Source organism: Shewanella polaris (assembly GCF_006385555.1).
GTDB classification, from domain to species: domain Bacteria; phylum Pseudomonadota; class Gammaproteobacteria; order Enterobacterales; family Shewanellaceae; genus Shewanella; species Shewanella polaris.
Genome location: NZ_CP041036.1, coordinates 1,441,789 through 1,672,474, shown reverse-complemented (window position 1 = coordinate 1,672,474; position 230,686 = coordinate 1,441,789). Strand labels below are relative to the sequence as shown.

The window sequence follows — 230,686 nt, the reverse complement described above, 5'->3', positions numbered from 1 at the left end:
GTAAGGGCGCTTGCTGTAAAATATCCGCAAAGACGCGGGCAAACGTAGCGGCATAAGGAAGGGCAATGGCTAAAATACCCGTAATCGCCGATAAACCAAATATTTGTAAAAATATTAACGCCCAAAATATCTCATGGATAGCGCGAATAAATGCACACATTGCCGCAATCAAAGGGTGTTGATACCACAATGCTAATGGGAACCCTAATAGCAATCCAACCGTAATACCGAGTAAAGCAAAACTGATAGTTTGCCAAAGAGCCTCAAATAAATATTCTGTCGCAAAAAAATCTGGATGAATAAAACCCAGACCCATACGGCCAAGTTCGATCCAAGGATCGAGCGCGATTACTTCGGTATCAGCAAAAAACCAGCACACTGAAACCATCAATAAAAGCAACAGAGTGATTTTCTGCCAGTGGCCTACAAAAGAGAATCCACTAAAGAGCATGGCTTTAGGCATAATAGAAAGGATTGTTACTAAATGGAAAAACGTAAGTAATATGAGGTATTTTTAATAGCGATTGATTCATATTTATATCACAACATTTTTTGCAGCATCAGTTAATGCATAGTGCTGCGACAAATGAGCCAAAGTTAATTGTTCAGCTTTATCATCTAATACGACTTTTCCATCGCTAATCACAATAATACGATCAAAATGTGCTAATGCTAATTCGGCATCATGTAGCACACAAATCACACTCGGATGTGCTTGCTTAATCAAATTTAACAGTCGTAAGCCCATTAATGGATCCAATGCAGAAAAAGGTTCATCACCCATAAACACTGGCTGTTGCTGAAATAACGCTCTAGCGAGCGCTACCCGTTGACGTTGACCACCAGATAACTCGCTAACTTTCTGCTGCAATGGCACCACTAGCTCCAACTGTTGGCAAATATCGCTAATGTGAAGTTGCGGTTTTTTAAACGGCAACAACAAATTAGCCAAATTATACCAACGAGAATGGCGCGCTAATCCACCAATAAACACGTTGTGATAAATCGATAAGTTATCGACCAGTCCTTGGGCTTGAGAACACAAACAGGTTTGCTCAGACAATTGTTGATACAAATGATGCAACAGCGTGGTTTTACCCACGCCTGAAGGACCTAAAATAGCCACATGCTCATTGGCATTAAATGACAAATTAACTTTAGATAATATAATCTGTTGGTTATAACCTAAATCAACATCAACCAACGACAACATTAATCAATCATTCCAATTGTTTTAGCCACACGCTCAATCGGTTCATAATCACTATTTTTGGCAGGTACAAATGATTCACGAGGAAAACTGGCCAATAAATCTTTATCAGTCATGCCAATTAACACTTGAGTGAGTTTATCTTTAAAACCAGCACCAAAATCGTTGTCAATGCCCGAATGAACAGTCCATTGATAATCCTGGTAAGTCGGACTTTCCCAAATGACTTTTACTTTACTGGTATCAACTTTACCGGTTTCAACGGCGGTGTCCCACACTTTGTAATTCACTGCACCTACTTGATATACACCCGCTTCAACTTGGCTGATAGTACGGCTATGGTCACCAGAAAAACCAATGCGTTTAAAAATCTGCTCAATTGGCATGCCAGTATTTTTTTCAATAAAATACTGTGGCATCAAGCGCCCTGAGGTTGAATCTTTAGACCCAAACGTAAAGGTGTAATTATTAAGTGTAGGGAAATTATCAGATGGCATAAGGTCAATTGAATGATTTGCAATCAAATAGCTTTTAAAAAATTGATCTTCAAAACCCTGTGCTATGGCTTCAGAACCGGGCACTAAACGACGAGCTTGCACCCCAGATAAGCCACCAAACCATGCTAATTGCACTTGGTTATTACGAAACGCCGTTACTGCAGCAGAATATGACTTGACCGGAATATACTTGACTTCCACACCCAATTGCTCAGATAAATAAACCGCCACTTTATCAAAACGAGTACGAAGCTGACTTTCATCTTCATCCGGTATAGCAGTAAACGTAAAAGTGGCACTTAATGCAAACGTCGAAAATAAACTCAATAAGCTAGCCGATAATATATGTGTTAGTTTCATCTTAATCTTAAGGGTAGTGAATTAATGTGGTTATTCTAACTTACCTAACACCCGATCACATAGACAAAGCAATCGGAATGTGACAAATATGGAAAAAGATAACTATAACTATTCTTATTTAATCAATAAATTTCAAATAAATGTGCCAAATATTTGTTTATAAATAAACCAAGACCATTTGTAAAATACTAATAAACATAACTTTTAATATAAAAATTGTAGACATGTTTGTTTTTTACAACATTTTCACATTCGGCAAAAGACTCAAGTATTAATCGAGTTGATACTAAACAAAAATATTACCAAGGCAAAAAACTAACTCAGCGCTGCATAAAGCTGTTCAGCCCGATTAAACATCACCCATGAAGTGGCAATATACTTATCATTGCTAATGGGCACATTGCCACGATGACTGTGAGTAAAACCGGCAGGGGCAATCACCATAGTGCCTTTTTTAGGGCTTATTTTACGCTGTTGATAATAAAACTCCGTTTCGCCGCCCTCTTCAACATCATTCAAATAGAACATATACAAGGCTACACGATGTAAGGCTTCATTATGATCATTTTGAGGAAACTGTTCTGAATGCCAATGGGGGTAACCACCAACACCCTGTTGATAATGCTGTATATTTATCGTACCACTTCTATACAAATACTTAGTTAACGCCGCAGCTCTTGGTCGACCTAATTTATCAAAATTAGCAGGCGTTAAGGTCTGTGGTTGCCCATTTTCATCCGCTACTTGTACTGACACAGCCCCCATAAGACAGAGTGAATACCGAGTTAAATATTCAGTAACACGAGTTAGTGTTACATCGAGTAATTCATTTTTTAATTCAGCTAAATCATCAAAAGCATCTAACATTAAATCACGGCTGTGCTTTTTTTTGGTATCAACACCAAAGCCAGTTTGTCCAAGAGCTACACTAGGATGTGCTTCAAATGCAGCAATTAAACGGTCACATAAATCATTACTCATCGCATTGGGATATACTTCAATAAAATCCATCGTAGGCTAACTATTGTTAATCAATTTATAGTAGTATGCTGCCACGTGATTCAGGTATCTGTAAAGGGCAATGCTGAACATAGCTTTTTGTTCTTTAAAGTAACTATCTATTGAATATGAAAAAAAATAAAAAAATCTCTGTAGAGCAATTAGAAGTTGGTACATTTATCCGTTTGCCTGTTTCTTGGAAAGATCATCCCTTCCTGTTTGGCAGTTTTAAAATCAAAAATACGGCGCAAATTGAAATTATCAAAGGATTAGGGATAAAAGATGTTTTCTTTGACCCTGACAAAAGTGATATAGAACCTGTCACATCAGATAATATTAATACTCCCAAAACGGATGAGCATACCTTAGCCACACTTAAGGAAGAAATGCTTCTTCAAAAGTCAGAAAAAATTGATCAACAACAAAAACTCAAACGCGATTTAAAGAAAACAGAACAGCAATTTACTCGTTCTGTTGCCATGATGCGGTCAATGGTATCTAAAGTGAGTAGTAGACCACTCAATGCGGTAAACGAAGCTAAAGAGCTCATTAGTAACATGACCAATATGTTACTTAATAGTGATAACTTAGGCTTGCATTTAATGGCCGACGCAAAAAATGATGAACACATTTATCATCATTCTCTCAACGTCACCATGCTGTGTATGTTAATGGCCAAAGAGCTAGGTTGGAGCCGTGAAGAAGTTGAAATCATTGGGATTGGAGGGTTATTTCACGATATAGGTAAACTTAAAGTTCCGAGTACGATTATCAATAAACGTGTGCCGCTTACCACACCAGAACAAAATTTCATTAAACAACACCCATTAATGAGCATTAACTTTCTGAAACTGGCTGACAGCTTCCCTGAAGAGGCTAAACCACTAATTGCCAACCATCACGAATTTTTAGATGGTAGTGGCTACCCACAAGGCCTCAAAGCCGACAAATTAGACAAGCTATCACAATTGATAGCCGTAGTTAACGAATACGACAACTTGTGTAATGGCGCCAACCACAACAAGGGCAAGCCGCCAAGTGTCGCGTTAGGTCTATTGTATAAAAACTATAAAACAAAATTAAATACTGAATATATTAGCAAATTAATCAAGATGTTAGGGGTTTACCCGCCGGGTAGTATTATTGAGTTATCAAGTGGTCAATATGCCATGGTCATGTCAGTAAACTTACAACAGCTATTATTCCCCAATATTGTGGTTTACGATCAACTGGTACCTAAAGAGTTAGCTCCTATTATTAGTTTACAGGATGAAGGCCTGAGTATTGTCCGCAGTTTGCCCGCAGCCGCATTACCAGAAAAAATCCATAACTATCTAAATCCTCGAGAGCAAATAAGTATTGGTATTAGCCAAAATTAGTAGAAGAAAGGTACGACTATTCTAATGAATATAAGGGTTGTTTTATCCCGGCAAAGCCCACTTACAGCAATACCTACCAGTCCTCACTTTCAATGGTAAAATTCAGTATTTTAGATCAATAACATTGAAATAAGTCGTGCGATTAGATTCAGCTAAATCATAAGTCGAAATAAGGCTACAAATCATCGAAGTTAATGGGATTGGTATAATACTACCGGCTGTTATCTAAGGGATAAAAAAACCATCAACTGACAACAATTGATGGCGTTAATTTTGTTATTGAGATAACTGCTACAACCACCCTTTTCTTTTAAAGAAAAAGTAGGTCCCTGCCGCGCTGGCAAGCATTAATACCACAGCTAAAGGGTAACCAAAGCGCCAATCAAGCTCAGGCATAAGGTGAAAGTTCATCCCATAACTGCTGGCAATTAATGTCGGCGGCAGAAACACCACTGCCGATACTGAAAATATTTTAATGATTTTGTTTTGTTGCAAACCACTGAAACCCATTGCCGCATCCAGCAAGAATTGTAATTTATCGAAAATAAACTGGCTGTGTGGCATTAATGATTCAATATCCGACAACATCTCACGGATGCCTTTTAAGTTTTCATCGGACAAATTATCACGATAATAACGTTGCATATAACGTAATGAGCGCTGCGTATCCAACAAACTTAAACGAATTTTACCGTTAGAGTCTTCTTGTAAGGTGATAAGCTTAAATACATCATCAAGCTCTTCGTCATTAAAAACTTGCTCGCCGACATTTTCTAATATGCTATAAACATCTTCAATTAAGTCAGATAGATAGTCCACTTTTAAATAGAATAACTCTAGCATCAACCCTTGTGGTGTCGTCAAATCAAGACGACCTAAACGTAAGTAGTTACGCAACAGACGAATAAGACCGACGTCCTCTTCGCGTATGGTCAGTAAAAACTGTTCGCGTAAGTTAAATGACACGTTTACGGCACGAACATCAGAACCCACACGCTGTGGAAACAGTGAGTTAATGTGTAAACCGTCTTGGTTTTGGTAGAAACGCGCTGAGGCCTCAATTTCTTTAACATCTTCTTCATCAGGGACTTCTTCAGTAGAGAACAAGCTCAACCATTCACGTTCTTCATCTTCGGGTCTTAATAAATCCAACCACAATGTCGACTCTGGCACTTTATCGCCAACGCTTAATTCGGTGATGATGAGTTGTCTATTTTGATAGGCGTATGCAGTGATCATCGCTCCCCCAAAGTTTGTTATGCCTTTAATGACATAGCAAACAAAAATACTGAAAAGTGGCGCTAGTTTACTCAACTACCCATGAATGAAAAGTAAAAAGTTTCAACCACACCAAAAATCATACCAGTTATTGCTAACGTTCATTAACAATCTAATCAACACAATAAAGTCATATGCCCTGCTTTAAAGCGATGTTAAGGCCACAAATGAATCTCATCTTTTTTAAAGGAAGCATCTATATCTATAAAAGTGTTGAATAATATCAGCTTATATACTGCATCAAAGCATTCTGTACACATGTATACGTGTTGTTAAAAATCACATCCGTTGTCAACTATTTCACTAATTATCAAAAAGACACTCAATTGACCAAGCGTACATGGTTACTATCAATAATATTATAAAAAAAGCGCCGTTATAGGACGCTTTATCATCAAGGATATTAACGTTTATTCGCCATTATTCACCTTTCAGGCGACGATCTAGTTGATCTTTCAAATTGGCTGGTACACCTTTAATTAAAATGGTGTCAGAAATAGGATCGTAAATAACTCGCTCGCCTAAATGGCCACCATCAAAACTCAAGGTTACGCCACCGCCAGTGCCAGAAAATTTCTTTAAACTGCGTAAACTGGCTTTGTCAGCCGGAAACTCATCGTCCAACTCATAACTGCCACCACAAGCAAAATCATAAAACGAATCCATACCAGAATCAGCTAATTCGTCGGCCAAATCTTTAACTTCAATGACATCCCCAGAATCCGCTCGTTCAGCGCAATATTCAAATACCTTATTGCGGCAATCTTGGCGCTCGTTTTTGGTTAACTCACTGCCCGCGACAAAGTCTTCAACCGCATGGATTAAGGTTTTATTTTGCGCTTTGGTGTTAACACCCTCAACACACCCCATAAAGTCTAAAAAGAAATCAGCAACTTTACGGCCTGCACGACCACGAATAAACGAAATATACTTACGTGAACTTTTATCAGCTTGCCACTCAGTTAAATCAATGCGCGCAGCTAATTGAATATTGCTTAAATCTAAATGGTTATTTTGTGACAACTCCATATCATCTAATACCGTCATCGACGACTTCGCACTTAATAACGCCACAAATAAATAGTCGCTGGTCATGCTGGTGTAGCAAGACATTAACAAAAAACCACCCTGACTAAAATCATACTTAGACAATTCTTGCTGTAACAATTCGCTGGCTTGCCCGGTGAACTCTACAAAACCTAATTCACCACTGCGGTAGCCCGTTAACGCATTAGAAAATGCATCATTAGCATCACCGTCATCGCCATGAGTACCAAAAAAACCAAAACCCTTACCCGCTTTCCCTGAATAAGTCTGGTGTAACTCTTCTAACATGGTTTCAACAGCGTGAGTATTTAACAACGGTTGCGGACGTAAACGACAATGCATTTGGCCTTGTCCGTCTTGAGAAATTTCGTGAATAATTGCTTGTTCAATGCTAATACTCATAAGCCTTGTTAATCCTAGTCGGTCGCAGATGATAATTTTAAAAAGAATGATATCAGACCAATCGTATAAATCGAACAAGGGTTTACGAAATTCCTCGTATAGACCAAATAAAACTTGAGGCGATTAGCCACTAAATCCGTTATTATGTGCAGCTAATTCATTCTTTATTGACGTTTTCTGACTATGGCAATTCAATCTAAATACACAAACACCCAAGTTGAAGCACTTATCAGCGAGTTGCTTGCTGTACTGGCTAAGCACCAAGCGCCTACCGATTTAAGCCTAATGGTATTAGGTAACTGCGTGACTCATTTACTCGACAAAAAAGTCCCAAATGAATCTCGCCAAAAAGTCGCAGAGCAATTTGCCAAAGCACTAACACAATCAGTTAAGTAGCTGGTTAAATAAATTTATCACTAACGCTAACAATCAGTTACACTGAGATAGTCTGTGATAATAACGTAGGAATACGAGTTAAAATGATCGAGCGCAAAAAGCAGCAAATGACGCGTGATAAAGTGTCACGCTTAGTTAATTGGGGTCACTGGTTTGCCTTCTTTAATGGCATATTGGCGATGTTAATTGGCGCTCGATATATTGGCAGTGTCGGCTACCCTGATACCATAATAGGTTGGTCATATCTTGCCATCAGCACCATAGGTCATTTTACCTTTTTGGCCTTTATTGGTTACTTAATTTTTATCTTCCCAATTACCTTACTACTGCCTTATTCTAAAATATTACGTGGCTTTGCAGCGTTTATTGCCTCTCTGGGATTATATACCCTACTCTATGACACCATTATTTATGACGACTATGGTATTCATTTAAGTCCATTTGCATTCGATTTGGCCTGGCAAGACCTCAATGCTTTATTACACAGTACATCCTACATTATCACCCCTATCGTTATTGTGATTGTCGAACTTACCGCGGCCAACTTTTTGTGGAAACGCATCGACAAAATTCAGAAAAAACAATGGGGCAATAAAGTGGTACTGTTTGTCGGTATCTGCTTTGTCAGTAGTCACTTAATCCATATTTGGGCCGATGCCACCAACATGACCGAAATAACCCGTTTCGACGATGCCTACCCTGTGTCTTATCCAGCAACGGCACGTTCGTTTATGGAAAACCACGGCATAGACAGCAGCATGCAACCAACGGAATCACGTAGCAATAAATCACGTAAACTCAGCTACCCAATAAACCCAATGCAGTGCACGGCAGACAGTGACAGCCAACCAAATATATTATTTATCAGTATCGACAGTTTGCGCGCAGACATGCTTGATAGTGACACTATGCCTTTTTTAAGCCAATATCGACTTAAAAACCAGCGATTTATGAATCATTATGTGGGTGGAACCGACTTTGACACCAGCATGTTTACCCTCATGTATGGCTTACAAGGCAACTATAGCGATCGCAAAGAATTTGATAATACTAGCCCAATATTGACTAATATCCTTACGCAACAAGGTTATCAATTAGCGATGTTTGCACCACAAAATGATGGCTACACAGCAAAAAGCGCCATGTTTAACGGCATTAACATCCACATCAGCGAAGGCGATAATGGCAGTGCAGACGCCGACATCAACACCATTAACGCAGTGAATGCATGGCAACCAAATCAAACTCAACCTTGGTTTGCACTGGTAAACCTAACGGCACCAAAAGATTACGACACCCCTGTAGGATTTTTAGGGGTACAAACCATTAAACCGCATATGCCTTTAAAACCAGCGCAAAAAGTGTTGTTTAATCAATATCGTCAATCGTTAAACTTTATTGACCAACAACTCGAAACCCTTCTCAATAATGTCAGCGATGATACAGTAGTGCTGATTACAGGCACTTACGGTCAAGTATTTACCAGTAACGCCAATGATGCGCGCAATGACTTATCACCAGGTAATGTCAAAGTACCGTTAATCATTCATTGGCCAGACAGCACCCACGGCAATAAAGTAAACTACCGCACCAGCCATTACGGCATTGCGCCAACCTTACTTAGCCATGTTTTAGGTTGTACTAACCCAAGTACAGATTATAGCTCTGGTCGCAACTTGCTTGAACCTAACGACCAAACATGGGTATACATAGGTGACAGCCGCCGCTTTGCTATTTATCAAAAATCTGAGATAACCGTATTAGATCGATTTGGCAAGTACCGCATCTATGATGTTGATTATAAAAAACGCTTGGATAAAAAAATGAGCGCGCCAGAGTTGATCCAAGTCATGCGTGAAGGCCGTAGACTCTACAATCAATAAGGCCGTCTTTAGAGTAATCAATAGAGCCTTGATTATCGGTTGAGATTTTAGCTTGGTTGCTTATTACAATACTGAATCATGTATGCTTTTCAGCAACTGGATAGTTTATAATCAATCGGTAAACGGCTGATAACTAACTGCTTGCACTCATTTATTACTGTTGATAAAGTGCTAATCCACTTAGTCACCCCAAAGCCAATAGACTAACTAAGTGATGCTTTACAAGCTGACTTAAATATAAATATTATAGTTGTCCATATTTGAAGCAGTTGCACAAAATTCGGTATGTAGCGCAGCCCGGTAGCGCACTGTCATGGGGTGTCAGGGGTCGGAGGTTCGAATCCTCTCATACCGACCAAATTCGATATTTATTTCGATGGGTTATCGGAATTAAACCAAGTAAAATGAACTGATATACGAACTTATACCAATATAAATGCTTGCTCTTAATATAATTTACTGATTATATTCCAGATATAGCATGGTTCAAATTTAGCACTATAAATTATGAAACGAAACGACTAGCCGTTACACTTTATATTGTCTAATTGCATTATTGAGTTTCTTCGTTACTTCTTGAATCTCTTCACTCACAACAAAAATGTCTTTAGCACCACCTTGCACTGATGAAGATATTTGATCCATATCGGTTATTTTTTCACTCATATGACGATACGTCTGTCTTTGATCGTCAGTTGCAACAGCAATCATCTTATTCAAATTTAAAATACTATCAAATTTATTGGTAATTTCTAGCAATGACTGGCCTGCTTTTTCTGATTCAATAACAGTGACTGAAGCACTTTTTTGACCAGCCTCCATAGCTCCTATAACAGAAGCTGCACCAGATTGAATTTCTTCAAGTACCTTTTTAATCTCTGCCGTAGAATTTTGAGTTCGGCTTGCCAGCGCACGAACTTCATCGGCAACCACAGAAAAACCACGCCCATATTCACCGGCTCTTGCAGCTTCAATTGCGGCATTTAACGCCAATAAATTTGTTTGATCAGCAATACCACTAATCGTATTTAAAATAGCACCTGCGTTATTTGCAAGGGATTCAAACTCGTTAACCATACCGGCTGCGGCATTAACATCTTTTGACAATTGATCGATAGAATGAACTGTGTTGATGACAATTTCACTCCCTTCATGGGCACTTTCATTGGCCGATGCCGCTTCTGAAGAGGCATTCGATGCTCTATCTGCGATGTCTGTTATACCATGAGTTAATTCTTGAATTGATTCAGAAACCGAATGCATCGCAGTATCTTGAGACTCACTTAAAGACAAGCTTTTTTGGCTCGTTTTTGCCAGTTTTTCAGAAACCACTTCTAAAATAGAAATGGTTTGTTGAGTGTAATTAATGCTTTGCTGCATAGTGGCAATAAACTTGTTAAACCAAAATACTAAATCTGCTATTTCATCTTTACCAGAGTATTTCACTCGTTGGGTTAAGTCGCCTTCGCCTTCTACAATATCACGCATCGACAAAGTGACTTGTTGTAAACTATTGACTATGTTTCGTGAAATAACAAAACTGACGCCAAAAATAAGAATGATTAATGCGCCACCAAGGCTCATTTCTATCACTAAACTGTTTTTGTTCATTTTAAAAATAGAGTCAACAGTGGCATCTGAATGAAAATTAACCGAATCAATTGCTTTATCGATTCTTTTTTGAAGGAGTAAAATAGAATCACTTGCCACTTTTGTCTTTACTGTAATAACATCAAAATCAATGTCATCTGTTAGCATTGATTTTGCAGCGAAAATTTTATTACTCGTATACAAATTATAAGGGGTAACATAATCAAAATTAAGATTTAATTTTTTGGTACCCTCTTCAACCGAAGTAATAACCTTTCTCAGGTTATCAGCCATCAAATTTGCATCATCAATAAGACTTCCATCTCCAGTAGTAACAGCACTCTCCAAATTTTTCTCTAAGTTAATTAACCCTTCTTTAGCTTCATTAAGCTGTTTGAGCATTGGATTATATTCTTGCTGTAACAATGTAATGCTTGATTGCGTCTTAGAAATCAGATTTTGTTGATAAATAAAAAGCACAATAAAACCTGATATCGCTATCATCGCCAAAAGAAAAATTCTTTGGCTAATTTTAAGATAAAGCCCTAAATTCATAATGCTTATATGCCTTTTTAATAAAAAAATAATGAAAGTATATTCACATAATATAAGAGGGTTAAATACCCTCTTATATCTCATTGCAGCAACGATTGATTCAGCTCAATCATACAATTATTTATATGTTCGACTAAAACAAACTATTGCAACAATATGACCTTAATCGATGCATCTACTTCTTTTGCATCAATAATACCTATTGCATTTGGATTAGATGCCACCATCTCTTTTATTTCACTGCTTGTTGATATCGACTTAGGTGGTTTGCCTTTACCTGAGAAAGTACGTTTTGCCCAATAAGCTTTAAATTGAGAAGATGAGCGTTCTAGAAGTTTAGTGGAAAACTCTTCACCTGCATCGCCTTGTTGAAACAACACTAATGCAGAATTTCCATCACTAAAACTCTTTTGGTTTCCAAGATAAATGTCTTTTACTGCTTCAATGTCTACAGTTGATTCATTCGATGGATTAACCACTACTGCAACTTCAGCACTTACATTTAATGTTAATACTGAAACTAATAAACCCACACCGAATACAACGCTTTTATTCATTAATTGTTTCATCATGGTACCCTTTAAAATGTTGCAACTATGGCGACTTGATAAACTTCGCCGCTAGCACCATCAGAATCTTCTTTATGAGAATATTCTGTTTTTAACGCCATTGAGTCATAAAAGTCCCATCTAAGCCCGACAGTATAAAACGGAGCAGTTGAGTCTTCGCCATTAAAATCCAATTGACGAGATTCTCCATATGTGACGTTAGGGGTAAAATCACCTATACGTTTAGCAACCGAAAACATCCAGGGTTGGAGCGTACCAGGGCCATCAGTACTGCCATCTTCTCTTAAGTCAGTTAAATCTACGGTTGTCATTTCGGCTATTGCATACCAATTGTTGTAATTAATTTGAAAGCCAATATCGTAACTGATGAGTACGCCATCCGTATTATTTTCAATCAAGCCATCTGGCGTATCCATGCTTGAACTTGACTCTTCATTAAATTCATAATATGCCAAATTTAACGTGAACCAATCATAATTATACGCAAGTCTGCCGCCCCAAATATCGGTATATTTATTATCAGTGGCATCATCATGTTCGGTACCATATAACACTTGGGTAAATAATGATGAATGACCAAAATCAAAGGTATATTGTGAGCTAACACCATTAAAACTATTAAATGGTGCGTTATATACTTGGTCTGGCAATTCAATCCAATTATAGGTATAAGACACATCAATAAAATCGGAATAAATATAATGCGGCATAATTTGACGGCCCAAAATAATGCGCCATTCGTCGGTTGCATCGTAACTCAAATATCCCCATGTCACATCACCAGCCCAATTTTCTGACGCTTCAAACTTTGCTTGAACCGTCATACCCAGCTTGTCATACAACTCAACAGTGCCTTGTAAACCAACAAAGGTGCCATTGTCAAAAGACCAGCTATCTTCGTCGTATCCTGCAATACCACCACGTTCAACAACGGCTTCATCACCCGTTGCCTTACCGCCAGCGACAGTTCCAAAACCTGAGATGTAGTAATCTGCATAGCTATTAAACGATATAAACGTCGCCGCGAGCGTAATCAATACTTTCTTATTCATAAGTGCCCTTAAAAAATTCTACCTAGATAAAGTTAATGTTTTAATCGGACGCAAAATACAAAAGAACAATGTATTGATATTTGCAATGTTATCGATAAAGGTAGTCATTAACATGTGGATATGACTTTGTTAAAAAGTCATGTAAGGATAAAACAGGCGAAGATTAATTGATTATTTACAATGTCGTCAACATGTTAATAAAACATCCATTTTTTCTCCACATTCATAGTGATACAAGTCGCAGAAAATGAGGGCTTGGTTAATGAAAAACATTTAAAATCAATAAAAAACAAACAACACCACATTCTATTTAATTAATTTATAACAAATTATTAACTCATCCCTTTCTATTTGAGTTAATGATGATGAGAACCGCTTAGTGTTTTTATTAATTCGGACCCAATATATATTAGATCATTTGTATAAAAATACAGCAAAACGGTAAGTAATATTAGCTACGCTGCATTTTATTACGAAGTTAAATCTTGGAGGTATTAAAAAACTTGCTATTAAATCGAATGAAATTAAAACCAAGGATGTATACAGTAAGCTATAATAATTTCAAAGAAGATATTATTTAAAACAATTCAAAAAGTGTAATCACCAGCACAAGAACTTGGTAGGTTCATCACTTTAATTGGACTCCCTATTTTTAAGGTTTTTTCAACATCAACAATGCCATTTTGTGGTGGGGTACTTAATATTAGAGCTATAAGTGGTATTAATAAAACAGATAAATGTTCTGGATATGTTTTAAATATTTTGTTTTCATTAAAAGGTATAAAAAACTTTATTCTTAAGTAAATAAATATCATTTTAGTCTTGATAGTTTTTTGTGATTTATCTAAGGCGAAATTGCGGATTTAACCGGGTCGATACCTATCGCACCGATGAATTTATTAAGTGCCAGAACAAGAGACAAGGTGCCGTTATGAACGGCTAATTGGTTTTGTAGATAGCAATAATATTATTCAATCAAATCTAGCTTTTATAGCAACTTATCATTAATTCGTTGCCGCACGATTATTTACCTGCCACGAATAACCTCCATTATAAAGGTGAATTTACTTAAAAACACATAAACAAAAAAGTCACCATGTGGATCGTCATTCGGCTATCAATAGCCAGCAAATCAGCCCTTAGGCTAATTTGAACTTATTAACTAACAAATTGAGGCGTTCATTGGCAATCGAAAGGTTTTGAGTACTCACAGCAGTTTGTGTGCCATTTTGTAACAGCTCAAGCGCCATCGTTTCTATGGTGTGTATATTTCGACTAATCTCACTTGTTACCGCACTTTGTTCCTCAGATGCTGTGGCTATTTGACCGCCTAAATCGTTAATTACCACTATAGAGTTTGTCATTGAATCAAGGTTAGAGGTCACTTTAAACGTGTTATCTGCCACCTTCTGACAGCTATCTTTAGTTTCAACCATCACCTTTACTGCTGATGAGGCGTCATTTTGTAACCTTGTTAAGATTTGTTCAATTTGAGCGGTACTCGATTGTGTACGGGAGGCAAGTGAGCGAACTTCATCAGCTACAACTGCAAACCCACGTCCTTGCTCTCCTGCTCGAGCGGCTTCTATTGCAGCATTGAGTGCTAACAAATTAGTTTGATCAGCTATCCCCTTAATTACGCTTAAAATCGATACGATTTGGTCAGTATTCTCACTCATGGTATTAATTTTATTGGTCGCCACATTCATATCTTCTACAAGGGCTATTACGCTATTTGACGCATCAACAACGGTGATTTTAGATACTTTAGCTTCTTGGTTGGCTTGTTCGCTTCTCGATGCTGTTTGCGCTGCACTGTTAGCCACAGCTTCTGCTGAGCTGTTCATCTGAGTGATTGCTGTAGCAGCGAGACGAGTTTCTGAACTGTGATTATTGAGTGCGATGGTATTACTTTCTGACTGACTGTTAAGCTGTATTATCCCTTCTGTGATTTCTTTAGATGAACTTGAAATATCAAGCATCATGGTTTGAAGGTAACCAATAAAATTATTAACTGAATGGCTTATATCTCCAAGCTCATCATGATTTATGATTTCCAATCGAGAAGTAAGATCGGCTTCACCAGTGGATAAGGTGTCTATACGTGTTTTTAACACCACCATATTGGAGATTATTTTGTTTATAACCCAGACACAAAAAAAGAGTGCAACGATGATAATCATGGATGCCACGGCAATACTCTGGAAAGTTTTATTGTCGAATATCTCACGAGTGCCATCCGAAAGTCCCTCTTGAATCGAGGTGACATTAGATTCAAGAGTTCCAGTTCCAATAATCCAGCCCCATTCAGGTAAAATCTTTCTTACATATGAAATTTTTGTTTTATTAACATTCGTTACAGAGGAAACTTCAGATAGTAGAATAAAGGCATCAGATTTGTCCCCTAATACTTGCTTAACGTTAACTGTGTTGTCTGTTTGAGTACCAATGAGATTTTTTTGCGAGTGTGCCAGAATATTACCATTTAGATCCTGCACCCAAAATTCTCCATGTTCACCATACTTTGCTGCCATGATTGTTTGTAGTGCAGCAGTGACATTTCCCTGCTTTAGTGTGCTGATATACTCGCCTGTGGCAATCACTAAATTAAGCGGTTCAAAATAGAAAGAAGCTGATATTTTTTCTTCTATTTTTCCAGTAGATGGATTTGAAAAAAAGTAGTTGGTAAAACCTATCTTGTTTTCTTTGGCTGCGGCAACAATATCCCGAGCATAATAATTGCCTTTTTCATCGATAGCATCACGACTATCGCCTACTGAAACGCTACCATTGCCAGCGGCTTCATTCGTTAAAGTGTCTGCATCATAGGCAAACAGATAGCGACCCTTTCCCCATTGATATTCATTGAGAAAAGTATAGATCATCATATCGGGATCATCGGTAAGATTATTTTCATAAAGATTATTAATTGTATTACGCAAAACGACAATCTCATCGCCCAGGGCTTGCCTGATATTTTCAACTTTGGATTGTTGATAGAAATCATTAACTGAACGGCTGAGAGTATCTACCTGGCCGATGAGGTTGTCCTTGACTAAACTTTCAACTTTATCATTGATATTTAGCTTTTCTTGCTTAAGAACAGCCTTTTCAATCATTAGTAAGTTGACGATAAAAAAGCTAGATACAAAGATTAGTAAAGTGCCAACTAATATAATTAATTTAGCTTTAATAGTTTTTGTCATAATCAAACCTTAGATAAACCCAATAATACATAAGAAAAATCTAATGGTATTAGGTGGTAAAAAATATCTAAGTTCAACATGGGTCTTTTGGAAGTGTGATCTAAACGTTAATATATTAGCAAAAAATGGGAGCTTACTAACAAAAAAACAACCCCAATATTCATCATTAATAATATACTTTTCATAAACTTAAACACTTGACCCAGAAGCTAGGCTGGAGTAGGTAGCCCACCTCAAGGAGTAGTAACCAAATGGAAAAGAAATGAAAATAATGACTTTCAATCTCATTATTTAGGGTGTGTTGGATCTCAAAATCACTTATTGAGGATCAGTAGATTTGACCTGTCATTTGTAGATAATTGAATTGTTTTCCATAATAGAATTTGGCCGAAATTTGAGAGCTATTCGAAATTCGTAATACACTTCAGCCCAACTTTGAGTCAACAAGTATCCGTTGTCGATAAATTTAATCAAGCTTCTCAGCACAACCCATTTGGCTAATGCGCCTATCTCAATGATTTTTAGTTGATGATATTGTTTATGCACCGAGCGATACTAAATGCTTTATTTTTTTATAGCGTAATGACATTGATATGCAATGCGTTAACTCGGTTAAAGGAATAATATCATTTTTGTTAAAGATGATTGATCTATTGCCTCCATAAACGAAAGTATCACCATAAATTTCTTTGAAAGTATCAATAAGGTTAGTTTTACAATTAAAGAAAATACAATATTGGTTTGGACTTTTAGCTTTCCAATCAAATCTTATTGTACTGCCTATTCTAGAGCTATAGCTGGGCTCTCCCCATTTTAAGGTTTCTTCAATATCAACAATGCCTTCCTGTTGCGCGACACTTAAAATAAGCGTTCTTAGTTGCATTAAGCAAACAGATATATCTTCTGGATATGTTTCAAATTTTTGTTTTACATTCACATCCATAATAGACATCCATTCATAGATAAATACATATCGCTTTAGTTTTTGTATGTTGTGTGGTTTACCTAAGTTAAATCGCATATTAAACGGGGTCGATACCAATCACAGTAATGAATAAAAAATCGATAGTTTACCTGCCACCATTAACCTGCATCATAAAGATGACTGTAACGCTAACTTCAAGATTTAGCGCTCTTATTGCCCGTTTAGGCTCTGTACTCATACATGTTATTTTGAGCGCCATATAGATCAATTGTTTCTCTTAAATGAAAGCCTATTTTGTTCAGCAAGCTATTGGAGCTTAAGTTTTCAATTAACGTAACGGCCAAAACGATACTCAAAGAATGAGTAATAATACCTTCTTTAAGGACTGAGTTAGCGGCCTCGGCAGCATAACCTTGTCCCCAAAATTCTGGTAAGAATGCATAACCTAAGTCTGGATAATCCAGTTCATCTCTTTTCAGTAAACCGCATATACCGATTGGCGTATCAGTGCCTTTGAGTAACACTACATTTAAACCAAATCCATAAACTTGATAGCTCAATATTGGACCATTGGTGAGATAATCAATGGCATCGACATGAGTTCGAACTTTCTTATCAGCGATATAACGAATAAAATACTTATCATTTAATAACTGCACAATAAACGCAGTATCATTAACATTAAGATGTCTGATCGTTAATCTTTCGGTTTCACATACTATTGTCATTAATAATCCATCTCTAGCACTTTACGTACTCATCTAATGAAAAGATTTCAACGTGTTAACTTAATTAGGCTTAGTCATAAATGATATAATAACCTGAGACATAAACCTTAATAAGAGTATCTCTCAAGCTTAAATTAGCTCTGTTTTGATTTTATGAACTTAATTACTTTTGTGTCAATAATAAGCGCTGACACAATTTGACAAAATCTGATGAGGTGACAATTCCCAGCACTTTGTTTTGCTCATCAACAACCGGCAGACAACCAAGTTTATTGTCGATAAAATATTGCACTACTATGGTAAGCGGCTCATCTAACCCTAGTTTTTGCACTTGAGTATCCATAATATCGGCAATGGGGGTATAGCGCTCTTTTCTGTCTAATGCTCCTTGACCATATTTATTGAGCATACTCAGTACACTGGCAATCATCTTTTTGTGGGTCAGCATGCCCATGAGTTGTCCAGTTTGCTCTGAAATAACTGGTAGATGGCGCACGTTGCGACTTTGCATCAATTGGTGGGCATCTTTAAGGCTAGCTTCGTTACTAATACACACTGGACTGGGGGTCATGATGTCGCAAACTTTCATCGTATACTCCTTTATCGACTATAGATTAAATATTATTCAAAACTGACATGAATAATTAAGGGGACCTAGATTGTCTATGAATAATCCACAGTTCAAGGTTATCGTTTATCTCATTGTCGAGCTCATTTAATCATAAAAATGATTAAGATAACCACGTTAAAATCTCTATTGCCCCCCGGTTTCATTAATACAGGGGATTAGCCACGTAGATTAAAACGAATACGTCAAAGGCATTCAGCCCTATGATTAATTTATTGCTTGATGTAACTCTTGATACATCAACTCGCGCATTTTAAACTTTTGTATTTTCCCTGTAACTGTCATGGGATATTGTTCAACAAACTTGATATAACGCGGCACTTTAAAGTAGGCAAATTTCTCGGTTAAAAAATGACGAATATCGTCTTCGGTAATATCGGCATTGGCGCGTACTTTAATCCATGCGCAAACTTCCTCACCGTATTTGTCACTTTGTACTCCAAACACTGCGGCATCTTGTACGTCCTTATGGCTGTAGAGTTTTTCTTCTATTTCGCGTGGGTAAATATTCTCACCGCCACGGATGATCATATCTTTAATGCGGCCAACAATTTGCACATAACCAAGCTCGTCCATTTGACCTATATCGCCCGAATGTAGCCAGCCGGTACTGTCGATAGTGGCGGCAGTTTTAACCGGATCGTTCCAATAACCTTGCATGATGCAGTAACCTCGACTGCACACTTCACCTGGTTGACCAATAGCAACCACATCGCCAAACTCATTGATAATTTTCACTTCTGTATGCGGCAATGCTCGACCAACGGTGAGCACTTGTTTTTCGATTGGGGAGTTAATTTCAGTGATGTGATTTAACGGACTACACTCGGTTTGACCGTAACCAATTAGCACTTCTGTCATGTACATTAACTCTTGTACACGGCGCATGACTTCTTCGGGGCATGTGGCCCCCGCCATAATACCAGTACGCAATGAGCTAAGGTCAAACCGGTTAAATTGTGGATGTTCTAATTCGGCAATAAACATGGTTGGTACGCCATGTAACGCTGTGCAGCGCTCATTTGCTATTACTTGCAAGGTGGTAAGCGGATCAAAAGACTCTCCGGGATACACTGCTGCTGAAGCATGAATAACACAAGCAAGACTGCCTAATACCATGCCGAAGCAATGATATAAAGGAACTGGCATACATAACTTGTCAGCTTGAGTAAAGCCCATGGCGTCAGCCACTAAATAAGCGTTATTTAAAATATTGTGATGAGATAACGTCGCGCCTTTAGGGCTACCTGTAGTACCAGAGGTAAATTGAATATTAATGGCATCATGTGTATTGAGAGAGTCAGCAATGGTGGCCAACACATGTTGAGCATCGTCATTAACCTCCAGCAGCAAATCATTAAAGTTGAGCATGCCGGGAGTGCAGTCTGTGCCCATTCGAATCACAAACTCGAGTTGAGGCAGTGAGAGTGTAGTGAGCTTACCTGCAGTGCTGGTGCTTAACTCTGGCAGCAACTCATTTAACATCTGTAAGTAATCACTGGACTTAAATTTATCTGCACAAATAACTGCTCGGCAACCCACATTACTCAAGGAGTATTCCAGCTCTTCAGGGCGATAAGCCGGATTAATGCACACCATAATGGCACCGATTTTAGCAGTAGCAAATTGGGTTAAACACCACTCAATATTGTTAGGAGACCAAATGCCGACTCTATCGCCAGGCTCAATGCCAAGCGTTAATAATCCAGTCGCAAGGGCATCAATCTTTGCTTGATACTGACGGTAATTCCAGCGAATTTGTTGATGGTGAACGACTACCGCAAGATTGTCTGGGTAAGTATTAGCAATATCATCAAAATATTGACCAATGGTTTTATCGGTAAGCGTCGTTGAAGTGACACCATGATATTCACTTTGAGTAAGCGGTAGTTGTGCCTGATGTTGTTTGACCATTAAAGCCTCCTTGCATGCGTTTCGTCATGTTCAAGCTAACCAATTAACGGCCTGACTCACAAGTAAAAAAGCACTACATTAGACTAAAGATGCATGGTGAGTAATGTTTACAGTAAAAGCTAATGTATAGCATGAAGGTTAATATTTACACTGAAGACTTAGCTCAGACAGTTTGATAAATATCATTAGAGTGATAATGCCTCAACAATCCTATTAACGGTTATCTAAACACCGGCCATAAACAGAAGTATAATAATTAATCATAAAGCCAAAACGCTCCCCCATAATGACCACAATTTTATAACGATTGTAGCGAGCAAACCACAAAGTCTCGCAAAAAAGTAAACCTTTAATATTAACTCAACGTATATTAACTGAACATTGATTTAGCACAGGCTTTAGTTATAAATGAGACGAATTACTGCGGTTTTTCACTTTCAGGCCGATAGCCTATTTAATTACTTATTTTAATAGCGACATTCATCTAATTATTATGCTTGAAACAATCCGCACCCTATTTGCCGTCACAGATGAAAACCTGTTAATTGTTGGTAACTTTCAGCCTATGGTGGTGTTTATTTCTATCACCATTGCAATATTAGCCTCTTTTATGGCATTGCAAGTGGCGTCTCAAGCAGCGCTAACCCTTAATAAATATAAACGATATTTATTAACCAGCTGCGGCAGCATAGCCTTAGGCGGTGGTGTATGGTCAATGCATTTTATCGGTATGTTGGCATTTAGCTTATGTACACCAGTGAGTTACGATGTAGGCTTAACCGCTTTGTCTTTTATCCCTAGCATTGCTGCTTCTTGGGTAGCATTAAATGTCATTTCTACTCCTAAGCCTAAACTTAACCAGTTCATATTTGGCGGCATTCTTACCGGCTTAGGTATTGGTACCATGCATTATGTCGGCATGGCGGCTATGGAAATGGCCCCTTTGCTGCGTTACAACTTATTCTATTTTGGCTTATCGATTATTGTTGCTGTTATTTTGGCAATTTTGGCGTTGTGGATCCGTTTTAGCTTAAATCATTTAGGTCGCTTTACGTTAAGTGACTTACATAAAAATGCCATTGCTGCTGTGGTTATGGGTCTAGCCGTTTCAGGTATGCATTACATCGGTATGGCTGCAGCACGCTTTGTCCGTCCACCAGGGTTTGAGTTTTCAGAACAAACCGAAATGATGTCGTTCTATTTAGCGATTGCGGTAGCAACCATTACCGTTTTTATCATTGTATTGGTATTAGTCGTCAATATGTTGGTTAAATACCAAACGTCTTTATATCAAGCCAAATTAAGCGAAGCTCGTTATCGCGCTACCATTAGCACTGCCGTTGATGGGATCATTACCTTTAATGCCAAAGGGCGTATAGAAAGCGGCAACCAAGCAGTCGAATCTTTGCTCGGCTGGAACCTCGAAAATCTGTGCCACCAAAATATTCGTGACTTTATCCCATCTCCATTTATTGTCGACTTCAATTCTTACTTAAACAGTTACTTAGATAATAATAAACCACAACAAAAAAGTGATGGACGTGATGTTGAAGCACTACACATCAGCGGCCAATCAATACCCGTTAGGGTATCGATTGGCCACACACGCATAGAAGGCAAAAGCTTGTTTGTGATGTACATAAGTGATTTGCGTAATCGTATTGAAATGCAACGTGCACTGATTAAAAGCGAAGCCCAGTTTCGCTCACTAATCTCGAATATCCCGGGTATCGCCTATCGCTGTTTAAATGCAGAAGATTGGCCAATGTTATTTATTAGCGACGCGGTTGAACAAATAACCGGTTACCCAGCAAGTGATTATGTAGGTACAGGTAAAAAACGTAATTTTTATGAACACGTACACCCAGACGACTTGATTAATATTACTGAACAGGTGAATCATCAACAGTTTTACCTAGAGTACCGTATTTATAATGCCAATGGAGAAATCCGTTGGCTATTAGGTTATGGCATTCATGTTGATGGCTTGGATACAAAAGATAAATGGCTCGACGGTTTTATTATGGACATCACCGAGCGCAAAGAAATGGAACAATCATTATTAATTGCCAAAGATAAAGCCGAGCAAGCCGCATCTGCACGAGCAGCATTTTTAGCTAATATGAGCCACGAAATTCGCACCCCAATGAACGCCATTATTGGTTTTAGCGATATTTTGCTCGACGACTCGCTCCCAGTAGAACAACGTAAGCACTTACGGACCATTAATCAGTCCGCAAAATCATTATTGCATTTACTGAATGATATTCTCGATAGTGCAAAATTAGACAAAGGAAAGTTTACATTAGAGTTCAGAGATTTTTCATTAATAGAAGAAATCGACTCTGTGGTATCGACATTATGGTTACAAGCTAATGATAAAGGCTTGTGTTTAAATGTTAATGTGTCAGCGGATGTGGCTCCATTTTATCACGGTGCACCTGACCGAATACGCCAAGTATTAACCAACCTTATTGGTAACGCTATCAAGTTTACTGCCGATGGTGGGGTTGATATTAATATTGATATCAAGCCAAGCGGTTGTATCAATTTTGAAATCAAGGATACCGGCATCGGCATGACAGAAGAACAATTATCTTTAGTCTTTGATGCTTTTGCTCAAGCAGATGCCAGTATGAGCCGTCGCTTTGGTGGCACAGGACTTGGTACAACTATTAGCAAACAATTGGTTGAGTTAATGGGCGGAACAATCACTGCCAATAGTATTTTCGGCAAAGGTAGCTGTTTTAGATTTGGATTACCGTTAACGGCACCGAAACATCAAAAAGCTCCAGCAATTACCGATGATTCAAATCACCTTATCCCACTGAGCATTTTAGTTGTGGATGATATTCAACAAAATATTGACCTATTAACTATTATGTTAAAACGTCAGGGACATACGGTCATCGCTGCCCGAGACGGAAAACAAGCCCTACTGCGGATGCGCAGCGACAATATTGATATTGTATTAATGGATATACAGATGCCGATAATGGACGGACTAACCGCCTCGCGCACACGTCGGGAACAAGAGCAAAGTGAACAGTTACCACACATGCCTATTATTGCATTAACAGCCAGTGTGTTGCCTGAAGATCGCAAAGCAGCCTTAGATGCCGGCATGGATGGTTTTGCCAATAAGCCTATCGATATGATATTGCTTAATCATGAAATAGCCCAAGCATTAACACTTGAGCAAGACAATCTAGTCGTCGATAATACCGCTGTTGATACCGACAACAAGCAAGTTGTTAATGAAAAAAAAGGCATCTCAATGTGGGGAGACAAACCCACTCTTATCAAAGAAATTTATGCCTTTATGGCTAAGCAACATGATAGTTGTCAACGTATTCAACAATTGACAGCTGCAGCCGATTGGCAAAGTATTCAGACTCTCTTACATGGACTAAAAGGCTTGTCAGGTAATTTAGCTCTTTCACAGCTAAGCAGACTATTTCGCGATGCTGAACACTTAACCATGACAAAGTCGCAAACAGAGTTGTCGGCTTTATTGCCCATTATTGAACAAGCTTTTACTGATGTAACGACGTATCTTAGTCGGCAACAAAACAGTCAAAGTAGTCAAAGTAGTCAACACACACAATCGGGCGACACGATGAGCAGCGAGGAATTACTGCACATCATCACTCGTATTGAAATGGCAGCTCGAAACAATCAATACAATGAACCCGATGTAGAGTCTTTGATTGCAGCTACCCCATCGGCTTATCAACACCAATGTATTACAATACAAAATGCTCTAGACGACTTTGAATTTGAACAAGCAGTAACCGCACTCATTGCCCTTGAGTCTCATATTACCGCACAGTAAAAAGACTGAATTGAATGATATATAGCAACCAAGACCGTATGCCGACAATTCTTATTGTCGACGATGAACCCGCTAACCTCAGAGTGTTAAAGAAAATGCTTGAGGATCAGTACAGACTAATTTTCGCAAAAAGTGGCGAAGAAGCTCTGCGTTTAATTGAACGCGACTTGCCTGATCTGATTTTGCTAGATGTGATGATGCCGGGTATGACCGGTTTTGAAGTCTGCCAGCAACTTAAAACAGAGCAACGCACCAAAGCTGTACCTGTCATTTTTGTGACGGCGTTAAGTGACGAAGTTGACGAAGCTAAAGGCTTTGATATGGGCGCAGTAGACTACATCACTAAACCCGTGTCACCTGCAGTGGTTAAGGCACGTGTTCGTACTCATTTATCTTTAGTGCAAGCTGAAGACTTGCGCCGTACCCGCTTACAAGTCATTCAACGTTTAGGGCGTGCATCAGAATACAAAGACAATGAAACCGGTATGCATGTGATGCGCATGAGCCATTTTTCTAAAATTATTGCTCTTGCCTATGGCCTATCAAAATCGGCCGCCGACAATTTACTCCATGCAGCGCCAATGCACGATATTGGTAAAATAGGTATTCCCGACAGCATTATGCTTAAACCGGGTAAGCTAACCGTTGAAGAATTTGCCATCATGAAAAAGCACCCTGAAATCGGTGCCGAAATTCTAGGTGAATCAGATTCAGATTTAATCGCCTTAGCCAAATTAGTCGCGATGACTCACCATGAAAAGTGGGATGGCAGCGGCTACCCTCATGGACTTAAAGGTGAAGATATTCCTATTGAGGGACGTATTGTGGCAATTGCCGACGTATTTGATGCTCTCACCAGTAAACGCCCTTACAAAGAAGCATGGACTGTCGACAAAGCCATGGCATTTTTACATGACCAAAGCGGCATACATTTTGACCCGCAGTTAGTGACACTATTTCAGCAATCTTTGCCCAGCATTTTATACATTAAGCAACGCTGGCAAGACTAATAGACCGTAATTGGCCCGTTAGTTTAGTTGTGCACTAACGGGCCAATTAGTGTTTAGGTTTTACCTGACTTCAATCGCTTAATGGTTCAATTCACCCTACTCCCTTATTTTCAATAGGATTTTTTATGACATCGGCTGCAGCATTACCTAGCCAACTGAACACCACCGCCATTTTACTAGTATTAGCTTTAGGCACATTTATATTAGGATTATCAGAGTTTTCGATGATGCCAATGCTGCCATTAATTAGCGAGACATTTGCCTCAACACCGTCACAAAGTGGTTATGCTATTAGTGCTTATGCGATAGGGGTTGTTGTAGGTGCACCTATTTTAATGTTGACAACAGCCAACATGAAAAAACGTCATGCCTTAACAATATTTTTAACATTAATGTTTATTTCTAATGGCTTAAGTGCCATGGCAACCTCACTTGAGCAGCTTATTGTATTTCGCTTTTTAAGTGGCCTGCCCCATGGCGCTTATTTTGGTGCCGCTATTTTATTGGCTGCCGATATTGCCCCTCAAAATAAACGCGCAAGTTACATGTCTAAAGTATTTATGGGCCTAACCATAGCCACCATTGTAGGGGTTCCAATTGTCACTTTAGTCGGCCAAAACTTAAGTTGGCGTTATTGTTTAGCGGGTGCATCTGTCCTCGCCTTAATTGCATTAGTATGTGTATATGTGGTGATCCCAAAAATTGAAAACAACCAACCATCAAATTTAATCAATGAGTTTAGCGTGTTAAAGAATAAATTGGTCTGGTCAATTCTTGGCATTGTCATTATTGGCTTTGGTGGCGTATTTTGTATTTACACTTACATCGCCGATACCATTTTAGTGGTGACTGAAACACCGGCATACACAATTTCAATCGCAATGGTTATGTTTGGTATTGGTTGTACCTTAGGTAACTATGTATTAGGCAAAGCAGCCGATCGCGCCGCCTTAAAAACCACCGGTATCGCTTTAGTTTGTACGATTATATTTTCGCTTGCCTACGTCAGTGCCAGCCATAATATTTGGTTATTGTATACGGTGATTTTCTTTATAGGCTGCAGTGTGGGTTTAGCGACACTCATTCAAACCTTACTGATGGACGTATCGCCAAATGGTCACGCTATGATAGGTGCATTAGTACAATGTTCATTTAACACCGCCAATGCTATCGGCCCTTGGGTGGGCGGCATGTTTATCGCACAAGGGGCAATGCCTAACGAGACTGGTTATGTAGCAGCAGTGCTATTTGCCGGCGGCTTAATGATGTGGCTGTTAAGTTATCTGCAAATGAGTAAGAAAAATGCTCAACTAGAGCAGTGTTCTGCGTAATCTCATTGCCAATAACAAGATGTAATACGAGCCGAAAATGATTTACTTTGGAGTGAAATACACTCCAAGGTAAAGTAACAATCTGATAATTAAAGCTTAAACAATCCAGTTTAAACTTCTAAAAAATAACATTTTAACCAGCATTCCTTTTGCATAGCTTACCAAGTAATGACATTTTTATTGATAATGCCAACAGTTAATAATTTTATGTAAAGTATAAAAAGCAAATATAAAACTAACTATAAATCACATCGCATTATTGAACTAAAAGCTAATTTACGTCGTATTTAAAAACAAGATTCATCAGTAGAGTCTCAATTACATTCACAATCACATTCACAATTGTATAGAGGCAAAATATGTTGTCATTCTTTAAGCCAAATCCAGTCAAAAAATTACGTAAAAGCTATGATTTAATACTTGAACAAGCCATGCAAGCCCAGCGTAAAGGCGATATCAAAACCTATTCATTACTCACGGCTGAATCAGAACAGATTTGGGATAAAATAACGGCTTTAGAAGCTACCAGTAAATAACCGTCGTTTATGAAAACATCTGATTAATGTCAATAATTAATGCGGCTCAGGTAATATCGGCGCACTAGAGTCCATAAACGTTAAATAGTCCTGCCAAATATTATGAGTGCGCTGCACTGTAAGTTGCAGCATACATCCTTGGTACATTACGCCTCTAATGCTGCCATCTCGCCACAATTGATATATAGCATTACAGTAAGACTCTCGATACGTTAACCAGTCTCGTTGCGACAGCTGAAGTGCTTCTACCGCCTTTGGATCATCATGATATTGCTCATTAGCTTTAGCGATATATTTATCTAACCTAAGCTGTGCCTCATCGGTTTTCTGTCTAGCGCAGACATTCATTTCACGCGTATTAACGGGATCATTGCAATCAGCCGTTGCTTTATGAGGCATTTCATTTCGGACTGTCTCTGTTTGAACAATCTCTTGCGCCCAGCTCCCACCATTTAGCACCATGATGCAAACCAATAGTCCAAAGATTACAACATTTTTCATTATTGAAACTCCATATTGTTTTTCAATCTATTTAACCTCAATTTGAGTTAAGTGATGGGTCACTAAAGACACAAATAATTCAACTATTCTATATTAAGCTCGCCATTAGGTTTATTAACAATAGTAATGCGGATTAATTCCATCAAGCGAAGTAATACAAGAGAAAAGTAACAGAATAATGGCAACAAACATCATTTAATCCTTAACGAACGACTTTGGATGAAAAACATCATTAATGATGATAAATTAATCAGTAAAAATAGGAAAACAGACATGTTAATTTAATAATCTGTGACTAATAGTCAAAAACGACCTTTAATTCAGCGTTATTCTGTACAAATTAACGTCAACTGTAATGTTATTTGACGCAAGATATTATGTTAATGATGACACTTTTATGCCGTTAGTGGTCACATTGGTTATGGCAGGTTATTGAGGAGGATTTTATGTGGTGGCGAGTAACCATTATCAGCTTGGCTTACTTATTATTGGGCGCACATTTTTTACGATTTGATCAACATATATTGGCCATCATAGCCGTGAGCTTACCCTTGCTGTTATTAATTAGGCATGCATTTATACACACATTACTCAAACTCGGTTTACTGATCAGTGTGGTATTTGTATGGTCAGTTTCTACGTTTAACTTTATCGACATGCGTATGTCACTTGAACAACCTTGGTTAAGGTTGGCAATTATTATGATATCGGTAATGGCATTTACTGTGTTTGCGGCGTTTTCAACTAACGGCCTCAATCATAAATTAAGACGTTAGCATAAACTATGAAGCTAGCATAAAAGCTCTGCTAACATTATTTGTTCGGTTTCAACCACTTATAAATACTGTCTTTGCGGTAAAATAACAAGGCCGCAAAGAGTACAATATAAATACTGGGTTCGATAATTTCCGACTTTACTGACCAGTAAAAGTGGATTGGTGCCAGTATTGCTGCCACATAAATCCAATTATGCAATGATTGCCAGCCCTTACCCATACGGCGCTTTATACGATTCAAAGAGGTAATCGCCAGTAACAAAATGATAATCAAGGTTGCAGCACCGACCAAAATATAGGGCCGCTTAATCACTTCTTCGAACAATAAACCCCACGCAAACAGTAAATCTAAACTAATAAACGCACTTATGTGTAATAGCGCATAAGCGCAAACATACAAGCCTACCAAACGACGAGTTTGCATCAGCGCCGCTATTTTAAATCGTTTGGCTATGGGTGAAATAAGCAAAGTCACTAATAAACTATTAATCGCGCCCATGCCGGTGTAGTGAATAATATACTGCACCGGATCGCCACCCGCGTTGTCAGTTAATACTAGCGCCACGAGATAAAAGGCTGGCAATAAAAAGCTAATATGCAACAAAACCTTTAACCAAAACAGACCTCGAGGGCTAATCCGCATTAATAAAATTTCCTCAAATCGATATTTTTGTATAAATCAGCCACTGAATCACCATAACCGTTAAACATTTGGGTTGGGATACGTTTAGCAGAAAATAAACCGCCTTCACCAATGCTGCGTTCAGATGCCTGCGACCAACGAGGATGATCAACCTCTGGGTTTACATTGGCGTAAAAACCATACTCACTTGAGGCCAATTGATTCCAGCTTGTCGGAGGCTGTTTATCCATCACCCGAATCCGCACAATAGACTTGATACTTTTAAAACCATATTTCCAAGGCACGACTAAGCGGATTGGAGCACCATTTTGGGGCGGCAAGGTTTTACCGTATAAGCCTACGGCTAAAAACGATAAATCGTTCATTGCCTCAGCAACTGTTAAGCCCTCAACATAAGGATAGTGGATCCCCCCGCCCATTAACCGGCTCTTTTGCCCTGGCATTTGGTCTGGGTCAAATAGCGTTTCAAAGGCAATATGGGTCGCATTACTTTGCACGCCTGCTTGTTTAAGTAAGCTGGCTAACGAAAAACCGACCCAAGGAACAACCATCGACCATGCTTCAACACAGCGTAAGCGATAAGTGCGTTCTTCAAGGGCAAAACGAGTGGTCAGTTCATGTAAATCTAGAGTAATCGGTTTATCGACTAAACCGTCGATAGTTAACGTCCAAGGATCAACCTTAAAACCTTGTGCATTATCAAATGGGTCCGATTTACTGGCACCAAATTCATAGAAATTATTATGACGAATCACTTTATCTTCAGGTGTTTTCGGATTAGGTAATACAAACTTGGCTGGAGTAGCGTATTGCAGGCCTTGAGTCACGAAAGGATTTTGCGCTTTTTGCTCGCCAAATAAATCAAAAATACCGGCTTGAACCTGACCCGGCAAACTCGCTCCCAATGCACCTAACCCTAGAGCTTTAATGATGTTACGACGATCATTAAATACCGATTCAGGCGTAACTTGGTTATCAGGAATATGCCAAGAAGCACGTTTATGTATGCCTTGAGTAAAACCTTTTTTACCGGTCATAAATCACCTCGTTAAAATATTTATCGACAGCCAAGTATTAGTATCATCTGCCTTACGCTACTCAATAGACAGGCAAAATCAGGCTTTTATTGCAATTGACCGCAAAAAAATACTAAAAATATCTTCAATCTGTCTTTATCAATAAAGATCACATAAATGCCTGCAACTTTACGACTAATACGAACTGATATTACGCTTAGATTTAATTTTAATCATTATCCACTATTTCATTAAATCCTTAGTTTACCCCTTGCAGGCGTTTATTAGCCGTGCGACCCTTAGCTATTATTTTCTATCGGTTTTTGTTATGCCTTTTGCTGTGTCATTAACGCCTCCTCAAATTGCTGCTTTGGTTGCTGTTGCATTACTCGCCTTTCTTATTGGCGCCCTAATCAATCAACGCTTAACACGTCAACGATGGGAGCAGCTCAAACTGCAACATGAACAGCAAACACTCCAACAACTCAATGAAGTTCAAATTGAAATGTCGAGATTACAAGATAATCTCGATGATAAGATTGATCACAGTAATCATCTGCAAAGCAAAATAGAAGATTTGATTGCCCAGCTTTCTAGCGCAGAAACCAAAGCCGACCGAGTTAATCTTGTTGAACAACAAATGCTCGAAGCCCAACATCGTTTAATGGAGTCACAGCTCAATTTAGCCAAATCTAACGCTGTGCAACAAACCATTCTGGTTAAAGCAGAAACAGAACAAAAATCATTACAAGATAAAATCGTCTTGCTCGAGTCTGCAGAGGAACGCCTTAAACTGCAATTTGAAAACCTTGCTAATCGTATTTTTGAAGAACGCAGTGAAAGCTTTAAACAACAAAACGTCTCACAAATGGACGGTGTGCTCGGGCCGCTAAAACAACAGTTAGAAGGCTTTAGACGTCAAATTCAAGAGTCATATACTCATGAGCAATCTGAACGTAGCGCATTGAAACATCAATTAGATAATTTACGCGATCTCAACTTAAAAATGAGCCAAGACGCAATTAACCTGACGAAAGCATTGAAAGGTGACAACAAGCAGCAAGGTAATTGGGGGGAAGTCATTTTAGAGCGGGTATTACAAGAAAGTGGTTTACGTGAAGGCCACGAGTACCAAACCCAACAAGATTTAAAAGACGACAATGGCAAGCGGTTTAAGCCTGACGTTATCGTCCATTTACCCGAGCAAAAAGACGTGGTGATCGACGCCAAAATGTCATTAGTCAGTTATGAACGTTACTTTAATAGCGAAGACAAAGACATTCGTGACCAAGCGATAAAAGAACATGCATTATCGATTAGGCAGCACATTAAAGGCCTTAGTCAAAAAGATTATCACAAACTACATGGTCTCAAAAGTTTGGACTATGTGCTAATGTTCATTCCCATTGAGCCGGCATTTTTACTGGCCATAGAATACGATCCGAGCTTGGTTAATTTCGCCCTAGAGCAAAATATCATGCTGGTAAGCCCAACCAATTTACTGGTGGCCTTACGCACGATTAATAATATATGGCGTTATGAATATCAAAACCAAAATGCGCAAAACATTGCTAAACAAGCCAGCCGCATTTATGACAAATTATGTGGTTATCTAGAAGATATGGATAAACTCGGCCGCGCCTTAGACACCGCAGATAAAAGCTATCAAAATGCGATGTCCAAGTTGTCTTCAGGTAAAGGCAACCTCATTAGGCAAGCCCATCATATGCAACAATTAGGCGTTGATACCAGTAAACAGATAGACAAACAATTGCTCAATCGAGCACTTGATGAGTCTGTCGAGAAACATGAAAGTAATGGCTAATCAATAGATGAGTGATGATTAACCTTTATTTAGGTAACAAATCTCATTGTCATTAACTAGCGTAAAACAGTTTATACAACAAACACTGATAGCAAACGAAACACTTCGGCGGAGATTCTCATTTAAATGCGTAACACTTGGGCAAACACTTTTATTACTGGCGCATTATTACTTAGCACATCGTTGGCTTTTCTTAGCCAAGCGCATGCGTTGACATCGCAGCAGCAAACTTACCTTGATGCTCGCCAAGCATTGGATAAAAAACAACACGATAAATATCAAGCCTTACGCAAAAAACTCGCCGACTATCCATTAACGGTTTATCTTGACTACCACGCAAATGTAGACAGCATAGTGCAATCTCCTGGTGACAAAGCGCTCAATGCAATCAACCAATTCGATACCACGCCACTTTACAATAATCTGCGTTATCGATACCTGCTTAATGCGGGTAAAAAACAACATTGGCAAGATTTTTTAGTGATTTCGCCAGACACACCAAATGATATCCGCCTGCAATGTTATTACTACCAAGCACAACTTGATGCCGGTAATAAAGCCATGGCATACAAGGGTGTAGAACGTATATGGGTTCACGGTTATTCTCGTCCTAAAGAATGTGATGCCGTGATTAATCAATGGACTAAAGCCGGTTATCGCACCCAAGAATTAATATGGGCACGTATGCTGTTGAGCTTCAATGCTAATCAGTCAAGTTTATTAAGCTATTTATCGCAAAAAATCACCCAACATAAAAGTGAAGCCAAATTACTATTGTCGGTTTATCGCGATCCCAACATTTTGCGTCATATGAAGAAATTTTCCAGTTCCAAGCCTATCATTGGCGATATTGTTGATGCTGGACTGCGTAAGTTGGCTCGCAAACATTTACATCAAGCCATTAAATTGTATGTTAAATACCAAAAAACAAATCGTTTTAGCGACGCGTCCGGTCGCCAACTTAATCGCTATTTAGTTCGTAGAGCACTAATTAAGCAAGACCAACAATTGGTGTCGCATATTGATGCCATGCTGCCATTACTTCAATCTGATGATTTATATGAAATGCGCCTGCGTTGGGCCATTCGTGAGCAAGACTTAGACACAATAGATAAATATTTAGCCCTATTAAGCGATCAAGGCAAAGCTGATCCACGCTGGCAATATTGGCAAGCTAAGATGACCTCTCGTCATGACAAAAACCGTGCAACTCAATTACAATCAACCTTAAGTGGCGAACGTAATTTCTACGGTTTTAATGCAGCAGAAGCCTTAGGCAAACCTCTGGCGATGAATGATGATAATTTAACGCCTAATCCAGAGTTGCAAGCCGCATTGAACCAAGACCCTGGGCTTGCTCGCGTGGTTGAATTAATGGCTTTAGATAAGCAAATTGATGCCCGTAACGAATGGCTGTATTTAATGCGCCGCCATACCCCTGAAATGACCGCACAATATGGTTTATTTGCCTTGAACAACGGCTGGCATGCATTCAGTGTTGAATCTAGTATTCAAGGCAAGTTATGGGATTCAATAGCACTACGTTTTCCAGCGGCATCCAACGATGAATTCGTTAAAGCCAGCAAAAAGTATGCAGTGAATATTGATGAAATCCGGGCTATTTCTCGTCGAGAAAGTGCATTTTATCCATACGCGACCTCAGGTGTAGGTGCCCGAGGATTAATGCAGTTAATGCCAGCCACAGCCAAACAAACGGCTAAAAAGAACAAAATCCGGTTTAATAATGTTAAAGATCTGTACGACCCTAAAGTGAACATTATGTTAGGCAGTGCTTATTACAGTGAGTTACTTAAACAGTTTAATCAAAACCGCGTGCTAGCAACAGCAGCTTATAATGCCGGCCCTGGTAGCGTTAGACGCTGGTTAAGAGCCTCTAATGGAAGCTTAGATGTGATGAGTTTTATTGAGACAATTCCTTATACTGAAACCCGCGAATATGTTCAAGCGGTACTGAGTTATCGAATGATATTCCAACAAAAGAACACATCAACTGAAGGGATGTTTAGCGAAAAAGAATTTAGCTATCGTTATTAAAGCTTATTAATTGTTACCGATACCGCCGCTATCTGGCGGTATTTTTTTGCTTAATGCGGGTGAGCAAGGTAACGTATGATTTTAATCGCATAATAAGAACATTAGCCCAGTATGTGTAAGGTTTATTGATGCTTTAGCTCATCACGTTTATAAAACATCAATCTTTAAACACAATCACGATAGATCTTACCAGTAAACCATAATGATAAAACATCACTACACAGTGGCCTCTAATAAACCCACAACGGTTTATTACCAACAGTTGGAGTTTTCGTGTCGCAATCAACAATTCAAACATTACTTAACCAACTAAGCCAAGTTCTGCTAGGTAAACCTGAGCAGATAAAACTTGCCGTCGCTTGTATCCTCGCCAAAGGTCATTTACTGATTGAAGATTTACCCGGTATGGGCAAAACCAGCTTATCCCAGGGCATTGCCAGCAGTTTAGGCATGAGTTACCAGCGGATCCAATTTACCAGCGATATGCTACCGGCTGACATTCTTGGCGTGTCCATCTACAGTAAAGAACAACAACAGTTTATATTTCATAAAGGCCCGATATTTAATCAAATGTTGTTGGCCGATGAAATTAACCGCGCCAGCCCCAAAACCCAAAGTGCTTTACTCGAAGCCATGGCAGAGCAACAAATTACTATCGATGGCATCACCCACCCTCTGAGTTCACCGTTTTTTGTTATTGCCACCCAAAATCCGGTTGATCAAGCTGGTACCTTCCCGTTGCCAGAATCACAACTCGATCGATTTATGATGCGGATTTCCATCGGATATCCCAGCGCAGAAGCCGAGTTAGCCATGTTAAAGTCGCGCACTCAAGCCAATAAACCAGCATCATTATCACAATGCTTAACCCCGCAAGAGTTAATGTTACTGCAACAACAAGTGGCGCAAGTGTCGGCATCTGATGCTGTGCTGAATTATTTAATTGCCTTGGTCGATTATTCTCGGCAACACAATACCGCCAACGGTTTATCGCCGCGCGCCAGTATTGCTCTGCTACAAGCCGCTAAAGCATGGGCTTTTATCAACCAACGTCAGTACGTGGTACCCGAAGACATTCAAGCGGTATTTGCCTCAGTTGCCGAACATCGCATTCGCAGTAGTAGTCAATTTCAAGGCCAAGCCTTGTCTGACACTATCCTCGCCAGCGTTAACCCAATTCGTTAACCCAATATGCAAATAGTGCAGACTCATATGGCTAAATCGACCGCATCAACCAAATCTGCTTCACCAACTTACGCCAATGATGCTATTAAGCAGTCTAGGTTACGTCGGTTAATTCCAGCATCGTTAACTCGACGCTGGTCAAGGTGGATAAGTAAACGCTTGCCACCGCAAAAGCAGATTACCCTCAGCCATAAAGGCATTTTTATTCTCCCAAGTGGTTTTGGATTAGTGTGGATTGGGCTAATCGTTTTACTGTATTTGTTTGGCACCAATTATCAAAATAACTTAGTGATAGGGTTAAGCTTATTACTCGCCAGTGTGTTCCATACCTGCATAATTTACAGCTATAAAAACCTTGCTGGTTTAACATTTAATGCCGTCACACCACCGCAAGGTTATGCTGGTGACAATATGCCATTTCCCATCATGTTAACTGGCCATACTCGACAACATAATCCCGATACCACCCACCAGCAAATTTGTTTGCAATTTAGTTATCAGCGCCATGTTCGTGTTAAACAAATGCACGAACAAACCATAGCGACTGTGCCATTTGAACACCCTACACGTGGCAAGTTAAATCCTGGACGGATCAAAGTTTCATCCTACTTTCCGTTAGGATTATGCCGCGCATGGTCCTATGTCGACTTAGACATCCATCATGTTATTTTTGCTAAACCAGAAATGTGTGACATCGAACTTTCAAGCCACATTAGCGACAATGATAACCCTAATGAACACGGAAAATTGCGCCCAGGTGTTGACGACTACAAAGGCTTACGCAGCTATATTCCGGGTGAATCACTCAAACAAGTAGCATGGAAACAATGGGCTCAAGATAAAGGCATGTTATCCAAAGAGTTTGCTGAACCAGAAGGATTACCCGTTTGGTTAACCTTGGCCAATACATCAGGCAATGACATTGAACACAGGCTCAGTAAACTCGCATGGCAAGTTGATAAGTTAAGCCAATCCCAGCAAATATTTGGCTTAATTTTGGATGACCATATTATCAATCAGCAAACAGGCGAAGCACATCGAGTGGCCTGTCATACTGCCATTGCGACTTATCATGCACCCACAAATATGAATCCCGATTTTAGTCCAAGTAATGTGGCAACCTCATCCGTGGGTGAATCGTCATGACTGATAACTTTGATACTATAATTAGCCGCAATACTCTGTTTTGGTTGTTGATCACCAATGTCGCTATCCTGAGCCCTTTACATCAACAAGCGACCTTATGGAGCATTGGCATTTGTGCGATTTGCTTTGTTTGGCGTGTGGGAATTTTTCTCGGTAAAGTGGCGGCACCGCCAAAAATATTGGTGACATCTTTAGCCATTGGCGCCGCTACCACCCTCGCTTTGGTGTCGAGTGAAATAGGTTTACTCAATGCGTTAGTTAACTTATTAATTTTAGGTTACGCATTAAAATATATTGAAATGCGCGAACTCAGAGACGTCAAAGCCATTGTGTTAGTGGGTTATTTTCTTATCGGTCTAACCTTACTTGATCAACAAAGCATGCTTAATACTTTGCATTTATTAGCTGTGGCAATCATTAATACCTGTGTATTGATCAGCGTTTATCAAGACAAATCTAACAAGATAGCTAACCTCAGTTTTAGCTTTAAAATAATATTACAAAGCCTTCCGTTAGCCATATTACTGTTTGTTGTCTTTCCCAGATTAGGCCCGCTATGGTTAGTGCCTAATATGAAAACGGCCAAGACGGGTTTGTCTGATGAAGTGTCATTTGGTGACATTAGTAAGCTCACTCGTTCAGCAGAATTAGCCTTTAGAGTTGGTTTTGATAATCCAGATGGCAGCACCTTAGGACCTGCCAACCAGGATTTATATTGGCGTACTCTGGTGATGGAAAATTATGACGGCAAAACCTGGCGTCAAGATCCCAGTATTCAACAAGTTCAGCGACAAGCATACTTTAACAAGCCCATGCGCCAGGCCCCTAACACCTCGACCAATGCTAGCAGTAAAAAAATCGACTATGTGGTCATTAGCGAACCCAGTCATCAAAAATGGCTATATGGCTTAGATGAAGCATTTAGCCAAAATGATCAAGTGGTTGAGTTAGCAGATTATCGCTTGTACTCGTTAAGGCCTATCGATCAGCGTATGAGTTATAGAGTAACCTCATATCCTGACACTATTATGGATCTTACACTTGACCCCACAATTAAACAGGTAAACCTCGCGTTGCCCGCCGATAGCAATCCAAAAACCCGAAAACTCGGTTTGCAGTTCGCCAAAGATTATCCAGATCCACAAGCGCGCATTAATGCGATGATGAATTACTTTGCTGAACAAGCCTATTACTACACCTTGAGTCCGCCTCGTGTCGGCGAGCAACAAATTGATGATTTCCTGTTTGAAAACCGTGCAGGATTTTGTGCTCATTACGCCTCAGCGCTCGTGTTTATGGCACGCGCTAGCGGCATTCCAACCCGTATGGTAACGGGTTATCAGGGCGGAGATTATAATGCTAAAGCGGGCTATTACAGTGTTTATCAATACATGGCCCATGCGTGGACCGAAGTGTGGTTTGAAGGCCAAGGTTGGCAACGTTTTGACCCTACCGCGATGATTGCACCGCAGCGGGTGTTAGATGGCTTTGATGCCACCTTTGACAGCCAAAGCAGCTACTTACAAGACAGCCCTTTTAGCACGCTGCACATGAAACAATACCCATGGTTAAATGAATTACGCCAGCAGTTTGCCAGTGTCGATTACTACTGGAGTGTGTGGGTATTAGGTTTTGACGAACAACGTAAACAGCAAGTATTAGCAAAATTATTGGGTGATGTTAGCAACACTAAAATCGCCTTACTGATGATTGTTAGCTTTATCATTATCGCACTGGTTATTGCCTATTACGCCGGGTTGTTCAATATTGATCGCCACCAAGATCCGCTTAATAAACGTTATCAACTCATTTGCCAACGTTTAACGAAAAAAGGCATCGCACGCCAGCAAGGTCAAGCAGCGTCAGATTACGCCGCTGCGGTTAACGGACATTTAAGCGCCCTTGCCCCTCAAGTGGCAGCGGACTTTACAGCCCTAAGCGATGCCTATGTAGCACTTAAATATCAACCGCTTTCGGAATCACAAACCCAGCAACAGCAACAACGCTTTAAGCAGTTATATCGCAGATTGCGTTTGCGACTGCTGCGCAATTGAACTTGTGCACAACATCAGCAATCATCCTGATTATTAACGGTTTTGATTGATGATTTAAGGCAGAGTCCATAGAATGAATTAATCTCAAATTAGCGGGTCGCCCATGCTTACTTTAATTCAATCTAATCAGATGGAAGTGTTATCTGAACAACTGGCCAAACTGTTGGCTATTCGTTTAGATAACGTCAGTTTATTAGCCAGTGAGCATGTGTTAGTTCAAAGCCCCGGGATGTCGACTTGGCTGCGTTTAGAAATCGCTAAACACAATGGTATCGCCGCCGCATTATCGTTCCCGTTACCCTCTAGTTTTACTTGGCAGTTATACCACGACCTGCTGCCCGATGTACCAAAAGATAACGCCTTTACTAAAGCGGCGATGACCTGGAAGTTAATGGACTTATTACCAAGTCTGCTAGATAACCCAGACTTTAGCCCGCTCAAACAGTACTTATCGCCTCAAGTTGATACCACTGCTGATATTGCTAATGCAGATATGCTTGATACAGATGTAGACGCGAATACTGATACTGATATTGATACTGATACTAATGTTCATACAGCAAACAGCCACGCCATATTACAGTTCAATCAATCACATGATGCAATTAAGCTATTTCAATTGTGTGGTCGCATTGCCGATATTTTTGACCAATACCTAGTCTATCGACCTGAGTGGATTTTAACGTGGGAGCAAAACCAGCCGTTATCAAGCATCGACAACCGCCTAGCATTAGATGAAAACCAACAATGGCAACCGATCCTGTGGCGAGCATTAATTGACTATAACCAACATCATTTGCATGCCAGCCATTATCATCGCGCCAATTTACATGCCGATTTAATTGCAACCTTGGCCAATCCAGATACCGATTTATCGATGTTGCCCGCTCGCTTATACGTGTTTGGTATTTCGTCCATGCCGCCACAAACCCTCGATGTGCTGTACCATTTAGCCAGTCGCATTGATGTCATTATGCTGTCTCTCAGTCCTTGCCAGCATTATTGGGGCGATATTATTGAGCCGAAAACCCGCGCCCGCATGGCACTGCAATATGCCAATAAAAAACAACTCGACCAAGACTGGGAAGACAAGCTAGAAGTAGGTAATCCTATATTGGCTAATAATGGTCAAATGGGCCGCGAACTGCTGGATTTATTACTGTCTCTGCCGCCAGAACACACCGACTTTGGTTACGACTGTTATGTTGAGCCCGAGCCGAATAATCTGCTGCATGGGGTGCAATACGATATCTTACAAATGGAAACACTCGGTGAGCCATTAGGGCCAAACGCCAGTGTTTATCAAAACATTCATGCTCGCCGCACCTTATTACCTAGTGATGACTCAATTACCTTACGCAGTTGCCACAGTGCCCTGCGCGAAGTTGAAACCTTACATGATCACCTTTTAGAGCTGTTATCAAACAACAGCGACTTAAGCCCTAAAGACATCGTGATCATGATGCCCGATGTCGCAGCGTATGCACCGTATATTGATGCGGTATTTGGCACAGCCAACAGTCAGTATTTTGCCGACAAAAATCCGCAAAAAGGCGATTACTACATACCTTACGCCATTGCAGACAGGGGCGCAGCGCAAGAGTCGCCGCTGATTAATAGCTTTTTAAGCCTGTTAAATATCAATCAAAGTCGCTTTGGACTCACAGACATTATTGGTATTTTAGAAGTGCCGGCTATTTTGCGTCGCTTCCAACTCGATGATGACGAATTATCATTAATCCGCCGTTGGCTAGACGATGCGAATGTCCGTTGGGGCCGCAGTGAGCAAACTCGTAGCCAACTAGGTGTGCAGCCTTTTACGCAAAACTCATGGGCATTTGGCATTAAGCGTTTAATCCTAGGCTACGCTTTTAACGACGATGCCGATATTTATCGCGATACTTTAATGGTACAAGGCATTGAAGGTCAGTCATCGCAGGCATTAGGTAAGTTGCTCAACTTTTTAGAAACCATCGACACTTATTTTAACTTATTTGCCAATGACTACAGCACCGCAGAGCGTCTTGAACAATTACAACAACTACTCGCCGATTGCTACGACACCACAGATGACGAGCGTGAGCAAATCCAAGCCATTCGAGATGCATTAGTCACCCTAGACACAGAGCTTGAAAGCGCCGGTCATCAAGGCCAAGTCGATATTGAAGTTCTAAAGCAGTGGTTTAATCAACGCTTAACTGAATCTCGGGTCGGCCAACGTTACCTTGCTGGTAGCGTGAATTTTTGTACCTTAATGCCAATGCGCTCAATCCCCTTTAAAGTGGTGTGCTTGCTGGGAATGAATGACGGCGTCTATCCGCGAGTACAACATCCTGTCGGGTTTGATTTAATGGCACATTTTGGCCCTAAAAAAGGTGACCGCTCGCGCCGATTAGACGACCGCTACCTATTTTTAGAAGCGTTACTGTCGGCCAGAGAGCAACTTTACATCAGTTATATTGGCCACAGTGAGCGCGATAATGCTGAGCGCATTGCCTCAATGCTAGTGTCTGAATTGGTCGAATATTGCCAACTCAGCTACCTACCGCAATCCTTACAGCAACAGCTTGAACAACAAGCCGAAATCAACCTTGATGATGCCGATAAATCCGTACTGGCACAGCTTATTCAAGCACAACCTTTGCAGCCGTTTGACGCTAAACTTTTCCGGGAAACGCCACTATCTGCGCATAGTGTGAATAAGCTGCAACATAGCTTTAATGCCCAATGGTGCCCGCCACCAGCCAATGCGACCATTAACAATCACTTTTTTGAGCAAGCATTACCTTTGTCGGCTGAACAGGCGGATGAAGTATTTGCCCATACTCATATTAATAGCGAAGGCATTAAAGTTGTCGAACTCGAATTGTCGGCATTAATCCGTTTTTATCGTAATCCAGCGCAATTCTTTTTCAACCGCAGTTTAAAAGTCGATTTATCATTGGATATTCAAGCCGATGACAATGACGAACCGTTTAGCTTAAATGCACTCGAGCGTTATTTATTGCAATCACGCATGCTCGACAATGCCATTGAACATCAACTCGACAGCCCAGATCTCGAATTACTCAGCAAGCTCAAAACCAGCGGTGAATTGCCAATGGCGCCGTTCGACGACTTGTTAATTAATCAATATTTACGCGATATATCGCCGTTGATTAATCGGGTGCAGTTTTTACAAGACCAACAAGCCATGCACACGTTGAATGTTGATCTTAACTTTGATTTACCGATGCAGGATTTTCCAGCGCATGCTCTATCTGTGCAGGGTTTACCAGAACAAGCAGATACAACCCATTCGTCCATCGTGCGAGTCAATCTTGTCGGCCGTATTGACGATATTTTACCTAAAGGCTTAGTCAATTACCGCCCCGGCACTGCCCACGGACGAGATTTTATTCGAGTATACTTGCGTCATTTATGCATCAACGCCATGGCAAATTCGTCCACCTCGGGCATGGGTAAAAATCAATTCAGTTACTTACTCGATATTGGCCATTTTCATGCCTTTGCACCTATTACTGCTGAACAAGCGCAGGCACAATTAATGCGCTTTATCAGTGGTTTTATTCGGGGGCAAACTCAACCCTTGTGCTTTATGCCTAAAACGGCTTTCGCCTATGTTGAAACCGATGGCGACCATGAAGAAAAGCTACTTAAAGCCCAGCAAAAATGGGATGACGGCCAAAACCAGTTCGGCGAAGGGCACGACCCACATAACCAGCGTTTATTCCATTTTCCAGAAGACTTTAGCGAAGCGACATTTGGGGCATTAGCCATCCATTTACTGCAACCCATGTTAAGCCAGTATCACAAAGATAAATTGGCAGAATTAGACACCTTTGTCAGTGGCACCGCGGTTGATATTCAAGCGCAACTCATTGCCAACGCAGCTAAACTAGGAGCGCATTAATGGACGCTATTACCGTGACACCGCTTAATGCCCTCACCTTACCGTTTAGCGGTTCCAGCTTAATTGAAGCCAGTGCTGGTACGGGGAAAACCTATACTATTTCTGGTTTGTATTTACGTTTATTGTTAGGCCACGGCGGTAAAGCACCACTAAGTTGTGAGCAAATTTTGGTGGTTACCTTCACCAACGCCGCCACTGAAGAACTCAGAGACCGAATTCGTAAACGGATTAACTTAGCGTTTAAACGCTTTTTAGGCTTAGCCGTCAATGATGAGTTTATTGAACAGCTTTACCAAGACACCTCGGAAGATGAACGTCCTATTGCGTTAAGACGCTTAGACTTAGCGTTAAAGTCGTTAGATGAAGCGGCCATTTTTACCATTCACGCCTTTTGCCAACGCGTGTTGTCAGACATGGCATTTGAGTCGTCATTACTATTTGAGTCCGAATTTACCCTCGACGACAGTGAGTTTTTACACCATGCGGTGCGCGATTTCTGGCGTGAAGTCTGTTATCCCTTACCGCCCTTTTTAGCTCAAGCCATTAGTGATGTGTTTGCCGAACCTGACGTGTTAGCGCAAAAGCTACGACCGTTATTAGGTGCAAGCCAAGCCGTGCTGTCAAAGCAGCCTCTGGCCTTTGACACCCTACAACAACAGCTAAGCCAAAGCATCAGCCGCTTTACTTTATTGTGGCAAAGCCTGCACGACAGCACCCTTGAATTATTGCAATCGCTGCCATTAAACGGTCAACGATTTGGTAAAGGCGCCGACGGTTACCCTAAACTTAGCCAACTGTTTGATAGTATTAGTAACTGGGTGAAATTTGGCCAAGGATTACCGCCAATAAAAGCGCTGGAGCAATTGGCATTATCCGAGCTTAAACTCAATAAAGGTGGCGTTATCCCCAGTGCTGCTGAAGCGCCGTTACTGGAGCATATTGAGCGCTTACTTGAGTTGATTAATCAGCTTATTCCGTCATTTTTAGTGCGCGCCCGTGAGGGTATTCGCCAACGCTTTGCCGGCCAAAAACAGCAACGCAATTTAATGACACCCGATGACCTATTGCTCAGCTTAGCCATGGCGCTCAGCCAAAACCCAATCACCCTAGCCCATGCCATTGCTAAGCGTTTTCCAGTAGCATTAATTGATGAGTTCCAAGACACCGATCCACTACAATTCACCATTTTTAATCAGGTGTATCAACAGCCGCTAGCATCACAGCTGGACTTAGCCGCAGATACCACTGTTCACAGCCCAAATGATGACAGTAAAAGTAATGACGACATTGGTAATGACAACAACGATGATGACGCTAATAAGGGTCGTTTAAGTTTATTAATGATTGGCGATCCTAAGCAGGCTATTTATGCTTTCCGTGGTGCCGATATTTATACTTATATTGCCGCGCGCCAACAAACACAGGCCCATTATAATCTTGACACCAATTACCGCTCATCGACTCAGTTAGTCAATGGCGTTAATCAGCTATTTAGTCAACACCAAGACCCGTTTATTAGCCAAGCTATCCCCTATGATATTGTTAAAACCCCATCATCGGCAGCCAATAAACACCTGAGTGAAGCGACAACCAATCCTGCGGCGTTGCGGATCCGCTTATTAGCCGAAGACGATGTTAATGGCTTAAACAAAACTACCGCAAGACAACGCCTAGCCGCTGATGCTGCCAGTGAAATAAAACGCTTACTCACCGAAGCTCAACAGGGATTATGTAAAGTTAATACCAGCCTTGAACAGGAAGCTAAACCGCTCATTGCCAAAGACATTGCCATATTGGTGCGCGACCGTAACGAAGCGGCCGTGATGAAAGCGGAATTATCAGCACGTAAAATTGGCGCGGTATTTTTAAGCCGAGACAGCGTATTTAACACCATTGAAGCCCGTGAAATGGCGATTTTATTGTATGCCTTAGCCACGCCTAAAAATGAACGCGCTATCCGCGCCGCACTGGCCACTGAGCTTGTTGGTTTTAATGCCCAGCGGATCCATCAATTTAACCAAGATGAAGAACAACGTCAGCAGGTATTAGATCAATTCACTCATTGGCATCAGTTATGGCAACAACGCGGCGTTATGCCTGCGCTGCTTAACTTTGCCAGCGAAACCAAGCTAATTCATCGTTACCTATCGCAATCTGTCACGGCTGACATTACTAATGACAACAGTTATGGCAGCAATAGTGACAACAGCTTTAATGATGCTGATGACGACAACGCAGCAGATCTTAAAGCATCTGGTGAAAGACGCTTAACCGACTTTAGGCATTTAGCCGAATTACTGCAGCAAAAGGCCACTGAGCTTGATGGCAGTAGTGCCCTTATCAATTGGTACGAGCAACAACTGATTGGTAACAATGGTGGTGATGAGCAGCAACTGCGCTTAGAAAGCGAGCAAAACTTGGTGCAAATTGTCACTATTCATAAAAGTAAGGGCTTAGAATATCCGGTATGTTTTGTGCCGTTTGTCAGCTTAGCCCGCGGCAATAAAAAACGCCCTGCGCCGATGATGTACCATAAAAATGAGCAGCTCATATGGGATATCGACGCCACCGACGAAGGCTGGGAACAACTCAAACAAGAAACCCTCGCTGAAGATTTACGCCTACTATATGTGGCGTTAACACGGCCGGTTTACGTGTGTTATTTGTATATTGCTAACCAAAGCCGTCAGTTAAAGGCAGGGATCAGCAGCCAATTACATGAAACAGGCATCGGTTATCTGTTGGGCATTACCGACAAGAAAACTGACTTTGCTCTTATTCAAGCCAAAGTGAATGAAATTGCCACGTTACCGGCAATGAGTGTGGAATGCTTAGGCAACAATATTGACGATTCTGTGCTCGCCGATATCCACGACAATAATGACCCGCTAGCGGCCAAAAAAGTCACTCGTGTACAGAGCCTTGCATGGCGCGTGGGCAGTTATTCTGGCTTGGTGAAACATCTGCCTCACGAGAGAGTCGCGCCCGGTGCCGACGATGAAGACTTCACAGATGAGTTAATCCAATTACAGTTACAAGATGAACTCACCAGCGAACCCGTACTTGATCGCTTTACCTTTGAACGCGGCGCCAATGCCGGTAGTTTTATGCATTTAGTGTTAGAACTGTTTGATTTTACCCAAGCAGACACCGAGCTGACACCTGCGCTAACAAAAGCCATGAAACAATATGGATTTGACGAAACCTTATGGCAGCAACCGTTAATGGACTGGTATCAGCAAATATTGACCGCACCGCTGTTTATCGAGCCATCGTCACAGGATACATCACTGACATTAAGCCAATTAGGCATGAAGCAAAAAATGGTCGAAATGGAGTTTTATTTGCCTATTTCAACCTTACAAGCATCGCAATTAAATCATATTTTGCAGCAGCACGGTTATGTCGCCGGACTCGACTTTGACACCTTAAAAGGCATGTTAAAAGGCTTTATCGATTTAACCTTTGAGTACCAAGGCCAATTTTATATTGCCGATTATAAGTCCAACCATTTGGGCGATAACTATAGCGACTATACTCGCTCTGCCATGGCTAAAGCCATTGATGCTCATCGTTATAATTTGCAATACATCTTGTATACCTTGGCGTTGCATCGTTACTTATCGCTTAGATTACCAAACTACAATTATCAGCAACATATTGGCGGCTGCTATTACCTGTTTTTACGCGGCATGCATCCTGAGCATCCTGGCGCGGGGGTGTTTTATGACAAACCACCGCAAGCATTAATCGAACAACTCGACAGCTTATTTACAGGCCATACAGACAATCGTGCGCCGGAGATGTCATCATGTTAATACTCACCCATCCAATCACTGAGTTATTGCACCTTTGGCAAGAACAGCGGCTCATTACCGCACTCGATCGTCATTTTGCTTTAGAGCTGGCCAGTATTGAAACCATCAATAACAATCCCGCAATAAGCGAACAACAGCCGCAACTGTTCTTGCTTGTTTGCGCCATGCTTAGCCAGCAATTGTCGAATCAGCACAGTTGTTTAGTCATCGAGCAAATTGATTTAGCCAATCCCATGGCAGAAGACAACCGCGGCAACGCTGAAATCAATTGTCGGATTGAGCTTAACCATCAACAATTGATTGAACAAATCGCGCTATTTGATGCCGTCGGCCAGCCCGGTGACAACAAACCGATGATCTTTGAACATGGGCGCTTATATTTAAATAAGTACCATTTCTTTGAAACTCAAGTGGCGGCTAAGTTGACCCAATTAGCCAATCAACAAATTGAAATCGACCTAGCTAACAGTCATCTGCCACAACTCATTGAATGCTTATTTTCCGCAGAAGACAGCAATAGCAGCCCGTTTAATTGGCAAAAAATAGCCACGGCAACGGCCTTAGCCAAAGCATTAGCGGTGATCACAGGTGGCCCTGGAACCGGTAAAACCACCACAGTAACTAAACTCTTATTGTTACTGTTAACCCAATCGCCGCTAACCATCCGTTTAGTCGCGCCCACAGGTAAAGCGGCAGCAAGGCTGAGTGAATCGATCAAGGCGTCTAAACATCGTTTACTGCAACAGCTCACTCAAGTCAGCGACCCAGTATTGGCGAAAGTATTAACAGATTCGCTAAAACAAATACCTGAAGAAGCTTCAACATTGCATCGACTATTGGGGGTTATCCCAAACTCGTACCAATTTAGGCATCATCAGGATAATCCGTTGCGCTTAGATTTACTGGTGGTCGATGAAGCATCGATGGTCGACTTACCCATGATGTATAAATTACTCAGCGCCCTGCCGTCTCATGGCCGTTTGATATTGTTAGGCGACCAAGATCAACTCGCATCAGTAGAAGCTGGCGCAGTGCTCGCGGATATTTGTGTTGGCTTAAAACAAGCTAATCAGCATGAGGCATCGCCATGGTCAATGCGTTACAGCGCAGCACAGGCAAAGCTCATTGAGCAATTAACCCAACAAAATGTCAGTCAGTTTATTCATCAACAGCCTAAAATTGGTGACAGTTTGTGTATGTTGATGCACAGCCATCGTTTTAAAGGTGATGCAGGTATTGGGTTATTAGCCAATGCGGTTAATCAATCAAATGTGCATGCGATTCGCCAAGTGTGGCAAGATAATCATGCTGAATTGAATTGGTTTGAACATCAGCATAATGCCCAGGGAGATAACACTGGTAAACAAGCGTTATTGGCATTATCGGTACACGCTTATGGTGAGTATCTGAGTTTGGTACAAGAAAATCAGCAAAGGATAAATCAACAGGCCATTATCGATCAAGCGGATCGACAAGACAGCGCCATAACACTGCCTCATACTGAACAAACCATCATCGACAGCTTTAACCAATATCGAGTCTTGTGTGCCATGCGAGCTGGAGAGTTTGGGGTTGAGGGAATGAATATCGCCATCACCGACAGCCTTAAACACGCCAAACTGATTAATCCCCAAAATGAGTTCTATTTAGGCCGACCGATCATTATTCAAAGTAACGATTACAACTTAGGCTTATTTAATGGCGACATTGGTTTAATCTTGCAAGACAGCACTAAGCCAAGCCGCTTAATGGCCCACTTTGTTATGGCCGATGGCAGCCTGCTTAAAGTATTACCCGCACGCTTACCAAGCCACGACACTTGCTACGCCATGACAGTACATAAAAGCCAAGGCAGCGAGTTTGATAAAGTCAGCTTTGTATTGCCGCATAAACCCAGCTCCGCCCAATGGCAGCTACTCAGTAAAGAACTGCTTTACACCGCCATCACCCGCGCTAAAAACCATTTTTATTGTTTAGGCACTGCAATGATATTTGAAAAAGCCAGCAAACAAGCCACATCACGAGCATCGGGTTTAGCTTGGAGATTATGGGGCTGAGTGGTTAAAGCAAGTAATCAGAACTGATAAGTGAAGCAGATGGATCTATTGTTTAATTTAAATTTGACAGTAAATGCAGCCAAATGGGAACTGCTAGTCTATTGACAGGGGGAAGACTCATATATGTTATGCTTTACTCCCATCAGGCAATCTAACTTCAAGTATTTCATTCAGTTCTTGAGGAGTTAATATCTCAGTTGTTATATCACTAAGATCTCCAACATTTAATGTATATTTTTCTGGTATTTTATAATTTAGGTCGATTAATATACGATGTTCACGTTGATGTTCAAATGTTTTTCTTTTTTGAAAACCATGCATATCAGAATCTAACTCCCCACTAAAAATTTGATCATCAAAGTAATCAACCAACGATATGGCACCATCAACATTTATACTTTTTATTGCAGATTTCGCTCTTGATATAAACTCACTAACATTTGTGATTGCAACACAATAAGAACCGAGCCCATAACACTTAGAATGTACTTCAAGTATATTTTTAAACTCTTTCAATGTATCAACAGAAATTTTGTCAAATCCTCGTGAGTTTAATGCATAGGTACAAAATGCATTTCGCGAAAGTAGATCATTACTATGAACTAAGACTGCTCCATCGAAGGAATCTGAATCTAATTTTATATTTCCAATCTCAAGCTGAATATCATCAGATTGGAAATATCCAACAATACCTTCACATGGGTCTCCACGCAGCTCACCATTGTCATCTATCCAATCTTTATAATCACGGAGTGTTTGCATATATAACTCACCGTTAATAAAACTTTGAGCATGTTGTTTTTCTTTAAATATTTTAACCAGTGCATATATCAAATTATCACCTTAGGCATAAACACCTAGATCATACTGAAAAATTGATTAATCAAATGAATCAAGCACCAATTTTTATGACGTATTATTCATCAAGCAATTTGGTTGCCTGCTTAACTGCTATCTTTTTAGTTATATCAATAACTGCAGAAAGACCTTCTCTTTGAAATCTATCTTTAATTATGGTCAAAACATCTGGTTTATTAAGAGCTAAAGCAAAATCATACCCTTCTGAAGTAATTCGCCAAGGCATACCAGAAGTAAACTCATATCGTCCTTGCTCATCAAATTCAAGCTCTATTCCTAGTTTTCCATGGGAAAAAGCCCCCGTGATTAGTTTCTTTTCTTTCATAAGAATCAAGTGATGGGCTAACTTTTGTGAGTCTTTTTCATATAACTCAATAAAGTCATCAACACTAACGGTACTTGTTTCTGACTCTACAAAATTTATCAAAATTTCATTTATAAATTCGTAATCTAATTTCATTATTAGCTCAATATATCCAGACACTCATAAGGTTATAGTATTTATGCGTTGAGCGGTTTGCAAAGCATAAATCATTTGTTGGAATTGGCTGATGAACATCCATATTAATCAGAATAATCGTGGGTAGCCATGTTTACGCTTGTTAATTGGAAGAGTTAATTGTTTTGGTTGCATTCTCTTCCGTCATCCGGCCAAACAAAACACTCATCATATAGCCAATCCGTTCTTCAGCATTACCAAATTTATTACCATTTAGACTATTTGGCGCTTTAAACTCTACTTTTCCAACACGCTGACCATTTTGAAATGCTTCAATATATGCATCGTTCATATAGAGTGCCAAATCCCACCCCCAATGCCCTTCATACTCAAGCGTCAGTTTTTCTAAATCATGCTTCGATCCATCACTCGATGTAGTGTATTTGAAATTATGTTTATCGAGCCAAGACTCCATTGTCTTCTGAAATCCTTCTCGTGTTTTTTCATCATTGATAATGACAACCTGCACATCACCACTTTCATAGTCATTAGCAATGGCTGTAGCGGTGTATTTTGGCGCAGCACAACCAGCTAAAACCGACGTAAGCAACACAAATGCAATTACAAATATTTTCTTCACTTTAAACCCTTGATACGTAAGTAGGCCCCCCCCATTTTTATTGCAAATAATCAGGGTGGCTTTTTTTAGCTTCAATTATTGATCTGTTATTGACTGGACAAAGAGTAACATCTCAAGTATTGGGGTTGGTTCACCCCTTGGGATAAGTACGACTTGCCAGTTCTTTTTTATATTTATGTTCGGTTACGTACCACATGGTTACACCAAATAATAAACCAGCTAATGACCAAACAATAATGTGAACGATTGCGGCTTTAGAAGTAAAACCATCTACGAAAGGCTTGTTCATAAATGCCATTATGATTAACATTGGTAAACCATACGACAAAACGCCTCTAATTAGAAAAAAGTTTAACTTACTTTTTTCACGAGTTAGTTTCCATGCCTTGAATTGATCATCCTTCATCTAAAATATCCTCCATAATTGATTTACATACTACGCCCTAATAATAGGCGAAAATTATTGGCTAAGAAATTAACTATGCTCATTATCCAATTTTGCTGTCAATAATTGTGGGCGGCATTGTTTAAGTATTCACTAGACAGAATTTGGAAAAAATTGCGTTTTTTTTATTAAAAATATAGAGTAATTAGAGTCGTTAAAGCTATATTAAACGGTTAAATACTAATTGATTAATATGTTTGATAAACAAAAAAAGCCAACTTTAAATTTTTTGTTTAACACTATTTTATTGGCCTATAAGCAACAATATGAACAGTTCCTTTGCCTTTATATTTAGTCATTTCAAAATGCTTATCAAGAATTTTAATTATCTCAGGAAATTTACTAACACCATATGTCCTAGGATCAAAATCAGGCATTGATCTTTTTACAAAACTTCCTGCTGAGGATAGGTTTGCCCAGCCATCATCATCTTGAAACTTCTTCCAAGCTTTTTTGAGAACAGGTACTAGAGCCTCTACAGCTAGGTTTTCGGACTTACTAACCGCAGCTGATTTATTTTTTGGAACATTAACAATATCTGGATCTAAATTTTCTGTAAAGATGAAGTCGTCACAAGCGTTTCTAAATGCTATAGGAGTCTTCTTTTCCCCTACTCCAAAAACCAGTATTTCTGACTCACGTAATCTAGACGCTAATTTTGTAAAATCACTATCACTAGAAACCAGAGCAAATGCATCAAATTTATTAGAATAAAGTAAATCCATCGCGTCGATTATTAACGATGCATCTGTAGAGTTCTTGCCTGTCGTGTATGCGAACTGTTGAATTGGTTGAATAGCTAATTCATTCAACGAGACTTTCCAGTTTTTCAAATATTCACTAGACCAGTCTCCGTAAGCTCTTTTTATAACGACATGTCCATGCGCAGATATTTCATCCATTATTGTTTTAATTTTTGAATATTGTGCATTATCAGCATCAATTAGAACTGCAATTTTTTTGTGGTCATCTAAATCTTTCATTTTATATCTCGGATAATAATGGTAACTACACAGACATTTAACGTTTTGAAGAGCGATGCGAGATGCGTCATTAGGCACCGTAGCTTCAACTTGTTACATACTGCCCAGGGATGAATCATGCCAGACATCCACATTTTCGCCAGCGATTAAAAACCGATAGCCTGGCGGGAGCGATAAATATTTTTCTACTTCAGGTAGATAGTTTGCAATATGACTGACGTGAAGTGGTTTGAAGAAATCTGCATATTTAGACATGTCTTCACCGCACCAAATATACCAGCCACAAGAACCATTTTCCGGATTGTGCCGTAAACCATTAATGGGAAGCTTGCCAATTGTTTCAATAGCAATGCCAATTTTATCCCCTTCGAGGCTTGGAAAAGGAGTCACTCCAAATTTTAAACATACATCTTTTTGATTAGGCACTATATATCCTAAGGCGTAAAAAATTAATCATGCCACCCATTTTTATAACCGATAAGAAGGGTGGCTTTTTTAGCTCCAACACTTGAGATAAGGACGCGGCTTAGCGCAGCCTATCCCTATTTGCTTTATTGTTAAGCTTTTAAAATAACCAAGCAGTAGGGTTCTCAATTGGTTTTTCCAGTTCAAGTGCTTTCATGCCCTTGAGTGAGCGAATTATTAGCCAAACTGCCCAGAATAAGAGTACAAACCAACCAATGATAACTAAAGATAAAATTGAGCCTAAGAAGATATAAATAGCACCAATCCAAAAAGTCCTAATTTGAAACTGATAATGGGTTTTTAACCACTCAGGGGCATCACCTTTATTGATGTAAGCCATTACTACACCGATTATACCTGTAATACCAAACAGTAAACCTACCATGTAAAGTAAGTAAACTATTTTGGCTTGTTCCTTAGTCGTAGGGACGCTTTCTACTACTTCACTCATCTATTTATCCTTTAATTGTGATGAATTTTATAATTAATTCTTCAATATTTGCTTAACAAGAAACTATGCCTCTCATTTTTAAGATAATTAACATAACTGCTTTTAGCGTTGATTGCGATAGCTTTCTGACTATTCAAATGTAAAACTTGAACGAAAATCATCAATAAACTGAGTGGCATATGGAAAATTATGCACAATTCGGTAGAGTTAAAGCAGCACTCGCAGCTGGTTTGGTATCAAGCAGAAAAACAGGTTACTGTTTCAGTGTGAGTTCTCGTTTTAAATATTAAGCCTTAAGCACACAACCAACGCTGGTAGTTTAAAGCGCCTTTAAATAATGAACCAAAACGACTTGGCCCATAGCGCTTTTAATCCATTACATCAATGTTATAACCTGATAAAATATATAGTTAAAATACTTAAAAGGACTTATTGTGAAAAAAATATTGTTTATAGCCTGTGTGCTCCTATCATCTAAAAGCTTTGCTTTAGATCTTGCCAAATACCCGATAGAGCTGAGTTCTGGTGATGGTGTTAACGTTGCTATTGCACCAACAACAGACAAAAAACAGGCGTTAATAAAAGTAACGGGCATTAATCACGAGATTGATGGCGTTACATTTTTGACCGATTTAAAACCTCACGGTAGTAACAATGCTTATAAATATAGTTATGATGGCTCTGAGCGCAGCCTAGTAAGTGTCGATGACGGATATGGTTGTTGCTCGTATACTCTGTATATTCCAGAAACACGAGAAGGCACCTATTTATCAACAAAAGAAGAGTCTAACCCAGCGATCGTTGCAGATTTAAAAGCACAATATGAACAGCAACTAGGCAAAGGTATTCAAGCTAAGTTAGCGAGTTTTAATCGTGAAAAACATTTAACTTACCAACAGAAAAAAATCACTGATGCTAATAGCGAAATTGATAAGCGGTGTGGCGTAAAAATAAAGACAACTGTCGATTGGAAAACGATTGATGATAAAACATTACAAAACTACGCTGTCGGTTCATTTTGTGCACAGGTAGCCAGCGAAATGGTTTCTATGTGTGAAAACGATCCAAGCTTTAAAAATAAAATAGCCCCAATTAATACTATTGAATGTCAATTTACCAATGAGTTAAAACTGCGTCAAAACAGTCAAACCCTGACATTTAAAACAGCACCTAAAGCGCCAAATCAACCTCAGTTCATTAAGTCTTATTTACTAAACTTATAATGCAGGTCTAACAACAAAAAAGCACCTTAGGGTGCTTTTTTGTTGTCGATATGAATCAAATACCATCAAACCTAATGAAATAATTAGCTCAAAAAAATTATCAGACTAATTAACAGTAATGGTTTTCTCATACCATCCAGGTTGTTATAAGCGTTTATGAATGTCCAATTTTAGCTTATGGCTGTCTAGCTTTAGTTTCGTTAGCCATTTAACTCTACTCTATATGGGACTCTTTTAAAGATGCTGATGACGATCTGCTTCCACTGTTTGCACAAATACATGATCATAATAAAAAGCTGCAATGACATTTGCGCTTATGCATAAGATGCTAATTTATTTGCAACTACTGCAGTCTATCCCCAAATTAATCAAAAGCTAACCATTGCGATCCATTTTTATCGCCACATTATTGAACACCATTATATCAATAGGTTGAATTGGGAGTGCTCTCTGGATTCACCTCACCATAAACTTCTTCAGGATCAACATCATTAATCAATAATATTTCTCTAACGGTTTCAATATGATCTAATATTTTTTGGTAATTATCACCATACTCATATTTAGTCACTTCAATTGATTTAGGCATGTACGTAAACGCAATTTTCAATGCATTTAATGCAGACTCACTCATTTTGTCACTTTTTGCTTCATTATTTACATCACTTATCTCTTTACTCATAACTTCCCCCATACAAACAGTCCTTATTTAATAGTCTGAATTGATAGCATTTTACTCAACTATTCTGCCACAAGACAGACTTGCAATTGATTGTTCCAATAAGCACACAAGCGGTGCATGACTCCAACTATGCCGCTCTTTTTATCGCTAATCAACTTAACTGCTTCCGACTCAGATTACGATAGATTTTCACGATAGCGAACTAACAAAATATTCAATTTAATCATAAACTTGTAGCTTGCCAACCGATGAAACATTCAAGAGTATAGAAGATAGAAAACTTTTCATTCTGCAAACCCCCAATACTAGGACCATTATTAAATAACTGTAAAATCAACCATTTGATAGATATACACAAAACTGAAACCCATTTGTCAATAAATTGTAATGGTAGTGTTACTTAATGTTCATTAAAACCCTCTAAGTTATAGCCACGTTCTAAAATAACTTAACTACAACATAGGGTAATATGAATATGCTCAAACAAGGCTTATCAGTGGTTATTGCTAGTATATTGTCTTCGGCAACATACGCAGGAGCTGCAACCGCAGCGACAACGACTGACACACAACTCAATAATGCTTGGTATAAAGACGGCCAAACAACCATCACTGAAAAATTACAACAATCAAGATCAACAAGAGCAAAAAATGTCATCTTGTTTGTTGGCGATGGTATGGGTATTTCTACACTTACCGCAGCTCGAATTTTACAAGGACAATTAGCCGGTAATTCTGGTGAAGAAGGTTACTTAAGCTTTGAAACATTTCCTTATTCAGCACTGGTTAAAACTTACAATGTAGATGCACAAACACCAGACTCTGCTGGCACCATGACAGCCATGATGAGCGGCTTAAAATCAGATGCCGGTGTTCTAGGTGTTGATGAAGACGTTGTTCGTGGTACTTGTGCCTCAGTCAAAGGCAACGAAGTGGTAACAGCCTTAGAGTTAGCCGAAATAAAAGGCTTGTCGACAGGCGTGTTATCAACTGCACGTATTACTCATGCAACGCCAGCCGCCACATATGCAAAATCAGCAGACCGTAACTGGGAAGATATCTCAGACATGGATATTGAAAATAATGCTGAACGTGCAGATTGTGAAGATATTGCATCACAACTGGTTAACTTTGAAAAAAATCTAGAACAACGTTACACCGGAGTTGATGTAGACGGCATTGATGTTGTTATGGGCGGCGGACGTCGTCATTTTTTACCTAAAGATGCCACATTTAATAGTGCCGATGCTGTAAGCGATATTGAAGGCGACCGTACAGATGGTCGTGATTTGACCGCAGAATGGAGTGCTATGTATCCAAATGGCCAATACGTTATTGACCAAACTGGATTTGATGCCATTGACACAGAAACCTCTGAACGTGTTTTTGCTTTATTCAATGAATCTCATATGCAATACGAAGCCGACCGAGCCAATGATATTGCTGGCGAACCAAGCCTTTCTCAAATGACAGAAAAGGCCATTAAAATACTTGATAACAATCCAAAAGGTTACTTTTTAACAGTTGAATCAGGACGAATTGACCATGGTCATCATGCTGGTAGCGCAAGCACAGCACTAAATGATGCGATTGAGTTTTCAAATGCAGTTCAAGCTGCATTAGATGCAACAAATGATGAAGAAACGCTAATCATTGTCACCGCCGATCACAGCCATGTGTTTACGATTGCTGGTTATCCAAAACGTGGTAACCCTATTTTGGGTAAAGTCGTTGGTATTGGTGCTACTGACCCTAGCGAAGATTCAGATGGTAATCCTTACACCACATTAGGTTACAGCAATGGACTTGGTTTCAGAGACTTAGGCACTGAAACAGATGGCGATGCATCTTATGCTTCTGAAGCCATCGCAGGCCGTCAAGACATCACTGCGATCGATACCACTACATCAGGCTATCACCAAGAAGTTACTGTTCCATTAAGTAGCGAAACTCACGCAGGAGAAGATGTTGCTATTCATACATCTGGTCCAGGAGCGCAATTAGTTCAAGGTACTGTTGAACAAAGTGTTGTATTCCATTTAATTAATCGTGCTCTTGGTTTAGTTGGTCAATAGACCCTATAAGGTTTTTATGATGAATAAATTTATACTATCAACAATAACAGTTTCTTTGGTTTGTGCATTATCAGCTTGTGGCGACGACGGTGACAATGGTACAGATGGAGTAAACGGTACTAATGGTACTAATGGTACTAATGGTACTAACGGAACCAACACATTAATCACACAAACACTTTTATCAGTAGGCAATGAAAATTGTATCAATGGCGGTATGCAAATTGACACAGGTATAGATACAAATGCTGATACTGTTTTAGATGCGTCTGAAATAACAGCAACTCAATATGTATGTTCACCTGCTGCGACCACAGTAAATGATACCGAACTATTAACCAGTTTGAATAATTCATGGTTTAGACAAGGCGCTGCCGAAATAGAAACGGCAGACGATATTTGGAACAAAATAGATAGCCAATTAGCAAACAATGCCAAGGTATCGATTGCAAAAGTATCTAGCACGGAAGAAATAACCGCACTTAAAGGCTCAGCTAAAAATGTGATTTTATTTGTTGGTGACGGTATGGGTGTTTCAACTGTAACCGCAGCACGTATTTTAGATGGCCAAAATAAAGGCATGCAGGGTGAAGAAAACCAATTAAGCTTTGATAAATTCCCATTTTCTGGTTTAGCAAAAACTTACAACGTTGATGCACAAACGCCTGATTCTGCTGGAACAATGACAGCCATGATGTCGGGAGTTAAAACAGATTCAGGCGTGTTAGGTGTTGACGAAAATGTGGTTAGAGGCAACTGTGCTAGTACTAAAGGCATTGAAATGATTACTGCACTAGAGTTAGCTGAGATTGCAGGAAAATCAACGGGTGTAATCTCAACCGCACGCATTACTCACGCGACACCTGCTGCGACTTATGCAAAGTCAGCAGAACGTAACTGGGAAGACATCTCAGATATGGATATTGCCAACAACCCTGAACGTGCCGATTGTGAAGATATTGCATTACAGTTAGTTAATTTTGAAGCCAACTTAGAAGCTAGATATGCCGGTGTAGATGTTGATGGCATTGAAGTTGTGATGGGTGGTGGCCGTCGTCACTTTTTACCTAAAGATGTTGCCTATAACAGCAATGATGCAGTCAGTACCATTGAAGGTGACCGTACTGATGGCCGTGACCTAACTGCAGAATGGCAAGCTCAATACGCAACAGGTGTTTATGTCGTTGACCAAGCTTCATTTAATGCTATAGACACTGAGGCTACACCACGCATATTTGGTTTATTTAACGAATCACACATGCAATATGAAGCTGACCGTGAAAATGATATTGCTGGTGAACCTAGCTTGTCAGAAATGACAGCCACTGCCATTAAGGTGCTTGATAATAACGACAAAGGTTTCTTCTTAACGGTAGAATCTGGTCGTATTGACCATGCTCACCATGCCGGAAATGCATACAATGCACTAAATGATGCCATCGAGCTTGCTAAAGCTGTACAAGTCGCAGTTGATGCAACAAGCGAAGAAGACACCTTAATTATTGTTACTGCAGATCACAGCCATGTATTTACCATTGCTGGCTACCCTAAACGTGGTAACCCAATATTAGGTAAAGTGGTTGGTATTGGTGCGACCGACCCAAGTTTAGCCTCAGACGACATGCCTTATACAACGGTAGGTTACACTAACGGCCTTGGCTTTAGAGATTTAGGGACCGAAACTGATGCCGATGCAAGTTATGCAGCGGCTGCGGTAACCGGCCGTGTTGACTTAACCGATGTTGATACATCTACAGCGGGTTTCCACCAAGAGTCATTAGTACCATTAGGCAGTGAAACGCATGCGGGTGAAGACGTTGGTGTTTTTGCAGTAGGACCTGGCGCTCACTTAATTACAGGGACAAATGAGCAAAGCTTAATATTCCATGTAATGGATTACGCTGGCAACCTTTCTGGTGCAGCCGAATAAATACCGCTAAATAAGTCATCAATAAAGAATAGGGGTTCGCCCCTATTCTTTAACTTTTAACCTCAATCTTGATACTTAATCAGCCAAAAAGACAAAACACATGAAAACTCTATTATTAATAACCGCTATCATTTTCCCGTTATTTGCATCAGCAAGTGACATTTGCCAATCAACAACCCTTATGGCGACATATAATATTGAACCAACGACTAATGACTTAGCACCAAACAAACAAAACCAATTGGTTTTATTAAGAGCCCAAAACTCTGTATTTCATATCAGCAATCACGAAGTAGCAACACAGTGGACAACACTGCCACATAATCACATGAAAAAAACCTCATACTTTATTGATGACAAACGTGCCATTGAATATGAAGCAACCAAAACGATATCTAATCAAGCATGGCAATATCATGCTCAATTACTGCACCCATTATTTCAACAGCAGTCAACACTCATTGAGACGACTGGACAAGGTTGCGATAAACTAGAACATTATCAACAACAAACAAATACAAAAACGGTTGATATATGGTGGTTTCCTGCAAAAAAATTAGTACAACGCATTAGTACTATATTGTCAGATAAAAGTGGACCTGCAGATAAAGCCATAAATTGGCAGTTATCCGAAATGACTTACGACAACAAAATGATTCAACAACAGTTAGATACATTCTCTGCATACCAATCGACCGACTTTGCTGATATTGGCGATAATGAATCTGACCCATTTTTTAGAAAAATGATCAACTTAGGTTTTATAGAACACAGTGCATCAGGATTTTATGATAGCGAAGGAAATTCATTATCGTCAGCACATCAGCATTAACAGCGTACTGAAGTGATGAGTGAGATTTATCGACACTCTACACTTATATCGCAAATGCAGAGAACGTCGTCTTGAGTTTGTAAATCTGTCATATCCTTTTTCATACCAAAGTGAAAAAGGATAAATTTGAGTTATTATTGAGGTCGGTGTGAATGGGGTTTTCTGTTATGAGTAAATTTTGCGATTAACACTACTTTTAACCTAAGCACTAAGCACTAAGCACTAAGCACTAAGCGATTATAACAATTGATAAAAGTAGAAAAACAAGGTCATCACATATCAATTATTCTTTGATTGAATACGCACTAGGTGATAAACATGATCCAGATAGATAGACGTATATTTTATTGTTCTTCAGCCTTATAACCAATTCTAAATCCGCCCCAATGCTTACCGTTAACGTATATAGGCGCCGAAAGGTCATGCATTACTTCACCGGTATCGCGCTTATAAGTTTGCAATAAAAAGCTTTCGGTATTACTACCACATCGTTTACCAGTTGGATCATCAAAAATACGTTTGGTGCGATTACCAGCAAGATCTTGTTCGCGATCTCCGGTTAAAGCTTTGGTAAATTTAAGGTTATGAGTAGGGAAATACCCTCTTACATCAACAGCTCCCGCGTAGATGATATCAGAATGATTTTTTAGAATAGCTTCTTGAATACTCGGTAAATTGGAGTCTGTAAAACGGTCAAAACCGGTAGTGAATTTTTGAGGATCAGTTTTTGGAATCGGTTGGTAATTTGAGTCAAATAATTGTGCTTGTGTTAGCGAGCCATTGATAATGGCCTTTTCAAAAACAGTTCCAATCTCGGCAGCGGCATTAAGTGCGACATTAGCAATAACTGAATGTTTATCCGATAATTCAAAATGTTGCAGATGACGAAATATCTGTTCAGCAAAGCCACTTAGCTCAAGCACTCTATCTGAAGCTTCAATCAAATCGGTATCAACTTTGAGTATAGAAGCGCCAATGCCTTCAATATTTGCACCTATACCATTAGTGTTTTCAACGGTAAAACCTACCGTTTGATCCATTTGTAGCATTTCGCTTGCTGCACTGGCCATGCTCTCTTGGCTTGCTTTAGTGAGAATATAAATCTCATTCATGCGCTTAGAAAGTTTTCCGCCCATATCACTGACTCGTTGCATGGCTTCAACAGAGTGAATGCTATTTTCGCCTATTTCTGTCAGTAATAACTCGATACCTTGCGTTGCTTCGGCCGTTTTATGTGCCAGATTACGAACCTCATCGGCAACCACTGCGAATCCTCTACCTTGCTCACCTGCTCTAGCAGCTTCAATAGCGGCATTGAGTGCCAACAGATTTGTTTGATCAGATAATTTGTTAATGGTATCGGTGATACTGCTAATAGCGTTTGCTTTATTTTTGAGTTCTATTAATAACCCTGCAGTTGATTCAATTTCAGTAGACAGGCTACTTTGTTGTTCATCGACTTGTTTAATTTCGCTAGCATAACTCGACGCTTGCGTGTTTGCCTCCTCAACCAATATGCGTACTTTGGATGATTGACCTAGAAGTTGTTGAGCGCCTTGCTCTAAATTACCCGCTCGCTCTGATATTTCTCGAACATGCTGAACTTGCAACCCCATTGCATGTGCCAAGTTTTCGATAAAAAACGACACTTCTGCTCCGCCAATTGCAATCCGTGTAGCTGAGTTACTGATAGCATTAGCATCTTGTTCATTTTGTTTAGGTACATCCAGGGCTTCTGTGTTTATTTCTTGGTATTGGGTAAACCGTAATGTGACAACTGAAGCGACAGCGATGAAAAATGCAAATAACCAATTAGGTAGGGTTAAATAGCTCAGCAACAGTGCGATTGCAAATATCACTAACCCATTAATCAAACTCATTTTATTTAACATGAATAATCCAATCCTTTTTTTATTCAGGTTAGCACTCTCTATATCATTGTATGCTATCTACTTTGGTCTAATCTTGAACAATTATCTCAGAATATCTGATTTAGTTGTTGCCTAGTTATTTAGCTATGGTTAAAAGCTCACATAGCCTTTTCCGCATATCTTCCCCATATGCAAAACACTCTTTAGGAGAGAAATAAGTTAACGTTTACTCTTTAAATTCATTCTTCACATTACAAGTATTATCAATACGCTCTGAAACACTCAAAAAAATTGAAGTCAGTCCACTCTAATTAAGCGGCTAAAACCGGTATTCACTTCTTTAGGATATTGAGTAAAGATTGATTACAAGCATTTACTTTGATTTTCAAATAGTATAAATTCCATATTACTTGATAATCAAACTAAATTATTATGAAAAATATTGCCCAAAAATATATTCATCAACACAATTTCACATCAGTTAATGAGCAAAATGTAAGACGTACCTGGTATGTACTTGTGATAACCGTTATCACTATGGCCATAGAAGTTATAGCTGGTACTATTTATGGTTCTATGGCCTTACTCGCTGATGGTTGGCATATGGGGACTCATGCAGCTGCTTTTTGTATCACACTATTCACTTATAGTTATGCAAAAAAGTATGCGGCTAGTGACAAATTCTCTTTTGGCGTGGGTAAAGTTGGGGTCCTCGGTGGATATACAAGTGCAATAGCATTGGGTATTGTCGCAATCATCATGTTAGCAGAATCAGTACATCGTTTATTATCACCCATCGAGATCCAATTTAATCAATCCATTCTAGTTGCTATTATCGGGCTAATCGTAAACATCGCCAGTATGTTTATACTTGGTCATGAACATCACGACCACAGTGATCACCATAGCCATGAACATGAACACCATGATCACGATGACCATGAGGAGCATCATAATCATGACCATCATAGTGGTCATGATCATAATCTCAAGGCGGCTTACTTCCACGTGCTAGCAGATGCATTAACTTCGGTTTTAGCCATTTGTGCACTGTTAGTCGGAAAATTTCTTGGATGGTATTGGTTAGATCCAATTATGGGTGTCGTGGGTGCGGTAATTATTACCAAATGGGCATTTGGTTTAATGAAGCAGACAAGTCCTATTCTTTTAGATGAAAACATCGACAAAAAATATCAATCAGAAATAATTAAAACGATTGAAAATGAACAAACAAAAGTTACTGATATCCATATCTGGAAAATTAGCGCTGATCATTATTCTGCTGCAATAGCTGTGTGCACAACAACAGATGCAAATGTCGAATCAATTAAACACTCTCTGACTAAGTTTGATAAGCTAAGTCACTTAACTATCGAAGTGAATTACTGCTGAGGCCCTTTATGCATTCTTTGAATAACTTAATCATCGAGTTTTACGACAAACTGTCTTCTTGGGAGCAGTCTGTCGTTAAAGATACGGGATATTCACTAGCACAAGTGCACACTATAGAGGTGCTAGGTTCTCATGGGCCGATGAGAATGAAAGAGTTAGCTGACAGACTTGGAATTACCACTGGAACATTAACCGTTCAGGTAGAAAAGCTGGTTAAGTTTGGCTTAATTACCCGCTCTCCACATGAAGAAGATAGGCGTTCAATATTAGTTGGATTAACAAGCGAAGGGACTGAGCTTCATACACACCATAATCGCATGCATATACAACTGACAGAAGACATTACTCGCCACCTAGACCAAAGTTCAATTGATGTATTAACCCAATGTTTTGACAAAATGAACCGAGAATTTTGATTTAAATTTAGAAAAAACTATTATTGATAGGTGTAAAATCAGTGAGTTAATGTTATTTTGCTGCAAAGAATGGATTTTTACCGTTTAAACAAGATAAATTAAAAGGATGTTACTCAGTATGAAAAACAAAATCATCGCATTATCACTGGCACTCGCTATTGCACCTTCGGTTTCTTATGCCCGCGACGATGTCGCCAGTTATTCGGTAGCAGATGCACTGAGTACAGAACATGCAAAAAATAAACTCGGCAGCAACGTAACCTTCTATTTTGGTGATCAAGCTTATTCTGAACCCGTTAAAATTATGGGTGAGTTTAGTTCTAACAAAAAGACCAATGCTTTGAATAAATCTGATATCGAAGCCTGTCACTGGGTATTTTTATCGGCAATGATCGCGCTAAAAGAACGAGCGGTTAAAGAAGGTGGCAACGCGGTCGTTGAAATCAAATCAAATTATAAAAATAATCTGACTAGCAGTAATGACACTTTCCGATGTGGTGCAGGTACCTTTGTTGCTGGCGTTGCATTAACCGGTAAAGTGGTTATGTTATAATTTTCAATTGCCAAGCGCTCATTGAGTTTGCTTGGCTTGTTCCAATCTCATGATTATTTGCACTAAGATAACGTCAACACCGCTAAATTACGGTATCCTTAGCCCAAATGTTCAACAGCAGCCCTCAAATGCCCACCAATATCATTACCATGTTTCCTGAGTCGTCTGATAAATCATCGACTCCCGCAACGATAAACTCTGTAGAGCCACCAGTGGCAGTGACTTGTTCAAATTGCCAAGCATGTTGTTGCCGCTTAGAAGTGATGTTAATAACCGAAACAGGTGTGCCTAAAGTGTATATAGCCAAAGATAATTGGGGCGGAGAAGTGATGCGCCGTCTTGATGATGGTTGGTGTGCTGCGCTAGACAGAGATACTATGATGTGTTCGATTTACGAACTTAGACCGTTGATTTGCCGTGAATTTGAAATGGCCGAATACGAATGTGTCTCTGAACGCGAAGCCTTTGGCATTTAGCCATGGGAGTGATTGTTACGATAATCGTCTTAACATCGACAAACCGCTCAATAACCCCCCAATACGCCAAAGACTACAATCGTTTAGTTTGATGACGAATAAAATGTTTCAGGCAGCGGCCAGCTAATGACTTGTTGCTGCTCTTGCCAATTTTCAATGGTTAACCAAATTTTGTGCTCCGCGCTAAAGGCTTCTGGTGCAATAGCATGAACTTCTTGTCCATGTTGGCTGCCATGTAAGATGCCTGCATCACCCAATTCTAGTGTTTCCAATGGCAAGGGCTCAGTGCCGATAGTTAAATATGCTTGGCGAATAGCATTAACCTGCCCTTTGCTAAACAATAATAAAAAGTCTTTCGTATAGGTACCATCATGAAGATATGGTGGCTCTAAATTATACGGTATTGGTGTTATTTCAAACGCACCAAGCTCTTGAGTAGGTAGTGCGTCAGGAAATTGTGGAAATAGTGACTGATATAAAAAATAACAAATTAGCACTAGCATCAAGCCATTTATTTTATACTTGTAACGATTCCAAATATTGTTTTGAATGCGGGCCATTAGTTACCTTCCTGCTCGACTAGCGGTGGGTTATAAATTGTCGACGTATCGTCTAGGTCAGTTCTAGCAGCTTTTACGGTTCTACTTCCCCACATTAAAAATCCTGTTATAGACATACCTGTTAGAAAAATCCCGAAAATAAACCAAATAACTTTAGTCCATAACCCCCCTATTGTGCCGTAATGTAACGGGTCAGCAATATGCGATAGCGTTTGCAACGTCGTCATTTTCGCCGGCGATCTTTCACTTTCAATATTGCCGCTCCATGGGTTAACCGTCACGCCATAAGCGTATTGGTCATAGAAAATATGATCACCTTGACCATACACTTTGTATGTATCTCGCTGGTGCTCAGGAAGCATAATGTAGGTACTTTTAAAGTCAGGAAACTTTTCTTCAGCCACTTGTAGCGCATTAGATAATGTATACGGCCTAACGGGAACACCATTTAATGATGTAGGCACTTGGCTTGCTTCAATTAAGGGAGCATGGGGGTCTAAGTCTATGTGATTGTGCCACATAATAGCTTGAGCCAAATACCACAACCCAGTAATGCTCATTAACATTAAAAACCACATAGACCACACACCAGCTAAACGATGTAAATCAGCAAGCAGTGTTTTTTTACCTTGAGTGACACGTAATTTAGGCTGAGTAAAAGCGCGCCAAAACTTTTTATAAATAACCAACCCAGATATAAACGCCCCCAGCATGACAATGGCCATACAACAGACAATATAATAACCAACGCTGTAGTTACTATGCCAAGGAAACAACAACCAACCATGCAAGGAACGCATAAAGTTAGTGAAAGTCATGCCAAGATTAATTTCTTGAATTTTTCCTGTGTATTGGTTGACGTAAGCAATCGCAAACGGGACATCTTTATCATTAAAAATAACGGCATTGACCAGATAAGACTCAAAGCTCATCACTGTTGTAATACTTGCTGTGGGGTGCGCTTGCTGAACAATGTCAACGAGTTCTGACATCGATTTTTCAGCCAAATGTTGCGGATTACTAGCACGAGATTCAGGATTAGTGAGCCAGGTTAATTCGTGACTTATCACTGAAATGGTCCCTGTTAGGCACACAAAACAAAAAATTATCCATACGGGTAATGAAAACCAGCCATGAAGCTTAAACCAAAATCGATTACTAAGTTTTGCCATCAGTTTTCCAAATTTGTCCATTGTCTTTATAGAGATGAATATCTCGCACATGCTAATACGATTGATAACTAATCTCAATAACTATTGAGTGATAATTATTATCAATTGTAAATTTTGCGGTTATCTTCGCATTTTCATCAATATTGCGCCGCTCACAATTGCTAATGAGAATCATTACCAATACTATTGGCAACTTACAAGCGTTATGGCTCGTCGCTAATATTATTCATCGTTAAAAAAGACACAGATAAGGCAAAATATGAAACCTCAACACATCTTTGCACTTTCATCATTAGTTTTGGCTATGGGCTTTTTAGTGCAGCCCTTCGCCCTTGCAGCCGAACAACAAAATGCTGATAACAATGATCAAAATATCGAAAAAATTCAAATATTGGGTGTTCGTTATAAGCGAGTTAGCCAAGGCGCTACCGGCTTAACTATGGAGATTGATGAAACACCTCAGTCAATCAGTGTGGTCACAAACGAACAGATAACTAATTTTGGTGCCAATAACCTTAATGACGTTCTTCGCCTTGCAACTGGTATTAATGTTGAAGAATGGGAAACCAACCGAACACAATACACTTCTCGCGGTTTTGAAATTAAAAGCACCCAAATTGATGGCGTCGGTTTGCCTAATGATTGGGGGATTGTTACGGGTGCAATGGAAGCTTATGGCTATGAAAAAATTGAAGTTATCCGTGGAGCAAACGGACTACTAACCGGAATAGGTAATTCCGCAGGTACCATTAATTATGTACGAAAACGCCCAACTAATGAAAATGAAGGTGAAGTAGGCGTTTCATACGGTTCAGATAACTTTAAGCGCGTACAAGCTGATTACTCTGCCCTGTTGACAGAAAGTGGCAGCTGGGCTGCTAGAGTTGTTGCGGTAGCTGAAGACAAAGAGTCATACCTAGATGGTCTAGAAAATGATCGTGGCTATCTTTACGCTATCGTTGATGGTCAATTAACAGATAACTCAACACTAGCATTCGGCTTTTCTTACCAAGATGCAAACACTGATGGCAACACTTGGGGAGGATTAGTATTTAACTATACTGACGGAACACAAGCAGAATGGGATACTAGCGCAACCACAACGCAAGAGTGGACCATGTGGGACACAATCAATACAACCGCGTTTGTTGAGTATACTTACATACTGCCTAACGATTGGGATCTTAAAGTTGCCTATAACCATCAAGGTTTGGAAGGTGAAAATAAGTTATTTTATGCTTCTGGAACCATTGATAAAGACACGGGCTTAGGCTTAAGTGGTTGGCCTGGTCGCTATGACACTGACTTTTCTGCAGATATTTTAGATATTACTACGATAGGTCATTACAGCTTGTTTGGTAACGATCACGAGATGACTTTGGGATTAAGCGGTTCTCAAAGTAAAAAATACATGTACCAATACCCATTTGATTATGCAACTACTGCGGCATTTGGGCCGACGCCAGCCTTCCCTTATGATCTCAATGCAATCCCTGAACCTGAATGGGGTGATAAAGTTGAATACTCTGACATAGATGTTAGCTTACTACGCGCTTATGGTTCGACTAAGATTAACGTTAATGACGACCTATTCGTGGTCGCTGGCTTTAATGCAATAAAATATACCCGCGAGGGTGTGAATAGCGGCGTTGATATTGACAACGATGAAAGTGAATTTAGTCCTTATGCAGGTGTGGTTTATAGCATCACAGAAGATATAAATACCTATTTCAGTTATTCAGACATTTACCAACCCCAAGAACAATATGATTACGATGGATATTTTTTAGCCCCTACTAAAGGTGTCAATTACGAGCTAGGACTTAAAACCTTATGGCTTGATAATGACTTAATGGCTACCTTTGCACTATTTAGCGCTGAGCAAAATAACCTTGCAAGCTATGCAGGGCTCAATGCTAACGGAAATTATTATTATGAAGGTGCAAATGTCGAATCCAAAGGCTTTGAAGTTGAAGTAACAGGACACATAACAGACAACCTCAATGCAGTATTAGCTTATACGCTGCTTGATGTAGAAGATGAAAACGGCGCTGAAGCAAATGAATGGGCAGCCCGAAACGTTGTTAACTTTTCGATGGATTATACCATCCCACAATTACCAGAATTAAGCGTTGGATTGGGCGGCAGATGGCAGTCGAAAACCAAAAATGTTGATTATAATGTAGAGCAAGATGCTTATTTAGTGGTTAATGCTTTTGCAAGTTGGAATATTTCTGACGACCTAAACCTGAGAGCGAACATTAATAACCTCACCGACGAAAAGTACATTAACAGCTTGGCCACTATCGGTTATTACGGTGCTCCAGTGAACGGTTCAGTAAACTTAACTTATCGCTTCTAAGTGATATAAAAATGCTATACCGCAGAAACTAAAATTGATGCCATAAGCTTAAGAATTCTAGGTTAATGCGCTTATAACTGAATTGTTGTAATCAATGTGGTTAACCACGATAGCTGACATTATTGATTGAAAAAACCTCTTTTTATGAAAATAAGAAGAGGTTTTTATCTTTTACGGCTGATGCAGAAAAGATAACGCTGAGATTGTCGACAACAAAACGACAGTGTACAAATACAACCCATCGCCAACAAACTTATCCAAGCATGTTATGCCAGCTTAGAACTGATGTGACTAACCAAGACAAAGCCGCTAACGCTTATGACATTGCCAATTAATACAATCGCTTCGGGAGGTAATGGAGATGTGATAACTGTTTATTCTCTCGTTAAGGTTATTTAATTGAACTACATTCGATAATAAGCCTAAATAGTTGAAATATTATTAACTCTTACTTGCACTGCATGGCTATGGGTCTTTATCATAAGCGTTACTTATTTAGGGCTAATATAATCCGATTTAGCTCATTTCATTGGTCTTTCAGGAGCAACCATGCCAAAAATTAATCTGCTGTTATTGTGCGGCGGAGGCAGTGCAGAACATGATATTTCGTTGATGTCTGCGCGTTTTTTTGAGTCATCACTGGCAAAGTCAGATAAATTTTCAATACTTAAATTAGTACTTGATCAACACGGGCACTACCATACAGAAGATGGTAAATTGTGCGATTTAACCAATCGTCGTGAAATCCGTTTTGAAGATGACAGCACACCCACTTGGCCTGTTGATTATGTTATTCCATGTATTCATGGATTTCCTGGTGAGACTGGTGATATCCAATCTTACTTTAACTTAATCCAACTGCCCTACTTTGGTTGTGAGTCGGAAGCATCGAGTAATTGCTTTAATAAAATCACTGCAAAAATGTGGTTTTCCGCTTTAGGTGTACCCAATACACCGTACATTTTTTTACACCAACTTGATGATGATGCAATTAAGCAAACTGAAGCCGCATTTGATAATTGGGGCTCGGTATTTGTTAAAGCTGCTTCACAGGGTTCATCTGTGGGATGTTATAAAGTCGATGTTAAGGCCAATATTGCTGAGGTGTTAAAAGATGCCTTTAGTTATGCGCCTTATGTGGTGGTTGAGCAAACTATTCATGCGCGTGAATTAGAAGTGGCTGTTTACCAATACCAAGGGGAAGTGATAGCAACCTTACCAGGTGAGATTATTTGCGACAGCAATACCTTTTATTCGTTTGACGAAAAGTATGCTAAAAATAGTAAGGCCCGTACTGATGTTGTTGCTAATAACCTTAGCCCTGAAATCAGTCAACGGATCCGTGATTACGCGGTAAAAGCCTTTAAAGGGATGAAGTTACGTCACTTATCGCGTATCGATTTCTTTTTAACCGAAGATAATGAAATCCTATTGAATGAAATCAATACCTTCCCTGGGTTAACACCTATTTCAATGTTCCCAAAGATGTTGCAAAACCATGGACATGATTTCACTGAGTATTTAATTGATGTGATTGGTCAACAAGTTGATTTAACCTAAACTGCTTCAATTCGAAATGCATAAAAACAAAAGGCCAGCAAATTTGCTGGCCTTTTCTATACGCTTACAATATAAAATTGCCTAGAACCCTTCTACACCCGCCATATCAGGTAAATGATGTGCAATCCCTTTATGACAGTCGATACAGGTTTTATCTCCACTAGCCAGAGACGTTGAATGCATTTGTGCTGCACGCGTAGACTGACGAGTGAAATCCATATAATCAAAGTTATGACAATTTCGACACTCTAGAGAATCATTGGATTTAAGACGCTTCCATTCATGCTCAGCCAATTCGCGACGCTTAGCTTCAAACTTTTCGCGAGTATTAATAGTGCCAAAAATTTTGCCCCACACTTCCTTAGACGCTTGCATTTTACGGGCAATTTTATCGGTCCAGTTGTGTGGTACATGACAATCTGAACACGTTGCGCGTACTCCGCTGCGGTTAGTAAAGTGAATCGTACTTTGTAACTCTTGATAAACGTTACTTTCCATTTCATGGCAACTAATACAGAATTTTTCACTGTTACCAAGTTCTAAGGCGGTGTTAAAACCACCCCAGAAAATAATCCCAGCGATAAAACCACCAATGGTTAAGAAGCCAAGACTGTAATGGACACTCGGACGACGCAGCACTTTCCACACTAGCTTTAGTTGCTCAAACAGTTTTGCAAACATAATTGCTCCTAGTGCTTCTTAACTGCGGCTTTCGCCTTCATTAAATGATCTATATCGACAAAGTCATTTTCGACTAGTAATTTGGCATCTAATTGCGGTGCATGACATTGAGTACAGAAATAACGACGTGGTGATAACTCAGCCAAGAAATTATTGTCACGATCCATATAGTGAGTCACGCTCACCATTGGAGCCTGTGAATGGCCTGTACTAGTACGAGCATGGCACTGAAGACACTTATTTGCCTTTAGATCAATCTGATAACCATCAATCTTATGTGGGATCACCGGTGGCTGCATTGGATAACTACGTACCTGTTTAACATCGGTATTGATCACTGCTTGCATCGCAGGCGGTGTCGGTTCTACATTGATCGGTGCTAAACGTAATGTGTCGATTTTGTCTTCAGGTACACTGGTAGCCATTACACTTACAGAGAAACCCAATAACGCGATAATCGATAATAATTTACCTGTTTTCATGGTCTGTCTCCTTAAGCCTTAACAATCTTAATGGCACATTTTTTAAAGTCTGTTTGTTTTGACAAAGGATCTGTCGCATCTAACGTCACTTTATTAATGAGCTGGCTGGCATCAAACCAAGGCACAAACACTAAACCTACTGGTGGTTTATTGCGGCCACGCGTTTCCACTCGAGTTTTAATTTCACCACGACGAGAAATCACTCTAATCTCATCACCACGACGTAAACCACGCTTTTTAGCATCTTCTGGGTGCATAAAACACACAGCATCTGGGAAGGCTTTATAAAGTTCTGGGACACGTTGTGTCATTGAACCAGAGTGCCAATGTTCAAGTACACGACCTGTTGATAACCAGATATCGTATTCTTCATCTGGCGACTCAGCAGCTGGCTCGTAAGGTAATGCAAAGATAACCGCACGACCATCTGGCTTACCATAAAACTCATAGTCTTTACCGGCTTTAACGTATGGATCTGACCCCTCACGGAAACGCCATTTGGTTTCTTTGCCATTAACCACAGGCCAACGTAAACCGTGTTCTTTGTGATACATATCGAAGTCAGCTAAATCATGACCATGACCACGACCAAAGGTAGCGTATTCTTCGAACAAGCCTTTTTGAACATAAAAACCAAAATGTTTGGCTTCGTCATTTAAGTACTTAGGATCAGCATCACTTAGCGGGAATTTTTCAACGTTGCCATTTTGATATAGCACTTCATATAAGGTTTTACCTTTAAATGAAGGATTAGCGGCTAATACGTCTGCAGGCCAAACTTCGTCAGTTGTGAATCGCTTAGAGAATTCCATTAACTGCCATAAGTCAGACTTTGATTCACCTGGCGCTTTAACCATTTGATGCCAAAATTGAGTACGACGCTCGGCATTACCGTAAGCACCTTCTTTTTCGACCCACATTGCGGTTGGTAAAATCAAATCGGCGGCTTGGGTGGTTACTGTTGGATAAGCATCTGACACTACAATGAAGTTTTCAGGATTACGGTAACCTGGTAAGCCTTCTTCGTTAATATTGGCGCCAGCTTGAATATTGTTGTTCACTTGAACCCAGTAGCAATTTAAGTCGCCATCGGTTAAACGACGGCTTTGCTCAACCGCATGGTAGCCAGGCTTAGGCGGAATAATACCACTCGGAATATGCCAAATTTCTTCAGCATGTTTTCTGTGTTCAGGGTTAGTCACTACCATGTCCGCAGGTAAACGATGCGAGAAAGTCCCCACTTCACGTGCTGTACCACAAGCCGATGGTTGACCTGTTAGTGAGAATGGGCTGTTACCTGGAGTAGAGATTTTACCTACTAGCAAGTGAATGTTATAAATTAAGTTGTTACACCACACACCACGGGTATGTTGGTTAAAGCCCATGGTCCAGAATGATGTGACTTTACGATCTGGATCAGCATATAACTCAGCCAGTTCAATTAACTTATGTTCAGGAACACCAGACAACTTACTGACTGATTCAACATCATAATCTGCAACAAATTTAGCAAATTCGTCAAAGTCCATTGGTGTAGAATCGCCAGCGGTATCGACGTTTTTAGCTTTCATTTCTAATGGGTGTGTTGGACGTAAACCATAACCAATGTCGGTCGTTCCCTTGCGGAAATTAACATGTTTTTTAACGAAATCTTTATTCACTTTATCGTTTTGAATAATGTAATTAGCAATAAAGTTAAGCATCGCCAAGTCGGTTTGTGGCGTGAATACAATCGGTAAATCGGCAAGGTCGAATGAACGATTTTCAAAGGTAGACAACACAGCAACTTTAACGTGTGGCGCACTTAACCGACGGTCGGTTATACGAGTCCACAAAATTGGGTGCATTTCAGCCATGTTTGAGCCCCAAAGCACAAACGCGTCTGCCGCTTCCATATCGTCATAACAACCCATTGGCTCATCAATACCAAAAGTACGCATAAAGCCACCTACAGCAGAAGCCATACAGTGACGAGCGTTAGGATCGATGTTATTTGAACCAAAACCAGCTTTCATTAACTTAACCGCAGCATAGCCTTCCCACACTGTCCACTGACCAGAACCAAACATACCAACAGCAGTTGGGCCTTTGGCTTTAATGGTGGCTTTCCAGCGTTCAGCCATAGTGTCGAATGCTTTCTCCCAAGTAATAGGAGTAAATTCACCATGTTTGTCATATTTGCCATCAGTCATACGCAACATAGGGGTTTGCAGACGATCGCGACCGTACATAATTTTAGAAAGGAAATAACCTTTAATGCAGTTTAAACCACGGTTAACTTCACTTTTTGCATCACCATGGGTTGCAACCACTTTACCGTCACGGGTGGCAACCATCACAGAACAACCTGTACCACAAAAACGACAAGGGGCTTTGTTCCATTCTAATTTAGTTTGTTCTGAGCTAGTGATCAGGTTACTTGCACTTGTAGGTAGTGCTAAACCTGCAACACTTGCCGCTGCGATAGCGGCATTTGCTTTCATAAAATCGCGGCGATTCATTTTCATACTTCACCTTCTTCAAGATCTTCGCTTTGGTGATAAACCATGGTGGCAGTCAACACACCCGGAATGCCGTTAATTGTTGAGATATCATCCATCAAAGATCGTTGACTGGTACCTTCTAAAACAACAACTAACTTAACGTCGTTATTCGCTGACAGCTCAGCATTTTTGATGGCCATAATTTGTTGTCTTACTTCAGCCATTTTCTCAGGGTGTACTTGGACAATCAGGCTGGTTACGTGAAGTTCATTGCTCATACATCACTCTCGCATTATTTATTTTATTATTAGGTTAACCTGCGCCTGGTGGCCCAGTTAAAATTTGGCTAAACCAGATGGTAAAACCCAGTGCGCTAACCAGTAACACAGATAAAATCGGGGCTAAAAAAACGGTTAAAAAAATAAAAATTTTTAACTCTAAACCCTTTTCGCTTTTGATTTCATTACTCATGGATCCTCCAAGAGTGGATGGAAAAACAACGAATCATCATCACTTCATTGCTTCTTTCATTAAGATTCGTAAGAATTTTATCTTTAAACCAGTGACAAACTATATACTCACAAATTGGTAAACCTAGGTTAATATGATCTAGATCATCAATTTAAATAAATCATTAGCTAGATCATGATTTACAAGCTTAAATATCGATTAAATAAAGGAATATTTAACGATTTCTTGATAAATATCACCCTTTGCTAACATAAAGTATAAGTCACAAAAAGTTAACTTGCCCAAAACTCATGTTGATTAATTGTTAAGCGAAATTAAACGATAGTATTTTTATTACCACAAAAAAAACCGACAGCCATTGACTATCGGTTTTATGTAAAACACTCATAAATTAGCTTAAGCGGTAACGCAATACCTTTAACGATTTTTGCTCATCAACATCAGCAAAAACTGACGGATTGGCAATTCGCTCTATATAAGTTAATTGTGGAGCAGTGCTCGCAACTTGTTGCATTAAAAAATCACAACCAAGCTCTGGAGCATTTAAGCACAGCAACACTTCACCTTGAGGAGCAAGCAAGTCAGGTAGACGTTTCAATAAACGCTCATAATCTTTAGTCGCAACAAAGCTGCCGCGCTGATTACTGGGTGGATCAGCCACAATCAAGTCATAAGGTCCAAGCTTGGTTAGCTTACCCCAAGATTTGAAAATATCGTGACCTAAATAACGAGCTCCTGCGGGCAAGTCATTTAATACATGGTTTTGCTTACCAATGCTTAACGCACCTTTACTCATGTCCATGTTGACTACTTCATCAGCACCGCCTTGTAAAGCAACCACAGAAAAGCCACATGTATAAGCAAATAGGTTAAGCACTTTTTTATGCTTTGCATGTTGCTTTACCCATGCTCGACCATTAGCCATATCTAAAAATAAACCGTGGTTTTGTCCGCGTAATAAATGCACTATAAAACGTGCACCATTTTCGCTGACGATATGCGGTTCAGGCACTTCGCCGAACAATAACTCACTGAATGTTTGCCCACCTTGACGATATTGGTAGACTAAATTGAGAGGCTCATTTGGGCGTTGTTGCAGCCAAAGTGCCTTTATTGCAATCACTAATTCATCCAGTTGCTCGGTTTCGAGCATCTTAAAACTGGTGAGCAATAATACTGGCTTATACCAATCTAAACACAGGTGTTCATCGCCCACATATAAACCACCACGACCATGGAATAACCGGCAAACATCATCACCGAATGTTAAATTGGGGACTAGTTGTAAAAAACCTTTCATACTCTCTCTTAACTAAATACAATTAATTGGGTTATACATCGGTGGTTGATGACTTGGTTTTAGCATCATTATCCACGTGAGTATCATTATTAGCACCACTATCTAGCTCATTTTTTTCATCATTATTAACATAATGGCCATCGTCACTATTGCATTGCTCTTCAACCGCCACTTCGGCTTCAGCTTTAACACTATTGGCTTCTTCAACGGGCAAGTCATCACCAACATCTGACAATAAAATCGCAAGCCAATTGCCCGACTCGCTCGATTCAAGACCGATTTTAACAATCATAGTTAAAGGTACTGACAACAGCATTCCAACAGAACCAAGCAGCCAGCCCCAAAAAATTAATGATAAAAATACCACCAAGGTAGACAAGCCTAAGCCTCGCCCCATAAAGCGCGGTTCAATTACATTACCCATCACCATATTGGTACCGACATACAGTAAACCGGTAATACCCGCAGCACCGGGGCCCATTTGAATAAAGGCCAATAACACTGCAGGAATTGCCGCAATAATAGAACCAATATTAGGAATATAGTTAAACAGAAAAGCAACTACGGCCCACAACAAGGCATAATCAACGCCGATAATGGTTAAGCCAACGCCAATAACCACCCCAGTAGCCAAACTAACGAGCGTTTTAATCACCATATATTGATTAACCGACTGCAAAAATTTGTCGATTTGCTTTAAACGCTTGTCAGGAGCATCTAGTGCTAAGTGAAACTTTCGAGGCATAGATTGAGCTTCAAATAACATAAACACGATTGTCAAAATAATCAGAAATAAATTGGCCATTACATTGCCGACACCAGACAACATGTTGGTGGTCATGGATAACGCCATGCCAGGGTCAAAGTAGTCGAGCACTTTTTGTTTTGAAATCTGAATATTAAAGTCTTGGAGTTTTTCAAGGATCCATGCAAATTGCTCAATCAATTGCTCGCGGTATACTGGCATTTGTTTGGAAAACTCTGTCACCGAACTACCTACTAAACTGGCCAGCCACAGTCCCATTAATACAATAAATCCCATGAGTAAAATAATCGACAGCCATTTAGGGATATGATATCGCGTCATCAACATGATGGCAGGATTACAAATGACCGCTAAAAATGCAGATAACACAAATGGCACCACAATAGGGCTAGCCGTTTTAATCCCAGCTAAAATAACCACAACACAAGCCATTACCACAAAACTGCGCACAGCCATTGAGGGTTGTTGTATTCCTTTCATAGGGCGAAAATCCTTATTGTTGCTTATTTAAATGCTTCGATATGCTAAGCTAAAATCAGTAACATATTGCAAACTAAGTTAAAATTATTGTCGATTCACATATCAGTTGATGGCAATATGGGCTTACAATGACTTTTTAGGACCCACTAACATCATATGAAACCAGAAACCGCTATTATACGCATTAAAAACTTACGTTTACGTACTTTTATCGGCATTAAAGATGACGAAATCAATAATCAACAAGATGTCATCATTAACGTAGTGATCCATTATTGTGCAGACAAAGCACGTGATAGTAACAATGTAGAAGATGCATTGAATTATCGCACTATAACTAAAAAAATCATTGCCTTGATAGAAAATAATCGTTTTTCTTTACTTGAAAACTTAACCAGTCAAACCCTTGCCATTGCCAGCGAACATGATTGGGTTGAATTTGCCAGTGTCGAAATTGATAAGCCACATGCACTGCGCTTCGCAGATTCTGTATCGATGGAGTTATGTTACCAAAAAACGCAATAACAGCTATGTTTGCGATAATGAGTGATCATTTCTACGTTAACCGTCGTATGTTCGGGTAAAAATAAAGGGGAGTTGACATGAAAATATTAATCACTGGCGCAACAGGTTTTGTTGGCAAACAACTCGTTAAATCGCTTACCACTCACCAACTGATTATATTAACGCGCAACGTTAGCGACGCAAAACATATTCTTGGCAGCCATCATGAGTACTGGCAAACCTTAACCGATAAGCCCAACCTTAACGATATTGATGCGGTAATCAACCTTGCAGGCGAACCTATAGTCAGTAAGCGTTGGACCAACAAACAAAAAAAACTAATATCCGAAAGCCGTTGCGACATCACAGCAGCGTTAACTCAACTTATTAGTAAAAGCACCACACCACCTCATACTTTTATTAGCGCTTCTGCAATAGGCTATTATGGTCGGCAAGATAAAACACCCGTTGATGAATCCAGTGGTTTTCATGCTGAATTTAGTCATGATATTTGTCAACAATGGGAAGACCTTGCGCTGCAAGCTCAATCACAACAAACCCGAGTATGTATTACTCGTATCGGTATTGTGCTTGGTAAAAAAGGGGGCGCCTTAGCCAAAATGCTTCCGCCCTTTAAGCTAGGACTTGGTGGACCAATTGGCAATGGCGAGCAAGGTATGAGCTGGATTCATATGGACGATTTACTGGGATTGATTAACTATCTACTCAACCACAATGATTTACAAGGCGTGTTTAATGCAACGGCACCTAACCCTGTCAGTAATGAAGAGTTCTCGCAGACCTTAGGAAAAGTACTCAATCGTCCCGCTAAAATCACTACACCACCTTTAGCACTTAGATTGGCTATGGGTGAAATGTCACAATTGCTCACTGAAGGGCAATTCGTTTTCCCCACACGAGCTCTCGCGGCAGGCTATGAATTTATCTACACCGATATCGAAACAGCACTCAATAATATTGTTAGTTAGCACCTGTCATGATTAAGTGTTCTCCTCCACAAAATCGTGGCTACATTAACTGTTTAATAATATCGATAATCGGTTGGTAACGTAGTGCCAATTGCCGATGTTTTTTATGGATTAAAAATAATGGTTCACTTACGCCCTCTTTCCCCTCTTTAACACCAGCAAGCTTAGGGACACATATGTGTTGTGGCTTAACAAAACTGTCCACCGCAAACTGCGGCAATACCGCAAAAGCTAACCCTTTCGCTACAGGTAATAATATTTGATGTAATTGATTAACGTAACTGCGTAAGGGTACTTGCTGAGCTCCAGCTTGTTTATCGTTAAAATAATGACCAACAATTTGTAACCAGTAATGCATAGCATCAGGGTGAGAAACCATCCCTAACATCATTAACTGGTCAAAGTCGACTAACTTATCTTGATAGGATTTTGGCATTACAATACACAAAGCTTGCTGGCCTAATGGCGTTAGCGCTAACTCATCCATGTGAACCGCTTGAGTAACAATGCCCAATTCAACTTGATTGGCCAAAACGCTGTCGATAATGCGTTTGTTTGGTGCGGCCTCTAAAGAGATTTGTAATTGCTTATGCGGTAATTGGTAATCAATTAAGTGCGGATACAGTAATAATGCCATCGAACCAGAACACGCAATTCGACAATCCCCCACATGGACATCATCTACCGCTATTTGCGACAACAGTTGCTGCTGCTGTTGCTGCCAAATCAAAGCCTGCTGGTGCAAATGAATTCCGGCTTCGGTCAGTTCAAAGCTTTTACCCACTCGATATAATAAAGCCACCCCAACTTGCTGCTCAAGTTTTTTAATATGTTGGCTCACGCCTGGCTGAGTCATAAATAATTGTTCAGCCGTATGAGTGAAATGGCCGACTTCGACTAACTTAATAAATGTGGTTAACCATTGCTGATTTAACATGGTTTCCTCTGGGTGCGATTAGCCTATTTGCTGAATATAATAACAGGTGTTTGATAATTTTAAATTATCAAAATCAACAATATTTATAACTCAATGTAAAACTTAAACGTCATCGACTTTTGTTCCTCTAGCCTCTGCTGATGAAACGGTTTCTATAAAAAAGATTGAATTTCATCTGTCGTTAAATAACGCCAATCTCCTAACTCAACATCAAGATTCACAGTACCTATACTTTGTCTATGAAGTGACACCACTTTATTGCCGATAGCAGCAAACATGCGCTTAACTTGATGAAACTTGCCTTCCGTTAACGTAAGTAATACTTCTTGTGGTGCTAAAACCTTTAATTGTGCAGGTAGCGTTAGCCCTTGTTCCCCTTGTAAGGCAATGCCTTGTAAAAAGCGCTCAGCAGCATCTACAGCTATCGGTTTGACCAACGTTACTCGGTAGACTTTATTGCACTTTTTAGAAGGTGAAGTGATAGAAAATGTCCAGCGGCCATCATCGGTAATTAACACTAATCCAGTGGTATCAGCATCTAAACGTCCAGCAATATGCAGCTCGGATAGTCGATCTACATCTAATAGCGAAAACAATGACGGATATACACCATCCGCATTAGAACAAAGAGTATAGGCAGGTTTATTGATTAAAATATAACGAAAAGGTCGAGTTACCAACTTTTGACCGTCTAATTGAATATCATTATTTTCGTGTACTTGGATGGCTTCATCCACCACAGCGACATTATTAACGTAAATCTTAGCTTGATGAATTAACTCAATGGCCTGCTGTTGAGTTAATTCAGTACTTTTCACTACAAATCGATCAAGACGCATCACATACTCACGCTAAATAATGTATTTAATTGGATTTAAACAAGGAGGTGAAATGGATAGTTTGGTTTATTCTAAAACTTAACATACATCTAAAATAACCAGATAATATAATAAGGGAGATAACTGTGTATCTCCCTTATTATTAACAAACCCTTAGGGTTTGCTTTAACCCTCTTTGAGCATGTCACTGCACGATTTATTGAGTAATTGACGGCATCGCCATACGCCAAGCGTCGACACAATTAACGCGCCGGCAATAGGAGTTATGCCCCACCAAGGCCAATGCATATAAACCACCAGCTCAAACACTTGGGTTTTAAGCATATATAAAGCAAACTCAGCCACGATGACAGCCAGTAAACCAGCAATAGCACCAAGTAAAGCAAATTCAAACCCAGTCGACGCACGCAATAACCAACCAGATGCACCAAAAGTACGCAGTACCGCGAGCTCTCGCTGCCGAGTCGCCATACCGGCTTCAGTTTGCGCAATCAATACTAAGGCACTGGCCAATAACACTAGTACCAACACCAATGATAATGACAACGACACTTGATCGATAATTTGCCGCAATTGTTCGACCATTGCTCCGACATCAATAATCGATACTGTTGGAAATTGTTGTATTATTTGCAGTACCACTTGATTGGCACTCAGTAAGCTACCATCAGCCGCTAATTGCGCATCATTAAGATGGAAACTGGCCATAGAGGTGTAAGCAAATGGTGCTAATGCTTCAGGAGTAAAAATCATGAAAAAGTTAGGTTGTAGGGTTTCCCACTGAACTTTTCTAATACTGGCAACCTTGACCGAAAAGGATTGGTTATCAATGCTGTAGGTTAACTTATCACCCAACACTACCCCTAGCCGCTTAGCAACACCAGACTCAACCGACACATCATCTTCAGCTTGATTAAACACGCCTTCAAGCAACTCATTATTAGGCGGTAAGGTTTTTCGGTAAGTTAAATTTAACTCTCGTGAAATGCCCACTCGCCCTTCAACACCTGCATCGGCTTGTTTTCCTGATATCAACTCTTCATCGTTAATATGAGTGAGACGGCCACGAACCACAGGATAAATATCGGTAGCGTTAATATGATTAGTGGTTAAAAAGTCATTGAGTGGCTTAGCATCTTCAGGGGCAATATTGACTAAAAAGTAATTGGGAGCATTTTCAGGCAACTGCTTTTGCCACTCGTTTAGTAAGTCTTGTCGTAACGCTAAAATGGTTAATAACAACACTAATGCACTGCTAAACCCAACCAATTGCACAGCATTTTGGCGTGCTCGACGTCGAAGTCCTGCTAATGCCAGTTGAAAAGGATTGGTGGTTTTCATACCAATTCCATGACCGAAACGAATCATCACAAATCCGAGCACACTCAATAAAAAACCTAATAACAACACCGCAAGTACGACTGTCATGGTTAAGGCTAAACTTCTTGAATATAAATAGCCTAATAATGCCATGGCAGCCAAACTCAATAACAAATGGAGCCACATACCCAGCTGTAAGCCTTCTAATTGACGCTGCAATACTCTTAAAGGCGGAATGGCTAACAAACGCATTAACGGATAAGCCGAAAACATGAATGCACTGATCAATCCGGTGCTAACGCCTAATAATACTGGACGTAAATATGGTGGTGAATAAGCGGCTATCTCTGAGGGTAAAAATGCGGTGATGCCAAGATCGAGTAATAATCCGCCCACAAGGCCCAAGGCAATACCCAATAAAGTGACTAACGATAGATGTAGACCAAATAGCACCCGAATTTGTTTGCCCGACGCACCAAAGGTTTTAAGCATAGCAACAACATCGTAATGACGCTGGCAGTAACGTTGTGCAGCAATACCTATCGCGGCACATGCTAAGGCAATCCCGAGTAAACTGGCGAGTAGCAAAAAGCGCTCAGCACGTTGCACTGCCGAGGCTATCGGTGAATCTCCCGATTGCACATCCACCCAGCGTTGACTGTTGTTAAGTAATGGTTTTGCTTGCTGCTCAAATACCGACAGTTGTTCAGCATCACCGGTAAATTGGTATAAATAAGTAACTCGACTACCCGGCTGAATAATGCCTGTCGCCGCCACATCATCTATACGGATGAGTAACACTGGCGAGGATGCAAATGGATTAAAACCAGCATCTGGTAAACGACTAATTTCTTCTGTTAGCGCTAACTCACTATTACCCAATTCAATGGTTTTAGGATAGCCGAGTAACCCGCCTAAACGGTTTTCAAACCACGCTTGACCAGTCTTAGGCAGTAATCTCGTCGTACCGCTACTCAGTTCTATATCGCCTTTTAATGGATAACCATCACCAACCGCCTTAACGGTAACTAACTGAAATTGCTCCCCCGAATACACCATCGAGTTAAATTGCATATTAGTGACGTGAGCAAGACCAATCTCATCTGCAATCACTAAGACGTTGGGATCTAATTCTACTGGGGAATCGATAATACGATCGGCGGCAATAAAATTAGCCGCTTCACCATTAATCGCAACTTGTAATCGCTCGCTAACCCGCGCAAGCCCAGTCACAGACAATACTGCCAAGGTAATTGCCAATACAATTAATATCAACTGACCTTGGGCAAGCTCACGCTTAAATAAACGCCAAGCAATTTGCCATTCCATTAATTGACCTCCACAGCAAGTTCAAGGCTTAAATCTTCGATGATACTGTTATCTTCTGCATAGGGTTCTGATAAGTGGCCATTTTCCATCACCAATTGACGAGCGCAGCGTCTGGCCAAATGTAAATCATGAGTCACTAGAACTAGGGTGGTATCGCTTTCTTGGTTTAGCGCAAACAACATATCAGCAATTTTGTCGCCATTGACACTGTCTAAATTACCCGTTGGCTCATCTGCAAACAGCACTTTAGGTTCGCAAATAAAAGCTCTAGCGATGGCGACACGTTGTTGCTCACCACCAGACAATTGTTTAGGTAAATGATTTAATCGATGCGCCAAGCCAACACGTTCAAGCATGGCTTGAGCTTTTTGTTTGGCGTCTTTTACGCCAGCAAGCTCAGCAGGTAACATCACGTTTTCAAGCGCGGTTAATGTGTCAACCAACATAAATGATTGAAAGATAAAACTGACTTTTTGTTTACGGAGCGCGGCTTTTTGTTCTTCATTCAAACCAGACAATGCCACACCATCAAGCACGATTTCACCAGATGTGGGAGTGTCTAAAGCAGCGAGCAACCCAAGAAGTGTTGACTTACCAGAACCTGATGGCCCCAAAATGGCAATACTGTCTCCTTGCTTGACTTCTATATTAATGCCGTTGAGGATAGTCAACTCTCCCTCTTGGGTCACAACAGTTTTATTGAGGTTAGTTACCATAATGGCATTGGTATTTCGATCAGTATTATTAGACATACAATCCTTCTTGTTTTTGTCGCTTAAACGCATGTTAGTCACTGCATTTACGCTGATATTAATGTGCGCGCCTACCCATGCTGCCACGGTTTTGATCTTAGGTGATAGCTTAAGTGCAGGCTATGGCATGTCAGAAGACCAAGGTTGGGTACAATTACTCCGTAACGAATTGCCTCAAAACAACATTGTTAACGGCTCCGTCAGTGGTGAAACTACTGCTGGAGGGTTACGCCGACTCCCTAATTTACTGGAGTCTAGCCAACCAGACCTTGTGGTCATTGAGCTTGGCGGCAACGATGGTTTACGTGGTTTCCCACCTAATCAACTGAAATTAAATCTTACAAAAATCATCGAAATTTCTACAGCTCACGGTGCAAAAGTCTTGTTGACAGAAATTATGGTGCCACCAAATTATGGTCCTCGTTACAGTAAATCTTTTACACAGACTTATCATCAATTAGCTGAAGAATATAATATTAAGTTAATCCCTTTTTTCATGCAAAAAATTGCCACAGACACAAACTTAATGCAACGTGATGGTATTCATCCAAATGAACAAGCGCAAGCAAGCATTACGCAATGGATGCTACCTTGGATCACCCAAGAATTATCTGATTAAAAACTTCAATTTATATGATGTTAACTGCAAATGTTAAAAACAATTTACTAAACTGAACGAAAGTTATTTTAATTTAATCAGCGATGTTTAAAATGGACATGCAGTAAGCACATTAGATAACCATAAATAACGATAAACTTTAGACAACAACCAAGGCAATAAGGAAATAATATGTCCGTCAGTCGTCAAAAAAAAGTATACTTGCCCACCGCAACACGTAAAAATCAATACATTACCATTGGTTTCCCATTAACCGATGAATATCTTAATGCTTACAGTGATTTAGAAACTTGTTACGATGAGTTCAGTAAATTGGTTTATCAATTAGCTGAAAAACAAGAATTGTACAACGTCCACGTTGTTACCACTGACAAATTACCTATGGTACGCTTCCACAACGAAGCTTATTGCTTAAACTCAGAAGAGCAAATACGCTTTTTTTATAATCCAGCCCATCATGAAGCCAACAGTTTACATAGCGTTGCAGGTTTTCGAGCAAGAAAGCTTAGAATAGTATTTTTAGCCACGGGTCATGATCTTCGTAGTAATTCAGCTGAATTCCATTCGCATGTGCAAAAATTTATCGCTGAATTAAAACCGTTATTACCTGTTAAAGATGTGCCCATTAAAGTCCGTGACCACCAGCATATTTCTTATGACTTTTTTGCCAAAGCAAAGGGACTCAAAGAAACGTACGGATATAAATTGCGTGCTGTAGACAGCCGTTATCATCGCCGCCACTGTGAGCTACCAGAAAATGTGAGTACGCTCAATTATGTCACCATCAACATTCCGGTAGAACGTCGTATTAAAAAGCAATTACTTGCAAATGATACCACTGACTTTTCAAGTGTTTATCAAAATTTATGCGACAAGTTTATCAAAGCAACAGCAAGTAAGCAGTTAAAGCGTGTTGCCGTTGTCGCTAACGGTAAATTACCACTTGTACGTAACAGTAAGTATGAGCAATTAACCAGTACCAACGAATTTCAGATGATTGGATTTGACCCTCACTCTGAGTCGCCTGAACCTATTTGCCATTGGGATGCCAATAAGCTTGTAGATGCTTTCCGATTTGTCATTGTCGCGGGTAAAAGTGATGAAACTGACGAAGGTTATGGTCGCTTTATGAATCAAGTAGAAGAAGCGATACGTCTATTTACTAATGAACTTGATATCGATAAAGAGCATGCTGATGTTATTTTACGTTTTCATCAACACATCAGTTATAAAGCCTAAACCTATTTAGGTTTACTATATAAAAAACGACAGCTAATGCTGTCGTTTTTTGATCTATCCAATCACTCACAATATAACGTTATACTGACTGATTACGCTCAGCTAAACGATTCATCACGGTATTAACGGCCAACGATGCGCCATGGGCAATTTTGTCAGCCAGTTTTTTCTTCATTTGATATTTTATTTTGATCACTTGATGGGTCTTAACTAACGTTAAAATCACATCATCACTGGTAGATACCTCATCAATTAAACCTAAATCAATGGCTTGTTGACCATACCAATGTTCACCTGTTGCCACTTTGGTAATGTCCATATGAGGACGATAGCGGCCAACAAACTCTTTAAATAATACATGTGTTTCTTCGAGTTCTTGTTGGAACTTAGCTCTGCCTTCATCGGTATTTTCACCAAAAATGGTTAACGTTCGCTTAAAGTCACCTGCTGTATGTTGTTCGTAGTCAATGTCATGTTTTTTCAGCAAACGATTAAAGTTAGGCACTTGTGCCACAACACCAATCGATCCAACAATAGCAAAAGGAGCTGCATACACTTTATTAGCCACACACGCCATCATATAACCACCACTAGCGGCTACTTTATCAATGCAAATTGACAACGGAATATTGGCTTGACGTAAACGATCTAACTGGCTTGAAGCAAGGCCATAACCATGCACCATGCCACCGCCACTTTCAACATTAACCAAGACTTGGTCGTCTTTGTCTGCAATGGTTAAAATTGCGGTCACTTCTTCACGTAATGACGCTACTTCGTGCGCATCAATACTGCCTTTAAAATCAATAACGAACACTTTTCCTGTCGTTAGTTGCTGCTTTTCAGCCGCTTTTTCGTCTGCTTTTACCTGCTTTTCGTAAGCTTTAAATTGCTTTTTAGGCAGTAACTCTTCTTTTAACTGATGCTTGAGCTGTAGCAACTCATCTGAAATATCAGTGAGTCTTAACTCACCTTTATCAGATTTGATTTTCATGCTGCTCGCCAACACTAATACTACTACCGCTAAAATAGCGGCAACAATGGTAACTGCTTTAGCTAAAAACAGACCGTATTCATATAAAAATTCCAAATCTCGCTCCATACAGGGATGACAATCTCGCAGTATATTAACAGCAATAGTCGATAAATAGAGAATAAAAAACCCAGCTAATTGCTGGGTTTCTTAAGAAATTGTGCACTAATTTAGTAAGGATTAATTACAGCTTTGAATCACATCGCTGTTAGTCACAACAATTGTTGCTTGGTCTAAACCAGCTGTTTTCGCAAAACCAGCTACTTGAGACTGCATTTCAACCGTTGCTGCGGCAGCCATACCATCGGTAACACCCTCTACTTCACCAGGGCTAACAATCGAACTGTGATGGCCTTTAGAGAAGCGTACAGCACCAGAACCAGGCGTAGTAGTATCAACACACCCAAGACCTAGCGAGGCAATTAAAGGCTCGGTACCCGACAATGGGAAACTTTCAACACTGTTTGGCAATGTTTGGTCTGGTAAGTTTGTATCATCGCCAACAATTTCAATGACGTGAACAGGAAGTTCCGTTGCAGCGAGCATTGCGCCATGGTTTAAAGGGTCTGCAGAATCAATTGCGGTTTGTACTGCAAAAGCAAATGTAGGAATAAATTCAGCATACACAGCTTGAACTAATGCAGCATATTCAGCACTACCTTCTTCATAACCTGGCGTATTTGCTGCTGTAACTAAAGCCGCAAACGTACTAGATGCTGTCACGTTGGCAAATAACTGTGGACCAAACGCGGCAGAACCTGCAAATGCCCCAGCTAAACCACCAGCAGGTGCGACTAACGACGCTGCATTGATTGCATAAGCATTAGGCAAGGCATCTCCTGTCAGAGGATTAACTAATCCAGTACTCGCATAAGTAGAGAATGTCGTCCCCACAATGCCACCTAAACTTAGGCCTTGCATACTGATTTTAGACACGTCGAATACTTGATCGTCACCGTCTGCGGCTAATTGTTGTGCCATTCCGGTCAATAATAACCTCAGACCAAGTTGATCTAAGGTTGCTTGACGGAAATTATCACGGACAGTCAATGTACTGGCAATGTTAACAAACACTAATGGATTACCATTAGTGAACGCATCAGGCGTGCCCACAACTGGCCCAAATGCAGGTGCGGTAGCGGAAATCTCATAAGTGCCATCATCGTTTGCGTCATATGAACGAGCACCGTGTAATGGCATATCAATCGCGATGGTAGCGACACCCGCGGCAGCATAGGTACCTGCATAGGCTAACGCCATTTCTTTACCACCACCTAAACCATGCATAGCGATGGTTGTCGGCCAACCACTTGCTGGCGGTACAAATGTTCCACCTTGTGCAGTTGTAAATGCAGCTAACTTAGCCGCGTTAGGCAAGGTAATTTGAACAGGAATAATTTCATAACCTTTAATCGCTGGAATAGGATTAAACTTAGTCAAATGCTTAGTTGGATCTGCCGAAGTGCCATCATCAAGTAGCCATTGCTTGCCTGCAAGTAATGCCGGAGTAGAAAGCGCGGCTTGTGGGTCTACACCGTTAGCAACAGCTTGGGTAATAAAGTTTTCTTGGCTTAATGTACCTGATTGTAATGCCAACAAGACAGATACTGGGCTATCGCCTTGTGCAGACCAATGGCCATTAGGTGCCGTTGGTGCACCATCAACAATTGGAATAACACAGCTTGCTGATGAACAATCACCGTAGATTGGCAGTTTAATTTTGGCAGTATAAAGATCAGCCATATCCGCAACAACATATGCTGCACCGTCTTCTACTGTTAATCCGGCTGCCTGAGCAACAGTGTATCCCGTTGGCGTTATCGCTGCTGCAAATGCCGGCATATAAGCAGCATTAGAAGCCATCAATAACTTTGTAGTTTCATACACATCCGCTACTGATTGAGTAGTGAACAAACCTGAAAAAGTAATTGATTCAGAGTCAACGCCGTGAGTTTCAGCCAATCCCTTTTCATAACTATTAACCAGATACTGCAATGTTTTTTGGTCAGCTGTTTCTAACTGTTGTGTTTCGAAGTCTAACTTTAACAGGCCATAGGTAGTCGACGCTGCAATACCACGACCTAACGAGTCTTGAATGAGATCTGTAGTCGCATATATATAAGACTGACCCGCTTTTAATGGCTTAATCGGTACTATGGCGACTTTATTTCCTGATGCTTTAGAGACGAAATCAACACCAAACTGAAGTTCGTCACCGACTTTACAGGCTGAAACTGATGGTACGGAGGTGCACTCTGCATCACTTGATAACGCACCACCAACAGTTGCTTCAAATACACGAACGGCACCAGGTTGGAAAACTGAAGCCGCATCAAGTGTTAATGCATTACCTTCTAAATCGTCTGCTAACTCCATTGTTATTGAAATTGGTGAGCTAGTTGACCATCCGTCTAATGCGCCTAGTGCAATTTGAGGGTTTGTGTAATCACCGTCTTCTTCGTCAGGTATAGCGAGTGTCCCATCAGTAGTACCACTGAAGAGTAAATCGTTTGGTAATGGTAATAAGCTATTAGCAGGATCAAACTGAACGTGTGACAACGGCACTAACGGTTCAGCATTGTCTTTTGCTTCGTTAAAGCTGTCACCACCACAAGCCGTTAAGCCAAGAGCAGATGTTATTGCAACACCCAAAATGAGTCTTTTCATCTTTTTTTCCCCAAATCTTGTTTTAATAATTTTGTTTTCCCCAAGAATTGGTCACAATAGTCCAATCATGCGACCAACAAGGACTTATGTTAGTCCTTAACGATTATCAAGTTAACGTAAAATTATTGAGTTAGCTACAAGTTTGTTACATACAAATGACCTATTGGCATACAATTATCAATCATTTGTTTCAAACGATCGTTTATTTTTTATCCGGTACTAGATTTGACGGGCTATTGCGCCAAGAGGAATTAACCAATCATGTTGGAATATCAAGCAGCAAAAGATTTACTCAATAACAAAACTATTTTAGTTACGGGTGCAGGTGACGGTATCGGCCGTGCAGCATCTATCGAATTTGCCAAACATGGTGCAACCGTGATTTTGCTCGGTAAGACCGTTAAAAAACTAGAAAACGTATATGATGAAATAATAAATGCAGGTTATCCAAAACCAGCCATTGTCCCTTTAGATATGAGCGGTGCGACAGAACAAAACTATATTGATATGGCTGATACCATTGTAGAACAGTTTGGTCATTTAGATGGCTTGTTGCATAACGCATCTCAACTGGGAGCATTAGGCCCATTTGAGCATATTGATTTAACCTCTCTTGAAGCTATTTTAAAGGTTAATGTGACCGCTCAAGTCATTATGACAAAATCGTTATTACCTATTATGCGTAAAGCGGATCACGCTTCAATTATCTTTACTTCAAGTGGTGTTGGTCGTAAGGGTCGTGCTTATTGGGGGCCTTATGCCTTTTCTAAATTTGCTACCGAAGGAATGATGCAAGTATTAGCAGATGAGTGTGACAATACTTCTGTTCGAGTGAATAGTATTAATCCAGGTGCAACGCGCACCGAAATGCGCGCAAAAGCTTATCCTGGCGAAGATCCGAAAACATTAAAAAAAGCTGAACAGATTATGCCAACTTATTTATTTTTGATGGGTGATGACTCTATCGACACTAATGGTCAAGCATTAAACGCTCAGTAATGAGTCTTGATTCAGGTGGATTAAACACTCGCAAATATCAAAAAACGGAAGCAATTGCTTCCGTTTTAGTTTTTGATTGCGGTATTACTTAGAAACTCATATTTTTGCTATTCTGATTAACTAACTTCTCGCCAATACCAGTCACCATAGTCAACTGTTGCAAATCAGTAAATTTGCCATTTTTTGTACGATAATCAACGATTGCTTTGGCTTTCGCTTGGCCAATACCTTTGAGTGTTTGTAACTCTTGAGCACTAGCCTTATTAATATTAACCTTTTGCATATTGGTTGATTTGTTATCCATTACTTTTGTGACTTTCTTGGTGGATTCAGACTTTGCCGTATCTGCGGCGAGCGAATGACTACTGATAAAACAACATAAGCACACAAATAATGCCGTTACTGTTAATGATAATTTCATAAAAAATCTCCTTTGCTTCCTTAAGTTTGTTGGTATGCATCCTGCTCCATTACCAAGCTCAAACGATTCAGAACGCCATATCGTTTCTGAATCGAAAGCTAACTGTAGTCAAAAAAGTTGAATTGTACAAAAAAACCACACTATTTTTATTCACTATTATCGACTGACTGGGTTTGTTTAGATTTATTTTTTGCCATCATTGACGAGGTAAACTGCTTTAATTCTTCCAGTAAATGTTGATGAACGTGGGACAACTTAGGCTTATTCTTTTTATTAAAAGCAACTGGGCGACACAAGTTCATTGCTTGATAACCTAGTCTGGCGGTCAGTAAACCGCCACCAAGCCCCTGAGCAATCCGAGCCGATAATTTACCAGTCATTTCAACTGATAATAACTGAGTACCTAAGTCGGTGATCACCTCAGTACTGCCAGCATAAATAATATTCACCACAATGCTACGAATAAGCTTTATCCGGCTCCAATAACCCAACTCGATAGCATAAATAGCAGCGACTTCGTTGATCATTTTTTGATTACGCCACAAAATAATAGCCATATCCAGTGCCGCTAGCGGACTTGCTGCCAATAATAATGCCGACTCAGCAGCAAAGCGGTTAACACGTTTTTTAGCCAGTAAATCACGTTCGGTTAATACGATGTCTTCAAATAACAACACGATTTCTGCATCGTTATGTTCATGACTACAGGCTTGTAAATATTGTTGTTTGGCTTCGTTATTAGGGTATTTAGCCAGTATTGGGGCCAAAAACGTTTTAGCTTCACCCATTTGCATACTTTGTGATAATCGCTCCGCAGTATCTTGATGATCACTTACCTTTTTAAGATTAACTAATTTACGCCATTCTTTGAAAGTAACCACTGTCGCCCATAAGCTCACAATGGCTAACACAACCGCGTAAAACCCAAATAACCACGGGCTTTGTTGGAAAGAGTCAATTAACCCCATCACGGTTTGTACTATAACCAATAACACCAAACTAATAACCGATAATGTTGCCAATACTGACCACCGCTTGGCGTTAACTGGTTTAATGCTGTCTTCCATTTCAGCGGGTAATTCTATTAAGTTTTGATCACAAATAAAGTCAATATCGTCGAACGATTTGTTCGGCTTGATAGGCTCTTCTGCCGAATGAGCTTCTTCAGTGACAATGAGATCTGATTCGGTAAATAGTTGGGATTTTTTTATTGACGAACTGTTCGTAGGTTCATTCATAACTCATGCTCACATTAATGCTGTAATGATTACTCTGGATAAAGCGATTAAGACAATTTATCGCCCAATAGGAACTCTAAGAGATGATCGAGACGAATATGTTCAAATTGCGGATTATTTGCATCCATATGGCTCAAGTTAGGCGGTAAGAATGCGCTAAAACTGAATCCTTGTTGTTGCCAAAATTCGGCATCGGGTAATGATGTAGGCACATCCCCGGGATATAGAGTCACTTGTTTACCATCAAGCCCAGTGCCTTTTACCACTTCTTGTTGAACACCCTCTACATTAACCATTCCGTGTTGAGTCGCTTTAATGGCACTTATTGCCATGGTTTCAACTTCACTGCCTTCAAAATTGGCGTAATGCTGGCTTTGCTGCAGCATGGCGGTTAACAAACTGAGTACATGACTTTGTTGATCACGGGTCACTCGATCGACTTGGCTAGCAGCAAATAGTACTTTATCAATCCGCGGTGAAAACAAACGTTTTATCAAACTCGACTGACCAAATTGAAAGCTTTCCATAATGCTATTAAGTGCGCGCCCCATATCATTAAACTGAGCTTGACCATGATTAAGTGCATTTAAACAATCAACTAATACTAACTGACGATCAAAGCGAGAAAAGTAATCACGATAAAAGGGCTTAACCACTTGTGATACATACTCTTCATAACGACGTTTAAGTACGTGATAACTTGAGTCACTTGGGCTTGCAGACAATTCCGAATGTTGAATTGGGCTTAGTGACAATAACGGAAAGAATGTCAGCAACGGAGTATTTTCATATTCGCCTGGTAACAGCATGCGCCCGGGTTGAGCATGATAGAAACCCTGCACTCGAACTAAATCAACCAGCAATTTTTGATACAAATCAGCAATGTGCTTAAGTTGCTGTTCATCGGCTAGTTGGCTTAAGTCTAACTGCTCTACAGTCTGATTAAATGCCGCAAATAAGGGTGAATGACGTAAACACGCCACATTAACCTGTTGCGACAAACACCATTGGGTAAAGTCTTGTTTCAGCATGGGTAAGTCAAGTAACCACTCACCAGGATAGTCAACAATATCCACATACAAGGTGGCAGTATTAGTTAGTTTGGCTAACAAGCCTTGCTGGGGTTGATACTTAATCGCTAAGCGTAATTCGGTAATGTTTTTGGTTGAAGCGGGCCAATGAGGAGGTGATGAGATTAATGCATTCATTGCGCCTTTATAGTCAAAACTGGCAATGTCTAAATCGGGTTGCATGGCACGGTTAACCGCAATTAATCGACCTTCACGGGCAACTTGCCATAATGGTAAGGGATTATGTTGAGCACTTTTCCCTGCATGTAATAACTGGTTAACTAAACCGCTGATAAACGCTGTTTTACCTGCCCCTGATAACCCTGTGACAGCTAACCTAACATGACGATCTGTACTACGATGAACCAAAGATTGCGCGGTTTGAGTCACGTGAAACAAGGAACGGTCTAAAAATCTCATGATGGCTAATGGCTCCCAAAAACAAGGGCGGTAAACCGCCCATTAGAAGGATTAAAGACTATTAATTTGGCGTTTAAGATCAAAGTTGTCTGAGGTGACATGTTCTTCGAGTCGACGTAAGCGGATTTCTAATCCATTAAACTGACGATTAACATCAAACAACGCTTGCTTTGCAGGCTCACCCGCTTGCCAAACTTTCTTTTTGATTTCAATATCTTTGTGCTGCTCTTTTTGCGCTAAGTTAAGAGGCTTAATATCTAATATCATCCATAAGGCGATATAAATAACAAGCACAACTCCTGTTCCACCCAGTAACAATATAGACACAGCGATAACGCGCACTAGCCATGTTTCAAAGTTAAAGTAATCAGCGATACCTGAACACACCCCAGCCACTTTACCACTTTTGGGGTTGCGGTATAGAGTACGACCATTAGCTGAGCCCATGTTTTGCCCTCCACTCCGGTGATTCAGTATCTAAAATCGCTTCTAACGTTTCGATGCGACCACTCATTTTTTCAGCTTTAGCAATTAAATCATTAAGTTGATTAAATTCTTCCTCAGTGAGCCCCTGGCTCACCTGTCGCTTACTGCGATAATGAAGAACCAACCAGATAGGTGCCACAACCACCATAAAGATGATAATTGGTGCAATAAGAAGATCCATATCCATAACTCACCTCTGAATAAATTTACGCTTTAGATTTAGGTTGTGCTTTTGCACTCATTTTTGCTTTTAATGCTGCTAATTCATCGTTCACAGAATCTTCTGCTTCTAATGCTGCAAACTCGTCAGCTAGAACGTTCTTTTTACCTAAATCATATGATTCTACTTGTGCTTCAAGTCCTTCAACTCGACGTTCGTATTGTTCAAACTTCATCATCGCATCATCGATTTTGCTTGAATCAAGCTGCTTTTTAACTTCTAAACGCGAAGTGGCAGTTTGCTTACGCATAATGATGGTTTTTTGACGAGCACGAGCATCATTCAATTTTTCTTGAAGTTGTGCGATTTCATCTTTTAAACGAGCAACATGCTCTTCAACAACTTGCAGTTCCATCTCAAGTGTGTGCAATAAACCCACTGTTTTTTGCTTTTCACTCAACGCGGCTTTAGCTAAGTCTTCACGATCTTTCGATAAGGCTAACTCAGCTTTATTCTGCCAATCTTGAACTTGCTCTTGAACACGAGCAATCCGGCGAAGTAATTCTTTTTTCTCTGCCAATACTTTAGCGGAGGTTGAACGTACTTCAACAAGTGTATCTTCCATCTCTTGAATGATAAGACGGACCATTTTTTCTGGATCTTCGGCTTTATCAAGTATTGCGCTAATATTTGAATTAACGATATCTGCGAAGCGAGAGAAAATTCCCATAATGTGTTCCTTAAAATTAACGTGGTTGTCGCAGTTGGTATTACACATTACGTGCCAACATTTACAAAATCAACAACATCAGACACTTAAACAAATATTTAACTTTTTCTTTCTTTTAATGCTCAAGCCATTTATTATGATTTTCACTAATTATTAGTCTAATTCACTAACAATTTTGCGAGTAAACTAACTTTGAGCAAACAATTCCAGCAAGATAATCTCATCGGCCAATCTAATGCACTACTTGAAGTATTAGAACATGTGTCTAAAGTCGCACCATTATCTAAGCCGGTGCTCATTATTGGTGAGCGCGGCACAGGTAAAGAGCTCATAGCCGAACGACTACACTACTTATCTCCTCGTTGGGATCAAAGCTTTATTAAACTCAATTGTTCTTCCCTGAGTGAAAATTTATTAGAAAGTGAACTTTTTGGCCATGAGTCTGGTGCATTTACCGGCGCAAAGGGTCGCCACGAAGGCCGTTTTGAACGTGCTGATGGCGGAACACTTTTTTTAGATGAACTAGCCAACACCTCTGGATTAATCCAAGAAAAGTTATTACGCGTTATCGAGTATGGTGAATTTGAAAGAGTCGGTGGCAGTAAAACCGTTCAATCTGATGTTCGGCTTATTTGTGCCGCCAATGAAGATTTACCAACCTTGGCTGATAATGGTGAGTTTAGAGCCGATTTACTCGATCGATTAGCCTTTGATGTAATCACCTTGCCACCATTACGTCATCGCACCGAAGACATTATGCCATTGGCTGAATATTTTGCTGTTAGCATGGCAAGACAACTATCACTGGAATATTTTAGTGGTTTTAGTCCACTGGCGGTAGAACAATTAATGATGCATAGCTGGCCCGGCAACATCCGAGAATTAAAAAATGTCGTCGAACGAAGTGTCTATCGCGAAGGGGGGGATGGCCAAGAAATTGATCATATTATTTTGGATCCTTTTGCGTCCCCCTATCGTCCTGTAAACCGAGTAAAAAACCGCGAACGTCAATTCACTTCTACTGAACACGTCCCAACAGCGGTGTCTGAACCGACAGAACCCAATATTAACACCACAACATCTGTGGTGCTTAATAGCATTGAATTCCCAATAGATTTTAAAGAATACACCGAAAACAGTGAAATAGAATTGTTACAACGCGCATTGGCTGAGGGCCAGTATAATCAGAAAAAAACCGCAGATTTATTAGGCTTAAGTTACCATCAACTCCGAGGTATTTTGAAAAAATACAACTTACTCGATAAGAGCTGAGTCAAGCTCGGATATGTTCATTGCCCCAATGCATTGAACCCTGTTAAAATGCCCACTCAACGTCGATAAAATATGATCACACAATGCCTGTTATAGTAAAACGCTGCTATCAGCTGATGTCTTTATGTCTCTCCAGCATCATGTTGGCGGCATGTGGACCAGTGCAATTGCCTCCAGGCCTTGTGTATTGCAGTGAAGGCAATCCCGAAAGTTTTAACCCACAACTTGTGACATCGGGCACCACTATTGATGCTACCTCATACCAAATTTACAGTCGATTAGTTAACTACAGCCAAGAAAAAGCCGATATTACTCCTGGCTTGGCAACATCATGGCAGGTATCCGATGATGGCTTAAGCTATCAATTTACCCTGCGTGAGCATGTGAGTTTTCATAGAACGGACCATTTTGCCCCCACAAGAGACTTTAATGCCGACGATGTACTGTTTTCATTTAATCGCATCATTGATACTTTGCATCCATATCATTTAGTCAGTAGAACGGGTTATCCATTTTTTCAAAGCATTGGTTTTGCCGAATTAATTGACTCCATTGAAAAAGTAGACGATCACCAAATCATCTTCCATCTAGTCCGTAAAGACGCATCTTTTTTATCGAATCTCGCCACCGATTTCGCAGTAGTGCTATCAGCGGAATACGGTTATCAACTTTTAGCACAAGGGAACCCTGAAGACATTGACTACTACGCCGTAGGCACAGGACCTTTTCAGTTAAGCCAATATGTTAAAAATGAATATATTCGCTATAAAAAGAATCCAGTATATTGGGGACCCACGGTCGAGCTCGATCAATTAGTATTTGATATTACGCCAAGAAGTACCGCCCGCATTGCCAAATTAATTACTGGTGACTGTAGTGTGTCAGCATTACCCAAAGCCGGTGAGTTAGCCATACTTGACCAACATAAAGACATTATTGTTGATGCCAAGCCCGGATTAAACGTTGCCTTTTGGGCCTTTAACACCCAAAAGCCGCCATTAGATGATGTAAGAGTAAGACGCGCACTCGCACATGCTATCGATAAAAATAATATTCTTGATGTGGTTTATAACGATACCGCTGTTGAGGCCTCTGGTGTTTTACCGCCAGCATCTTGGGCTTATTCAAAAAACTTATCTCCTAATGAATACAATCCCGAAAAAGCCAAAGCATTACTTCAACAAGCGGGGATATCTAATTTATCAATTAATGTATGGGCCATGCCAGTGGCGCGAATTTATAATCCTAGCGCACTGAAAACCGCAGAACTTATTCAAGCGGATTTAGCCCGTATTGGGGTCAAGCTGAATATTATTAGCTATGATTGGAGTGTGTTTACTCAAAAATTAGCCAGTTCTAATTATGATTCGGTGCTCATTGGTTGGAATGCAGATAACAGCGATCCAGATAACTTTTTTACCCCATTATTAAGTTGTGCAGCATTAGCCTCTAACAACAACCGCTCTCGATGGTGTAACAAAGATTTTGAACATTTATTAACACAGGCACAAACGGTGTCAACTCAGCCTGAACGTAAAGCTTTTTATCAGTCCGCTGAAGCCATTATTAGCGATCAAGTTCCTATGGTAACGTTTGCCCACGCTAAAAAAATTGTGTTGAAAAAGAGTAATATCACTACAATGAAAATTAGACCTTATGGCGGTATTTCGTTTGCCCGAACAACTCAAACAATAGAGGGAAGTCAATAAATGTGGCGTTACCTTATTAGTCGCATAACCCTGTTTATTGCCACATCACTGGTAATGATCGCCGTGCTATTTATGGCGTCGGGCCAGTTTCCTGTCAGTAAAGCCTACTCATTGTCGGGGATTCAGTACCCAACAATCGAGCAACAACAACAAATTGAACACGATTATCAATTACATGATAACCAATTGTTACAGTTTACCGCCTATTTACGTCAACGTTTGTCGGGTAATTTCGGTATTTCGAGCAACTCTCAACAAGAAGTAGTAGAAGAGCTATCCGCGGTATTACCCGCATCTTTTGAATTATCACTATTTTCTGGGTTTATTGCTGCAGTGTTTGGCGTTCCTCTTGGAATACTGGCCGCCTTAAGTACCAATAAAGCACTGCAAAATAGTATTTTAGCCGTTACGTTGACAGGCTACTCTATTCCGGTATTTTGGCTTGGCTTAAGCTTATCAATGTGGTTTGGAGTTAATCTAGGCTGGCTACCGATTTCAGGTCAAATCAATTTACTTTATGAAATAGAACCTGTAACGGGCTTTATGTTAGTAGACACCTTACTATCCGATTCAGCTTATCGCGTTCCGGCTTTTCATGATGCCTTGCTCCACTTGATATTACCCGCGGTCACTTTAGCGGTACTGCCTTTCACATTAATAGTAAGGATTACCCGACAAGCTATTTTAAATGTAATGAATCAAACCTATATTCGCGCTGCAGAGGCTCGAGGTTTGCACACAGCTAAAATATTATTTCGTCATGCATTACCTAATGCGTTAATTCCAGTGTTAAAAAGTATCGGCTTGATGCTAGGTTCATTTGCTAGTTATGGCATTGTAGTCGAAGTTATTTTTTCATGGCCAGGTGTGGGTAGTTGGCTGGTTTCGGGCATTTACCAGCGAGATTATACTGTCATACAAGCAGGTATATTATCCGTCTCATTATTGATTATATTGTTAAGTATTTTGATTGATTTGCTGCATACCTCAATTAATCCAATGAGCAGAAAGGAATTGTATGCCTCGAATTAAAATATACCAAGAAGACCATATTGAGTCTCCTATCTGGCGGATATGGCAAACATTTTCCTCCAACCCCTTCGCAGTAATAGGTTTGTGGGCAGTGATATTTTTATTAACACTCACCATTTTCGCGCCTTTTATTGCGCCATATTCGCCCGAGATGCAAGACCAGCAAGTGTTACTATTACCGCCATCATGGGATCCCGCAGGCACAGTAGAACACTTTCTAGGAACTGATGATTTAGGACGAGATATTTTTAGCCGCATCTTACACGGCGTCCAACTGACGTTTGGTATGTCATTATTAGTGGTGGCAACATCGCTATTTTTCGGTTTTATTATTGGTTCCCTGTCAGGGATGATGCGCGGCATAAAGTCGAGTATTTTAAGCCACTTGCTTGATTCATTGCTATCGATACCATCATTATTAATGGCCATTTTAGTGGTGGCTGTGATGGGCCCAGGGCTTAATAATGTATTTTGGGGTGTTGGGATTGCGATGGTACCGCAATTTGTTCGTACTATTCACAATGCGGTCCATGAAGAGCATAAAAAACAATATGTTACAGCAGCCAAATTAGATGGTGCTAACTCATTACAAATTTTTTGGTATGTCATTATGCCCAATGTCTGGGATGTGGTGATTATTCAGGTCACTATGGCCATATCAGCGGCAATATTAGATATTGCAGCACTCGGCTTTTTAAACCTCGGTGCTCAAGCGCCTAGTCCAGAATGGGGCGCGATGGTGGCACAAGGGCTTGATAACTTATTACTTGCCCCTTGGACAGTAACAATTCCAGGTGTCGCGATTCTGTTTACCGTATTATCGGTCAACTTAGTCGGCGATGGTTTACGCTCTGCGCTCGCACCGATAAGAAATTAACCTATGCCTTTACTCGATGTTCGTAATCTCACCATTGAATTAGATACACCTGAGGGCACGGTCAAAGTGCTTGAAAAAGTCAGTTTGACTATTAATCCAGGCGAAATTCATGGGCTTGTGGGTGAATCAGGCTCAGGACGAAGTCTATTTGCTAAAGCAATTTTAGGTGTTCTAGGCCCTAATTGGCATGTTATAGCCGACCGAATGATGTGGGATGGAAAAAATTTATTAGAAATGAGTGCTAAACAACGACGTTGTTTAATGGGCACCGAAATAGCGATGATTTTCCAAGATCCTTCCGGCAGTTTAGATCCAGTTAAAACCATTGGTAGTCAATTGATTGAAGCCCTAGTGACCAATAAAAATATTCCTTTTTGGCGCCGCGGACGAGATACTTATTTAAACTCGCTAAAATGGTTACATAAAGTCGGCATTAAAAAACCGAAACAATTAATGAAGCGTTTCCCGTGGGAATTGTCTGAAGGAGAATGTCAAAAAGTCATGATCGCCATGGCCGTTGCCAATCATCCTAAACTGCTCATTGCTGATGAACCAACCAATTCAATGGAGCTCAATACTCAAGCGCAAATTTTTAGATTATTATCCCAACTCAATCAATTACAAAATGTGTCTATTTTATTAGTTAGCCACGAGCTTGAAACCATGGTGCATTGGTGTGATAACTTAACGATTTTGTATAGCGGCCAGGTAATGGAATCTGGACCGGTTAAACAAATAATAGCTATGCCGTACCATCCATATACACGGGCATTATTTAAAAATCTACCTGAACATACAGCAAAAATGCGTCATAAGGCTAAACTACCAACTCTGCCTGGTTCAGCTCCCTCTTTACAGCATTTACCTGCTGGTTGCCGACTCGGTCCTCGTTGTCCAGAGGCACAACGAAAATGCGTAAAACAGCCTAATCTTGAACATATTAAAGATCGCTATTTCGCCTGCCATTTCCCTTACAAAAGTGAGCAAGAAGATGACGACACCATTGCTTAAAGTTGACGGGTTAAGTAAACAATACTTAACCGGTTATAAGCACTTTAAACCACAATACTATGAAGCATTAGCGCCCATTTCATTTGAACTGGGTCAAGGTGAAACCATGGCTATTATAGGTTCGGTGAGTTCTGGTAAAAGCACCCTCGCCCGCATTTTAGTCGGTGCAGAACAACGAAGTGGTGGTGAAATATTCTTCGAAGGTGAAGCCTTAGATGCACGGAACTTAAAACAACGTTGTCGTTTAATTCGAATGATTTTTCAAGATCCAACCACCTCGCTTAATCCGCGATTGTCGATTGGCAACTTACTTAAAGAACCATTGAGATTTAATACCCAATTAAATTCACATGAACGAAAAGTATTAGTTATTGAGACCTTAAGAAAAGTCGGTTTATTACCCGAACATGCAGATTTTTATCCCCACATGATTTCCGAGGGACAAAAACAACGTGTAGCCGTTGCGCGAGCATTAATGCTTAATCCCAAAATCATTATTGCCGACGAAGCCCTAACGGCATTAGATCTATCGGTCCGTTCGCAAATAGTTAATCTATTATTAAAGTTACAACAAGAAATGGGGCTATCGTATATTTTTGTGTCACATAACCTCAATATTGTGCGTCATGTCAGTGACAAAGTAATGGTTTTGCAAAATGGTCATGTGGTAGAAAAAACCACCACAGAAGCCTTGTTTAATGCACCACAACACGAATACACCCAGCGACTCATTCAAGAACAAAGTCAATTCATGCAAAAACGCTAAACTGCTCCAACCACTGCCATTTTGAAGGGGTTTTAGCAAAAATGAGTGCCATTTAGCCGTCGAACTATTTATCCTAGAGCCAATGTTAAAGGAAGAAGCTTAAATATGATTATTAAACCTAAAATTCGTGGCTTTATTTGTACCACAACTCATCCTGTAGGCTGTGAAGCAAACGTAAAAGAACAAATCGAAGTTATTAAAGCCAAAGGCAAAATTGCTAATGGTCCTAAAAAAGTATTAGTTGTCGGGTCTTCAAGTGGTTATGGCCTTTCGTCGCGTATCACTTCAGCGTTTGGTAGCGACGCCGCTACCATCGGGGTGTTTTTCGAAAAACCGAGCTCTGAAACTAAACCTGGTACCGCAGGTTGGTACAACACTGCTGCATTTGATAAATTTGCAAAAGCAGAAGGCTTGTATTCAAAAAGCATTAACTGTGATGCCTTTAGCCATCAAGCAAAACAAAAAGTCATTGAGTTGATCAAGCAAGATTTAGGTCAAATCGACATGGTGGTTTACTCACTGGCTTCTCCAGTACGTAAATTGCCAGACACTGGTGAAGTAATCCGTTCATCACTTAAGCCAATTGGTCAAACATATACTGCCACGGCTGTTGATACTAACAAAAACACCATTATTGATACCTCTGTAGAGCCCGCTACTGAGCAAGAAATTGCTGATACCGTTACAGTAATGGGTGGCCAAGATTGGGAATTATGGATGAGTGCGCTAAGTGATGCTGGCGTATTAGCAGACAATTGCAAAACGGTTGCCTATAGCTACATTGGTACCGAATTGACTTGGCCTATTTATTGGCATGGCGCCTTAGGTAAAGCCAAAATGGATTTAGACCGTGCAGCCCACGCACTTGATGCCAAATTATCTGCTACTGGCGGTTCTGCTAATGTTGCGGTACTTAAAAGCGTAGTCACTCAAGCCAGTTCAGCTATTCCAGTAATGCCGTTGTATATCGCTATGGTGTTTAAGAAAATGCGCCAAGAAGGCTTACATGAAGGCTGTATTGAACAAATTTATCGTTTGTTCAGTGAGCGTTTATATCGCGTTGATGGCCAAGCACCAGCCGTAGATGACGAAAACCGTTTACGCCTTGATGATTGGGAGCTTCGAGAAGAAATCCAACAACATTGTCGAGATTTATGGCCACTAGTGACCACCGAAAATTTAAGCGAACTCACTGACTACGATGAATACAAAGAAGAGTTTTTAAAACTGTTCGGTTTTGGTATTGATGGTATCGATTATGAAGCAGACGTGAATCCTAATGTGACATTTGATGTAATTGAGTTATAAGCTCAACTTCAACAAGTGTTGCAACGAAAAGCCATAATTTTCTAAATTATGGCTTTTTTATTAGCGTGCATCAAGATGTCATATGGCTAAGCAGAGATAAACAATCGTTTTATTACCTGATGTATTTCAGGACTAAATTCAACGATATTGTTTTTATAATACTCATTAATCTAACTCAATGATGAATACATCAAGGCTTACCTGCTTGTGTTAAACAATGGGTAAATAAATGAGCATATGTTGTGGATATACCGGTTGTATTGGCTCATGATTCGCAAACTCATTTTCACCAATATCGAGTCGTTCTAAATACACCGGAAAATCTCTTAACGTCACATCGTTAGCATTAACCCAATCGCGATACAGATAGGTTATTACCGCCGCAATACCATTATCATCACCACTGTATTTAATCATCGCACATCGTCCTTGAGGGATTGATTTGAACTTAATCTGACTCAACTCTGACGCTAAAGGGTTCAACTTGGCTTGTGTTTCGGTATTTAACGATACACCTATATCGATTCGATATTGCGTTTTAACAGATAACTCAGGGGTTGAGTAAAGCAGGTTAAAGGTTCTACAGTTATTAGGAGATAAGCCATGCTGTCGACGCCAATCAATAAATGTTGCAATGGTTTGAGGTAATAGAGCCGAATCACCGTGATGTTCCATCACCGCTAATGCTTGCGCATCAAACGATACGATTTCAACCGAATTAGATGGCTTATTTTGCTGACTCATGTCTGCTTGAAATGATTTAAGCGGTTGCTGCTTAGCGAAAAAATCACCCCAATCAGGCGCTTGCTGAAACGATTCAGGGCTTTGACCAATACTGCGAGTAAACGACTCGATAAAGTGCTGCTCATTACAATACCCCAATTTAGCCGCTATAGTGACCAGAGAAACTTGCTGACCAAACCCTAATAAATGGGCAGCTTCTAGGCTTTTTAGCAGTTCAACGTAAGCATCAATAGGCATATGGTACAGCGCAATAAACAATGGGTCGAAATGACATCGCGGGATTTGGGCAATATCGGCCAACGCTTGTAGCTCAAAAGGTTCATTTAAGTGTTGATCTAAATAGGCTAACGCACGCTCAAATGCCTGATCAAGTCTGTGGCTCATGCCCTCTCCTTTTGGATAAAATGGTCACAACCGATTATTTAGCATAACTAATGTAAATTAACGTGTTGTTTGTATACATGCAATAAAACGGATTTCTTTATTAAAAAATTATAACGATGTACGCTAGGGCCTGTTGATCTTTGCTGGTTGAATTTTGTTCGAGTTAAAAACGTTTTAATCGAGGCGAATGGATTGATGCCTAGTCATCTAAGCAAAATCCATTCAACAAAGAGTAAAACGTTTTTAGCCGAACCCTTCGGGCAGCGTTTGTTGACCATTTTTACGGCGTTATCGACTTTTTATGTAGAATAACTACACCTCAAAGTCTCTGCCTTGTACAAATGGCCAGCAATTCGCTGCAAAAACAACCTTGAAAGATCAACAGGCCCTAGTCGACCAATTGAATATCCAAGCCCTCTAGCAAACTCATGGCTTCAAACCGGCTGAATATGGCTTGCTTAACGTTATTAGCGGTAATATCAATTTGATAATTCAACGCATCTGTAAAATTTGCCTCCGTTAGATTGGTATGACTAAATTGGCTTAAATTAAAATCGGTCAAACGAAAATCTGCTTTGCTTAAATTAGCTTCTCTAAAGTCGACATCATGGGCACGACAGTCAATAAGTGAAAGATCAGGTAAATGAAGCGAATAAAAACTACTACCATCGAGCAAACATCGCTCAAACTTAATCGTGGTTTGAGTCATAAATTGCGGCCACTGAGCTTTAGTCCAATCAATACCGATGGCTTTACTGTCGCTAAACATAACATCATCAAACTCTGTGGCAACCACTGAGAGTACGCTTAAATTACATTGACTAAAAACACACTCAATAAAATGACAATGATAGAAATCACTTTGACTAAAATCACATTGGGTAAAATGGCAGCGTTCAAATGTAATATGTTTGAACTGTAAAGCCACGCCCTTGATCGATTCGAATAAGTCATCGCTGTAGTGTGATAACACAAACAATTCACTAGATTGATGTTTTGCTATATGACTCATATCTCATATCCCTTACAAACAAAAAGACCTAGACGTGAGCCTAGGTCTTTTTTGTATTTCATCTGCTGCGACGACTTAATTAGTCGGCAACTGGATACTCAATTTCAGCATCAGCTTTAAGTGAGGCAACCACGGCACGATAATCAGCTTCGCTGTATTGAGGTGCGATACGTTGTTTAAGCGTATTAATTAAGTTGTCATTAATGCCTTCAGCTTTATTGACTTTATCAACCACAATAACCGCATAACCTGTCGCTAATGCTGCAGTGTCAATAGTGACATTATTTTCAGCAGGAGCAGCGATTTTGAATGCTTTATTGGTGATAGCTTGATCGATATCCTGATTAAAGCGACCTAATTTAGTTAAGGTTGTTAATGAGGCACCGGTTAAGGTGTTATTGCCTGCTTTTAACTGCGCCATATATTCGGCAGCTTTATCGCGAGCACCTTCATTAGCTTTGTCTTGCTTCAAACGCTCAACAATACCTGCTTTTACATCAGCAAAACTTAAGGTACCGGCAGTTTGATGACTTTTCAAGCGAATAACCACAACATGGTTTGGTGCAAGTTCAATCACATCACTATTCAAACCGCTGGCTAAAACCTGATCAGAAAATGCTGCTTTGATGAACTCAGGATTATTAAACTGAGCTGGTACGTCATCACGAGAAAACAACTCTGTTGTTTGCACTTTAGCATTAACGGCTTGCGCAGTTTCAGCTAATGTATCTGGGATTTCGTAACTGGTATCGGCTAGTTTAGTTTGTAAACCATAGAACACATCAAGGGCTTTCTTTTCTTGCAACTGAGCAACAATTTTTGCTTTCACATCTTCAAAAGCAGTTGCTTGGCTGGCTTGTAAATCAAGCAGCTTGATAATGTGGTAACCAAAGTCACTTTTAACAATTGATGATACTTGATCTTTTTGCAAACCAAAAAGAGCCTCATCAAAGGCAGGGTCCATTACGCCTTGTTCAAACCAATCTAACTTACCGCCTTGCTGAGCACTGAGTTTATCGTCAGAATCAGTTTTTGCCACTTCAGCAAAATCTTCACCCGCTGTTAACTTGGCTTCTATGGCGTCAGCTTTGGCTTTATCAGCGCTGTCGTCGTCAGTTGCGGCAACAAAAATATGTGCAGCAAGACGTTTTTCAGCAGTTTGATATTGTGCTTTGTTATCGTTGTAATACGCGAGCACTTCTTCAGCAGAAGTTTCGCTATTTTTCGCCATGTCAGCAACATTTAATTCAACATACTCTAGGCTGACTTTTTCAGGGCTCATGTACTGCGATAAGTTAGCGTCGTAATAGGTTTTAGCTTCTTCATCTGACACCGACACGCTTGACAAGAAAGGTGTTGAGTCGACAACTAAATAACGAATATCTCGAGTTTGACCTTGAACTTCTGCAAGCTGCTTAGCTTCACCATCGAGAACAAACTCACTGCCTACAAGGGCATTTAATAACTGACGACGCGTCATATCAACACGCATCATGTTTCTAAAGCTTGTGGTTTGGTAACCTAACTGACGCAAAACGGCTAAATAACGTTCATTATCAAATTGACCATCAGTTTGAAACGCTGTCTCTTGGAGAATAGCTTGTTTAATTTGATCATCAGATACACGCAAGCCCAACTTATTGGCCGCTTGATCAATGAGTTTATCGGCAATTAAGCGATCTAATACGCCTTGCTTAATGCCATTCATGTAAGTTTCGTCAGCCGCTAATGTTGCAAACATTTCGCCTAGCTGTTGCTCAATACGTGAGCGTTCATTTTGAAAAGCCTGCTCTAAGTCGTTGGCACCAATTTCATCACCATTAACAACTGCGGCAGGAACACCTGTGTTTGAGCCTAAATAACTGCTCACACCGGCAAAAGCAAAAGAAAGTATCACAAGTACTAGAATTGTTTTAGCAACAATCCCCTGTGAACCTTCACGAATTTTTTCTAACATCTGAATTCTCGCTTGTTGCGATTAATAAAATAAAAAGGCGCATCACCTTGTGAATGCGCCTTATTGTAAATTATATGGAGTTATCAGACGCTACCACGGGTAAAACCCAATACTCCCAATATGTGCTATGCAATGCATAACAATATTGCTTTTCGTAAAAAGCACCGCCTAAGCAGTGCTTATTTTACGAATGCCTTACAAAGGCACGTTGTTAATAATTAATTAACAGCGTCTTTTAACGATTTGCCAGCTTTGAACGCAGGAATGTTCGCAGCAGCAATTTTAATTTCTTGACCCGTTTGTGGGTTACGGCCAGTACGTTCAGCACGTTGACGCACTTCAAATGTACCAAAACCAACTAGAGAAATTTTATCGCCATCTTTAAGACCTTCAGTAACCGCAGCGATAAAAGAATCTAGTGCGCGACCTGCAGCCGCTTTAGAAATATCAGCACCAGATGCGATTTTCTCGATTAGTTCAGATTTGTTCATGTCATCCCCTTGAATGTTATTGTCGCGCCGCAACCTAATCCGTGTTTAGAGCGGTCTGCGGAGGCTTTATGTTAAAAAGTCTGATAACGCACCAAACTTAGTATGAAAACCAAAAAAATGATATTGGATACAGCTCAGTGTCAGATGCCCCAAGGGCTTGGTGCGTCTGACTCTCCACAGACCTAGGCTACCACAGGTCAGCGTTTTGTTAAGCCCCTTTTTTCACTTTTTTTATGCTCTACAGCAAATTTTTAACTAACAAGCTACTTTTTAACCACTTCAAAGCCTTCAACTGGTCTTTCAAGCGCCAATTTTAGCACTTCATCGATCCATCGAACTGGGTGAATGGTTAAATCAGCAATCACATTTTCGGGAATTTCTTCCAAATCACGTTCATTTTCTTTAGGAATTAACACATGTTTAATTCCACCACGATGAGCTGCTAATAGCTTTTCTTTCAAACCACCAATCGGCAAGACTTCTCCACGAAGCGTAATTTCACCGGTCATAGCAACATCACTGCGTACTGGATTACCGGTTAAACTAGACACTAACGCGGTACACATTGCTGCACCCGCAGACGGACCATCTTTTGGTGTCGCACCTTCTGGTACATGCACATGAATATCACGCTTTTCATAAAAATCATTATTAATACCAAGATTTTCAGCGCGAGCTCGTACCACTGTCATTGCCGCTTGAATCGACTCTTTCATCACATCGCCCAGCGAACCGGTATAAGTTAATTTACCTTTGCCTGCAACTGAAGTAGCTTCGATTGTTAATAAGTCACCACCGACCTGAGTCCATGCCAGACCGGTTACTTGGCCGATTTGGTTGTTCGATTCAGCTTTACCAAAATCAAAACGTTGGACACCTAGGAATGACTTTAAGTTATCCTGGTTAACCTCAACAACTTTAACCGTTTTATCGAGTAAAATATGCTTGACCACTTTACGGCAAATCTTCGATAAATTCACGCTCATGAACGCACACCTGCTTCACGAGTGTAATAACGAATAATCCCTAAAATAGCGCTGTCATCAACCTTGATTTCTTTTGCTTTAAGGCCGTTACGTTCAATTTGCTTATTCAATAAATGTTGTTTTGCAATATTAAGCTTTTCATCTTCGGTATAACCCGCTAAACGAATCACTTCCATACGGTCAAGTAAAGGGCCAGGAATATCCATTGAGTTTGACGTAGCAACAAACATGACATCAGATAAGTCGTAATCGACTTCGAGATAATGATCGTTAAACGTTGCATTCTGTTCTGGATCGAGCACTTCTAATAATGCTGACGATGGATCGCCGCGCATATCTGAGCTCATCTTATCGATTTCATCGAGTAAGAATAATGGGTTTTTCACACCCACTTTAGCCATTTTCTGAATGACTTTACCTGGCATTGAACCAATATAAGTACGGCGATGACCACGAATTTCCGCTTCATCACGAACTCCACCTAATGCAACGCGTACATATTTACGCCCAGTAGCTCTAGCAATAGATTGACCCAGTGAGGTTTTACCCACACCTGGAGGTCCAACTAGACACAAGATAGGTCCTTTAAGTTGTTTAACACGACTTTGAACGGCTAAATACTCAAGGATACGTTCTTTGACTTTTTCAAGCCCATAATGATCGGCATCAAGTACTTCTTGCGCCTTAGCTAAGTCACGCTTAATTTTAGAGCGTTGCTTCCAAGGTACTGAAGTCATCCAATCTACGTAACTACGAACAACGGTAGCTTCAGCAGACATTGGCGACATCATTTTGAGCTTATTTAACTCAGCAGAGGCTTTCTCTTTTGCATCACTTGGCATGCCAGCTTCTTCAATCTTACGCGCCAGCACTTCAAATTCGTCATGAGTTTCGTCAATATCGCCTAATTCTTTTTGAATAGCCTTCATTTGCTCATTCAAATAATATTCGCGCTGACTTTTTTCCATCTGCTTTTTAACGCGAGTACGGATACGTTTTTCAACTTGTAACAAGTCGATTTCCGATTCCATCATCGCCATTAAATATTCAAGACGCTCGCCGACATTTATCATCTCAAGTACAGATTGCTTATCTTCTAGCTTCAATGGCATATGTGCGGCCATGGTGTCAGCTAAACGAGCCGCTTCATCAATACCAGAAAGTGAAGTTAACACCTCAGGCGGAATTTTTTTATTCAGCTTGATGTAACCTTCAAACTGGCCAATCGCGCTGCGAACTAACACTTCTTCCTCTTTGTCACTTAATTGTTCTGACTCGAGGTATTCGGCTGTTGCAACGAAGAATTCTTCTTCTTGAGTGTACTTTTTGATTTTGGCTCGTTGACCGCCTTCAACCAATACTTTCACAGTGCCGTCAGGTAACTTCAGTAGTTGTAAAATAGAGGCTACTGTACCAATATCAAAAATATCGTCCTTAGTTGGTTCATCAAGATCTGCATCTCTTTGGGCAACCAATAAAATTTGCTTGTCTTGTTCCATTGCCGATTCTAGGCAACGAATGGATTTTTCCCGTCCTACGAATAGCGGAATTACCATATGTGGGTAAACTACCACATCTCGCAGTGGTAATACGGGGAGTTCGATATGCGCTTCACGCTCTTGGGTCATGGCTCGATTCCGTTTAATGAAAAGACTTAATACTGATTATATTGGGGTGATGTTATCAGTTTCAATGGCTAATACGAAAAAAGGAGTCCAATGGACTCCTTATTTTTCAATTTACTTATTATCAGCGTAATTATTGCTCGCCAGACGCTTTCTGAGTCTCTGTATTTTCGTAAATCAAAATAGGAGCTGATTCACCTTTTACAACAGATTCATCAACAACAGCTTTAATCACACCTTGTTTCGATGGAATATCGTACATAGTATCAAGCAAAATGCTTTCAACAATAGAACGTAATCCACGCGCACCGGTTTTACGAGACATGGCTTTTTGCGCAATGGCTTGCAATGCATCATCACGGAATTCAAGTTCGACATTTTCCATCTCAAATAACGCACTATATTGTTTAGTTAGCGCATTTTTAGGTTCAGATAGAATTTGTACTAATGCAGCTTCATCTAACTCGGTTAGTGTTGCAACAACAGGTAAACGACCAATAAATTCAGGAATTAAACCAAACTTCACTAAATCACCAGGCTCTACTTGGCTCAGGATCTGTGAAATTGTCGCTTTATCTGCTTCACCTTTTACTTCCGCACCAAAACCAATTCCCGTACCAGTGTGTGCACGTTGTTCAATGACTTTTTCAAGCCCTGCAAACGCACCACCACAGATAAACAGAATTTTAGAGGTATCCACTTGCAAGAATTCTTGTTGTGGATGCTTACGTCCGCCTTGTGGAGGAACAGAAGCCACGGTGCCTTCAATTAACTTAAGCAACGCTTGCTGCACACCTTCGCCCGAAACATCACGAGTAATAGAAGGGTTATCTGATTTACGGCTAATTTTGTCAATTTCATCAATGTAGACGATGCCACGTTCAGCTTTCTCGACGTCGTAATCACACTTTTGCAGTAGCTTCTGAATGATGTTTTCTACATCTTCACCCACATAACCTGCTTCAGTTAATGTCGTTGCATCTGCCATGGCAAATGGAACGTTAAGTGAACGAGCGAGTGTTTCAGCCAATAATGTTTTACCGCTACCGGTTGGGCCTAATAGTAAAATGTTACTTTTACCTAGCTCTACACCATCTTTAATTGCGCCATTACGTAAACGCTTATAATGATTGTATACCGCTACAGCTAACACTTTTTTAGCTTGGTCTTGACCTATCACGTAGTCATCAAGATGATTGCGTAACTCATGCGGTGTCGGCAATTTGTCTTCATCACGTTTAGGCGAAATCTCTTTGATTTCTTCACGGATGATGTCATTACATAGCTCAACACATTCATCACATACATAAACTGATGGACCAGCAATGAGTTTTCTGACTTCATGCTGACTTTTTCCGCAAAAAGAGCAGTACAGCAATTTGCCGCTGTCACCGTTATTTTTGTTATCGCCCATTATTCTACCTCTGTTTACAACTTAGGCTAAACCTAAGCTCTGCTTGTAGATACTTATCATAACCACATTGATGACGGAACGTCTTTAAATACAGAATACCTGAAAGTATCTAGAAAATCAGCAACCAGTTTAACCGCGACTCGTTAGTAATGAATCAACAATACCATATTCAACAGCTTGAGTAGCACTCATGAAGTTATCACGATCGGTATCACGTTCAATAATATCTAGCGGTTGACCAGTATGCTCGGCTAACATTTCGTTTAATTTATTCTTAATGCCTAGAATTTCCTGTGCATGAATAGCAATGTCTGATGCTTGGCCTTGGAAACCACCTAATGGCTGATGGATCATCACACGTGAGTTAGGTAAACAATGACGCTTACCTTTAGCACCACCGGCTAGTAAGAATGCGCCCATACTTGCTGCTTGGCCCATACATACCGTACTCACATTTGGCTTAATGAACTGCATGGTGTCATAAATAGCCATACCCGCAGTCACTGAACCACCAGGTGAGTTAATGTATAAATAAATATCTTTGTCAGGGCTTTCTGACTCAAGGAATAATAATTGAGCGACAATAAGGTTCGCCATGTGTTCTTCTACTTGGCCAACTAAAAAGATAACTCGCTCTTTTAATAGACGTGAGTAAATATCATATGAACGTTCACCTTTCGCTGTTTGTTCAACAACCATAGGTACAAGAGCATTGAGTACTGATTCTGGTGCTTTATGCATTATTCATTTCCCTAAAATAAAAATGGCCCGCATGAGGAACCTCATACGAGCCATTATAAATGGCGAACGCCTTGTTAAGTCAAGCTTAGCTTACGCTTGTCCTGTAGCCTTGTTCATAAATTCTTCAAAAGCGACGTCTTTAACGGTTACTTTTGCAGATTTTAACAATGCTTCAACAGCTTGCTCTTCAAGCGCTACATTGCGCATGTTTTGCATGAGTTCTTTATTTGAGTTGTAGTATGAAACAACTTCAGATGGATCTTCATACGCTGAAGCCATAGATTCGATCAGTGCATTAACACGATCATCTTCAGCTTTTAATTCGTTAATCTTAATCACTTCGCCTAATAGCAAACCGATTTTAACACGACGCTCAGCTTGTTCAGTGAAAAGTTCAGCCGGAAGTTCTGGCATATTTTCAGTTTGACCACCAAAACGCTGCATTGCTTGTTGACGAAGTACATTCACTTCACCATCTGCAAGCGCTTTAGGAATAGCAATTTCGTTCGCAGCAAGTAAACCAGTAATAACCTGCTCTTTCACATTCGCTTTTAGCGCTTGTTCTAATTCACGAGTCATATTCTTGCGGATTTCAGCTTTAAGTGCATCTAAGCCACCTTCAGCAATACCAAACAAAGAAGCAAACTCGTCATTGACTTCAGGTAAGCTAGCCGCTTGAACTTCAGTCAAAGTAATAACAAACTTAGCCGCTTTACCTTTCAAGTTTTCAGCATGGTAATCTTCAGGGAAAGACACTTCGATTTCGAATTCGTCACCTGTTTTATGCCCTACAATACCCGTTTCAAAACCAGGGATCATACGGTTGCTACCTAATTGAAGTTCGAAATCGTCAGCTTTTCCGCCTTCAAATTCTTCGCCGTCGATAGAACCAATAAAGTTCATTTTCACTTTATCGCCATCGGCAGCTTCACGCTCAACAACGGCATAAGTAGCATGCTGCTTACGTAACGTTTCAATCATAACGTCAACATCAGCGTCATTTACGTCAGCTTTTGGCTGTTCAACGGTAATGCTGTCTAAACCAGTTAATACAACTTCTGGGTAAATTTCAAAAGTAGCAACGAATTCGAAGTTGTCACCATCTGTACTACCCGGAGTAAATACTGGTGCGCCAGCTGGGTTTAACTTTTCAGCCACAATTGCTTCAATAAAGTTACGTTGCATCACTTCACCAGTGATGTCTTGACGAATGGCTTTACCATAACGTTTGTTTATTTCAGTAATAGGTACTTTACCTGGACGGAAACCAGGAAGACGAGCACGCTTAGCTTCGCGTAATACATTGTCTTTAACCAATTTCTCAATTTGCTCAGCAGGTACAGAAATGGTTAGGCGACGTTCTAGGCCTTGAGTTGTTTCAACAGAAACTTGCATTGTTTTACCTCGAAATATGTCTAACGTTCTTTGTAATAGTCGACAACTCAACCATTAGATATTCGTTTCTTGACCATGTTTTTAGCTAGGGCACTCAACACAGCAATATTATTCATACTGAAAACACTGTTGGTACAGGTAGCTCATTTTGGATATTTATCAAGACGCGACATTATAGCTACCGTTTTTAACAGAGTCGAGCCTGAAAAGGACGATTTACGTGATAAACAAGCCGACTTATGCACAATTAAGGTGTGTTTGCACGTTTAATGTGCGAAATGAAATTTTTATTTACGCTTGAGATGCTTAATAGCAAAAGAATTGTCGTGACTTAAAAGCAGCAGCAAAGCCCTTAGAGGGTGTGTATGAGATAATTTGATTTAATCAGAAAAATGGGGTGACTGATGGGGCTCGAACCCACGACAACCGGAATCACAATCCGGGACTCTACCAACTGAGCTACAATCACCACTGAAATGGTGCACCCGGCAGGATTCGAACCTGCGACCACCCGCTTAGAAGGCGGGTGCTCTATCCAACTGAGCTACGGGCGCATGGTTACAGCTTGAAGCCGTATCCTGTCTGGCTGAACAATCTTACTTGTTCTATTATTCACTACTATAGCAAATAATATTTAATTTGGTCGGTGATAGAGGATTCGAACCTCTGACCCTCTCGTCCCAAACGAGATGCGCTACCGGGCTGCGCTAATCACCGAAAATATTGCTTCGTATTCGAGTTATTTATTATCTTTACACAATAACAAGGTTGTCTCGAGAACGGAGCGCATATTAACGAGTCACCTTGCTACCGTCAACGATTTTTTTAAACCTTAATGCTATATGCCGAATTTAGCAGCAAAAACGATGATTAGCATCATAGCGAGAATAGTTTATTCACTGTATTTTCCTCGTCTAGCAAATGACACTCTTCAATACGCCTGTTAGAATAAGCACCGTTCGTTAATTGACTTCAACACCCGCGTCACTCAAAGGAAACTCTACAGCCATGACTGCTCAAATTATTGACGGTAAAGCCATTGCACAATCTATCCGCACTACACTTAAGCAAAAAGTAGCATTACGAAGACAAGCAGGATTTCGTGCGCCAGGTCTTGCCGTTATTTTAGTGGGCAGCGATGCCGCATCTCAAGTTTATGTTGGCAGTAAGCGTAAAGCTTGTGAGGAAGTCGGTTTTGAGTCTGAATCTTTTGATCTTGACGCCAGCGCAACTGAAGCAGAACTGTTAGCTCTAATTGACAAGTGTAATGATAATCCAAGCATTGATGGGATTTTAGTTCAACTGCCTCTGCCTGAACATATTGATGATTCAAAAGTTATTGAGCGTATACGTCCGGATAAAGACGTTGATGGCTTTCATCCATATAATGTCGGCCGTTTAGCCCAACGTATTCCTGTACTTCGCGCTTGTACGCCTATGGGCATTATGACGTTAATAAAATCAACTGGTATTGATACATATGGCTTAGATGCGACGGTAGTTGGCGCATCAAATATTGTCGGTCGTCCAATGACGCTAGAATTATTATTAGCAGGTTGTACAACAACGACCTGTCACCGCTTTACTAAAAACTTAGAACAAAAAGTGCGTCAAGCTGATTTATTAGTCGTCGCGGTAGGTAAACCAGGCTTTATTCCTGGTGAGTGGATAAAGCCAGGCGCAATTGTTATTGATGTTGGTATCAATCGCTTAGACAATGGCAGTTTAGTGGGTGATATTGAATTTAACGTTGCCGCAGAAAAGGCGGCCTTTATTACTCCTGTACCTGGTGGCGTTGGCCCGATGACCATTGCAAGCTTGTTAGAAAACACCCTGTACGCTTGCGAGCAATATCATAGTTAACTTAAATCACAGCTAGCTAAATCTCAGATACGTAAATCATGTTGATTAATAACAAAAAAGCCTGCAATTGCAGGCTTTTTTAGTTAATGAGCGAATTAGATTACTTTTTACGCCATGTTGTACCGCTAGGGCCGCCATCTTCTAACACAACGCCTAACTCGTTTAAGCGATCGCGAGCGACATCAGCAGCAGGCCAATCTTTTTCAGTACGGGCACGGTTACGTTCAACGATAAGTGCTTCAATTTCTGCCACTTCATCGTCACTACCCTCTCCCTTAAAGAAAGCCTCTGGAGTTTGGCTAATAAGGCCGAGCACATCAGCTAATTGCTTCAAGCTGGCACCTAATGCCGATGCCGCTGCCATATCGGTTAGTTTAAGGCGATTAATTTCACGAACCATCTCAAATAACACCGAATAGGCTTCTGGTGTATTAAAATCATCATCCATTGCTGATTTGAACTTGGCAACATAGGCTTCAGCAGGCGCTGCTTTTACACTTAAATCTAAATCTTTAAGCGCTGTATATAAACGCTCTAAAGCAGCACGAGCTTGTTTTAAATTATCTTCAGAATAATTTAACTGGCTACGATAATGACCGGATAATAAGAAGTAACGTACGGTTTCAGGATCATAATGTTTAAGCACATCACGAATGGTAAAAAAGTTATCTAATGATTTAGACATTTTTTCACGATCAACCATTACCATTCCGGTGTGAATCCAATAATTCACATACGGGGTATCATGAGCACAACAAGACTGAGCAATTTCATTTTCATGATGTGGAAACTGCAAATCAGAGCCGCCACCATGGATATCAAAATGTACCCCAAGGTGCTTACCGTTCATGGCTGAACATTCTATATGCCACCCTGGACGCCCCGGGCCCCAAGGTGATTCCCAAGTTGGTTCACCCGGTTTAGACATTTTCCAAAGCACAAAATCCATTGGATTATGTTTAGCATTGTCTATTTCTACTCGAGCACCAGCTTGAAGTTGATCAAGATTTTGGCCTGATAACTGCCCATATTCAGGAAATGATGCAACACTGAATAATACATCACCATTGCTGGCAACATAAGCATGGTCGCGCTCAAGTAAACGCTGAACCATATCGATAATCTCTTCCATATGTAACGTAGCTCTAGGCTCGAAATCAGGTCGTTTCATATTTAAGGCATCAAAATCTTGGTGCATTTCGCCAATTAAACGTTCAGTGAGAGACTCGCAAGATTCATTATTTTCAGCAGCACGTTTGATAATTTTATCATCAACATCGGTAATGTTTCGCTGAAAATTAACCTCATAACCTATGTAGCGTAAATAGCGCACTATCATGTCAAACGAAACAAAGGTACGCCCGTGACCAATATGACATAAATCGTAAATGGTCACGCCGCAGACGTACATTCCGATTTTACCTGGATTTATTGGTATAAATTCTTGTTTCTCACGACTCATACTATTGTAAATCTTTAACATCGATTGGTCTCTTTTACACTAATTTATAACGGGAAATATTAATCCAGATTCTAGCATGATGCCACCTGTTTTGAACACCGCACTTTAAGCGGCACTTAAGATAAGTTAGAATCGCACAAATTATCTTTTTAAGTGAGACAACATGATTACTTTACACACCAATTTGGGCGATATTACTTTGCAACTAAATGAAGAAAAAGCACCTATTACGGCGGCTAACTTTATGCAATATGTAGAAGATGGTTTTTTTGACGGTACTATTTTTCACCGTGTCATTGACGGTTTTATGATCCAAGGTGGTGGTTTCACTAAAGATATGAGCCAAAAAAGTGTAAAAACATCAATCAAGAATGAAGCTAACAATGGTTTATCGAACCGTAAAGGCACTGTTGCCATGGCGCGCACATCAGATCCACATTCAGCTACAGCACAATTCTTTGTTAATGTTAATGACAATACCTTCCTTGATTTTAAATCTGAAACATCTCAAGGCTGGGGTTACTGTGTATTTGGTGAAGTCGTTGAAGGTTTAGACATTATTGAAAAAATCAAAAATGTTGCAACCGGTAATAATGGTATGCATCAAGATGTGCCATTAGAGGCTATTGTGATCGAAAGCGTTAGCGTTAAAGCGTAATAGTGAAAAGAACTGTCTTTGTGGGCGATTTACATTTAAGTGCTGATCGCCCCGATATCACTCAAGCCTTTGTGCATTTTCTAAGCCATGGTTTAGACGATGCTGAGGCGCTTTATATCATCGGCGACCTATTCGAAGTATGGATGGGTGATGATATTGCCGAACCCTTTAGCATTGCTATCTCAGAGGCCATTAAAATAGTCTCCAACACCATGCCCGTTTACTTTATTCATGGTAACCGTGATTTTATGGTCGGCAAACAATTTTGCCTACAAGCAGGTATGCAAGTGCTACCAGAGGTGTATTGTATCGACTTGTACGGTGTTAATACCGTGATTTTGCATGGTGATAGCCTTTGCACCCTTGACCTTGCTTATCAGCGATTCAGGCGCTTTAGAAGTTTAGGACTTGTACGTTGGGTTTACTCCCACTTACCCAAAAAGACCCGCTTAAACATTGCCGCAAAAATTCGTCAAAAAAGTGTCCAAGGCAATCAACAAAAACACTATGAGATTATGGATGTTGAACCTAGTGCGGTAACCGAACTTTTAGCCAGTACTGACTGTCAGCAAATGATCCATGGCCATACTCACCGGCCTGCCATTCATCAATTAAGCCATCAACAACAGCGAGTAGTCGTGGGTGATTGGTATACACAAGGTAGCGTATTAAACGTTAGCGAAAACGGTTGTGAGCTTTTACAACTGCCCTTCCTAGAAACAAACTGCACCCATTAAACCATGTCTAGCTATACGTCATAAGCAAAGTATAAGTTCGGAGGTTAACTCACCGAGCTATACTGCTGGTACACCGCTATGGAAACGAAATTCGCCATCTACGGACAAAATCAATTCCCTTTCCTTTTCACGAAAATAATCAATTCGCTCACTTATATCGGTGCCCGCAACATTCTGAGCAAGGGTTAAATAATCTTGATAATGCCGTGCCTCTGAGCGAAGTAATGAAATGTAAAATTTAGCGAGTTCATCATCTAAGTGCGGTGCGATCTTGGCAAACCGTTCGCATGATCGAGCTTCAATAAATGCTCCTATAATCAATTTATCAATAATGGTAGCAGGTTCGTGAGTTCGTACATGAGTCATTAATTGCTTGGCATAACGGCCGGCACGAATATTACTGTAGTCAATACCACGTGATGTCATGATTTGCAGCACTTGTTCAAAATGATGAAACTCTTCTTTGACCAGTCGCACCATCTTATTCATTAAATCAGTACTTATGACTAAATTATTACTGACGACTAATTCGTTGGTAATATCATTTTTTTTAATATCACGGGCCAAAAATGCTGCCACATTACGATCTTGCTGATAAACAAAATCTTCGTAAGGCTTTGCCCAATCTTTTAATAAGTTTGCGCTCGTTTTATCAATCGCATATTTACGGATCATAAAAATAGCTGTTTGCGCAGCTTTTAGCTCGCAGTTGCAGTGATCAATGAGTAATGCGTTAAGTTGCTCAGACTGCTTTGCCTGCTCAACCCAACTATTAGGGGTTTCACAACCTAGGAAATCATAAATAGGAACGAGTAATTGCTGCATCAAATAAATAATCCTCTCAAAATTCTTGGACTATCTTACCTACAGAGTCTTCTTTTCTGAAGTTAAAAACATAATACAACTTGACGAATGTCTATTTATGTTCAATAAATAAGCCAAGCATCTAAATTTAACGATTTTGTAACAGGTGCTATCGATCACCTTAAATGATGATTCTAAATTGGGATAGAGTCATAACTTAACAACATAGATGTTAGCAATGAGGAACTACCTCAGTGTATTTGCCAACACCATAACCCTGTTGATAAGTTGATGTGGACTGATTAAGGCGATTGGTACAAAGCTGTAGTCAGTTCGTCGTTGTTTGGCGAGCTAGGTCAGAAATGCTAAACAAGGATAACTATAATGGTACTGAATCACTTAATGGGGCTTTACACTCATCCGAAACAAGAGTGGAAAACAATTGAAAAAAACCATGAAGCACTAAAAAGTAGCTTAAGTCATGTGTTACTTATTGCACTTATTCCTGCAATTTGCTCTTATTTTGCAACCGCTCATATTGGTTGGCATCCTGGCGTAGGAGAATCACTGTTTCTCACATCTCAAAGCGCATTATTTATGTCCATAGGAATGTATTTTGGCTTAATAATTGGCGTTCTGGCACTGGCTTATTTGGCCTTTTGGATGGGCAAAACATTTGATGCAGATCCAACCTACACTCAAGCTCTCGAATTAGCGTCCTATACTGCAACGCCCTTATTTATGGTCGGTCTTGCAGCACTCTATCCAGTATTATGGTTCATCATGATCGTCGGATTAGTTGGCTTATCCTATTCGGTTTATCTGTTATATGCAGGTGTTCCTATCATTATGAATATTCCTGAAGAAAAGGGCTTTATTTATTCAAGCTCAGTTGTTACAGCAGGTCTGGTATTATTAGTCGCGTTGATGGGAAGTAGTATTATTTTATGGAGTATTGGCTTTGGGCCGATGATGCAATAATGAATTGGTTGATTATTGATTATTGATTATTGATTATTGAAAAAATAATACAAAAAAGGCGCATTAAGCGCCTTTTTTATTATTAAAATAAGTGATTAAGCGAAAGTATCTCTTAACGGAACCGTTAAGTTAAATACCAAATGTTCAGCGCTAGAATCTTTACTGTCTGCACAATAATAACCTTCGCGTTCAAACTGGTAGGCTTTTTCTGCCGGAGCATTAACCATACTAGGTTCAACGAATCCATTAACTACTGTAAGCGAGTTCGGATTGAGCACTTCATCAACGGTTTCAAAAGCTGCTGGGTTTTCACTAGTGAAAAGTCTGTCATACAAACGAAACTCTGCAGGCTTTGCTGTTGCTGAGTCAACCCAATGAATAACGCCTTTGACTTTACGACCATCAGCAGGATTTTTGCCTAGCGTATCTGCATCATAGGTACAATAAACCGTGGTGACATTACCGTATGAATCTTTGTCACAACGTTCCGCTTTAACAATATATGCATTGCGTAAGCGGACTTCTTTACCTAATACAAGACGTTTAAAGTGCTTATTTGCCTCTTCTTTAAAGTCTTCTATATCAATAAAAAGTTCACGACCAAAAAATAACTCTCGAGTCCCCATAGCCTCATTGTTTGGATGGGCTGGCGCAGAAATAGTTTCAGGTTGTGTGTTGGGATAGTTTTCAATAACGACTTTAATCGGTCTTAAAACAGCCATTGCACGAGGAGCATGTTCGTTTAACTCTTCGCGAATACAAGCATCTAACATACCGACTTCGACTAAGTTTTCTTGCTTAGTGACCCCAATACGCAGGCAGAACTCACGGATTGATGCAGCCGTATAACCACGACGACGTAAACCAGCAATCGTTGGCATACGAGGGTCGTCCCAACCAGATACAAGTTTGCGCACCACTAGGTCATTGAGTTTACGCTTAGACATCAAAGTATATTCTAAATTTAAACGCGAAAACTCATACTGATGCGGACGATCTGGAGTATGAAAGTCGTCTAAATGATCTAAAACCCAATCATAGAGACGACGGTTATCTTGAAACTCTAGAGTACAAATCGAATGAGTAATATGCTCTATGGCATCAGAAATACAATGAGTAAAGTCATACATTGGGTAAATGCACCACTTATCACCTGTTTGATGATGATGTGCAAATCGGATACGATAAATAACCGGATCCCGCATGCACATAAAAGAAGATGCCATATCAATTTTAGCACGCAGAGCACATTCACCTTCTTTGAATTCGCCTTTACGCATTTTTTCAAATAATGCGAGGTTGTCTTCAACACTGGTGTCACGGTAAGGACTGTCTTTTCCTGGCTCTTTCAAGGTGCCACGATATTCTCTGGTTTGTTCCCCGTTTAGGAAACAAACATAAGCAAGACCTTTAGTGATTAACTCAACAGCATACTGATGTAATTGGTCAAAATAATTGGATGAATAACGGATATCGCCAGACCATTCAAAACCTAACCAACGCACATCTTCCTGAATTGACTTCACATAGTTAATGTCTTCTTTTTCAGGGTTAGTATCATCAAAACGTAAGTTACATTGACCTTGGTAATCTTTTGCAATACCAAAATTTAAACAAATAGACTTAGCGTGTCCTATGTGTAAAAAACCATTAGGTTCTGGCGGGAAACGAGTATGAACTTCGTTATGCTTACCGCTTTTTAGGTCTTCGTCTATAATATTACGAATGAAGTTACTTGGACGTACTTCGGTGTCCACATGACTCATGGAATTCCTCTTGGCGCACAATGGCAATATGAATAAAGACTGATGATCCTACAGATCTTAAGTAGTTACAACTGCTAGCGTCGAAAAAATTAACCTGATAAACAAAAACACCCATTCGAGCAAAAATAACAACGACCGAAGCACGCTATTTCTATGATGTATTTACTCATATTAATAAAAAACCCAGCAAGCTGGGTTTTTTATTAATATGAAACAAATCGTTGCACGTTATTCGGTGATGATTCGTATTCCTGGAATAATTTGTTGCGCTTTGCGGCCTTTTTTATTTAACCACATATAAAACATCATCAAGGCTACAATAAAGAAACCAATCCAACTGGCTGACTGCACAGGATGCTGAGTAAAAGTCGCACCTTGATACACCACAGTCGCAGAGCCATAAGCCAATGAGAAAGTCCAAATAGCTGCAAAGCGTGCCCATTTAGCACCAAATTCATGTACTAAGGCACCCATAGCGGCCACACAAGGTGTATAAAGTAAAATAAACAGCAAGTATGAAAATGCAGCTATCTGACTTTTAAACCCTGTTTGCAGCGCACTAAATGTAGAAGAGTCAACAGACAACTCCATCGCGGCTTCATCTAAGTCAGTAATACCTGCTATCGCAATTGATAAAGGATCACCAGGCTCAATGCCGAGTAAATTGGCCGGAATTGTCGCTAAGCCTATTTTGACGCTATCCCAAATAGACACGAGTTCTTCGTCATCAGCCTCTACAGTGGTATATAAACTATTTAATGTTCCAACCACTGCTTCTTTAGCAAAAATGCCGGTAATAATACCCACAGTCGCAGCCCAATTATCTTGCTCAATGCCCATTGGGCTAAAAATTGGTGTGATTTGCTGGCTAGCAACACTAAGTAATGATTCTTTACTGTCTTCATGCCCGAAAGAGCCATCCGTACCGATAGCATTAATGAAATTAAGCAGTGTCACTACAATGATGATGGTTTTACCCGCTCCCTTAACAAAGCTTTTAGTTCGCTTAGTTGTACGAGAAAACACCGCTTTAGTTTTAGGCATTTCGTAACTAGGTAACTCCATTACAACGGCACTACTTGAACCCGGCAATACGGTATTTCGTAATAATAACCCAGTGCCAATCGCGGCTAAAATACCAATAATATAAAGTAAAAAGACTAAGTTTTGACCTGAATGCGGGAAAAATGCTGCAGCAAATAATGCATAAACAGGCAAGCGAGCACTACATGACATAAACGGTGCCATCATACCGGTAACGATACGCTCCCGTTCACTGCCTAACGTTCTCGTTGCCATTATGGCAGGCACCGAACAACCAAAACCCACAATCATTGGCACAAAGGCTTTGCCAGGTAAACCGATACGACGCATTAAACCGTCAACAACAAACGCCGCACGAGCCATGTAACCAGATGCTTCGAGTACTGATAGCGCTAGAAATAATGCAGCAACAACAGGAATAAACGTTGCAACAGTCTGAATACCTTGACCGACACCGCCAGCTAAAATTGTCACCAACCAATCAGGTGATCCCATTGAAGTCAACAAGGCACCAAAATGGTCAACAAAAATAGCACCTGCTGTAATATCAAAGAAATCGATAAAGGAGTTACCAACGTTAATACTGAATAAAAACATTAGATACATGACAAACAAAAAAATCGGGATACCCAAAATAGGATTTAAAACCACTTTGTCGAGTCTATCGGAGGCACTAACATGCTTACCTTGATTGACTGAAGCTTCGAACACCTGTTGCACAAAATCGTAACGGGTAGTGGCAATCATAATATCAATATCTTCACCAGCCTGCTCAACTCGTTGAGTACACTGTTTTACCGTTTCATGTAATTGTACTTCACTGGTACCGCAACCTTTACCATGGCTGTTAGCTAATATAGCAAGCGCCTGTCCACGGCTTAACTCAGCAAGACCTTGGGTTTGATTTTGCATTTGTAGTGCCGTTATACTTGTTTCAATATCAGCATGATACTGCAACATTAACGATGGCGTTGTGTCATCTTTTTTCAATAATGAAAATATTTCAGCCTGTAGTTTTTCGACATCAGCTTGTTTACGTGAACAAATAGCAACGACAGGACAACCTAAACGTTTAGACATGTCATCAGCATTAATAACTATCCCCAACTTTTTGGCTGCATCAATTTTGTTAATGACAACAATCATAGGAATACCTAACTCACGTAATTGCGTGGTTAAATATAGATGACGCTCAACGTTAGTGGCATCAACCAAATTGATGATGGCATCCACTTGTTGTTCCGAAAGATAAGCTTGGGCAATTTGTTCGTCTAATGAACAGTCACAGCTATTGCCTGCGGGTAACAAATCATAAATCCCTGGCAAATCGGTAAGAAAAATATCTGCATCAGAATAGCTAATTTTACCGGTTTTCTTTTCTACGGTAACACCCGACCAATTACCAACCTGTTGGCTTGCACCAGTAAGAGCATTAAAAAGAGTCGATTTACCTGCATTGGGATTACCCACGGTGACACAGTGAAATTGTTTAGTCATTTTTTAGATCTACCTCAATAATATCTGCTAAATCACAACGCATACATAATTTACTGCCACGCAAATTTAATTCAACACCAGACCCCATTGGGGCTCTGCGTATAAAATTAAAATGGGTGTTAGGCGTTATGCCCATAGATAATAATTTACGCTTAACAGTTTGCGGTAACGTTAATTGACCGATTTCAGAGATAATCGCTTGATCGCCTGGCTTAAGTTCACTCAGCTTCATGTAACACTACCTTCAACAACATTGATAACGTCAAAAATTTTATCCGAACTAAATAAGTTAAACTCCAATCTAGATCAAAGTTTTACTTGTTAACGAGAATAGTTTTCACTTGTATTACGTATTATGTGACAAAAGCACGCTAGAATACAGCAGAAAGGAGATTTATTTGAAGAAGAAATAGAGGTATGAAGTAAAAAGTAAATAATTGTTATTCTCTTTGAGCAGTCAATAACCCCATGTAACAATCGTCTAACCATATGCCATCAATACAGCTATTTTGTCTTAATGTTCCTTCTAGTACAAAACCAATCTTTTCAAGAACCCTACGTGAAGCGGTATTTTGTTGAGCACAAAGTCCAATATATTTATGCATCTTAAATTGTAACGCGCCCCAATCGGTTACCGTTCGTAGGCTTTCCGTTGCAAACCCTAAACCTTGTTGTTCTGGAGCTATGAGATAACCAACTTCAGCTCTTCTCAATTCTCCATCATCGCATCTAAAACCAATCAGTCCGACAAACTCATTAGTGTCGATTCGTTCGATGATCAGCGATAACCAGTCTCCGGTTTCAAATAACCACTCAGCTTTACGTTGTTCAAACTTAGATATTATATCCGATTCAGATTCAATGTTTCGTATATATTGATTGATACTTTCATCAAAATGTAAGCGTAAAAAATCACTCCAATCATTACTCTGTAAATTTCGTAATTTCAAACGATCACTATAAAGATTTATGTCCATATATTATCCATTTACTTATTAAAAAAATGGCAGCTTAAGCTGCCATTAATTATTACATAATCAATTGAGACTAGCTGCGACTAGTGACTTCAAGTAAATGAAAACCAAATTGAGTTTTAACAGGTCCTTGAACAACATTTAACGGGGCACTAAAGACAACTTCGTCGAACTCTTTGACCATCATACCGGGTCCAAAAGAACCTAAATCACCACCTTGTGCGCCTGATGGACAAGAAGAATTTGCCTTCGCGATATCAGCAAAATCAGCACCAGATTCAATCTGTTGCTTGAGAGATTCGCATTGTTCTTGAGTACTAACTAATAGGTGTCTAGCGGTTGCTTGTACCATAATATGGCTCCAAAAATATACTGTATTAAAAAGGTAACATTAACATAATGACAATATGATGACACAATAAAGTCATCACATTTGTGTCATGTTTATTTTGTGGATTCTGCTTTAATCCAATCTGCAATTTTGTTTTCCATCACAGCCATAGGCAACGAGCCTGATGTTAATAATTGATCATGAAAACCTTTAAGGTCAAATTTATCACCGAGCGTTTTTTCAGCATCAGCACGTAGTCTTAAAATAGTCAATTGACCGACTTTATATGACAATGCTTGACCAGGAATAGCCATGTAACGTTCAACTTCAGCAATGATATCGGATTCTGCCATCGGCGAATTATCCATCATGTATTGAATAGCTTGCTCACGGCTCCATCCTTTTGCATGAAGTCCTGTATCAACAACTAATCGCATTGCTCGTAACATCTCATCTGATAATTTACCAAAATATTGGTATGGATCGCTAAATAAACCCATTTCAATACCTAAATATTCTGCGTACAACGCCCAGCCTTCTTCAAATGCGGTATAACCTTGGAAGCGTTGGAATTGTGGAATATCAGTTAACTCTTGTTTTATCGAAATCTGAAAGTGATGACCAGGTGAAGCTTCGTGTAACGAAAGCGTTGTCATACCCCATTTGGGCTGAGCTTTTAAATTATACGTATTGATATAAAAAATACCAGGACGAGATCCGTCCACAGCTGGTGATTCGTAAGATGCACCGGCAGCAGATTTTTCACGGAAACTTTCTACTGGTTTAACAATGTAATCAGCTTTAGGCATTACATTAAAATACTTAGGTAACACCTGATGGATATGCGCTTTAATAGTCATATAACCATCAATAAGATCTTGTTTATCAGTAAAAAAGTATTGTGGTTCTGAAGACAAAGATGCGAAAAATTCTGTAAGATCGCCTTTAAAACCAACCTGTTCCCTTACCTTATCCATTTCAGATAGAATGCGGGCCACTTCTGATAAACCAATTTGATGAATTTCATCCACTGACAAGGTTGTTGTTGTATGGCTATTTGCTAAGTGTTGATACCAATCTTTACCATTCGGTAACCCCCACCAACCATCTGAGGCACGAGAATTTGGCAAATAATCGTTTTTTACATAGTCACGCAATTGAGTTAATGCGGGTAATAACTCATTTTCAATCAGCTGAGTATACTCATTAGTTAATTGCTGTTTTTGCTCAGTCGTAAAATCCTCAGGCAGTAAATTTATCGGCGAATAAAAAAAGCTGTCCTTGGCATCTTTAACAAGTTGGGCATCTAGCTGAGGAATTATCCGTTCGACAAGCACTCTAGGTAATACAACTTTACTGGCAATACCTTCATCCATACGTTGCTGAGCTAACTTAGTCCAATTAATAAATCCGTGTAATCGAGACAGCCAATTTTGGTAATCCTTGACGGTTTTAAATGGTTGAGCACTCTCACCACTGCCTAACTGCACCATAGTAAACACTGTGCTATAAAACTGATTGATAGGTAAAAAATGCTCTGGATAAGTTTCACCGATGAGCTCCATATTACGATCATAAATAAACATGTCGTAACTGAGCTTAAGCGAAGCTGGTAGCTTATCTGCATCGATGGATTTAGCTTGACTAAAATATTGACTATTTAAGTCATGACGGGCCTTTAAATATTCTTCTGTTAATGCGCCACCAAATTGGTCGTTATAATCATTAACACCCACAAAAGTGGCATAAATAGGTTCAAGCTTTAATTGATCATTAAAAAAATTATCTGCCATCGCTAAATACTGCTCTGAAGCAGATTGAGTCATCACTGCAGCGCTAGACTTTGAGGCAGATTCTGAAGCAGGAGAAACTGTTGAGCCATCTGAACAACCTTGAGCGGCCAATAGTAAGGACACACTAAGCGCCAATAATGTTTTATTCATTTTTATGATTCCTTAATACACATTAACTAGGGCAATATTAGACCTAAAGTCATATAGTTAGCAGTAATATGTTAGTTTGTTATGGTTATCATTAAAGCTAAGTGATAATTAAACTTTTAGTCATTGTTATTGATATAAGCCAAACACAATACACATGAATATAAAATTAACACTGTATTGATTACAAATTCATGCTCAAAATGTCAAGTTGATGTCACGCGGCAATTGAACCTTTTTGATCATCCTGCACCTAGTGATACATTGGCTATCATTATTAATTTAAAATGCATGAAGAAGCGCTTTCAGTTTTATAGACTAGACACGCATGCTTGCCTTAATGCAGATTATCAATCAATGTTAAAATATTGATGCTCATTCTTTATGATGGGCAACACCAGACAATTTATTCATTGTATCCATGCCTTGCTTTACATGAAACAAAACTTCAGTAAATACACATAAACTAACAATTAAACTTGCTCAGTTCACCCCAAAATGCTCTAAAAACTGCAACCTTTTGAACCGATACAGCAATATAAATGCAACACGTCAGTTAACATAAATGATTAAATGGTTTTATAAGCTAATAAAAAAGCCCCATAAAGGGGCTTTTTTTAATCGAGATGACAACTAAAGCGTTACGTTATGCATCCGAGCTTTATCTTTAATATAAGAAATATAGCTCTTAGCACTTCGTTCTGTCTTCTTATCATTAGCGGCAAGTAATGCTCGCTTATAAGCAGACTTGTACTTTTTAAGGCTTAAGTATGCTAAAGCTAGCTCAAACTGAGCTTCACCAGGATTATCAATACCCGCATCAAGTGCCTTTTTAAGCACTGGTATAGCGTCATTGTATTTTTGATCTAAAGCAAGAATACGACCTTGTTTTAAATACAAATCACCCTCATTGCTAATTGCGGCAGCTTTACCATAGTAGTAAGCAGCTTCTTTTAGCTCTTTAGCATTATGATAAAAACCAGCTAGAGTTTTTAAACTTTTCGCGTTTTCAGCAATTAGACCTGACTTTATATGCTTTTCAAAAATGGTAGCAGCTTTATAAGGCGAGCCTTTTTGTGCTAACAATTGAGCCAAACGAGTAATGTTACTGTCTGTCTCTAAAAAGCCATTTTTATATGCTAAATCATATGTCGCTAGTGATTTATCATAGTCTTCAGTCATTAAGTAAAACTGAGCTAACTGAACCCAGAGACGTTTGTCATCTTGGAACAAAGGTACCATCGTTTCTAACACTTTAACGGCTTCTTTGTACTTTTTCTGGTTAAAGTAAGCGGTTAACTTCATCTGATATAAACCTTTATCAGGTGTGTCAGATAAAGATAAACCTTTATCTGCTACTTGAAGTACTTTATTCCATTCTTTTAACTCAGTGTAGGCAATACCTATTCGACGATACATTTGTGCATCAGACTTACAGGTAAACTCCATCCACTTATAATAATATGGAATTGCTTCTTTAAATTGTTTCTCTTGTAGTAATAAATCTGCATACAAACGCATTGTTGCAGCATGATCTGTACCACCAAGAATATCAGCATCAACAGCAGTCTTTAAATACTTTATCGCTGTTTTCATCTGACCTTTTTCAGCATAAAAGTTACCTAACATACGGTCGACATACGCTTTGTCGAAATCGTTGTTAGCATTAGCCTCAAGCAAAATTGAAATTGCTTCGTCTAAGTTACCTTCAGTATATGCTTCAAAAGATTTTTGAACTTTTTTTGCAGCGCTTGCGCCAACAGCACGAGATTGACGTTTATCAATTTCACACTTCTCGGCAGCAACTACAGTGCTAGACAATAATGCACTTCCACAGACTGAAAGTAATAACGCTGTAGCGATACTAGTAACTATACGCATTATCTACCTCCTTTCTCTAATGTGAAGTCCAATTGAACTGTCATACCAGGTTGTTTTAATGGTTTGCCATCAACAATCTTTGGTTTGTACTTCCACTTTTTCAAAGCGCGAACAGCTTCACGATCGAATACTCGTCGAGGTTCAGCCTTGATGACAGTAACGTCTTCCACACCGCCAAGTTCGTTAATAGTAAAAGACAGTTGAACGTAACCTTCTTTACCATCACGTGCAGCAGCAATTGGATACTGAGGCTCAATACGAACAATAGGAGTCGCATCACCGTCACGAGTCATCATGTTACCGAGTTTAAAACCAGTACTTGGTCCGCCCGCTTGGATACCACCCATATTGAACGACATATTAGTGTCAATATTAGATGATGAATCAGGCGGAGTAGTATCCGGCTTAGGTGGCTGCTCCGGTGGTGGAGGTGGCTCAGGAGTAACCCTTGGTTTTTTCTGTGCCTTCGAATCCTGTTTATCCATCGTAATTTCAATAACAGGTGTGTCCGCTGACTCATCGTTGCGTTGTGCACCGCCGCCGACTAGGAAAGCCATGAAAGCAAACAGCCCGAAAGTCACTGCGGCACCAATGATAATTGATACGAGTGCTCTTAGCATATTACTCATTCCCCGCTGATATTGAAATTTTGTCAATACCGGCAGCTTTTACATTATCAAGAACCTTAACAACGACACCATGTAAAGCGTCTTTGTCTGCTTGAATAAGTACTGCTGCTTCTGGTGCTTCCGCTAGCATACGTTCTACGTTAGCCGTTACACGTTCGATATCAACCTGACGGTTTTCCATCATAATGACGCCAGTTTTACTGACACCAATAAAGATGTTTGCCGAAGGTTTAGACGTAGCCTGTGACGCTTTAGGCTTGTTGTAGTCTAAGCCTGAAGGCTTAACAAATGATGTTGTTACAATGAAGAAGATCAGCATGATAAACACGATGTCTAGCATCGGGGTCATATCAATTTGCGCTTCCTCTTCCATAGTGGAATGCTTCTTACGTGCCATGTTCAATCTCTCTCTAGTGGTGAGGCATGCTGTCTTTTAGCTTTTGTAAACTGATTCTCATTTTTGAGTCTAAACGAGTGCTAAAGAAAACACCCGATAGCGCTGCAACCATTCCTGCCATTGTCGGCATTGTGGCCATAGAGATACCAGCGGCCATTAAACGAGCATTACTCGTCCCCTGAACTGCCATCACATCGAATACTGAAATCATACCGGTTACAGTCCCTAATAGACCAATCATTGGACAAATTGCCACTAGGGTTTTGATTAACAGCATACGTGCATTCAAATCTTGCTTCGCTTGGGATACCCAAGCTTCACGGATACGGTGAGCGTGCCAAGAAGTTGTTTCTTCTCTTGCTTCCCACGAGGCGATCACGGCTTGATGTTGCTTTGGTGATATCCAATTTAGATACCAGTAACGTTCAAGCATTAATACCCACATTAGGAATAGCACAGCTGCAACCAACCAGAGGACATCGCCTCCGGAGGCCATGAAGCCCCTGACGGAATCCCATACGTCCATCAGGATTAGCATCATTAGTCAGCCCTCTTCTCAGCATGTTCTGCAATAATACCAGCACTTTGCTCTTCAAGAACTTGAACAATTGATTTACTACGAGCAACAACGATTGCGTGTAACAACATTAGAGGCAACGCAGCAACAAGACCCTGCACAGTTGTAATAAGTGCCATAGAAATACCACCAGCCATCAATTTAGGGTCACCAGTACCGAATAACTGAATTGATTGGAAGGTTGCAATCATACCAGTAACTGTACCTAGTAGACCCATCATAGGAGCAATAGCAGCAATAACTTTAATGATTGAAATACGAGCTTCTAAAGCCGGCGTTTCTTTTAAGATAGCTTCATCAAGTTTCAACTCAAGCGTTTCAACATCAACATCTTTGTTTGACTGATAAACTTTTAGGATACGACCTAAAGCATTGTTACCAGGATTATCGATATTTTTACGTTGACGGTTAACTTTACCGCTAATAATAGTCAGAGTGACTAAACGCTCAAGAGCGATTATGGCACCTAATATTAATAGACCAATAATGATATAACCAATTGGACCACCCGCTTCGATACGATCTTCTAAGCTAGCTTTGTTAGTGAAGATGTTTAATAACACGCCACGAGCCGGATCAATATAGAAAGGAGCAACACCAGACGTGGTTTTTTCCCAATCAGCAACGGCACTAACTTGGTAACCTTCAGGTTGTTGTGATAACTGCTGGATTAAGTTAAGTTCTGGCTTGTAAACAACATATTTGCCTTGAGCAGTTAAGTTGAATGGTCCAACACGATAAATCGGGGTGTCTATAACGTTGCCATCAATAGCCGTTACCGCACCATTGAACTTAACAACTTTCCCTGATTGAACCATTTCAAATAACTGAGCTTCCCAAAACTGCTCTAACTCTTCAATTTTAGGCAGTGATTTACGAGCACCTAGTTCAGCAATAAAAGCATCGCGACCTGGGTACTGAGCACTAATGTTAGACGCTGCTAATTTACCAGAAAAATCACCGGCTTCACCTTTAACAACACCAAACATTTCACCCAAGTCACCTTGAGCTGTTTTTAAATCTTCTTCTAACTGAGCGATTTTACGCTCGTTGTCTAAGAATGCTTGGTTTAAATCTTTTCCACGTTGCTTTTCAGCAGCGAGAGCATTTTTTTCACGTTTAAGCAATGCCGCTTTGTCACCACGTTCAGCTTGAAACTCTCTTTCGCGCTTAGCGTTAGTTTTGCCTTCGCTTGCTCGATCGGCTTTAACTTGCTGTAACAGTTGACTGATAGTTTTTGGTGCATCTGCAGCAGAAACCATACCAGCTGTTAAAGAGAAAGTTGCAGCCAATAGCACTGTTGTAATTAACTTCTTCATTATTGTGCAGTCTCCGCAGCAGGAATTGGTAATGCGAATAGGTCTAGTGCGCCTTGCTTACGAGCAATGCGGATACCTTTAGTAATGTCACGAAGGTAGCTATCGTCTAACTTATTCCAAGACTTCGCATCGGCATCGTACATCCATGCAATTTTCTGGTCTAAGCTTTGTGCATAAAGTGCCACTCTACCTAGGTTAAAGAAATCAACGAGCACTTCTTTACCATCTAGATCTAGTTTACCTGTATGAACAGCAACGAAGTTACCATACTCACGCTCGATGCTATATGCATCCAAGATAAGACGATATTTTTCTGCCAATGTAACTTCTGCAGTGTTAAGAATATCTTTTAAATTGTTAACTCGGTTATGACGAACTTCCGAATTAAAAGGTAAATCTAAATTTACAAACTGTTCTAAGGCATCCACCATTTTAAACATTAATGGCACAACACCTTGGCGAAGTTTATCTACACCATTGATATCTGTTTGAATTAAATCAAGTGAATTTTGTTGATCAGCTACCAAGCCTGCAACGTAATCATTGTATGACTTCAATGATTCACGCTCATCAGCAACGCTGCCATACTCAAAAAGCATGTCTTGTGCTTGGTCAAAATATTTGTCGACTTTCTTTTGCGACGCAGCAGAAGCAGCATTTAGGCTGCTATCAGCTTTTTGTACGTCAGCTAGAGGATCTGCAACAACGAAGTTGCTACCAGCTAAAGCCAGAGCGCCAACAAGTGCAGTAGCGATTTTTGTTCTATTGCTTACCTTGGACATAGTTCCCAACCAATTTGAAGTGAATTAAAAAGTTCAACTAAGATAAAACAGTCATGATCTAAATTTGTTAATCAATACCATTTCACTAAGTACGTCTTTTTCTTGTGATTGTTAGTTTTTCTTCCCTTTTCTACGCTGATTAAGGCGCAGACCCGTTGGCATCATTTCACAAAATGTTGACCTGTGTCAACATTTGAAAAGTTTAAAAACTTGTGGAAAGAGCAGTTAGAGTCGTCAATGTTGACGAAAGGTTAATAATTAAACGTCTTCGACATAAATGTGTCGTAATTTAATGCTAAGCGAAAAATATTATTTGTTTTTATTCATGTAGTTAAACAAAAATGACAATACAACAATACACTGTATTTATCTTTTTTTGCATTACTAAACAAATTTTGAACCATGTAAATACCAACCTAAGACTTCATTTTGTTCATTATTTAATACTTTAAGTTCATTTAAAATCATATTGTTTTCGTGAAACTTAGCAATAAATTTTGCCAATTTAATTTCATGCAATCCGGCATTGACCAACTCGGTCAATCTTAGTCTTAACGTATCCATTTGTACTGTAATAAATTCAATAAATTCTAACTTCTTTGTAACAGGCCAAAATAATCAAGCTTTAAAAAATTGAGTAACGAAATGTATTAAATCACAATCCTGAGCTGCCGCCTCATCAAACATGATCAAAAATCCAATCAAACTATTGATTTACAATCTAATTTTAACATTTAAGGTCTTTCTTTATTCGATCTTCATATGTTCGTTTAAACACATTACCTATGGCATCTGCCATTTTGACTAAACAATTAATTAATCATACATACCAATATAATTAGCTCAATGTGAATGTACAGCGTATGGATTATATCTAGTTAACCGCCTATTGAGTATTTGCATCCCCGTTTGTCTGCGAATGAGTCGATAATAGTACTCACTACAGTATTCTTGAAGATACATACTTTCTCGAAGCTCCATTAAAAAGTTCAAACTATAAACGCTTTTAAATTACCAATGGCAATATTTACCCAAGATTTACCCAAGGGAGCCATTCATTAATAAGCGCCTAGGGTATTAGACTCGCTTAATATTGTTGGGCCTTGTCTATAATGTTCAAAGCAGGCAAGCCGTCGGTATAAACTTCATACTGTATATCTAAGTGCTTTACAATAAACTTCCAACGTTATCATGGCAAACGCTGTTCTATGCTTGCATAGCAATAAATTCTTCTCTTTCCCTTTTTATTTTCTGCTGAAACTAAAACAGACGTTTTACCTTCTGTGCCACATCCACTCTTCCTCTTTCATTTGCCATCTACCTCGGCATCATCAATTTCAATGACACCTAAAAGCCAATATAAACTGTCTCGATAGCTATTACAGTTCCCAGTTGACTTAGTATAAAGCGCGCCAATTGACATATATAAGTTTACTGAATTTCAATACCAAAATACTCTCTTTATCTGAGCCTAAAAAATTGATAGTCCATAACCACTTAATTAACGAAATAGGACTACCGTAGAATATTGTATCTGCTGTTACCGATGTTTGTTTAGGACATTGGTACATTCATATACATTAGGAATTGCAAGCTCATATCCATGCTCACAACTGCGATTAGGGCAAATAAAACCAATAGGCCATCTCATTTGCTTAATCTGATTTAAACACTCAACTTAAGAACAAAATTGACGTTGTCTTCTAAGTTGAATTAAGTGTGTAGTTGAATAATTTAAATTATCACTGTCATGACATGGATATGCTGTAATGACTGCATGAGATAATGGTTAGCAATCTAAAAATTTTCATATTGATTCAAAACTACACTATAAAAACTAGGAGCTGAAAACACTTATCTAAATCGGTTCGTACACAATAAAAAATAATTGAAACTTCAAGCGGAAAAATTGAACACCATGTTTAATGGTTTTGAACTGAATAAATCAGCCCATAATATATAAAAAAACCCACCTTCTTGAAAGGTGGGTTTTTATTTTAATAAATATATTTAACTTGGTATTTCAACCGTGTTCAACACATTATTTCAAACCAATGGCTTAGAATGACTGTTGAATTTTAAAGAACACTGTACGACCTAAAACATCGTATAAACCAGTGTTCACATCACGCCAACCTACAGATCCGTCATACCATGAAGGAGCTTCTTCATCTAGCAAGTTATTTACACCAAGTGTGACTTTACCATTCCAAGCATGATAGTAAGAAAACTGGATGTTATGCTTGAAATACGAAGGAATATCCGCAAGATAATCGGTGCCATACTCTTCATTACCAGATTCTTGTGAACCAATATAATAAGTAGTCCATGCAGCACTCATATCACCAGAAGTCCACGCTAAATTCACGTTACCACGATATTCTGGATAATCTTGTAATCCTGCATAATCAAAAGCAGCTTCACCAGGTTCAGATGTCTGTTTGAAATCTTGTACATAACCAAGCTCGGTTTTAATACCAAAGTCGCCATACTCAGTATCAATTGAATATGATGCTTTAAAATCGAAACCAGAAGTTTCTAAACTTGCCATATTACGGTCAAAACTGTAAGCAACATCAATCTTACCATCTGCGTCACGAATAATTGCAGTTGATGAGCCACTGTCACTTTCATCTTTTAATAAACGGGTTAATGTTGTAGATGCAATTTGGTTATCTAAAGTTAAATCATAGTATGACAATTCAAATGCTAAGCTATCAGTAGCATTCCAAACCACACCAGTAGTTAATGATTCACCTTCTTCAGGCTTCAGATCAGGGTTACCACCGAACCATGTTTTATGCTGTGAACCACCAACGGCACAGTAAACTGCATCATCGGCTGCGTTAGTTCCCGCATCACACCATAAGTTATCATCAGCAGTTTCAAAGCTCAATGCTTGACTAGAGAACATTTCGCCCATGTTAGGAGCGCGGAAAGACTCACCCCAACTAGCACGAACTAACAATGAATCAACAGGACGCCAAGCGATACCTATTTGAGGAGACACATTGTCAAATGAACCAGCAACAACTTGCTCACCAACATCACCTTCTTGATCATAATTGTCATAACGCACAGCAGCGTTAATATCAACATTGAAAGGTAGGCTTGCTTGTAATTCCATAAATGCAGAAGTACGGTCTCGAGTTGCATTTACATCATCACCACCAGAACCACCAGATACTCGTCCTGATGCAGATTGCGGATCACTCTTTTGAGTAAAGTCAACCGTTTCATATTCAATACCGAAAACACCAGATAAACTAAAATCATTCTCGTCTAGAAATAGAGTAGAAATTAAACCGTCAACCTGAGAGCTAACATATCGAGCTTGGTATAGACCAGTATGCGCCGCCTGGCCATAAAGATCTTCCATCTGGCTATTCCAATCGCCATAACTCATGCCAGTAGTATTAAAAATATCATACTCTTCACTATCAATTAGATTTTGAATGATATCATCGTTAATTAAGTTTTCATTGAAAGAATTCGTTGAAGAACGGCTATGTTGGCCATTTACTTCCCAATCAATACCATTACCAACATCAATAAAACCAACTAAACCACCAAAGAAATCAATATCGTTAATTTCAGTGCGGGTGTCACGATTGCCAAGTTGAGCACCACGCATATACAGATCTAAGTCTTCACCTGTTGGGTTATACGCATTGTCGGCTGACATTGTTGGTAAATTTGTTGATACTGGAGTACCCGCATAACGTGTTTCAGTTTCTGAAAGTGAAGCACTTGTACGACCTCGGAACTTAAGGTTATCAGCTAATTCATATGAAAAATTTGACAGTACAGAGTTTTGAACTACATCACCAAATAACTTAGTTACTTCGCCATAGCTATAAAGACAACGTCCAGTGTCAGCACTATCAGTCAAATCATACGTGTTAGGAGCTTGGTTACACATATCACGATTGGTAATCCATCCACTATCACCTACTCCGTTTGGTACTGAACTATATGATGAATAGTCAAAATAAGTTGGATCATCAAATTTCCAAATATCTTTATCCCAAACAGCATCAGCTTTATAGTACTCATATGTTAATGTAATATTACCTTTATCACTTGAGTAACCAGTTGCCACTGTAAATCTGTTTGTATCACCACCGTCTGTACTTGGCAGCTCAGTATCATAAGAAAAATCAAGGCCCTGATAGTCTTTTTTAGTGATAATGTTAATTACACCAGCGACTGCGTCTGAACCATAAACAGCTGAAGCACCTTCTCTTAAGATTTCAATGCGTTCAACAATTGCCATTGGAATTCTAGACGTATCAGCTGCAGCGCCTGAGCTAGAGCTAGTACCAGGCATGCGACGACCATCTAATAATACCAATGTATATTTGGCATCCAAACCACGCATTTGCACACTACTTGTTGCGGCAGCACCAGAACCATAGCCTGATGTTCCACGCCATGAACCAAAACTGTTAACAGATGAATTATTCAATACATCTGCAATTGTCGACTCACCAGTTAATTTAATATCTTCTGCGGTCAAAACCGTAACAGGTGACGCATTCTCCATATCAACTTGCTTAATACGCGAACCAGTTACCTCTATACGTTCTACTTTTTCGCCATCTTCATCAGCAGCAAAAACTGCTGGTGAAGCGAATGCTGCCGCGGCTGCACCACTGATCAGTGCTAATCGCACTGATTTAGCTAATACGTTCTTATGCATTGTCTATCTCCCTGGATTTTTTTATATCTTTCTTATAATAATGACGGCCATTATAGGCGTCTGTTAAATGAGAAAAATGCAACACAAATGCATTACAATCTCTCAATTACAGATGCAATAAAATCACATTTAAAACAACTAATCAACACTTTGAAATTACACATGCATAAAAGTTAACCAGATGTAAAAGATTTTAGTGTTGTGAAAAAACACTCAATAATAAATTAAACTTTTAAATACAAGCTATTAAGTCAATTATTATTGGTTACATATTTTATACAACCTAGAGTGTAAAAATAATCTATTGTTTTAAATCTATTTTTTACCAAGCCCTTACTATTAACTTTTCTTTAACATAAAAGGTTAATTTCAAACATTAAGAATTGCTCAATACCTTAAATTTTATCTACACATGGTTCAGTTATTAGTTTTAACCTTTAACTGGAAATCATCAGATAAGCTCAGTTAGTTATCTTAGTTTAGGCAAGGATTCAGTTAACTGTAATGAATGGAATTTAAAGGCTATGAATATTAAATTTAGGGGATATGAGACAGGTAAAAATGCTATCTGGAAATGTATAATGCCACCTCCCTTTAAGATAAATTAATGCATAAAAAATACGAACAACTTTGGCTTATTATTTTGTTTTTTTACAGTAGCATCATTTGATTGTTTACTAGCGCATCGAAACTCTGACCACATAGTTGCAAGATGGGCTCTGCGATGGGTTGAATTTGTTTACTAATGTAATATTCATAATCGATATTCTGTGGTTTTGCTTCAATTGCCTGTGCGCCAGTCAACGTCATAACGTATTTAATTTGTTGACCTTTACGAGTAACGTTTACGTCATCCAGAAGTTGAGCAAGCTGTTTGGCCGCTTTTACATGAGGGGATGATTTAGCGGTGTAATCTTCAACATTTCGCCTTAATCGCTTTTTGAAAATAAGCTCATTATCTCTAGCGCCACTTTTAATTGCCGCTAGCTCATTGCTCAAATAATCAATGACATCTTCGCCCTTGAAAAACAGTTCATATAAATGATATTGCATTCTTCGCGCGATAGGGCTCCAATCACTTCTCACCTGCTCCATCCCTTTAAACGTCAGTTTTAATTGTTGAGCGTCGTTTAATACCGCACCGACATAGCGTTTTTTACTGCCTTCATCTGAACCTCTTAGCGTAGGCATAATAAATTGTTCGAAATGGGTTTCAAATTCGAGTTCTAGATAGCTGTCTAATTGATATTCATCTGCACACCATTCAAGCCAGCGTTGGGTAATCAATGTCGACAAGTATTCACCAATCGCTTGGATATCCTTAATACCATGATTATCCCCTAACCACACAAATGTAGAATCGGTATCGCCATAAATCACTTGATAACCACACTCTTCTATCCATTGTTTAGTCAGTTTCATTATCTGATGACCGCGCATGGTAATAGAACTGGCAAGTTTTGCATCATGAAATACACAACCTCGAGAGCCTAATACGCCATATAACGAGTTCATAATAATTTTTATTGCTTGTGATAAAGGTGCATTTTTATCGCGTTTAGCCCGCTCACGTTGTTCCGCTAAACTTGCAATTAACGCTGGTAAAATAGGCTTGTTCCGACTGAATTTAGCGCCTAAATATCCATCCACTATAGTGTTATCAGCATTACAACTACTGGCGTGCAAACCTTCAACTAAACCTTTGGGATCGATAAGAAATGTTCTGATAATCGACGGATACAAGCTTTTAAAATCTAATACCAAAACATCTTTATAGTAGCCTGGGATAGATGACATAACATATCCGCCGGGGCTCTCAAGCCCGTGACTAGCGGGATGAGCTGGCGCAACAAAGCCACTTCGATGTAAGTGAGGTAGATACAAATGATAAAATGCGGCAATTGATGCACCAACGCGACCAAACTCTAAGCCGGTTAACTTGGCTCGTTCAAGGGCAAAATCTAATAATTGTGTTTTTTCAAAAATATCCCACACCAAACGACAGTCCGTAAGGTTATAAAAAGCCAGTGCATTTTTGTCTGTTTCAAATAAATGAGTAATTTCTTGTCCACGATTTTCAACATGATCTATGGCTTTCCCTTCGGCTAATAAGTGCCGCGAAACAGACTCTAATGAGAAACTATCAAATTGATAAAATGCCGCTTTAAGCCAATCAATACCATCCAGTACTACCCGTCCAGGTAAAGATAAGGTTTCAGGCCGATATTTGTCAGCCACTTTCCAGCTAAGTTCAGTATCACCTCGGCCGATGGTTAATGGGATTTGATGTAATACGCAGCGTTTATACAGCAAGGCTAAGTCAAAGGTCACCACCGCCCAACCGATGATAATATCGGGGTCATAGTCGCTAAACCATGCAATTAATCTCAGTATAAGCTCAACTTCATCCTTAACCCAAATAATGAACTCATGGCATTGTGCTTGTGGTTCGCCCACCATAATTACGCATTGATAATCGATTCCATACAAACCGACCGAATAAAGTTCACCAGCAAAACTACACTCAAAATCCAGTGAAACCATCTTCAAAGGAATATCAACAGGTTCGTTGGTGGGTATTTTTCTAGCCCGATTAATCTCTAATAAAGAAATTGTTGAAGTTGGATTACTGTCTTGATAGTACCCTGAGCACTCTATATCTAAGGCAATAAACCGTTCGATAAGATAACGTTGTTCAGGCCTTATATCGGCTTCAAATAAAGTAACCCCGATATCATTAGCAATGCGACTGAGTAATTTTAATTGCGTATTTGATTTAAGATACAAGGCACTAATAGGCTCATGCTCAAAGCTCATCAATGATTTCGACTCAGCCTTAAGGGCAAAACCGACTTTTTGACTTAATTGATTAACATCTTGTTGACGACAAAAACATATTACTTCACAGTGATACAGCTCTGCGAGTACTGGTCCCTGAGCCGTTTTAATATAGTATTGAAGCACTAACTGTCCATGCCTATAAATGGCATGACGAGTTAATACTCGCCCCTTTACATAGTTGAGACTTGATGGGATATTTGCTTGCTTCACTATGGGTTCGAATTCCTGCACAAGTTTACTCAATTTGATTTATTACTTCGTGGCATGCTAATTCACTGTTATTATGTACAGCATAATTCAGTCTATGCAGAAATCATACTTCCTATGCTACCGGATAACATAAAAAGTCAAATTCGCACCATTTATAAAGAAATTGCCGCATCTATGCCACAATTTCGATCTCGTCGCGAACAAAACTATATGGTAGCGGAAATATCTAAAACCTTAGCGGGTGAGTATGACAAAGACCGTCGCATTATTGTGGTTGAGGCTGGAACAGGTATTGGTAAATCATTGTCCTATATCTTAGGCGCTATACCTTTAGCGGTTGCCAGTAAAAAGAAAGTCTGTATTGCCACTGCAACCGTGGCACTTCAAGAACAATTACTCCACAAAGATCTGCCTCACTTTTTGCAGCAATCAGGAATTGAGTTTAAATTTGGGTTAGTAAAAGGTCGCCAGCGTTATGTGTGTTTAGCTAAACTTGAAGCCATGATAGGTGCACAAGATGGTTCACAAATGGCTATGTGGCAAACTAAGCCAGATCAAAGTCAAATAAATGAATTACAAAAACTGCATCAAGATTTTCATCAGAAACGTTGGAATGGTGAAATAGATACCTTAAAGCACCCTATTCCTGATTTTTTGTGGCAACAAATTTGCTGTGATAAGCACAGTTGTCATCGTCAAGTATCGGCGCATCATAATTGTCCGTTTCATAAGGCTCGTGAAGATGTTGATACTTGGGATGTACTCATTGTTAACCACAGTCTATTATTTGCCGATTTAGAGCTTGGTGGTGGCGTCATTTTACCAGAGCCAGAAGACATGTTTTATGTCATCGATGAGGCTCACCACTTGCCCATTGTTGCAAGAGACTTCTCCAGTGCTCAAGCTACATTGCGTGGTGCTTGTGACTGGTTAGAAAAAGCATCCAAAACCTGTTCTAAATTACAAAATCAATTGAAAACCACCCACATTATCGCCCCCGTACAGGCGATGCTTGATCACATTACCGATTTAACAAACCTACTGACTCAAGTGGCTCATTATTGTGACACTCAACCACAATTATTTGCTAACCCTGAATCTCGGCTTCGTTTTGAGCACGGTCAATTACCGCAATCATTATTAATACAGGCAGAAAATCTTGCTACCGCATCGGGCTCTGCGGTGAAACAGTTTAATAAAGTGGTGTCGGTATTAAATGAAGCAATCAAAGATGGTGAAGTGCCTAAACATCAGTCGGAAGGTTTGTTGTCTGAAACCGGATTCATCTTACAGAGGCTAGATAACTTACATAAGTTATGGAAGATGATGGCTAAAGAGGACAGCAAAAAAGGTGCACCAATGGCACGTTGGGCAGAATTAATTACAGGTAAACAACAAGATTACTTATTTTGTTCATCGCCTATCGAAGTCGGCTTTATGCTGGAATCTATGTTATGGCAAAAAGCCGCTGGAGTGGTATTGTGTAGCGCAACACTTAGAGCGTTAAATAGTTTCAACCATTTTGCTCATCAAGTGGGATTATCAATGAACGATGGTAGTCGTTTTTTGGCCTTGTTATCCCCTTTCGATTACGAAAATAATGCGACCTTATTTATTCCTCAAATGGTGTGCGAACCTACTGACGAGAATTATACCGCTGAACTAGCACAACATATTGTGACTCTCATCGATGGTGAAATGGCGACGTTAGTGCTGTTTGCTTCATATTGGCAAATGGATAAAGTGGTTGAACTCGTCGAAGGGAAAATCCCAAAAGAGCTGCTTTTTGTTCAAGGTGCCATTCCACGTCAACAAATATTAGAGCAACATAAAAAGCGCTGTGATGAGGGGCTACCCAGTGTTATTTTTGGTACCGGCAGCTTTTCTGAAGGTCTGGATCTACCCGGAGATTACTTAACAAACTTGATTATTACCAAACTTCCATTTGCGGTGCCTACCTCGCCAGTTGAACAAGCTCACGCGGAATATTTAAAAGTAAAAGGTGGTAACCCATTTTTACAGCTGACAATTCCCGACGCATCGCGTAAATTAGTCCAAAGTTGTGGCCGGCTCCTTAGAAAAGAGCAAGATTATGGCCGAGTCACTATTCTGGATCGCCGTTTAGTCACCAAACGTTATGGCAAATCATTAATTGATGCCCTGCCACCTTTTAGACGTGTTATCGAATAGGTATTGAGTTGGATTTATTATTAGACCCTAGCCATTGGGCTGTTTTAGCGGTCATTGGTATTATTGCTGGTTTTATTGATGCCATCGTTGGTGGCGGTGGACTGCTTTCTATTCCTGCATTACTCACCGTAGGCATACCTCCCCACTTGGCTTTAGGCACCAACAAACTAGCAGCATGTTTTGGATCGCTGACCTCAAGCTATACATTTTATAAACAACATTTATTTAACCCTAAAATATGGAAACCCTGTCTTTATGCCACGTTTTTAGGTTCGATCGCAGGGTGTATTTTAGTGTTTTTAATTGACCCCAAATGGCTTGAAAAAATTCTACCACTGCTCATTATTAGTATTGCTATTTATACCTTGTTAAGTCCTAAAGCGATGGGCGACAAAAATATTACGCTTCCTAAATTGCCATCACCAACAAATAAACAAATTAGCCAAGGTTTTATTTTGGGTGGGTACGATGGATTTGCAGGACCTGGCATAGGCGCTTTTTGGACCATATCGTCTATTTCACTTTACAAACTGCCCCTGTTGCACAGTTGTGGATTAGCCCGTGTGATGACAGCAGTGAGTAACATTACTGCGTTAATTATCTTTGCATCTATGGGGCAAGTTCATTGGATACTGGGTTTATGGATGGGTGTATGCATGATGGCGGGATCATTCATTGGCGCTAGAAGTGCAATTAGATTCGGAATACCTTTTATTAAACCCATATTTATTATTATGGTATTGTCGATAGCAGTCCATCTAACGTGGAGCGCATGGGCATGAACACCCAACAATTAGTATCAATGTTAAAACAGCAACTCGCGCAGCTTGAACAAGATGCATTAATTCATGACCAAAACTTAGCACCTTCACAGCGTAAATCATTACAAGAAATTGAGCGATTTAACAGCCAATTATTTGCTCAACAGGGGGCTCAACTAAGCCCTTGTATTGCACAGTTACGTCAAGACATTAAACAGCTAGAAAAACAACTATTCCTTAAGTTGGGTAGCAATGTTATCCAACTCAGTTGCGATCGTATTCAAGACAGATTTAGTGCATTACGCAGAGCATTACTCACTACCGACATTAATCTTAAATCTGAAGATCAGCGAAAAGCCAGTAATCGGGCTAGATATGCAAAAAAACAGCAACAAGCAGTACAAGACAGTGGATTTGGTTGGATAGCCAGTAATATCATGCAAAATAGCCATCAACTCTATGCCGAACTCAATAAACATTTAAATTGGGCTAATAAAATAGAGCAAAAAATTCAACAATTGGAAGCAAGTCTTGAATTCTGTCATAGTGATGACAAAATAAAATTGCAAAATGATATCCTTATGATGCATCGTCGTTTAGGAAAATGTAAACAAGCAACCAGTTATATTGAAGAGCGAATTCAACTTTTTGAAAAGCCTCGCCAAAGTTACCCACGTTAAGGAGAAACAATGAAATCTTTATTTACCGCTAGTGCGCTTTTGGCATTGCTGACATCATCATCAGTCTTAGCTGCTAATATAACCATCCCCATGTCTTTTGAGTATTTAGCACTTGATGGTACAGAGGTTGAGACCAGCATGTTTAACCATCAATCTGATCTAGCATTGACTAATGGCACCCATAAAATTGCGGTTCGTTACCACGATGTAGTTGAGGATTCCTTTAGTGATAGTCAATCCTTTGTAAAATCAAGCCCATTAATTATAACGTTGACTGTTGATGGTGATCATCAATACCTATTGCAACCAGCTGAAGGTAATGTAATTAAAAAACCTAAATCATTTGCAAAAAAACCGCAAATCATTATTAAGCGTCAAGACAATGCGGCTGTGACTTACACCGTAGAACAAACCAATTTTACTGAAGATTCACTTCTTACGAGTCTATTTAATAAAAAAAATCAGCATGATATTGAAACTTTATCAGCTTCCGCTACGGGTGACGGTAGCCAAGCAATACAAGCTGTCGAGATCAAATCAGACATTGAATCTGCAACAATGGCACCTGTTGCTGCACCTATTATTTCAACTGCAACTGCACAAAAATCAACCCCTGCACAAGCTGAACAAATGTTGCAGTATTGGTGGTTACAAGCCGATGAAAAAACACGTAAAGAATTCATGGGCTGGGCAATAAAGCAACTGTAAGCTTATGTCGATACCTTTTGTATATCACGCCAGCTATTCAAAGCTGGCGCTACCGAGCACCCATCGCTTTCCTACTACCAAATATCATAATTTGTACCAACATGCGCTCAAACAACATTTATTGTTTGAGCGTTATCGGCATATCCCTTCGCCAATAAGTATAGACATGCTTTATGGCGTGCATTGCCCACAGTATGTCGACCAATTTATCAATGGCACGTTAGATCACAAAGTTCAAAGGCGTATCGGGTTCCCATGGAGCACTGAGTTAGTCACCCGTACTTTACATGCCGTAAATGGAACCCACTTATGTGTTGAGTTGGCACTTAAACATGGAATCGCAGTGCATTTAACGGGTGGTTATCATCATGCACATTATGACTTTGGTAGTGGTTTTTGTATTTTTAATGACTTAGTCATTGCCGCTAAATCAGCCATTGAATCTGGAGAAGTTGATAAAGTACTTATTTTTGATTGTGATGTTCACCAAGGGGATGGAACAGCGACACTCACACAAGGTGACCCTAACATCATTAACTGCTCAATCCACTGCGCAAAAAATTTCCCATCAAGAAAACAACAATCTGACTACGATATTGATCTCGATAAAGGCTGTACCGACACTCGTTATCTGGAACATATACAACAAATATTGCCTTACCTGATCCGTCTCCATCAACCTGATTTGATTATTTATGATGCTGGTGTCGATATCCATCAAGATGATGACTTAGGATACTTCTCGATTTCAAATCAGGGTATTCTCGATCGAGACAAACAGGTAATATCAATAGCGAAAATGCATAACATCCCACTTGCAGCAGTGATAGGTGGAGGCTATAGTCGTAGTGAAACAGAATTAACGCTCCGACATAGTCAATTATTAATTGCAGCAAATGAATCATGGTTATCAACCCAGTAAGCCACGGCTTACTAAAGCACCACCGAGCTAATATCAATACTCCCGACATTACAGTTTATGTCGATAAATCAAACAATCTCAATGGAGCGTAATAATGCAATTAGAAATCCGAAACTATTATGAAGTTCTATTAATGGAAATGCTGAGAGATGGGGGCTTAATGGAAGAGCTACCAGAAGAATACTTAGCTGACTTATGCTGCGTGACATTAAATCAGTTACCTGTAAGGTACATTCGACATTTAGTTGATACGTATTTCTTTGAAAATTATCAAGAGCTGGCACAAATGAAAACAGAGATAAGTGAAGCACTTGAACGTTCGAGACAATTCCTTAAAGTGAATTTGCAAAAACGCTTACAAGAAGAAGCCGATCTGGCTGCGGCACAACAATAATAAAATGATCGATTAGATAAAAAATGGTACGGGGAATATTGGAGGTTCCCCTAGAGCCGACACCCCGGCACATGAGTCACTTGCTGCGGTTGCTCCCTTCCAGGCCTGGCCGAGTTCACAAGTTATCATTGCGGGGGGACCCTAGGGTCACCATTGATTTCCGAATCATAAAAAAACAGCTTATGTCTCAGAACGAGGCGATTATCCCCTAACCCATTGGCTTGATCAAGCCTTAATCTTAATAAGTTCCCAATCCTCTACCTAACTGCACAATACTTAACCTCAACGAGAGATAAGAGATAGGTTAACCGTTAAAAATGAGTTTATTTTTTAATTAGGTATACCAGTAAGGCGTAACTCACTGGTTATCGTCTTTGTACTGTCATCCCATTAAGTAAACAGATACTGCTTGTTTGACGTAACATACGGTTAATCGTGTCACTAAAAAGGTAATTGTAATTGTTGATACAGCTATTGATGGTTTAGGTGCTCATTATACTTGATACAATTCTAGAGGCCGCAGAACAAAAGAAGACTATTGCCTTTGTGTTATGAAAGAGTTTAATGGCACCTATATATCAATATGACATTTCACAATTCTCCTTCTATTTTGGCTAATGTAACACCTAAATTGATACCAGTATTCAAGTGATATCCGCCTAATTTATAAGTAAAGACAAACATGTTTTCATAAATTTGGACTTTAATAAAATGTATAAACATTTAACCTTTATGTATCAATGTAACTGTTGTTTTATCGACTAATTTTCTCAACTTAATCCTAAAATATTATTTTTTGCGAACAATCAACTCCTATGAATTCAGCATTTAATATACCTCTTAATTAATAGGCCGATCATCATCACACTATTACATTCGAGTTAAAGACGAGTGGGTGTTTGTAAAGTAATATTATGACTGGGAAATTTAATTCCAACATCAACTTAACTGAACAAGATAATTGCAGAACATACTGCCAGTAAGTTAGACGGATGACCTTTGCAGGGAAAATATGATGAATACAAAACACAAAAAAATGGCATTGGTATTTGCAATGTCAGCTTCAATGACATTGGTAGGTTGTGGCGGAAGCGATGATAATGTAGCTGAAGTGACGACCCCAGACACCTCTGGCAGCGAACCTGCTGCAGCCATCACAGCATTGAACTTAGACATCACCAAAGTCACTTACCAAGACAATAAGCCGACGATAGAAGTATTTGCTACCAATTCAGAAGACCTCCCTGTAGTAGGCCTTACCGAACTCGAAGTTAAGAAAGTCGTTCAGCTTATCCCTGCTGGCGCAAGTGGTGCAGGCAACGCTGCTCAATGGCAATATATTGGCTCGCAAGAAACATTTACAGATAACGCTGACGGAACGTATAGCTTTACCATAGATGTTGAAGGTTTTAATCCAGAGTTAACGCAAAGATATAATGTGATTGCCAGCGCATCGACTTTACAAGATGGCACAACCACAGTACCACGCACCGAATACACCGAAGATTTTGACGGTGAAGGCTTTACCGCTAAATACACTAAAAACATTGTGAGTGGTGCTGCGTGTAATACTTGCCATGCAAAAGGTGAGAAAATTTATCATAGCTATACTGATTTAGAAACCTGTACTTCATGTCATACCAACGAATTAGCCATTGAAAAAGGCAAAGTTCAAGATGATTTTAGCCACTTAATCCACAATGTTCATAATAATGCCAAAATGTATGGCAAGAACATGGATAAAAGCGCTGAAACAGCTTATGCCATAGTGCAAGATAACTGTTCAACATGTCATGTTGATTCAGAACAACTCAGTGAATCGGGTAACTGGACACGTATTCCAACCATGGAAACCTGTTCAAGCTGTCATACGGATATTGACTTTAAAACAGGTCAAGGGCATTCACAACAAGTCGATAACTCAAATTGTATTGCATGTCATAATGCTAGCTGGACAGAAGAGTTACATACTGCAACCTTTACTCAGAAAAAAGCATTTATCGACTCATATGGCATGAGTGCAACCCTAACAGCAAATAAAGCCAGTACTGACGACAAATCTGCAACCTTATCGGTAACGATATTAGATGCTAACGGTGCAGCAGTTGATGCCACAAGTTTAGTGAGCAAAATTCAACGTCTTGAAACAAACACTAACGTTGGCCCTAACTTCCCTATCATGGGATATAACGCTAGCCCAGGTAACGGCTTAGCCAAAATCAGCAAAGACTTTATCTCCGCGGGTGAATTACAAACTGATGTCAGTATTGAATCAGGTAAGTTGGTATACAACATCGCATCACTACCATTTGGTGCTGATGATACCGATACCGCATTTAGCTTTATCGGCCTTGAAATGTGTAACGACGGAGTCCAAGCAATTGATTGTGGTGATGACGTAGCGACCACTAGTATGAAAGCCGAGCTAACATTTGGTACTTTATCAGGGGATGCCCCAAGCTATCGTCACATCGACTCGGTCAATTATGGCTCATGTGATAATTGTCATGGCGACACCTTTGAATTACATAAAGGTCACCATGCTGGCTTTGTGATGACAGAGCAATTAGCTCGTGAACTCAATGGTGAACTCACAGTTGGTTTGGATGCTTGTGTAGTTTGTCATACACCTGACGGCACATATGCTTCTGGTGCGAATCAAGGCGCAATTGAAATGAAATTGCACAGTGTTCATGGTGAACAAGGTATTATTAAAGAGTGTACCCAGTGCCACAATGACTTTAATCTTGATGCATTCAAAGTTAAAGGTGCACTAGCAACTTCAGCAGGTCTTTATACAACACCTATTACCGCGACATGTGCTTCATGTCATGGATTTGACACGATAAAACAACATGTTGAACTCCAAGGTGGTGCAGTTGTTAACGGTAGTTACCAACAAGCCAATGATGCTGCGCAATTAGAAACCTGTTTCGACTGCCATATACCTACCATTGAAAATCACAACCAAGTGAAACTTTAATTTGTCCATTGAGAGAGGAGCCCAGCTTCTCTCTCATGTTATGACTTACGTTATTAATCAGTGACTATTAAATGGACAAATCAGGAAGTCGACTTATGAAGACCACACATCAAATTAATACACTATTTTTCGCCCTACTCTGCCTCACCGCTTCGTCTGTATTTATGTCGAATAATGTGCAAGCGGCAAAGTGGGACGCCAGCATGACACCAACAGAAGTTGAAGCCACTTTAGATAAGAAATTCGCCGAAGGTAAATATTCTCCTAAGGGCGCTGACTCATGTTTAATGTGTCATAAAAAGTCAGAAAAAGTGATGGCCATCTTTAAAGGTGTACATGGCTCAATTGACTCTTCAAAAAGCCCAATGGCAGGATTACAGTGCGAAGCTTGTCACGGCCCACTTGGCTCTCATAATCGTGGAGGTAAAGAACCCATGATCACATTTGGCCCAACGTCAACACTCTCTGCAGACAAACAAAATAGTGTCTGTATGAGTTGCCATCTCGACGATAACCGCATGTCTTGGGACAGCAGTCATCACGCCAATGGCGATGTAGCTTGTGCGTCTTGCCATAGTGTACACGCAGAACACGACCCTATATTGTCAAAGCAAACTGAAATGGAAGTGTGTACGAGTTGTCATGCCAAGCAAAAAGCCGACATGAATAAGCGCTCAAGTCACCCAATGAAATGGAATCAAATGACGTGTAGTGACTGTCATAATCCTCACGGCAGCATGAGCGATGCAGATCTAGTTCAGCCTACTGTAAATGAAACCTGTTACTCATGTCATGCAGAAAAGCGCGGTCCTAAATTATGGGAGCATGCACCTGTTACCGAAAATTGTGTTAATTGCCATAATCCACACGGTTCAGTTAACGATGCCATGCTCAAAACGCGTGCACCACAATTATGTCAACAATGTCATGCAGGTGATGGGCACACCAGCAATGCTTATTTAGGCAACACTGACATGGGCTCAACTGTAAATGGTAGCGCCTTTACTGGTGGTCGTAGCTGTTTGAACTGTCATAGTCAAGTACATGGTTCAAATCATCCATCTGGTAAGTTATTGCAACGCTAAGGATAAATATATGAACACTAAATTAAATCTTATCACCTTAGCGTTACTGACTAGCACCAGCTTTGGCCTAATGGCAGATGGTTACAGTCTTGCAAACGCTAAAACTGAAAACGTTAAGTATTCAGCATGGAAATGTAAAGGGTGTGCAGTCGATACAGGTACCACTGGTACTGTAGGTGTCGGCGTCGCTTACAACAGTGAAGACGATATACATTCAGCAAACGCTTTTCATAACAGTAATCAAACTGCTGGCAAAGTTGATGCTGATATTAAATATAATGGTGAGAATGGCTATCAAGCAAAGGTCACTGCCTACAACATGGGCATGGACAATGGCCGTATGGACGTTGAAGTCGGTAAGCCCGGAACCTATCAACTCAATTTGAACTATCGCGCTATTGAGACTTATAAAAGTAACAATGCCTTAAGCCCTTATCAAAATATCGGCAGCGATGATCTTACGCTAGCCAGTAATTGGGTCACTGCAGGTTCTACTCCAGATATGCCAATGCTATCGAGCAGTTTAACGCCTTTTGAACTGTCGCTAAAACGTGAACGGGCGGGATTAGGTTTTGAATATCAAACTGAATCACTGTTCACTACCTACGTTAACTTTCAGCGAGAAGAGAAAACCGGAAACAAAATTGCTTCAGGTAGCTTCTTCAATCAATCAATCATGCTCGCAGAGCCCGTTGATTACACTACTGACGTTTTAAACGCGGGAATAAAACTGGGTGGTAAGAATTGGTTTACCAGCTTAAATTACACCGGTTCGGTATTTAATAACAACAACCAAGAGCTTGGTTTTGACAATGCGTTCAATCCTACTTTTGGTGCTCAAGATCACGGCTACATTGCACTTGATCCAGATAATGAATCACATACCATTTCGTTAATGGGCCAATATAATGATTCTATCACCAGCTTCAGTGGTCGCTTGCTCATTGGTCAAATGACTCAAGATCAGCAATTAACGGATATAGGTTATGGCTACTCGTTACCCGCTGAGAGTATTGATGCCAAAGTTGACATCACTGGCATGACATTAAAAGTAGTGAATAAACTGAGCCGAGGATGGCGTCTTACTGGTAGCTACGATTATAACGATAGAGAAAACAACACCAATATAGAGCAGTGGACTCAAATTAGCATTAATGATGTAACCGGTGAATTGGCTTACAACACGCCATACGATCTCACCACGCATCGTGCTAAATTATCAACTGACTATCGTATTAGCCATGATATTAAGCTTGATGCTGGTTACGATTTCGAAAGAAATGAACGCAGCTATCAAGACCGTGAAAAAACCGATGAGAATGATCTTTGGGCGCGTATACGCCTAAATAATTTTGACATGTGGGACATGTGGCTTAAAGGTAGCTTTAGTCAAAGAGATGGTTCTGAGTATCAAGCATCGGAGTCATCATCGTCTGAACAAAACTCACTGTTACGTAGATACTACTTGGCCGATCGTGATCGCACTCAAGTTGAAGCGCGGTTTAATCACACTCCAATTGATAACTTAACTGTCGATTTTGGTGTTCGTTATGCCCTTGATGATTATACCGATACTAACATCGGCCTAACCGAGTCAAAAGATACCAATTACGATATTAATCTTAACTACATGGTTAATAGCGATATCAATATCAATACATTTTATAACCATCAAGTGATTAAATCGGAACAATCTGGCAGTACCAACTTCAGTATAGCCAATTGGCAAGCCAATATTGAAGACACTGTCGATGTTGTCGGAGCAGGTTTAAGCTACAATAATTTAATGGATAGTCGTTTACGACTAGGATTAGATTACACCTACTCAGACTCAGACAGCACGACCCAAGTTAGACAAGGTATTACCGGTAATTACGGTGACTATTTTGCCAAAGTGCATAACGTGAATGTGTACGCTCAATATCAAGCCACTGAAAAAATGGCCTTCCGCATTGACTACAAAATGGAAAAATATCTTGATAACGATGATGCTAATGATCTTGAAGTCGATACCATTTGGAACGTAATGAGTTTAGGTAATTTACAACATGACTACACGGCACATATGATCATGCTCAATGTTCAATATACATTGTAAATGACATATTTTTCGTAAGAAAAGTAATTGCACCTGTAACATTACGCCAACCTGATCTAGGTTGGCGTTTTTATAGCGCTTCTTTTAATAAGTACCAAAAGTTGAATATATAAAAATACCTTAACAAACGGTGTTAGCATGGCATTAATATCTCAATTAACCTTATGGTCTTATACTGAAGAGCACTAAGGCCATAACCTGACGTATAAATATTCAAATATCAAACTCTTTATACGTCAACGGCATTCAACTGCGTAATCTACATCATGTATTATCACATACCATTATTTACCGCTCAGAGGAATTCATGTTTCAGATTGACACACTAATTGCCGCTAAGATTGTTGACCGAACCATGAAAATTATTGGCCATAATATCAATGTGATGAATGCTCAAGCAGTTATATTGGGATCAGGTGATGTTGAACGAATTGGCACTATACATGAAGGCGCATTATTGGCTATTAGCCAAAACCGTAACGTTGAGATAAGTCAAACTATCGCTTCAAATCTACAAGGGGTAAAACCTGGGCTTAATTTACCATTGCATTATCAAGGTCAAGTTGTCGGTGTGATTGGCATCACAGGCGAACCCGATACGTTAAGTCACTATGGTGAATTACTTAGAATGACCGCAGAAATGATTGTCGAGCAAGCCAATTTACAAGAACAATTACAATGGCAAAATCGTCAAAAAGAAGAGTTTATTTCACAACTCATTCATGCCAACGAACAAGACTTAGTTTCATTAAAGCAATGGGCATTGCAATTAGGTATTGATTTAAGCGTACCAAGAGTCGCTGCAATTATCGAATTAGATAGTAATAACCCACTATATCAACAAGATAATCAAGCATTAAAACAAGTCCTGTATTTATTACAAAACCCTGTACGCGATAATTTAATCGCCATGACTTCACTAACACAATTAGTGATTTTAAAACCTGCGTTTTTAGACGGTAAACAATTTGACTCAGAACTCGAAAATCAACGCATCAACCAATTACTCAAACGCTTACCCGCAAACATGCAACTTAGCCTACATATATCGTTAGGCCATTATTTTAGCGGTGATTTAGGTATCAGTTACTCTTACCGCACCGCCAAAGAAACCATGGATATTGGCAAAAAATTACACCCAACAAAAAGCAAATATTTATATCAAGATTACAGCTTGCAAGTGCTTTTATCAGGCTTACGTCACCACTGGCGAGGTAATGCCCTTGCCGGGCCTTATATGAAACTGATTGAAGTGGACAAAAATCTACAACTGCAAAAAACCCTTGCCGCTTATCTTGAACATATGGGAGACATACAAACCTGTGCTAACAGCTTGTTTATACATCGAAACACATTACGTTACCGATTAGATAAGATTCAAACCATCACCAATATCGATTTACACAGTTTTAATGGCTTACTGAGTCTCTATTTAGGTCAGCTAATACATCAACCTAACGCCTAATTGTGCAATGGCACAAAAATAGTCACGAATTGTATATTTATCAGTTCCGATGAACAAAGTAATTTATTATTAATGGTTTACTATGATGAATACTAAACCACTCATACAAAAATAAATAACGAGTACTCTATGGGACTAATCTTGATCTTACTCGGCGTGATAGCATTCATTGTCATCGCCACCTCCAAATTTAAACTACATCCTTTTTTAACCCTTATTCTAGCGTCATTTATCACCGCATTTGCCTATGGCTTACCCACCAATGACATTGCCAAAATTATCACTGGTGGTTTCGGTGGGATTTTAGGTTATATCGGTTTAGTCATTGTATTAGGTACGATTATCGGTACTATTCTCGAAAAAAGCGGCGCGGCAATTACCATGGCCGATGTGGTCATTAAACTGTTTGGCCAGCGTTTTCCAACCCTAACCATGTCAATGATTGGATATTTGGTGTCGATACCTGTTTTCTGTGATTCAGGTTTTGTTATCTTAAATTCATTAAAACAATCGATGGCTAACCGTATGAAGGTGTCACAAGTTTCCATGAGTGTCGCACTAGCAACAGGGTTATACGCTACTCATACTTTTGTGCCTCCTACTCCAGGTCCTATCGCAGCGGCAGGGAATCTAGGGCTTGAGTCGCAACTAGGACTAGTAATAGCTGTAGGTGTGTTTGTAGCAGCGATTGCCGCTTTTGCTGGTATGTTATGGGCCAACCGTTTTGCTAATGAGGAACCAGATGGAGAAGGCGCAGAGGAACTTAAGCTGTCTCAGCAAGATTTTGATGAACTAAAAAAAGTTTATGGCGAGTTACCTAGCCCAATAAAAGCATTCTCACCTATTTTTGTCCCTATTATTTTTATTTGTTTAGGTTCAGTGGCTAACTTTCCTTCAAAACCGCTTGGAGAAGAAAGCTTATTCAATATGTTAGTCTTTTTAGGTCAACCCGTTAATGCCTTAATGATTGGCTTACTGTTATCGTTATTTTTGTTAAAAAGTAACGAAAAAATTAAAGAATTTAGTGAACGTATTGGCCATGGATTAGTTGTCTGCGCGCCCATTTTATTAATCACTGGTGCTGGTGGTGCATTTGGCGCGGTATTAAAAGCCACTGAAATTGGTGTGTTTCTTGGTAACGGTTTATCAGGATTAGGTGTAGGTATTTTTATGCCGTTTATTGTTGCAGCCACACTGAAATCAACCCAAGGTTCATCCACTGTTGCCTTGGTCGCCACGTCTGCATTAGTGGCACCATTATTAGGCGATATTGGTTTAGCTTCAGAAATGGGTCGAGTATTAACCGTAATGGCTATTGGTGCAGGAGCAATGACAGTTTCACATGCCAATGATAGCTTCTTCTGGGTAGTAACTGAGTTTAGTCACATGAGCGTTAAACAAGCTTATCGGGCCCAAACAATGGCGACCTTGATCCAAGGTATCACGGCGATGATTACCGTTTATCTATTGAGCTTATTTTTACTGTAAATTATTAATCAGAGCCTTATTATGAAGATTGTTATTGCACCAGATTCATTTAAAGAAAGCTTAAGCGCGCTCGAAGTGGCCAATGCCATCGAACAAGGGTTTAAGGTTATCTTTCCTGATGCAGAATATTGCAAAGTGCCGATGGCCGATGGCGGCGAAGGAACAGTACAAGCCATGGTTGATGCCACCCAAGGAGAGATTATCAACCTCACGGTCACAGGTCCTTTAGGATTACCTGTGGATGCATTTTATGGTGTGTTAGGGCAACTTGATGAAGCTGGAAACCAAACTGCGGTCATAGAAATGGCCGCGGCATCGGGCTTACACCATGTGCCGTTAACCCACCGGAATCCGTTATTAACCACCAGTTTTGGTACTGGTGAGTTAATTGTTGATGCATTGAATAGAGGCATTAGACATATCATTTTAGGCTTAGGAGGCAGTGCGACTAATGATGCAGGCGCAGGAATGATGCAAGCATTAGGCGTAAAACTTAGCGATATTGCTGATGCACCGCTGCCTTTTGGGGGCGCTGCCCTCAACACCTTGCATCAAATAGATATTCAATCGCTTCATCCCGCAATTAAAGATTGTGTCGTTGAAGTGGCATGCGATGTCGATAATCCATTATGTGGACCAAGAGGTGCCAGTGCTATTTTTGGCCCACAAAAAGGGGCCACAACTGAGATGATAGAACAACTCGACCAAGCTTTAGAATATTTTGCCCACACCATTAACCAGCAACTTGGCCAATCAATGAATACTTATTGCCGATTACATCCTGGAGCAGGGGCTGCTGGAGGCATGGGGTTTGGCGTGATGGCGATATTAAATGCGTCCTTAAAGCCTGGTGTCGATATTGTCACCAAAAGCGTTAAACTGGCGGAGTATTGTCGCGATGCTGATTTAGTGATCACTGGCGAAGGTCGTATTGATGGCCAAACGGTATTTGGTAAAACCCCTATGGGAGTACTTAACGTGGCTAAGCTGCAAAACATTCCCGTTATTGGCATTTCTGGATGTCTTGGCCAAAATGCAGATGCTATTTTAGTCGAAGGCATGAACGCAATTTTCCCCATTATTCCAAGTTTACAACCATTAGAACAAATATTGTCTGAAGCCCAAATTAATTTAACCAATACTGCACGAAATATTGCGGCAATTATGTCTCTTTCATTGGTTAAAAAGTAATGTTATCCAGCACAAATACACTTATATATTTGTGCTGGATAAATCCTATCGACATCACTCATTTTTCGCATATCCTAATCCAATCATCAGTAATAACGAGATAAATACTTGAAGCAAAACCAGCCATACAGTAAAGTTAGCTCCCTTATTTCATCCTGAAGGTGCAGTCTTCATCGTAAAGCATCACTTAAGGCTAACAGGATGAAGTCTTCATCATTACGGCAAGCAAAATGACCTCCAAAATCACCCGTCAAGCACACGCTTCAGAAGACAGTTTACTGCGAATTTTTACCGCCCCTGAAGATTCAACTTCAACGTTGAGCATTATTGAGCAAAAACTGTCTCAAGACCTCGCAGGGTTTTTAGGCAACAGCATCGCCGCATTGGAAAAACCACTGTCAGAAATAGAAACCGACTTTAGCGCATATCAGATCCCGACAGATCCTAAATTCGTCTCTGATTATGCCGACGAAATAATGCAAAACTTAGTCGCCCATTCAGTCCATACTTCGGCACCCAGCTTTATTGGACACATGACCTCGGCCTTGCCTTATTTTGTATTACCACTGTCAAAAATGATGGTGGGACTAAATCAAAATTTAGTCAAAATTGAAACATCAAAAGCCTTTACCCCATTAGAGCGCCAGGTATTAGGCATGATGCACCATTTGGTGTATCAGCAATCTGATGATTTCTATCATCAATGGATGCACAGCGCCGACCATTCCCTCGGGGCATTTTGCTCTGGCGGCACCGTTGCTAATATCACCGCACTGTGGATCGCTCGAAACCGATTGTTACAACCACACGGTGAGTTTAAAGGTGTAACCCGTGAAGGAATGATTAAAGCATTACGCTTTTATGGCTATGATGACCTTGCCATTCTAGTGTCTGATCGTGGTCATTACTCTTTGGGTAAAACGGCAGACTTGTTAGGTATTGGCCGAGATAACATCATTAGCATCCCAACCGACGAACATCATAAAGTCGATGTAGCCGCCATGCGTGATGCAGCAAAAAAGCTGGTACAACAAAATATTAAAGTCATGGCCATTGTTGGTATCGCAGGCACAACTGAAACAGGTAATATAGATCCCTTAAATGAATTAGCTGCATTAGCCAATGAGTTAAATTGCCATTTCCATGTAGATGCAGCATGGGGCGGCGCAAGTTTATTATCCAAAAAATATAGCCACTTACTAAAAGGTATCGAGTTAGCCGATTCAGTCACTATCGACGCCCATAAGCAAATGTATGTCCCGATGGGCGCTGGTATGGTGCTATTTAAAGACCCAGAACTGGCAAACGCCATTGTCCATCATGCAGAATATATCTTACGTGTGGGTTCAAAAGACCTAGGCAGTCATACTCTTGAAGGCTCACGCCCAGGGATGGCAATGCTAGTAAATGCTTGCCTTCAAATTATTGGCCGTGATGGTTATGAAATCCTCATTAATAACAGCTTAGAAAAAGCCCGTTATTTTGCCTCAATCATCAACCAGCATGCTGATTTCGAGTTAGTCACCGCCCCAGAGTTATGCCTGCTGACGTATCGCTATGTACCCGCATCGGTACAAGCAATACTGACGACGGCAATATCGAACAACAACACAGAATTGGTGTTTAAAATTAACGAGTTATTAGACGGACTGACACAATTCATTCAAAAGCATCAACGCGAACAAGGCAAATCATTCGTGTCACGCACACGCATTAAGCCTGTAAAATACTCTCGTCAACCAACCACAGTATTCAGAGTCGTACTGGCCAACCCGTTAACCAGTCATCAAATTTTGCAAGATGTACTAACGGAACAAGCCAGCATTGCAGCTTTAGACAACGAATATTTACCACAGCTGTTAGCGTTATAGAGGAACTTGGTGAACTACCCACCGACGCACTTCGTGTCGATCAGTGGGTTTTCTCGACATTTTCAATAAAACCTAAATTTCAGACGTAAAAAAGCCCCAACTATTGTTGAGGCTTTTTTACACCATTCTCTATTACTAGAGATTATAATGGTACCCGAGGCCGGACTTGAACCGGCACGCTTATTCAGCGAGGGATTTTAAATCCCTTGTGTCTACCGATTCCACCACTCGGGCAAAGTGTTGTTTTAACCGTTACTAAAAGTAACCATCAAACGTAATATTGTGGAGGCGCGACCCGGAGTCGAACCGAGATAGACGGATTTGCAATCCGTAGCATAGCCATTCTGCCATCGCGCCATCTTTAACCAAATTCAAATCCATCGGATAAGATAAGAAATTGGAGCGACATATCGGGTTCGAACCGATGACCTATACCTTGGCAAGGTATCGCTCTACCAACTGAGCTAATGTCGCCTATATAACTTTTATAATGCTTTATTATCACAGCAAGAAAGGTATCGTCTTTCAACCTATCCAACTGAGCTAATGTCTCGTATTCAATCATGTTAGTTAACATAAACCCCTAAGGCTTGCTGCTGACTCATCACTTGTCTACGGGGAGGCATTCTACCGAATTAACCTCGAGTGTCAATTATTGATTCGTGCATTTTTGATCGTTTGCGCACTAAATAATCTTATTGAACTATTATTACGCTATTCTGCAGTTAAATCTTTCCAAGCTGCTGAAATATAACTCATCATCGACCAGAACGTTAGCGCCGCTGCAATATAAAACAAACCAAAAGCAACATCGGTTAACCATGGTGTCGGTTTCCAAATTAAACCAATAATAGCAACCATTTGCGCCGCAGTCTTATATTTACCAATCCAAGACACTGCTACCACACCGCGTTTACCAATTTCTGCCATCCATTCACGCAAGGCTGAAATAACAATTTCGCGGCCGATCATAAATAATGCTGCAAGGGTTAGATACATATTGTCATATTGCTGAACCAACAATACTAGTGCCGTCGACACCATCACTTTATCTGCAACAGGATCTAAAAAAGCGCCAAATCGAGTTAACTGGCCAAGTTTACGTGCAGCATAACCATCTAACCAATCTGTTAAGGCTGCCAACCAAAAAATAAATGCCGAAACAAATGGTGCCCATGGATAAGGTAAATAGAAAACAGCTATAAATACGGGTAACAAAGCAATACGGAATAATGTCAGTGCAATGGGTAAATTAAACGGCATAAAAAGACCAATTTGTCAGAAGCAGCGTCAATTTTGCCCTAATTTTAGCCCCCTCGCAATGCATCATGAATTGTTTGTGCCATTTCTAAGCTAATTCCGGGCACTTTTGTCAATTCAGCCACACTAGCTCCCTTCACTTCTTGTATTCCACCTAAATGTTGCAACAATGCTTTACGTCTTTTAGGGCCTACACCCGTGATTGATTCTAATGTAGAAGTATTACGCGTTTTCTGGCGTTTATTACGGTGCCCTGTAATGGCAAACCGATGTGATTCATCGCGAATGTGCAACATTAAATGAAATGCAGGTGAGTCACTGGCAACCTCAAACGTTTGCTCACTGCCTCCAACGGTAAACGTTTCAAGTCCGGCTTTACGCCCTTCCCCTTTAGTCACACAAATTAATAGCGGTGGATGATCAATATTAATACACTTTTCATCGACAATCATTTGCGCCACTCTTAATTGGCCAATGCCACCATCAATAAAGACCAAATCAGGTACTTTTCCATTATTATCAATTTTATCAAACCGACGCCTTATTGCTTGATCCATGGCGGCATAATCATCACCACCAGTGATACCAGTAATATTATAACGCCTGTAGTCAGCTTTATGCGGTCCTTCGCGATTAAACACCACACATGATGCCACTGTGCTTTCGCCCATAGTGTGGCTGATGTCAAAGCACTCCATCCGTTTAATTGGCTCATTAAGTTCAAGTGCTTCCTCAAGCAGTTGGAATCGTTGCTCAACGGTATTCTTATGCGACAGCCTAGTCGCTACTGCATTACTGGCATTGGTCATCGCTAAACGTAAAAAGTTAGCCCTGTCACCACGTACTTGAGTCTTTAATTCAAACTTTTTATCTAATGCATGCTCTATCGATGCTTCAAGTTCTTTTATGCCGTCAAAGTGATGGCTTAGGATGACTTCTTTAGGAATGGTACGCTGAATATCAGCATTAAGATAAAACTGACCTAAGAAGGACGACAATACTTCTTCTATGTCGGTTTCGGCTGGTACAGAAGGATAATAGCTACGACTGCCAAAAATTTTACCTTCGCGAATAAACAACAGATGAAAACAGGCAATACCAGACGCGTAATCGACGCCTATGACATCCATATCTCCTTTTTGATTCGTCACTTCTTGCTGTTCTGCTACGCGCCTTAGCGCAGTAATTTGGTCACGATATTGTGCGGCGTGTTCGTATTCCATATCAATCGCGGCAGTTTCCATTTTTGCCACCAATTGCGCTATCACTTGCTTGTCTTTACCACGTAAAAACAAACTCGCTAATTTAACTTGCTCATTGTATTCATCATCACTTACCAGACCAACACAAGGCGCACTACAACGATCTAATTGATACTGTAAACAAGGGCGAGATCGCGATTTATAGTACAAATCATCGCATTGACGGATTGGAAACAGCTTTTGCATTAAATGCAAACTTTCGCGCACAGCACCACCATTGGGGTACGGGCCAAAGTAATGACCTTTTTCACGTTTTGGGCCACGATGATAAGCAAGTCTTGGGTGTTTATGGCCGCTTAACAGAATATAGGGATAAGATTTATCATCGCGCAACAGAACATTGTATTTAGGCATGTACTGTTTGATGTAATCGTTTTCGAGTAATAGCGCATCGGTTTCACTATGGGTAACTGTGACATCAATATGATCGATGTGCGCCACCAGCGCTTGAGTTTTAACATTAGGGATATTGGTTCTAAAATACGAGCTTAACCGTTTTTTGAGATCTTTAGCTTTACCAACATAAATGACTTGTTGGCGTTTATCGTACATTCGATAAACGCCAGGAGCTGAAGTAACATTTTTTAAAAAAGATTTGGCGTTAAAACCACTGGACATGATTAAAGCTACTTAATGCGTTATGAGGAATAAAGTATTCCTGACTAAAATGAACCGGTATCGAGCATTTTGTAACGGATAGCTAAACGGGTCAACTCAACATCACCACCAATGCCAAGCTTAGCAAATAATCGATAACGATAACTATTGACCGTTTTTGGACTTAAATTTAATTTTTCCGAGATGTCATTAACCTTTTCACCATTGGTTATCATCATCATGATTTGTAATTCACGTTCAGACAAGCTGCTAAATGGGTTTTCGTCAGAGTGATTAAATTGACTGAGCGCCATTTGCTGGGCAATTTCTGGTGACAGATATCGTTGGCCACGAGCAACTTGAGTAATTGCGCGTAATACTTCAGGCGATGTAGACCCTTTTGTTAGATACCCAGAAGCCCCCGCCTGCATCACTTTAGTCGGAAATGGATCTTCAGTTTGTACGGTTAACACAATAATTTTTGCATCTGGCTGATAACGCAAAATCTTACGGGTGGCTTCTAACCCCCCCATGCCAGGCATATTCATGTCCATTAAAATGACATCGGCTTCATTCTGTCGAGACCACTGTACTGCGGTTTCGCCATCAGGAGCTTCACCAACGACTTTAATACCACGCTCATCTTCTAAAATGCGACGAATACCCGTTCTCACGAGCTCATGATCGTCAACCAAATATACAGATATCACCTAAACCCACCTATTATTATATGTAACTCAATTTTGAATTTTAGGGCCATTTTTATATATAAAACATTTACATGCGAAATGTTACCGTGAAAATTCAAGGTAGCATTACATATCTTACACATCCCACTAAGCAGTATGAATTTAGCATCTTTACATTTACTTACACAAGCAAAGTCATGATTGAACGTGAGGGATGTATATAAAATACACTGCTTTGTTATATGAGCATTGCAATTTTAACCTTTTTGAATCATTCACCTTGAAGTGTAGCAATAATGGTGCGCGCAGAAGCATGGTCTCGATGCTCACATAAATATAACCCTTGCCAAAGACCAAGGTTAAAGCGTCCGTTAGTAATCGGGATTGTTTGACTCACGCCTATCAAGGTCGACTTTATATGGGCAGGCATATCATCAGCCCCTTCATAAGTGTGTTGAAAGTAAGGTGCATCTTCCGGCGCGAGTACATTAAAATGACGTTCCATATCTCCACGAACCGTGGGATCAGCATTTTCGTTAATGGTCAATGATGCTGAAGTGTGCTGAATAAACACATGCAATAATCCAACATTCAATGATCTCAGCTCTGGCAGTAATTTCATCACTTCGTCGGTAATTAAATGAAATCCACGTCGCTGAGGTTTAAGTATTAATTCTCGTTGTAACCACATTAAATCCATCTCCATCGTATCCGAACTTACAGATAACAGCCATGGCAGTTTCGGTCACATCATTAAATGCCAAATCTGAAGCAGATATAAGAATATTGTACATTCTGAAGTGTCTATTACTCATTGCCACATAATTTACGCTATTTACTCATTTTTAACCGATTTACATCAACGTCACGGTAAATGAACTAACTTACATCAACAAACCTTATCAAATTTATAACCTTGTTAACCCCTATATTGATAGACAAAGACTGACGTGCTAAACAGTAAGCATTCAATGTTAATGCACAACTCGTTATTGCTTGAAATTAATCCCATAATGACATTTCAATTGCCACATAACCCTAAGTGTAAAAAAGAAGAGAAATATTATTGAATAGCGGTGTTTCAAGTGATATTTAACCATGGTTGGATGGTGCTATTTCTCTCTATATTCATATTAAAAAAACAAAGCCACTTGCTAACGGCGTCCGCCTTGTCGATATGTTATGTACCAAGGTTAAACGTTAAATAGTCAGAATCATTAATCGAGTAAGCAGAAACCCCAAATTGAATATCACACAGAAGAACACGATCCCATTGAGACGATCCTTGCACTAATGGAATAATGTCATATAGGTTTACTCATAAAAATGACTTAAAAGAGCAATAAGCACTTAAACATAAGAAATTTTACCGCAGATACTAAGGACTCCACAGTCATCATGTCCAAGGCAGAACATGATGACTGAGCGGTTAATTTATTAAGGCAAGCATCATATTAATTAATAATGAATGTCCTATGCTATGTAATGTTCAATATAAACACTACAAACATGCCCCCCAATTAATACCATCCGTACTGCATTGCTTTATATTAGTATGATTACTTTGCTCAGTTAACCGAGTCCAGCTAATCACCCCAGTATTTGCATCATAGTTTTTATCGGTGGTCACTCTATGTTCTTGAGAGTCGTCAGTTTTACGTTTGTACCAACTAAAGTCAGTATCTTGTATGCCAGTATCATCTGTAAACGTATAACCATAATCAGTTAATAAAGTGACTAACTCTGTGGTTGAATATTCTGCAGAACGGTCTTGTAAATTAACCCAATCATTAAGCGTGGGAAATGCCCCATTCGTTTTAAATTGTGAAAACTGCATAAGATAATTAATATTGTTTTCACTATAATCAACGTAATAAACACGCTCATAAGCTTGAGTAAAAATGTCGGCCGTGAATTGACACTCACCAGTATCTGTTGAGTAGGTATTGCTTAGTGTAAATTGTACCGGTACGAGTTCGACGTCATGAGTAACCATAACACTTTCGTTATTAAAACAAGTCTCTAACTGGCCATCAGCGGTATTTCGCTCATCATAACTAGCGATGTACCTGCCATTGTCCCCCCATGAAAATGCGTTGTTATGACGGCGATAATAGACATATAGAACGGCATCAGTTACGTCGCCATTATCATCGCTGACCATTCTTGCTGATTCTGAGAAAAATTGACGATCGTCTGGGTAGAAAACAACGATATCTCGGTACCAGACATTTTCAGTAAGCTCTTCTGCTGCAGGCGCTTTATCTAGATAATGAATGACTCGAATATAACTAGCGTCTTTGTATAAATCATTTTTTAACAGTTCAGCTTTCTTCTTCAAACTTAAGCTTAACCCTGTAACGTAACGGCGTGCCGTCTGTTGCAGGGCTTGATTGCCATTTTCAATAAAATCACTGAATAAATCATCAATCGATATATTAGATTTTCGAGTAAAATCATCAATGGCTTCATTGATAAGCGAAGCATAGTTCAGCTGGCTTTGAGGATTTTCAATGAGCTGCTTACAACTAGCTTGAAGGACCTCGGTATTTTTATCTGTACTGTTAACGGTAGGAGATGAAGATAACATGTCCCAAACAGCCGACGTTAATGGCGTAATATATGCGGCTTGTTCAGGATTAAACTGACCATAAAGCGGTGGGTAAACAAGTTGATAAGCGGAGGTAACAACACCTTCGGTTTCATCAATTGCACCGACAGGAACATCTACTCTTACTGGTACTAAAGTTGCACATACTTGTTGTTCGGCATTATATTTCAACGAATACTCACCGCCTGTATCGGTGACGTCATTTGGTTCATCTTCATCAAACTCACCATTATTGTTAATATCTAACCACACTGTTGCACCAGTTAAATAGCCATCAATCACTCTACCTTGATGCCCTTGTTGTAAAGGGATAGGTAATACAGTAAGCAGTGTTTCAACACTATTTGTTGCACCTTCATTATCGGTAACAGTTAGTTGCAAACGAAATTCGGTCTCTTGCTGTACGTCAGGAGCAATAAAACCAGTTACAGATTGCGTGGAATCAAAAAACACAATCGTGGGTGCACCATTGTCAATTTGTAGCCATTGATAAGTTTGAATTTGGCCATCGGAATCAGCACTACTAGCGCCATTCAATTGAACTTCGGTCATAGAAATAACAGATGAAATAGACACGATATTGGCTATTGGAATAATATTTTCCAGAGGTGGAGGTTGAATCAATGATATTGGTTCTGATTCACCGTCACTGCCACCACCACATGCTGTTAAACCTAGTAATATCGTTAATGTTATTATTCTTTTTAAATTCACTGTATATCCTTATTTAATAGTTGGCTCTATTTAATAGTTGGCCCTGCATTATTGTTAATTAAAAGAATACCAATTGTTAAATAAATGCACCATTTTGGTTAATTTAAAAGATACTATCACTGTTAATGATTCAAACAAAGCTAAAATTATAATTTTAACAAGTTGATATTTAATATGAATACGCCACTAACCACTGCGTCTTAAGCGTTTAAAACTAATCACCGTGGATGTTTATAATTAAAGATAATTTAGCGAAATAATAGACACACAGCTCATTAGACCGAAAACATTCATTGCAACAGTAAACGCTAACGCTCAAAACTAGAATTTAAGTCGGATTAATTTTACTCGATAAATATTGTCCCACTCATTAGGGTGGGTTTATAAAGTACCCTATAGTATAATTTTAAGTTCGATGCTAGAAATCAGACCTAAGTCAATGTGCGATACAAGATGTTCCTAAATATCGTGTTAAATGCCGGCAATTAACTGTTGAAATGATACTCAATGATTTTAGATACAATATTTGGGAAAAAGCACATATATGTTACCCGTAATAGAAAATGACAAACCTTGGGTTTTAGTTGGGTTTTATCAGTCCCTAGTAAAACCTTTAGGGGCTGTCGGTTTGATCTTGGGAATGATATCAATATTTGGATATCTTTTCGGCATTGAAGCATTATATAGACCAATGGCAAATGGACCCGCTACTAATCCGTTAACCGCAATATGCATGATTTTTATTGGACTAGGTTTGCTATCCACTCTGAATAAAAAAAATCAGAAGCTGCAGTATTTACTTGGGATTGTTGTCATTGTCATTACAGTAGCAAACATCTCAGATTTTATTTTTAATTCAAATGTATCGACACTCCTTACCCCATTCTATAGCCAAGTATTACTTGACCAGGAATTAGGAAAAACCAATGGCTTAGGGATTAATTCCGCTTTGATGTTTTTGGGGTTGGGTTTTAGCCTCACGTTATACCACTTTAAGAAACTCATTGCCGCTCAACTGATTGCTTTCATCACTTTAGCCATACCCATGATATCCATTACTGGTTATGCATATGGACTAGACGAATTTTATGGAAAAATGTCACTATTAACGGCTTCCACTGGTGTTGCTTTTTCAATCGCCACGTTAGCGTTAACAGCAAATATTGGCGCGGTAAAAGCAATACTCAGTCCTTATATTGGTGGAAGAATAGCTAGGTTACAAACCATTTGTGGATATGCTATTCCAAGTATTCTTGGCTACCTTTTGGTCAAATCACTTAATTCTGCTGGCATCGATTCGTTTGGTCTCTATGTTGTGACAATATGTTGGTTTATCATTTTGATGGTGAGTATCTCAGCAATATTTCAAGAAAGAGTCGATATTGAGCGTCGCAAAGGCGAACAGTTGTTATCAATTGCAGCCATGAGTGACAACCTAACAGGACTGGCGAATAGAAGAAAATTTCTTGATTTTGGACAAGAAGCCATTGAACGAATAAAACGTACTCATAAACAAGTTTGGATCTTAATGATAGATATTGATTACTTCAAACGAATCAATGATACCGCTGGTCATGCTATGGGAGATAAAGTGTTAGTAGCAGTAAGCCAGACGCTTAAAGAATCGATTCGAATTGTCGATTTAGTCAGTCGAATGGGCGGAGAAGAATTTTCTATTATATTGATTGATGCTGATATTAAAGGGGTTGAGTTAGTTGCTGAAAAAATCCGTTCTAACGTGGGTAATATGCAGGTCGAAGGTTGGACTAATTTACATGGCGCGATAAATATTTCTATCGGCTGTGGATTAAACGATGGAAGTCAGACTCTCGATGAAACCCTTAAAGATGCCGACGGGGCATTATATCAAGCTAAAAATAGTGGCCGAAATCAAGTTTGCTTTGCTCGAAAATAACAAAATAGTAACGAGCGCAACTAACTACAGACCTTACAAACAAAGCATTTGAAACCGAGATATTTGATTGCTATATACATTTTGCCGTTGATGATATAGCAATCATCTTGTAAATATTGAGGCCATTAACCCACACGATTTGACAACTCAAATATACGATTAGCTGATACTATTAAGTTGATTGACTACTGTTTAGCTAGAGGTAATTAAAAAATCACCTCTATTTTCAATAAATTAAACAAACCTATATTGATATTTCATTAACTAAAACAGCTCTGTTTTTACCCAACGTTATTCAAATTGATTCTGAGATAAAAGACTTGTCACCATGAGGTAATGACAAAAAATATAAGTATATAAATATAAAATTTTCGCTGGCTACATTACCTTATTGACGATAGTCATCAATACTTACAAGCACTTGAATAACGACAACTCAGTTGATACCAACTAACTCAGAACAAAAACCTCATATAATCAAATGTGCAAATCAAAATAAATATTGATAGTCACACACCCAATTTATAAATGAGTCTAGAAAAACCCGTGGTCCGAACGGAGCAAAAGTCGCCGGATAATTCACTAATCCCACCAAGAATAATTAACTATGTCTCAAACAAATTATAAAGTTGACTAATACATCCAAATAACACTTGCATACTTGCGCAAGTGATCGTACATTGCGTTTTGTACTTAATTCTACTTTTAAGAGGCAACAACGTGGATATAAATAAAATTACAATTGCATTGAATGAATTCATTCATGTAGGAGGGGCACTAATTATTGTTATAGCTGTAGTTTCTGTTTTAACAGGCTTTATGCGCGAATATATTCCACAAGATAAGCTACAAAAAAAACTTGTTAAACATGAAAAATGGGGACCATTACTGGGTGCTCTGTTTGGAATGTTGACACCTTTTTGTAGCGCTTCTGTTGTGCCTGTTACTATGGGAATGGCAACTATGGGTGTGTCATTAGGTACCCTTTTAAGCTTTTTGATTTCAGCACCGCTTTGTAATTTTATTGTATTGGCCATGATATTCGCCACCTTCGGATTAAAAGTGACACTGAGTTACTTAGCGATTACCTTATTTGCAGCAATCTTTGGCGGATGGTTTATTACCAAAACACCTTGGCGCAATGAAATTAAGCGCGGGGGCGAGTTAGAAACCAAAACAGCCCCACCACGTTGTTCAGCATCAATAGCTAAAACGCAAAGCTGTGCTACATCACAACCAGCACAAACATGCGGCAGTATAAATAGTGGCTGTGACTCTTCAGCTACACTCACTATGGTTGACGTAATCCCCTCAAAATCGACTAATGCACTGCGTTTTGCGTGGGCTTTATTCAAAAAAATTATCCCCTATGTATTGCTTGGTGCTCTGATCAGTGGAGTGTCTGCAGCATACTTATCTGCAGATATCGTTGAAAAGTATGTCGGTGGAGACAATGTGTTTTCGATCTTAATTGCCGCAGTAATTGGGGTTCCAGTATATTTACGTATCGAAATGGCTATTCCACTTCTTAAAGTATTGATTGTGAAAGGTATGGGTATGGGTCCAGCTATGGCGCTTATTATCGGGGGAACTGGTGCGAGTCTTCCAGAAATTGCACTTGTTTCTGCAGTGCTAAAGCCAAAAGCCGTTGTTGCGTTCGTCTCAATTATACTCACAACAGCCATTATCGGCGGCCTGTTATTTCAATATGTTATTTAACATCTAACGAAGTGATTGTTGGTTATTCCTAATAGACTCATTTTTTTACATGTACATATTACACATGAAATCAATGAGTCTTATCTCTCCTAATGTCTCATTTATAGAGTTGATTATGAAAATTGGAATATTGTTATGTGGTGATGTACCAACTCCCTTAACGGAAAAGTTTGGAGATTACTCAAGTTGTCTTAAAAATCAATTGAATTTGGAACGTGACGCAAAGGTGACAGTTTTGAACGTTTATCAAAAACTAGAATTGCCAAGTGATTTTGATAATTATGACGGTTACATCATCGGTGGAAGTCTCGCTGGAGTAAATGATGACCTTGACTGGATAAAACAACTAACATTATTTATTCGCAATGTTTTCTATAGTGGGAAAAAACTTCTAGGCATTTGCTTTGGACATCAAATGATCCATCATGCATTAGGTGGTGTTGTCATGCGCTCCCCTGCTGGTTGGGGATTAGGTGCTTATGAAGTGACATTACGCCAAGACTTTGAACAACTACACGCTGGAGAAACAATATCAATATTAGCCATCCATCAAGATCAAGTTGTTCGGCCTGCAAAATGTTTTGATATTATCGCCGGAAATGATTTTTGTCCCAATTATCTAACACGATATAAAAAACAAGTATTAACGGTTCAAGGCCATCCAGAATTTAATTTCCTATTTTTTTCAGCATTAATCAATGCAAGTGAAAACAGTTTTTCACCAGCAATATTAGAACATGCAGTAGAAGAACGTACGAGCGAAAAAGATAGACTTTATTTTAACCATTGCGCCAATAACTTTATCCTTGAACGATAAGAGAGGCCTCTAATGCAACAAATTTTATTAGTCAAAACGATAAGCAAGATGTTATCTGGTATAAGTAAATGGTGCGCTTATAGTCAAATGTATCGATTACTGTTAGCGCTTTTTAACGGTGCAGAATGGTCCGAACAGACAAAGGTAGGTCGAAATATTGCATTGCTCGGAATTTTCTGCCCTTTTTTCTGGTTTGCTTTGTTTTCTGGTGCAGATTTATCGGTACTTACTTTTCATGCTTGTCATTCAAGTATCGTTTTCTTAATTGGAGTCGTTATAATGATTATCAGTCTCACAAACAAAAAGCAAAACTGATGGATAATGAACAATATATAGATGCTTTAAAAGCACTCGCCGAACCCAATAGGCTGCGTCTATTTTGGCTACTAATACATGTTGACCAACGAATTACGCTTGCTGAAGCCATGGATGTGACCAAAGAGACGCAATATAATGTATCGCGGAATTTAAAAATACTTTACAAAGCCAAACTACTCACTCAAGAAAAATCAGGTAAGTGGGTTTATTACACTCTTGCGGAACAGAAACTGCCTCATTGGTGTGCCATTGTTGAATCAGTACGAACTCTTCCACCAACGGGATTCTCGGATGTGTCGTCCCTTTGTATGAAACGTTTAGCAATGAGAATTAACAATCAATGTGTGGTTGGACCCAATAGTGACGAATGGCTCAATCAATTTTAAAATGATTGTTTAAAGAAATGAGTTTTACAAAGTCCTGCTTACAATCACACCTTAAATCAATCAATGATGAGTTAAAACAATAACGCGAATAAAGGCGCGGTGATCACCATGGCTATACCAGTAAAAATCATCGTTAAACTTGCGACAACGCCTTCTTCTCGGCCAATTTGATTCGCTTTAGCTGCTCCAGCACCATGGGCTGATGCGCCTAATGATATTCCTCGTGCCAAGCTGCTTTTTATCTTGGCAGCTTTAAAAAGAGGGTCACAAATGAGCATTCCCATAATACCTGTCACTAACACTAACATTGCGGTTAATTCAGGGACGCCACCAAATGCACTTGTTGCTTCAATAGCAAAGGGAGTTGACACAGATCTTACAATTAGGCTTTTAGATAGTTCTGCCGGCATATGAGTGAAATGGAGAATCAACCATGATGAGCCAACGCCCAAACATAACCCCACTAAGACACCAACACTTATGGTTAATGGATAACGCTTAATCAGAGCCCTTTCTTTATAAATGGGTACCGCAAAAGCAATTGTCGCAGGCGCTAATAACGCAGGCAGCCAATGGGTAAATTGAAAATAATCGACTAATGGAATTTGAAATATCACCACAGTCAACAAAATAATAGTTGGTGCTAAAATAATGGGGGCAAACCAAATGCGCTGCTGACGTAAGTACAAACGCTTACTAAAATAATAACCTACCAACGTGAGTAATAAACACAATACACCTAATAATGAACTATTCATTGCTACTACCCATTCAATTCAATTTAAACTGCACGTAAACGCTGAGATGTAATGTTGTTTAAACGTTGCTGACGTTCAAATTTAAATAGCTTATCGACAATAAACGCCGTCCCCAATAAGACACTCGTACTCGCCAATAACATACATATAATCAACTCAGCACCATAGCTTTCGAGTATTAATTTATACTTGGTCATAGCGACTACAGGGGGGATAAAAAATAATAGCAAATCACCAATTAACCATGCTGAACCTTGATTAACAATTTTTTCGGGAACCCACTTACAAGACAATAAGACTAATAACACCCCCAAACCAATAACACTGCCAGGAATAATAGAATGAACGGAGTGAGCTGCCAATTGACATAACCAAGCAAATAAACATAAACCACTCACTTGGATAATTAAGGTTGTTTTACACTTTAAATAAGTGTTATGGGTATTCAGTAAAGATAACATTTGGTTTCACGACATGGTTTTTTAGTTGATATAAAGAGTTTACCCTTGCTTAATTGATAAAAAAAATGAATATTAATGATTGACTACATCACTTTTGGTTATGGTAATGGATCTTAAAGCACTGCACTATTTCATTGAGGTTGTTAATGCTGGCGGTTTCGCTAAAGCATGTCACACAGCATTTGTAACTCAACCGGCCCTCTCAAAGGCGATACGCCTACTGGAAGAAGAACTTGGTATGGTATTGCTAGAACGCGGTAAACGCGGCTCACAAATACGGTTAACTGAAGCTGGCCAAGTAGTATATCAACATGCATTAACGTTACTGGAAGGTCGCCAACTCATGATGGCTGAGCTCGATAGTTTACGTAACTTAAGTGGTGGTACGCTAAGGCTAGGTTTAGCGCCGCTTGGAAGTGCTGAGTTATTTGCCCCTGTGATAGCAAAGTTTAGGCAGCAATATCCTAATGTTGAGTTGAAGTTACTGGTACGCGGTGGGATAGAACAAACTGTAGCCTTACACAAAGATGAAATAGAGCTTGCGACTGGCATTATTGATTTCGAAGATGAGTTTGATGGTATTCGCGTTCGTAATGAGTCAATGGTGGTAGTACTGCCCGCAGCTCATGAGTTAGCGAGTAAAAATACCCTACAGTTAAGTGAACTGAATCAATTAGCTCAGGTGATGTTTGAACCAGAATACGCCCTATATGAACTAGTATTAGCCGCTTGTGCAAAGGCAGGATTTAAACCGATAAATATCACTCGTGTTAGCCATGCCGATTTTGGTATTGCACTGGTGGCCGCTGGCATAGGGGTAATGATACTGCCAAAAATTATTGCTGAACGATACAGAGTTGATGCGGTTGTTAATATTCCCTTAGCCAGTGAGGATTTACGTTGGGAACTATCGCTGTTTTGGCGTAAACAAAAACATTTATCTTTTGCGGCGCAAGCCATGCTTAAACTAGTGAAACAACATTTGAGTCAACTAGAGAGTCAACCAAAAATCTAATCAACTGAACAACATATACGTTTTACAAAAAATTTCTAACCCAAGTCTGACACTCTGTCTTTCACCCAATAAAAAGGCCTTATCTTTGAGATGCCTTACTAGTTGAATCTTGAGGAGGGATAGCTTGCTTGTAATAAAGAGGAACCCTTGGGTTCAAAGTCCTATCTTTCGCCCAAATAAAAAGGCCTTATCTTTGAGATGCCTTACTAGTTGAATCTTGAGGAGGGATAGCTTGCTTGTAACAAAGAGGAACCCTTGGGTTCAAAGTCCTATCTTTGTCTAGTCCAAGTAAAGGCCTTACTTTTGAGAGGTCTTGTTCGTTGGATCTTGCGGAGGGATAGTTTGCTTGTAATAAAGAGGAACCCTTGGGTTCAAAGTCCTATCTTTCGCCCAAATAAAAAGGCCTTATCTTTCGATAAGGCCTTTTTATTTGAATGTGGCGGAGGGATAGGGATTTGAACCCTAGAACGGGATAAACCGTTGCCGGTTTTCAAGACCGGTGCATTCGGCCACTCTGCCATCCCTCCGAACGGGCAGAATAATATAAGTAACGCGTTTGGATGTAAACCATAATTTAAAAAAAATTATCTGAATGGATAGCATTTAATCAAAATAAGTATATTTTTATCATCATTAATACCTATGTTGACAATGACAATGTCTATTCGCTGACTTTTTATTGTCTTTAATCATTTAAATGACAATGAGATGACATTGAATGATGGAATCTGCTGAGGCTTTTACGGCGCTTTATGCTAATATCATTTCATTATTTTCATTGTCGCAGTCAAATTACCACTATATGAATTCAACGCTATTGCCTAGTGCGAAACTCGCTCCTCAATATCATTTACCAGACTCATCGACTTGTGCATTTTTCCCTAGTCATTTATTGCTTGGTCAAGAACGAGTTGTCGATACCTTCAAACTCATGAGCAAAATAGATTCACAACATTTATTTCTTGCTGATTTTTTAGGTGTAGATAGACCACTATTTATCGATGCGTTGGTAACTCAAGCGAATACACCATCAAGTCAATACTTGGTGGCAACTAAAAAGTTACAGGAAGATAGTGAGATTCAATTTAAATGGCAGCAAACTCTTCCACCTGAACATGTCGGTATTATCGCTAAACAAGAGTCACTGTCTTGCTATTTACAAGGGACAATTCGCCGTGCGGATCTACTAGGTAGAATGCTTAAAACTGATAAATCAAGCGTTTATAAGCCTGGCGCTTTAGCGTCTAACCATTTCGTGTTTATTTGCTTAGCATCATTATGGCAGCGAGAAAACCTTTGGGATTTGTTAATGCAAATTCTGCATGATGGTTTTTACCGCATCAATAATGAGTTAGCCCCCATTCCACTTAATTGTAAGATCATACTTGTAGGTTCTGGTTTATCGTATAGTCAGCTTAGAGTTGAAGATCGAAACTTTAGTCGTCATTTTCCATTGTTGGCTGAAATGAGCAACGAAGTTGATTTAACACAGCATCCTGAGTCTGCGTATGTACAGTGGTTGAATGTGCTTGCCCACGCAGAATCGGTTGAGTTAGAACCACCTAGTCTATTACCGATATTTTGGTATAGCTCCCGTTTGGTCGAGCATCAGCAACGGTTAAGTTTAAGCATGTTGGAATTTAGACAACTATTAGGTCAAGCAAAAGCCTATTGTGGTCAATCTGCATTAAATGCTGGCGCTATTGCTAAAGCATTGGAAAAGTTAACCTTCCGTCATAATAGTTCTGAAGTATATTCTGCTCAAAGTTTTGATGATAATTTCATCAATCTGCCAACTAAAGGCGCTATGGTAGGCCAAATTAATGCCCTTACGGTGATAGATACTGGTGATTATACTTATGGCGAACCTGCACGTATTACCTCATCAGTTCATTATGGCGATGGTGAAGTGGCAGATATTGAACGTAAATCAGAGCTAGGCGGCAATATTCACGCTAAGGGCATGATGATCCTATCTGCTTGCTTATACCGAATTTTTGGTCGTGATGCACCTCTTCATCTCAATGCTAATATTGTATTTGAGCAGTCTTATCAAGAAATTGATGGTGATAGTGCTTCACTCGCAGAGTATTGCTGTTTAATGTCTGCAATAGCAGAGCAACCTATTATTCAAAGTTTAGCGGTGACAGGCGCATTAGATCAGTTTGGCAATGTGCAAGCGATTGGTGGCGTAAATGAAAAAATTGAAGGTTTCTTTAATTTATGTCAACGCCGAGGCCTAAGCGGTGAACAAGGTGTTATTATGCCTAAAGCCAATGTATTACAATTGAATCTCGAACCCGCTGTCATTGAGGCTATTGATAAAGGATTATTTCATATCCATGCTATTGAACATATGGATCAAGCAGTTGAACTGCTGATGCAGATGCCTGCTGGTATTGCCAATGAAGATAATGACTTTGCTCCAGACACGCTTTACGGATTAGTACAACAACGTTTAGATAAATTAGCAGGGCAAGATGACGACGATGTGCAATTGAACTTTTTTGCTAAATTGTTAGCTAGATTACACATTATATAGTGATCGGAGTTGTTTAGCTTACACGTGTTCGCTATCTTGTTAAAATTATCAGTCAATTAAGTGGTATGAATTTAAATGGAAAAAGCTAATAGTTTCACGAAAGAACAACTTATCGCCTGTGGTCATGGCAACCTTTTAGGTCCAAACAGACCACGTTTACCTGTCGACAATATGTTGATGATAGATCGTATTATTACCATTAATGAAAATGGTGGAGAATATGGTAAAGGTGAAATTATTGCTGAACTTGATATCACACCTGACTTATGGTTTTTTGATTGCCACTTTGTCAGTGATCCCGTTATGCCTGGTTGCTTAGGTTTAGATGCAATGTGGCAACTGGTTGGCTTTTACTTAGGCTGGGAAGGCGCTGAAGGTAAAGGTCGTGCATTAGGCGTTGGTGAGGTGAAATTTACCGGACAAGTATTGCCTGAAGCCAAGAAAGTGACTTACAAGCTCAATATTAAACGTAAAATTCATCGTAAATTGGTTATGGGTATTGCCGATGCTACTATGGAAGTCGATGGTCGCCAAATTTATGCTGCAACTGATTTAAAAGTGGGTATTTTCAGCGACACCTCAACGTTTTAAGCACTCTCGGTTACCTTGATTAGCTTCCATTATCACATTTAATGCCCTCCGATATTTATCGCGAGGGCATTTTGTTATGTGTGGCTCGTTAGGTTAAGTATTACTTGTTAAATAGGCCATTGAGGCGACCGTCAATACCTTCACGCCAACCGCCTAACCATTGAGATCGAGAATCCAGATTTGAATGGGGGCAAACCTCTTTCGATCGCCCTCCCACTCCGGCTTGAAATCCTTTTGAAAATGCCCTGTCTAAACGATCTCTTTTCTGTCTTTTCATATAAATGCCCTCTTCCATTGACAGGCTTCTGTTGACATGATGTAGCTGAAGCCTTGAATATAGGAATAGAACGTTTTTTAACCAAAATCAATCTAAAAAAACGTCACTTTAATGATTTTCTATTAAGATATTGAGAATTAAGTTAAAAAAAATCGAGGTTTTTTACCTCGATTTTCTATAATTCTAGACTACCTCGTTGGTTTGAGGTACTAGATGCTATTGATTAGAGTAAGCTACTTTTTGACTCGACGACGTAACCATAATAATGGCAAGGTGAATAGCCAAGCAAAGCTAGCTGCACCTAAACGCTCATAAGACTCATCATCATCGTCTACATCAGAAGAACTACAGGCTTCACCACCAGTGGTCTTCAAAACAACCATACGTGGCAAGTAAGATGTGACAGGATCACCATTACCATCTAATTCAAACAGAGGTAACCCATTCTCACCAATGATTAATTCATTGTCATCATCGTATTGATATTCAGGCTTAAGGATAAACCCAGTCCCGACGATAGTGCCATCTTCATTAATACTATTAGCTTCTACGATTGATATATCAGTTCCATAGGTTAATATTTCACCGGTACCATCTTCAACACTTATCGTGTGACGAACCCATTCACCGTCAGTATTTTTCTCATAACCTTTAGACTCACAGGTTAACTGATCATTTAAGTTTACAAATTCGCTGGTGTTATTATCAAATAAGAAACCAACTTTCGGACGCGGTTTTTCTTGATCGTAGGTAGATTCAATATAACCAACCACTTGACCTTGATTATTGATGTCTTTTGGCTTACTGCTTAAATCTGATAACGACGTTAGGAAGTCATTAGGCGTTATGATGCCTTCTTCTGGATTATTGGTATCTAATGTAAAGAACTTACTACGTAAATAACCATCAATATACTTGCTGTAACTGCCCACAAGAATACCGGAATCATTGATATCATAAGCAATGGAATAATAGACTTCGTCATCCATTTCAACCCAATTGTATTGATAGTCGCCATTACCATCTTTTATCCAATAGGCAGCATCAAAGTACAAATCATCTTCGTTACCATTACGATATACATGAGAACGACCTGCAACATCACCGTTAGAGTTAATACCAAGACCTTGCGCTGTATAAATAAGCGTTGAATCTTCGTCAGGGGTAAGCCCCAATTCCAATACTGTTAGCTCTGGTAAACCATCTTCATCTAAATTATCGAGATCCCACACAAAACCACGAGTTTGATAATTAATATAACGCGTGCCGTAATCTTCATCAGGGTATTGCCAAGCCTGTACACAAATATCTGTTGGAATTGGATTATCTGCATCGGTATCTTCTGCAGCAGTAATACAAGCATCGATAAGGTCTTCACTTGAGGACGATAAGGCTGTGCTGCCATAACCTACTACAAGGTTATTGCTATTCACCCTTGAAGCAACAGACCAACCACCCACTTCAACAGTCGCAGCATCAATGTCAGCAGTTTGTTCACGCTCATAAGTAGTATAAGAAGGTAATAACGGATATTCGATGTCATTTTTGACGGCTATACCGCGCATTTCAAAATCACGATAGTAAAAGTACTCTTGAGTGGTGCTGGTACCTTCGTAATCTAAAGTGAGTTCTTCACCCGTATAAGCACCTACTTTGACACCATTGTTGTTGATACCGTAAAAATAGGTATCTACATCATTCACAATTAATTCATCGTCTGAATCAGTATCAGTACTAGAAGGATCAAATGTACCAGCTAAGCTAAAAAATTCAGGAACCCAAGAACCCACGGAGGCATTTTCACTTGAAATGAAGGTAAAGTTGTTAGCTTCAATTTCAGAATAGACTGAATAGGTAATGGTTTCAGCTTCAGAAATACCATCTTCCACATCAATGATTGAATCATCAACGTCATCTACCGTTAACTTATTTTTACCTTTGGAAATGCCAACGAGTTCATCTTCATCATTAATGGCCATGGCATAGCCATTTCGTGTGCCATCAAGGGTACCGTTTAAATCGAAATCTTCGATATTAACAATTTCATATACTGATGCAGCTTGGGCCGATCCAATGACACTTAGAACACCTATCGCAACAAGTGATAAGGCTTTATCAAACTTTAACTTCATGTAACTATTCCTGTTTTATTATGCTTTACTTCAGTGACTCAAGCTCTTCCCATCGCTCGAAGCAAACTTCTAAATTTTGTTCTTTTTCAGCCAACAGTTGTAATTTTTTATTAACTAAATCCTGTGGTTGACTATAGAAATCTGCGCCTGCAACTGTTTGTTGCAATTGCGCAATATCTTGTTCGAGCTGTTCCATTTGGCTCGGAAGTGTTTCTAATTCTTTTTGCAATTTATAAGACAGTTTTTTGGTAGCTTTCTCAGGGGTGCTTACAGGCTTTTTCTCAACCACTGCAGAAGGTTGGACAACAATATCTACAACAGGTTCCTCAGAATAAAATTTTGCGCCTTGAGCGACGGCATCTTGGTAGCCACCAACATACTCAGCCCATTGACCATTACCGGCAAACCACCAACTACTAGTAACTGTGTTATCGATAAATGCCCTATCGTGACTCACGATAAGTAATGTACCTGCAAAATCGGCAAGTAGCGACTCTAACAACTCTAAAGTCTCAATATCAAGATCGTTTGTTGGTTCATCAAGAATAATTAAATTTGCTGGACGCAATAATAATCTCGCCAGTAGCAAACGGTTCTTTTCACCACCCGAAAGTGCTTTTACAGGAGTACGAGCACGCATTGGCGAAAATAAAAAGTCTTGCAGATAACTCAGAATATGGCGATCTTGACCATTAATTGTGACGGTACTTTTACCGTCTCCAACATTTTCTTCTACGGTTTTCTCTGGATCAAGCGCTTCACGATACTGGTCAAAGTAAGCAACGTCTAGTTTGGTGCCCACTTTTATTTCGCCTGATTGAGGTTTGAGCTTTTCAATCAGCAACTTGATGAGTGTTGATTTACCACAACCATTTGGACCAATTAATGCAATTCGGTCACCGCGAATGACTGTGGTATTGAAGTTTTTCACCAAATTTTTGTCAGGTAAATTATAGTTAAGATCTTTTATATCAAATACTAACTTACCAGAGCGTTCGGTATCAGACACCGCCATTTTGGCGTTACCTTGACGGTTTAAGCGTTCGCTACGTTCTGTACGTAATGCTTTTAACGCTCGTACGCGGCCTTCATTTCGAGTACGACGAGCCTTAACACCTTGACGGATCCAAGTTTCTTCGTCGGCAAGTTTCTTATCAAAATGCGCGTTTTTCTCGGCTTCAACACGTAACCATTCTTGCTTACCATCTAAATAGGCTTGGTAGTTACCAGGAAACGAAATAACCACACCGCGATCTAAATCGACAATACGCGTTGCCATGCGCTGAATAAAACCACGGTCATGGCTTACAAATACGATTGCGCCTTTAAAGCTCAATAAAAATTGCTCTAACCACTCAATGGTATCAATATCGAGATGGTTGGTTGGTTCGTCAAGCAACAGTAAATCTGGGTTAACGACCAATGCGCGAGCTAATGCCACTTTGCGCTGCCAACCACCAGACAATTCGTTTAATGGCTTATCTGGATCTAAGCCTAACAATTCACAGTTTTGAATAATACGCGAATCTAATTGCCAACCTTCATTGTGATCTAATACTTCTTGCAGACGTTGCATTTGATTAAGCATGCGTTCCATCTGCTCAGGGTTAGCATCTGCAACATCATGGGATAATTGATGGTACTTTTCTAAAGCTTCACCAATTTCTTTAAGGCCTGCTGCAATGTAAGCGTAAACCGTTCCGGTTTCTGCTTTAGGAGGATCTTGTTGTAAACGGCTAACATTAACGTCATTTGCAATATTAAACTCACCATCATCAAGTAATACATCACCTGATAACACTTTCATTAAACTTGATTTACCAGTGCCGTTGCGACCAACAATACACACGCGTTCACCAGGTTCGATGGTAAAATCTGCATTTTTCAGCAAGGGAGTGTAACCGTAGGCTAACGAGCCATTATTAATGCGTACCAGACTCAATCTAATCTCCTAAAAATTCTTGTAATTGCTCGGCATCAAAAGGCCAAAATAGTTCACGTTTACCCTGTACAAATACCGGAATACTCATACCGTAACGTTCGGCAAGTGATTCGTTCTCGCAAATATCAATATGTTGATAATTGATAGCAGTTTGTTCAATCAAAGCTTGGGCTATGTCACACAGATGACAACCCTCGGTGTAATAAAGCACGTACGTTATTGAACTATTTTTTTGCATGGGTCAGTAACCACACATTATGAATATGCGGATTACGTTTATAATCCAGCGGTAAACATAAATGGTCGATATTGGTCACGTCGATACCAGCTTGATTTAGCGCTTCAATATCCATTTTAAATTTACGTTTGTTATTTGAAAATATAAGCTCGCCATTTGGAGACAACAGCTTAATCAGTTCACCTAACATTTCAGCATGGTCACGTTGAACATCCCAACTGTCTTCCATACGTTTTGAATTTGAAAACGTAGGAGGATCAATAAAAATTAGATCAAACTTCTGTTGGCTGTTGTCTTTGATCCACTGTAAACAGTCTGCTTGAATAAAGTCGTATTGTTTACCCGACAATCCATTTAAGGCAAAATTTTCTTTAGCCCAAGTGATGTAGGTGTTGGACATATCGATGGTTGTGACCGATTTAGCCCCACCAATAGCCGCATGTACAGAGGCAGAACCAGTATATGCGAATAAGTTAAGGACATTCTTACCCTTAGATTTATCGCCAACCAACTTACGTGTAACACGGTGATCAAGGAACAAACCAGTATCCAAATACCCCGTTAAGTTGAGTTTAAATTTAGCACCGTATTCTTGTGTAATAACTTCAACTTTACGTTCATCAATCTTTTGATACTGGCTAGCACCTTTTTGACGCTCACGGGTTTTTAACGTAATACGATCTGGATGGATACCTAAAGCACCAGGCAACGCTAATAACACATCACTAATACGGCGTTTAGTAACCGCTTCTGGGATCGTTGCTGGTGCTGAGTATTCTTGAATAACCACATAATCGACATATTTATCAATCGCGACATTATATTCTGGCAAATCGGCATCATATAATCGGTAGCTGTCGATACGCTCTTTTTTAGCCCATTTAGCAAATTGTTTAACATTCTTTTTAATGCGATTAGCAAATGCTGGAGCGATGTCGGTAATATCAACGCCTTCTGGCAATACCGGTACATCTCGGCGAGTACTTTTAGCATGCAAAGTGTAAATATTGAACGCGCACTCTAATGCACCGTTAAACATTTTCATCTGCTTATCGGCTTTAAGTTTTAGAGAAGAAATTAGTTCAATATCGCTGCACAACATGGCAATTTTCCAGCCACCAAACTCTTTCTTAAACTTGTCACCTAATTGGTAGTAGAGTTGTAAAAGTTCAGTCACATTACCTAAACGCTCACCATAAGGAGGATTAGAAATCAAAAAGCCTTCACTCACTGGTGGAGTGACATCGAGTGCATCTGACACGCAAAATTCAATTAATTCAGCCACACCAGCATTTTCAGCATTGCGCTTAGCGATAGAAATCAGGTGAGGTTCTATGTCTGAACCGTAAAATTTGAGTTTACAACGAGTTTTGCCCAATGTTGCACGCGCTTGAGCTTCGTCAAAAATAACCTGCCACATTGCTTTATTGTGACTTTGCCAATTTTCGAAACCAAATTTCTCGCGTTTTAACCCTGGTGCAATATCGGCAGCCATTAATGCAGCTTCAATTAGTACCGTTCCACTACCACAAAATGGGTCAAGTACAGTAATAGGGTTCGCTTGCCAACCACTGCGTACCAACATATTAGCAGCGAGATTTTCTTTTAATGGTGCTTCACCCGTAGTTGAACGGTATCCACGCTGATGTAAAGAGGCGCCAGAGAAGTTCATTGAAATAGTCAGTTGACCGTTACGGTAATGAGCATCAATTTTAAAATCTGGATTAACACGTTCTACATCCGGACGAGGTGTACCATCATCACGAAAACGGTCAACTACAGCATCTTTAATTTTCAACGCACCAAATTGAGTGTTGTTAATAAATCCACCCGTGCCGTGAAAATCAATACTGAAGGTTTTTTTATGGGAAAAATGTGATGGCCAATCAATGCAGTATGCTGCGTTATAAAGTTGCTCAGCAGAATCACAAGCACCTTTATAGATCACTAATACGATACGACTCGCTAAACGGGTCCATAATGTAATTCGATAAGCCAGCTCTAGAGATGCAGTAAAATACACTCCGGCAACACTTTCTTTGACGTCGGTGGCTCCAAACTCTTTAAGTTCAGAAGCAAGGCTATATTCGAAACCCTTTGGGGCAGCAGCAAAAAAATTAAACATGTATTAGTCAGTCATCGGTTACGCAAAATTCAGTGCAGCATTATACCTGCTCAAACACATAACCCCAACGACTTATCGAAATGGGCGGTTAAATTAGCTTATTTTAGGGCTAATTTGGTAATATCGTACGATAAAGCAGTGACTCGCTTATTTTACCAGCAAACAAATTACAAGCGCCTAGATTTTGCTTGCAAATATAAAGCGAGATCGCTATAGTTCGCCCCGCTTTGAAGCAGACTGTTAAACACGTTAACTAGCAAGTTTGATAGAATGAATTAAAGCAGCGTTTATCGGACGCGGGATGGAGCAGTTGGTAGCTCGTCGGGCTCATAACCCGAAGGTCGTAGGTTCAAGTCCTGCTCCCGCAACCATTTCTTTAGTCAATAGAATTAAAACAATTGATAGCGTTTATCGGACGCGGGATGGAACAGTTGGTAATTCGTCGGACTCAGCTTTTTATCAATAAAGAGTCGAAGGTCGTAGTTTTTTATCAAGCCCTACTCTCGCAACCAATTCTTTAATCAATAGAATTAAAACAATTGATAGCGTTTATCGGACGCGGGATGGAGCAGTTGGTAGCTCGTCGGGCTCATAACCCGAAGGTCGTAGGTTCAAGTCCTGCTCCCGCAACCAATTCTTAGTAATAAGAATATTAAATGTCTAGTCTTATCGGACACGGTGTTAGAAGTTGGTAATTCGTCGGACTTAGCTTTTTATCAATAAAGAGTCGAAGGTCGTAGTTTTTTATCAAGTACTGCTCCTGCAGCCAATTCTTTAATCAATAGAATTAAAATAATTGATAGCGTTTATCGGACGCGGGATGGAGCAGTTGGTAGCTCGTCGGGCTCATAACCCGAAGGTCGTAGGTTCAAGTCCTGCTCCCGCAACCACTTTCTTTAGTCAATAGAATTAAAACAATTGATAGCGTTTATCGGACGCGGCATTAGTAATTGGTAATTCGTCGGGCTCAGCTTTTTATCAATAAAGAGTCGAAGGTCGTAGTTTTTATCAAGTCCTGCTCCCGCAACGACTTTCTTATTGATAAGAATAATTAAACGCAGTCAAAATCAGTCGCGGGATGGAGCAGTTGGTAGCTCGTCGGGCTCATAACCCGAAGGTCGTAGGTTCAAGTCCTGCTCCCGCAACCAATTTTGAAAAGTAGAAGATAATGTATTCTTAATCAATAGAATTAAAATAATTGATAGCGTTTATCGGACGCGGGATGGAGCAGTTGGTAGCTCGTCGGGCTCATAACCCGAAGGTCGTAGGTTCAAGTCCTGCTCCCGCAACCATTTTCTATTAGTAAATATCTATTCTTACCTAAAATCACATCATAAAAAAAGCACTTAACTAGATTCGTCTGGCTAAGATTTTATAAACAAAAAGTCGAAGGTCGTAGTCTTTTATCAAGTCCTGCTCCCGCAACCATTTTCTATTAGTAAATATCCATTCTTACCTAAAATCACATCATAAGAACAGCACCTAACTAGATTTATCGGGTTCAGCTTTTTATCAATAAAGAATTGAAGGTCGTAGCTTTTTATCAAGCCCTGCTCCCACAATCATTTTCTATTAGTAAATATCCATTCTTACCTAAAAGCGCATCATAAACCCGGCTCCAAACTCGTCAAGCTCAAAGTTGAAAACGGTTATAACTTCAAGACAATAATTATCACCAAGAATCGAACAACATATTGGCTTATTGTTAGCATTTTATTTCGATGTTGGCAGCGATAATTTCCACCAGCTAAGCATTCCATCTTCAAGTTGATATACTTCATCAAGTCCAAACTGTTTGAGTTTTCTAACCCCTGGAATACTTCGATGAGCTGATAAACAAATAACAACAGTTGTTAGGTCTTGTGATAGACCAAGCTGTTTTATTTTTTCAATTGAAAACGATGTAATAGGCAGGTTTAACGAGCCTTCAATATGTGATTTGTCCCATTCCATTTTAGACCGAACATCTACAATCTGAATATCATTTTTTTGTAGGCGTTTATACACCTCTGGGGCGCTCATTTCGGGCACTTTCCCAAGCGGTAGCCACTGGAACAGTTTCTTTAATATCGGCATATATACATTCCTAATATGAGTCCTAAAATGAAGTCCTAAAAAACTTCATTCAGAACGTTCAAACCTGACTAAGTCATCAATCTAATGACGATTAGCACAAATCTCATTATTTTCACTTAAAGGTCTTTTATAATGGTCTTTCTGTTTATAACGTCTACCACTTGAGTCAATAATTCAAGTTTTCATCAACTTATGATCTGTATTTATCTCACAGGCTGCAAATCAAACATTCATTACTAACAAATCCCCATAGTCTCTCCGCTATTTGAATACAATTACGCTGCATGGCATGACAAGTCATTACCATGATTAAACATTACAAACATTCCCAGTGATACTTGTCAGACCTTTATGGCAAAGTATTTTATGTTTTAACACGCTCAAATAAAAATGCCGGATGATTTCTCATCCGGCATTTTTTGTATACTTAAAAAAGTTACTTCAACCAGTGTTTCACTTTAGTGCGATTATTATTGTCTCGGCTTTGCTTAATCAATTCATCATCAGCTTTGATTTGAGTCGTTTTAGCTAAACGGTCATAAAGCAAAACATTCACAGATGCGGCTAAATTCATACACCCGACAGTAGGTACATACACAACATCATCAGCAGCATCAATTAATTGCTGTGGAATGGTGCCATCTTCCGGACCGAAAATATAAAAGGCATTATCTGGATGAATAAATAAAGGCAACGGCGTCGCCCCAACAACAAGATCAACACATACTATCGTTGCGCCATCAGGCACACTATCAAGTAGTGACTCTACGCCAACTAATGGGATACGCTTGGCGGCATCTTTAGTGTCCACATCGTATTGGGCATCACCCGACTTAGCCGCTAATTCGTAGCGTTTGCCTGTATAGCAAACATTATCGACATTGTAACAACCTGCAGCTCGCATAATGCCGCCAACATTGACCGGCGTTTTTGGGTTAACTAAACCAATAGTAACTTGTTGAAAAGGAGAATTTACCATAAAAGCTGTTTATCTATTCCAAGTTATGCCGCTTGAGCGGCAATACGTTGACGTAACTGCTGCCATGCAGCTTCCACTAATGAAAAATCGTGTTCATCTAATTCTTCATTTGCCAACGCAAGACATTTAACCAACTTTTGATCAAGCGCGGCTAAATCTTGTTCAGGTTCGACTTCTAACTCGGCTAATACTACGGCTACGTGGCCTTGTAAATAACCACAGGCAAATAACGCATCGTCATCGCTGTGGCTAACGCTGTCTTCAATCCAAGACTCTAATGCTGCATCGTACTGCTCTAACATGTTCTAATTCTCCACTAAATCTGGGTTGGCTACTTGATACATCACGTAATCATGGTAACCCGTGACTATTTTGTAATAGCCAGTAAGCGCTTTATCTAATTCAGGGTCGCCACTATCCACAATTAATGGTCTACCTTCAAGTGCTTTTAGCTTAGTTTTTGTGGCTAGGATTAAAATATCGTCTTTTTCTAGTTGCCGGATGAGTTCCGGTGACAACTGCTGATTGCCACGGCCCAATATATGCCCTTGCCCGCCGATTAAGGTAATCACCAGTTTGGCCCTAGGATACATTTTTTTATCAGCGATTAACGCGAGTAATTGCTGTGCTGTAACATCCTTAGCAATGACGCTTTTATGATGAATAACATCGACACCAAGCAAAGTATTGTCTAAGCCAAGGTCTTCCATTACTGCCGCTACGGTGCTACCTGATCCCATGATATAAAGTTCATCGTCCATCGATTCGATCACATCAGCGGCAATATCGGCCAACACTAATTCATCAACCTCTTTACCGCCCATCTTCACGGCTTGTATATAACGTGGAGCAGCAGGAACCGTCATTTCACCAAACCGTTTCGCTTTTACAATTCCCTGCCTAAAGGCAATCTCATCAATGTCCATGATGTCAGCAGACATTAAGCTCACTAACTCACCTTTGAGTAACATACTGACGACGAGCCCAGAAGCATGTGGGGTTATACCATAAACACCCGAGTGAATTTTAACACCAGCGGGAACGCCCAACACCGGAAATGAGTCATCAACCACGGCATAAATATCACGGGCAGTACCATCACCACCAGCAAACAGTAACAAATCTAATTGATGATCGAGTAAACATTTCACAGCATGTTGTGTATCTATTGCTGTTGTTGTTTCAGTTGAAGTAGTTTCTACCGCGGAATATACCTCTTGAGTCGAAAAGCCCATTTGACGACATAAGCTCCCGCCCATATCACCAGATGCTGTAATAATATCGATTTGTTTCATGAAAGGTAAAATAACATTCAAAGCTTGTTGCATACGCATTTGTGCTTTGGGAATAGCGCCTTTTGCAATAGCTTCTACGGCTACACCATCAGAACCTTTTAAAGCAACACTGCCTCCAAGGCCAGCTAATGGATTAATGATTATCCCTAAGCGAAAACGTTTCACGTCAACTCCTTAATACTGTTATTACTACTGTATTGCGACAACACAATTAATATTAGCTTTTTAGTGTATTGGTGGGTGCTTCACCATTAATATTGGGAATAAGCAATACCGCTATCATAGATAAAAATGCACAAGCGGCAGCAAATACCCAAACCCACATAGTACTACTACCATCACCCCAAATCATGCCACTTATCCAGGTACCTAAGGCACCGCCTACACCAAAACTGACACTGGCATATAGTGCTTGGCCTGTGCTGCGATGACTGACATTAAAATGACGGTGAATAAAATGGATGGAAGCGGCATGGACTAAACCAAAAGTAAATGCATGCAATAATTGGCTAATGACCAATAATGAAACGTGTTCAACACCAAAAGCTAACAGTAACCAACGAACGGCTGTTAACAAAATACTCACAACAAGTAATACTCGAATACCGTATTGACGAATAAGCCGGGATGAATAAAAGAAGATAACAATTTCGGCTAGCACACCTAAGGCAACCAACACCCCAGCAATAGTCTCAGAATAGCCAACCTGTTTTAAATACAGTACAAAAAAGCCATAAAATGGTCCGACACTCATCTGTAGCAACATTGCAGACAACATGAACCATACCAATGACGCATCAAATGTTAGCTTAGGTCGTTCAGATTTATTGACTACAACACTGCGGTTAGCTGGTAACGGTAATGAGCAAGCAAACAAACCTAAAAACAATATCATCCCCATATAAGGCAATACTTCTGGGCCCCAATGATCAATGGCTAGGCCACCACTAATGACCAGAACGATATACCCTACGCTACCCCAGCTACGAATAGCACCATAACGCTCAGCTTTATCGCCTAGCGTTTCTAACGTAATCACTTCTAACTGAGCAAGAATAGAATTCCAAAAGAAAGTGTATATAGCCAAACTAACCGCAAGATATATGAAACTGCCGTCAAAGAAAAAACTGATGTAAGTAATCGCTGCAGCACAGGATCCAAGCTTTATCAATTCTGAACGCATACCAGTACGATCGGCCACGGCCGCCCACACATTAGGAGCGACAATTCGAGTGGCCATTAAAATGGCCAACAAAAAACCTATCTCTTGGGCATTGAAACCTCGGCTATCAAAGAATACTCCTAAATAGGGAACCATGATGCCAAGAATAGAGAAAAAGAAGAAATAACAAGCGCTGAGCCAGCGTAAATCTGGCTCAGCGCGTTTAACTGAAGGCATTATCGCATTCCGATTACAGGGGTTTGGCTAGTCACATCGTGGTTTTGCGCACGATGTCTCAATAAATGATCCATCAACACAATTGCGAGCATCGCTTCGGCAATAGGCACTGCACGAATGCCGACACAAGGATCATGACGACCTTTCGTAATCATATCAATAGTCTCGCCCTGCACTGTCATGCTTTGACCTGGCACACTTATACTTGAAGTAGGCTTTAGCGCAATATGAGCCACAACAGGTTGGCCAGATGAAATGCCGCCCAATACACCACCAGCATGGTTCGACGCAAAACCTTGTGGTGACATTAAGTCACGACCTTCAGAGCCTTTCTGAGTAACAACGCCAAAACCATCACCAACTTCAACACCTTTAACGGCATTAATGCCCATTAACGCATGCGCGATATCAGCATCAAGGCGATCAAATACCGGTTCGCCTAATCCCACAGGAACACCAGTGGCGGCAACAGTAATTTTGGCGCCTATTGAATCACCAGATTTACGTAAGCCACGCATGTACTCATCTAACGCTTCTAATTTACTGGCATCAGGGAAGAAAAATGCATTTTGCTCAATCTGAGCTAAATCAATAGTGTCAGCACTTATAGGTCCTAATTGAGCTAGGTATCCATGAATTTCAATACCATGAACTTGCTTGAGGTATTTTTTAGCACGGCTCCAGCGGCAACACGCATTGCTGTTTCACGTGCAGACGAACGGCCACCACCACGATAATCACGCATGCCATATTTTTGTTGATAGGTATAATCTGCATGACCAGGACGAAAAGTGTCTTTAATGTCTGAATAATCCTGGCTGCGTTGATCGGTGTTCTCAATCAACAAACCAATAGAAGTGCCAGTGGTTTTACCTTCAAACACACCTGACAAAATTCTCACTTCATCAGCTTCTCGGCGTGCCGTTGTGTAGCGTGACGTGCCAGGACGACGACGGTCTAAATCATGTTGCATATCTTCAACAGTTAACTCGAGTCCTGGAGGACAACCATCAATGATACAACCTAGTGCAACACCATGGCTTTCACCAAATGTTGTAACAACAAAATTTTGACCAATACTATTTCCTGACATGTGCGTTAACTACCTCTGTTAATTATTCACTTCATTGAGTACGATTCTTACCGCTATTATTCACTATCTTTATAGATGGCGAAAAGTGATTCATTTTCAACTAGCTGATCACGGGTTAACACAAATACGCCATCACCACCAAATTCAAAATCAACCCAAGCAAACGGCATATCAGGATATTGCTCAATCAGATGTACCATTGAATTACCAACTTCAACGACCAGCAAACCACTTTCGGTAAGATAATCTGCTGCATTCGCTAAGATACGCTTGGTTAAATCTAAACCATCATTACCAGATGCTAACCCAATCTCGGGTTCATGATGATATTCTTCAGGCATATCGCCAATATCTTCAGCATCAACATAGGGAGGGTTAGATACAATTAAGTCGTAATGCTGACCTTTTGGGATTGCCGAGAACAAATCAGATTGCATCGGGAAAACACGATCTAATACACCCAAAGATTCAATATTAATTTGCGCGACTTCTAGTGCATCTTCGCTAATATCTAACGCGTCAACTTCAGCGTCTTCAAATGCATAGGCACAAGCAATGGCAATACAAGCACTACCGGTACATAAATCCAAAATGCGATTAACCGGTTTGTTGTATAACCAAGGGCTAAATTGATTATTAATCATTTCGGCAATGGGTGAACGCGGTACAAGTACGCGTTCATCGACGTAAAATTCAAGCCCTGCAAAATTAGCTTTATTGGTCAAATACGGTACCGGTAAACGTTCACGTACACGGCGAATAATCAACTCAACAATTTTGTGTTTTTCACTACTGGTTAAGTTACTTAAAATAACCTGCTGGCCAACTTCTTCGGGTAAATGTAATGCATCAAAAACCAATGCAACCGCTTCATCCCAAGCATTATCCGTTCCGTGACCATAATAAATACCGGCATCATTAAAACGGCTGACAGCCCAACGTAACATATCAGCGATGGTACGTAACTCAGTGACAGCTTCATCTACAAAGATCTTATCCAAAACACACTCCTCAAAAATTGTTCTGAGCTATTGTAACTGATGTCTATTAAGATGACCTAGAATTCAATACAATACCCTAATGAAAGACGATAATTATTCAGACTTATCGCTGTTTAGTGCATTAATAGAGGGAATCAAACCGCTAAGGCAAGATACTCACCACTTTAAACAGCCTGTCAAAGCCAAACAACAGTTCGAAATAAAAGAACAGCAAATCCATGCTGATAGCTATTTTTCGGATACGTATCAGCCGCTTCTGCCGGTCGATGGTCCTATGCGTTGGATTAATAACAACACAGATAAACATGAATTAAAACGCTTAAGACGAGGAGATTACTCACCCGATCTATTGCTTGATTTACACGGAATGCGTCAAGCAGAAGCTAAACTTGAATTAGCAGCACTTATCCAAGCATGTGTGAAGCAAAGCACAATATGTTGCTGTGTGATGCACGGTTATGGAATGGGGATTCTAAAGCAACAAACACCAATGTGGTTAGCGCAACATCCAAATGTTAAAGCGTTTCATCAGGCACCAAAGGAATGGGGTGGCGATGCGGCATTATTAGTATTAATTGATATAGGTGATCAACCTCACCGACGTTAATTAGGGGAGTATGCGCAAACAAGGTAAGTGATGACTTACCTTTATGTATACCCACACAATATTACTTACAAACAATTGCAGATAATATTGTTATTACATCACAACCTGATGGGGTACGGTCATTGCCACAAAGCGAGTTTGCTGGTCAAGCATGTCAATATGAGCCACTGCAGAAGTTGCAAATAACGGTGGTTCCATACTCGGAACAAACTCACTCACCATAAAGCCTAATATTGGCATATGTGAAATGACCAACACATTATCTGCTTTATATTGTTCGGCATAAGCCAATATGATATCTACAGCTATTTTAGGATCACCAGACGGAACAACATCATCATCAACTACCCATTTTCGGGGTTCAGGTAAGTGGGTACTTACCTCTTGCCAAGATTGTTGAGCACGAAGGTACGGGCTAACAATGACTAAATCAAAATGATTAACCTGTTTAGCTAACCAATTTGCCATTAATTCAGTCTCAATACGGCCAGTTTCTGTTAATTTTCGCTCTTTATCTGACGGCGCGTCAAAACTCGCTTCGCCATGACGCATCAAAAATAGCTGCATACTTCTCTCATGATGTTTTTATTATTGTTCCTTGCCAATTGTAGCGCTAATCACTGCAACAACAAACCCAGTAGAAGGGTTATTTAGATAAACTTTAGTCGATAATTAAATAAAATAAGCCAAGGTAATTTGCTAAAAAGTAATAACAAGATCAATATATAACAAGTTATCTTTTCTGGAGCCTCCTCTTGCCTGAATTTCCAGCGGTTTATAAAAGCAAAAATGATCATCGTCAATATCAATATCGAGTATTAAACAATCAACTTCGAGTGTTGTTAGTTGAAGATATGCAATCAAATCAAGCAGCTGCATCTATGGCTGTCAACGTTGGTCATTTTGACGATCCCGCAACTCGACCTGGTATGGCGCATTTTCTTGAACACATGTTGTTTTTAGGTACCGAGAAATATCCAGACTCTGGCGAATACCATGCTTATATTAATCAACATGGTGGTAACAATAATGCGTGGACAGGCACAGAACAGACTAATTTTTTCTATAGTATCAACGCAGAAGCTTTAGAAGGTTCATTAGACCGATTTAGCCAATTTTTTATTGCTCCTAAGTTTGACTTAGAATTAGTTGATCGAGAAAGACAGGCAATCGAATCTGAATTTAGTTTAAAATTAAAAGATGACATTCGCCGCGTTTACCAAGTTCAAAAAGAAACAGTTAACCCCAAACACCCGTTCTCGAAATTTTCTGTCGGTAACCAAACAACCTTAGCGGGTAAACAAGCAGATATTCGAGACGAATTATTGGCTTTTTATCAACAACATTACAGCGCCAATATCATGACATTATGCGTTGTCGCCCCCCGTCCAATAGCAGAACTGGGCATTATCGTTGAGCAATATTTTTCAAAGATCCTCAATAGAAATGTAAGTAAACACTATCCATCTGAAGCGTTGATAACGGAGGCTCAACAACAGAAACATATACAAATTGTACCGTTAAAAGATCAAAAGCGAGTCAGTATTAGCTTCGCACTGCCACAGATAGATCAATTTTATAAGCGAAAACCACTCACATTTATCAGCCATTTGCTTGGTAATGAAAGTCCGGGAAGTTTACTGTCCTATTTAAAAGTACAGGGATTAGCCAATAACTTATCTGCTGGCGGTGGGGTTAATGGTTACAATTTTAAAGACTATTCAATCAGCATACAATTAACCGACAAAGGATTTGCTGAGCTTGATGAAGTCGTATCCTGTGTATTTGAATACATAGAACTGATTAAGCAACAAGGTATTCAAACATGGCGCTACCAAGAACGAGCTAATTTACTTGATACAGCATTTCGTTTCCAAGAACAGATCAAAACCTTGGATTTAGCGAGTCATCTCAGCATCAACATGCACCATTACGATATAAAAGACATTATTTATGGCGACTATCGTATGGATGAGATGCTTGTGGATGAAACCAAGCAATTGCTGTGCATGATGTCGGTGAACAATATGCGCCTCATCACAGTAGCAAAAGACTCGCAGGTTGATAGTCAAGCAAAATGGTATGACACCCCTTACCAAGTCAGCTCATTAACGGCTCAACAAATAGCAAAATGGTCAGCAATTTCAATAAGAGAAACACTTAAACTTCCTGAAAAAAATCCGTTTATTGTCGCCAACCCACGAGCTCGAGCAGACAAAAGTAATACACCAATACCTACCATAGTAGCTGAAGGTGAAGGCTATCGTATTTGGCACAAAAAAGATGATGAATTCAAAGTTCCTAAAGGACATTTATACTTATCAATGGACTCAGATCAAGCCAGCTCTACGCCAAAAAAAGCAGCTTTAACTAGACTGTACGTTGAAATGCTTATTGATTATCTAACGGAGCCGACTTACCAAGCAGAGGTTGCAGGACTTAATTACAATATCTACCCTCACCAAGGCGGTATTACGCTGCATTTAACAGGTTTTACCGGTAACCAAGAAAAGTTATTAACCTTGATTATCAATAAAGCACGCGAACGTAATTTTACTGAACAGCGCTTTAACATGATTAAAAACCAGATTTTACGCAGTTGGAATAATGTTGCTAAAGCCAAACCAATATCACAATTATTTACCAGTTTAACCGTCTCGCTGCAAAAAAGAAGTTTTGAACCCGCGAGAATGGCAGAGGAACTGGCATTACTCACCCTTGATGATTTACATAATCATGTAAGCGAATTTTATAAAAAGATATATCTTGAAGGTTTAGTTTACGGAGATTGGCTGGTTGAAGAAGCTCAACAACTTGGCAAACGCTTACAACATCTATTGTCTTTAGTCACCAAACCCAGCGCCGAATCATCACGCGAGCTTATCAACCTCGATAAAAGAGGCTCATTACTTCTAGAAAAAGTCATTGATCATCAAGATAGCGCAATTATAGTCTACTACCAATCTCGAATGGCAACCCCGGAACGTATGGCGTTATTCAGTTTATTAAACCATACCATGTCATCTACCTTTTTCCATGAATTGCGCACTAAGCAGCAATTAGGTTACATGGTCGGTACTGGTTATTTACCACTAAACAGACACCCTGGGCTAATTTTTTATGTTCAGTCCCCCACAACAGGTCCAAGACAACTGCTCGAAGCAATTGACGAGTTCATAGCCGACTTTAATTATGCTGTTATGCAAATTACCAATGAACAATGGGAAAGCACTAAACAAGGCATGATCGCTCAAATAATGGAACACGATACCAATCTAAAAACTCGCAGCCAACGTTATTGGGTGAGCTTAGGTAATCGTGATTATGCATTTAATCAACGTGAAATGGTTGTGGCTTGTGTGGAACAACTCACAAGAGCCGATTTAATCAAGTTTATGGTAGCTCACATGCGCAGTAAGAATTGCGATCGATTAGTGCTGTTTAACAGTGGCGAACAGCATAATCAACAAACAAATTTGCGTTCAGATAATATGATCGTTGATTTAAAGGCGTTTAAACAGCAGGCCGATAAATTTCAGTTTTAGTGAATCTCTATCTCAGAAAAATGAAAAACATAAAATGAAAAATAAGTTGTTGTTAAGTTAACAAAGCTTAGCAAGCGAGGTTAACGGTACAAGGTACTAAATAAAACGTAAGTATTATTATAACTAATTGATTAAAAAATAACTTTATGCAATTTTTATTGTAATAACTGAGTAATATTCTATCAATCGCACTTTTTTTGTTAACATGCTTTTGACAAAGAGCCAGCTTTCTGAAAAAGTAGTCAATTCATCAACTTCTTTGCGGCATCAAAAGAGAATAAGTATAAATCTATGCCTAAAATATTACTATTAATCTGTGTTTATTTTATTTTTAGCTTCGGCGTAACAGCCATTGAAGCTGATGACACAGAACCAAAGTTTGATATCCTGCTTAACCACACTAATTATGGTGTTGCTGATGGTTTATCCCAGGACACCGTAACGTCCATCGTTGAAGATCCAGAGGGTTACGTTTGGGTTGGCACAATCAATGGGTTAAACCGTTTTGATGGCAACGAATTCAAACAATTCTATGCTGATGATAATGCAAATTCTCTACCCAGTTCTTTTATTCGCAATTTGCTTATAGATGATAATGGCATACTACTAGTCGGAACGGATAAAGGTCTGGTTCAATTTGATAAGGAAACAGAAACTTTTACTAGAAACAGTATTTCTGCCCTAATTGGTGAACAAGCTGTTTGGTCAATATCAAAACAAGATGATGATATTTTCATCGGTTTAAATAATAAGTTTATATCTTATAAAAATAAAAAAGATGAGAATTCAGTTTTTGAGGACGAAAATCTAAAAGAAATAAAAAACATAATAAAGGTTGATGATACTTTTTACATTAGAAACTATGATGGCAATATTTTCAAAAAAGATCATAAAAATACAACTAAAATATTGAATAACTCTAATGATATAATAATTGTAAACTCAGAAATAATAGCTTCAACCGAACAAGGATTATTTTCACTCAATAAAGAAATTAAAAAAAAATCATCATTAAAACTCATGAGTTTATCTGCAGATGCTCGTCAAACAAATAATATTATTGGCTTGTATGGAAATAAGTTATTCAGTTTTGAAATAGTTAACAATAAAATAAAATGGAAGTCATTAGGTGAACTTAGAATTGAAAATGAAAAGTTCATTAAATCTTTTATATTTTCCAATGGGAAAAACTTTTATATATCTAACTACACTGATGGATTTATAACCATCTCACCTGAAAATAACTTTATAAAAACAATTAAAGGCATATCAAACAATATATGGTCTATATCAAAATATAAAGATGATATATTTTTAGTTAATGACAAAAAAAACATATATGTATATAACAACAATATTGTCTTAACCAATATAATTAACACATCTCTACCACACGGGCCAAAATCAATATTAGTGATAGATAAACTTGCATTTGTTGGAACTAAATCGGGTTTATATTTAATAAACATAGAAAATGGTATAGAAAAAAAACTAAATAATGAATTAATTGTCAACATAAAATATAACAAAGAAACAAACCAAATTTACAGTTCAAATTTTAAAGGTGAAATACAGATATTATCAACAGCAGGTGATGTTGTTGAAGAAATAAAAACCAATCTTGACTACCCTATTTATGACATGGTAAAAATAGACTCTAAATTATGGATTGCATCACAAGCGGGATTGCTAGTATGGGAAAAGAATAGCATAACAAATGTTTTTAATGAGGATATAGTCTTTAATATCGCAATTAAACAAAGCACCATATATTTTGGCACTCGGAATTCGATTTTTTCAATAGATAAAAATAAAGTTAAAAAACCAACAATAATACTTAATAGAAAAAAAATTATCTCTTCAATGGCAATCCTTAATAATTTAATGGTTGCGTCGTCAAATAGAGAAATCTACATTATTAATCTTGACACCAATATTGTTCACACATTAAATACTAAGAATGGTGCATTGAAAGATTACAACACTCAATCATTACTAAGATTAAATGACTCTGTGTTGTTTGGTGGGCCAGATGGGATCAGTGTAATAGAACCGAAAAATATTTTAACAGCGATGTCAAAGAATACAGTAGACACAATAAAACTAACTGACTTTCTATTATTTAACCGTCATGTCAATATCGGTTCTGACATATTAAAAAAACCTATAAACAACTTAGAAAAAATAACATTAAAATATTCGGACTACCCATTCACAATTAAATTTAATATTTTAGGTAAAAACAATAACGATTTTGAGTTTTTTTATTACTTAGAAGATCTCGAAAAGAATTGGTTATCTACAAATGGAAACAACAATGTAACTTACACTAACTTATCTGCAGGACAATATACTTTTAAGGTATATGCAAAAAACAAGCTCTCAAGTAAAAATACGGATATAAAAAGTATTAAAATATTAGTAACACCTCCCTGGTGGTTATCTTTAGAAGCCAAATTTGTGTACGGTATAATTATATTATTTATTATAATTTTATTTTTTAGAGTTATAATTCGCCGACGAGAAATCCAAAAACAAATAGCCCAGAGTGAAGAGCGTTTAAAACTGTCCTTGTGGGGCAGTGGAGATGAAATGTGGGACTGGGATATCGAAAGTGGCAAAATTTACCGTTCTAACATTTGGGGCTCGTTAGACTTCCCTCAAGACGGTCGTCGCTCGGGTAACCCTGATGAAGAAAGCAATATCCACCCACTAGACAGAGAACGGGTGACAAAAGCCTTAAACGATCACTTTAATGCCCTAACTGATCACTTTGAAATTGCTTATCGCGTTAAGGCGCGTAATCAGCAGTGGATCTGGATTTTAGACAGAGCCAAAATAGTTGAGCGCGACCAAAAAGACCAGCCTCTGCGAATGACTGGCACCATTAAAGACATTAATAATATCAAACAAGCCGAAGAGCAATTACGTTTGTTTGCGCGAGCAATTGAAAACATCTCAGAAGGGATGTTTATCCTTAATGAGAAGTATCAATTTGTTGAAGTTAATAATGCTTGTTGTGAGCTGACCGCATCAACAAAAGAAAAGTTTGTCTCCGAAACGCTTAATTTTACTCGCTATCCAGCAAGTTATTCCGAACAAATAAGGAGCTTGCTAAAGCAACAGGGGCGTTGGAGCGGTGAACTTGAAGCAAGTAAAGGTAAAGACAATTTTTTCTTAATGGAAATCACAATTGACGCAATATACAATGAACAAGGTGAAACAAGTCATTATGTTGGCGTATTTTCCGATATAACCCGCCGTAAGCAACAAGAAGAAGAACTGAGAAAACTAACCAATAATGATTTGCTTACAGGTCTTCCTAATCGCTCTAGCTTGCAAGTGACACTCAGTAACTTAGTTAAAAAAGATGTTCATCACACTCTGATGGTGCTTGATTTAGATAATTTTAAACGTATAAATGACTCATTAGGTCATCAAATTGGTGATGACTTATTAATTGGTGTTGCTGAACGAATTCAGTTAGCCATTCCTAAGCATGCCAGCTTATACCGTCTAGGAGGTGATGAGTTCGCCTTACTTGTCGATCAACATCCAGATATCGGATCATGTGCAGCTATTGCAACACAAGTAATAAATTGTCTAAAGCCAGCTTTCACTCTTAATAACGACTCACTCGTGCTAGGTATTAGTATTGGGATAGTGCTTTATCCTGAAGATGAGCAAAACGAGCAGGCATTACTACGTAAAGCCGATATTGCCATGTATCACGCAAAATCAGGTGGTGGTAATCGCTATCAATTTTATTCTGAATCATTAAACCAAAATGCACTACGTCAACTAGAAATAGAAAATTTGATCCGAGAAGCACTCAAAGATGACTTATTTGAAGTGTATTACCAACCTAAAATAGATGTAAAAATGGATCGACTCAATGGCATGGAAGCATTAGTTAGACTCAATCATCCTAAATTAGGCCTGATTGGACCAAATGAGTTTATCCCATTAGCTGAAGAAAATGGATTAATAGTAGAGATTGGCGATGTTGTACTAAGAAAAGCCTGTTTTGCCGCGCAAAAATGGCTCGAATTAGGTCTATTTAGCGGCAGAGTCGCTGTCAATTTATCGTCGAGGCAGTTTGCACTCCCTGATTTACAGCAACGAATAGAGTCAACTTTACGACTAACAAAACTACCGGCCAAACACTTAGAACTAGAGATTACTGAAGGCACTGTCATCAAAAATCCAGAACAGGCCATTAAAGTAATGCAACAATTAGCGAAAATGGGCGTCAGTCTGGCGCTTGACGATTTTGGTACTGGCTATTCTTCTTTATCATATCTAAAAAGATTCCCTATTCACTGTTTAAAAATCGATAAAACTTTTGTTGATGATATAGATAAATCAGACCGAGATCTCAAGATGGTCGATTCTATTATTACGATAGCTCACAATATGGGACTGACAGTGGTTGGTGAAGGTGTAGAACAAACAGCACAACTCAATATATTAAAAGCACTTAACTGTGAAGAAATTCAAGGCTATATCTATAGTAAGCCTATTAGAGAAGCTGACTTTGAGCTAATGCTGACAGCAGATAAGCTTAAATTTGACACTATTAACGGCACCTTAACGAAAAAATAAATCATTCATTCTTATATTTGGCACGACAAATGCTAATTAAAACTCAGTTGTCAAAATAATATTGTTATTTAACCCTGAGCTTGAATTACTAAATATAAGAGAGATTAAAAATGATTAAAGGAATAATTACAGTAGCTGTTATATCTGCATTATCTATCAGTAGTGTTAATATGATAAATGGATTAGATACACGAACGGCTAGTATCCCAGCAATTAAAGTTCTAAATACTCAAACGGCTAGTATTCCAGCAATCAAAGTGCTTGATATACAAACAGCTAGCATTCCTGCAATTAAAGTTCTAAATACTCAAATGGCTAGTATTCCAGCAATCAAAGTGCTTGATATGCAAACAGCTAGCATTCCTGCAATTAAAGTTCTAAATACTCAAATGGCTAGTATTCCAGCAATCAAAGTGCTTGATACGCAAACAGCTAGCATTCCTGCAATTAAAGTTCTAAATACTCAAATGGCTAGTATTCCAGCAATCAAAGTGCTTGATATGCAAACAGCTAGCATTCCTGCAATTAAAGTTCTAAATACTCAAATGGCTAGTATTCCAGCAATCAAAGTGCTTGATACGCAAACAGCTAGCATTCCTGCAATTAAAGTTCTAAATACGCAAATGGCTAGTATTCCAGCAATCAAAGTGCTTGATACGCAAACAGCTAGCATTCCTGCAATTAAAGTTCTAAATACTCAAATGGCTAGTATTCCAGCAATCAAAGTGCTTGATATGCAAACAGCTAGCATTCCTGCAATTAAAGTTCTAAATACTCAAATGGCTAGTATTCCAGCAATCAAAGTGCTTAATACGCAAACAGCTAGCATTCCTGCAATTAAAGTTCTAAATACTCAAATGGCTAGTATTCCAGCAATCAAAGTGCTTGATACGCAAACAGCTAGCATTCCTGCAATTAAAGTTCTAAATACTCAAACAGCTAGTATCCCAGCAATCAAAGTGCTTGATACGCAAACAGCTAGCATTCCTGCAATTAAAGTGCTTGATATGCAAACAGCTAGTATCCCAGCTATTAAAGTCCTAGATACACAAACAGCTAGTATCCCAGCGATTAAAGTCCTAGATACACAAACAGCTAGTATTCCTGCAATTAAAGTTTTAAACACCCAAACAGCTTAAGGAGAACCCTATGTTTACTTCTCTAAAAATAGCACTTGGTTTAGCAAAACCAGCTCGCAAAAAAGTAAAATTACCTGAAGGTTTAAACCACCTTGAAGTTATCCAAGCAAGAGCTTGGTGGAAGTAATTCGTAAGATACTGATGATTAACCATCAGCCATAGAAAAGGAGCTTAAGCTCCTTTTTTGTTTTCTGAATATTGAACAGCCCGCTTAAATGAGTTTAGCAATCTATTCTATATCGGCCATGTCGCCATATATTCACATCAACTAAGCGTTTATGCATACTAAATAAAGGGCAAGTAAGTAGCTCTAGAATACAGCCAAAGCATCCCCAGCGCTTTACAGCTAGTCCATGTTTATAAGCAGCAAATCCAAATAAAAAGCCACTACTTACATTTTGATACTAAAAGCAAAAATAACCCATTGAACAACATTCTCACAGAACCTCAAACAACTCAGTTAATCTAATCCCTACGACTCTTCTTAGACTCGTAAAGAATAACCTTAATATTAGATGATTTTAGCTATTAAGGCTTAATTCAGAAGTTAAATTCATATGATGGAATAACATTATAATACTTTAGAATGTGTACTATACCGAAAAGAAGTATCGCATTGATTAAAAATCAGGCAAAAGAATGCCTTTATACAATAAAAAAGCGGCAATAACTTGCCGCTTTTTTACAAACCGATAACTAAAAAGCTATCAGATAGAAGCATTTACTTTATTTTTTATAAAATAAACTTCCATCATTAGCCATGTTTACTAACGTATCACATGGTGCAAAACGATCACCGTAGAGTGTTTGGTAACGATGTAACGTTGTCACTAAATTGGCGGCACCTAAAGTATCAATATAACGGAATGGCCCACCAAGAAATGGCGGGAAACCGATGCCAAATATGGCGCCAATATCACCGTCTCTAGCTGAAGCGATAATCCCCTCTTCAAGACAACGAACAGCTTCATTTAACATTTGGATGGTACAACGCTCAGCCACTTCTTTCGCTTCTTTATTTGAAGCGATTGCAATATCCAACACCTTATAAACAGACTCATCAACCAACTTGGCTTTTTTCGCTTTAGGGCCATATTGATAGAAACCTTTACCATTCTTGCGGCCTTTACGTTCATCAGCTAATAATTTGTCAAAAGCCGCAGGTGCTTTGAATCTATCGCCTAACTCTTTTTCTAAAATAGGCGAAATCTTAGCGCCAACGTCAATACCCACTTCATCGAGCAATGTCATTGGGCCGACAGGGAAACCAAATTTAACTAAGGCACTGTCGATATGTTCTATTCGCTGGCCTTCTAGTAATAGCTGTGCCGCTTCATTCATATAAAGTGCAAGAATACGGTTAACATAGAAACCTGCACCGTCTTGTACAACAATTGGCGTTTTACCTTGCTTACGAGCAAAGGCCACCGTTGTGGCAATGGTTTCAGGTGATGTTGTTTTATGAGCAATCACTTCAACTAATGGCATTTTTTCTACTGGAGAGAAGTAATGTAAACCAATCACATTTTCAGGACGGCTTGCTGCTTCGGCAATTTGTCCAATGGGTAACGATGAGGTATTGGATGCGAAAATGGTGTTTTCACCACACTCACGCTCAACATCTTTCACCATTTGATGTTTCAATGCTAAATCTTCAAATACTGCCTCAACAACAATATCAGCATCTTTAACCCCATTATACTCGGTGGTTGTTGTCATTAACGACATGATATTATCGCGAACGGCAGGCGTCATATGACGACGCTTAACCCCTTTATCTAATAGCTTATAAGCATAGGCTAAGGCATTACTCAAACCTTGCTCAGAAATATCTTTAACACGAACAGGTATCTTAGCCTTAGTGGTTGTCACAGACGCAATACCGCCGCCCATTAAGCCGCCACCTATCACCATCACTTTTTTGACTTCACGAGGTTCAGCACCTTCAGCACCGGTCTCTTTTTTCATTTCAGTCGTAGCAAAGAACAAACTTCTTAATGCGGCAGATTCCTTAGACATCACCAAATTAGCAAAATGGGTGGCTTCAACTTCTAGGCCTTTCAACACACCTTTACTCATACCTTGACGAACGCAGTCAATAATCTTGGCTGGTGCAGGATAATTACCTTGAGTTTTCTTGAGTACTTGCTTGCGTGCTTGATCAAAAATAATGTCTCGGGTAAATGATGTTGATTCTAAAAACTGATTAATTTTAGATTGAACAACAGGTTTAGCCGCTTTCTTGCCTTTCTTCGCCAACTCAATCGCGGTTTCAAGCAAAATAGAATTGGGAACTACATCATTCACTAAACCCATTTTCAGTGCTTGTTTAGGACGAATTTGTTTACCGGTTAGCATCATATCCAGTGCTGTAGTAATACCAACTAAACGTGGTAATCGCTGAGTACCGCCCGTACCAGGCAGCAGACCCAGTTGTACTTCTGGCAAACCTAACATGGTTTTTTTATCATCACTGCATATACGTAAATGACATGCTAGCGCTAATTCTAAACCTCCACCTAAACAAGCACCATTTATAGCAGCAACAACAGGAATCGATAATCCTTCAAGTTCAGAAAATAATACATGACCTTGTTGTGACAATGCCTTAGCATCCGCCTCACTCTTACACGCCGCAAGCATGCTAATGTCGGCACCCGCAACAAAGGAATCAGCCTTACCAGAAATAACCACCAAACCTGTAATACTTGGATCAGCTTTTACTTCAGCTAAAATTTCTGTAATTTCAGGACCAAACTCTGCTCTTAACGTGTTCATGGTTTCACCTGGAACATCCATGGTTAAAATCGCAATACCATCGTCACGACGAGCTAAATTAAATGTTTTTTCCATGCTCATTACTCCACCTCTAAAATCATTGCTACGCCTAAACCACCTGCAGCACAAGCAGTTGCTAAACCAGTACCACCACCGCGGCGTTTAAGCTCACGACATACTTGAGTGATCAAACGAGTACCCGTTGCCGCAAAAGGATGGCCATAAGCCAGTGAACCGCCTAATACATTAAACTTACTCATGTCGATTTCGCCAATAGCACGATTGCGACCTAGTTTTTCTTGGGCAAACTTTTTAGAACCGAACATTTGCATGTTTGCTAAAGTTTGTGCAGCAAATGCTTCGTGCATCTCAATCAGCGTTAAATCTTCTAATTCCATACCAGCACGTTTTAATGCTAATGGTGTGGCATATGAAGGCCCCATCAACATATCTTGCCAAACATCAATAGCAGTAAACGCATAACTCTTAATGAAACCTATTGGTTGATAACCTAAGGCCTTAGCACGACCTTCACTCATTAGAATAATCGCAGATGCACCATCGGTTAACGGTGTGCTGTTGGCCGCTGTTACTGTGCCGTGTTTACGGTCAAAGGCTGGACGTAATTTAGCATAAGATTCTAAAACTGAATTTTCACGAATATTATTATCGCGATCAATAAAATGCTTGTATGGAGCAATGTGGGCTGTCATCACTTCATCACGAAGAACACCTGCATTCCAAGCTTCTGTCGCCAAAGTATGCGACCTGTGGGCTAATGCATCTTGATCTGCACGACTGATATGATAAGTCTTTGCCATCTGTTCTGCTGTTTGTCCCATAGACAAGCCTGTTGAATACTCAGCAACGGCTGGCGGTACAGGTAAAAGATCTTTCAACCCCAAACGACGTGCAATCGCAAATTTCTCTTTAAACGAACGCGCTTTATTTAGATCGACTAAAGCATGAGCCAGTTTTCTTGATACTCCAATAGGTAATACAGAAGACGAATCAGAACCACCCGCTAAACCAATTTCAATATTACCGGTCATGATTGACTCAGCCACATTAACAGTAGACTGGAAACTAGTCGCACAAGCGCGAGTAACAGAATAAGCATCTGTATTGACATTCATCCCAGTTCCTAACACAATTTCACGCGCAATATTTGGCGCGGCGGTCATCTGTACCACTTTGCCAAATACAAGTTGTTCTATTAATTTAGGGTCAATTTCAGAGCGAGACAGCAACTCATTTACCACCATTTTGCCCATATCCAACGCATTCACGCCATGAAAAGCAGTTGCTTGTTTCGCAAATGGTGTTCGTAAACCAGCAACAATCGCAATGCGTTCGCCCCGGGAATTTGTTACTTGTTGTCTATCACTCATATGCCACCCTCTATTATTGTTAGCTCAACTCGGCTCCGCCGGTAAGTTTCTATTTTGTTAGATAATCTGGTCAGACCATCAAAGTGTGATCTGATTCTAACTTTTTATTGAATAGTTTTAAACAGGCGTTTACAACTATCTGCCTAGTAAAAAGTTAAATAGTGTTAATCCTACTAGCCAAAAACCAATAGAATTCATAACATAGGTTCTAATAACCCCAATACCAACTAAATAAATTGAGTACTGCTATGCCGTTAAGTCGTTTCCACTCACTTCGCACCTATTTAGATACAGTAGTGTTAGGTCAGCCCGTATTAACAGAAAACTTGCTGATAGCACTTATCGCCAACGGACATTTATTAGTTGAAGGCCCACCAGGTTTAGCCAAAACCCGCGCAGTAAAAGCATTATGTGACGGTGTCGAAGGCGAGTTTCACCGTATCCAGTTTACGCCTGATTTACTGCCAGCCGATTTAACGGGTACTGATATTTACCGTCAACAAACGGGCACATTTGAATTTGAAGCCGGACCTATTTTCCATAATTTAATCCTTGCAGATGAAATTAACCGTGCCCCAGCCAAAGTACAATCGGCTTTATTAGAGGCAATGGCTGAAGGCCAAGTTACCGTAGGTAAACACAGTTATCCTTTACCGGAACTGTTTTTAGTGATGGCAACACAAAACCCGCTAGAAAATGAAGGGACTTATCCGCTGCCAGAAGCGCAGTTAGATCGTTTCTTAATGCATTTAAACCTTGATTACCCTAGCGCTGAAACTGAATTTGAAATTTTACGCCAATCCCGTAATGAGGCCAAAACGCATCAATTACCAACAATAGAGCCCGTCGCCCAAGCCGATGTGTTTGCTGCACGGGACCAAGCATTAGAGATTTATTTAGCTGAACCCTTAGAAAAGTATATTGTTGAAATTGTGATGGCAACGCGCCAACCTGCCCGCTACAGCGCTGAACTAGCAAAATGGCTTGAATATGGTGTAAGCCCGCGCGCAACGATCTCATTAGAACGTTGTGCAAGAGCACGTGCTTGGTTATATGAGCGAGATTTTGTATCACCAGAAGATATTCAAGCTGTAGCGCCCAATGTGTTACGACACCGTTTGTTACTCAGTTACCAAGCTCAAGCTGAAGGCGTTACGGCTGATCAGGTAATTGATCACATACTAAGCCAAGTTGCTGTACCGTAAATGTTCCCATTCGAACACCTATTATTAAGCATGATCAGGCTATGATGAACCAAACTAATTCATTACCACTTTACAGTGATGGTGTGAGCTTAAATGAGCAAGAACTTATTGCTTGTCAAAGTCTGTCGCGCGCGATGCCCGATCGTAAATCACGCGCAAAAGCAGCATTGTCAGGTCATCGAAACAGTCTTATCAAAGGCCGCGGGATGGAGTTTGCTGAAGTGCGTCATTACCAAAATGGTGATGACGTTCGCACCATTGACTGGCGGGTAACGGCACGCACAGGGGTAGCACACACTAAGTTGTTTGTTGAAGAGCGTGAACGCCCTATTCTGCTATTAATTGATTTAAGCCACAGCTTGTATTTTGGCTCACAACTCTTACTTCAATCGGTTCAAGTGGCACATTTAGCCGCAACATTAGGTTGGAACGCTATCAATAATGGCGATAGAATTGGAGCATTAATTGCCAGTGAAACAAATCATTTAGAGCTCAAACCACGTAGTCGTCGTCAAGGTATTTTGCAGCTAACCTCAGGGCTAATTAATGCACATCAGCAGCAATTAGACCAAATTAATCAATTGTCACCCGATCCGGGTCATATGTTTAAAGCCTGCCAACGTTTACAGCGTATTGCGAAACCAGGATCGCTTATTTGGATCATCACCGACGGGCAACACATTAACCAACAATGTTTAGCGCCATTAACGGAATTATCACGCTACTGTGATATTGGTGCATTTGTAGTAACCGATCCTTTAAGACAAGGGACTTTAGCGTTACCCAAACAATTTGCCTTACCGGTACGTGATGGCCAGCAACAACTGACGTTAACCCGCCAAAGTTATGAAGCTTGGCTAGGCACTCAGCAACAACAAATACAGCAATTTGTCTCGTTAATGAATTTAATAAAAGTGCAACCAAAGTTTATTGATGCAGGCAAACCGCTCAGTGCACAATTGGAAATTTTACGTTAAATGACCACTTCAAATTTACCGACACAGCCAATGCCAACTGATGAACATGTATCAGCATTATCTCAAATGCAAGATATTCAATTACCTGATCCAATAAGTGCAGTTCCCACAGCACCAGGGTATTGGATAATCGCAGCTGTATTTGTCATTTTAGCCTTGTGGTTGGCCAAACGCTTATATAAGCAGCGCCAATATCATGCTCCACGCAAAAAAGCGCTGACGCTACTCCAGAGTTATGACATTGAAGATGATAACTTTGCCGCACAGGTAAATAGCTTACTTAAGCGCACCGCATTAACTTATTTACCTCGCGAACATTTTGCCAAACTCAACGGACAACCTTGGTTTGATTGGTTAGATACCCGTCTGGCACCTGAACAACAACATAAAATTGGTCAGTTATTAATTAAGCGTCATCAAGCTAACGGTCTAAACCCATCTGAAAAAGTGCAATTACAACATTTAGCAAGCGCTTGGTTAAGCAATAAACGTCATTTTAATGATGTCACCTTAGCATCCACACCTACACATCAGGAGGCCTAATGTTAGCACTTTATTGGCCATGGTTATTAATATTGCTGCCGCTGCCGTTATTGATTAAACGTGTCAATATGAACAGCGCTGGCGGGTATTTACAATTACCGGGTATCTCCGCAACCGTCACAAATGCCACCACAACAAACTATAAATTTGGCCGAAAACGTTACTGGTTAATGTGGCTTTTTTTATTATTAGCGATAGCTCGACCACAATGGCTTGGCGATCCAATAGAACTACCGGCAAAAGGCCGCGATTTAATGATGGCAGTTGATTTATCGGGCAGTATGCAAATTGAAGACATGGTGATAAACGGACAAACGGTTAACCGATTTACGCTAATACAACATGTGCTTAGTGACTTTATTGAACGTCGAAAAGGAGATCGGCTTGGGCTGATCCTATTTGCTGACCATGCATATTTACAAGCACCACTAACGTTAGATCGTCGCTCAGTCGCCACATTTTTAGATGATGCGCAAATTGGCTTAGTCGGCAAACAAACCGCTATAGGTGAAGCCATAGCGCTTGCGGTTAAACGCTTTGATAAAGTTGCAGAAAGTAACCGAGTATTGATTCTACTGACAGACGGTTCTAATAACGCCGGTAACATAGAGCCTGAAGTTGCCGCGCAAATTGCCGCTAAACGTAATATCACCATTTACACTATTGGTGTTGGCGCAGATGTATTAGAACGTCGCACTATTTTTGGCAAAGAACGTGTTAATCCATCAATGGATTTAGACGAAGGCCAACTCAAAAAAATAGCAGATCTGACTAAAGGTTATTATTTTAGAGCTAGAAACAGCGAAGATCTCGAAGGCATTTATCAAGAAATAGACAAGCTAGAACCAGTGAGTCGAGATCAATTGAGTTACCGCCCTAAAAGTGAATTATTTTATTGGCCTTTATTAATGTCATTATTAATCAGTTTCTTAATCAGCTTGCAACAACTATGGCCTTCGTTAACATTACCTAAAACAGGCAAAAACAAAGAGGCGAACCAATAATGGTGCATTTTATTCGCCCTGAGTGGCTTTGGGGGCTCATCCCAGTTTTGATATTAAGCACACTATTTTGGCGTAAACAGAGTCAGCAATCGGCTTGGAAGCAATATATCGCCCCACATTTAAGCCAGTTATTAATAAGCCAAACTGTTGAGAAAACCCATCAACCTAAATGGTTATTAATAGTTTGTTGGATCATTGCCGTTATCGCTATTGCTGGTCCTGCATTAAATAAACAAAGCCTGCCGGTGTTTGCTACCGAGCAAGGTAGAGTACTGGTGATGGACATGTCTCAGTCAATGTACGCTACGGACTTAAGTCCTAATCGGTTATCTTATGCCAAATTTAGAGCGACCGATTTACTTAATGAATTAAAAGAAGGTGAAACCGGACTGATAGCCTATGCTGGTGATGCATACACTATTAGCCCATTAACTCGCGACAGTGGCACCATTTTAAACTTACTGCCTACATTATCGCCCGATATTATGCCGACCAAAGGTTCAAACTTGGCGGCTGCATTATCTTTGGCAGAAAAACTGCTCGCACAAGGCGGTCATGTTACTGGTGACATTATTGTTATGACCGATGGCATTTCCGCACACCAATTTAATCAAGCAACCACGGCGCTAAACAGTCGTTATCGTTTATCGATCATGGCTTTTGGCAGTAAGCAAGGAGCCCCTATCCGATTAGCTGACGGCCAATTACTACGTGATAATAGTAACGAAGTCGTTGTCGCTAAAACAGATTACGGTTTATTACAAAAACTGGTGCAACAACATCAAGGGATCCTCGTCCCAGCACAAACTGATGGCAGCGATGTCACCACCCTAACCCAGTGGTTGGCATCCGACGGTAAAGCAACCGAAACAGAACTTGCTGGTGAAGCATGGCAAGATCTGGGACCATACCTTGCCATGTTATTAATCATCCCGATGTTAATGAGTTTTAGACAAGGATTATTAACCATCATGCTTAACCCCGCATTGTTGCTGGCGACTGCAATGGCATTTAGTCTGACCCAGAGCCAACCGGCGCAAGCCTTTGTGTGGCAAGATTTATGGCAAACCAAAGATCAACAAGCACAATCGGCATTCCAACAAGGTGAATTTGCTCAGGCTGCTGACACATTTAAAGACTCACAATGGCGTGCTTCTGCCCACTATAAAGCAGGCGATTATCAACAAGCATTAGCCGAGTTTGAGCAAGATAATAGTGCCCAAGGTTTATATAATCAGGGTAATGCGCTGATGCAGCTAAAAGATTATCAAGAAGCAATCACTCGTTACCAAAAGGCTATTGCAGCACAATCACCTTTTAGCGAGGCAGAAAAGAATTTTGCCTTAGCTCAACAATTGCTTGAACAACAGCAACAAGATCCCTCTAAGCAAGAGTCGGATAAGTCAGAACAAGATCAGTCAAATTCAAATGATGACAATTCATCAGAGAAATCTTCGTCAGATAAAAGCGATTCAGATCAATCAAAGCCTGATCAGTCACAATCAGGCCAACAGAAAAATCAACAGGGTCAACAAGATCAATCTGGCCAACAAAGCCAAGATCAGAGCTCTGAAAATCAATCTAACGATAACAATGACCGTTCATCTGATAGCGAGCAACAACAGTCACAGAATCAACAGCCACAAGCAGATCAGACATCAAACTCTGATGAACAGCAAAACGGTGACCAAAAACAAAATAGCGCTGAGCCGCAGGCACCACAATCATCTGAAGATAACCAATCTTCTCAACAAAATGATGTTGCAAACCAAGACACGCCAGAGAGTAACGAAGCGAGTATGCAGGCTAATGCCAGTAAAAGAGGTGAACAACAAACTGATGACAGTCAAAAAATGAATACTTCTGCAGCCTCAGCACAACCAAGTGACAAAACGGCAACAGAAGGTAAATCATCAGAAGTGATATCTGCATCGCAAGCAAACCAAGATAAACTGCCAGCAGATATGGAACGAGCCCTTCGCGCCATCAACGAAGACCCACAAGTGTTGATCCGTAATAAAATGCAGCTCGAATATCAAAAACGTCGTCAAAATAGTCAACCGACTAAGGATAATGAACAGTGGTAATTAGAACCTTTTGTAGCCTATTGCTATTCATCATTGCAGCCCCGGTATTTGCCCTTAGCCAAGTGCAAGCAACAATAGATCGTAACCCTGTCATTGCTGGGGAGTACTTTGTGCTCGATATTACGGCCGATGATGACCTCAGCGCTGGAGCGTTAGATACTTCAGTGTTACTCAAAAACTTTATTGTTGGCAGAACCAGTGTTGGCCGCAGTACCAAAATGGTTAACTTTGACACCACAAAAGAAACCCGATGGCAGGTATTACTGTCACCTAAATCATTAGGTGATGTCACCATACCGGCGTTCAATATCAACGGAGTAAGTTCACAGCCCATCTCGGTGAAAGTCATGCCTCAAGGTGCCAAGACCAGTGAAGCACAAAACGTGTTTATTAAGGCTAACACCAATACTTCTGACGCTTATGTCGGTCAATTAATTACCTATAAAGTGAAGCTCTATTTAGCCGTTGAGCTGCAACGCGGTGTCATTAGTGCTCCCACAGTAGAAGGTGCGCAAGTCAAACAAATTGGAGAGGATAAAGACGGCAACGAAATTGTCGATGGCCGTCGGTTTAGAGTGATAGAACGCACTTACGGTATTATTGCCGATCTCCCAGGAGAATTAGTCATCAACGGCGCGAGCTTTTCAGGCGACGTACTTGTGGAAGCGCCAAGACGAGGTGGAATGTTTGGCTTTAACGAAAGTCGGCCGATGCAAACTGAAGCAGAAAGACAAGTCATTCAAATCAATTCAACACCGCCAAGCTACCAAGGAAAATGGCTTGTCAGTGACATTGCAGTATTAAAAGAAACTTGGCCAGACGATATCAGCGAATTTGAAGTAGGCAGCCCTATTACTCGCACCATTAGCTTGATAGCATCAAATACCGATGACACCAGCTTGCCCGATATCGATATACCGCTGGTTGAAGGATTAAAAGCCTATCCAGAAAAGCCTTTAAGGCAAACCTTTGTACGCGACAATCAAGTGGTATCACAGTACAGTTTAACGACAGCCATAGTACCAACAAAACCGGGTACATACACATTGCCAGAGATACGGGTGCCTTGGTGGAATCCACATCTTAAAAAACAACAATTTGCCACTCTTCCTGCGCGTACTATTAATGTTATTGGCAGTACCGTAACGCCAACAGATATTCCATCAGCAGACCGTTTTACGGTAAATAGCTCTGCTGGATATTGGCCGTGGATTAGCGGAGTATTGGCACTACTGTGGATAATAACGTTAGTATTATGGCGAAAAGCAGTAGCAGCAAATACTAGGGATAATCAGGTTTCTCCTAACCACAAAAAAACGTCATTAAAAAGCACTACCTCAGAATTAAAAGCCATTATTCATGCTTGCGATCGTAATGACAGTAGTGCCGCTATTAAAGCATTACAAGATTACTTTAGCGATCGCTTAGGTCAGCCAATGAGCTTGACTCAAATAAGTGGATTATCAACACAACTTGAAATTGCCATTAGTAAATTACAAGCTGATAAATACAGCCGTCATCCTCAAGCTATGGACAAAAAGTCACTCATAGATGCAATTTTAGCCTATCAACAGCCATCTCAAGCCAGTAGCAAATCGATAATTGTAGAGCTTAACCCTTAGATTAAAAAGCTAAATAGCAGAGTGTTTCTGCTATTTAGCTTGCTATTAATCCCACCTCTTTTTAAGCTGTTACATATGATTAACTCAAAAAAGTTAAAAAATGTTTGATTACCTGCGTAAGAAAAAGGCTGAACCCGCGGTCTTATCTGAGATGCTAACAAAACAACGACGATACGATAGCCTTGTCAGGGCGCTTCATACCGACATTTTTCGCTATGCCTTTTGGTTATGTGGTGATAAACATGTCGCAGAAGATATTACTCAAGAAACGTTCTTACGAGCGTGGCGCTCTTTGGACTCTTTAAATGACGAAAAAGCCGCTAAAGCCTGGTTAATTACCATTTTAAGACGAGAAAATGCCAGACGTTTTGAGCGTAAACAATTTGACTACAGTGACGTTGAACAAGATTTACTTGAAGATGTTTTATCGACAAGTCATGAAGATGATACCGAACAGTATTGGTTACGTCGTCAAATAGGTAAACTCGATATTGAATATCGAGAGCCTTTGTTATTGCAGCTGATTGGCGGGTTTAGTGGCGAAGAAATTGCCACCATGCTCGAACTCAATAGAAATACGGTAATGACCCGTTTATTTAGAGCCAGAAACCAGTTAAAAGACGCTCTCGAAGCACCAGAGGTAAGAGGTCAATCAAATGGATGATCTACAGTTTCGTCGCCAAGCATACGGTGACCCCAATAATCAGTCCGATGAATTTTTAGCTCATTTAGCTGAAAATCAAGACGATGCTAAATTTGTCAAAGACCTAAAAGCATTTGACCATAAACTCACTCAAGCACTCAGTATTGATGTGCCTAATGATTTAGCTGATAAATTAATTTTACGACAGCAATTAAGCCAACACCAAAAGAGTAAAAAACACACTCGTTATATGATGGCGATGGCGGCATCAGTTGCTTTCATTGTGGGAGTCAGCTTTAGTTTATTGCGCTTTACGCCAGTAAACCTAGGGGAAAACTCATTGGCTCATGTTCATCATGAAACCAAAGCATTGATCATGGAACAAGATATTGGTTTTAATGACGTCAATTTTAAACTAGCTGGTTTAGATGGTTTGAGTGATTCTAAGTTTATTCAACAGCCTGGACGTGTTTTTTACACTTCATATTGTGATTTTCAAGGTATCAAATCATTACATTTGGTGATGGCTGACGAGCTTGGAAACAAGGTTACCCTGTTCATTGTGCCCATAGAAAACCGGATTGTATTAGAAGAAGCCTTTGCTGATAATCAGTATAAAGGCAAAAGCTTTCAAACAGCCGATGCCTATATGGTCTTGGTTGGAGAACCCGCTTCAGACCTTGATTTTGTCAAAAAAGAAGTTGAAAACACCTTTATTTAATATCTACTGATAACCATTTAAAATCCGCTACTTCATTGAATAGCGGATTTTTTTTCAACTAGAAAAATCAAAGTGTGAACTAAATCAAACTTCTGCTAGCATGTTGACCATAAGAATAATAACTTGGAAGCAATATGGATATTCAAACACCAATCATCATTACCTTCATCGGATACCTCGCCTTAATGATGGCAATTGGTTACTGGGCCTACTGCAAAACCGATACCGTGGATGATTACATTCTTGGTGGCAGAAAAATGGGCCCCGCTGTAACAGCGTTAAGTGTTGGCGCATCAGATATGTCAGGTTGGTTATTACTTGGTTTGCCTGGTGCCGTATATTTAAGTGGATTAGGCGAAGCATGGATTGGTTTTGGATTAGTGTTTGGGGCTTGGCTTAATTGGCTATTTGTTGCTAGACGTCTGCGCATTTACACCCAAATGGCCGATAATGCATTAACATTACCCGACTTTTTTGAAAATCGATTTAATGATTCTCATGGGCTATTAAGACTTGTTTCGGCATTAACAATCCTAATTTTTTTCACCTTCTATACTTCTTCAGGCATGGTCGGCGGCGCAATATTATTTGAAAAAGTATTTGGCCTCGATTATACCGTTGCCTTATTGATCGGTTCATTCATTATCGTTTCTTATACCTTTGTTGGCGGATTTTTTGCCGTTAGTTGGACAGACTTCTTTCAAGGTTGCTTAATGTTAGTCGCGCTCGTCATTGTACCTATTTCAATCTTTAGCGAACCTAATACACAAGCCAATTTTGAACACATTGATCCCACCATGTTGTCGTTTATTAGTGAAAACACCACGGTGAGAGGTCTTGTATCTTTATTGGCTTGGGGACTGGGTTATTTTGGTCAGCCGCATATTTTGTCTCGTTTTATGGCAATTGGAAATCCAAAAGATCTGATGCTTTCACGTCGTATTGCCATGAGTTGGATGTTAGTGTCGCTAGTCGGTGCCTTAGCAACAGGTATTGCTGGTAGTCTTTACTTTGCCGCAGAGCCACTTAAAAACCCAGAGACGGTCTTTATTCATTTAGCCAATGCAGCTTTTAATCCTTGGGTAGGCGGCTTACTCATTGCGGCCATTTTATCTGCCATCATGAGTACCATTGATTCACAATTATTGGTCTGTTCTAGTGTAATCACTGAAGATTTTTATCTTAAATGGTTGCGTCCTCAAGCTAGCAGTAAAGAATTAATGTTAGTGGGTCGAATAGGTGTCATTGCTATCGCCTTAGTTGCAGGCTTAGTTGCGTTAAACCCGGAAAGCAGTGTATTGGGTTTAGTCAGTTATGCATGGGCTGGGTTTGGCGCGGCTTTTGGTCCTGTGGTGCTATTATCACTTTTTTGGCAGGGTTATAGCCGTAATGGGGCTATTGCAACCATTTTGGTGGGTGCGATAACTGTTGTAGTGTGGAAACAAATGACCGGGGGGCTTTTTGAGTTATATGAAATCGTTCCTGGGTTTGTTTTGGCAATGTTATTTGGCGTTATTATTAGTAAAGTTTCACCACCAACACAGAACACTATCGCAGATTTCAACGTTTTTCGTCGTTCATTAACATCATAATTTTTACATAATTGAATGATATAAATAGCTCAACTTCTGTTCTCGAGGTTGCGTTATTTATTAACCGTTATTTCACCATTAGATAATAAACAACAATAAGTAAGACGATGTTAAGCGGTAAAAACCGATTGTTCTAAATTGTCATTCAGGCGCTTAATATTCATTCAGTATGAATAAACTTTAATTTACTTTATTTGGTTGTTTACTATCACATTAGTGCTGCCGCTAATTTACATATAGTGCCACGCTATCAAACACCTACTTCACGATTAAGATCTTAAATTAACTTAATGTTAACAACAGCTAACATCTGGTCGGAGTTGTTACATTGATCGCACTTACCTAAGATGCCCTAAATTTTTGCCGTCAACTCTCTAAAGTGATTAAAATTAACTCGAAAACGGTAATAACAAATGGGAAATAATAATGAATAAATTCAACAAGACACTCATTGCTGCTGCAGTAGGTTTAATCAGCGCACAAACGTCTGCAGCTGGTTTCCAGTTAAACAGTCAATCCGCTACTGGTATTGGTCGTGCCATGGCTGGTGATGCTGTTATTGCTGACAACGCCTCAGTTTTATCTCGAAATCCTGCAGCAATGGCTCTTTTTGATGAAACAGCACTATCTTTAGGCGTCGTTTATGCTGATATTGATGTATCGGTATCTGATATAGAAGGCAGTTTCGCTGGACAAGATGTCGTTTTTGGTAGTGAACATGATGCGGCTGAAGCTAAACTCATCCCAAATTTTTATTATATCAATCCCATTAACGACAAAATGGCTTTCGGGGTTGCCGCATTCACTAACTATGGTACCGGTACCGACTTAGGTGACTTGTCAAACAGAGCTCCTACTATTAGCGGTAATGCTGTCGCACTTCCACCGCCAGTTGATTTATTAGGTAACACTGAAGTGGTTACTATTAATTTCAATACCAGTATGTCATACCGAGTAAATGATGAGTTTAGTTTTGGTTTCGGTATTGATGCTATTTATGCCAGCGGAACCCTAACTCGAACTAACGAGCAATTGGGTAGCTTAGTTGATGTTGATGCTGATGGTTGGGCATTAGGCGGGATTGTCGGAGTGGTTTATGAAGTCAACCCAGATAACCGCTTTGGTTTAAGCTATCGTATAAGCCCTAAACTCACAGCTAAAGGTGATGTGAACTACTTGTATTCTGAATACAATGAAATTGATATTCCACTTGCTGATATTGCTCAGTTTGCCGGTTTCCACCAGCTAACAGAGAAATTTGCCGTGCATTATACGGCCCAATGGACTAATTGGAGTGCATTCGACAAAATCGTGGTTAAAGACGGCGAGAATGGTGTCGACAAAGCTGATTTAAAAGAATACCACTGGAAAGATTCGTGGTTCTTAAGTTTAGGCGCTACTTATAATCTTACCCAAGATTGGACTTTACGCGCAGGGTTAGCAACCGACCAAGGTGTGGTTGATCAGCATTCATCTTTATCTATCCCAGATTCTGACCGAACTTGGTATACCGCTGGTGTGAGTTACGATTTAAATCAACAATCTACCGTTGATTTTGGTGTTGCTTTAGTTCGCGGAGAAGATGTAACGGTGTTAGAAGATAGTAACCTTCTTGCACAAGTCGCTGGGTATAATAGTGAAATATCAGCTCAAACCCGCTCAAATGCTGTTTATTACTCAGTACAATATAACTACAGCTTTTAACTAGCTGTTTTTAAACATTAATATCTATTGTTTTTTGCGCTCACTCACGACGGGCTAAAAAACAAAACGGATTCTACTAAGTCGCCGGTTATCTTTAATTGGCGGCTTTTTATATCAACATGTTCTAATTTATAAAGTTTTACAATTTATCGGTTGCTTAACTGGTTAAAGTCCATTAGAATTTTCTTATGAACATCAATCAAGGCTATCGCTATGTCTCACTTATCCAAAAAATTATTCTTCAGTGCCATCTTAGCCTCAATCATTTTACCCGGTGCTGCACAAGCCTCTGATGTTAAAACATTAACACTTGCATATTCCCAACAACTTCAACCACGACTTTACGATGCTAAAATTGAAGCAATTAAAGCAGCAACGGTGTCGGCACAAACCTCAGGGCGAATAATAAAAATCTTGTTTGATGTGAACGATCTTGTTCCGCAAGGTGCGGCATTATTAGAGATAACCAACAAAGAACAAGGCGCTGGATTAGCGGGTGCCGAAGCTGAACTCGCAAAAGCAGAAGCCCTTAACAGCGAGGCTCAAGCGCAATATCTCCGTTATAAGACTTTGTTCCCAAAGGGAGCGATATCTAAAGGCGCAATGGATGAAGCCACTGCCAAAGCAAAATCCAGTAAACAAGCCGTCAGCGCAGCTCAAGCGTTATTAATTAAGGCGAAAGAAAGCTTAAATTATACTGTCGTTAGCGCGCCCTTTAGTGGCCGAATGACCCAACGTTTTATTGAATTAGGTGAAACGATATCCTACGGCCAAGCGTTATTTTCCGGTTACGATACTCAACACCTCAGAGTCGTATTTCAAATACCACAACAAGACGTAGCCCTATGGCAGCAACAGGATCAAGTAACCGTACAATTGTTCAACGGAGATAAAATCACTTCAAAAGAGATTAACGTATACCAATTTGCCGATCCGCAGACTCATCAACATCAAGTTAGAGTCAACCTTGATGCTAATAACATCGAAAATGTGACTGTTGGTGAGTGGAGTAAAGTTATAATAGACATTCCTAGCGAACCCAGTTTAATGATCCCACTATCAGCTATACACCAAGTCAGTGATTTGACGTCTGTATACCGTAAAAATGCAGATAAGGTAGTACTCAATCAAGTGCGTATAGGCCGAATTGATACTAAAAATAATACTGCAGAAGTATTATCCGGCCTCATGGTTGGTGACGAAATTGTTATTGACGCCGGCCGTTATTTAATTAATTCCTCAGCAGCACAAGCTCAGGAGTAATCTCAATGACAACACCAAATGATTCAAAAAAACTCGGTATTTCTGGCTCCATAGCAAAGACATTTCAACATAATGCCATTACACCTTTGTTAGCCATTTTGGGGTTATTACTCGGTATTTTTGCCGTAATCATCACCCCAAAAGAAGAAGAACCTCAAATTGATGTCACTTTTGCTGATGTGTTTATTCCCTACCCTGGTGCTACACCCACAGAAGTAGAGAATCAAGTTACCTTGCCAGCAGAACGCATCATTTCTGAAATAAAAGGGATTGATACGCTTTACTCCTTTTCTCAGCCTGATGGCGCGCTCATTATTGCCATTTTTGAAGTTGGGGTTCCACGAGATGAAGCCGTGGTTAATTTATATAACCAACTTTACTCAAATAGCGACAAGTTTAATCATGCAGCAGGTATTGGTCAGCCGTTAATCAAACCCAGAGGCATTGACGATGTGCCAATAGTAGGATTAACGCTTTGGTCTAAAGACCCTAGCATGACGGCAGAACAACTCACCTTAGTTGCATCAGGTCTAGAAACTGAACTAAAACGAATACCGGGTACACGAGAGATTTATACCCAAGGTGGCCATGAAATAGTGTTAAATGTGCGTATAGATCCGGTGAAAATGAACAGCTTCGGGGTGACATTTACCGATATCAGTAACGCACTGCAGAATAATAACCAAGCGTCGACCCTCGGTTCGATGACGCAATATAATCAAGAAATTAAGCTGCAAACGGGTCAGTTTTTACAAACTCCGGATGATGTCAGTAATCTATTAATCAAAGTGAATCAACCCGAGGCAACTACAGAACAAACTCCATTGCCTCAAGCAGTATATTTATCTGATATTGCCAATGTAAGTCTTAAAAGCGATATCCCCAAACAACACGTTTGGCATGTAACAGATAAAGGCACTTATCCTGCTGTTACTATCGCAATCGGTAAACAAGCCGGTCAAAATGCCGTTGATATTGCTAATGCTGTGTTAGCTAAAATCGATGCCGTCGATAATGTGTTAATTCCAGATAATGTTGACGTTGCAGTCTCCCGAAACTACGGTAAAACAGCCGGAGATAAATCCAACACCCTTATATTCAAGCTGATTTTTGCTACATCTGCAGTTGTGCTCTTGGTGTTTTTCGCCATGGGATTACGCGAGTCAGCCGTGGTCGGTGTTGCGATTATTATCACTCTCGCCATTACCCTGTTTGCATCTTGGGCATGGGGATTTACGTTAAATCGGATTTCATTGTTTGCACTTATTTTCTCTATTGGTATTTTGGTCGATGATGCCATCGTGGTGGTAGAGAATATTCACCGACATATGGCAATGAGTGATAAACCCATTGGTGAACTTATTCCTCATGCCGTTGATGAGGTGGGCGGACCAACAATATTAGCCACCTTTACGGTAATTGCAGCGTTATTACCTATGGCATTTGTATCAGGACTAATGGGACCATACATGAGCCCAATTCCAATTAATGCCAGCATGGGGATGATTATTTCATTGTTAATCGCCTTTATTATGACGCCTTGGTTAAGCAACCATTTACTTAAGCCTCATAAAAAGTCATCTAGTTCAAATAGTGCAGCGACAAATACTGGCATTGCGGTTGAAGAAGACAATCGATTAACACGTTTGTTTACGCGAATAATGAGTCCTTTTTTAATCGGCGAACATGCCCCAAAAGCACGTAAAGGCTTAGCTTTAGGGATCATATTATTGATTGTCTTTGCTACCGCCTTACCTGTAATGCAAGCTGTGGTATTAAAAATGCTGCCTTTTGATAATAAATCAGAGTTTCAGGTGATGGTCGACATGCCTGAAGGAACTCCTGTGGAGCAAACACAAAGAGTACTACAAGATCTTAGTCAATATCTCAGCAATGTAGAAGAGGTTGAGCATTTACAGTTGTACGCCGGTACACATGCTCCAATGAACTTTAATGGTTTGGTACGACATTATTTTTTACGTAGCAGCCAAGAGCTGGGAGAAATCCAAGTTAATCTAGTGGATAAGAAACATCGCGACCGTGACAGTCACACGATTGCATCATCTGTACGCGAACCATTGCAACAAATTGGTCTACGCTATCAAGCCAATATCAAGATTGTTGAAGTGCCTCCAGGACCGCCAGTTTGGTCCCCTATCGTAGCCGAGGTTTATGCACCTAACACCGAGTTACGTGAGCAAGCAGCCAATGACTTGTTACAGCGTTTCAAAGATACTGAATACGTTGTTGATATGGATATCTATCTGCCAGCACAGCAACAGAAATGGCAAGTCATTATTGACCGTAATAAAGCCAGTTTAATGGGGGTTTCTTATGCCAGTATCGTGGAAGCTATCAGCACTGCTGTTGATGGTAAGGATGTCAATTATTTACATCAAGAACAGTTAATGCAGCCCACGCCGATAAGATTACAGCTTGATGAAGCGGCTAAATTGGACTTAAAACAAGTATTGCTATTACGTTTGCCGAGTCAGTCAGGTAGCACAGTACCATTGGCTGAATTAGTAAAAGTACATCAACAGACTATTAATGCACCGATTGTTCATAAAAACATGGTGCCAATGATCATGGTCATTGCTGATATGGCAGGCCCAACAGGCAGCCCTCTTTATGGGATGTTCGACATGGTTAGTCAAATTAATCAACAAAATGAACAAGGTGACTCAAGCTATCCTATTCAACAAAACTTGGTTAATCAGCCTGATGGATTAACAGATGTATCTATTTTATGGGACGGTGAATGGAAAATAACTTATGAAACCTTCCGCGATATGGGTATTGCATATGCCGTTGGCATGATCGCCATTTACTTACTCGTAGTGGGTCAATTTAAATCTTATATTGTGCCACTCATTATCATGGCGCCAATTCCATTAACTATTATCGGCGTTATGCCAGGACATGCTTTGTTAGGCGCTCAATTCACCGCGCCTTCTATGATAGGCATGATAGCGCTAGCCGGCATTATTGTTCGAAACTCAATATTGCTAGTTGATTTCATTAATCAACAAATAGCCGCAGGCGTGCCCTTAGAGCAAGCTGTTATCCACTCTGGCGCGGTACGGGCAAAGCCCATTATGTTAACAGCATTAGCGGCAATAATTGGAGCGTTATTTATTATAGATGACCCCATTTTTAATGGTTTGGCCATTAGTTTAATTTTTGGGATTTTTATCTCAACCATTTTAACGTTAGTCGTTATACCGGTGTTGTATTTTTCGGTGATGAAACATAAATACATCAATAAAGAAAGTTAACATATTATTTTGCAAACAGGGCAAAGCCCAATAGGAAGTTAAAAATGTCATTAGAAAGATGTATTATAGCCTTTGGTGGTTTTATGGTTTTATTGTCCGTAGTCTTAACAGTAACCGTCAGCCCATACTTTGTCTGGCTTACTGTATTTGTAGGCGCTAATCTATTTCAGAGTGCATTTACAGGTTTTTGTCCAGCTGCGATAGTAATGAAAAAAATGGGCATTAAAACAGCAGCTGAAATAGCATTAGCTAAATAGAAACAAGGAAATAATTGTGTTAAAAAATTCGATTACCAAATTATCCAGTCAGTTATTAGCATTAGTTGCAATGTTAGCAGTATCTTTTATTTCACCAGCACAAGTGGTAGAACAAGATCCAAATGTGGCTTGGCAAAAAATAGATAAAGGGGATATGGTAATTGATGTCCGTACTGCAGAGGAGTTTGCAGCGGGTCATATTAATGGCGCAATTAATATCCCATTCGATCAAATAGTGCCCCAACTAGCGAAATTGAATTTAGCAAAAGATACCGATGTCGTATTGTATTGCCGTAGTGGACGTCGAAGTGGAATGGCGCAAAATGCATTAGTTAAGCAAGGGTATAGTAAAACCTATAATGCTGGCGGTTTAGACACATTAATGTCGTCACGATAATCTCTGCCATCAACTAAATCTATAATACTAAAAACCACCATCGGTGGTTTTTTATTATCTGTGATAAAACTGATAAGTTATTTCCTCTCTCTTCGTAAACACTTTTCCCCTCCTACTTTGTAAAACTACACTCAGTTACATTAACAAAATGTTCATTAGTAAAAACTGATTAATTCGTTCGAACCTAAACTAAACTAAATCACTACATCAAATAAATAAAGCATTACTAATCAGCCACTTTAACAAAATAAAATAAAAGTAAAATTCACTAAAACGATTTGTAAATCCAAAATAAAACAGAATAACGCGCTGCTACGCAAGCAACAAATAATTAACTTAATGTTTACATTCGGTTAATTATTGATTACCTTTTAAACAGGTAAGCAGAATAAGCTTATCAATAAAACATAATTATAAAAGACATTACGTCCCCTGATTAACATGGAAGATAATATGAAAAATCATAAAAACCCAGCAGTCGTGCTTAGCATGACTGCACTCGCTTTGGCTATTTCAACTCAAGTCAACGCAGCACCAGCCCCTTCTCAACTCTCAGCAACTAACCAACAGATTCAGCAAGAGTCTCCCCTACCTAAACGTTATATTGTTAAATTTCGAAATGACAATGCCGCACAAACATTGAGTAGTAGTGCAGCAATACAAAATTTGGATGTAGAAACAGACAGCAATAGCATGTCTTATGAACCTCGTTCAAATGAAGTATTCACTCAGTATAGAGCGTTAAATAGCGTTAAAGCACGAGAAATGAAACGTGTTGGTCGTAGTAATAGTTACTCGGTGAAACTCGACTCGCCTTCGATTAAAGCATTGCGTTTGCGTCAAGACGTTGAATATGTAGAAGAGGATTTGCCTCGTAGACTGCTCGCAGAGACAACGCCTTGGGGACAAACTTTTGTTGGTGCAACCGTCTTAAGTGACAGCCAAGCAGGTAATCGTACTATCTGTATTATTGATTCTGGTTATGACCGTAGCCACAATGATTTAAGCGGTAACAATGCAACTGGTACCAATAATTCAGGCACAGGTAACTGGTATCAACCAGGTAATAATAATGCTCATGGTACTCATGTAGCAGGTACCATTGCCGCTATTGCTAATAGTGAAGGTGTTGTTGGGGTAATGCCTAATCAAAATGCCAATATTCACGTTGTTAAAGTATTTAATGAGGCAGGATGGGGTTACTCGTCATCATTAGTAGCCGCTATCGATACCTGTGTTGATTCAGGTAACGCAAACGTTGTCACCATGAGCTTAGGTGGCAGTGGCTCAACAACCACTGAGCGCAATGCATTAACGGCTCATTACAATAATGGAGTGTTATTAATTGCGGCGGCGGGTAATGCTGGCGACAGTTCTTATAGCTACCCAGCATCTTATGATAGCGTTATGTCTGTTGCGGCAGTTGACAGCAATCTCGATCATGCTGCTTTTTCACAGTATACAGACCAAGTTGAAATTTCGGGACCCGGTGAGGCAATTCTATCAACGGTAACCGTCGGCGAAGGTCGTTTAGCTGATATAACCATTGGTGGCCAATCATACTTTAACAATGGCGTAGTACCGCACAACCGCTTAACGCCATCAGGGAGCAGCTATACTGCTGCACCTATTAACGCGAGTGCTACGGCCACACTGGCTGAATGTACCGTGAGTGGGTCTAGCTTTAACTGCGGTAATATGAGCAACAAAATTTGTTTAGTTGAACGTGTTGGGAATCAAGGTTCTAGCTATCCCGAAATAGACTCAACAAAGGCCTGTAAAGATGCTGGTGCATCTGGGATCATCGTCTACAGTAATAGTGCGTTACCTGGCTTACAAAATCCATTTTTGGTTGATGCTAATAGTGACATAACCGTTCCTTCTGTCTCTGTAGATCGTGCTACGGGTCTGGCACTTAAAGCCCAAATAGGCCAATCCGCTACGGTAAGTAACCAAGGTAATGAAGATTACGAATATTACAATGGTACCTCAATGGCAACACCACATGTATCAGGGGTAGCAACATTGGTGTGGAGTTACCACCCGGAATGTAGCGCCAGTGAAGTACGTGCGGCATTGAATGCAACAGCAGATGACCTAAGCGTTGCCGGTCGTGATAACCAAACAGGTTACGGTATGGTCAATGCAACCGCAGCAAAAGCTTACCTAGACGAATCATGTAATGGCCCAACCGATCCGGGAACAGGTTCTGGTGACAGCGTACTTGAAAACGGTGTGGCAAAAACAGCTTTAGCTGGTGCTAAAAACGATGAGTTATATTTCTCGTTAGACGTTCCTGCAGGCGCAAGTGATTTAAGTTTCACCATGAGTGGTGGTACAGGTGATGCTGACTTGTATGTACAGTATGGCGCATCTCCTACCAGCAGTAGTTACGACTGTCGTCCATGGAAAAGTGGTAATGCTGAATCTTGCCCAATAGCAACACCTCAATCTGGTACCTACTATGTGATGGTACAAGGTTACAGTGCATTTAATGGTGTAGGTTTAGTGGCTAACTACACCGCTGGTAGCACTGGTGGCAGCAACACAGGCGGCCCTGCTAGCTACACTAATACTGGGAATTATACGATCCCAGACAACAGCACTACTGGCATTACTAGTCCTATAACGGTTAGCCGCAGTGGTGATTCTGGAACGGTATCAGTGTCTATAGGAATTATTCATACTTATATTGGTGATTTAAAAATCCAGTTAGTTAGCCCTACGGGCCAAACTGTTGTACTGCATAACAACACTGGTGGTGGTACTGATAATCTAACCCAGACTTACACAGCTAATATGGCAGGTGTTGAGTCAAGTGGTATATGGACATTGAAAGCAGTTGATAATGCCAACCAAGACACCGGATATATCGATACTTGGAGTTTAAGCTTCCAATAATATAGTTCGGTTGAACATAAAAATAGCCACATAATGTGGCTATTTTTTATTCATTAGTTAATGGGGGGGTTAACTTTAATATTATGGTACTTTCAGTCCAACAGGTTGCTGATTTTTAGTAATAACGTCAAATATTGATGCAAAAGAGTTTGGTGTACTTACATCGACGGCAAGCTTTAATCGGCGAGCAATATCATTAGCAGATAATACGCCTCGAATAGTATGATTTTCTCGATCTAACACTAAACAATGCTGCTGCCCTGCTGACTGCAATGTCTCAATCACATCACCTATTCGTGCATAACTTAAATCGTCAAAATCAATCGCTTTAAGTTGTTCCTTAGGGATCATAAAATCAGCAACCGTAAGCTGTTCACGCTGATGCCCCGCAGCAACACGTTTTAATATCTCTTGATTTTGTAAAGACTCAAAACTGATTAAGCCGATAAACCTGTTTTTATTATCGATCACTAATTTTAGACGCACATGAGACTTCTGCATTAAATGTTCAACGTTAACAGCTGATGTACTCGATTCGATAACTTGTGGAGTCACATTCTTGAAATCAGTAAACACATTTATGGCCGAGGAAAGCATTGAAATGTCTTCATGAGCTTCTGGCGAGGTCAATTCATCAATTCTTTCAATTGGGTACAGGGCTAATTGCTTCACAATAACATCCTTAATCAATAACTATCGTAAAAATAAAACATCATATATATTAATGATTTAGTCAGTCATTTGATGTTTACTATCTGATTTGATTATCTGCCTGTGTTTTTATTAGTACAAGACCCATTTAATTAAACTTAATTAACCATTGCTAAACTAAGGTTGAAATCACTTTATTGTCGTTACAAATATGGTTCAGACCGCTACTTACTTTAATATTTCAGGCTCGATCAACACACTATCATTAGCATCAGATAGCCACACTTGCCCCTCACTTATGCTGACTTGTAATGCCATGTTACGACTAACAAAAACTTCCATTTGTTTGACCGCCTCTTCAGGAAAGTTAATCACGGTTAAATTATCGTAGCGGGTGAATGCTTGCTGGTTTTGTTGCCACCAAATAGGCACACTTCGGCCACCATAAGTATATAGAATGACTTGCTTTGATCGTCCACAAGCTTTTCTGAGCCACTTTTCGTCCGCTTGACCAAACTCAACCCAAAGATCGATTTCACCACTCAAGCTTTTGTCCCAAAGCTCTGCTTCATCATCAACGCATAAACCTTTACTAAACACTAAACTATCCGATGCATTTAAAGCGAATGCCAGTAAACGTACCATCATACGAGTATCCGTTTCAGATGGGTGTTGTGCTAGGGTAAATTGATGATCCGCATAATAATGACGATCCATATCAGCAATCTGCAGTGATACTTTAAAAACGGTAGCTTTAGCAGCCATAAAGGGTTCCAAACAATATAAAAAAACGAGTCTACTACAAAGTAGACTCGTCATAATAGAATATCTGGAAAAACGCTTTAAATCGCGCCAGGTCGTAGATGTTTTGCCATCGGGAAATGTGCACTGAACTGAGCGATTTGAGCAACAGAAGAAACGATTAGCATACGACTTCCTTGTTCATATTGATGTGTGATATCACTTACTAAAGGAATAACGTCTCTGTTTGCATCTCGCCTTAATAATTCATTAATCTCACTATCCAGCGCACTATCGCTGTAGATCACGTCTAACGTCTGTAACAAAGGCATTGCAGCAATCGGGAGTAAATGTGCCGGCGTATCCACAGTCAACAAGAGGATTTCCCCCTTAACACCAAAGTTTTCAAAGGCCTCTAGATAGCGCTGTTCTGTTGACGAATCAAATTTATCTTGGTTAATGGTAAAAAACCGCTCCCAAAACAATCGTCTATCTTTTCCAGCAAGCAATTTATTTTGTACTTCTTCGCGTTTACTGGCAACAAAATCAAACAGAGGGGCTAACGATGACGGTAGCATTGTCTCGAGGCGGGAACGAATAGTTCGCGCAAAAACTGGCGCTGCACCTGCGGTACTTATCGCAACCACTAACCGACCGCGATCCACTATCGAAGGCGTAATAAATCGACAAAATTTAGGACTATCGACCACATTCACCCAAATCCCCCGCTCAGTTGCCAATTGCGCAAAATCCTTGTTCAATTGCTCATCGGCAGTAGCAAGATAAATGATATCAACATTGGCAATATCATCACTGCGCACTTCGCGGCGAGACAACTGAATGCGCCCTAGGGAATAATAATGTTCAATATCGTTGGCAACCGTTGGTGCTATTACATGAATATGAGCATCTGTACGAGACAACAGATCTAGTTTACGAGTGGCAACCTCACCAGCACCCACCAATAAGACCCGCAGACCTTGAGTATCAACAAATAATGGGAAATATTGCATTAACCTACTCAGTCTTCAACGATAGGGAATTGATGTTGTATCCATGCACGGTAACCACCAATCATTGAGGCAACTTGCGTATAACCCATAAGCTGTAAGTTATAGGCAGATAATGCTGCACGTTGACCTGCTCCACAATAAAGTAATATTGGGGTATTTTTATCTGGGAAACGATGCTCTATATCACGTTCAATAATGCCACGACTGAGGTGTTTTGCATTAGGTAAATGTCCTTGTAACCACTCGCTATCTTCTCGTACATCAATTAATTGCCATTGATCTTGTTGTTGATATTGTTCAATCGTTAACAAAGTTACATGGGGTAAAACAGAATCAACCAAACTAGCGAATGCTGGTGATGCTTGCATAATACTTCCTTAAGATAGGTAACGTCACTCATCCGTGACACATTAAGTATCCAATACGTCATAAACTTAAAAGTGGTTTCACAAAATTATTTATATGCTCACACTGGTTGACTAAAAACGATCTTATCCAAGTGCTTATTCATTATGCATTTCACTTTTTGGGGAACTGCATTGCCAACACAATTCAAAACTTCCTTCGTTAATTTCATGGCATTGAACACATTGCCATTGAGGTTGCTCGATATCGAGTGCATCAAGTAACGTTTGCGCAGCGACAAGTTGATTATTTGCTACCCATAACTCGACCGTCTGCATTTCTATAGGCAAACCGCCGACACCACCAATGAGTGCCTCGCCTTTAAGATCAACTTCAATGCCACTGGTTTCAAGTAACCCTTTCCATGTGTGAGCCTGCAGTAGATTACCACCGGCCAATAATACTTTTCGTTGTTCCATGCGTTATCCTACTGCATTGCTCTTGCTGGCAAATTTGTTTTATCCTACTTCCTCTATCAAAATCTGTCGAGTCTTGTTTATAAGTTGGACATTTGCCATAGACAATGGTTATGTTAACTATATACAAGCTATTCGCATTTAATAACATTATAAGCGGGTTTCTACATGACAAAAATAGTCTTAAAAGGTGTATTTCAAATCACAGCTTGGAATGAATCGACTTATGCTGAACACGACAATAACAGCAAACAAACCATTGCTGAAATTACTCAAACTTATTCTGGTGATATCAATGGTTCAGCTCAAATTCGCTATGTAATGTCATATCAAAATGGGGAGGCTGCGGTATTTGTTGGAATGGAGTACTTAACCATAAACACGCCAGAAATAGCTGGCACCATAGTGTTACAACATAATGGGGTATTTTCACAAGGTGTTGCCCAAAGCCAGTTCAATATAATCGCTGACTCGGGTACCGAAAACTTGCATCAATTTATTGGTCACGGTGAGTTTACATCAACTGAAAACGGCCAAGCTGAATACCTCATTACCTTAGATCATGACTAAGATAACTATTTCTCGTTTGGAGACGAATGTAGGTACATTTAGAGTGTCTGGCACTATGACGTTAACTTCACTGATTTTAAACGCTATTGAAATACTCGGCAGTGATGGATGGGAAGCTCTGATAATCGATCCACAAACTCAATGGTACAAAACGTTAATTGCTGCCTGTGAAGTGCATTTAGCAGAACAAAAGAAGTTAACTTAGCCATAAAAAAAAACCCCAGCAAGCTGGGGTTTCTTTTTAGTGATTAAGATTAATAATACCTATTAAGGCATCATTGAAGGTTGATCTGCACCTTCTTTCTCAATCTCTACCGGTAACATATGCTCACGGTTAATACCCAATTTAATGGCTAAATAACTTGCCACATAAATCGATGAGTATGTACCAACAAAAATACCTAATAACAATGCAGTTGCAAAGCCATGGATCATTGTGCCGCCTTTTAAAAACAGCGCTATAACGGTAATTAATGTAGTACCTGTGGTAATAACAGTACGACTCATAGTCTGAGTGATTGAGGTATTTACAATCTCTACTGGAGTAGCTTTACGCATTTTAAGGAAGTTTTCACGGATACGGTCATACACTACGATAGTATCGTTAAGTGAGTAACCCACAACCGTTAATAAACCTGCCAATACGGTCAAGTCAAACTCAAGCTGTAATACCGAAAATACCCCTAAGGTTACAATAACGTCATGTGCTAACGCGGCAACAGAACCTGCAGCTAAGCGCCATTCAAAACGAAAGGATACATAGATAAGAATACAAATTAAGGCAACAATAACCGCTAAGCCACCCTGCTCAGCTAATTCCTTACCAACTTGTGGCCCAACAAATTCAACACGTTTTTGAATCACGCCTGAATCAATTGACTGGGCTGCAGTTAATACTGCCGCAACCTGCACATCGCTTTTTAGCTCATTTCTGACGGGTAGACGAACTAAAATGTCGCGGCTTGAACCAAAGTTCTGTACCACTGCACCTTCTGCTTCATCTGTCGTCATTGTTGCACGTAAAGCATTTAAGTCGACTGGAGCTGAAAACTCCATTTCAACAACCGTACCACCGGTAAAGTCTAATCCCCAGTTAATACCTTGGACGCCTAACGACACAAAAGAAGCAATAACTAAGATCAACGACATAACACTAATAGGAAGTGCATGACGAAGGAAGTCGACGGTGTTCTTTACTGAAAATATCTGCAACATATTCAACTTCTCCCTTAGATAGACAAAGACTTAACGCGCTTACCACCCCAAACCGCATTCACGATTGAGCGAGTGCCAACTATGGCTGTAAACATCGAAGTCGCGATACCTATCATTAAGGTAACAGCAAAGCCTTTCACCGCACCGGTACCGACAGCAAATAAAATTAACGCGGTCATAAAGGTGGTGATGTTAGCATCGGCAATCGTTGAAAACGCATTACCATAACCTTCATGGATAGCTTGTTGAACGCTGCGACCAGCAAGTAGCTCTTCGCGAATACGCTCAAAAATAAGCACGTTACCATCAACAGCCATACCCACTGTTAGCACCATGCCGGCAATACCCGGTAAGGTTAACACCGCACCTGGGATCATAGACATCACACCAACAACCATGATGAGGTTAGCCATCAATGCAAGATTGGCAATAAAACCAAATGCACGGTAATAAATCATCATGAAGATTAATACGACAACCATACCCCAAACCATCGCTTGAACACCGTTTTGAATGTTTTCAGCACCTAGGCTTGGACCAATGGTTCTTTCTTCAACAATCGTTACTGGCGCAATCAACGCACCCGCACGTAACAGTAACGCTAAGCTTTGTGCTTCAGTGTGTTCTAGACCGGTAATCACAAAGTTACGGCCTAAACGAGCTTGGATAGTTGCAACAGAAATAACTTCTTCAATCCGAGTCATTTTCACTGTGCCATCAGGATTGCGTGTACCGCTATCTTTATATTCGATAAACAATGTTGCCATTGGTTTACCGATATTATCTTTGGTGACGTTAGAGAATATTGAGCCGCCTTTTGAATCAAGATTAATAGCGACCTGAGGACGGCTATATTGATCAAAAGTAGGTTGAGCACCAGTGATATGATCACCCGTTAGCATCACTTCCTTCTTCAATACTGCAATTCCGCCTTCACGACGTTGATATACTTCATCACCAGGAGGGACACGACCACTTGCAGCAGCACTTACGTCAGCTTTGTCATCAACCATACGAAATTCAATCGATGCCGTAGCGCCTAAAATTTCTTTTGCACGAGCAGTGTCTTGTACTCCGGGCAGCTCAACAATAATACGCTCGGCGCCTTGGCGTTGTACTACCGGCTCAGCT

Annotated in this window: 183 protein-coding genes, 14 tRNA genes, 1 other RNA gene and 4 pseudogenes (2 of these 202 running past the window's edge); 92 read left to right on the top strand and 110 right to left on the bottom strand. The window is 39.8% G+C overall.

Annotation, left to right across the window (positions count from 1 at the left end; translation table 11 throughout):
- The 4 genes from FH971_RS07355 to FH971_RS07340 all read right to left on the bottom strand — a co-directional run.
- Positions 1–463 carry the start of a PhnE/PtxC family ABC transporter permease gene (locus FH971_RS07355; RefSeq protein WP_140233866.1) on the bottom strand. Its footprint begins 1,055 nt before the window's first position, so 463 of the gene's 1,518 nt are visible here — the first part of the coding sequence; the start codon lies at positions 461–463; the stop codon falls past the left edge of the window.
- A gap of 72 nt (positions 464–535) precedes the next feature.
- The gene (locus tag FH971_RS07350) at positions 536–1,213 is read right to left on the bottom strand and encodes an ATP-binding cassette domain-containing protein (RefSeq protein WP_140233865.1); all 678 of its coding nucleotides are present in this window, start codon (positions 1,211–1,213) and stop codon (positions 536–538) included.
- Positions 1,213–2,067 (bottom strand): putative selenate ABC transporter substrate-binding protein, encoded by an 855-nt coding sequence (locus FH971_RS07345; protein WP_140233864.1) that lies wholly within the window; start codon positions 2,065–2,067, stop codon positions 1,213–1,215. The genes FH971_RS07350 and FH971_RS07345 overlap by 1 nt, the downstream gene beginning before the upstream one ends.
- A gap of 315 nt (positions 2,068–2,382) precedes the next feature.
- Positions 2,383–3,078, bottom strand: coding sequence for a 2OG-Fe(II) oxygenase (locus tag FH971_RS07340; protein WP_140233863.1), 696 nt, complete (start codon positions 3,076–3,078; stop codon positions 2,383–2,385).
- 116 nt (positions 3,079–3,194) lie between these two features.
- Between FH971_RS07340 and FH971_RS07335 the strand changes: the two genes are divergently transcribed.
- Positions 3,195–4,445 (top strand): cyclic di-GMP phosphodiesterase, encoded by a 1,251-nt coding sequence (locus FH971_RS07335; RefSeq protein WP_140233862.1) that lies wholly within the window; start codon positions 3,195–3,197, stop codon positions 4,443–4,445.
- Between the two features lie 291 nt (positions 4,446–4,736).
- Here the strand turns inward: FH971_RS07335 and corA are convergent, their stop codons facing one another.
- A complete protein-coding gene (gene corA / locus FH971_RS07330; protein ID WP_137221426.1) occupies positions 4,737–5,684 on the bottom strand; it encodes a magnesium/cobalt transporter CorA in 948 nt (315 codons plus the stop codon).
- A 459-nt stretch (positions 5,685–6,143) separates the two neighbouring features.
- Entirely contained in the window at positions 6,144–7,172 is a 1,029-nt protein-coding gene (yejK, locus tag FH971_RS07325; RefSeq protein WP_137221428.1) for a nucleoid-associated protein YejK, read from the bottom strand.
- A 183-nt stretch (positions 7,173–7,355) separates the two neighbouring features.
- On the opposite strand from yejK, the gene FH971_RS07320 reads away from it, so the two are divergent.
- The 3 genes from FH971_RS07320 to FH971_RS07310 all read left to right on the top strand — a co-directional run bounded on the left by FH971_RS07320 (position 7,356) and on the right by FH971_RS07310 (position 9,809).
- Entirely contained in the window at positions 7,356–7,568 is a 213-nt protein-coding gene (locus FH971_RS07320; protein WP_137221430.1) for a YejL family protein, read from the top strand.
- 83 nt (positions 7,569–7,651) lie between these two features.
- A complete protein-coding gene (locus FH971_RS07315) occupies positions 7,652–9,451 on the top strand; it encodes a DUF3413 domain-containing protein (RefSeq protein ID WP_137221432.1) in 1,800 nt (599 codons plus the stop codon).
- 281 nt (positions 9,452–9,732) lie between these two features.
- Positions 9,733–9,809, top strand: a tRNA-Pro gene (locus tag FH971_RS07310).
- A 170-nt stretch (positions 9,810–9,979) separates the two neighbouring features.
- On the opposite strand, the gene FH971_RS07305 is transcribed toward FH971_RS07310, so the two are convergent.
- From FH971_RS07305 to FH971_RS07270, 8 genes are all read right to left on the bottom strand, one after another.
- On the bottom strand, positions 9,980–11,596 hold the full coding sequence (locus FH971_RS07305; RefSeq protein WP_167495992.1) for a methyl-accepting chemotaxis protein: 1,617 nt from the start codon (positions 11,594–11,596) through the stop codon (positions 9,980–9,982).
- A 143-nt stretch (positions 11,597–11,739) separates the two neighbouring features.
- Positions 11,740–12,168 carry a type 2 periplasmic-binding domain-containing protein gene (locus FH971_RS07300; protein WP_140233860.1) on the bottom strand — a complete coding sequence of 143 codons (429 nt, stop codon included), beginning with the start codon at positions 12,166–12,168 and terminating at the stop codon, positions 11,740–11,742.
- Between the two features lie 8 nt (positions 12,169–12,176).
- Entirely contained in the window at positions 12,177–13,217 is a 1,041-nt protein-coding gene (locus tag FH971_RS07295; protein WP_140233859.1) for a porin, read from the bottom strand.
- A 1,139-nt stretch (positions 13,218–14,356) separates the two neighbouring features.
- Positions 14,357–16,423, bottom strand: a complete 2,067-nt coding sequence (locus FH971_RS07290) for a methyl-accepting chemotaxis protein (RefSeq protein WP_140233858.1) — start codon at positions 16,421–16,423, stop codon at positions 14,357–14,359.
- A gap of 538 nt (positions 16,424–16,961) precedes the next feature.
- The gene (locus tag FH971_RS07285; protein ID WP_140233857.1) at positions 16,962–17,366 is read right to left on the bottom strand and encodes a DUF1801 domain-containing protein; all 405 of its coding nucleotides are present in this window, start codon (positions 17,364–17,366) and stop codon (positions 16,962–16,964) included.
- 203 nt (positions 17,367–17,569) lie between these two features.
- The gene (locus FH971_RS07280; protein ID WP_140233856.1) at positions 17,570–18,076 is read right to left on the bottom strand and encodes a GNAT family N-acetyltransferase; all 507 of its coding nucleotides are present in this window, start codon (positions 18,074–18,076) and stop codon (positions 17,570–17,572) included.
- A 163-nt stretch (positions 18,077–18,239) separates the two neighbouring features.
- The gene (locus FH971_RS07275) at positions 18,240–18,665 is read right to left on the bottom strand and encodes a CBS domain-containing protein (RefSeq protein WP_137221436.1); all 426 of its coding nucleotides are present in this window, start codon (positions 18,663–18,665) and stop codon (positions 18,240–18,242) included.
- Between the two features lie 246 nt (positions 18,666–18,911).
- Positions 18,912–20,618, bottom strand: coding sequence for an AMP-binding protein (locus tag FH971_RS07270; protein ID WP_140233855.1), 1,707 nt, complete (start codon positions 20,616–20,618; stop codon positions 18,912–18,914).
- Positions 20,619–21,111: 493 nt separating this feature from the next.
- On the opposite strand from FH971_RS07270, the gene FH971_RS07265 reads away from it, so the two are divergent.
- From FH971_RS07265 to FH971_RS07250, 4 genes are all read left to right on the top strand, one after another.
- A complete protein-coding gene (locus FH971_RS07265) occupies positions 21,112–24,453 on the top strand; it encodes an MHYT domain-containing protein (protein ID WP_140233854.1) in 3,342 nt (1,113 codons plus the stop codon).
- A gap of 14 nt (positions 24,454–24,467) precedes the next feature.
- Positions 24,468–25,463, top strand: coding sequence for a response regulator (locus tag FH971_RS07260; RefSeq protein WP_206194448.1), 996 nt, complete (start codon positions 24,468–24,470; stop codon positions 25,461–25,463).
- A gap of 125 nt (positions 25,464–25,588) precedes the next feature.
- Positions 25,589–26,794, top strand: coding sequence for an MFS transporter (locus FH971_RS07255; RefSeq protein WP_140233853.1), 1,206 nt, complete (start codon positions 25,589–25,591; stop codon positions 26,792–26,794).
- Between the two features lie 359 nt (positions 26,795–27,153).
- Positions 27,154–27,330 carry a DUF6435 family protein gene (locus tag FH971_RS07250; RefSeq protein ID WP_140233852.1) on the top strand — a complete coding sequence of 59 codons (177 nt, stop codon included), beginning with the start codon at positions 27,154–27,156 and terminating at the stop codon, positions 27,328–27,330.
- A 36-nt stretch (positions 27,331–27,366) separates the two neighbouring features.
- On the opposite strand, the gene FH971_RS07245 is transcribed toward FH971_RS07250, so the two are convergent.
- Positions 27,367–27,831 (bottom strand): lysozyme inhibitor LprI family protein, encoded by a 465-nt coding sequence (locus FH971_RS07245; protein ID WP_140233851.1) that lies wholly within the window; start codon positions 27,829–27,831, stop codon positions 27,367–27,369.
- A gap of 446 nt (positions 27,832–28,277) precedes the next feature.
- Here FH971_RS07245 and FH971_RS07240 point away from each other — a divergent pair, with 446 nt between their 5' ends.
- The gene (locus FH971_RS07240; RefSeq protein WP_137221449.1) at positions 28,278–28,607 is read left to right on the top strand and encodes a hypothetical protein; all 330 of its coding nucleotides are present in this window, start codon (positions 28,278–28,280) and stop codon (positions 28,605–28,607) included.
- A gap of 37 nt (positions 28,608–28,644) precedes the next feature.
- On the opposite strand, the gene msrQ is transcribed toward FH971_RS07240, so the two are convergent.
- Complete coding sequence (gene msrQ, locus FH971_RS07235) at positions 28,645–29,250, bottom strand: protein-methionine-sulfoxide reductase heme-binding subunit MsrQ (protein ID WP_137221451.1); 606 nt, start codon at positions 29,248–29,250, stop codon at positions 28,645–28,647.
- Positions 29,250–30,287: a protein-methionine-sulfoxide reductase catalytic subunit MsrP gene (gene msrP / locus FH971_RS07230; protein ID WP_140233850.1), complete on the bottom strand. Its 1,038-nt coding sequence runs from the start codon at positions 30,285–30,287 to the stop codon at positions 29,250–29,252. The genes msrQ and msrP overlap by 1 nt, the downstream gene beginning before the upstream one ends.
- 307 nt (positions 30,288–30,594) lie before the next feature.
- On the opposite strand from msrP, the gene rmuC reads away from it, so the two are divergent.
- The 8 genes from rmuC (at position 30,595) to recD (ending at position 48,319) form a co-directional block, all read left to right on the top strand.
- The gene (gene rmuC, locus FH971_RS07225) at positions 30,595–32,091 is read left to right on the top strand and encodes a DNA recombination protein RmuC (RefSeq protein WP_140233849.1); all 1,497 of its coding nucleotides are present in this window, start codon (positions 30,595–30,597) and stop codon (positions 32,089–32,091) included.
- A 126-nt stretch (positions 32,092–32,217) separates the two neighbouring features.
- Complete coding sequence (locus FH971_RS07220) at positions 32,218–34,146, top strand: transglycosylase SLT domain-containing protein (RefSeq protein ID WP_137221457.1); 1,929 nt, start codon at positions 32,218–32,220, stop codon at positions 34,144–34,146.
- Between the two features lie 273 nt (positions 34,147–34,419).
- Positions 34,420–35,331, top strand: coding sequence for an AAA family ATPase (locus FH971_RS07215; RefSeq protein ID WP_137221459.1), 912 nt, complete (start codon positions 34,420–34,422; stop codon positions 35,329–35,331).
- 27 nt (positions 35,332–35,358) lie between these two features.
- The gene (locus tag FH971_RS07210; protein ID WP_140233848.1) at positions 35,359–36,477 is read left to right on the top strand and encodes a DUF58 domain-containing protein; all 1,119 of its coding nucleotides are present in this window, start codon (positions 35,359–35,361) and stop codon (positions 36,475–36,477) included.
- Positions 36,474–38,531: a transglutaminase TgpA family protein gene (locus FH971_RS07205; RefSeq protein WP_140233847.1), complete on the top strand. Its 2,058-nt coding sequence runs from the start codon at positions 36,474–36,476 to the stop codon at positions 38,529–38,531. Before FH971_RS07210 ends, FH971_RS07205 begins: the two co-directional genes overlap by 4 nt.
- 103 nt (positions 38,532–38,634) lie before the next feature.
- Positions 38,635–42,444, top strand: coding sequence for an exodeoxyribonuclease V subunit gamma (gene recC / locus FH971_RS07200; RefSeq protein ID WP_140233846.1), 3,810 nt, complete (start codon positions 38,635–38,637; stop codon positions 42,442–42,444).
- Positions 42,444–46,262, top strand: coding sequence for a UvrD-helicase domain-containing protein (locus FH971_RS07195; protein WP_140233845.1), 3,819 nt, complete (start codon positions 42,444–42,446; stop codon positions 46,260–46,262). The genes recC and FH971_RS07195 overlap by 1 nt, the downstream gene beginning before the upstream one ends.
- The gene (recD, locus tag FH971_RS07190) at positions 46,256–48,319 is read left to right on the top strand and encodes an exodeoxyribonuclease V subunit alpha (protein ID WP_140233844.1); all 2,064 of its coding nucleotides are present in this window, start codon (positions 46,256–46,258) and stop codon (positions 48,317–48,319) included. Before FH971_RS07195 ends, recD begins: the two co-directional genes overlap by 7 nt.
- Before the next feature lie 126 nt (positions 48,320–48,445).
- On the opposite strand, the gene FH971_RS07185 is transcribed toward recD, so the two are convergent.
- The 7 genes from FH971_RS07185 to FH971_RS07155 all read right to left on the bottom strand — a co-directional run bounded on the left by FH971_RS07185 (position 48,446) and on the right by FH971_RS07155 (position 52,600).
- Positions 48,446–49,153 carry a hypothetical protein gene (locus tag FH971_RS07185; RefSeq protein WP_101087954.1) on the bottom strand — a complete coding sequence of 236 codons (708 nt, stop codon included), beginning with the start codon at positions 49,151–49,153 and terminating at the stop codon, positions 48,446–48,448.
- 82 nt (positions 49,154–49,235) lie between these two features.
- The gene (locus FH971_RS07180; protein ID WP_140233843.1) at positions 49,236–49,637 is read right to left on the bottom strand and encodes a DUF2513 domain-containing protein; all 402 of its coding nucleotides are present in this window, start codon (positions 49,635–49,637) and stop codon (positions 49,236–49,238) included.
- Positions 49,638–49,779: 142 nt separating this feature from the next.
- Positions 49,780–50,331, bottom strand: coding sequence for an Sbal_3080 family lipoprotein (locus tag FH971_RS07175; RefSeq protein WP_240778452.1), 552 nt, complete (start codon positions 50,329–50,331; stop codon positions 49,780–49,782).
- 55 nt (positions 50,332–50,386) lie between these two features.
- Positions 50,387–50,662, bottom strand: a complete 276-nt coding sequence (locus tag FH971_RS07170; RefSeq protein ID WP_140233842.1) for a protein kinase family protein — start codon at positions 50,660–50,662, stop codon at positions 50,387–50,389.
- Between the two features lie 278 nt (positions 50,663–50,940).
- Positions 50,941–51,684, bottom strand: a complete 744-nt coding sequence (locus tag FH971_RS07165) for an NYN domain-containing protein (protein ID WP_140233841.1) — start codon at positions 51,682–51,684, stop codon at positions 50,941–50,943.
- Between the two features lie 93 nt (positions 51,685–51,777).
- Complete coding sequence (locus tag FH971_RS07160) at positions 51,778–52,110, bottom strand: immunity protein Imm33 domain-containing protein (RefSeq protein WP_137221479.1); 333 nt, start codon at positions 52,108–52,110, stop codon at positions 51,778–51,780.
- A gap of 139 nt (positions 52,111–52,249) precedes the next feature.
- Positions 52,250–52,600 carry a DUF4870 family protein gene (locus tag FH971_RS07155; RefSeq protein ID WP_140233840.1) on the bottom strand — a complete coding sequence of 117 codons (351 nt, stop codon included), beginning with the start codon at positions 52,598–52,600 and terminating at the stop codon, positions 52,250–52,252.
- A gap of 434 nt (positions 52,601–53,034) precedes the next feature.
- Between FH971_RS07155 and FH971_RS07150 the strand changes: the two genes are divergently transcribed.
- Entirely contained in the window at positions 53,035–53,823 is a 789-nt protein-coding gene (locus tag FH971_RS07150) for a hypothetical protein (RefSeq protein WP_140233839.1), read from the top strand.
- A 424-nt stretch (positions 53,824–54,247) separates the two neighbouring features.
- On the opposite strand, the gene FH971_RS07145 is transcribed toward FH971_RS07150, so the two are convergent.
- Complete coding sequence (locus FH971_RS07145; protein ID WP_140233838.1) at positions 54,248–54,505, bottom strand: penicillin-binding protein; 258 nt, start codon at positions 54,503–54,505, stop codon at positions 54,248–54,250.
- Between the two features lie 469 nt (positions 54,506–54,974).
- Here FH971_RS07145 and FH971_RS07140 point away from each other — a divergent pair, with 469 nt between their 5' ends.
- The 3 genes from FH971_RS07140 to FH971_RS07130 all read left to right on the top strand — a co-directional run bounded on the left by FH971_RS07140 (position 54,975) and on the right by FH971_RS07130 (position 59,341).
- A complete protein-coding gene (locus tag FH971_RS07140; RefSeq protein WP_140233837.1) occupies positions 54,975–56,579 on the top strand; it encodes an alkaline phosphatase in 1,605 nt (534 codons plus the stop codon).
- Positions 56,580–56,598: 19 nt separating this feature from the next.
- Positions 56,599–58,509, top strand: coding sequence for an alkaline phosphatase (locus FH971_RS07135; protein ID WP_167496083.1), 1,911 nt, complete (start codon positions 56,599–56,601; stop codon positions 58,507–58,509).
- Between the two features lie 100 nt (positions 58,510–58,609).
- Positions 58,610–59,341 carry a hypothetical protein gene (locus FH971_RS07130; RefSeq protein WP_140233835.1) on the top strand — a complete coding sequence of 244 codons (732 nt, stop codon included), beginning with the start codon at positions 58,610–58,612 and terminating at the stop codon, positions 59,339–59,341.
- A 344-nt stretch (positions 59,342–59,685) separates the two neighbouring features.
- On the opposite strand, the gene FH971_RS20625 is transcribed toward FH971_RS07130, so the two are convergent.
- Complete coding sequence (locus FH971_RS20625) at positions 59,686–61,233, bottom strand: methyl-accepting chemotaxis protein (RefSeq protein ID WP_140233834.1); 1,548 nt, start codon at positions 61,231–61,233, stop codon at positions 59,686–59,688.
- 411 nt (positions 61,234–61,644) lie between these two features.
- Between FH971_RS20625 and dmeF the strand changes: the two genes are divergently transcribed.
- From dmeF to FH971_RS07105, 4 genes are all read left to right on the top strand, one after another.
- Positions 61,645–62,604 carry a CDF family Co(II)/Ni(II) efflux transporter DmeF gene (dmeF, locus tag FH971_RS07120; RefSeq protein WP_140233833.1) on the top strand — a complete coding sequence of 320 codons (960 nt, stop codon included), beginning with the start codon at positions 61,645–61,647 and terminating at the stop codon, positions 62,602–62,604.
- 8 nt (positions 62,605–62,612) lie between these two features.
- A complete protein-coding gene (locus FH971_RS07115; protein WP_137221498.1) occupies positions 62,613–63,020 on the top strand; it encodes a MarR family winged helix-turn-helix transcriptional regulator in 408 nt (135 codons plus the stop codon).
- Between the two features lie 118 nt (positions 63,021–63,138).
- A complete protein-coding gene (locus FH971_RS07110; RefSeq protein WP_140233832.1) occupies positions 63,139–63,573 on the top strand; it encodes an excinuclease in 435 nt (144 codons plus the stop codon).
- Positions 63,574–63,722: 149 nt separating this feature from the next.
- Positions 63,723–64,049, top strand: a complete 327-nt coding sequence (locus FH971_RS07105) for a YkgJ family cysteine cluster protein (protein WP_420853479.1) — start codon at positions 63,723–63,725, stop codon at positions 64,047–64,049.
- Between the two features lie 83 nt (positions 64,050–64,132).
- On the opposite strand, the gene FH971_RS07100 is transcribed toward FH971_RS07105, so the two are convergent.
- Complete coding sequence (locus tag FH971_RS07100) at positions 64,133–64,609, bottom strand: hypothetical protein (RefSeq protein WP_140233831.1); 477 nt, start codon at positions 64,607–64,609, stop codon at positions 64,133–64,135.
- Entirely contained in the window at positions 64,609–65,781 is a 1,173-nt protein-coding gene (locus FH971_RS07095; protein ID WP_140233830.1) for a PepSY-associated TM helix domain-containing protein, read from the bottom strand. Before FH971_RS07095 ends, FH971_RS07100 begins: the two co-directional genes overlap by 1 nt.
- 259 nt (positions 65,782–66,040) lie before the next feature.
- Here FH971_RS07095 and FH971_RS07090 point away from each other — a divergent pair, with 259 nt between their 5' ends.
- Both FH971_RS07090 and FH971_RS07085 read left to right on the top strand, forming a co-directional pair.
- Positions 66,041–68,143 (top strand): TonB-dependent siderophore receptor, encoded by a 2,103-nt coding sequence (locus FH971_RS07090; RefSeq protein WP_140233829.1) that lies wholly within the window; start codon positions 66,041–66,043, stop codon positions 68,141–68,143.
- Between the two features lie 549 nt (positions 68,144–68,692).
- Entirely contained in the window at positions 68,693–69,703 is a 1,011-nt protein-coding gene (locus tag FH971_RS07085) for a D-alanine--D-alanine ligase (RefSeq protein WP_140233828.1), read from the top strand.
- Positions 69,704–69,784: 81 nt separating this feature from the next.
- Here FH971_RS07085 and FH971_RS07080 read toward each other — a convergent pair whose 3' ends face one another.
- The 7 genes from FH971_RS07080 to FH971_RS07050 form a co-directional block, all read right to left on the bottom strand.
- On the bottom strand, positions 69,785–70,384 hold the full coding sequence (locus FH971_RS07080; protein ID WP_137221510.1) for a cytochrome c3 family protein: 600 nt from the start codon (positions 70,382–70,384) through the stop codon (positions 69,785–69,787).
- 8 nt (positions 70,385–70,392) lie between these two features.
- The gene (locus FH971_RS07075; protein WP_140233827.1) at positions 70,393–70,866 is read right to left on the bottom strand and encodes a nitrate reductase cytochrome c-type subunit; all 474 of its coding nucleotides are present in this window, start codon (positions 70,864–70,866) and stop codon (positions 70,393–70,395) included.
- 11 nt (positions 70,867–70,877) lie between these two features.
- Positions 70,878–73,367 (bottom strand): nitrate reductase catalytic subunit NapA, encoded by a 2,490-nt coding sequence (gene napA, locus FH971_RS07070; RefSeq protein ID WP_137227302.1) that lies wholly within the window; start codon positions 73,365–73,367, stop codon positions 70,878–70,880.
- A gap of 2 nt (positions 73,368–73,369) precedes the next feature.
- The gene (locus FH971_RS07065) at positions 73,370–73,627 is read right to left on the bottom strand and encodes a chaperone NapD (protein ID WP_140233826.1); all 258 of its coding nucleotides are present in this window, start codon (positions 73,625–73,627) and stop codon (positions 73,370–73,372) included.
- A gap of 34 nt (positions 73,628–73,661) precedes the next feature.
- The gene (locus FH971_RS07060) at positions 73,662–73,820 is read right to left on the bottom strand and encodes a periplasmic nitrate reductase, NapE protein (protein ID WP_137221516.1); all 159 of its coding nucleotides are present in this window, start codon (positions 73,818–73,820) and stop codon (positions 73,662–73,664) included.
- 391 nt (positions 73,821–74,211) lie between these two features.
- Entirely contained in the window at positions 74,212–75,120 is a 909-nt protein-coding gene (locus tag FH971_RS07055) for a class I SAM-dependent methyltransferase (protein ID WP_140233825.1), read from the bottom strand.
- Positions 75,121–75,151: 31 nt separating this feature from the next.
- Entirely contained in the window at positions 75,152–76,366 is a 1,215-nt protein-coding gene (locus tag FH971_RS07050) for an AI-2E family transporter (RefSeq protein WP_140233824.1), read from the bottom strand.
- Between the two features lie 156 nt (positions 76,367–76,522).
- Between FH971_RS07050 and folX the strand changes: the two genes are divergently transcribed.
- Both folX and FH971_RS07040 read left to right on the top strand, forming a co-directional pair.
- Positions 76,523–76,891: a dihydroneopterin triphosphate 2'-epimerase gene (gene folX, locus FH971_RS07045; protein WP_137221521.1), complete on the top strand. Its 369-nt coding sequence runs from the start codon at positions 76,523–76,525 to the stop codon at positions 76,889–76,891.
- A gap of 77 nt (positions 76,892–76,968) precedes the next feature.
- A complete protein-coding gene (locus tag FH971_RS07040) occupies positions 76,969–77,859 on the top strand; it encodes a TIGR01777 family oxidoreductase (protein WP_140233823.1) in 891 nt (296 codons plus the stop codon).
- A 40-nt stretch (positions 77,860–77,899) separates the two neighbouring features.
- Here FH971_RS07040 and FH971_RS07035 read toward each other — a convergent pair whose 3' ends face one another.
- The 4 genes from FH971_RS07035 to FH971_RS07020 all read right to left on the bottom strand — a co-directional run bounded on the left by FH971_RS07035 (position 77,900) and on the right by FH971_RS07020 (position 83,036).
- Positions 77,900–78,796, bottom strand: coding sequence for a LysR family transcriptional regulator (locus FH971_RS07035; protein ID WP_140233822.1), 897 nt, complete (start codon positions 78,794–78,796; stop codon positions 77,900–77,902).
- 152 nt (positions 78,797–78,948) lie between these two features.
- Positions 78,949–79,635 carry a pseudouridine synthase gene (locus tag FH971_RS07030; protein WP_140233821.1) on the bottom strand — a complete coding sequence of 229 codons (687 nt, stop codon included), beginning with the start codon at positions 79,633–79,635 and terminating at the stop codon, positions 78,949–78,951.
- A gap of 165 nt (positions 79,636–79,800) precedes the next feature.
- Positions 79,801–82,284, bottom strand: coding sequence for an ABC transporter permease (locus FH971_RS07025; RefSeq protein WP_140233820.1), 2,484 nt, complete (start codon positions 82,282–82,284; stop codon positions 79,801–79,803).
- Complete coding sequence (locus FH971_RS07020; protein ID WP_140233819.1) at positions 82,284–83,036, bottom strand: ABC transporter ATP-binding protein; 753 nt, start codon at positions 83,034–83,036, stop codon at positions 82,284–82,286. The genes FH971_RS07025 and FH971_RS07020 overlap by 1 nt, the downstream gene beginning before the upstream one ends.
- Positions 83,037–83,097: 61 nt before the next feature.
- Here FH971_RS07020 and FH971_RS07015 point away from each other — a divergent pair, with 61 nt between their 5' ends.
- Together FH971_RS07015 and FH971_RS07010 are read left to right on the top strand one after the other, a co-directional pair.
- Entirely contained in the window at positions 83,098–83,655 is a 558-nt protein-coding gene (locus FH971_RS07015) for an arylesterase (protein ID WP_167496082.1), read from the top strand.
- A 171-nt stretch (positions 83,656–83,826) separates the two neighbouring features.
- Positions 83,827–84,894, top strand: a complete 1,068-nt coding sequence (locus FH971_RS07010) for a DUF3083 family protein (RefSeq protein ID WP_140233818.1) — start codon at positions 83,827–83,829, stop codon at positions 84,892–84,894.
- A gap of 79 nt (positions 84,895–84,973) precedes the next feature.
- Here the strand turns inward: FH971_RS07010 and sohB are convergent, their stop codons facing one another.
- Both sohB and FH971_RS07000 read right to left on the bottom strand, forming a co-directional pair.
- On the bottom strand, positions 84,974–85,984 hold the full coding sequence (gene sohB, locus FH971_RS07005) for a protease SohB (protein ID WP_167495991.1): 1,011 nt from the start codon (positions 85,982–85,984) through the stop codon (positions 84,974–84,976).
- Between the two features lie 123 nt (positions 85,985–86,107).
- Positions 86,108–88,594, bottom strand: a complete 2,487-nt coding sequence (locus FH971_RS07000) for a VolA/Pla-1 family phospholipase (protein WP_140233817.1) — start codon at positions 88,592–88,594, stop codon at positions 86,108–86,110.
- A 261-nt stretch (positions 88,595–88,855) separates the two neighbouring features.
- On the opposite strand from FH971_RS07000, the gene FH971_RS06995 reads away from it, so the two are divergent.
- Positions 88,856–89,593: a YciK family oxidoreductase gene (locus FH971_RS06995; RefSeq protein WP_140233816.1), complete on the top strand. Its 738-nt coding sequence runs from the start codon at positions 88,856–88,858 to the stop codon at positions 89,591–89,593.
- Between the two features lie 88 nt (positions 89,594–89,681).
- Here FH971_RS06995 and FH971_RS06990 read toward each other — a convergent pair whose 3' ends face one another.
- The 6 genes from FH971_RS06990 to pspA all read right to left on the bottom strand — a co-directional run bounded on the left by FH971_RS06990 (position 89,682) and on the right by pspA (position 94,118).
- Positions 89,682–90,014: a ComEA family DNA-binding protein gene (locus FH971_RS06990; RefSeq protein WP_140233815.1), complete on the bottom strand. Its 333-nt coding sequence runs from the start codon at positions 90,012–90,014 to the stop codon at positions 89,682–89,684.
- A gap of 146 nt (positions 90,015–90,160) precedes the next feature.
- Positions 90,161–91,252, bottom strand: coding sequence for a TIGR01620 family protein (locus tag FH971_RS06985; RefSeq protein WP_140233814.1), 1,092 nt, complete (start codon positions 91,250–91,252; stop codon positions 90,161–90,163).
- 47 nt (positions 91,253–91,299) lie between these two features.
- Positions 91,300–92,742, bottom strand: coding sequence for a YcjX family GTP-binding protein (locus tag FH971_RS06980; RefSeq protein ID WP_140233813.1), 1,443 nt, complete (start codon positions 92,740–92,742; stop codon positions 91,300–91,302).
- Positions 92,743–92,793: 51 nt separating this feature from the next.
- The gene (pspC, locus tag FH971_RS06975; RefSeq protein WP_137221550.1) at positions 92,794–93,189 is read right to left on the bottom strand and encodes an envelope stress response membrane protein PspC; all 396 of its coding nucleotides are present in this window, start codon (positions 93,187–93,189) and stop codon (positions 92,794–92,796) included.
- A complete protein-coding gene (gene pspB, locus FH971_RS06970; RefSeq protein WP_137221552.1) occupies positions 93,176–93,415 on the bottom strand; it encodes an envelope stress response membrane protein PspB in 240 nt (79 codons plus the stop codon). Before pspB ends, pspC begins: the two co-directional genes overlap by 14 nt.
- Positions 93,416–93,434: 19 nt before the next feature.
- Positions 93,435–94,118, bottom strand: coding sequence for a phage shock protein PspA (pspA, locus tag FH971_RS06965; RefSeq protein WP_137221554.1), 684 nt, complete (start codon positions 94,116–94,118; stop codon positions 93,435–93,437).
- Between the two features lie 192 nt (positions 94,119–94,310).
- On the opposite strand from pspA, the gene pspF reads away from it, so the two are divergent.
- The 7 genes from pspF (at position 94,311) to fabV (ending at position 102,093) form a co-directional block, all read left to right on the top strand.
- Complete coding sequence (gene pspF / locus FH971_RS06960) at positions 94,311–95,390, top strand: phage shock protein operon transcriptional activator (RefSeq protein ID WP_140233812.1); 1,080 nt, start codon at positions 94,311–94,313, stop codon at positions 95,388–95,390.
- Between the two features lie 83 nt (positions 95,391–95,473).
- Positions 95,474–97,099 carry an ABC transporter substrate-binding protein gene (locus FH971_RS06955; RefSeq protein ID WP_140233811.1) on the top strand — a complete coding sequence of 542 codons (1,626 nt, stop codon included), beginning with the start codon at positions 95,474–95,476 and terminating at the stop codon, positions 97,097–97,099.
- Positions 97,100–98,131 (top strand): ABC transporter permease, encoded by a 1,032-nt coding sequence (locus FH971_RS06950; RefSeq protein WP_137221561.1) that lies wholly within the window; start codon positions 97,100–97,102, stop codon positions 98,129–98,131.
- Positions 98,118–99,008, top strand: a complete 891-nt coding sequence (locus FH971_RS06945) for an ABC transporter permease subunit (RefSeq protein ID WP_140233810.1) — start codon at positions 98,118–98,120, stop codon at positions 99,006–99,008. Before FH971_RS06950 ends, FH971_RS06945 begins: the two co-directional genes overlap by 14 nt.
- A gap of 3 nt (positions 99,009–99,011) precedes the next feature.
- The gene (locus tag FH971_RS06940; RefSeq protein ID WP_137221565.1) at positions 99,012–100,019 is read left to right on the top strand and encodes an oligopeptide/dipeptide ABC transporter ATP-binding protein; all 1,008 of its coding nucleotides are present in this window, start codon (positions 99,012–99,014) and stop codon (positions 100,017–100,019) included.
- The gene (locus FH971_RS06935) at positions 100,000–100,785 is read left to right on the top strand and encodes a peptide ABC transporter ATP-binding protein (protein ID WP_137221567.1); all 786 of its coding nucleotides are present in this window, start codon (positions 100,000–100,002) and stop codon (positions 100,783–100,785) included. The genes FH971_RS06940 and FH971_RS06935 overlap by 20 nt, the downstream gene beginning before the upstream one ends.
- Positions 100,786–100,890: 105 nt before the next feature.
- Entirely contained in the window at positions 100,891–102,093 is a 1,203-nt protein-coding gene (gene fabV, locus FH971_RS06930) for an enoyl-ACP reductase FabV (RefSeq protein ID WP_140233809.1), read from the top strand.
- Positions 102,094–102,303: 210 nt separating this feature from the next.
- Here fabV and FH971_RS06925 read toward each other — a convergent pair whose 3' ends face one another.
- The gene (locus tag FH971_RS06925; protein WP_140233808.1) at positions 102,304–103,221 is read right to left on the bottom strand and encodes an AraC family transcriptional regulator; all 918 of its coding nucleotides are present in this window, start codon (positions 103,219–103,221) and stop codon (positions 102,304–102,306) included.
- 195 nt (positions 103,222–103,416) lie between these two features.
- On the opposite strand from FH971_RS06925, the pseudogene FH971_RS20695 reads away from it, so the two are divergent.
- A pseudogene (locus FH971_RS20695) lies at positions 103,417–103,668 on the top strand (hypothetical protein).
- On the opposite strand, the gene FH971_RS06915 reads toward FH971_RS20695, so the two are convergent.
- From FH971_RS06915 to FH971_RS06870, 10 genes and pseudogenes are all read right to left on the bottom strand, one after another.
- Complete coding sequence (locus FH971_RS06915; protein ID WP_137221573.1) at positions 103,610–104,233, bottom strand: pentapeptide repeat-containing protein; 624 nt, start codon at positions 104,231–104,233, stop codon at positions 103,610–103,612. The pseudogene FH971_RS20695 and the gene FH971_RS06915 overlap by 59 nt on opposite strands.
- A gap of 79 nt (positions 104,234–104,312) precedes the next feature.
- Positions 104,313–106,190, bottom strand: coding sequence for a SurA N-terminal domain-containing protein (locus FH971_RS06910; RefSeq protein ID WP_140233807.1), 1,878 nt, complete (start codon positions 106,188–106,190; stop codon positions 104,313–104,315).
- 218 nt (positions 106,191–106,408) lie between these two features.
- On the bottom strand, positions 106,409–106,681 hold the full coding sequence (locus FH971_RS06905; protein WP_137221577.1) for an HU family DNA-binding protein: 273 nt from the start codon (positions 106,679–106,681) through the stop codon (positions 106,409–106,411).
- A gap of 263 nt (positions 106,682–106,944) precedes the next feature.
- Positions 106,945–109,295 (bottom strand): annotated as a pseudogene (lon, locus tag FH971_RS06900) (endopeptidase La).
- A 130-nt stretch (positions 109,296–109,425) separates the two neighbouring features.
- Positions 109,426–110,706 (bottom strand): ATP-dependent protease ATP-binding subunit ClpX, encoded by a 1,281-nt coding sequence (gene clpX / locus FH971_RS06895; protein WP_137221581.1) that lies wholly within the window; start codon positions 110,704–110,706, stop codon positions 109,426–109,428.
- A 129-nt stretch (positions 110,707–110,835) separates the two neighbouring features.
- Complete coding sequence (gene clpP / locus FH971_RS06890; protein WP_137221583.1) at positions 110,836–111,447, bottom strand: ATP-dependent Clp endopeptidase proteolytic subunit ClpP; 612 nt, start codon at positions 111,445–111,447, stop codon at positions 110,836–110,838.
- A gap of 90 nt (positions 111,448–111,537) precedes the next feature.
- On the bottom strand, positions 111,538–112,842 hold the full coding sequence (gene tig, locus FH971_RS06885; protein ID WP_137221585.1) for a trigger factor: 1,305 nt from the start codon (positions 112,840–112,842) through the stop codon (positions 111,538–111,540).
- A 393-nt stretch (positions 112,843–113,235) separates the two neighbouring features.
- Positions 113,236–113,311, bottom strand: a tRNA-His gene (locus FH971_RS06880).
- An 8-nt stretch (positions 113,312–113,319) separates the two neighbouring features.
- Positions 113,320–113,396 (bottom strand) — tRNA-Arg (locus FH971_RS06875).
- Positions 113,397–113,482: 86 nt separating this feature from the next.
- A tRNA-Pro gene (locus tag FH971_RS06870) sits at positions 113,483–113,559 on the bottom strand.
- A 291-nt stretch (positions 113,560–113,850) separates the two neighbouring features.
- On the opposite strand from FH971_RS06870, the gene folD reads away from it, so the two are divergent.
- Positions 113,851–114,705 carry a bifunctional methylenetetrahydrofolate dehydrogenase/methenyltetrahydrofolate cyclohydrolase FolD gene (gene folD, locus FH971_RS06865; RefSeq protein WP_140233806.1) on the top strand — a complete coding sequence of 285 codons (855 nt, stop codon included), beginning with the start codon at positions 113,851–113,853 and terminating at the stop codon, positions 114,703–114,705.
- Positions 114,706–114,805: 100 nt separating this feature from the next.
- Here the strand turns inward: folD and cysS are convergent, their stop codons facing one another.
- Positions 114,806–116,188, bottom strand: coding sequence for a cysteine--tRNA ligase (gene cysS / locus FH971_RS06860; protein ID WP_137221589.1), 1,383 nt, complete (start codon positions 116,186–116,188; stop codon positions 114,806–114,808).
- 142 nt (positions 116,189–116,330) lie between these two features.
- Between cysS and FH971_RS06855 the strand changes: the two genes are divergently transcribed.
- Positions 116,331–116,825, top strand: a complete 495-nt coding sequence (locus FH971_RS06855) for a peptidylprolyl isomerase (RefSeq protein WP_140233805.1) — start codon at positions 116,331–116,333, stop codon at positions 116,823–116,825.
- Positions 116,826–116,827: 2 nt separating this feature from the next.
- The gene (locus FH971_RS06850; protein ID WP_140233804.1) at positions 116,828–117,562 is read left to right on the top strand and encodes a UDP-2,3-diacylglucosamine diphosphatase; all 735 of its coding nucleotides are present in this window, start codon (positions 116,828–116,830) and stop codon (positions 117,560–117,562) included.
- A gap of 57 nt (positions 117,563–117,619) precedes the next feature.
- On the opposite strand, the gene miaE is transcribed toward FH971_RS06850, so the two are convergent.
- A complete protein-coding gene (gene miaE, locus FH971_RS06845) occupies positions 117,620–118,387 on the bottom strand; it encodes a tRNA isopentenyl-2-thiomethyl-A-37 hydroxylase MiaE (protein ID WP_137221595.1) in 768 nt (255 codons plus the stop codon).
- A 363-nt stretch (positions 118,388–118,750) separates the two neighbouring features.
- Between miaE and FH971_RS06840 the strand changes: the two genes are divergently transcribed.
- Positions 118,751–119,347, top strand: coding sequence for a Yip1 family protein (locus tag FH971_RS06840; RefSeq protein ID WP_137221597.1), 597 nt, complete (start codon positions 118,751–118,753; stop codon positions 119,345–119,347).
- A 95-nt stretch (positions 119,348–119,442) separates the two neighbouring features.
- On the opposite strand, the gene glnS is transcribed toward FH971_RS06840, so the two are convergent.
- The 16 genes and pseudogenes from glnS to FH971_RS06765 all read right to left on the bottom strand — a co-directional run bounded on the left by glnS (position 119,443) and on the right by FH971_RS06765 (position 140,237).
- A complete protein-coding gene (gene glnS, locus FH971_RS06835; protein ID WP_140233803.1) occupies positions 119,443–121,113 on the bottom strand; it encodes a glutamine--tRNA ligase in 1,671 nt (556 codons plus the stop codon).
- Between the two features lie 228 nt (positions 121,114–121,341).
- Positions 121,342–123,654: a Fe(2+) transporter permease subunit FeoB gene (gene feoB / locus FH971_RS06830; protein WP_140233802.1), complete on the bottom strand. Its 2,313-nt coding sequence runs from the start codon at positions 123,652–123,654 to the stop codon at positions 121,342–121,344.
- On the bottom strand, positions 123,647–123,886 hold the full coding sequence (locus FH971_RS06825; protein WP_137221603.1) for a FeoA family protein: 240 nt from the start codon (positions 123,884–123,886) through the stop codon (positions 123,647–123,649). The genes feoB and FH971_RS06825 overlap by 8 nt, the downstream gene beginning before the upstream one ends.
- Before the next feature lie 208 nt (positions 123,887–124,094).
- Positions 124,095–124,631: a GNAT family N-acetyltransferase gene (locus FH971_RS06820; protein ID WP_140233801.1), complete on the bottom strand. Its 537-nt coding sequence runs from the start codon at positions 124,629–124,631 to the stop codon at positions 124,095–124,097.
- A gap of 70 nt (positions 124,632–124,701) precedes the next feature.
- Entirely contained in the window at positions 124,702–124,980 is a 279-nt protein-coding gene (locus tag FH971_RS06815) for a peptidylprolyl isomerase (protein ID WP_137221607.1), read from the bottom strand.
- Between the two features lie 92 nt (positions 124,981–125,072).
- Positions 125,073–126,902: a DUF885 domain-containing protein gene (locus FH971_RS06810; RefSeq protein WP_140233800.1), complete on the bottom strand. Its 1,830-nt coding sequence runs from the start codon at positions 126,900–126,902 to the stop codon at positions 125,073–125,075.
- Between the two features lie 630 nt (positions 126,903–127,532).
- The gene (locus FH971_RS06805) at positions 127,533–128,780 is read right to left on the bottom strand and encodes a tetratricopeptide repeat protein (RefSeq protein ID WP_140233799.1); all 1,248 of its coding nucleotides are present in this window, start codon (positions 128,778–128,780) and stop codon (positions 127,533–127,535) included.
- The gene (locus tag FH971_RS06800; RefSeq protein ID WP_140233798.1) at positions 128,780–129,400 is read right to left on the bottom strand and encodes an energy transducer TonB; all 621 of its coding nucleotides are present in this window, start codon (positions 129,398–129,400) and stop codon (positions 128,780–128,782) included. The genes FH971_RS06805 and FH971_RS06800 overlap by 1 nt, the downstream gene beginning before the upstream one ends.
- Before the next feature lies 1 nt (position 129,401).
- The gene (locus FH971_RS06795; RefSeq protein WP_137221616.1) at positions 129,402–129,806 is read right to left on the bottom strand and encodes an ExbD/TolR family protein; all 405 of its coding nucleotides are present in this window, start codon (positions 129,804–129,806) and stop codon (positions 129,402–129,404) included.
- Positions 129,807–129,819: 13 nt separating this feature from the next.
- Positions 129,820–130,347, bottom strand: a complete 528-nt coding sequence (locus FH971_RS06790; RefSeq protein WP_137221618.1) for a MotA/TolQ/ExbB proton channel family protein — start codon at positions 130,345–130,347, stop codon at positions 129,820–129,822.
- On the bottom strand, positions 130,347–131,702 hold the full coding sequence (locus FH971_RS06785) for a MotA/TolQ/ExbB proton channel family protein (protein WP_140233797.1): 1,356 nt from the start codon (positions 131,700–131,702) through the stop codon (positions 130,347–130,349). The genes FH971_RS06790 and FH971_RS06785 overlap by 1 nt, the downstream gene beginning before the upstream one ends.
- A complete protein-coding gene (locus FH971_RS06780; RefSeq protein WP_140233796.1) occupies positions 131,702–132,484 on the bottom strand; it encodes a DUF3450 domain-containing protein in 783 nt (260 codons plus the stop codon). The genes FH971_RS06785 and FH971_RS06780 overlap by 1 nt, the downstream gene beginning before the upstream one ends.
- 384 nt (positions 132,485–132,868) lie before the next feature.
- Positions 132,869–133,027, bottom strand: a complete 159-nt coding sequence (locus tag FH971_RS20375) for a hypothetical protein (protein ID WP_167495990.1) — start codon at positions 133,025–133,027, stop codon at positions 132,869–132,871.
- Positions 133,028–133,327: 300 nt separating this feature from the next.
- Positions 133,328–134,162 (bottom strand): annotated as a pseudogene (locus tag FH971_RS06775) (IS1595 family transposase); the annotation flags it as partial.
- Between the two features lie 381 nt (positions 134,163–134,543).
- On the bottom strand, positions 134,544–137,186 hold the full coding sequence (locus FH971_RS06770) for a TonB-dependent receptor plug domain-containing protein (RefSeq protein ID WP_140233795.1): 2,643 nt from the start codon (positions 137,184–137,186) through the stop codon (positions 134,544–134,546).
- Between the two features lie 651 nt (positions 137,187–137,837).
- Complete coding sequence (locus FH971_RS06765) at positions 137,838–140,237, bottom strand: DNA polymerase II (protein ID WP_240778450.1); 2,400 nt, start codon at positions 140,235–140,237, stop codon at positions 137,838–137,840.
- Between the two features lie 114 nt (positions 140,238–140,351).
- Here FH971_RS06765 and dinG point away from each other — a divergent pair, with 114 nt between their 5' ends.
- The 6 genes from dinG to FH971_RS06735 all read left to right on the top strand — a co-directional run bounded on the left by dinG (position 140,352) and on the right by FH971_RS06735 (position 145,892).
- The gene (gene dinG / locus FH971_RS06760) at positions 140,352–142,427 is read left to right on the top strand and encodes an ATP-dependent DNA helicase DinG (RefSeq protein ID WP_140235537.1); all 2,076 of its coding nucleotides are present in this window, start codon (positions 140,352–140,354) and stop codon (positions 142,425–142,427) included.
- Between the two features lie 8 nt (positions 142,428–142,435).
- A complete protein-coding gene (locus tag FH971_RS06755) occupies positions 142,436–143,209 on the top strand; it encodes a TSUP family transporter (RefSeq protein WP_140233794.1) in 774 nt (257 codons plus the stop codon).
- A complete protein-coding gene (locus tag FH971_RS06750) occupies positions 143,206–143,868 on the top strand; it encodes a primosomal replication protein (RefSeq protein ID WP_137221630.1) in 663 nt (220 codons plus the stop codon). Before FH971_RS06755 ends, FH971_RS06750 begins: the two co-directional genes overlap by 4 nt.
- Positions 143,869–143,877: 9 nt before the next feature.
- On the top strand, positions 143,878–144,576 hold the full coding sequence (locus tag FH971_RS06745; protein ID WP_140233793.1) for a DUF2057 domain-containing protein: 699 nt from the start codon (positions 143,878–143,880) through the stop codon (positions 144,574–144,576).
- Between the two features lie 4 nt (positions 144,577–144,580).
- Positions 144,581–145,498 carry a histone deacetylase family protein gene (locus FH971_RS06740; RefSeq protein ID WP_140233792.1) on the top strand — a complete coding sequence of 306 codons (918 nt, stop codon included), beginning with the start codon at positions 144,581–144,583 and terminating at the stop codon, positions 145,496–145,498.
- Between the two features lie 94 nt (positions 145,499–145,592).
- A complete protein-coding gene (locus tag FH971_RS06735) occupies positions 145,593–145,892 on the top strand; it encodes a late competence development ComFB family protein (RefSeq protein WP_137221636.1) in 300 nt (99 codons plus the stop codon).
- 47 nt (positions 145,893–145,939) lie between these two features.
- Here the strand turns inward: FH971_RS06735 and ffs are convergent.
- An RNA gene (ffs, locus tag FH971_RS06730) (signal recognition particle sRNA small type) lies at positions 145,940–146,037 on the bottom strand.
- A gap of 867 nt (positions 146,038–146,904) precedes the next feature.
- On the opposite strand from ffs, the gene FH971_RS06725 reads away from it, so the two are divergent.
- The 7 genes from FH971_RS06725 to panP all read left to right on the top strand — a co-directional run bounded on the left by FH971_RS06725 (position 146,905) and on the right by panP (position 158,073).
- Entirely contained in the window at positions 146,905–148,875 is a 1,971-nt protein-coding gene (locus tag FH971_RS06725) for an OmcA/MtrC family decaheme c-type cytochrome (RefSeq protein ID WP_140233791.1), read from the top strand.
- Between the two features lie 95 nt (positions 148,876–148,970).
- On the top strand, positions 148,971–149,960 hold the full coding sequence (locus FH971_RS06720; protein WP_140233790.1) for a DmsE family decaheme c-type cytochrome: 990 nt from the start codon (positions 148,971–148,973) through the stop codon (positions 149,958–149,960).
- Between the two features lie 10 nt (positions 149,961–149,970).
- Positions 149,971–152,058, top strand: coding sequence for an MtrB/PioB family decaheme-associated outer membrane protein (locus FH971_RS06715; protein WP_140233789.1), 2,088 nt, complete (start codon positions 149,971–149,973; stop codon positions 152,056–152,058).
- Positions 152,059–152,365: 307 nt separating this feature from the next.
- Positions 152,366–153,523 carry a sugar diacid recognition domain-containing protein gene (locus FH971_RS06710; protein WP_140233788.1) on the top strand — a complete coding sequence of 386 codons (1,158 nt, stop codon included), beginning with the start codon at positions 152,366–152,368 and terminating at the stop codon, positions 153,521–153,523.
- 129 nt (positions 153,524–153,652) lie between these two features.
- A complete protein-coding gene (locus FH971_RS06705; protein ID WP_140233787.1) occupies positions 153,653–155,011 on the top strand; it encodes a GntP family permease in 1,359 nt (452 codons plus the stop codon).
- Positions 155,012–155,032: 21 nt separating this feature from the next.
- A complete protein-coding gene (locus FH971_RS06700) occupies positions 155,033–156,202 on the top strand; it encodes a glycerate kinase family protein (protein ID WP_140233786.1) in 1,170 nt (389 codons plus the stop codon).
- Between the two features lie 230 nt (positions 156,203–156,432).
- Positions 156,433–158,073: a pyridoxal-dependent aspartate 1-decarboxylase PanP gene (gene panP / locus FH971_RS06695; RefSeq protein ID WP_140233785.1), complete on the top strand. Its 1,641-nt coding sequence runs from the start codon at positions 156,433–156,435 to the stop codon at positions 158,071–158,073.
- A 148-nt stretch (positions 158,074–158,221) separates the two neighbouring features.
- Here panP and FH971_RS06690 read toward each other — a convergent pair.
- The 8 genes from FH971_RS06690 to FH971_RS06655 all read right to left on the bottom strand — a co-directional run bounded on the left by FH971_RS06690 (position 158,222) and on the right by FH971_RS06655 (position 165,206).
- A tRNA-Leu gene (locus FH971_RS06690) sits at positions 158,222–158,307 on the bottom strand.
- A gap of 49 nt (positions 158,308–158,356) precedes the next feature.
- Positions 158,357–158,430: transfer RNA gene (locus tag FH971_RS06685), tRNA-Cys, on the bottom strand.
- Between the two features lie 41 nt (positions 158,431–158,471).
- Positions 158,472–158,547, bottom strand: a tRNA-Gly gene (locus tag FH971_RS06680).
- Between the two features lie 240 nt (positions 158,548–158,787).
- Positions 158,788–159,336, bottom strand: a complete 549-nt coding sequence (gene pgsA, locus FH971_RS06675) for a CDP-diacylglycerol--glycerol-3-phosphate 3-phosphatidyltransferase (RefSeq protein WP_137221653.1) — start codon at positions 159,334–159,336, stop codon at positions 158,788–158,790.
- 44 nt (positions 159,337–159,380) lie between these two features.
- Positions 159,381–161,213, bottom strand: a complete 1,833-nt coding sequence (uvrC, locus tag FH971_RS06670; protein WP_137221655.1) for an excinuclease ABC subunit UvrC — start codon at positions 161,211–161,213, stop codon at positions 159,381–159,383.
- Positions 161,214–161,257: 44 nt separating this feature from the next.
- Positions 161,258–161,902, bottom strand: a complete 645-nt coding sequence (uvrY, locus tag FH971_RS06665; protein ID WP_140233784.1) for a UvrY/SirA/GacA family response regulator transcription factor — start codon at positions 161,900–161,902, stop codon at positions 161,258–161,260.
- Between the two features lie 250 nt (positions 161,903–162,152).
- Positions 162,153–162,572, bottom strand: coding sequence for a secondary thiamine-phosphate synthase enzyme YjbQ (locus tag FH971_RS06660; RefSeq protein WP_140233783.1), 420 nt, complete (start codon positions 162,570–162,572; stop codon positions 162,153–162,155).
- An 810-nt stretch (positions 162,573–163,382) separates the two neighbouring features.
- Entirely contained in the window at positions 163,383–165,206 is a 1,824-nt protein-coding gene (locus tag FH971_RS06655) for a PKD domain-containing protein (protein ID WP_140233782.1), read from the bottom strand.
- A gap of 544 nt (positions 165,207–165,750) precedes the next feature.
- Between FH971_RS06655 and FH971_RS06650 the strand changes: the two genes are divergently transcribed.
- The 5 genes from FH971_RS06650 (at position 165,751) to FH971_RS06630 (ending at position 170,361) form a co-directional block, all read left to right on the top strand.
- A complete protein-coding gene (locus tag FH971_RS06650; protein WP_140233781.1) occupies positions 165,751–167,121 on the top strand; it encodes a GGDEF domain-containing protein in 1,371 nt (456 codons plus the stop codon).
- Positions 167,122–167,841: 720 nt separating this feature from the next.
- Positions 167,842–168,840, top strand: a complete 999-nt coding sequence (locus FH971_RS06645) for a permease (RefSeq protein ID WP_167495989.1) — start codon at positions 167,842–167,844, stop codon at positions 168,838–168,840.
- 115 nt (positions 168,841–168,955) lie between these two features.
- A complete protein-coding gene (locus FH971_RS06640; protein WP_167495988.1) occupies positions 168,956–169,657 on the top strand; it encodes a type 1 glutamine amidotransferase in 702 nt (233 codons plus the stop codon).
- 12 nt (positions 169,658–169,669) lie between these two features.
- Positions 169,670–169,972, top strand: coding sequence for a hypothetical protein (locus FH971_RS06635; RefSeq protein WP_140233779.1), 303 nt, complete (start codon positions 169,670–169,672; stop codon positions 169,970–169,972).
- Positions 169,972–170,361 (top strand): ArsR/SmtB family transcription factor, encoded by a 390-nt coding sequence (locus tag FH971_RS06630; RefSeq protein ID WP_140233778.1) that lies wholly within the window; start codon positions 169,972–169,974, stop codon positions 170,359–170,361. Before FH971_RS06635 ends, FH971_RS06630 begins: the two co-directional genes overlap by 1 nt.
- Before the next feature lie 71 nt (positions 170,362–170,432).
- Here FH971_RS06630 and FH971_RS06625 read toward each other — a convergent pair whose 3' ends face one another.
- Both FH971_RS06625 and FH971_RS06620 read right to left on the bottom strand, forming a co-directional pair.
- The gene (locus tag FH971_RS06625; protein ID WP_140233777.1) at positions 170,433–171,119 is read right to left on the bottom strand and encodes an LrgB family protein; all 687 of its coding nucleotides are present in this window, start codon (positions 171,117–171,119) and stop codon (positions 170,433–170,435) included.
- A gap of 23 nt (positions 171,120–171,142) precedes the next feature.
- Complete coding sequence (locus FH971_RS06620; protein WP_140233776.1) at positions 171,143–171,580, bottom strand: CidA/LrgA family protein; 438 nt, start codon at positions 171,578–171,580, stop codon at positions 171,143–171,145.
- A gap of 106 nt (positions 171,581–171,686) precedes the next feature.
- On the opposite strand from FH971_RS06620, the gene FH971_RS06615 reads away from it, so the two are divergent.
- Entirely contained in the window at positions 171,687–172,595 is a 909-nt protein-coding gene (locus tag FH971_RS06615; RefSeq protein ID WP_137227307.1) for a LysR family transcriptional regulator, read from the top strand.
- Positions 172,596–173,032: 437 nt separating this feature from the next.
- Here FH971_RS06615 and FH971_RS06610 read toward each other — a convergent pair.
- A tRNA-Ser gene (locus tag FH971_RS06610) sits at positions 173,033–173,122 on the bottom strand.
- 275 nt (positions 173,123–173,397) lie between these two features.
- On the opposite strand from FH971_RS06610, the gene FH971_RS06605 reads away from it, so the two are divergent.
- Together FH971_RS06605 and fabA are read left to right on the top strand one after the other, a co-directional pair.
- Positions 173,398–175,137, top strand: coding sequence for an AAA family ATPase (locus FH971_RS06605; RefSeq protein ID WP_140235536.1), 1,740 nt, complete (start codon positions 173,398–173,400; stop codon positions 175,135–175,137).
- Between the two features lie 75 nt (positions 175,138–175,212).
- A complete protein-coding gene (fabA, locus tag FH971_RS06600) occupies positions 175,213–175,728 on the top strand; it encodes a bifunctional 3-hydroxydecanoyl-ACP dehydratase/trans-2-decenoyl-ACP isomerase (protein ID WP_140233775.1) in 516 nt (171 codons plus the stop codon).
- A gap of 100 nt (positions 175,729–175,828) precedes the next feature.
- Here fabA and rmf read toward each other — a convergent pair whose 3' ends face one another.
- The 5 genes from rmf to rlmKL all read right to left on the bottom strand — a co-directional run bounded on the left by rmf (position 175,829) and on the right by rlmKL (position 182,442).
- Positions 175,829–176,005, bottom strand: a complete 177-nt coding sequence (gene rmf / locus FH971_RS06595) for a ribosome modulation factor (RefSeq protein WP_011638106.1) — start codon at positions 176,003–176,005, stop codon at positions 175,829–175,831.
- A 233-nt stretch (positions 176,006–176,238) separates the two neighbouring features.
- On the bottom strand, positions 176,239–178,137 hold the full coding sequence (locus tag FH971_RS06590) for a DUF3466 family protein (protein WP_140233774.1): 1,899 nt from the start codon (positions 178,135–178,137) through the stop codon (positions 176,239–176,241).
- Between the two features lie 25 nt (positions 178,138–178,162).
- The gene (locus FH971_RS06585; RefSeq protein ID WP_140233773.1) at positions 178,163–180,079 is read right to left on the bottom strand and encodes an ABC transporter ATP-binding protein; all 1,917 of its coding nucleotides are present in this window, start codon (positions 180,077–180,079) and stop codon (positions 178,163–178,165) included.
- 1 nt (position 180,080) lies between these two features.
- Positions 180,081–180,317 carry a glutaredoxin family protein gene (locus tag FH971_RS06580; RefSeq protein WP_140233772.1) on the bottom strand — a complete coding sequence of 79 codons (237 nt, stop codon included), beginning with the start codon at positions 180,315–180,317 and terminating at the stop codon, positions 180,081–180,083.
- A complete protein-coding gene (gene rlmKL / locus FH971_RS06575) occupies positions 180,304–182,442 on the bottom strand; it encodes a bifunctional 23S rRNA (guanine(2069)-N(7))-methyltransferase RlmK/23S rRNA (guanine(2445)-N(2))-methyltransferase RlmL (RefSeq protein ID WP_140233771.1) in 2,139 nt (712 codons plus the stop codon). The genes FH971_RS06580 and rlmKL overlap by 14 nt, the downstream gene beginning before the upstream one ends.
- 295 nt (positions 182,443–182,737) lie before the next feature.
- Here rlmKL and FH971_RS06570 point away from each other — a divergent pair.
- From FH971_RS06570 to FH971_RS06550, 6 genes are all read left to right on the top strand, one after another.
- Positions 182,738–182,813, top strand: a tRNA-Met gene (locus tag FH971_RS06570).
- Between the two features lie 45 nt (positions 182,814–182,858).
- Positions 182,859–182,954, top strand: a tRNA-OTHER gene (locus tag FH971_RS20370).
- A gap of 45 nt (positions 182,955–182,999) precedes the next feature.
- A tRNA-Met gene (locus FH971_RS06565) sits at positions 183,000–183,075 on the top strand.
- Positions 183,076–183,256: 181 nt separating this feature from the next.
- Positions 183,257–183,332: transfer RNA gene (locus FH971_RS06560), tRNA-Met, on the top strand.
- A 182-nt stretch (positions 183,333–183,514) separates the two neighbouring features.
- A tRNA-Met gene (locus FH971_RS06555) sits at positions 183,515–183,590 on the top strand.
- 68 nt (positions 183,591–183,658) lie between these two features.
- A tRNA-Met gene (locus tag FH971_RS06550) sits at positions 183,659–183,734 on the top strand.
- Positions 183,735–184,155: 421 nt separating this feature from the next.
- On the opposite strand, the gene FH971_RS06545 is transcribed toward FH971_RS06550, so the two are convergent.
- The 7 genes and pseudogenes from FH971_RS06545 to prmB all read right to left on the bottom strand — a co-directional run bounded on the left by FH971_RS06545 (position 184,156) and on the right by prmB (position 190,285).
- A complete protein-coding gene (locus tag FH971_RS06545; RefSeq protein ID WP_140233770.1) occupies positions 184,156–184,518 on the bottom strand; it encodes a rhodanese-like domain-containing protein in 363 nt (120 codons plus the stop codon).
- A gap of 436 nt (positions 184,519–184,954) precedes the next feature.
- Entirely contained in the window at positions 184,955–185,497 is a 543-nt protein-coding gene (locus FH971_RS06540; protein ID WP_140233769.1) for an RNA methyltransferase, read from the bottom strand.
- A gap of 23 nt (positions 185,498–185,520) precedes the next feature.
- Positions 185,521–185,799, bottom strand: coding sequence for a YfcL family protein (locus FH971_RS06535; RefSeq protein WP_140233768.1), 279 nt, complete (start codon positions 185,797–185,799; stop codon positions 185,521–185,523).
- A gap of 3 nt (positions 185,800–185,802) precedes the next feature.
- Positions 185,803–186,957 carry an ATP-NAD kinase family protein gene (locus tag FH971_RS06530; RefSeq protein WP_140233767.1) on the bottom strand — a complete coding sequence of 385 codons (1,155 nt, stop codon included), beginning with the start codon at positions 186,955–186,957 and terminating at the stop codon, positions 185,803–185,805.
- A gap of 52 nt (positions 186,958–187,009) precedes the next feature.
- Entirely contained in the window at positions 187,010–188,191 is a 1,182-nt protein-coding gene (locus FH971_RS06525) for an MFS transporter (RefSeq protein WP_140233766.1), read from the bottom strand.
- Positions 188,191–189,284: pseudogene (gene aroC, locus FH971_RS06520) on the bottom strand (chorismate synthase). The gene FH971_RS06525 and the pseudogene aroC overlap by 1 nt, the downstream one beginning before the upstream one ends.
- A gap of 56 nt (positions 189,285–189,340) precedes the next feature.
- Positions 189,341–190,285, bottom strand: coding sequence for a 50S ribosomal protein L3 N(5)-glutamine methyltransferase (gene prmB, locus FH971_RS06515; RefSeq protein ID WP_140233765.1), 945 nt, complete (start codon positions 190,283–190,285; stop codon positions 189,341–189,343).
- Positions 190,286–190,364: 79 nt separating this feature from the next.
- Between prmB and smrB the strand changes: the two genes are divergently transcribed.
- Complete coding sequence (gene smrB / locus FH971_RS06510) at positions 190,365–190,892, top strand: endonuclease SmrB (RefSeq protein ID WP_140233764.1); 528 nt, start codon at positions 190,365–190,367, stop codon at positions 190,890–190,892.
- A gap of 93 nt (positions 190,893–190,985) precedes the next feature.
- Here the strand turns inward: smrB and sixA are convergent, their stop codons facing one another.
- A complete protein-coding gene (gene sixA / locus FH971_RS06505) occupies positions 190,986–191,459 on the bottom strand; it encodes a phosphohistidine phosphatase SixA (RefSeq protein WP_140233763.1) in 474 nt (157 codons plus the stop codon).
- 188 nt (positions 191,460–191,647) lie between these two features.
- Here sixA and FH971_RS06500 point away from each other — a divergent pair, with 188 nt between their 5' ends.
- The 3 genes from FH971_RS06500 (at position 191,648) to FH971_RS06490 (ending at position 200,181) form a co-directional block, all read left to right on the top strand.
- A complete protein-coding gene (locus FH971_RS06500) occupies positions 191,648–194,437 on the top strand; it encodes an insulinase family protein (RefSeq protein WP_140233762.1) in 2,790 nt (929 codons plus the stop codon).
- 291 nt (positions 194,438–194,728) lie between these two features.
- Complete coding sequence (locus tag FH971_RS06495; RefSeq protein WP_167495987.1) at positions 194,729–199,042, top strand: EAL domain-containing protein; 4,314 nt, start codon at positions 194,729–194,731, stop codon at positions 199,040–199,042.
- Positions 199,043–199,152: 110 nt separating this feature from the next.
- Positions 199,153–200,181 carry a hypothetical protein gene (locus FH971_RS06490; RefSeq protein ID WP_140233760.1) on the top strand — a complete coding sequence of 343 codons (1,029 nt, stop codon included), beginning with the start codon at positions 199,153–199,155 and terminating at the stop codon, positions 200,179–200,181.
- A 726-nt stretch (positions 200,182–200,907) separates the two neighbouring features.
- On the opposite strand, the gene fadJ is transcribed toward FH971_RS06490, so the two are convergent.
- Both fadJ and fadI read right to left on the bottom strand, forming a co-directional pair.
- A complete protein-coding gene (gene fadJ / locus FH971_RS06480) occupies positions 200,908–203,034 on the bottom strand; it encodes a fatty acid oxidation complex subunit alpha FadJ (protein ID WP_140233759.1) in 2,127 nt (708 codons plus the stop codon).
- Positions 203,035–203,039: 5 nt separating this feature from the next.
- Complete coding sequence (gene fadI, locus FH971_RS06475; protein WP_137221746.1) at positions 203,040–204,350, bottom strand: acetyl-CoA C-acyltransferase FadI; 1,311 nt, start codon at positions 204,348–204,350, stop codon at positions 203,040–203,042.
- A 248-nt stretch (positions 204,351–204,598) separates the two neighbouring features.
- Here fadI and FH971_RS06470 point away from each other — a divergent pair, with 248 nt between their 5' ends.
- The 15 genes from FH971_RS06470 to FH971_RS06400 all read left to right on the top strand — a co-directional run bounded on the left by FH971_RS06470 (position 204,599) and on the right by FH971_RS06400 (position 224,544).
- Positions 204,599–205,555, top strand: coding sequence for an AAA family ATPase (locus tag FH971_RS06470; protein ID WP_140233758.1), 957 nt, complete (start codon positions 204,599–204,601; stop codon positions 205,553–205,555).
- A 41-nt stretch (positions 205,556–205,596) separates the two neighbouring features.
- Positions 205,597–206,532: a DUF58 domain-containing protein gene (locus FH971_RS06465; protein ID WP_140233757.1), complete on the top strand. Its 936-nt coding sequence runs from the start codon at positions 205,597–205,599 to the stop codon at positions 206,530–206,532.
- Complete coding sequence (locus FH971_RS06460) at positions 206,533–207,075, top strand: DUF4381 domain-containing protein (protein ID WP_137221752.1); 543 nt, start codon at positions 206,533–206,535, stop codon at positions 207,073–207,075. It abuts the gene before it with no gap.
- Entirely contained in the window at positions 207,075–208,079 is a 1,005-nt protein-coding gene (locus FH971_RS06455) for a vWA domain-containing protein (protein ID WP_137221754.1), read from the top strand. The genes FH971_RS06460 and FH971_RS06455 overlap by 1 nt, the downstream gene beginning before the upstream one ends.
- The gene (locus FH971_RS06450; protein ID WP_240778449.1) at positions 208,079–210,166 is read left to right on the top strand and encodes a VWA domain-containing protein; all 2,088 of its coding nucleotides are present in this window, start codon (positions 208,079–208,081) and stop codon (positions 210,164–210,166) included. Before FH971_RS06455 ends, FH971_RS06450 begins: the two co-directional genes overlap by 1 nt.
- Positions 210,160–211,788, top strand: coding sequence for a BatD family protein (locus tag FH971_RS06445; protein WP_140233755.1), 1,629 nt, complete (start codon positions 210,160–210,162; stop codon positions 211,786–211,788). Before FH971_RS06450 ends, FH971_RS06445 begins: the two co-directional genes overlap by 7 nt.
- 100 nt (positions 211,789–211,888) lie before the next feature.
- The gene (locus FH971_RS06440; protein ID WP_137221760.1) at positions 211,889–212,452 is read left to right on the top strand and encodes a sigma-70 family RNA polymerase sigma factor; all 564 of its coding nucleotides are present in this window, start codon (positions 211,889–211,891) and stop codon (positions 212,450–212,452) included.
- Entirely contained in the window at positions 212,445–213,152 is a 708-nt protein-coding gene (locus FH971_RS06435) for a DUF3379 domain-containing protein (RefSeq protein WP_137221762.1), read from the top strand. Before FH971_RS06440 ends, FH971_RS06435 begins: the two co-directional genes overlap by 8 nt.
- Before the next feature lie 134 nt (positions 213,153–213,286).
- A complete protein-coding gene (putP, locus tag FH971_RS06430; RefSeq protein ID WP_140233754.1) occupies positions 213,287–214,744 on the top strand; it encodes a sodium/proline symporter PutP in 1,458 nt (485 codons plus the stop codon).
- A gap of 426 nt (positions 214,745–215,170) precedes the next feature.
- Positions 215,171–216,448 carry an OmpP1/FadL family transporter gene (locus FH971_RS06425; RefSeq protein WP_140233753.1) on the top strand — a complete coding sequence of 426 codons (1,278 nt, stop codon included), beginning with the start codon at positions 215,171–215,173 and terminating at the stop codon, positions 216,446–216,448.
- Positions 216,449–216,661: 213 nt separating this feature from the next.
- On the top strand, positions 216,662–217,711 hold the full coding sequence (locus FH971_RS06420; RefSeq protein WP_137221768.1) for an efflux RND transporter periplasmic adaptor subunit: 1,050 nt from the start codon (positions 216,662–216,664) through the stop codon (positions 217,709–217,711).
- 5 nt (positions 217,712–217,716) lie between these two features.
- Complete coding sequence (locus tag FH971_RS06415; RefSeq protein WP_137221770.1) at positions 217,717–220,989, top strand: efflux RND transporter permease subunit; 3,273 nt, start codon at positions 217,717–217,719, stop codon at positions 220,987–220,989.
- A 44-nt stretch (positions 220,990–221,033) separates the two neighbouring features.
- Positions 221,034–221,246: a YgaP family membrane protein gene (locus FH971_RS06410; RefSeq protein WP_137221772.1), complete on the top strand. Its 213-nt coding sequence runs from the start codon at positions 221,034–221,036 to the stop codon at positions 221,244–221,246.
- A gap of 70 nt (positions 221,247–221,316) precedes the next feature.
- Positions 221,317–221,643, top strand: a complete 327-nt coding sequence (locus FH971_RS06405) for a rhodanese-like domain-containing protein (RefSeq protein ID WP_137227311.1) — start codon at positions 221,317–221,319, stop codon at positions 221,641–221,643.
- 453 nt (positions 221,644–222,096) lie between these two features.
- Positions 222,097–224,544: a S8 family serine peptidase gene (locus FH971_RS06400; RefSeq protein WP_137221774.1), complete on the top strand. Its 2,448-nt coding sequence runs from the start codon at positions 222,097–222,099 to the stop codon at positions 224,542–224,544.
- 81 nt (positions 224,545–224,625) lie between these two features.
- Here the strand turns inward: FH971_RS06400 and FH971_RS06395 are convergent, their stop codons facing one another.
- The 5 genes from FH971_RS06395 to FH971_RS06375 form a co-directional block, all read right to left on the bottom strand.
- Entirely contained in the window at positions 224,626–225,216 is a 591-nt protein-coding gene (locus FH971_RS06395; RefSeq protein ID WP_137221776.1) for a CBS domain-containing protein, read from the bottom strand.
- A 207-nt stretch (positions 225,217–225,423) separates the two neighbouring features.
- Positions 225,424–225,960 carry a YaeQ family protein gene (locus FH971_RS06390; RefSeq protein ID WP_137221778.1) on the bottom strand — a complete coding sequence of 179 codons (537 nt, stop codon included), beginning with the start codon at positions 225,958–225,960 and terminating at the stop codon, positions 225,424–225,426.
- A 77-nt stretch (positions 225,961–226,037) separates the two neighbouring features.
- Positions 226,038–226,949: a precorrin-2 dehydrogenase/sirohydrochlorin ferrochelatase family protein gene (locus FH971_RS06385; RefSeq protein ID WP_140233752.1), complete on the bottom strand. Its 912-nt coding sequence runs from the start codon at positions 226,947–226,949 to the stop codon at positions 226,038–226,040.
- Positions 226,950–226,957: 8 nt separating this feature from the next.
- Positions 226,958–227,317 (bottom strand): rhodanese-like domain-containing protein, encoded by a 360-nt coding sequence (locus FH971_RS06380; protein ID WP_137221782.1) that lies wholly within the window; start codon positions 227,315–227,317, stop codon positions 226,958–226,960.
- 135 nt (positions 227,318–227,452) lie between these two features.
- The gene (locus FH971_RS06375; RefSeq protein WP_137221784.1) at positions 227,453–227,773 is read right to left on the bottom strand and encodes a putative signal transducing protein; all 321 of its coding nucleotides are present in this window, start codon (positions 227,771–227,773) and stop codon (positions 227,453–227,455) included.
- 165 nt (positions 227,774–227,938) lie between these two features.
- Here FH971_RS06375 and FH971_RS06370 point away from each other — a divergent pair, with 165 nt between their 5' ends.
- Both FH971_RS06370 and FH971_RS06365 read left to right on the top strand, forming a co-directional pair.
- Positions 227,939–228,340, top strand: a complete 402-nt coding sequence (locus FH971_RS06370; protein ID WP_140233751.1) for a DUF3224 domain-containing protein — start codon at positions 227,939–227,941, stop codon at positions 228,338–228,340.
- A 55-nt stretch (positions 228,341–228,395) separates the two neighbouring features.
- Positions 228,396–228,545 carry a hypothetical protein gene (locus tag FH971_RS06365; protein WP_167495986.1) on the top strand — a complete coding sequence of 50 codons (150 nt, stop codon included), beginning with the start codon at positions 228,396–228,398 and terminating at the stop codon, positions 228,543–228,545.
- 62 nt (positions 228,546–228,607) lie between these two features.
- Here the strand turns inward: FH971_RS06365 and secF are convergent, their stop codons facing one another.
- Both secF and secD read right to left on the bottom strand, forming a co-directional pair.
- Entirely contained in the window at positions 228,608–229,555 is a 948-nt protein-coding gene (gene secF, locus FH971_RS06360; protein ID WP_137221790.1) for a protein translocase subunit SecF, read from the bottom strand.
- A 14-nt stretch (positions 229,556–229,569) separates the two neighbouring features.
- Positions 229,570–230,686, bottom strand: the 3' portion of a protein-coding gene (gene secD / locus FH971_RS06355) for a protein translocase subunit SecD (protein ID WP_137221792.1). The gene runs 734 nt beyond the window's last position; the window shows 1,117 of its 1,851 coding nt (coding positions 735–1,851); its start codon lies off the right edge, out of view; its stop codon occupies positions 229,570–229,572.

Excerpts from the sequence above, each read along its gene's own strand:
- FH971_RS07350 (WP_140233865.1), bottom strand. The coding sequence starts at position 1,213 with ATGTTGTCGTTGGTTGATGTTGATTTAGGTTATAACCAACAGATTATA.
- FH971_RS07345 (WP_140233864.1), bottom strand. The coding sequence starts at position 2,067 with ATGAAACTAACACATATATTATCGGCTAGCTTATTGAGTTTATTTTCG.
- FH971_RS07340 (WP_140233863.1), bottom strand. The coding sequence starts at position 3,078 with ATGGATTTTATTGAAGTATATCCCAATGCGATGAGTAATGATTTATGT.
- FH971_RS07335 (WP_140233862.1), top strand. The coding sequence starts at position 3,195 with ATGAAAAAAAATAAAAAAATCTCTGTAGAGCAATTAGAAGTTGGTACA.
- corA (WP_137221426.1), bottom strand. The coding sequence starts at position 5,684 with ATGATCACTGCATACGCCTATCAAAATAGACAACTCATCATCACCGAA.
- yejK (WP_137221428.1), bottom strand. The coding sequence starts at position 7,172 with ATGAGTATTAGCATTGAACAAGCAATTATTCACGAAATTTCTCAAGAC.
- FH971_RS07320 (WP_137221430.1), top strand. The coding sequence starts at position 7,356 with ATGGCAATTCAATCTAAATACACAAACACCCAAGTTGAAGCACTTATC.
- FH971_RS07315 (WP_137221432.1), top strand. The coding sequence starts at position 7,652 with ATGATCGAGCGCAAAAAGCAGCAAATGACGCGTGATAAAGTGTCACGC.
- FH971_RS07305 (WP_167495992.1), bottom strand. The coding sequence starts at position 11,596 with ATGAATTTAGGGCTTTATCTTAAAATTAGCCAAAGAATTTTTCTTTTG.
- FH971_RS07300 (WP_140233860.1), bottom strand. The coding sequence starts at position 12,168 with ATGATGAAACAATTAATGAATAAAAGCGTTGTATTCGGTGTGGGTTTA.
- FH971_RS07295 (WP_140233859.1), bottom strand. The coding sequence starts at position 13,217 with ATGAATAAGAAAGTATTGATTACGCTCGCGGCGACGTTTATATCGTTT.
- FH971_RS07290 (WP_140233858.1), bottom strand. The coding sequence starts at position 16,423 with ATGACAAAAACTATTAAAGCTAAATTAATTATATTAGTTGGCACTTTA.
- FH971_RS07285 (WP_140233857.1), bottom strand. The coding sequence starts at position 17,366 with ATGGATGTGAATGTAAAACAAAAATTTGAAACATATCCAGAAGATATA.
- FH971_RS07280 (WP_140233856.1), bottom strand. The coding sequence starts at position 18,076 with ATGACAATAGTATGTGAAACCGAAAGATTAACGATCAGACATCTTAAT.
- FH971_RS07275 (WP_137221436.1), bottom strand. The coding sequence starts at position 18,665 with ATGAAAGTTTGCGACATCATGACCCCCAGTCCAGTGTGTATTAGTAAC.
- FH971_RS07270 (WP_140233855.1), bottom strand. The coding sequence starts at position 20,618 with ATGGTCAAACAACATCAGGCACAACTACCGCTTACTCAAAGTGAATAT.
- FH971_RS07265 (WP_140233854.1), top strand. The coding sequence starts at position 21,112 with ATGCTTGAAACAATCCGCACCCTATTTGCCGTCACAGATGAAAACCTG.
- FH971_RS07260 (WP_206194448.1), top strand. The coding sequence starts at position 24,468 with ATGATATATAGCAACCAAGACCGTATGCCGACAATTCTTATTGTCGAC.
- FH971_RS07255 (WP_140233853.1), top strand. The coding sequence starts at position 25,589 with ATGACATCGGCTGCAGCATTACCTAGCCAACTGAACACCACCGCCATT.
- FH971_RS07250 (WP_140233852.1), top strand. The coding sequence starts at position 27,154 with ATGTTGTCATTCTTTAAGCCAAATCCAGTCAAAAAATTACGTAAAAGC.
- FH971_RS07245 (WP_140233851.1), bottom strand. The coding sequence starts at position 27,831 with ATGAAAAATGTTGTAATCTTTGGACTATTGGTTTGCATCATGGTGCTA.
- FH971_RS07240 (WP_137221449.1), top strand. The coding sequence starts at position 28,278 with ATGTGGTGGCGAGTAACCATTATCAGCTTGGCTTACTTATTATTGGGC.
- msrQ (WP_137221451.1), bottom strand. The coding sequence starts at position 29,250 with ATGCGGATTAGCCCTCGAGGTCTGTTTTGGTTAAAGGTTTTGTTGCAT.
- msrP (WP_140233850.1), bottom strand. The coding sequence starts at position 30,287 with ATGACCGGTAAAAAAGGTTTTACTCAAGGCATACATAAACGTGCTTCT.
- rmuC (WP_140233849.1), top strand. The coding sequence starts at position 30,595 with ATGCCTTTTGCTGTGTCATTAACGCCTCCTCAAATTGCTGCTTTGGTT.
- FH971_RS07220 (WP_137221457.1), top strand. The coding sequence starts at position 32,218 with ATGCGTAACACTTGGGCAAACACTTTTATTACTGGCGCATTATTACTT.
- FH971_RS07210 (WP_140233848.1), top strand. The coding sequence starts at position 35,359 with ATGGCTAAATCGACCGCATCAACCAAATCTGCTTCACCAACTTACGCC.
- FH971_RS07205 (WP_140233847.1), top strand. The coding sequence starts at position 36,474 with ATGACTGATAACTTTGATACTATAATTAGCCGCAATACTCTGTTTTGG.
- recC (WP_140233846.1), top strand. The coding sequence starts at position 38,635 with ATGCTTACTTTAATTCAATCTAATCAGATGGAAGTGTTATCTGAACAA.
- FH971_RS07195 (WP_140233845.1), top strand. The coding sequence starts at position 42,444 with ATGGACGCTATTACCGTGACACCGCTTAATGCCCTCACCTTACCGTTT.
- recD (WP_140233844.1), top strand. The coding sequence starts at position 46,256 with ATGTTAATACTCACCCATCCAATCACTGAGTTATTGCACCTTTGGCAA.
- FH971_RS07180 (WP_140233843.1), bottom strand. The coding sequence starts at position 49,637 with ATGAAATTAGATTACGAATTTATAAATGAAATTTTGATAAATTTTGTA.
- FH971_RS07170 (WP_140233842.1), bottom strand. The coding sequence starts at position 50,662 with ATGAAGGATGATCAATTCAAGGCATGGAAACTAACTCGTGAAAAAAGT.
- FH971_RS07165 (WP_140233841.1), bottom strand. The coding sequence starts at position 51,684 with ATGAAAGATTTAGATGACCACAAAAAAATTGCAGTTCTAATTGATGCT.
- FH971_RS07155 (WP_140233840.1), bottom strand. The coding sequence starts at position 52,600 with ATGAGTGAAGTAGTAGAAAGCGTCCCTACGACTAAGGAACAAGCCAAA.
- FH971_RS07145 (WP_140233838.1), bottom strand. The coding sequence starts at position 54,505 with ATGAGTAAAGAGATAAGTGATGTAAATAATGAAGCAAAAAGTGACAAA.
- FH971_RS07140 (WP_140233837.1), top strand. The coding sequence starts at position 54,975 with ATGAATATGCTCAAACAAGGCTTATCAGTGGTTATTGCTAGTATATTG.
- FH971_RS07135 (WP_167496083.1), top strand. The coding sequence starts at position 56,599 with ATGAATAAATTTATACTATCAACAATAACAGTTTCTTTGGTTTGTGCA.
- FH971_RS07130 (WP_140233835.1), top strand. The coding sequence starts at position 58,610 with ATGAAAACTCTATTATTAATAACCGCTATCATTTTCCCGTTATTTGCA.
- FH971_RS20625 (WP_140233834.1), bottom strand. The coding sequence starts at position 61,233 with ATGTTAAATAAAATGAGTTTGATTAATGGGTTAGTGATATTTGCAATC.
- dmeF (WP_140233833.1), top strand. The coding sequence starts at position 61,645 with ATGAAAAATATTGCCCAAAAATATATTCATCAACACAATTTCACATCA.
- FH971_RS07115 (WP_137221498.1), top strand. The coding sequence starts at position 62,613 with ATGCATTCTTTGAATAACTTAATCATCGAGTTTTACGACAAACTGTCT.
- FH971_RS07110 (WP_140233832.1), top strand. The coding sequence starts at position 63,139 with ATGAAAAACAAAATCATCGCATTATCACTGGCACTCGCTATTGCACCT.
- FH971_RS07105 (WP_420853479.1), top strand. The coding sequence starts at position 63,723 with ATGTTTCCTGAGTCGTCTGATAAATCATCGACTCCCGCAACGATAAAC.
- FH971_RS07100 (WP_140233831.1), bottom strand. The coding sequence starts at position 64,609 with ATGGCCCGCATTCAAAACAATATTTGGAATCGTTACAAGTATAAAATA.
- FH971_RS07095 (WP_140233830.1), bottom strand. The coding sequence starts at position 65,781 with ATGGCAAAACTTAGTAATCGATTTTGGTTTAAGCTTCATGGCTGGTTT.
- FH971_RS07090 (WP_140233829.1), top strand. The coding sequence starts at position 66,041 with ATGAAACCTCAACACATCTTTGCACTTTCATCATTAGTTTTGGCTATG.
- FH971_RS07085 (WP_140233828.1), top strand. The coding sequence starts at position 68,693 with ATGCCAAAAATTAATCTGCTGTTATTGTGCGGCGGAGGCAGTGCAGAA.
- FH971_RS07080 (WP_137221510.1), bottom strand. The coding sequence starts at position 70,384 with ATGTTTGCAAAACTGTTTGAGCAACTAAAGCTAGTGTGGAAAGTGCTG.
- FH971_RS07075 (WP_140233827.1), bottom strand. The coding sequence starts at position 70,866 with ATGAAAACAGGTAAATTATTATCGATTATCGCGTTATTGGGTTTCTCT.
- napA (WP_137227302.1), bottom strand. The coding sequence starts at position 73,367 with ATGAATCGCCGCGATTTTATGAAAGCAAATGCCGCTATCGCAGCGGCA.
- FH971_RS07065 (WP_140233826.1), bottom strand. The coding sequence starts at position 73,627 with ATGAGCAATGAACTTCACGTAACCAGCCTGATTGTCCAAGTACACCCT.
- FH971_RS07060 (WP_137221516.1), bottom strand. The coding sequence starts at position 73,820 with ATGAGTAATGAAATCAAAAGCGAAAAGGGTTTAGAGTTAAAAATTTTT.
- FH971_RS07055 (WP_140233825.1), bottom strand. The coding sequence starts at position 75,120 with ATGAAAGGTTTTTTACAACTAGTCCCCAATTTAACATTCGGTGATGAT.
- FH971_RS07050 (WP_140233824.1), bottom strand. The coding sequence starts at position 76,366 with ATGAAAGGAATACAACAACCCTCAATGGCTGTGCGCAGTTTTGTGGTA.
- folX (WP_137221521.1), top strand. The coding sequence starts at position 76,523 with ATGAAACCAGAAACCGCTATTATACGCATTAAAAACTTACGTTTACGT.
- FH971_RS07040 (WP_140233823.1), top strand. The coding sequence starts at position 76,969 with ATGAAAATATTAATCACTGGCGCAACAGGTTTTGTTGGCAAACAACTC.
- FH971_RS07035 (WP_140233822.1), bottom strand. The coding sequence starts at position 78,796 with ATGTTAAATCAGCAATGGTTAACCACATTTATTAAGTTAGTCGAAGTC.
- FH971_RS07030 (WP_140233821.1), bottom strand. The coding sequence starts at position 79,635 with ATGCGTCTTGATCGATTTGTAGTGAAAAGTACTGAATTAACTCAACAG.
- FH971_RS07025 (WP_140233820.1), bottom strand. The coding sequence starts at position 82,284 with ATGGAATGGCAAATTGCTTGGCGTTTATTTAAGCGTGAGCTTGCCCAA.
- FH971_RS07020 (WP_140233819.1), bottom strand. The coding sequence starts at position 83,036 with ATGTCTAATAATACTGATCGAAATACCAATGCCATTATGGTAACTAAC.
- FH971_RS07015 (WP_167496082.1), top strand. The coding sequence starts at position 83,098 with ATGTGCGCGCCTACCCATGCTGCCACGGTTTTGATCTTAGGTGATAGC.
- FH971_RS07010 (WP_140233818.1), top strand. The coding sequence starts at position 83,827 with ATGTCCGTCAGTCGTCAAAAAAAAGTATACTTGCCCACCGCAACACGT.
- FH971_RS07000 (WP_140233817.1), bottom strand. The coding sequence starts at position 88,594 with ATGAAAAGACTCATTTTGGGTGTTGCAATAACATCTGCTCTTGGCTTA.
- FH971_RS06995 (WP_140233816.1), top strand. The coding sequence starts at position 88,856 with ATGTTGGAATATCAAGCAGCAAAAGATTTACTCAATAACAAAACTATT.
- FH971_RS06990 (WP_140233815.1), bottom strand. The coding sequence starts at position 90,014 with ATGAAATTATCATTAACAGTAACGGCATTATTTGTGTGCTTATGTTGT.
- FH971_RS06985 (WP_140233814.1), bottom strand. The coding sequence starts at position 91,252 with ATGAATGAACCTACGAACAGTTCGTCAATAAAAAAATCCCAACTATTT.
- FH971_RS06980 (WP_140233813.1), bottom strand. The coding sequence starts at position 92,742 with ATGAGATTTTTAGACCGTTCCTTGTTTCACGTGACTCAAACCGCGCAA.
- pspC (WP_137221550.1), bottom strand. The coding sequence starts at position 93,189 with ATGGGCTCAGCTAATGGTCGTACTCTATACCGCAACCCCAAAAGTGGT.
- pspB (WP_137221552.1), bottom strand. The coding sequence starts at position 93,415 with ATGGATATGGATCTTCTTATTGCACCAATTATCATCTTTATGGTGGTT.
- pspA (WP_137221554.1), bottom strand. The coding sequence starts at position 94,118 with ATGGGAATTTTCTCTCGCTTCGCAGATATCGTTAATTCAAATATTAGC.
- FH971_RS06955 (WP_140233811.1), top strand. The coding sequence starts at position 95,474 with ATGCCTGTTATAGTAAAACGCTGCTATCAGCTGATGTCTTTATGTCTC.
- FH971_RS06950 (WP_137221561.1), top strand. The coding sequence starts at position 97,100 with ATGTGGCGTTACCTTATTAGTCGCATAACCCTGTTTATTGCCACATCA.
- FH971_RS06945 (WP_140233810.1), top strand. The coding sequence starts at position 98,118 with ATGCCTCGAATTAAAATATACCAAGAAGACCATATTGAGTCTCCTATC.
- FH971_RS06940 (WP_137221565.1), top strand. The coding sequence starts at position 99,012 with ATGCCTTTACTCGATGTTCGTAATCTCACCATTGAATTAGATACACCT.
- FH971_RS06935 (WP_137221567.1), top strand. The coding sequence starts at position 100,000 with ATGACGACACCATTGCTTAAAGTTGACGGGTTAAGTAAACAATACTTA.
- fabV (WP_140233809.1), top strand. The coding sequence starts at position 100,891 with ATGATTATTAAACCTAAAATTCGTGGCTTTATTTGTACCACAACTCAT.
- FH971_RS06925 (WP_140233808.1), bottom strand. The coding sequence starts at position 103,221 with ATGAGCCACAGACTTGATCAGGCATTTGAGCGTGCGTTAGCCTATTTA.
- FH971_RS06915 (WP_137221573.1), bottom strand. The coding sequence starts at position 104,233 with ATGAGTCATATAGCAAAACATCAATCTAGTGAATTGTTTGTGTTATCA.
- FH971_RS06910 (WP_140233807.1), bottom strand. The coding sequence starts at position 106,190 with ATGTTAGAAAAAATTCGTGAAGGTTCACAGGGGATTGTTGCTAAAACA.
- FH971_RS06905 (WP_137221577.1), bottom strand. The coding sequence starts at position 106,681 with ATGAACAAATCTGAACTAATCGAGAAAATCGCATCTGGTGCTGATATT.
- clpX (WP_137221581.1), bottom strand. The coding sequence starts at position 110,706 with ATGGGCGATAACAAAAATAACGGTGACAGCGGCAAATTGCTGTACTGC.
- clpP (WP_137221583.1), bottom strand. The coding sequence starts at position 111,447 with ATGCATAAAGCACCAGAATCAGTACTCAATGCTCTTGTACCTATGGTT.
- tig (WP_137221585.1), bottom strand. The coding sequence starts at position 112,842 with ATGCAAGTTTCTGTTGAAACAACTCAAGGCCTAGAACGTCGCCTAACC.
- folD (WP_140233806.1), top strand. The coding sequence starts at position 113,851 with ATGACTGCTCAAATTATTGACGGTAAAGCCATTGCACAATCTATCCGC.
- cysS (WP_137221589.1), bottom strand. The coding sequence starts at position 116,188 with ATGTTAAAGATTTACAATAGTATGAGTCGTGAGAAACAAGAATTTATA.
- FH971_RS06855 (WP_140233805.1), top strand. The coding sequence starts at position 116,331 with ATGATTACTTTACACACCAATTTGGGCGATATTACTTTGCAACTAAAT.
- miaE (WP_137221595.1), bottom strand. The coding sequence starts at position 118,387 with ATGCAGCAATTACTCGTTCCTATTTATGATTTCCTAGGTTGTGAAACC.
- FH971_RS06840 (WP_137221597.1), top strand. The coding sequence starts at position 118,751 with ATGGTACTGAATCACTTAATGGGGCTTTACACTCATCCGAAACAAGAG.
- glnS (WP_140233803.1), bottom strand. The coding sequence starts at position 121,113 with ATGAGTCATGTGGACACCGAAGTACGTCCAAGTAACTTCATTCGTAAT.
- feoB (WP_140233802.1), bottom strand. The coding sequence starts at position 123,654 with ATGACTAAACAATTTCACTGTGTCACCGTGGGTAATCCCAATGCAGGT.
- FH971_RS06825 (WP_137221603.1), bottom strand. The coding sequence starts at position 123,886 with ATGAAGCTGAGTGAACTTAAGCCAGGCGATCAAGCGATTATCTCTGAA.
- FH971_RS06820 (WP_140233801.1), bottom strand. The coding sequence starts at position 124,631 with ATGGACATAAATCTTTATAGTGATCGTTTGAAATTACGAAATTTACAG.
- FH971_RS06815 (WP_137221607.1), bottom strand. The coding sequence starts at position 124,980 with ATGGTACAAGCAACCGCTAGACACCTATTAGTTAGTACTCAAGAACAA.
- FH971_RS06810 (WP_140233800.1), bottom strand. The coding sequence starts at position 126,902 with ATGAATAAAACATTATTGGCGCTTAGTGTGTCCTTACTATTGGCCGCT.
- FH971_RS06805 (WP_140233799.1), bottom strand. The coding sequence starts at position 128,780 with ATGCGTATAGTTACTAGTATCGCTACAGCGTTATTACTTTCAGTCTGT.
- FH971_RS06800 (WP_140233798.1), bottom strand. The coding sequence starts at position 129,400 with ATGCTAAGAGCACTCGTATCAATTATCATTGGTGCCGCAGTGACTTTC.
- FH971_RS06795 (WP_137221616.1), bottom strand. The coding sequence starts at position 129,806 with ATGGCACGTAAGAAGCATTCCACTATGGAAGAGGAAGCGCAAATTGAT.
- FH971_RS06790 (WP_137221618.1), bottom strand. The coding sequence starts at position 130,347 with ATGATGCTAATCCTGATGGACGTATGGGATTCCGTCAGGGGCTTCATG.
- FH971_RS06785 (WP_140233797.1), bottom strand. The coding sequence starts at position 131,702 with ATGAAGAAGTTAATTACAACAGTGCTATTGGCTGCAACTTTCTCTTTA.
- FH971_RS06780 (WP_140233796.1), bottom strand. The coding sequence starts at position 132,484 with ATGTCCAAGGTAAGCAATAGAACAAAAATCGCTACTGCACTTGTTGGC.
- FH971_RS06770 (WP_140233795.1), bottom strand. The coding sequence starts at position 137,186 with ATGCATAAGAACGTATTAGCTAAATCAGTGCGATTAGCACTGATCAGT.
- dinG (WP_140235537.1), top strand. The coding sequence starts at position 140,352 with ATGCTACCGGATAACATAAAAAGTCAAATTCGCACCATTTATAAAGAA.
- FH971_RS06750 (WP_137221630.1), top strand. The coding sequence starts at position 143,206 with ATGAACACCCAACAATTAGTATCAATGTTAAAACAGCAACTCGCGCAG.
- FH971_RS06745 (WP_140233793.1), top strand. The coding sequence starts at position 143,878 with ATGAAATCTTTATTTACCGCTAGTGCGCTTTTGGCATTGCTGACATCA.
- FH971_RS06740 (WP_140233792.1), top strand. The coding sequence starts at position 144,581 with ATGTCGATACCTTTTGTATATCACGCCAGCTATTCAAAGCTGGCGCTA.
- FH971_RS06735 (WP_137221636.1), top strand. The coding sequence starts at position 145,593 with ATGCAATTAGAAATCCGAAACTATTATGAAGTTCTATTAATGGAAATG.
- FH971_RS06725 (WP_140233791.1), top strand. The coding sequence starts at position 146,905 with ATGATGAATACAAAACACAAAAAAATGGCATTGGTATTTGCAATGTCA.
- FH971_RS06720 (WP_140233790.1), top strand. The coding sequence starts at position 148,971 with ATGAAGACCACACATCAAATTAATACACTATTTTTCGCCCTACTCTGC.
- FH971_RS06715 (WP_140233789.1), top strand. The coding sequence starts at position 149,971 with ATGAACACTAAATTAAATCTTATCACCTTAGCGTTACTGACTAGCACC.
- FH971_RS06710 (WP_140233788.1), top strand. The coding sequence starts at position 152,366 with ATGTTTCAGATTGACACACTAATTGCCGCTAAGATTGTTGACCGAACC.
- FH971_RS06705 (WP_140233787.1), top strand. The coding sequence starts at position 153,653 with ATGGGACTAATCTTGATCTTACTCGGCGTGATAGCATTCATTGTCATC.
- FH971_RS06700 (WP_140233786.1), top strand. The coding sequence starts at position 155,033 with ATGAAGATTGTTATTGCACCAGATTCATTTAAAGAAAGCTTAAGCGCG.
- panP (WP_140233785.1), top strand. The coding sequence starts at position 156,433 with ATGACCTCCAAAATCACCCGTCAAGCACACGCTTCAGAAGACAGTTTA.
- pgsA (WP_137221653.1), bottom strand. The coding sequence starts at position 159,336 with ATGCCGTTTAATTTACCCATTGCACTGACATTATTCCGTATTGCTTTG.
- uvrC (WP_137221655.1), bottom strand. The coding sequence starts at position 161,213 with ATGTCCAGTGGTTTTAACGCCAAATCTTTTTTAAAAAATGTTACTTCA.
- FH971_RS06660 (WP_140233783.1), bottom strand. The coding sequence starts at position 162,572 with ATGTGGTTACAACGAGAATTAATACTTAAACCTCAGCGACGTGGATTT.
- FH971_RS06650 (WP_140233781.1), top strand. The coding sequence starts at position 165,751 with ATGTTACCCGTAATAGAAAATGACAAACCTTGGGTTTTAGTTGGGTTT.
- FH971_RS06640 (WP_167495988.1), top strand. The coding sequence starts at position 168,956 with ATGAAAATTGGAATATTGTTATGTGGTGATGTACCAACTCCCTTAACG.
- FH971_RS06635 (WP_140233779.1), top strand. The coding sequence starts at position 169,670 with ATGCAACAAATTTTATTAGTCAAAACGATAAGCAAGATGTTATCTGGT.
- FH971_RS06630 (WP_140233778.1), top strand. The coding sequence starts at position 169,972 with ATGGATAATGAACAATATATAGATGCTTTAAAAGCACTCGCCGAACCC.
- FH971_RS06625 (WP_140233777.1), bottom strand. The coding sequence starts at position 171,119 with ATGAATAGTTCATTATTAGGTGTATTGTGTTTATTACTCACGTTGGTA.
- FH971_RS06620 (WP_140233776.1), bottom strand. The coding sequence starts at position 171,580 with ATGTTATCTTTACTGAATACCCATAACACTTATTTAAAGTGTAAAACA.
- FH971_RS06615 (WP_137227307.1), top strand. The coding sequence starts at position 171,687 with ATGGATCTTAAAGCACTGCACTATTTCATTGAGGTTGTTAATGCTGGC.
- FH971_RS06605 (WP_140235536.1), top strand. The coding sequence starts at position 173,398 with ATGAATTCAACGCTATTGCCTAGTGCGAAACTCGCTCCTCAATATCAT.
- fabA (WP_140233775.1), top strand. The coding sequence starts at position 175,213 with ATGGAAAAAGCTAATAGTTTCACGAAAGAACAACTTATCGCCTGTGGT.
- rmf (WP_011638106.1), bottom strand. The coding sequence starts at position 176,005 with ATGAAAAGACAGAAAAGAGATCGTTTAGACAGGGCATTTTCAAAAGGA.
- FH971_RS06590 (WP_140233774.1), bottom strand. The coding sequence starts at position 178,137 with ATGAAGTTAAAGTTTGATAAAGCCTTATCACTTGTTGCGATAGGTGTT.
- FH971_RS06580 (WP_140233772.1), bottom strand. The coding sequence starts at position 180,317 with ATGCAAAAAAATAGTTCAATAACGTACGTGCTTTATTACACCGAGGGT.
- rlmKL (WP_140233771.1), bottom strand. The coding sequence starts at position 182,442 with ATGTTTAATTTTTTTGCTGCTGCCCCAAAGGGTTTCGAATATAGCCTT.
- FH971_RS06545 (WP_140233770.1), bottom strand. The coding sequence starts at position 184,518 with ATGCCGATATTAAAGAAACTGTTCCAGTGGCTACCGCTTGGGAAAGTG.
- FH971_RS06540 (WP_140233769.1), bottom strand. The coding sequence starts at position 185,497 with ATGGTAAATTCTCCTTTTCAACAAGTTACTATTGGTTTAGTTAACCCA.
- FH971_RS06535 (WP_140233768.1), bottom strand. The coding sequence starts at position 185,799 with ATGTTAGAGCAGTACGATGCAGCATTAGAGTCTTGGATTGAAGACAGC.
- FH971_RS06525 (WP_140233766.1), bottom strand. The coding sequence starts at position 188,191 with ATGCCTTCAGTTAAACGCGCTGAGCCAGATTTACGCTGGCTCAGCGCT.
- smrB (WP_140233764.1), top strand. The coding sequence starts at position 190,365 with ATGAAAGACGATAATTATTCAGACTTATCGCTGTTTAGTGCATTAATA.
- sixA (WP_140233763.1), bottom strand. The coding sequence starts at position 191,459 with ATGCAGCTATTTTTGATGCGTCATGGCGAAGCGAGTTTTGACGCGCCG.
- FH971_RS06495 (WP_167495987.1), top strand. The coding sequence starts at position 194,729 with ATGCCTAAAATATTACTATTAATCTGTGTTTATTTTATTTTTAGCTTC.
- FH971_RS06490 (WP_140233760.1), top strand. The coding sequence starts at position 199,153 with ATGATTAAAGGAATAATTACAGTAGCTGTTATATCTGCATTATCTATC.
- fadJ (WP_140233759.1), bottom strand. The coding sequence starts at position 203,034 with ATGGAAAAAACATTTAATTTAGCTCGTCGTGACGATGGTATTGCGATT.
- fadI (WP_137221746.1), bottom strand. The coding sequence starts at position 204,350 with ATGAGTGATAGACAACAAGTAACAAATTCCCGGGGCGAACGCATTGCG.
- FH971_RS06470 (WP_140233758.1), top strand. The coding sequence starts at position 204,599 with ATGCCGTTAAGTCGTTTCCACTCACTTCGCACCTATTTAGATACAGTA.
- FH971_RS06465 (WP_140233757.1), top strand. The coding sequence starts at position 205,597 with ATGATGAACCAAACTAATTCATTACCACTTTACAGTGATGGTGTGAGC.
- FH971_RS06460 (WP_137221752.1), top strand. The coding sequence starts at position 206,533 with ATGACCACTTCAAATTTACCGACACAGCCAATGCCAACTGATGAACAT.
- FH971_RS06455 (WP_137221754.1), top strand. The coding sequence starts at position 207,075 with ATGTTAGCACTTTATTGGCCATGGTTATTAATATTGCTGCCGCTGCCG.
- FH971_RS06450 (WP_240778449.1), top strand. The coding sequence starts at position 208,079 with ATGGTGCATTTTATTCGCCCTGAGTGGCTTTGGGGGCTCATCCCAGTT.
- FH971_RS06440 (WP_137221760.1), top strand. The coding sequence starts at position 211,889 with ATGTTTGATTACCTGCGTAAGAAAAAGGCTGAACCCGCGGTCTTATCT.
- FH971_RS06435 (WP_137221762.1), top strand. The coding sequence starts at position 212,445 with ATGGATGATCTACAGTTTCGTCGCCAAGCATACGGTGACCCCAATAAT.
- putP (WP_140233754.1), top strand. The coding sequence starts at position 213,287 with ATGGATATTCAAACACCAATCATCATTACCTTCATCGGATACCTCGCC.
- FH971_RS06425 (WP_140233753.1), top strand. The coding sequence starts at position 215,171 with ATGAATAAATTCAACAAGACACTCATTGCTGCTGCAGTAGGTTTAATC.
- FH971_RS06420 (WP_137221768.1), top strand. The coding sequence starts at position 216,662 with ATGTCTCACTTATCCAAAAAATTATTCTTCAGTGCCATCTTAGCCTCA.
- FH971_RS06415 (WP_137221770.1), top strand. The coding sequence starts at position 217,717 with ATGACAACACCAAATGATTCAAAAAAACTCGGTATTTCTGGCTCCATA.
- FH971_RS06410 (WP_137221772.1), top strand. The coding sequence starts at position 221,034 with ATGTCATTAGAAAGATGTATTATAGCCTTTGGTGGTTTTATGGTTTTA.
- FH971_RS06405 (WP_137227311.1), top strand. The coding sequence starts at position 221,317 with ATGTTAGCAGTATCTTTTATTTCACCAGCACAAGTGGTAGAACAAGAT.
- FH971_RS06400 (WP_137221774.1), top strand. The coding sequence starts at position 222,097 with ATGAAAAATCATAAAAACCCAGCAGTCGTGCTTAGCATGACTGCACTC.
- FH971_RS06390 (WP_137221778.1), bottom strand. The coding sequence starts at position 225,960 with ATGGCTGCTAAAGCTACCGTTTTTAAAGTATCACTGCAGATTGCTGAT.
- FH971_RS06385 (WP_140233752.1), bottom strand. The coding sequence starts at position 226,949 with ATGCAATATTTCCCATTATTTGTTGATACTCAAGGTCTGCGGGTCTTA.
- FH971_RS06380 (WP_137221782.1), bottom strand. The coding sequence starts at position 227,317 with ATGCAAGCATCACCAGCATTCGCTAGTTTGGTTGATTCTGTTTTACCC.
- FH971_RS06375 (WP_137221784.1), bottom strand. The coding sequence starts at position 227,773 with ATGGAACAACGAAAAGTATTATTGGCCGGTGGTAATCTACTGCAGGCT.
- FH971_RS06370 (WP_140233751.1), top strand. The coding sequence starts at position 227,939 with ATGACAAAAATAGTCTTAAAAGGTGTATTTCAAATCACAGCTTGGAAT.
- FH971_RS06365 (WP_167495986.1), top strand. The coding sequence starts at position 228,396 with ATGACGTTAACTTCACTGATTTTAAACGCTATTGAAATACTCGGCAGT.
- secF (WP_137221790.1), bottom strand. The coding sequence starts at position 229,555 with ATGTTGCAGATATTTTCAGTAAAGAACACCGTCGACTTCCTTCGTCAT.